This is a genomic window from Consotaella salsifontis (assembly GCF_900167365.1).
In the GTDB taxonomy this organism is placed as follows: domain Bacteria; phylum Pseudomonadota; class Alphaproteobacteria; order Rhizobiales; family Rhizobiaceae; genus Consotaella; species Consotaella salsifontis.
On sequence record NZ_FUXL01000006.1, the window covers coordinates 53237 to 278522 of the forward strand.

General features: G+C 63.1%; 196 protein-coding genes, 6 tRNA genes and 1 other RNA gene (1 of these 203 only partly in view). 80 read left to right on the forward strand and 123 right to left on the reverse strand.

All coding sequences use genetic code 11. From position 1 onward, the window contains the following. The 23 genes from rplP to B5D38_RS10275 form a co-directional block, all read right to left on the reverse strand. Positions 1-241, reverse strand: partial view of a 50S ribosomal protein L16 gene (rplP, locus tag B5D38_RS10165; RefSeq protein ID WP_078708321.1) — the 5' portion only. Its footprint begins 173 nt before the window's first position; only the first 241 of its 414 coding nucleotides appear in the window; its start codon is at positions 239-241; the stop codon falls past the left edge of the window. A gap of 22 nt (positions 242-263) precedes the next feature. After that, a complete protein-coding gene (gene rpsC, locus B5D38_RS10170; RefSeq protein WP_078708322.1) occupies positions 264-968 on the reverse strand; it encodes a 30S ribosomal protein S3 in 705 nt (234 codons plus the stop codon). 1 nt (position 969) lies between these two features. Then, on the reverse strand, positions 970-1356 hold the full coding sequence (gene rplV, locus B5D38_RS10175) for a 50S ribosomal protein L22 (protein WP_078708323.1): 387 nt from the start codon (positions 1354-1356) through the stop codon (positions 970-972). A 2-nt stretch (positions 1357-1358) separates the two neighbouring features. Further along, on the reverse strand, positions 1359-1637 hold the full coding sequence (gene rpsS / locus B5D38_RS10180; protein ID WP_078708324.1) for a 30S ribosomal protein S19: 279 nt from the start codon (positions 1635-1637) through the stop codon (positions 1359-1361). 15 nt (positions 1638-1652) lie between these two features. Then, positions 1653-2489, reverse strand: a complete 837-nt coding sequence (gene rplB / locus B5D38_RS10185) for a 50S ribosomal protein L2 (protein ID WP_078708325.1) — start codon at positions 2487-2489, stop codon at positions 1653-1655. 19 nt (positions 2490-2508) lie between these two features. Continuing rightward, positions 2509-2802, reverse strand: coding sequence for a 50S ribosomal protein L23 (locus B5D38_RS10190; protein WP_078708326.1), 294 nt, complete (start codon positions 2800-2802; stop codon positions 2509-2511). Further along, positions 2799-3419 (reverse strand): 50S ribosomal protein L4, encoded by a 621-nt coding sequence (rplD, locus tag B5D38_RS10195; protein ID WP_078708327.1) that lies wholly within the window; start codon positions 3417-3419, stop codon positions 2799-2801. The genes B5D38_RS10190 and rplD overlap by 4 nt, the downstream gene beginning before the upstream one ends. Continuing rightward, entirely contained in the window at positions 3419-4132 is a 714-nt protein-coding gene (gene rplC, locus B5D38_RS10200; RefSeq protein ID WP_078708328.1) for a 50S ribosomal protein L3, read from the reverse strand. Before rplC ends, rplD begins: the two co-directional genes overlap by 1 nt. 25 nt (positions 4133-4157) lie before the next feature. Next, positions 4158-4466 (reverse strand): 30S ribosomal protein S10, encoded by a 309-nt coding sequence (gene rpsJ / locus B5D38_RS10205; RefSeq protein WP_007066362.1) that lies wholly within the window; start codon positions 4464-4466, stop codon positions 4158-4160. A 163-nt stretch (positions 4467-4629) separates the two neighbouring features. After that, complete coding sequence (gene tuf, locus B5D38_RS10210) at positions 4630-5805, reverse strand: elongation factor Tu (RefSeq protein WP_078708329.1); 1176 nt, start codon at positions 5803-5805, stop codon at positions 4630-4632. Between the two features lie 72 nt (positions 5806-5877). Continuing rightward, entirely contained in the window at positions 5878-7968 is a 2091-nt protein-coding gene (fusA, locus tag B5D38_RS10215; protein ID WP_078708330.1) for an elongation factor G, read from the reverse strand. Positions 7969-7999: 31 nt separating this feature from the next. After that, complete coding sequence (gene rpsG, locus B5D38_RS10220; protein ID WP_078708331.1) at positions 8000-8470, reverse strand: 30S ribosomal protein S7; 471 nt, start codon at positions 8468-8470, stop codon at positions 8000-8002. 36 nt (positions 8471-8506) lie between these two features. Further along, positions 8507-8878, reverse strand: coding sequence for a 30S ribosomal protein S12 (gene rpsL / locus B5D38_RS10225; RefSeq protein WP_078708332.1), 372 nt, complete (start codon positions 8876-8878; stop codon positions 8507-8509). A 382-nt stretch (positions 8879-9260) separates the two neighbouring features. Next, on the reverse strand, positions 9261-13457 hold the full coding sequence (gene rpoC / locus B5D38_RS10230) for a DNA-directed RNA polymerase subunit beta' (RefSeq protein WP_078708333.1): 4197 nt from the start codon (positions 13455-13457) through the stop codon (positions 9261-9263). Positions 13458-13591: 134 nt separating this feature from the next. Continuing rightward, complete coding sequence (gene rpoB, locus B5D38_RS10235) at positions 13592-17731, reverse strand: DNA-directed RNA polymerase subunit beta (protein ID WP_078708334.1); 4140 nt, start codon at positions 17729-17731, stop codon at positions 13592-13594. Positions 17732-18196: 465 nt separating this feature from the next. Further along, positions 18197-18574, reverse strand: a complete 378-nt coding sequence (gene rplL / locus B5D38_RS10240; protein ID WP_078708335.1) for a 50S ribosomal protein L7/L12 — start codon at positions 18572-18574, stop codon at positions 18197-18199. A 51-nt stretch (positions 18575-18625) separates the two neighbouring features. Next, positions 18626-19144 (reverse strand): 50S ribosomal protein L10, encoded by a 519-nt coding sequence (gene rplJ, locus B5D38_RS10245; RefSeq protein WP_078708336.1) that lies wholly within the window; start codon positions 19142-19144, stop codon positions 18626-18628. A 343-nt stretch (positions 19145-19487) separates the two neighbouring features. Next, positions 19488-20189 carry a 50S ribosomal protein L1 gene (rplA, locus tag B5D38_RS10250; protein ID WP_078708337.1) on the reverse strand — a complete coding sequence of 234 codons (702 nt, stop codon included), beginning with the start codon at positions 20187-20189 and terminating at the stop codon, positions 19488-19490. Between the two features lie 4 nt (positions 20190-20193). Next, positions 20194-20622, reverse strand: coding sequence for a 50S ribosomal protein L11 (gene rplK / locus B5D38_RS10255; RefSeq protein WP_078708338.1), 429 nt, complete (start codon positions 20620-20622; stop codon positions 20194-20196). Positions 20623-20773: 151 nt separating this feature from the next. Further along, positions 20774-21304, reverse strand: a complete 531-nt coding sequence (nusG, locus tag B5D38_RS10260; protein ID WP_078708339.1) for a transcription termination/antitermination protein NusG — start codon at positions 21302-21304, stop codon at positions 20774-20776. 22 nt (positions 21305-21326) lie between these two features. Then, positions 21327-21527, reverse strand: coding sequence for a preprotein translocase subunit SecE (gene secE, locus B5D38_RS10265; RefSeq protein WP_078708340.1), 201 nt, complete (start codon positions 21525-21527; stop codon positions 21327-21329). Positions 21528-21645: 118 nt separating this feature from the next. Then, a tRNA-Trp gene (locus tag B5D38_RS10270) sits at positions 21646-21721 on the reverse strand. Between the two features lie 42 nt (positions 21722-21763). Further along, the gene (locus tag B5D38_RS10275) at positions 21764-22306 is read right to left on the reverse strand and encodes a hypothetical protein (protein ID WP_131829900.1); all 543 of its coding nucleotides are present in this window, start codon (positions 22304-22306) and stop codon (positions 21764-21766) included. Positions 22307-22836: 530 nt separating this feature from the next. On the opposite strand from B5D38_RS10275, the gene B5D38_RS10280 reads away from it, so the two are divergent. The 3 genes from B5D38_RS10280 to B5D38_RS10290 are packed head-to-tail and all read left to right on the forward strand — an operon-like array spanning position 22837 to position 25962. Beyond that, positions 22837-23952: a glycosyltransferase gene (locus B5D38_RS10280; protein WP_245319127.1), complete on the forward strand. Its 1116-nt coding sequence runs from the start codon at positions 22837-22839 to the stop codon at positions 23950-23952. Positions 23953-23965: 13 nt separating this feature from the next. Continuing rightward, entirely contained in the window at positions 23966-24919 is a 954-nt protein-coding gene (locus tag B5D38_RS10285) for a glycosyltransferase family A protein (protein ID WP_078708343.1), read from the forward strand. An 8-nt stretch (positions 24920-24927) separates the two neighbouring features. Further along, positions 24928-25962, forward strand: a complete 1035-nt coding sequence (locus B5D38_RS10290; protein WP_165690828.1) for a glycosyltransferase — start codon at positions 24928-24930, stop codon at positions 25960-25962. Between the two features lie 125 nt (positions 25963-26087). Here the strand turns inward: B5D38_RS10290 and tuf (B5D38_RS10295) are convergent, their stop codons facing one another. From tuf (B5D38_RS10295) to B5D38_RS10305, 3 genes are all read right to left on the reverse strand, one after another. Then, the gene (gene tuf, locus B5D38_RS10295) at positions 26088-27263 is read right to left on the reverse strand and encodes an elongation factor Tu (protein WP_078708329.1); all 1176 of its coding nucleotides are present in this window, start codon (positions 27261-27263) and stop codon (positions 26088-26090) included. A 145-nt stretch (positions 27264-27408) separates the two neighbouring features. Continuing rightward, positions 27409-27482: transfer RNA gene (locus B5D38_RS10300), tRNA-Gly, on the reverse strand. 18 nt (positions 27483-27500) lie between these two features. Continuing rightward, positions 27501-27585 (reverse strand) — tRNA-Tyr (locus B5D38_RS10305). A gap of 183 nt (positions 27586-27768) precedes the next feature. On the opposite strand from B5D38_RS10305, the gene rlmB reads away from it, so the two are divergent. The 6 genes from rlmB (at position 27769) to B5D38_RS10335 (ending at position 35524) form a co-directional block, all read left to right on the forward strand. Beyond that, positions 27769-28623 carry a 23S rRNA (guanosine(2251)-2'-O)-methyltransferase RlmB gene (gene rlmB, locus B5D38_RS10310; RefSeq protein ID WP_078708345.1) on the forward strand — a complete coding sequence of 285 codons (855 nt, stop codon included), beginning with the start codon at positions 27769-27771 and terminating at the stop codon, positions 28621-28623. 125 nt (positions 28624-28748) lie between these two features. After that, on the forward strand, positions 28749-30098 hold the full coding sequence (hemN, locus tag B5D38_RS10315) for an oxygen-independent coproporphyrinogen III oxidase (RefSeq protein WP_078708493.1): 1350 nt from the start codon (positions 28749-28751) through the stop codon (positions 30096-30098). Between the two features lie 458 nt (positions 30099-30556). Then, complete coding sequence (locus tag B5D38_RS10320; protein ID WP_078708346.1) at positions 30557-31846, forward strand: ROK family protein; 1290 nt, start codon at positions 30557-30559, stop codon at positions 31844-31846. Next, positions 31839-33380 (forward strand): sugar ABC transporter ATP-binding protein, encoded by a 1542-nt coding sequence (locus B5D38_RS10325; RefSeq protein ID WP_078708347.1) that lies wholly within the window; start codon positions 31839-31841, stop codon positions 33378-33380. The genes B5D38_RS10320 and B5D38_RS10325 overlap by 8 nt, the downstream gene beginning before the upstream one ends. 53 nt (positions 33381-33433) lie before the next feature. Further along, positions 33434-34438, forward strand: coding sequence for an ABC transporter permease subunit (locus B5D38_RS10330; RefSeq protein WP_078708348.1), 1005 nt, complete (start codon positions 33434-33436; stop codon positions 34436-34438). A 147-nt stretch (positions 34439-34585) separates the two neighbouring features. Then, a complete protein-coding gene (locus tag B5D38_RS10335; protein WP_078708349.1) occupies positions 34586-35524 on the forward strand; it encodes an ABC transporter substrate-binding protein in 939 nt (312 codons plus the stop codon). A gap of 243 nt (positions 35525-35767) precedes the next feature. Here the strand turns inward: B5D38_RS10335 and B5D38_RS10340 are convergent, their stop codons facing one another. The 3 genes from B5D38_RS10340 to B5D38_RS10350 form a co-directional block, all read right to left on the reverse strand. Further along, entirely contained in the window at positions 35768-36193 is a 426-nt protein-coding gene (locus B5D38_RS10340; protein ID WP_165690829.1) for a response regulator transcription factor, read from the reverse strand. 188 nt (positions 36194-36381) lie between these two features. Then, positions 36382-36999 carry a response regulator FixJ gene (gene fixJ, locus B5D38_RS10345; protein ID WP_078708351.1) on the reverse strand — a complete coding sequence of 206 codons (618 nt, stop codon included), beginning with the start codon at positions 36997-36999 and terminating at the stop codon, positions 36382-36384. After that, positions 36989-38515, reverse strand: coding sequence for a PAS domain S-box protein (locus tag B5D38_RS10350; RefSeq protein ID WP_245319099.1), 1527 nt, complete (start codon positions 38513-38515; stop codon positions 36989-36991). The genes fixJ and B5D38_RS10350 overlap by 11 nt, the downstream gene beginning before the upstream one ends. Positions 38516-38677: 162 nt before the next feature. Here B5D38_RS10350 and B5D38_RS10355 point away from each other — a divergent pair, with 162 nt between their 5' ends. Continuing rightward, positions 38678-39352: a helix-turn-helix domain-containing protein gene (locus B5D38_RS10355; RefSeq protein ID WP_078708352.1), complete on the forward strand. Its 675-nt coding sequence runs from the start codon at positions 38678-38680 to the stop codon at positions 39350-39352. Positions 39353-39445: 93 nt separating this feature from the next. Here B5D38_RS10355 and B5D38_RS10360 read toward each other — a convergent pair whose 3' ends face one another. Then, on the reverse strand, positions 39446-39898 hold the full coding sequence (locus B5D38_RS10360) for a DUF3618 domain-containing protein (protein WP_078708353.1): 453 nt from the start codon (positions 39896-39898) through the stop codon (positions 39446-39448). 166 nt (positions 39899-40064) lie between these two features. Between B5D38_RS10360 and B5D38_RS10365 the strand changes: the two genes are divergently transcribed. Next, the gene (locus tag B5D38_RS10365; protein ID WP_078708354.1) at positions 40065-41012 is read left to right on the forward strand and encodes a cation diffusion facilitator family transporter; all 948 of its coding nucleotides are present in this window, start codon (positions 40065-40067) and stop codon (positions 41010-41012) included. A gap of 25 nt (positions 41013-41037) precedes the next feature. Here the strand turns inward: B5D38_RS10365 and glgX are convergent, their stop codons facing one another. Continuing rightward, on the reverse strand, positions 41038-43284 hold the full coding sequence (gene glgX / locus B5D38_RS10370) for a glycogen debranching protein GlgX (protein WP_078708355.1): 2247 nt from the start codon (positions 43282-43284) through the stop codon (positions 41038-41040). Positions 43285-43682: 398 nt separating this feature from the next. Here glgX and cysG point away from each other — a divergent pair, with 398 nt between their 5' ends. Next, positions 43683-45221, forward strand: coding sequence for a siroheme synthase CysG (cysG, locus tag B5D38_RS10375; RefSeq protein ID WP_078708356.1), 1539 nt, complete (start codon positions 43683-43685; stop codon positions 45219-45221). Positions 45222-45356: 135 nt separating this feature from the next. Here the strand turns inward: cysG and B5D38_RS10380 are convergent, their stop codons facing one another. Both B5D38_RS10380 and B5D38_RS10385 read right to left on the reverse strand, forming a co-directional pair. Continuing rightward, positions 45357-45782: a Ros/MucR family transcriptional regulator gene (locus B5D38_RS10380; RefSeq protein WP_078708357.1), complete on the reverse strand. Its 426-nt coding sequence runs from the start codon at positions 45780-45782 to the stop codon at positions 45357-45359. A gap of 647 nt (positions 45783-46429) precedes the next feature. Further along, complete coding sequence (locus B5D38_RS10385) at positions 46430-48256, reverse strand: peptidoglycan L,D-endopeptidase MepK (RefSeq protein WP_078708358.1); 1827 nt, start codon at positions 48254-48256, stop codon at positions 46430-46432. A 106-nt stretch (positions 48257-48362) separates the two neighbouring features. Between B5D38_RS10385 and B5D38_RS22035 the strand changes: the two genes are divergently transcribed. From B5D38_RS22035 to hemH, 6 genes are all read left to right on the forward strand, one after another. Beyond that, positions 48363-48680 (forward strand): hypothetical protein, encoded by a 318-nt coding sequence (locus B5D38_RS22035; RefSeq protein WP_131829901.1) that lies wholly within the window; start codon positions 48363-48365, stop codon positions 48678-48680. A gap of 184 nt (positions 48681-48864) precedes the next feature. Beyond that, complete coding sequence (locus tag B5D38_RS10390; RefSeq protein WP_078708495.1) at positions 48865-50694, forward strand: M3 family oligoendopeptidase; 1830 nt, start codon at positions 48865-48867, stop codon at positions 50692-50694. Between the two features lie 131 nt (positions 50695-50825). Beyond that, positions 50826-52271: a homospermidine synthase gene (locus B5D38_RS10395; RefSeq protein WP_078708359.1), complete on the forward strand. Its 1446-nt coding sequence runs from the start codon at positions 50826-50828 to the stop codon at positions 52269-52271. Positions 52272-52386: 115 nt separating this feature from the next. Next, positions 52387-52842, forward strand: coding sequence for a nuclear transport factor 2-like protein (locus B5D38_RS10400; RefSeq protein WP_078708360.1), 456 nt, complete (start codon positions 52387-52389; stop codon positions 52840-52842). A gap of 84 nt (positions 52843-52926) precedes the next feature. Next, entirely contained in the window at positions 52927-53295 is a 369-nt protein-coding gene (locus B5D38_RS10405; RefSeq protein WP_078708361.1) for an Omp10 family outer membrane lipoprotein, read from the forward strand. Positions 53296-53565: 270 nt separating this feature from the next. Beyond that, positions 53566-54627 carry a ferrochelatase gene (gene hemH, locus B5D38_RS10410; protein WP_078708362.1) on the forward strand — a complete coding sequence of 354 codons (1062 nt, stop codon included), beginning with the start codon at positions 53566-53568 and terminating at the stop codon, positions 54625-54627. On the opposite strand, the gene B5D38_RS10415 is transcribed toward hemH, so the two are convergent. Next, positions 54581-56005 (reverse strand): protoporphyrinogen/coproporphyrinogen oxidase, encoded by a 1425-nt coding sequence (locus B5D38_RS10415; RefSeq protein ID WP_078708363.1) that lies wholly within the window; start codon positions 56003-56005, stop codon positions 54581-54583. The two genes, hemH and B5D38_RS10415, sit on opposite strands and share 47 nt — an antisense overlap. 279 nt (positions 56006-56284) lie before the next feature. Here B5D38_RS10415 and B5D38_RS10420 point away from each other — a divergent pair, with 279 nt between their 5' ends. Together B5D38_RS10420 and B5D38_RS10425 are read left to right on the forward strand one after the other, a co-directional pair. Then, entirely contained in the window at positions 56285-57304 is a 1020-nt protein-coding gene (locus B5D38_RS10420) for an SPFH domain-containing protein (protein ID WP_078708496.1), read from the forward strand. Beyond that, the gene (locus tag B5D38_RS10425) at positions 57304-57771 is read left to right on the forward strand and encodes an NfeD family protein (RefSeq protein WP_078708364.1); all 468 of its coding nucleotides are present in this window, start codon (positions 57304-57306) and stop codon (positions 57769-57771) included. The genes B5D38_RS10420 and B5D38_RS10425 overlap by 1 nt, the downstream gene beginning before the upstream one ends. A 3-nt stretch (positions 57772-57774) precedes the next feature. Here the strand turns inward: B5D38_RS10425 and B5D38_RS10430 are convergent, their stop codons facing one another. Then, entirely contained in the window at positions 57775-58761 is a 987-nt protein-coding gene (locus B5D38_RS10430) for a KpsF/GutQ family sugar-phosphate isomerase (protein WP_245319102.1), read from the reverse strand. 225 nt (positions 58762-58986) lie between these two features. On the opposite strand from B5D38_RS10430, the gene B5D38_RS10435 reads away from it, so the two are divergent. Continuing rightward, entirely contained in the window at positions 58987-60693 is a 1707-nt protein-coding gene (locus B5D38_RS10435; protein WP_165690831.1) for an outer membrane beta-barrel protein, read from the forward strand. Positions 60694-60760: 67 nt separating this feature from the next. On the opposite strand, the gene galU is transcribed toward B5D38_RS10435, so the two are convergent. After that, positions 60761-61651, reverse strand: coding sequence for a UTP--glucose-1-phosphate uridylyltransferase GalU (gene galU, locus B5D38_RS10440; RefSeq protein WP_078708367.1), 891 nt, complete (start codon positions 61649-61651; stop codon positions 60761-60763). A gap of 218 nt (positions 61652-61869) precedes the next feature. Between galU and B5D38_RS10445 the strand changes: the two genes are divergently transcribed. Both B5D38_RS10445 and B5D38_RS10450 read left to right on the forward strand, forming a co-directional pair. Next, on the forward strand, positions 61870-63102 hold the full coding sequence (locus B5D38_RS10445; protein WP_116002653.1) for a lytic murein transglycosylase: 1233 nt from the start codon (positions 61870-61872) through the stop codon (positions 63100-63102). Between the two features lie 158 nt (positions 63103-63260). Then, complete coding sequence (locus B5D38_RS10450) at positions 63261-64532, forward strand: SGNH/GDSL hydrolase family protein (protein ID WP_280949384.1); 1272 nt, start codon at positions 63261-63263, stop codon at positions 64530-64532. A gap of 88 nt (positions 64533-64620) precedes the next feature. On the opposite strand, the gene B5D38_RS10455 is transcribed toward B5D38_RS10450, so the two are convergent. Next, complete coding sequence (locus tag B5D38_RS10455) at positions 64621-66075, reverse strand: glutamate synthase subunit beta (RefSeq protein ID WP_078708370.1); 1455 nt, start codon at positions 66073-66075, stop codon at positions 64621-64623. 239 nt (positions 66076-66314) lie between these two features. Continuing rightward, a complete protein-coding gene (gltB, locus tag B5D38_RS10460) occupies positions 66315-71033 on the reverse strand; it encodes a glutamate synthase large subunit (protein ID WP_078708371.1) in 4719 nt (1572 codons plus the stop codon). 440 nt (positions 71034-71473) lie between these two features. Between gltB and B5D38_RS10465 the strand changes: the two genes are divergently transcribed. Further along, entirely contained in the window at positions 71474-72523 is a 1050-nt protein-coding gene (locus tag B5D38_RS10465; RefSeq protein ID WP_078708372.1) for a threonine aldolase family protein, read from the forward strand. 7 nt (positions 72524-72530) lie between these two features. On the opposite strand, the gene B5D38_RS10470 is transcribed toward B5D38_RS10465, so the two are convergent. After that, positions 72531-72938 (reverse strand): DUF2000 family protein, encoded by a 408-nt coding sequence (locus B5D38_RS10470; protein ID WP_078708373.1) that lies wholly within the window; start codon positions 72936-72938, stop codon positions 72531-72533. A gap of 38 nt (positions 72939-72976) precedes the next feature. Next, positions 72977-73816, reverse strand: a complete 840-nt coding sequence (locus tag B5D38_RS10475; protein ID WP_078708497.1) for an AraC family transcriptional regulator — start codon at positions 73814-73816, stop codon at positions 72977-72979. Between the two features lie 112 nt (positions 73817-73928). Between B5D38_RS10475 and B5D38_RS10480 the strand changes: the two genes are divergently transcribed. Beyond that, entirely contained in the window at positions 73929-74687 is a 759-nt protein-coding gene (locus B5D38_RS10480; protein WP_165690832.1) for an NAD(P)-binding domain-containing protein, read from the forward strand. 65 nt (positions 74688-74752) lie between these two features. Here B5D38_RS10480 and B5D38_RS10485 read toward each other — a convergent pair whose 3' ends face one another. Both B5D38_RS10485 and B5D38_RS10490 read right to left on the reverse strand, forming a co-directional pair. Next, positions 74753-75571 (reverse strand): alpha/beta fold hydrolase, encoded by an 819-nt coding sequence (locus B5D38_RS10485; RefSeq protein ID WP_078708375.1) that lies wholly within the window; start codon positions 75569-75571, stop codon positions 74753-74755. A gap of 103 nt (positions 75572-75674) precedes the next feature. Beyond that, a complete protein-coding gene (locus B5D38_RS10490) occupies positions 75675-76313 on the reverse strand; it encodes a DUF2239 family protein (protein ID WP_078708376.1) in 639 nt (212 codons plus the stop codon). Positions 76314-76417: 104 nt separating this feature from the next. Here B5D38_RS10490 and B5D38_RS10495 point away from each other — a divergent pair, with 104 nt between their 5' ends. Beyond that, the gene (locus B5D38_RS10495; RefSeq protein ID WP_078708498.1) at positions 76418-76753 is read left to right on the forward strand and encodes a GIY-YIG nuclease family protein; all 336 of its coding nucleotides are present in this window, start codon (positions 76418-76420) and stop codon (positions 76751-76753) included. 86 nt (positions 76754-76839) lie between these two features. On the opposite strand, the gene B5D38_RS10500 is transcribed toward B5D38_RS10495, so the two are convergent. Further along, the gene (locus B5D38_RS10500; RefSeq protein WP_078708377.1) at positions 76840-77310 is read right to left on the reverse strand and encodes an Hsp20 family protein; all 471 of its coding nucleotides are present in this window, start codon (positions 77308-77310) and stop codon (positions 76840-76842) included. Between the two features lie 533 nt (positions 77311-77843). Here B5D38_RS10500 and B5D38_RS10505 point away from each other — a divergent pair. Further along, the gene (locus B5D38_RS10505) at positions 77844-79352 is read left to right on the forward strand and encodes an alpha/beta fold hydrolase (protein ID WP_078708378.1); all 1509 of its coding nucleotides are present in this window, start codon (positions 77844-77846) and stop codon (positions 79350-79352) included. 27 nt (positions 79353-79379) lie between these two features. Here B5D38_RS10505 and hisN read toward each other — a convergent pair whose 3' ends face one another. Together hisN and B5D38_RS10515 are read right to left on the reverse strand one after the other, a co-directional pair. Further along, positions 79380-80153 carry a histidinol-phosphatase gene (gene hisN, locus B5D38_RS10510; protein WP_078708379.1) on the reverse strand — a complete coding sequence of 258 codons (774 nt, stop codon included), beginning with the start codon at positions 80151-80153 and terminating at the stop codon, positions 79380-79382. Between the two features lie 62 nt (positions 80154-80215). Next, positions 80216-81118 carry an N-formylglutamate amidohydrolase gene (locus B5D38_RS10515; RefSeq protein WP_116002655.1) on the reverse strand — a complete coding sequence of 301 codons (903 nt, stop codon included), beginning with the start codon at positions 81116-81118 and terminating at the stop codon, positions 80216-80218. A 186-nt stretch (positions 81119-81304) separates the two neighbouring features. Between B5D38_RS10515 and cpdR the strand changes: the two genes are divergently transcribed. The 3 genes from cpdR to B5D38_RS10530 all read left to right on the forward strand — a co-directional run bounded on the left by cpdR (position 81305) and on the right by B5D38_RS10530 (position 84281). Further along, positions 81305-81670, forward strand: a complete 366-nt coding sequence (cpdR, locus tag B5D38_RS10520) for a cell cycle two-component system response regulator CpdR (RefSeq protein WP_078708380.1) — start codon at positions 81305-81307, stop codon at positions 81668-81670. A 300-nt stretch (positions 81671-81970) separates the two neighbouring features. Further along, complete coding sequence (gene tkt, locus B5D38_RS10525; protein ID WP_078708381.1) at positions 81971-83953, forward strand: transketolase; 1983 nt, start codon at positions 81971-81973, stop codon at positions 83951-83953. Positions 83954-84206: 253 nt separating this feature from the next. Continuing rightward, a tRNA-Val gene (locus tag B5D38_RS10530) sits at positions 84207-84281 on the forward strand. A 459-nt stretch (positions 84282-84740) separates the two neighbouring features. Here B5D38_RS10530 and B5D38_RS10535 read toward each other — a convergent pair. From B5D38_RS10535 to B5D38_RS10545, 3 genes are all read right to left on the reverse strand, one after another. Further along, entirely contained in the window at positions 84741-87143 is a 2403-nt protein-coding gene (locus tag B5D38_RS10535) for a glycoside hydrolase family 31 protein (protein WP_078708382.1), read from the reverse strand. 84 nt (positions 87144-87227) lie between these two features. Further along, a complete protein-coding gene (locus B5D38_RS10540) occupies positions 87228-88526 on the reverse strand; it encodes a TRAP transporter large permease (RefSeq protein WP_078708383.1) in 1299 nt (432 codons plus the stop codon). Continuing rightward, positions 88526-89125 carry a TRAP transporter small permease gene (locus tag B5D38_RS10545; RefSeq protein ID WP_165690833.1) on the reverse strand — a complete coding sequence of 200 codons (600 nt, stop codon included), beginning with the start codon at positions 89123-89125 and terminating at the stop codon, positions 88526-88528. Before B5D38_RS10545 ends, B5D38_RS10540 begins: the two co-directional genes overlap by 1 nt. Before the next feature lie 146 nt (positions 89126-89271). On the opposite strand from B5D38_RS10545, the gene B5D38_RS10550 reads away from it, so the two are divergent. The 5 genes from B5D38_RS10550 (at position 89272) to B5D38_RS10570 (ending at position 94683) form a co-directional block, all read left to right on the forward strand. After that, positions 89272-90255: a TRAP transporter substrate-binding protein gene (locus tag B5D38_RS10550; protein ID WP_078708385.1), complete on the forward strand. Its 984-nt coding sequence runs from the start codon at positions 89272-89274 to the stop codon at positions 90253-90255. Between the two features lie 151 nt (positions 90256-90406). Beyond that, positions 90407-91174 carry a GntR family transcriptional regulator gene (locus B5D38_RS10555; protein WP_078708386.1) on the forward strand — a complete coding sequence of 256 codons (768 nt, stop codon included), beginning with the start codon at positions 90407-90409 and terminating at the stop codon, positions 91172-91174. Between the two features lie 107 nt (positions 91175-91281). Continuing rightward, positions 91282-92334, forward strand: a complete 1053-nt coding sequence (uxuA, locus tag B5D38_RS10560) for a mannonate dehydratase (protein ID WP_078708387.1) — start codon at positions 91282-91284, stop codon at positions 92332-92334. A gap of 8 nt (positions 92335-92342) precedes the next feature. Beyond that, positions 92343-93194, forward strand: coding sequence for an SDR family oxidoreductase (locus B5D38_RS10565; protein ID WP_078708388.1), 852 nt, complete (start codon positions 92343-92345; stop codon positions 93192-93194). Between the two features lie 274 nt (positions 93195-93468). Continuing rightward, positions 93469-94683, forward strand: a complete 1215-nt coding sequence (locus B5D38_RS10570; protein WP_078708389.1) for an ROK family protein — start codon at positions 93469-93471, stop codon at positions 94681-94683. A 96-nt stretch (positions 94684-94779) separates the two neighbouring features. Here B5D38_RS10570 and B5D38_RS10575 read toward each other — a convergent pair whose 3' ends face one another. From B5D38_RS10575 to B5D38_RS10590, 4 genes are all read right to left on the reverse strand, one after another. Beyond that, entirely contained in the window at positions 94780-96504 is a 1725-nt protein-coding gene (locus tag B5D38_RS10575; protein ID WP_116002657.1) for an amylo-alpha-1,6-glucosidase, read from the reverse strand. Continuing rightward, a complete protein-coding gene (locus B5D38_RS22835; RefSeq protein WP_078708390.1) occupies positions 96501-97526 on the reverse strand; it encodes an ROK family protein in 1026 nt (341 codons plus the stop codon). Before B5D38_RS22835 ends, B5D38_RS10575 begins: the two co-directional genes overlap by 4 nt. Then, positions 97523-98968 carry a polygalacturonase PglB gene (gene pglB / locus B5D38_RS10585; protein WP_078708391.1) on the reverse strand — a complete coding sequence of 482 codons (1446 nt, stop codon included), beginning with the start codon at positions 98966-98968 and terminating at the stop codon, positions 97523-97525. The genes B5D38_RS22835 and pglB overlap by 4 nt, the downstream gene beginning before the upstream one ends. Positions 98969-99281: 313 nt before the next feature. Then, positions 99282-99896, reverse strand: a complete 615-nt coding sequence (locus B5D38_RS10590; protein WP_078708392.1) for a GNAT family N-acetyltransferase — start codon at positions 99894-99896, stop codon at positions 99282-99284. Between the two features lie 240 nt (positions 99897-100136). On the opposite strand from B5D38_RS10590, the gene B5D38_RS10595 reads away from it, so the two are divergent. The 5 genes from B5D38_RS10595 (at position 100137) to B5D38_RS10615 (ending at position 105655) form a co-directional block, all read left to right on the forward strand. Beyond that, on the forward strand, positions 100137-101477 hold the full coding sequence (locus B5D38_RS10595) for an extracellular solute-binding protein (protein ID WP_078708393.1): 1341 nt from the start codon (positions 100137-100139) through the stop codon (positions 101475-101477). Between the two features lie 63 nt (positions 101478-101540). Next, positions 101541-102434, forward strand: a complete 894-nt coding sequence (locus tag B5D38_RS10600; protein ID WP_078708394.1) for a carbohydrate ABC transporter permease — start codon at positions 101541-101543, stop codon at positions 102432-102434. Next, positions 102434-103267, forward strand: a complete 834-nt coding sequence (locus B5D38_RS10605; protein WP_078708395.1) for a carbohydrate ABC transporter permease — start codon at positions 102434-102436, stop codon at positions 103265-103267. The genes B5D38_RS10600 and B5D38_RS10605 overlap by 1 nt, the downstream gene beginning before the upstream one ends. 32 nt (positions 103268-103299) lie before the next feature. Further along, positions 103300-104454: a Gfo/Idh/MocA family protein gene (locus B5D38_RS10610; protein ID WP_078708396.1), complete on the forward strand. Its 1155-nt coding sequence runs from the start codon at positions 103300-103302 to the stop codon at positions 104452-104454. 91 nt (positions 104455-104545) lie between these two features. Continuing rightward, complete coding sequence (locus B5D38_RS10615) at positions 104546-105655, forward strand: ABC transporter ATP-binding protein (RefSeq protein ID WP_078708397.1); 1110 nt, start codon at positions 104546-104548, stop codon at positions 105653-105655. A 60-nt stretch (positions 105656-105715) separates the two neighbouring features. On the opposite strand, the gene mfd is transcribed toward B5D38_RS10615, so the two are convergent. From mfd to B5D38_RS10640, 5 genes are all read right to left on the reverse strand, one after another. Then, positions 105716-109090: a transcription-repair coupling factor gene (gene mfd / locus B5D38_RS10620; protein ID WP_078708501.1), complete on the reverse strand. Its 3375-nt coding sequence runs from the start codon at positions 109088-109090 to the stop codon at positions 105716-105718. A 260-nt stretch (positions 109091-109350) separates the two neighbouring features. Beyond that, complete coding sequence (locus tag B5D38_RS10625) at positions 109351-110574, reverse strand: alcohol dehydrogenase catalytic domain-containing protein (RefSeq protein WP_078708398.1); 1224 nt, start codon at positions 110572-110574, stop codon at positions 109351-109353. Between the two features lie 31 nt (positions 110575-110605). Next, positions 110606-110899 (reverse strand): hypothetical protein, encoded by a 294-nt coding sequence (locus B5D38_RS10630; protein ID WP_078708399.1) that lies wholly within the window; start codon positions 110897-110899, stop codon positions 110606-110608. A 134-nt stretch (positions 110900-111033) separates the two neighbouring features. Next, positions 111034-111366, reverse strand: coding sequence for a hypothetical protein (locus tag B5D38_RS10635; protein WP_207552929.1), 333 nt, complete (start codon positions 111364-111366; stop codon positions 111034-111036). A 507-nt stretch (positions 111367-111873) separates the two neighbouring features. Next, entirely contained in the window at positions 111874-112380 is a 507-nt protein-coding gene (locus B5D38_RS10640; protein WP_078708401.1) for a ferritin-like domain-containing protein, read from the reverse strand. A 255-nt stretch (positions 112381-112635) separates the two neighbouring features. Here B5D38_RS10640 and B5D38_RS22380 point away from each other — a divergent pair, with 255 nt between their 5' ends. Genes B5D38_RS22380 through B5D38_RS10650 form a run of 3 tightly spaced genes read left to right on the forward strand, consistent with a single transcriptional unit; the run spans position 112636 to position 116086 of the window. Continuing rightward, positions 112636-113250: a 2Fe-2S iron-sulfur cluster-binding protein gene (locus B5D38_RS22380; protein WP_207552930.1), complete on the forward strand. Its 615-nt coding sequence runs from the start codon at positions 112636-112638 to the stop codon at positions 113248-113250. Between the two features lie 11 nt (positions 113251-113261). Further along, on the forward strand, positions 113262-115601 hold the full coding sequence (gene fdhF / locus B5D38_RS10645) for a formate dehydrogenase subunit alpha (protein ID WP_207552931.1): 2340 nt from the start codon (positions 113262-113264) through the stop codon (positions 115599-115601). After that, positions 115601-116086, forward strand: a complete 486-nt coding sequence (locus tag B5D38_RS10650) for a helical membrane plugin domain-containing protein (RefSeq protein WP_078708402.1) — start codon at positions 115601-115603, stop codon at positions 116084-116086. Before fdhF ends, B5D38_RS10650 begins: the two co-directional genes overlap by 1 nt. A gap of 94 nt (positions 116087-116180) precedes the next feature. Here the strand turns inward: B5D38_RS10650 and B5D38_RS10655 are convergent, their stop codons facing one another. Beyond that, complete coding sequence (locus tag B5D38_RS10655) at positions 116181-116399, reverse strand: DUF1127 domain-containing protein (protein WP_078708403.1); 219 nt, start codon at positions 116397-116399, stop codon at positions 116181-116183. 81 nt (positions 116400-116480) lie between these two features. On the opposite strand from B5D38_RS10655, the gene B5D38_RS10660 reads away from it, so the two are divergent. Continuing rightward, on the forward strand, positions 116481-117896 hold the full coding sequence (locus B5D38_RS10660; protein WP_078708404.1) for an aminotransferase-like domain-containing protein: 1416 nt from the start codon (positions 116481-116483) through the stop codon (positions 117894-117896). A gap of 9 nt (positions 117897-117905) precedes the next feature. Here the strand turns inward: B5D38_RS10660 and B5D38_RS10665 are convergent, their stop codons facing one another. Continuing rightward, positions 117906-118769, reverse strand: coding sequence for a DMT family transporter (locus B5D38_RS10665; RefSeq protein WP_245319115.1), 864 nt, complete (start codon positions 118767-118769; stop codon positions 117906-117908). A 206-nt stretch (positions 118770-118975) separates the two neighbouring features. Next, entirely contained in the window at positions 118976-120235 is a 1260-nt protein-coding gene (ilvA, locus tag B5D38_RS10670) for a threonine ammonia-lyase IlvA (RefSeq protein ID WP_078708406.1), read from the reverse strand. A 346-nt stretch (positions 120236-120581) separates the two neighbouring features. On the opposite strand from ilvA, the gene B5D38_RS10675 reads away from it, so the two are divergent. Next, positions 120582-121043: a cupin domain-containing protein gene (locus B5D38_RS10675; protein ID WP_078708407.1), complete on the forward strand. Its 462-nt coding sequence runs from the start codon at positions 120582-120584 to the stop codon at positions 121041-121043. A 12-nt stretch (positions 121044-121055) separates the two neighbouring features. Here B5D38_RS10675 and ade read toward each other — a convergent pair whose 3' ends face one another. Both ade and B5D38_RS10685 read right to left on the reverse strand, forming a co-directional pair. Continuing rightward, positions 121056-122861: an adenine deaminase gene (ade, locus tag B5D38_RS10680; protein WP_078708408.1), complete on the reverse strand. Its 1806-nt coding sequence runs from the start codon at positions 122859-122861 to the stop codon at positions 121056-121058. A 169-nt stretch (positions 122862-123030) separates the two neighbouring features. Then, positions 123031-125811: a valine--tRNA ligase gene (locus B5D38_RS10685; RefSeq protein WP_078708409.1), complete on the reverse strand. Its 2781-nt coding sequence runs from the start codon at positions 125809-125811 to the stop codon at positions 123031-123033. 99 nt (positions 125812-125910) lie between these two features. On the opposite strand from B5D38_RS10685, the gene B5D38_RS10690 reads away from it, so the two are divergent. Continuing rightward, positions 125911-126543 carry an AAA family ATPase gene (locus B5D38_RS10690; protein ID WP_342587354.1) on the forward strand — a complete coding sequence of 211 codons (633 nt, stop codon included), beginning with the start codon at positions 125911-125913 and terminating at the stop codon, positions 126541-126543. A gap of 159 nt (positions 126544-126702) precedes the next feature. On the opposite strand, the gene B5D38_RS10695 is transcribed toward B5D38_RS10690, so the two are convergent. The 9 genes from B5D38_RS10695 to B5D38_RS10735 form a co-directional block, all read right to left on the reverse strand. Continuing rightward, positions 126703-127740, reverse strand: coding sequence for a PopZ family protein (locus tag B5D38_RS10695; protein WP_425349328.1), 1038 nt, complete (start codon positions 127738-127740; stop codon positions 126703-126705). A gap of 116 nt (positions 127741-127856) precedes the next feature. Then, on the reverse strand, positions 127857-129272 hold the full coding sequence (locus B5D38_RS10700) for a TolC family outer membrane protein (RefSeq protein ID WP_425349329.1): 1416 nt from the start codon (positions 129270-129272) through the stop codon (positions 127857-127859). 378 nt (positions 129273-129650) lie between these two features. Beyond that, positions 129651-130301: a protein-L-isoaspartate O-methyltransferase family protein gene (locus tag B5D38_RS10705; RefSeq protein WP_078708503.1), complete on the reverse strand. Its 651-nt coding sequence runs from the start codon at positions 130299-130301 to the stop codon at positions 129651-129653. Positions 130302-130510: 209 nt separating this feature from the next. After that, positions 130511-131698: an N-acetylglucosamine-6-phosphate deacetylase gene (locus B5D38_RS10710; RefSeq protein WP_131829902.1), complete on the reverse strand. Its 1188-nt coding sequence runs from the start codon at positions 131696-131698 to the stop codon at positions 130511-130513. Between the two features lie 4 nt (positions 131699-131702). Continuing rightward, a complete protein-coding gene (locus B5D38_RS10715; protein ID WP_245319119.1) occupies positions 131703-132473 on the reverse strand; it encodes a glucosamine-6-phosphate deaminase in 771 nt (256 codons plus the stop codon). Between the two features lie 51 nt (positions 132474-132524). After that, a complete protein-coding gene (locus tag B5D38_RS10720) occupies positions 132525-133292 on the reverse strand; it encodes a sugar isomerase domain-containing protein (protein WP_165690834.1) in 768 nt (255 codons plus the stop codon). Next, positions 133285-133776 carry a TRAP transporter small permease gene (locus B5D38_RS10725; RefSeq protein WP_078708413.1) on the reverse strand — a complete coding sequence of 164 codons (492 nt, stop codon included), beginning with the start codon at positions 133774-133776 and terminating at the stop codon, positions 133285-133287. Before B5D38_RS10725 ends, B5D38_RS10720 begins: the two co-directional genes overlap by 8 nt. Positions 133777-133787: 11 nt before the next feature. Continuing rightward, the gene (locus B5D38_RS10730) at positions 133788-135068 is read right to left on the reverse strand and encodes a TRAP transporter large permease (protein ID WP_165690835.1); all 1281 of its coding nucleotides are present in this window, start codon (positions 135066-135068) and stop codon (positions 133788-133790) included. Positions 135069-135168: 100 nt separating this feature from the next. Beyond that, the gene (locus B5D38_RS10735; RefSeq protein ID WP_078708415.1) at positions 135169-136158 is read right to left on the reverse strand and encodes a TRAP transporter substrate-binding protein; all 990 of its coding nucleotides are present in this window, start codon (positions 136156-136158) and stop codon (positions 135169-135171) included. Positions 136159-136292: 134 nt separating this feature from the next. Here B5D38_RS10735 and B5D38_RS10740 point away from each other — a divergent pair, with 134 nt between their 5' ends. Beyond that, a complete protein-coding gene (locus tag B5D38_RS10740) occupies positions 136293-137507 on the forward strand; it encodes an ROK family transcriptional regulator (protein WP_078708416.1) in 1215 nt (404 codons plus the stop codon). Between the two features lie 181 nt (positions 137508-137688). Here B5D38_RS10740 and B5D38_RS10745 read toward each other — a convergent pair. The 3 genes from B5D38_RS10745 to miaA all read right to left on the reverse strand — a co-directional run bounded on the left by B5D38_RS10745 (position 137689) and on the right by miaA (position 139683). Beyond that, positions 137689-137762 (reverse strand) — tRNA-Cys (locus B5D38_RS10745). A gap of 123 nt (positions 137763-137885) precedes the next feature. Next, positions 137886-138695, reverse strand: a complete 810-nt coding sequence (locus B5D38_RS10750) for a DUF1206 domain-containing protein (RefSeq protein ID WP_078708417.1) — start codon at positions 138693-138695, stop codon at positions 137886-137888. A 25-nt stretch (positions 138696-138720) separates the two neighbouring features. Beyond that, positions 138721-139683 (reverse strand): tRNA (adenosine(37)-N6)-dimethylallyltransferase MiaA, encoded by a 963-nt coding sequence (gene miaA, locus B5D38_RS10755; RefSeq protein WP_078708418.1) that lies wholly within the window; start codon positions 139681-139683, stop codon positions 138721-138723. Between miaA and serB the strand changes: the two genes are divergently transcribed. Continuing rightward, positions 139682-140563, forward strand: coding sequence for a phosphoserine phosphatase SerB (gene serB, locus B5D38_RS10760; RefSeq protein ID WP_078708419.1), 882 nt, complete (start codon positions 139682-139684; stop codon positions 140561-140563). The two genes, miaA and serB, sit on opposite strands and share 2 nt — an antisense overlap. A 24-nt stretch (positions 140564-140587) precedes the next feature. Here the strand turns inward: serB and B5D38_RS10765 are convergent, their stop codons facing one another. From B5D38_RS10765 to B5D38_RS10790, 6 genes are all read right to left on the reverse strand, one after another. After that, the gene (locus B5D38_RS10765; RefSeq protein WP_078708420.1) at positions 140588-142141 is read right to left on the reverse strand and encodes a DegQ family serine endoprotease; all 1554 of its coding nucleotides are present in this window, start codon (positions 142139-142141) and stop codon (positions 140588-140590) included. 148 nt (positions 142142-142289) lie between these two features. Then, complete coding sequence (locus tag B5D38_RS10770; RefSeq protein ID WP_078708421.1) at positions 142290-142478, reverse strand: DUF2065 domain-containing protein; 189 nt, start codon at positions 142476-142478, stop codon at positions 142290-142292. After that, entirely contained in the window at positions 142475-143593 is a 1119-nt protein-coding gene (gene hflC, locus B5D38_RS10775) for a protease modulator HflC (protein WP_078708422.1), read from the reverse strand. Before hflC ends, B5D38_RS10770 begins: the two co-directional genes overlap by 4 nt. Beyond that, on the reverse strand, positions 143593-144738 hold the full coding sequence (hflK, locus tag B5D38_RS10780; protein WP_078708423.1) for an FtsH protease activity modulator HflK: 1146 nt from the start codon (positions 144736-144738) through the stop codon (positions 143593-143595). The genes hflC and hflK overlap by 1 nt, the downstream gene beginning before the upstream one ends. Before the next feature lie 266 nt (positions 144739-145004). After that, on the reverse strand, positions 145005-145517 hold the full coding sequence (locus B5D38_RS10785; RefSeq protein WP_078708424.1) for a dihydrofolate reductase: 513 nt from the start codon (positions 145515-145517) through the stop codon (positions 145005-145007). A 17-nt stretch (positions 145518-145534) separates the two neighbouring features. Beyond that, positions 145535-146329, reverse strand: coding sequence for a thymidylate synthase (locus B5D38_RS10790; RefSeq protein ID WP_078708425.1), 795 nt, complete (start codon positions 146327-146329; stop codon positions 145535-145537). Between the two features lie 177 nt (positions 146330-146506). Here B5D38_RS10790 and ssrA point away from each other — a divergent pair. The 4 genes from ssrA to B5D38_RS10810 all read left to right on the forward strand — a co-directional run bounded on the left by ssrA (position 146507) and on the right by B5D38_RS10810 (position 147948). Continuing rightward, positions 146507-146863, forward strand: a transfer-messenger RNA (tmRNA) gene (gene ssrA / locus B5D38_RS10795). Between the two features lie 69 nt (positions 146864-146932). Continuing rightward, positions 146933-147463 (forward strand): SspB family protein, encoded by a 531-nt coding sequence (locus B5D38_RS10800; RefSeq protein WP_078708426.1) that lies wholly within the window; start codon positions 146933-146935, stop codon positions 147461-147463. Between the two features lie 3 nt (positions 147464-147466). Next, the gene (locus tag B5D38_RS10805; RefSeq protein ID WP_078708427.1) at positions 147467-147706 is read left to right on the forward strand and encodes a DUF4169 family protein; all 240 of its coding nucleotides are present in this window, start codon (positions 147467-147469) and stop codon (positions 147704-147706) included. Further along, positions 147703-147948 carry a ribbon-helix-helix domain-containing protein gene (locus B5D38_RS10810; protein WP_078708428.1) on the forward strand — a complete coding sequence of 82 codons (246 nt, stop codon included), beginning with the start codon at positions 147703-147705 and terminating at the stop codon, positions 147946-147948. Before B5D38_RS10805 ends, B5D38_RS10810 begins: the two co-directional genes overlap by 4 nt. A 141-nt stretch (positions 147949-148089) precedes the next feature. Here the strand turns inward: B5D38_RS10810 and B5D38_RS10815 are convergent, their stop codons facing one another. The 4 genes from B5D38_RS10815 to B5D38_RS10830 form a co-directional block, all read right to left on the reverse strand. Beyond that, the gene (locus B5D38_RS10815; protein WP_078708429.1) at positions 148090-148917 is read right to left on the reverse strand and encodes a universal stress protein; all 828 of its coding nucleotides are present in this window, start codon (positions 148915-148917) and stop codon (positions 148090-148092) included. Positions 148918-149080: 163 nt separating this feature from the next. Beyond that, complete coding sequence (hypE, locus tag B5D38_RS10820; protein WP_245319132.1) at positions 149081-150070, reverse strand: hydrogenase expression/formation protein HypE; 990 nt, start codon at positions 150068-150070, stop codon at positions 149081-149083. Positions 150071-150138: 68 nt separating this feature from the next. After that, positions 150139-151269, reverse strand: a complete 1131-nt coding sequence (gene hypD, locus B5D38_RS10825) for a hydrogenase formation protein HypD (protein ID WP_078708431.1) — start codon at positions 151267-151269, stop codon at positions 150139-150141. Beyond that, positions 151266-151514, reverse strand: a complete 249-nt coding sequence (locus B5D38_RS10830; protein WP_078708432.1) for a HypC/HybG/HupF family hydrogenase formation chaperone — start codon at positions 151512-151514, stop codon at positions 151266-151268. Before B5D38_RS10830 ends, hypD begins: the two co-directional genes overlap by 4 nt. 264 nt (positions 151515-151778) lie before the next feature. Between B5D38_RS10830 and B5D38_RS10835 the strand changes: the two genes are divergently transcribed. Then, a complete protein-coding gene (locus B5D38_RS10835; RefSeq protein ID WP_078708506.1) occupies positions 151779-153032 on the forward strand; it encodes a cation:proton antiporter in 1254 nt (417 codons plus the stop codon). Between the two features lie 4 nt (positions 153033-153036). Here the strand turns inward: B5D38_RS10835 and arsC are convergent, their stop codons facing one another. From arsC to pncA, 4 genes are all read right to left on the reverse strand, one after another. Beyond that, the gene (gene arsC / locus B5D38_RS10840; protein ID WP_078708433.1) at positions 153037-153444 is read right to left on the reverse strand and encodes an arsenate reductase (glutaredoxin); all 408 of its coding nucleotides are present in this window, start codon (positions 153442-153444) and stop codon (positions 153037-153039) included. Positions 153445-153540: 96 nt separating this feature from the next. Then, entirely contained in the window at positions 153541-153939 is a 399-nt protein-coding gene (locus B5D38_RS10845) for a DUF6496 domain-containing protein (RefSeq protein ID WP_078708434.1), read from the reverse strand. Positions 153940-154031: 92 nt separating this feature from the next. Next, positions 154032-154439: a peptide-methionine (R)-S-oxide reductase MsrB gene (msrB, locus tag B5D38_RS10850; protein ID WP_078708435.1), complete on the reverse strand. Its 408-nt coding sequence runs from the start codon at positions 154437-154439 to the stop codon at positions 154032-154034. Between the two features lie 79 nt (positions 154440-154518). Next, positions 154519-155151 carry a bifunctional nicotinamidase/pyrazinamidase gene (gene pncA, locus B5D38_RS10855; RefSeq protein ID WP_078708507.1) on the reverse strand — a complete coding sequence of 211 codons (633 nt, stop codon included), beginning with the start codon at positions 155149-155151 and terminating at the stop codon, positions 154519-154521. 386 nt (positions 155152-155537) lie between these two features. Here pncA and B5D38_RS10860 point away from each other — a divergent pair, with 386 nt between their 5' ends. Continuing rightward, positions 155538-156521 carry an SOUL family heme-binding protein gene (locus B5D38_RS10860; protein ID WP_078708508.1) on the forward strand — a complete coding sequence of 328 codons (984 nt, stop codon included), beginning with the start codon at positions 155538-155540 and terminating at the stop codon, positions 156519-156521. 78 nt (positions 156522-156599) lie between these two features. Here B5D38_RS10860 and B5D38_RS10865 read toward each other — a convergent pair whose 3' ends face one another. Next, positions 156600-157880, reverse strand: a complete 1281-nt coding sequence (locus B5D38_RS10865; protein WP_078708436.1) for an O-acetylhomoserine aminocarboxypropyltransferase — start codon at positions 157878-157880, stop codon at positions 156600-156602. Between the two features lie 219 nt (positions 157881-158099). On the opposite strand from B5D38_RS10865, the gene B5D38_RS22040 reads away from it, so the two are divergent. From B5D38_RS22040 to B5D38_RS10895, 6 genes are all read left to right on the forward strand, one after another. After that, positions 158100-158516 carry a hypothetical protein gene (locus B5D38_RS22040; RefSeq protein WP_131829903.1) on the forward strand — a complete coding sequence of 139 codons (417 nt, stop codon included), beginning with the start codon at positions 158100-158102 and terminating at the stop codon, positions 158514-158516. Positions 158517-158684: 168 nt separating this feature from the next. Further along, a complete protein-coding gene (gene rplM / locus B5D38_RS10875; RefSeq protein WP_078708438.1) occupies positions 158685-159149 on the forward strand; it encodes a 50S ribosomal protein L13 in 465 nt (154 codons plus the stop codon). Next, positions 159149-159631, forward strand: coding sequence for a 30S ribosomal protein S9 (gene rpsI, locus B5D38_RS10880; protein WP_078708439.1), 483 nt, complete (start codon positions 159149-159151; stop codon positions 159629-159631). Before rplM ends, rpsI begins: the two co-directional genes overlap by 1 nt. 143 nt (positions 159632-159774) lie before the next feature. Then, positions 159775-160740 carry an agmatinase gene (gene speB, locus B5D38_RS10885; protein WP_078708440.1) on the forward strand — a complete coding sequence of 322 codons (966 nt, stop codon included), beginning with the start codon at positions 159775-159777 and terminating at the stop codon, positions 160738-160740. A 93-nt stretch (positions 160741-160833) separates the two neighbouring features. Then, on the forward strand, positions 160834-161889 hold the full coding sequence (argC, locus tag B5D38_RS10890) for an N-acetyl-gamma-glutamyl-phosphate reductase (RefSeq protein ID WP_078708441.1): 1056 nt from the start codon (positions 160834-160836) through the stop codon (positions 161887-161889). A 53-nt stretch (positions 161890-161942) separates the two neighbouring features. Beyond that, positions 161943-162425, forward strand: a complete 483-nt coding sequence (locus tag B5D38_RS10895; protein ID WP_078708442.1) for a DUF421 domain-containing protein — start codon at positions 161943-161945, stop codon at positions 162423-162425. Positions 162426-162514: 89 nt separating this feature from the next. Here the strand turns inward: B5D38_RS10895 and B5D38_RS10900 are convergent, their stop codons facing one another. Continuing rightward, entirely contained in the window at positions 162515-162730 is a 216-nt protein-coding gene (locus B5D38_RS10900) for a hypothetical protein (RefSeq protein WP_078708443.1), read from the reverse strand. Between the two features lie 475 nt (positions 162731-163205). Continuing rightward, positions 163206-164312: a COX15/CtaA family protein gene (locus tag B5D38_RS10905; RefSeq protein ID WP_078708444.1), complete on the reverse strand. Its 1107-nt coding sequence runs from the start codon at positions 164310-164312 to the stop codon at positions 163206-163208. A 135-nt stretch (positions 164313-164447) separates the two neighbouring features. Here B5D38_RS10905 and B5D38_RS10910 point away from each other — a divergent pair, with 135 nt between their 5' ends. Continuing rightward, a complete protein-coding gene (locus tag B5D38_RS10910) occupies positions 164448-164681 on the forward strand; it encodes a DUF2842 domain-containing protein (RefSeq protein ID WP_078708445.1) in 234 nt (77 codons plus the stop codon). Here B5D38_RS10910 and B5D38_RS10915 read toward each other — a convergent pair. Continuing rightward, complete coding sequence (locus tag B5D38_RS10915) at positions 164626-166497, reverse strand: hypothetical protein (RefSeq protein WP_078708446.1); 1872 nt, start codon at positions 166495-166497, stop codon at positions 164626-164628. The genes B5D38_RS10910 and B5D38_RS10915 overlap by 56 nt on opposite strands. 169 nt (positions 166498-166666) lie before the next feature. On the opposite strand from B5D38_RS10915, the gene B5D38_RS10920 reads away from it, so the two are divergent. The 3 genes from B5D38_RS10920 to B5D38_RS10930 all read left to right on the forward strand — a co-directional run bounded on the left by B5D38_RS10920 (position 166667) and on the right by B5D38_RS10930 (position 170011). Continuing rightward, positions 166667-167224 carry a polysaccharide biosynthesis/export family protein gene (locus B5D38_RS10920; protein ID WP_078708447.1) on the forward strand — a complete coding sequence of 186 codons (558 nt, stop codon included), beginning with the start codon at positions 166667-166669 and terminating at the stop codon, positions 167222-167224. Between the two features lie 205 nt (positions 167225-167429). Further along, the gene (locus tag B5D38_RS10925; RefSeq protein WP_078708448.1) at positions 167430-168953 is read left to right on the forward strand and encodes an undecaprenyl-phosphate glucose phosphotransferase; all 1524 of its coding nucleotides are present in this window, start codon (positions 167430-167432) and stop codon (positions 168951-168953) included. Between the two features lie 314 nt (positions 168954-169267). Beyond that, positions 169268-170011 carry an endonuclease/exonuclease/phosphatase family protein gene (locus B5D38_RS10930; protein WP_078708449.1) on the forward strand — a complete coding sequence of 248 codons (744 nt, stop codon included), beginning with the start codon at positions 169268-169270 and terminating at the stop codon, positions 170009-170011. Between the two features lie 65 nt (positions 170012-170076). On the opposite strand, the gene B5D38_RS10935 is transcribed toward B5D38_RS10930, so the two are convergent. Next, positions 170077-170445, reverse strand: coding sequence for a septal ring lytic transglycosylase RlpA family protein (locus B5D38_RS10935; protein ID WP_078708509.1), 369 nt, complete (start codon positions 170443-170445; stop codon positions 170077-170079). A gap of 453 nt (positions 170446-170898) precedes the next feature. Here B5D38_RS10935 and B5D38_RS22200 point away from each other — a divergent pair, with 453 nt between their 5' ends. Then, complete coding sequence (locus tag B5D38_RS22200) at positions 170899-171060, forward strand: hypothetical protein (RefSeq protein ID WP_165690836.1); 162 nt, start codon at positions 170899-170901, stop codon at positions 171058-171060. 221 nt (positions 171061-171281) lie between these two features. On the opposite strand, the gene B5D38_RS10940 is transcribed toward B5D38_RS22200, so the two are convergent. After that, complete coding sequence (locus tag B5D38_RS10940) at positions 171282-173732, reverse strand: putative bifunctional diguanylate cyclase/phosphodiesterase (RefSeq protein ID WP_131829904.1); 2451 nt, start codon at positions 173730-173732, stop codon at positions 171282-171284. A 263-nt stretch (positions 173733-173995) separates the two neighbouring features. Between B5D38_RS10940 and B5D38_RS10945 the strand changes: the two genes are divergently transcribed. Both B5D38_RS10945 and B5D38_RS10950 read left to right on the forward strand, forming a co-directional pair. Continuing rightward, the gene (locus tag B5D38_RS10945) at positions 173996-174877 is read left to right on the forward strand and encodes an aldo/keto reductase (protein ID WP_078708451.1); all 882 of its coding nucleotides are present in this window, start codon (positions 173996-173998) and stop codon (positions 174875-174877) included. A 93-nt stretch (positions 174878-174970) separates the two neighbouring features. Next, the gene (locus B5D38_RS10950) at positions 174971-176563 is read left to right on the forward strand and encodes an alpha-amylase family glycosyl hydrolase (protein ID WP_078708452.1); all 1593 of its coding nucleotides are present in this window, start codon (positions 174971-174973) and stop codon (positions 176561-176563) included. Between the two features lie 40 nt (positions 176564-176603). On the opposite strand, the gene B5D38_RS10955 is transcribed toward B5D38_RS10950, so the two are convergent. The 5 genes from B5D38_RS10955 to B5D38_RS10975 form a co-directional block, all read right to left on the reverse strand. Next, positions 176604-178298 (reverse strand): methyl-accepting chemotaxis protein, encoded by a 1695-nt coding sequence (locus tag B5D38_RS10955; RefSeq protein ID WP_116002663.1) that lies wholly within the window; start codon positions 178296-178298, stop codon positions 176604-176606. A gap of 460 nt (positions 178299-178758) precedes the next feature. Continuing rightward, a complete protein-coding gene (tal, locus tag B5D38_RS10960; RefSeq protein WP_078708453.1) occupies positions 178759-179724 on the reverse strand; it encodes a transaldolase in 966 nt (321 codons plus the stop codon). An 824-nt stretch (positions 179725-180548) separates the two neighbouring features. Beyond that, entirely contained in the window at positions 180549-182246 is a 1698-nt protein-coding gene (gene dhaL / locus B5D38_RS10965) for a dihydroxyacetone kinase subunit DhaL (protein WP_078708454.1), read from the reverse strand. Between the two features lie 436 nt (positions 182247-182682). Next, positions 182683-183369, reverse strand: coding sequence for a D-lyxose/D-mannose family sugar isomerase (locus tag B5D38_RS10970; protein ID WP_078708455.1), 687 nt, complete (start codon positions 183367-183369; stop codon positions 182683-182685). Between the two features lie 91 nt (positions 183370-183460). Beyond that, positions 183461-184486 (reverse strand): Gfo/Idh/MocA family protein, encoded by a 1026-nt coding sequence (locus B5D38_RS10975; RefSeq protein WP_425349330.1) that lies wholly within the window; start codon positions 184484-184486, stop codon positions 183461-183463. A 170-nt stretch (positions 184487-184656) separates the two neighbouring features. On the opposite strand from B5D38_RS10975, the gene ilvD reads away from it, so the two are divergent. Next, positions 184657-186489, forward strand: a complete 1833-nt coding sequence (ilvD, locus tag B5D38_RS10980; RefSeq protein WP_078708456.1) for a dihydroxy-acid dehydratase — start codon at positions 184657-184659, stop codon at positions 186487-186489. A gap of 46 nt (positions 186490-186535) precedes the next feature. Then, positions 186536-187486: a Gfo/Idh/MocA family protein gene (locus tag B5D38_RS10985; RefSeq protein ID WP_078708457.1), complete on the forward strand. Its 951-nt coding sequence runs from the start codon at positions 186536-186538 to the stop codon at positions 187484-187486. Between the two features lie 120 nt (positions 187487-187606). On the opposite strand, the gene mnmA is transcribed toward B5D38_RS10985, so the two are convergent. Beyond that, on the reverse strand, positions 187607-188788 hold the full coding sequence (mnmA, locus tag B5D38_RS10990; RefSeq protein WP_207552932.1) for a tRNA 2-thiouridine(34) synthase MnmA: 1182 nt from the start codon (positions 188786-188788) through the stop codon (positions 187607-187609). Positions 188789-188996: 208 nt separating this feature from the next. Here mnmA and sciP point away from each other — a divergent pair, with 208 nt between their 5' ends. Then, positions 188997-189287, forward strand: a complete 291-nt coding sequence (gene sciP / locus B5D38_RS10995; RefSeq protein ID WP_078708458.1) for a CtrA inhibitor SciP — start codon at positions 188997-188999, stop codon at positions 189285-189287. Between the two features lie 262 nt (positions 189288-189549). Here the strand turns inward: sciP and B5D38_RS11000 are convergent, their stop codons facing one another. Continuing rightward, a complete protein-coding gene (locus B5D38_RS11000) occupies positions 189550-189915 on the reverse strand; it encodes a flagellar export protein FliJ (RefSeq protein WP_078708459.1) in 366 nt (121 codons plus the stop codon). Between the two features lie 387 nt (positions 189916-190302). Between B5D38_RS11000 and ctrA the strand changes: the two genes are divergently transcribed. After that, positions 190303-190998, forward strand: coding sequence for a response regulator transcription factor CtrA (gene ctrA / locus B5D38_RS11005; RefSeq protein WP_078708460.1), 696 nt, complete (start codon positions 190303-190305; stop codon positions 190996-190998). Between the two features lie 142 nt (positions 190999-191140). On the opposite strand, the gene B5D38_RS22205 is transcribed toward ctrA, so the two are convergent. Beyond that, entirely contained in the window at positions 191141-191515 is a 375-nt protein-coding gene (locus B5D38_RS22205) for a response regulator (RefSeq protein WP_165690837.1), read from the reverse strand. A gap of 160 nt (positions 191516-191675) precedes the next feature. Beyond that, on the reverse strand, positions 191676-192314 hold the full coding sequence (gene chpT, locus B5D38_RS11015; RefSeq protein ID WP_078708462.1) for a histidine phosphotransferase ChpT: 639 nt from the start codon (positions 192312-192314) through the stop codon (positions 191676-191678). 221 nt (positions 192315-192535) lie between these two features. On the opposite strand from chpT, the gene B5D38_RS11020 reads away from it, so the two are divergent. Beyond that, positions 192536-193123 (forward strand): DUF1134 domain-containing protein, encoded by a 588-nt coding sequence (locus B5D38_RS11020; RefSeq protein ID WP_078708463.1) that lies wholly within the window; start codon positions 192536-192538, stop codon positions 193121-193123. A 215-nt stretch (positions 193124-193338) separates the two neighbouring features. After that, positions 193339-194445: a coiled-coil domain-containing protein gene (locus tag B5D38_RS11025; RefSeq protein ID WP_078708464.1), complete on the forward strand. Its 1107-nt coding sequence runs from the start codon at positions 193339-193341 to the stop codon at positions 194443-194445. Positions 194446-194494: 49 nt separating this feature from the next. Here the strand turns inward: B5D38_RS11025 and B5D38_RS11030 are convergent, their stop codons facing one another. Then, on the reverse strand, positions 194495-195337 hold the full coding sequence (locus tag B5D38_RS11030) for a TrmH family RNA methyltransferase (protein WP_078708465.1): 843 nt from the start codon (positions 195335-195337) through the stop codon (positions 194495-194497). A gap of 21 nt (positions 195338-195358) precedes the next feature. After that, positions 195359-195589, reverse strand: coding sequence for a hypothetical protein (locus B5D38_RS11035; RefSeq protein ID WP_078708466.1), 231 nt, complete (start codon positions 195587-195589; stop codon positions 195359-195361). Between the two features lie 420 nt (positions 195590-196009). Here B5D38_RS11035 and B5D38_RS11040 point away from each other — a divergent pair, with 420 nt between their 5' ends. Then, positions 196010-196222: a hypothetical protein gene (locus B5D38_RS11040; protein WP_078708467.1), complete on the forward strand. Its 213-nt coding sequence runs from the start codon at positions 196010-196012 to the stop codon at positions 196220-196222. A 520-nt stretch (positions 196223-196742) separates the two neighbouring features. Here the strand turns inward: B5D38_RS11040 and B5D38_RS11045 are convergent. After that, positions 196743-196818: transfer RNA gene (locus B5D38_RS11045), tRNA-Glu, on the reverse strand. A gap of 157 nt (positions 196819-196975) precedes the next feature. Beyond that, positions 196976-197323, reverse strand: coding sequence for a hypothetical protein (locus B5D38_RS11050; protein WP_078708468.1), 348 nt, complete (start codon positions 197321-197323; stop codon positions 196976-196978). A gap of 50 nt (positions 197324-197373) precedes the next feature. Between B5D38_RS11050 and B5D38_RS11055 the strand changes: the two genes are divergently transcribed. From B5D38_RS11055 to B5D38_RS11065, 3 genes are all read left to right on the forward strand, one after another. Further along, complete coding sequence (locus tag B5D38_RS11055; RefSeq protein WP_116002666.1) at positions 197374-198381, forward strand: RluA family pseudouridine synthase; 1008 nt, start codon at positions 197374-197376, stop codon at positions 198379-198381. Positions 198382-198562: 181 nt separating this feature from the next. Continuing rightward, positions 198563-199468, forward strand: coding sequence for an RNA polymerase sigma factor RpoH (gene rpoH / locus B5D38_RS11060; RefSeq protein ID WP_078708470.1), 906 nt, complete (start codon positions 198563-198565; stop codon positions 199466-199468). A gap of 420 nt (positions 199469-199888) precedes the next feature. After that, positions 199889-200809: an alpha/beta hydrolase gene (locus B5D38_RS11065; RefSeq protein WP_116002672.1), complete on the forward strand. Its 921-nt coding sequence runs from the start codon at positions 199889-199891 to the stop codon at positions 200807-200809. A 123-nt stretch (positions 200810-200932) separates the two neighbouring features. On the opposite strand, the gene B5D38_RS11070 is transcribed toward B5D38_RS11065, so the two are convergent. The 16 genes from B5D38_RS11070 to ybgC form a co-directional block, all read right to left on the reverse strand. After that, a complete protein-coding gene (locus B5D38_RS11070) occupies positions 200933-202993 on the reverse strand; it encodes a hypothetical protein (protein WP_078708472.1) in 2061 nt (686 codons plus the stop codon). Between the two features lie 51 nt (positions 202994-203044). Further along, positions 203045-204337, reverse strand: a complete 1293-nt coding sequence (locus B5D38_RS11075; RefSeq protein WP_078708473.1) for an adenylosuccinate synthase — start codon at positions 204335-204337, stop codon at positions 203045-203047. Between the two features lie 439 nt (positions 204338-204776). Continuing rightward, entirely contained in the window at positions 204777-206369 is a 1593-nt protein-coding gene (serA, locus tag B5D38_RS11080; protein WP_078708512.1) for a phosphoglycerate dehydrogenase, read from the reverse strand. A 221-nt stretch (positions 206370-206590) separates the two neighbouring features. Beyond that, positions 206591-207766: a phosphoserine transaminase gene (locus B5D38_RS11085; RefSeq protein ID WP_078708474.1), complete on the reverse strand. Its 1176-nt coding sequence runs from the start codon at positions 207764-207766 to the stop codon at positions 206591-206593. Positions 207767-207933: 167 nt separating this feature from the next. After that, positions 207934-208563, reverse strand: a complete 630-nt coding sequence (locus B5D38_RS11090; protein WP_078708475.1) for an outer membrane protein — start codon at positions 208561-208563, stop codon at positions 207934-207936. A gap of 211 nt (positions 208564-208774) precedes the next feature. Further along, positions 208775-209638 carry an outer membrane protein gene (locus B5D38_RS11095; protein ID WP_078708476.1) on the reverse strand — a complete coding sequence of 288 codons (864 nt, stop codon included), beginning with the start codon at positions 209636-209638 and terminating at the stop codon, positions 208775-208777. A 116-nt stretch (positions 209639-209754) separates the two neighbouring features. Beyond that, positions 209755-211101, reverse strand: a complete 1347-nt coding sequence (gene glmM, locus B5D38_RS11100) for a phosphoglucosamine mutase (protein WP_078708477.1) — start codon at positions 211099-211101, stop codon at positions 209755-209757. Between the two features lie 175 nt (positions 211102-211276). After that, positions 211277-213220 carry an ATP-dependent zinc metalloprotease FtsH gene (gene ftsH, locus B5D38_RS11105; protein WP_078708478.1) on the reverse strand — a complete coding sequence of 648 codons (1944 nt, stop codon included), beginning with the start codon at positions 213218-213220 and terminating at the stop codon, positions 211277-211279. 149 nt (positions 213221-213369) lie between these two features. Further along, on the reverse strand, positions 213370-214731 hold the full coding sequence (gene tilS, locus B5D38_RS11110) for a tRNA lysidine(34) synthetase TilS (protein ID WP_165690838.1): 1362 nt from the start codon (positions 214729-214731) through the stop codon (positions 213370-213372). 10 nt (positions 214732-214741) lie between these two features. After that, entirely contained in the window at positions 214742-215800 is a 1059-nt protein-coding gene (ybgF, locus tag B5D38_RS11115; protein ID WP_078708480.1) for a tol-pal system protein YbgF, read from the reverse strand. A gap of 239 nt (positions 215801-216039) precedes the next feature. Then, the gene (gene pal / locus B5D38_RS11120; protein ID WP_078708481.1) at positions 216040-216579 is read right to left on the reverse strand and encodes a peptidoglycan-associated lipoprotein Pal; all 540 of its coding nucleotides are present in this window, start codon (positions 216577-216579) and stop codon (positions 216040-216042) included. Positions 216580-216733: 154 nt separating this feature from the next. Continuing rightward, positions 216734-218044: a Tol-Pal system beta propeller repeat protein TolB gene (gene tolB, locus B5D38_RS11125; RefSeq protein WP_078708482.1), complete on the reverse strand. Its 1311-nt coding sequence runs from the start codon at positions 218042-218044 to the stop codon at positions 216734-216736. A gap of 89 nt (positions 218045-218133) precedes the next feature. Next, positions 218134-219210, reverse strand: a complete 1077-nt coding sequence (locus tag B5D38_RS11130) for a hypothetical protein (RefSeq protein WP_078708483.1) — start codon at positions 219208-219210, stop codon at positions 218134-218136. Positions 219211-219224: 14 nt separating this feature from the next. Then, on the reverse strand, positions 219225-219677 hold the full coding sequence (tolR, locus tag B5D38_RS11135) for a protein TolR (protein WP_078708484.1): 453 nt from the start codon (positions 219675-219677) through the stop codon (positions 219225-219227). An 82-nt stretch (positions 219678-219759) separates the two neighbouring features. Next, positions 219760-220473 (reverse strand): protein TolQ, encoded by a 714-nt coding sequence (gene tolQ / locus B5D38_RS11140; protein ID WP_078708485.1) that lies wholly within the window; start codon positions 220471-220473, stop codon positions 219760-219762. A gap of 220 nt (positions 220474-220693) precedes the next feature. Further along, positions 220694-221155 carry a tol-pal system-associated acyl-CoA thioesterase gene (ybgC, locus tag B5D38_RS11145; protein ID WP_078708486.1) on the reverse strand — a complete coding sequence of 154 codons (462 nt, stop codon included), beginning with the start codon at positions 221153-221155 and terminating at the stop codon, positions 220694-220696. Between the two features lie 100 nt (positions 221156-221255). On the opposite strand from ybgC, the gene B5D38_RS11150 reads away from it, so the two are divergent. The 3 genes from B5D38_RS11150 to B5D38_RS11160 all read left to right on the forward strand — a co-directional run. After that, positions 221256-223430, forward strand: a complete 2175-nt coding sequence (locus tag B5D38_RS11150) for an esterase-like activity of phytase family protein (protein ID WP_078708488.1) — start codon at positions 221256-221258, stop codon at positions 223428-223430. Between the two features lie 171 nt (positions 223431-223601). Then, positions 223602-224963: a DUF2254 domain-containing protein gene (locus B5D38_RS11155; protein ID WP_078708489.1), complete on the forward strand. Its 1362-nt coding sequence runs from the start codon at positions 223602-223604 to the stop codon at positions 224961-224963. 91 nt (positions 224964-225054) lie between these two features. Further along, positions 225055-225286: helix-turn-helix domain-containing protein (locus B5D38_RS11160; protein WP_131829905.1), on the forward strand; the 232-nt coding region annotated here is incomplete at its 3' end.

Consider the following 225286-nt stretch of genomic DNA (forward strand, 5'->3'; position numbering starts at 1 on the left):
CCTCGGTCGGCTTCGACGTCACCGGAAGGTCGGGGAAGATGCGAATCCACACCCGACCCTGACGCTTCATCTGACGCGTGATCGCCCGTCGAGCTGCCTCGATCTGGCGCGCCGTAACGCGCTCGGGCTCCATTGCCTTTAGGCCGAACTGACCGAAGCTCAGCGTCGCCCCACCCTTGGCAGTGCCGTGGATGCGGCCCTTGAAGGCCTTGCGATATTTCGTGCGCTTTGGCTGCAACATCTCTTAGTGCTCCGAACTTCGCTCAGGCGTGCTCGCGGCGGCGCTGCGAACCCTGGCTTTCGCCCTCGACCGCCCGACGCTCAGAAGCCATCGGATCATGCTCAAGGATCTCGCCCTTGAAGATCCAGACCTTGACGCCGCAAACGCCGTAAGCCGTGTGCGCCTCGGCCGTTCCGTAATCCACATCCGCGCGCAGCGTGTGCAGAGGGACCCGGCCCTCGCGGTACCATTCCATGCGGGCGATTTCCGCTCCGCCCAGGCGACCCGAGCAGTTGATTCGGATGCCCTCGGCGCCGAGACGCATCGCCGACTGAACGGCACGCTTCATGGCGCGACGGAATGCCACGCGGCGCTCGAGCTGCTGCGCGATCGACTGCGCAACGAGCGCAGCATCCGTCTCAGGCTTGCGCACCTCGACGATGTTGATGTGCGTCTCGGCGTCTGTCATCGCCCCGAGCTTCTTGCGAAGCTTCTCGATATCCGCGCCCTTCTTGCCGATCACGATGCCCGGACGGGCCGAGTGAATCGTGATTCGGCACTTCTTGTGCGGACGCTCGATGACGATCTTGGAGACAGCAGCCTGCTTGAGCTCCTCCATGAGAAACTCGCGGATCTTCAGATCCTCGTGAAGCAGATTGCCGTAATCGCCGGTGTTCGCGAACCAACGCGAATCCCAGGTACGGTTGATGCCGAGCCGAAGACCGGTCGGATTGACTTTCTGGCCCATGTTATGCGGCCTCCTCTTCGGCGGCTTCCCGAACCACGATGGTCAGGTGCGAGAACGGCTTCTCAACCCGGCTGGCGCGTCCGCGACCCCGTGTATGGAAGCGCTTCATCGTGATCGACTTGCCGACATAGGCTTCGGCCACGACCAGCGCGTCGACGTCGAGATCATGATTGTTCTCGGCGTTGGCGATGGCGCTTTCCAGCGTCTTCTTCACAGTTTCCGCAATGCGCTTGCGCGAGAAGGTGAGCTCAGCGAGAGCCCTGTCCACCCTCTTGCCGCGGATCAGCTGCGCCACGAGATTAAGCTTCTGCGGGCTGACGCGGATCGTGCGGGCAACTGCCTTCGCCTCGTTGTCCTTCAGCCGGCGTTCGGCCTTGGCCTTGCCCATTGTTACTTCCTCTTCGCCTTCTTGTCGGCGCCGTGGCCGTAATAGGTGCGGGTGGGAGAGAACTCGCCGAACTTGTGCCCGACCATGTCCTCGTTGACCGACACCGGAATGTGCTTGTTGCCGTTGTAGACGCCGAAGGTAAGACCGACGAACTGAGGCAGAATGGTGGAGCGACGGCTCCACATCTTGATCACTTCATTGCGCCCGCTCTCGCGCACCTTCTCGGCCTTCTTGAGAAGATAGCCATCGACGAACGGACCCTTCCAGACGGAACGTGCCATGGAGAAATCCCTATCTTACTTCTTGCGCTGATGGCGCGAGCGCTGAATGTACTTGTCGGTCGCCTTGTTGTGGCGCGTCCGCTTGCCCTTTGTCGGCTGACCCCACGGCGTAACCGGGTTACGGCCGCCCGAGGTACGGCCTTCGCCACCACCGTGCGGGTGATCGACCGGGTTCATCGCGACGCCGCGAACGTGCGGACGACGACCCAACCAACGCGAACGACCGGCCTTGCCGATGTTGATGTTGCCGTGATCCGGATTGGAAACCGCTCCAATCGTCGCAAGGCAAGAACCAGGCACCAAACGCTGCTCACCCGAGTTCAGGCGCAGCATTGCCATGCCCTGCTCGCGGCCGACCAGCTGAGCATAGGAGCCCGCCGATCGCGCGATCTGCCCGCCCTTCTCCGGCTTCATCTCCACATTGTGGATGATGGTGCCGACAGGGATCGCCGACAGCGGCATCGCGTTGCCCGGCTTCACATCGACGCCCGAAAGCCCCGAGATCACCTGGTCACCCGGCTCAAGACGCTGCGGCGCGAGGATATAGGCAAGCTCGCCATCCTCGTACTTGATCAGCGCGATGAACGCGGTCCGGTTCGGATCGTACTCCAGCCGCTCAACGGTTCCGGCGACACCAAACTTGCGACGCTTGAAGTCGATGAAACGATACGTCCGCTTGTGGCCGCCGCCCTGGAACCGCACCGTGATGCGTCCGTGGTTGTTACGGCCACCCTTGGAGGACAAGCCTTCCGTCAACTGCTTGACGGGCTTACCCTTCCACAGCGCCGAACGGTCGACGATCACCAGCTGGCGCTGGCTCGGCGTGGTCGGTTTGAAGTTCTTCAATGCCATGGCGAAATTCCTACCCGGCTCACAATCCGGTCGACACGTCGATCGACTGGCCCTCGACCAGCGTCACGATTGCCTTCTTCTGGTCGCTCTGCCGCCCGCTGCGGCCACGGAAGCGCTTAACCTTGCCCTTACGGACCAAGGTGTTCACCGCCTTGACCTTCACGCCGAACAGAGCCTCGATCGCCGCCTTGATCTCAGGCTTCGTCGCTGTCCGCGGGACGTTGAAGATCACCTGGTTGAACTCCGAGACCATCGTCGACTTCTCGGTGATCACCGGGCTGGTGATGACGTCATAATGGCGAAGGTCGCTCATTTGAACCGCTCCTCCAGGGCTTCAACCGCGGCCTTGGACAAAACCAGCGTCTGGCGGCGGAGAATGTCGTAGACGTTGATGCCTTGAATCGGCAGCACGTCGATGTGTGCGATGTTCCGCGCGGCCCGGCTGAAGTTCTCCTCGACCTCCGCGCCACCGATGAACAGCGCGTTCTGGAGACCCATGGCGCCGAACTTGTCGGCGAGAGCCTTCGTCTTCGCCTCGGAAGCCTTCAGATCATCGATGATGATCAGGCTGTCGGAGCGAACCTTCGCCGAAAGAGCATGCTTCAGACCAAGCGCCCGGAGCTTCTTCGGCAGGTCATGCGCGTGGCTGCGGACGACAGGACCATGAGCCTTGCCACCACCGCGGAACTGCGGCGCGCGCGCCGAGCCGTGACGGGCCCGGCCCGTGCCCTTCTGCCGATAAAGCTTGGCACCGGTCCGCGCGATTTCCGCACGCCCCTTGGACTTGTGCGTACCCTGCTGCCGACGGGCGAGCTGCCAGCGCACGACACGCTGGAGAATGTCCTCGCGCGGCTCAAGCCCGAAGATTTCCTCCGCGAGGGTGACGGTGCCAGCTTCGCCACCGTCGAGCGTCTTGATTGTGATATCCATTATTCCGCCCCTTCGGAAGCGCCAGCCGCCGAACCGTTCGCAGCACGCAGAGCCGCCGGCTTCGGAGCACCCTCCGGAAGCGCCACCTTCACCGCGTCACGGACGAGGATCCAACCGCCCTTCGAGCCGGGCACCGCGCCGCGGACCATGATCAGGCCCTTGTCCGCGTCCGTCCGGACCACTTCGAGGTTCTGCGCCGTCACGCGGGTCTGGCCCATGTGACCGGCCATCTTCTTGTTCTTGAACACGCGGCCCGGGTCCTGACGGTTACCCGTCGAACCGTGCGACCGGTGCGACACCGACACGCCGTGGGTGGCGCGAAGACCACCGAAGTTGTGGCGCTTCATCGCGCCGGCGAAGCCCTTGCCAATCGACGTGCCAGTCACGTCGACCTTCTGACCAACAACGAAGTGGTCGGCGGTGATTTCCGCGCCCACGTCGATCATGTTGTCGTCAGACACGCGGAACTCCGCAAGCTTGCGCTTGGGTTCAACGCTCGCCTGAGCGAAAACTCCACGAAGCGACTTCGTCGTGTTCTTCACCTTGGCGAGGCCGGCGCCGAGCTGAACGGCGGTGTAGCCATTCTTCTCCTGAGTGCGCTGTGCCACGACCTGGCAATTTTCGACCTTGAGCACGGTCACCGGCACATGTTCGCCCGCTTCATTATAGACGCGGGTCATGCCGACCTTTTGTGCAATCACACCTGAACGCATGGGGGCTATCCTTCCCGTGCTCGCATCAGAGCTTGATCTCGACGTCAACGCCGGCGGCGAGGTCGAGCTTCATCAGTGCGTCGACTGTCTGCGGCGTCGGGTCGACGATGTCGAGAAGGCGCTTATGCGTGCGCATCTCAAACTGCTCGCGCGACTTCTTGTCGATATGCGGCGAACGGTTCACCGTGAACTTCTCGATGCGGGTCGGCAGCGGAATGGGTCCGCGCACATTCGCACCCGTGCGCTTCGCCGTCGAAACGATCTCACGCGTCGAGGCGTCGAGAACCCGATGGTCGAACGCCTTCAGGCGGATGCGGATATTCTGGCCGTTCATTGCATTCGTCCTCTCGTCGGAAGTCCGACCGTCACGCGGAGCGCCTTCCGAGCGCTTGTCATTCTTCAGCCAACACTAATCGGATCGCCCACATTCGCCGGGGCAGGCCCTTTCGGGCCGAGACCGGTGCGCCGCGCCAACAAGCGCGACGCACCCGATCCCCTTACTCGATGATCTGCGAGACGATGCCGGCGCCGACGGTGCGGCCGCCTTCACGGATAGCGAAGCGCAGCTTCTCTTCCATCGCGATCGGAACGATCAACACGACGTCCATCGTCACGTTGTCGCCCGGCATCACCATCTCGGTGCCTTCCGGCAGCGTCACCACGCCCGTCACGTCCGTCGTGCGGAAGTAGAACTGCGGACGGTAGTTCGTGAAGAACGGCGTGTGGCGACCGCCCTCCTCCTTCGTCAGAATGTACGCTTCCGCCTTGAACTTCGTGTGCGGCGTCACCGAACCCGGCTTGCAGAGAACCTGGCCGCGCTCGACGCCCTCGCGGTCAACGCCGCGAAGCAGCGCGCCGATGTTGTCGCCCGCCTGACCCTGGTCCAGCAGCTTGCGGAACATCTCAACGCCCGTCACCGTCGTCGTCGACGTCGTGCGGATGCCGACGATCTCGACCGTCTCGCCGACCTTGATCACGCCGCGCTCGACGCGACCCGTCACCACCGTGCCACGGCCCGAGATCGAGAACACGTCCTCGATCGGCATCAGGAACGGCTGGTCGACCGGACGCGACGGCGTCGGGATGTACGAGTCAACGGCTTCCATCAGCGCGCGGACCGAATCCTCGCCCATCGCCTTGTCGCCGTCTTCCAGCGCCACAAGGGCCGAGCCCTTGATGATCGGAATGTCGTCGCCCGGGAACTCGTAGCTCGAAAGAAGCTCGCGAACCTCAAGCTCAACCAGCTCCAGAAGCTCCGGATCGTCGACCTGGTCGCACTTGTTCAGGTACACCACGATCGCCGGAACGCCCACCTGGCGCGCCAGAAGAATGTGCTCGCGCGTCTGCGGCATCGGGCCGTCCGCCGCCGAAACGACCAGGATCGCGCCGTCCATCTGCGCCGCGCCCGTGATCATGTTCTTCACGTAGTCCGCGTGCCCCGGGCAGTCGACGTGAGCATAGTGACGGTTCGCCGTCTCATACTCAACGTGCGCCGTGTTGATCGTGATCCCGCGCGCCTTCTCTTCCGGCGCCGCGTCAATCTGATCGTACGCCCGGAACTCTCCAAAGAACTTCGTGATCGCTGCCGTCAGAGACGTCTTGCCATGGTCAACATGCCCAATCGTCCCAATGTTGACGTGCGGCTTCGTACGCTCGAATTTGCTCTTGGCCATCGTGGCACTCCATGATCTGGGCCGGGCTCTTCAACCCGATATGTTTCTGTCACGTCCGCGCGATGACGCGCGTTAAGCGTATTTCTTCTGGATCTCTTCCGCGACCTGGCTCGGGACCTGATCGTAGTGATCAAACTGCATGGTGTACTGCGCACGTCCCTGGCTCATCGAGCGAAGGGTGTTCACGTACCCGAACATGTTGGCGAGCGGCACCATGGCGTTGACCACCGTGGCAATGCCACGAGGCTCGGTCCCCTGAATCTGGCCACGCCGTGAGTTCAGATCGCCGATCACGTCACCGACATAGTCTTCCGGCGTCACCACCTCGACCTTCATGATCGGCTCGAGCAGCTTCGGAGCCGCCTTCTGGATGGCTTCGCGGAAGCCAGCGCGCGAGGCGATTTCGAAGGCCAGCACTGACGAGTCGACGTCGTGGTAGGCACCGTCGATGAGCTCAACCTTGATGTCCACCATCGGGAAGCCCGCCAGCGGACCCGAGGTCATCACCGACTGGATACCCTTCTGGACGCCCGGCACGTATTCCTTCGGAACCGAACCGCCGACGATCTTCGACTCAAATGCGAACCCAGCACCCGGCTCGGCCGGGTAGACCACCAGCTTGACGCGGGCGAACTGCCCCGTGCCGCCGGTCTGCTTCTTGTGCGTGTAGTCGATCTCAGCCTGACGACCGATCGTCTCGCGATAGGCCACCTGCGGCGCGCCGACATTCGCCTCGACCTTGAACTCGCGCTTCATGCGATCGACGAGAATGTCGAGGTGAAGCTCGCCCATGCCGGCGATGATCGTCTGCCCGGACTCCTCGTCGGTCTTGACGCGGAACGAGGGATCCTCAGCGGCAAGGCGATTGAGCGCAAGGCCCATCTTCTCCTGGTCGCCCTTGGTCTTCGGCTCGATGGCGATCTCGATGACCGGCTCAGGAAACTCCATGCGCTCAAGAATGACCGGCTTCAGCGGATCGCACAGCGTATCGCCTGTGGTCGTTTCCTTGAGGCCGGCGAGCGCAACGATGTCGCCAGCGAAAGCCTCCTCAATATCGGTCCGGTTGTTCGAGTGCATCTGCAGCATGCGACCGATACGCTCGCGCTTTTCCTTCACCGTGTTCATCAGCGAGGAGCCCTTCGACAGGACGCCCGAGTAAATACGGCAGAACGTGAGCGAACCGACGAACGGATCGTTCATGATCTTGAAGGCGAGCATCGAGAGCGGCTCGTCGTCGGACGAATGACGCACGGTCTCCGCTTCGGTCTTCGGGTCGATACCCTTGATGGCCGGCACCTCGATCGGGCTCGGGAGGAAATCAACCACGGCATCAAGAAGCGGCTGCACGCCCTTGTTCTTGAAAGCGGAACCACAGAGAACCGGCGTAAACCAAACGTCGCAGGTGCCCTTCCGGATCAGCTTGCGCAGCTCATCATTCGAAGGCATTTCGCCCTCGAGGTACCGCTCCATCGCGCCTTCGTCGATCTCGACGGCAGCCTCGATCATTGCCTCGCGATACTCTTCCGCCTGAGCCTGAAGGTCGGCCGGAATGTCGAGGACGTCCCATTTGGCACCGAGCGTCTCGTCGTGCCAAATCAGCGCCTTCATCTCGATCAGGTCGACGACGCCCTTGAGCTCGCTCTCCGCACCGATCGGCAACTGGACGACGATCGGGCGCGCACCAAGACGGGTCTTGATCATCTCGACGCAGCGGAAGAAATCGGCGCCGATCTTGTCCATCTTGTTGACGAAGATCATCCGCGGCACGTGATACTTGTCGGCCTGCCGCCACACGGTCTCAGTCTGCGGCTCCACGCCGGCATTGGCATCGAGCAGCGCAATCGCACCGTCGAGCACACGAAGCGAACGCTCGACCTCAATCGTGAAGTCGACGTGTCCGGGCGTGTCAATGATGTTGAAGCGGCGCTTCTTGCCGTCACGACCCTGCCAGAACGTGGTGGTCGCGGCCGACGTGATCGTGATGCCGCGCTCCTGCTCCTGCTCCATCCAATCCATGGTGGCGGCGCCATCATGGACTTCGCCCATCTTATGGCTGCGGCCGGTATAGTAGAGGATCCGCTCCGTGGTCGTGGTCTTTCCGGCATCAATGTGCGCCATGATGCCGAAATTGCGGTAGTCTTCGATCTTATACTCGCGGGCCATAGGGCTTCGCCTTTCGAAATAAAGCTTCTGATTACCAGCGATAGTGCGAGAAGGCGCGGTTGGCTTCCGCCATCCGGTGGGTATCCTCACGCTTCTTCACTGCAGTGCCGCGATTGTTTGCGGCATCGAGAAGCTCGCCGGACAGGCGATCAACCATGGTCGTCTCATTGCGGTTACGCGCCGAGGAAATCAGCCAACGGATTGCGAGAGCCTGGCGACGCTCCGGACGAACATCGACAGGAACCTGATAGGTGGCACCACCAACGCGGCGCGACCGAACTTCAACATGAGGCGCAATGTTATCGAGCGCCTGATGGAAGACGGCGATCGCATCCTGGCGAGCCTTTTCCTGAACGGACTCGAAAGCCCCATAAACGATGCGCTCGGCGACCGACTTCTTGCCGTCATACATGATGGCGTTCATGAACTTGGTCACGACAAGATCACCGAACTTCGGGTCCGGATTGATCTCGCGCTTATCGGCTTTATGACGACGGGACATGGAATTCTCTTCCTGAAAGTGCGGTCGAGCTACAGGTTACTTCGGACGCTTCGCGCCATACTTCGAACGGCGCTGCTTGCGGTCCTTGACACCCTGGGTATCGAGAACACCGCGGATGATGTGATAGCGCACACCGGGAAGATCCTTCACGCGACCACCGCGGATCATGACGACCGAGTGCTCCTGAAGATTGTGACCCTCGCCAGGAATGTATCCAATCACCTCGAATCCGTTGACCAGACGAACCTTGGCCACCTTACGAAGAGCCGAGTTCGGCTTCTTCGGCGTCGTCGTATAGACACGAGTGCAGACGCCACGCTTCTGCGGGTTGGCCTCAAGGGCCGGAACGGTGTTGCGCTCGGAGGGGCGCACACGCGGTTTCCGGATCAACTGGTTGATGGTCGGCATTAGGGCCTTACCTCTTCTTGTCCACCACGGTCCGAAACAGACTTCATCGCGCTGGCCGCCAAACACATACACGAAACCGGGCCTTCACTCCGCCTTTTGCGCGGATGGCCCGGGTTCAATGCAGAGGACCTCTTTCGAGGTCATGCGGCCGACAATGGTACGTCTCGTAATATCGAACCGTGTTTGGAGCGGGTGTCCCAGACGAGGCGTCCAGGAGCGAGTCGGCTCCACATCGGCTCTGTTGGGCCGCTACTTAGCTATTGCAGCTCAACTCGTCAACCCTTGAGCCGTCGGGATTCAAGCCAGCTGCCATATTTGTTAACGGAAAGGCCGCCCGGAGGCGGCCTTTCTTATTCTATTGTCACGGGACAACGAGAATGCCCTATTCGGCAGGGTTCGGCAGCTGCGTAAGTGCCCGATCCACGGCCACGGGCATCTCGTCCTTGCGCCGATCCTCGAGAATGAGTTCGTCGCGCGAGGTGGCGATCCGCCGAATCTGCGTCATCATTCCGCCCGTACCGGCGGGAATCAGACGCCCGACGATGACGTTCTCCTTGAGGCCCTGGAGCGAGTCGACCTTGCCGGCAACAGCCGCCTCGGTGAGCACGCGCGTGGTCTCTTGGAAGGACGCGGCCGAGATGAAGGACGGCGTCTGCAGAGAGGCCTTGGTGATGCCCAGCAGAACGGGTTGCCCCGACGCCGTCTTCTTGCCCTCTTCCTCCAGACGCTCGTTGATCTCAGCGAGCTCGATCCGATCGACATGGTCGCCCGGGATGTAACCGGAATCGCCCGACTCGGTGATTTCGATCTTCTGGAGCATCTGGCGAACGATCGTCTCGATGTGCTTATCGTTGATCAGCACGCCCTGGAGCCGGTAGACCTCCTGGATTTCGTTGACGAGGTAGGCGGCAAGCGCCTCCACGCCACGAATGGCCAGAATGTCGTGCGGCGCCGGATTGCCGTCGAGAATATAGTCGCCCTTCTCGATGACGTCGCCTTCCTGAAGATGGAACGGCTTGCCCTTCGGGATCAGGTACTCGACAGGCTCAACGCCCTCCTCGTGCGGCTCGATGACGATACGGCGCTTGTTCTTGTAGTCGCGCCCGAAGCGGACCGTTCCGTCGATCTCCGAGATGACGGCATTGTCCTTGGGACGCCGTGCTTCGAAGAGCTCGGCGACGCGCGGCAGACCACCGGTGATGTCCTTGGTCTTGGCGCTTTCCATCGGGATACGCGACAGAACGTCGCCGGCCTTGACGCGCGATCCAGGCTCGATGGAGAGAATCGTCCCCACCGAGAGCAGGTAGCGCGCATCCGAACCACGGGCCAGCTTGGCGATGGAACCATCATCCTTGCGGATGATGATCGCCGGCTTGAGGTCCTGCCCGCGCGGGCTGGCACGCCAGTCGATAATGGCGCGCTTGGTGATACCGGTCGACTCGTCGGTCTGCTCGGACACCGACACGCCTTCCACCATGTCCTCGAACTCGGCAGTGCCCTCCACCTCGGTCAAGACCGGACGGGTGTAGGGGTCCCACTCCGCGATACGCTGGCCGCGCCGCACCGTGTCGCCGTCATCCACATAGATGCGGCTACCGTAGCTGATGCGGTGCGAGGCACGCTCCTTGCCGGCCTGATCGAGGATCAGCACCGCCATGTTGCGGCCCATCGCCACGAGGCGTCCGTCCGAATCGCGCACCACGTTGCGGTTGCGGATCTGGACCGTGCCTTCGTACGACGCCTCCAGGAACGAGGAGTCCACCACCTGCGCCGTACCGCCCATGTGGAAGGTACGCATGGTGAGCTGGGTGCCCGGCTCGCCGATCGACTGCGCCGCGATGACGCCGACGGCCTCGCCCATATTGACGGGCGTACCACGGGCGAGATCGCGCCCATAACAGGCGGCGCAGACACCGGTGCGGACCTCGCAGGTGAGCGGCGAACGGATCTTGACCGACTGGATGTTGGCCTTTTCGATCTGTTCGACGTCACGCTCCTCGATCAGCCGACCGGCTTCGACGATAACCTCGCCGGAGACCGGATGAACGATGTCCTCCATCGCCGTGCGGCCAAGCACACGCTGGCCGATGGTCGCGACCACCTGACCGGCGTCGACGATCGGCTGCATGGTGAGGCCGCGCTCGGTGCCGCAATCAACCTGCGTGATGATGCAGTCCTGAGCCACGTCCACGAGACGACGGGTCAAGTAGCCGGAGTTCGCGGTCTTCAAGGCGGTGTCGGCCAAGCCCTTACGGGCACCGTGGGTCGAGTTGAAGTACTCGAGCACGGTCAGGCCTTCCTTGAAGTTCGAGATGATCGGCGTCTCGATGATCTCGCCCGACGGCTTGGTCATCAGGCCGCGCATGGCGCCGAGCTGGCGCATCTGCGTGGGCGAGCCACGCGCACCGGAGTGCGACATCATGTAGATCGAGTTCATCGGCTTTTGACGGCCATTATCGTCGAACTCGACCGCCTTGATGCGGCTCATCATCTCTTCGGCGATCTTGTCGGTGCACTTGGCCCAGGCATCGACCACCTTGTTGTACTTCTCGCCAGACGTGATCAGACCGTCGCTGTACTGCTGCTCGTATTCCTTCGCCAGCGCCTGAGTCTCACCGATGAGTTTCGGCTTCGTCTCGGGCACGAGCATGTCGTCCTTGCCGAACGAGATACCGGCCGTACAGGCATGGCGGAAGCCGAGCTGCATGATCCGGTCGCAGAAGATCACGGTGTCCTTCTGACCGCAGTGACGATAGACCGTGTCGATCATCCGCGAGATGGCCTTCTTGGTCATCAGCTGGTTGCAGATGTCGAACGGAATGTTGTGGTTCTTCGGCAGAAGCTGACCGATGAGCAGACGCCCCGGCGTCGTCTCATAGATCTTCGACACGGTGTTGCCCTCGGCATCGACCGTCCTGAAGCGCCCACGGATCTTCGTGTGGAGCGTGATCGACTTCGAGAAGATCGCCGCTTCCAGCTCGCCGATGTCGGAGAACGCCATCCCCTGCCCCGGCTCGTTCTCGTTCATGATCGAGAGGTAGTAGAGCCCGAGCACCATGTCCTGCGACGGCACGATGATCGGCTGGCCGTTCGCCGGGTGCAGGATGTTGTTGGTCGACATCATGAGGACGCGCGCTTCGAGCTGCGCCTCGATGGAAAGCGGCACGTGGACCGCCATCTGGTCGCCGTCGAAGTCCGCGTTGAAGGCCGTGCAGACCAGCGGATGCAGCTGGATCGCCTTGCCCTCGATCAGGGTCGGTTCGAACGCCTGGATGCCCAGCCGGTGCAAAGTAGGCGCGCGGTTCAGCATCACCGGATGCTCGCGGATCACCTCTTCGAGGATATCCCAGACTTCCGGACGCTCCTTCTCGACCAGCTTCTTGGCCTGCTTCACCGTGGACGAATAGCCCTTGGCGTCGAGCCGCGCGTAGATGAACGGCTTGAACAGCTCCAGCGCCATCTTCTTCGGCAGACCGCACTGATGCAGCTTCAGCTCCGGACCGGTCACGATGACCGAACGGCCGGAATAGTCGACGCGCTTGCCGAGCAGGTTCTGGCGGAAGCGGCCCTGCTTGCCCTTCAGCATGTCGGAGAGCGACTTCAGCGGGCGCTTGTTCGCCCCCGTGATGACGCGCCCGCGGCGGCCGTTGTCGAACAGCGCATCCACCGCCTCCTGAAGCATGCGCTTCTCGTTGCGGATGATGATGCCCGGCGCGCGCAACTCGATCAGCCGCTTGAGGCGGTTGTTACGGTTGATCACGCGGCGATAGAGATCGTTGAGGTCCGACGTCGCGAAGCGGCCGCCATCGAGAGGCACGAGCGGACGAAGATCCGGCGGGATGACCGGAACCACGCTCATGATCATCCACTCCGGACGGTTGCCCGACTCGAGGAAGTTCTCCACGATCTTCAGGCGCTTCATCAGCTTCTTCTGCTTGAGATCCGAGGTGGTCTCGGCAAGCTCGGAACGAAGGTCGCCCGCGATCTTTTCGAGATCCATCGCGGCCAGAAGCTCCTGAATCGCCTCCGCGCCGATGAGAGCGGTAAAGCTATCTTCACCGAACTCGTCGACGGCGATCATGTACTCCTCTTCCGACAGGAGCTGATGCTCCTTCAGCGAGGTGAGGCCGGGCTCCGTGACGATGTAGTTCTCGAAATAGAGAACGCGCTCGATATCCTTGAGCGTCATGTCGAGAAGCGTACCGATGCGGCTCGGCAGCGACTTCAGGAACCAGATGTGGGCGACCGGCGCGGCGAGCTCGATATGGCCCATGCGCTCGCGCCGCACACGCGACAGCGTGACCTCGACGCCGCACTTCTCGCAGATGATGCCCTTGTACTTCATGCGCTTGTACTTGCCGCACAAGCACTCGTAATCCTTGATCGGACCGAAGATGCGGGCGCAGAACAGGCCGTCGCGCTCCGGCTTGAAGGTCCGGTAGTTGATGGTTTCGGGCTTCTTGATCTCGCCGAACGACCAGGAAAGGATCTTCTCCGGGCTCGCGAGCGAGATCCGGATCGAATCGAATGTCTGAGCCTGGACCTGAGGGTTGAAGAGATTCATAACCTCTTGGTTCATCGGGCTTTCTCCTTAAGGGGCAAGGCCCCGCCGCACCGGGCGCACCGGCGCCATGGAATCCGTCATTTTCGGCGCCGGCACCCTGCTTGGCAAGGGTGCCGGCTGCGGCCGCCCAGACGGGCGGCGAAAGCGGCCTATTCGGCGGCGTCGGGCAGCTTGTCCGGCATCGCCGGCGGAGCCGCCGAGTTGATGAGTTCCACGTCGAGGCCGAGAGAGCGCATCTCCTTGACCAGAACGTTGAAGCTCTCCGGAATTCCGGACTCGAACGCGTCGTCGCCACGCACGATGGCTTCGTAGACCTTCGTGCGGCCGGCAACGTCGTCCGACTTCACCGTCAGCATCTCCTGGAGCGTATAGGCGGCGCCATAGGCTTCGAGCGCCCACACCTCCATTTCGCCGAAGCGCTGTCCGCCGAACTGCGCCTTGCCGCCCAGCGGCTGCTGGGTGACGAGGCTGTAGGGGCCGATGGAGCGGGCGTGGATCTTGTCATCGACCAGGTGGTGCAGCTTCAGCATATAGATGTAGCCGACTGTCACCTGGCGATCGAACGCCTCGCCTGTGCGCCCGTCGTAGAGCGTCACCTGCCCCGAGCCGTTGAGCCCGGCCTTTTCCAGCATGTGGACAATGTCTTCCTCATGCGCGCCGTCGAAGACCGGGGTCGCAATCGAGACCCCCTTCTTCATCTGCTTGGCGAGCGTGACGACAGAGTCCTCGTCGTAGGTCTTGACCGGCTCGTTGCGATCGTTGTCGCCAAGAATCTCGACGAGACCGCTGCGCAAGGGCGAGACATCGTGCGACTGCTGGTAGGCTTCCAGCATTTCGCCGACCTTCTTGCCCATGCCGGCACACGCCCAGCCAAGGTGCGTCTCGAGGATCTGCCCGACATTCATGCGGCTCGGCACGCCGAGCGGGTTCAGCACGATATCGACATGCGTACCGTCCGCGGTGAACGGCATATCCTCGGCAGGCAGGATGCGCGAGACCACGCCCTTGTTGCCGTGACGTCCAGCCATCTTGTCGCCCGGCTGGATCTTGCGCTTGACGGCGACGAAGACCTTCACCTGCTTCATGACGCCCGGAGGAAGCTCGTCACCGCGCTGCACCTTCTCGACCTTGTCCATGAAGCGCTGCTCCAGCATCTTCTTGGACTCGTCGTACTGGCCGCGCAGAGCTTCGAGCTCGCCCTGCAGCTTCTCGTCCTCGACGGCGAACATCCACCACTGCGAGCGGGGATACTCGGCCATCGCGTCCGGCGACAGCTCGCTGCCCTTCCGGAAGCCCTTGGGCCCGGAAACGGCGGCCTTGCCGTTCAGCATCTCGACCAGACGGCCGTAGACGTTGCGGTCGAGAATCGCCTGCTCGTCGTCACGGTCCTTGGCCAGGCGCTCGATCTCCTCGCGCTCGATGGCCATGGCGCGCTCGTCCTTCTCGACACCGTGCCGATTGAACACGCGCACCTCGACAACCGTGCCGTAAGCCCCCGGAGGCATGCGGGACGAGGTGTCGCGGACGTCGGACGCCTTCTCGCCGAAGATAGCGCGGAGCAGCTTCTCCTCCGGCGTCATCGGGCTTTCGCCCTTCGGCGTGATCTTGCCGACCAGGATGTCTCCGGGCTGGACCTCTGCGCCGATATAGACGATGCCGGCTTCGTCGAGGTTTTTCAGCGCCTCTTCCGAAACGTTCGGAATGTCGCGCGTGATTTCCTCAGGCCCGAGCTTGGTGTCGCGCGCCATGACCTCGAACTCCTCGATGTGAATCGAGGTGAAGACGTCTTCGGCGACGATACGCTCGGACAGGAGGATCGAATCCTCGTAGTTGTAGCCGTTCCACGGCATGAACGCGACGAGCACGTTGCGGCCGAGCGCCAAATCGCCGAGATCGGTCGACGGGCCGTCGGCGATGATGTCGCCCTTGCGGATGCGATCGCCCACGACAACCAGCGGACGCTGGTTGATGCAGGTGTTCTGGTTCGAGCGCTGGAACTTCATCAGGCGATAGATATCGACGCCCGACTTGCCGGCTTCCAGATCCTCGGTCGCGCGGATGACGATACGCGTCGCATCCACCTGATCGACGACGCCGGTACGCCTTGCGGCAATGGCCGCGCCAGAATCGCGCGCCACCACCGGCTCCATGCCGGTTCCCACGAACGGAGCCTCGGCCCGAACCAGCGGCACCGCCTGGCGCTGCATGTTTGAGCCCATGAGCGCACGGTTGGCGTCATCGTTCTCAAGGAACGGAATGAGCGCCGCCGCGACGGACACGAGCTGCTTCGGCGAGACATCCATCAGGTCGACGTTGTCGCGCGGGGTCATCATGACCTCGCCCTGGTGACGGCAGACGACAAATTCGTTCTGGAACTTGCCCTCGTCCGTCAGGACGGCGTTCGCCTGCGCGACGTAGTGCTTCGACTCTTCCATAGCCGACAGATAGACGACTTCGTTCGAAACCCGCCCATCGATGATGCGACGATACGGGCTTTCGATGAAGCCGTACTTGTTGACCCGAGCGAACGTGGCCAGCGAGTTGATCAGACCGATGTTCGGGCCTTCCGGCGTCTCGATCGGGCAGATGCGGCCGTAGTGGGTCGGGTGGACGTCGCGAACCTCGAAGCCCGCTCGCTCACGCGTCAGACCACCCGGTCCAAGAGCCGAAAGCCTTCTCTTATGAGTGATTTCCGACAGCGGGTTCGTCTGATCCATGAACTGCGAGAGCTGCGACGAGCCGAAGAACTCTCGAACCGCCGCCGCCGCCGGCTTGGCGTTGATCAGATCCTGCGGCATCACCGTGTCGATCTCGACGGAGCTCATGCGCTCCTTGATCGCGCGCTCCATGCGAAGCAGGCCGACGCGGTATTGGTTCTCCATGAGCTCGCCGACCGAGCGCACCCGGCGGTTGCCGAGATTGTCGATGTCGTCGATCTCGCCCTTGCCGTCGCGGAGCTCGACCAGCGTCTTGACGACCGCCAGGATGTCCTCCTTGCGAAGCACGCGGACGGTGTCCTCGGCCTTGACGTCGAGGCGCATGTTCATCTTGACGCGGCCGACGGCCGAAAGGTCGTAGCGCTCGGCGTCGAAGAACAGCGACTGGAACATCGCCTCGGCCGTCTCGATCGTCGGCGGCTCGCCCGGGCGCATGACGCGGTAGATGTCGAAGAGCGCGTCCTGGCGGCTCTCGTTCTTGTCCGCTGCCAGGGTATTGCGGATATAAGCGCCAACCGTGACGTGATCGATGTCGAGCACCGAAATCTCGTCGTAGCCGGCGTCAATCAACACCTTCAGCGTCTTCTCGTCGATCTCGTCGCCCGCCTCGAGATAGACCTCGCCCGTCGCGTAGTTGACGATATCCTCGGCGAGATAGTTGCCGAAGAGGTCCTCCTCGACAGCGCGGATCGCCTTGACGCCCTTTTCCTTCATCTGGCGGGCAAGCTTGGCGGTCACCTTCTTGCCGGCCTCGACCAGGATCTCGCCCGAATCCGCGTCGACCATGTCCGCGATCGCCTTCTGGCCGCGGACACGTTCCATCGAGAACGGAATGCGCCAACCATCGGCGTCGCGCTCGAACTTCACGACGTCATAGAAGGTCGACAGGATCTCCTCGCCGTCCATGCCGAGAGCCATCAGCAGCGACGAGACGGGGATCTTGCGGCGCCGGTCGATGCGCGCATAGACTACATCCTTGGCGTCGAATTCGATGTCGAGCCAGGACCCGCGATAAGGAATGACACGAGCCGCGAAGAGCAGCTTGCCGGATGAGTGGCTCTTGCCTTTGTCGTGATCGAAGAAAACGCCGGGCGAACGGTGCATCTGGGAGACGATGACGCGCTCGGTGCCGTTGACGATGAACGTGCCGTTCATGGTCATCAGCGGCATGTCGCCCATGTAGACATCCTGCTCCTTGATGTCCTTGATGGACTTGGAGCCGGTATCTTCGTCGATATCGAACACGATGAGACGCAGCGTCACCTTGAGCGGCGCAGCGTAGGTCAGATCGCGCTGACGGCATTCATCGACGTCGAACTTCGGCGCCTCGAACTCGTACTTGACGAATTCGAGCATCGCCTGGCCCGAAAAATCGGTGATCGGAAACACCGACTTGAACACCGCCTGAAGCCCTTCCTCGGGGCGTCCGCCCTTGGGCTCGTCAACCATCAGGAACTGATCGTAGGATGCCTTCTGCACCTCGATCAGGTTCGGCATTTCAGCGACCTCGGGAATGGACCCGAAGAACTTGCGCACGCGCCTGCGACCGCTAAACGTCGTCGTCTGAGACATCGTCGCTCCTTGCTCTCGACACGGCCCTCGACCGGTAGGGCCTTATTCCGATGCCCCGGGAACCGAGGCGAGGCCACCACCCACACACGGTGGAGGCCCAAACTGTGGAGTGGAACGCGCCCGACCTGGAACGCATTGCCACGCCAAACCTTCATCCTGTCGCATGATCTTCCGAAAGTCGGACGATTTTCAGGATCATGCATTTGAGCCGGCGGCCGGCCCACGTCTTCGCGCAGCCCCGGGCTGTGGGAACACGCGCACCTCCGCCCGTCATCACGTCCTTCGGCTCCCTTCGGAGCGCGGAAAGCGGAACGGCCAAAGGCCGTCCCGCTCACCATCATCTTTCAACTGCGGCGCCAGAGCGAAATACCGTTCAAATCGATCGATCACCCGCCCTGCGTGGCTGTTGCGGCACGAACTTTCCAAAGCCCGCTGGCTCGGGACGTCGTGCGCTGCCGCATTGAATTACTTGACCTCGACCTTGGCGCCAGCCTTCTCGAGCTGGGCCTTGATCTTCTCGGCCTCGTCCTTGGCGACGCCTTCCTTGACCGGCTTCGGAGCACCGTCGACCAGATCCTTGGCTTCCTTGAGGCCAAGACCGGTGATCGCGCGAACTTCCTTGATGACGTTGATCTTCTGAGCGCCGGCATCGGCGAGAATCACGTCGAACTCGGTCTTCTCCTCGACCGCCTCGGCGGCCGCGGCACCACCACCAGCAGCGGCGACGGCGACAGGAGCAGCGGCGGAAACGCCCCACTTCTCTTCCAGCATCTTCGACAGCTCAGCCGCCTCGAGGACGGTCAGGGCCGAAAGGTCTTCAACGATCTTGGCGAGATCAGCCATTTTCTACTTCCTTCAGATTCGAACTTTGAGTTGAGCAGCGAGGAACCATCCTCACGCCGCTTCGTCCTTCTTGGCATAAGCTCCGAAGACGCGTGCGAGCTGACCCGCAGGCGCCTGGAGGACGCCCGCGATCCGCGTGGCCGGCGTATTGATCATGCCGACCAGCTTGGCGCGCAGTTCGTCCAGCGACGGCATGGAGGCGAGAGCCTTCACACCTTCCGCGTCGAGAGCCGTGGTTCCCATGGCGCCGCCGAGGATGACGAGCTTGTCGTTCCCCTTGGCGAAGTCCTGGGCCACCTTCGGCGCCGCGATGGGATCAGTGGAGTAGGCGATCAAGGTCTGACCCTTGAACAGCTCCGTGATCTTCTCGGCGTCGGTGCCCTGAAGAGCGATCTTGGCGAGGCGGTTCTTCGCGACTTTGACCGTTCCTCCCGAGGCGCGCATCTTCGACCGAAGGTCGTTCATCTGCGCCACGGTGAGGCCGGCGTAGTGGGCCACCACGACTGCTCCCGAGGCCTTGAAGGTCTCGTGCAGCTCAGTGACAAATTCGCGCTTTTCCGCTCTGTCCACTGCCTCTCTCCGATTGGCGGATGCCTGAGGCGTCCGCCGGTTGCCTTTGCCGCCCGCGACATGCGGACGACGCTCGAGGATCCTGTCCCCTTGGCGCGACCGGGAGTGAACTCCAGGGGCGGCACAAGGCATCCAGAGGTTCGAACCGAAGGCTCGGGCAAAACCCGAAAATTCGGAACTTTCCCCGTCTCATGAGGGCTTTCAGCGATTATGACTTTTGGCCGGAGCCGGCAGTCGCCCACAATCTCGGACAGGAGCGGCAAGGCTAATGCCCTGCCAGTTCCCGGGGCCGAAGCCCCGGAAGAGAAGGAAGAAGCCGTCAGGCTCCTTCCAATTTCATGCGTCAGACCGCTTCGTGAAGGGTCGACGGATCAACCTTGACGCCGGGCCCCATGGTCGAGGACAGGGCAACGCGCTTGACGTAGTTGCCCTTGGCGCCGGAAGGCTTCGCCTTCTGCACCGCGTCGACGAACGACAGGATGTTCTCCTTCAACGCCTTCGCGTCGAAGCTGACCTTGCCGACGCCAGCATGGATGATACCGGCCTTCTCGACGCGGAACTCGACGGCGCCGCCCTTGGAGGCCTTGACCGCCGCCGTGACGTCGGGCGTCACGGTGCCGACACGAGGATTCGGCATCAGGCCACGCGGGCCGAGAACCTTGCCGAGCCGCCCCACCAGCGCCATCATGTCCGGCGTGGCGATGGCGCGATCGAAATTGATGTTGCCCGCCTGAATGTCAGCGACCAGCTCTTCCGCGCCGACGATGTCGGCTCCGGCGGCCTTGGCCTCCTCGGCCTTATCGCCGCGAGCGAACACGGCGACACGAACGGTCTTGCCAGTGCCATTCGGAAGATTGACCACGCCGCGGACCATCTGGTCGGCGTGACGCGGATCAACGCCGAGATTCATGGCGATCTCGATCGTCTCGTCGAACTTGGCGGTCGCCCTCGCCTTCAGAAGCTCGACCGCCTCGTCGATGGCGTAGAGCTTGACGGGGTCGAGACCCTCGCGGGCCTTGGTGATACGCTTGCCGATCTTAGCCATCGTCTCAGCCCACCACTTCCAGGCCCATGGAGCGTGCCGAACCTTCGACCATCTTCATGGCCGCATCGACGTCGTTCGCGTTCAGATCCTTAAGCTTCTTCTCGGCGATGTCGCGCACCTGCTCGCGCGTGACACTGCCGGCGCCAGCCTTACCCGGAGTCTTGGAGCCGCTCTGGATGCCGGCAGCCTTCTTGAGGAAGTAGGCGACCGGAGGCGTCTTCATGACGAAGGTGAAGGACTTGTCCTGGTAATAGGTGATCACCACCGGAACCGGAGAGCCCTTCTCCATCTCCTGGGTCTGCGCGTTGAACGCCTTGCAGAACTCCATGATGTTGATGCCGCGCTGACCAAGCGCGGGTCCGATCGGCGGCGACGGGGTCGCCGAGCCAGCCGAGACCTGCAGCTTGAGCTGGCCTTGAACTTTCTTAGCCATTCTTTCCTGCCTTCTTGACATACCGGCGATGCCGGCTCTTCAACCGCCGCTAAGCGGTCACGCAGGCCGTGCGGTGCGAAACTGGCGAACCGGCAAAAGCCCGCCTCTTCTCCCGCGCGACAAAGGGAGCGCTCCAGGCACCCCCGACCGATCAGACCTTTTCGACCTGACCGAATTCAAGATCGACCGGCGTGGCACGCCCGAAGATCGACACCTCCACTTTGAGGCGCGAGCGCTCCTGGTCCACCTCCTGAACGATCCCGTTGAAGGAAGCGAACGGGCCATCCGACACGCGAACGTGCTCGCCAATATCGAAGCTCATGGTCGGCTTCGGCCGCTCCACGCCATCCTGAACCTGGTTCAGAATATGCTCGGCCTCGGCATCCGAGATCGGCACCGGGCGATTTTCGGCACCAAGGAACCCGGTCACGCGCGGCGTGTTCTTGATCAGCGAAAAGACCTGATCGGTCAGTTCCGCCTTGACCAGAACATAGCCAGGGAAGAACTTTCGCTCAGAATCCACCTTTCGGCCACGTCGCACCTCGACGAAACGCTCCGTCGGAACGAGGATCTTCTCGAATTTCTCCGAGATGCCCTTCTGGCGCGCCTGCTCCTCGATGGACTCGGCGACCTTCTTCTCAAAATTCGAATATGCGTGGACGATGTACCAGCGCGCCGTCATGAATCGCGATCCACCCTCGTCTTCAACGGCCGGCTGTGATCAGAAGTCCGACGCCATAGCCCAGCGCCTGATCCGCCACGAAAAAGAACGTCGCCGTCACAGCAACCATGACAACGACCATCGCGGTCGAGATCATCGTCTCCCGGCGCGTCGGCCAAGTGACCTTGGCCACCTCGGAACGCACCTGCTGGAGAAAAGAGAAAGGGTTCGATTTCGTAGCCATACGCCGCCCATGGCTTAAGGCGCGTAGAAAGCCGGCTCGGCCCACGCGCCAGAAACATGTCCGCAATACATAAGGGACACTGGATTGATTCTCAACCCCGCGCCCTCATCATTCAAACTGGCAGGGGCAGCAGGGCTCGAACCCGCGACCTGCGGTTTTGGAGACCGCCGCTCTACCAACTGAGCTATACCCCTGTGTGACGTCGCATTAGCAAGACCGCGTGCTGCTGACAAGTGTCAACCTTCGTTTCGGCCCAACCGGTCCAGAAGCTTTTGCCGGGCTCGGGATTTTCGCGATTGCGGCTTGAAGCCGCGGAGCAATTCGAGGAGCCGGATCTGCGGCTTCACAGCTTTGAACAGCTGGTCCACCGCCCGGTCCGTGGCGCCGAGTCTGCGCGCCAGGACGCCCGCCGCTACCGCGTCGAAATCGGCGGCGGAAAACTCCGGGAACCGATCAAGAAGCCCCTCTGCAGGCCAGGGAGTCTGATCGGCCGGCGGAGAAAGAAGGTCTTTGCGATAGCACAGATCCAGCACGACCTGTTCCCAGGTCCAGTCGTGAACGTCGAGAACGCGTGCCGTTCCTTCTCTGACGCCGGAAAAGCCGACGAGGCGGATCGGTTTGCCGAGCCGCATCTCCGCAAGCCAGAGGGCTATCGCGAATCCGGAACTTGGTATCCGGCCCCGGGGATAGATTGCCGAGAATCGCTCGGTCAGGTCCAGCGGCACCATCGGAACACTGCCGAAATCCTCGCGCGGGTTGATCACCTCGTTCTCGGCCACCTTCAGAACCAGGAGCCCATGGAATCTCCCCGGCCGCAACCGATCCAACGACCGATCGAGCTCATCCTTGTAGACGAGACTGGAGCCGCTCGGAGTTGCCCTGCTCACGAGAAGGCTATCTTCCGCAAACGGATGATCGAGGACGTTGAAGACTCGGTTGAAGAAGACGAACAGCGTTCGCTGTGGAAATCCGCCTTCCCTTAACGCCACCGCCGCGCTGGGACTGTTGGCGACGAGCACAATCGCGTCGAATGCGGCAAGGAAGGGTTTTGGATCGTCCAAACTCAATGTCGTTCCTCGCTGCTCTCGCCCAGTGCGGCCTGCCATCGCGCAGGTTTATCCGCAAATGGACGGAGTCGGGTCCTGCCATGGCATCCCGCGCTCTGACCGGCCGCGCGCGAACGGTCAAGTGCAACGGCATATCGACATCCGAACATCAGCCCGGTCGCCGGTGGACCTTCCAAGAACGGTCTCCTATAGAAGCGGTAGTGCCATGTCGGCGAATGTCCCCTCTCGCGTCCCGTCTCTTCATGCGATTCGTCCTGGCGATCTCAGAGATATCAGCAAACGGCCCTTCTGGAAGTCGCCTTCGTATCGCTCGCGGGCTCGCCAGCCGGGGGCATGAGGTCGAGGTTCTGTCTCTGACCGGCCGCGTCGAACGCGAAATCCCCGCTGACGTCAACGTTCACTTTCTAAGACCAGACCTGAAACGCTTCCCACCCCATTATCCCGCCCGCCTTCTTCTGTCCCGCGCACTGAGAAGCTGGTTCAGGAGGCAATGTGACCTTCGGCCAATCGACTTCTTCTCGTCTTCGCTGACCAGCACGGACCGCATCGTCCATATGTCCGGCATCGACGACTGCTTTTATTGGTTGCACATCGCGACCTCGCAGCTGTTGGCCGAGGCGCACTCGCCGCGCCGCGCCGCACGGCGCCGCCGGTTCTTTCGGTCGCTTTATGAAGGCAAACGTGTCATTGGCGTTTCCCAGGGTGTGATCGACGATCTTGCAGCCTTGCCGGCAAGGCCGGAAGAAGCGGTCGTTCTCCATAATTCCTATGACATTGAAGCCATTCGTCGACGCGCAGCTCTCGAGCAGGCGGGCATCCCGGAAGAGCCATTCGTGCTTCACGTCGGACGTTTCGCCTCGGCGAAGCGGTTCGACATCCTGCTCAAGGCATTCGCGGCCGGCACCACTCGTGAGAAGCTAGTTCTTTTGACGCCCGAAACACCCGAATTAACGGCGCTTATAGGCAAGGCCGATCTCAGCAAGCGGGTGGTCGTCGCCGGCTTTCAGGAAAACCCCTTTCCATACATGAGCAAGGCAGCGGCCCTGGTGCTCAGCTCGGATCGGGAAGGGTTCCCTAACGTCCTGGTCGAGGCGCTGATCTGCGGCACCCCTGTCGTCTCCACCGACTGCCTTGCCGGCCCAAGCGAAATCCTCACAGGTCCTTTCGCGCGCTGGCTTTCTCCTCCCGGAGATGCCGAAGCGCTCGGCCAAAACCTCAGGAGCGTCCTCGCGGAGCCCTATGCGACCACCGAACTGATACGCGGCTCGTATCATTTATCGCACACACTCGATCGCCTGGAGGAGCTGGCAGCCAGCGGCAGGCCGCCGCGCCTCGGGCGGATGAAGCCATTTCCATGAGGGAGAGCTTCTCGTGATTTCTAAAGCCCCCTTCTTCACGATTTTCACGCCAACCTACAATCGCGCTGCACTGCTGCCACGAGCGTTTGAAAGCATCGAAACACAGGGCTTTCGCGATTTCGAGTGGATCGTCGTCGACGACGGCTCGACGGATGAGACGGAAGCGCTCGTACGCGGCTGGCGTGAGCAGGCGTCCTATCCCATCGATTATATTCGTCAAGCCAATCTGGGGCGCTACAAGGCGATCAATTGCGGCATACAGCTCGCCAAGGGCGAACTCTTCGTCATTCTCGATTCAGATGACTGGTTCGCACCCAACGGTCTGACCATCCTTTACGAGGCGTGGCGCGCGATAGAGCCGGGAAGACGGCAAAAGATCGCAGGAATATGGGCGCTCTGCGCGAAGCCAAACGGCGATCTCGCCTGCTCCCGATATCCGCGTGACGAATTCGACGGCAACACGATCGAAATCAAGTCGCTCCACGGCTTCAAGGGCGAATCCTGTCATGCCATCCGCACCGACGTCAGGCGCGCTTATCTCTTTCCGGAATTAGCCGATAAATATTGCCCGCCGAGTCTGGTGTGGAATCGCATCGCGGTCGCTCACGACATGCGGTTCATCAACCGCGTTGTTCAGTTCAAGGAATACCAGCCCGAGGGTCTCACCCGCCAGGGCGCGGTGAAAATCGCACGATATCCCAATGGGTTTCGTCTGCGGGAGATGGAGCTTCTCCAGGTCACGAATCGCAAGATTCCGCCACGACAGAGAAGGCAGATCATGCGCGGCTACATCCGCGCCTCTCTCCACGCCGGCGTCGGGCTGATCTCCCAGGTCCGGGAGACGCGTGACAGACTCCTGTGGGCGAGATCGGTTGCGGATGGCGTCAAGCTCTTTTGGCGCGACCGTTGGCAGGCCCGAAGGCGAGCGTCAGCCTCGAGCGCGCCGCCGTCTTCGTCGAACGACTGAGGTCGGATTTGAAGATTCACCACCTGATCATCGACGGGGGCAGCGGGGGCGCGGAGACCTTCCTCAGCCGCCTGGCGCGCGCACTTCAGGCGCGCGGTCATCCGCAGCATGTGATCCTGACGGCGAACGCTCCACAGGAAGAGTACATGCGCCGTCACGACGTGCCTCACACCGTGCTGGATTTCGGCAAGCTGTCGAAGCCGTTCTCGTTGCTGAAGATGCGGCGGATCGTCAACCGGGAGCGGCCGGACGCGATCGTCGCCTGGATGAGCCGCTCGGGCCGCAATATTCCGCGAGGCCGCCACCTCACCGTCGGGCGTCTCGGAAACAGGTACAAGATCGACAATTTCAAGCGGTGCGATCTGATCGTGGGGAACTCTCCGGATCTCGTGGAATTCGCGATTCAGGGCGGACGCCCTGATGCCCGCCTGATCACGAACTTCATCGAGCTTTCGCCCTTTCCGCCGATCGACCGCAGCCATATCCGGCGCCCGCTTCTGCTGGCCTGCGCGCGCCTGAACCCGGCAAAGGGCTTCGACGTGCTTCTTCACGCGTTGACGCGGCTGGATGCCCATCTGTGGATCGCCGGGGTCGGCAAGCTGCGTGAAGAGCTCGAATCGCTGGCGATCCGTCTTGGTGTAGCCGATCGAGTCGAATTTCTCGGGTGGCGCAGCGACGTTCCAGCGCTGCTCGCCGCGGCCGATGTCTTCGTTTTTCCTTCGCGCTGGGAAGGCACCAGCAACTCGCTTCTAGAGGCAGCCGCTGCGGCCAAGCCGATCGTCACCACGTCCGGGCTCTCGGTCAGCTGGTTCCTGGAACACGAAAAAAGCGCCCTGATCGTTCCGGTGGACGATGAAGAGGCGCTGGCGCGGGCCGTCCAACGTCTCGTCAGCGAGCCGAACCTCGGCCATCAGCTGGGTCTGGCGGCGCAACGCATCTATCAAAGCACCTTCAGCGAAGACGCTGTCTGCGATCAATGGATCAAAACGCTGGCCGAAGCGATCGAAGCGAAGGCCGCTGCATCGAGCCTTCGAGGCTCATAAAAAGCCCGGCCGCTCCGGGAGCGGCCGGGCTTTCAGCTTTGGATCAAATCGCCCACATTCGCCGGGGCAGGCCCTTTCGGGCCGAGACCGGTGCGCCGCGCCAGGCGCGACGCACCTGATCTGCTTTACTCGATGATCTGCGAGACGATGCCGGCGCCGACGGTGCGGCCGCCTTCACGGATAGCGAAGCGCAGCTTCTCTTCCATCGCGATCGGAACGATCAACACGACGTCCATCGTCACATTGTCGCCCGGCATCACCATCTCGGTGCCTTCCGGCAGCGTCACCACGCCCGTCACGTCCGTCGTGCGGAAGTAGAACTGCGGGCGGTAGTTCGTGAAGAACGGCGTGTGGCGACCGCCCTCCTCTTTCGTCAGGATGTACGCTTCCGCCTTGAACTTCGTGTGCGGCGTCACCGAACCCGGCTTGCAGAGAACCTGGCCACGCTCGACGCCCTCGCGGTCAACGCCGCGAAGCAGCGCGCCGATGTTGTCACCCGCCTGGCCCTGGTCCAGCAGCTTGCGGAACATCTCGACGCCCGTCACCGTCGTCGTCGACGTCGTGCGAATGCCGACGATCTCGACCGTCTCGCCGACCTTGATCACGCCGCGCTCGACGCGACCCGTCACCACCGTGCCGCGGCCCGAGATCGAGAACACGTCCTCGATCGGCATCAGGAACGGCTGGTCGACCGGACGCGACGGCGTCGGGATGTACGAGTCAACGGCTTCCATCAGCGCGCGGACCGAATCCTCGCCCATCGCCTTGTCGCCATCTTCCAGCGCAACAAGCGCCGAGCCCTTGATGATCGGAATGTCGTCGCCCGGGAACTCGTAGCTCGAAAGAAGCTCGCGAACCTCCAGCTCAACCAGCTCAAGAAGCTCCGGATCGTCAACCTGATCGCACTTGTTCAGGTACACCACGATCGCCGGAACGCCGACCTGGCGCGCCAGAAGAATGTGCTCGCGCGTCTGCGGCATCGGGCCGTCCGCCGCCGAAACGACCAGGATCGCGCCGTCCATCTGCGCCGCGCCCGTGATCATGTTCTTCACGTAGTCCGCGTGCCCCGGGCAGTCGACGTGAGCATAGTGACGGTTCGCCGTCTCATACTCAACGTGCGCCGTGTTGATCGTGATCCCGCGCGCCTTCTCTTCCGGCGCCGCGTCAATCTGATCGTACGCCCGGAACTCTCCGAAGAACTTCGTGATCGCTGCCGTCAGAGACGTCTTGCCATGGTCAACATGCCCAATCGTCCCAATGTTGACGTGCGGCTTCGTACGCTCGAATTTGCTCTTGGCCATGGCCTATCCCGCTTCTACGACATAGCGACGCAGGCACATGCCCACGCCTCAAAAGACGGGGAGGCATTACTGATCTTTTTCAGAGGTTTCAAGCCTTGGTTAAAGGCAGGCAGAAGCAGCTGACAGGAGATTCTCACGGAACCGCTGGAGCGGGTAGCGGGAATCGAACCCGCATATTCAGCTTGGAAGGCTGCTGCTCTACCATTGAGCTATACCCGCGCGGGTCGATTCTGGCGATGGTGGAGGGGGCTGGATTCGAACCAGCGTAGGCGTAGCCAACGGATTTACAGTCCGTCTCCTTTAACCACTCGGACACCCCTCCGCTTTCGCCCGAGACACCAGAAAACCCGGTACTCACTGCGGTGGCGGTACGGACCGAACCGGCCCGTCGTCTCCGGGCGGCGTTATGCAGATGGCCGGGCCTCCTGTCAACACGGTGAAACGGAAGAGGTGCAACATCGAGCGACGCGTTGTGTGATCATCCACACCATTGTAATCACGCGCCATGAGTGACGAACACGCCGGAACACCCAAAGATAGCCATTATGCCCGCCTTCGCCGGGCGCATCGCGACCGCTCCCGTGGCGAGGCAGCGCCTGGACGTGCGCCGACAAAGAGGCCGACGCAGCCCGGACAGCCGGTACCTGCCGATCTGGTGCGCCTCTACGGGCTTCACTCCGTGGCGGCGGCCCTGCAGAATCCGGCGCGGCGATGCCGCCGCCTGCTTGCGACGCGCAACGCGCTGAACCGGCTGGAGATCGCCGAGGACGCCCTGCCCTGCCCGCTGGAGATCGTCGAGCCCAGGCTCCTGGATCGCGAGCTCGGCTCGGAGGCGGTTCATCAAGGCCTCATGCTCGAGGTCGAACCGCTTCCGCAACGCCGCCTCAATGCGCTCGGCGAAACCGATCTCGTGCTGGTGCTCGACCAGGTGACGGACCCGCACAATGTCGGCGCGATCCTGCGTTCGGCGACCGCGCTCGGCGCCGGTGCCGTCGTGACGACCGCCCGCCACTCACCGCAGGAGTCGGGCGTTCTAGCCAAGGCTGCCTCGGGCGCCCTGGAGCTCGTTTCCTACATCCAGGTGACGAACCTCGCGACCGCGCTGGAAGAACTGTCGGCAGCCGGATTCCAGACGCTCGGCCTTGATTCGGATGGCGGAAGCGAAATCGAAACAGCTTTCTCGGGCCGGCGAATCGCCCTCGTTCTCGGGTCCGAGGGCAAGGGACTGCGCCAGAAGACGCGCGAGACCGTCGACGCGTTGGTGCGCCTCGACATGCCGGGGGCCATCCGCTCCCTCAACGTCTCGAACGCGGCAGCCATCGCGCTCTATGCCGCGCGCCATTTTCTGGCACGCCCATAGGGTGAAGACCAGGGCTCCGCGACTTCCGTCGCGGGGCTCGGCTGCGATCGCGCGCGGCGCGCAACAAGCTCCGATCCTTGTTCCATATCAACGACCTCCGCGATCGATCCTGTTTCCTTGCCGCCATGAACGCTGAAAAAATCCTCGCCAATTCGAAGCCCGTGCCGCGCTACACGAGCTACCCGACCGCGCCCCATTTCCATGAGGGCGTGACCGGAGAGACGTATCGCGCGTGGCTATCGACGCTTCAGCCGGGCACGAGGATAGGGCTCTACGTTCATGTGCCCTATTGCGACCAGCTCTGCTGGTTTTGCGGCTGTCACACCAAGCACACACTGCGCTACGAACCCGTCGCATCCTATTTGACCCAAGTCGAACGGGAAATTGAGATGGTGGCGGCGCTTCTGCCCGCCGGCGTCTCCGTCTCCAACATCCACTGGGGCGGCGGCTCGCCCACGATGCTGACACCGGACGACACACGCCGTCTCGCGACGCGTCTGAGCGCGGCCTTTCCCTATGCAGACGATGCCGAGCTGGCCGTTGAGATCGATCCACGCGACCTGACAGAGGAAAAGCTCGACGCACTCGCCGACGCCGGCATCGGCCGCGCCTCCATCGGCGTCCAGGATTTCAGCGAGATCGTCCAAAAAGCCATCAATCGTCACCAGAGCTTCGAGGTGACTCGCGCGGCCGTGGACGGGCTTCGCCGGCGCGGCGTCGGCTCGCTCAACTGCGACCTCGTCTATGGACTGCCGCATCAGACCCAGGAGCGCCTCCTCGCCACTGTCGACTCGGTGATCCGCTTGCGACCCGATCGAATCGCCCTCTTCGGATATGCGCACGTGCCGTGGATGAAGAAGCACATGCAGCTCATCGACGAGGCTGTCCTGCCGGGTGCGGTGGAGCGCTTCGATGATGCTCTCGCGGCGGCCGATCGCCTTGTCGCCGCCGGTTATCAGCGGATTGGCCTCGATCACTTCGCGCTGCCCGAGGACAGTCTCGCTATCGCAGCGCGCCAGCGGCGGCTTCACCGCAATTTCCAGGGCTACACGACGGACGCGACCGCCTGCCTGATCGGTCTTGGTCCCTCGGCCATCGGCTCGTTTCCGCAAGGCTATGTTCAGAATATCGTCGCCATCGGCGAATGGGGCCGTGCGGTCGAAGAGCGACGCTTGCCGATCGCCAAGGGTGTCGCCCGCTCCACGGAAGACACTGTGCGAGCCTTTCTGATCGAGCGGCTGATGTGCGATTTCGAGGTTTCCTCGGCCGAGCTCTCGGCCAGGTTCGGAGCAGATGCCGCCGCCATCCAATGGGAGTTGGCACAGCTTTCCTCCGGCGAGGTCGGAGAACTCGTCGAGTTCGACGGCGATCTCCTGCGAGTCAACGAAGAGGACAGGCCATTCGTCCGCCGAATCGCCGCGACCTTCGATACCTATCTCCGCGACGGCAAGGGCCGGCACTCCATCGCCGTCTGATCGGCGGGGGCGCACGAGAGCACAGACGCCAGCGTCGCCTTGCTTGAAGTGATGATCTGCGACGTCTTCGCTCGAGCAAGGACCCTCGCCGCCGCCCGCCCTCCTCCTAAGCCGCCAATCGCATAACGGTGATTCGCCGCTGAGCTGAAGGCCCGATTCCGGGCCCGAGAAACAATTTTTCCTTGCACGCCATCGACAAGCCGACGGCGGCGGCGGCAGAATAAGCACCAGCAGCGTCATGGATTGCGACCTCGGAGGACATCTCATCCGCCGGGGTAGCAGGGAGAAAGCCAGGGCCGCAGCATGGGAGCGAGGCGGAGGAGCCTTTCAACATCGCATCGACAACTCCAGCCCGGAGCCCACCTGGAGCTCTCTTGTTTTTTAAATCATGATGAATTAATAAGTAGGAGGAGCCGGCACAATCAAAACCCCGTTCAGAGGGTCGCTGGGAGGAGAGGATGTCACATGCGAGCGCGGGTCTTGGGCAAGGCTCGAATTCCGGTCAGGTGCGCCGATTCAACGAGCGCGTGATCCTGGCGGCGCTGCGCCGGATGGGCGAAGCGTCCAAGGCCGATCTGGCGCGTATCGCCTCCCTCACCAACAACGCCGCCGGCGTCATCGTTCAGGAACTCGAAAAGGCCGGCCTCGTATCGACGCTGGGAAAACGGCGAGGCGGCCGGGGCCAACCGCCCACGATGCTGTCGCTCAATCCCGATGGGGCCTATGCCATCGGCATTCGCCTCGACCGCGCGACAATCAAAACCGTGCTCGTGGATTTCACCGGCGCGCCTATCGCTCAGCACGTCCACACGTTGGACCTCCCCTCGCCAGCAGAGACGATGGGGCTACTCATCGCCGACATCGGCGAGCTTCTCGATCATCTTCCGGGGCGGCGCGAGCGCCTCGTCGGAATCGGGCTGGCGACACCATACGACCTGGGAGCATGGCTCGACCGCCTGTCGCTTCCCGCCCCTTCCTTCAAGCAATGGGAGGGCTTCGATATCGGCACGGCGTTGGGCGAGGCGACGAATCTCGACGTCGTCGTGGAAAACGATGGTACCGCTGGCACCATAGCCGAGCTCTTCTATGGTCATGGCAGAAAGCTCGATGATTTCCTCTACGTGTTCATCGGCCCGGCGATCGGCGGCGGTGTCGTGAGCCAGGGCGCCTATCTTCGCGGCGCCCACGGCAATGCCGGCGATATCGGCATGATGCCGGTGCGCCCCTCCTCGCTTCCCTCGGCGCCGCCAACCGACAAGACCTGGGACATCCTGCTCTCCCGGGCCTCTGTCAGCTCCCTGGTGCGCCATCTTCGCTGGTCGGGGCATGTGGTCACCGGACTCGACGACCTCGCGGAAGCGGCCTCCGTCGCCCCGGCAGCCGTGGAAGAATGGATCGTCGATGGCTGCGAAGCGCTGACGCCGGCTCTCCTCGCCGCCTGTTCGGTTCTCGATACGACGGCCGCGGTGGTGGATGGCGACCTTCCATTGGATATCACCAAGCGTCTGGTTGATCGCCTGGAGGCGCGGATGGCGGCCGAGGCCGCAGAATTGCGACCGCCGCCCAAACTTCTTCTTGGGCGGCTCGGCCAGGATGCCAGCGCGATCGGCGCGGCGACACTGCCGCTGCACCTCAACTTCAGTCCTCACGCGGACATCCTGACCCGACGCGGCAATCGCAACTGGCCCGGTTTCGACGAACGGCCCTCCCACTTCGATGCGGCAGCTGGAGACTTCGCAAATGAGTGAAACGCCCGCCCTCGCGCCCATCCTGGAGATGAGCAACATCCGCAAGACCTTCGTTGGGGTCAAAGCGCTGAGCGGTGTTCAGTTGACCGCCTACCCCGGCGAAATTCATGCGCTGATGGGAGAGAACGGCGCTGGCAAATCCACCCTCATGAAAATCCTGTCCGGTGCTTATCGCGCCGATCCAGGCGGAGAAATTCGCCTTTTCGGGCAGCCTGTGACGATCGATGGACCTCTCGCCGCCAAGCGGCTCGGCATCGCCGTCATCTATCAGGAGCTCAGCCTCTCTCCCAATCTCACCGTGGCAGAGAACATCTATCTCGGCAGCGAGCCACGATCCAACGGCATGATTGACCGCGGCGCGATGGAAGAAGGCTCAGCGCCGGTCCTCGAGCGGCTTGGAGCGAATTTCAAGCCAAGGACGCTCGTCGCGGACCTATCGATCGCCGAGCGCCAGCTCGTCGAGATCGCCCGCGCCGTTCATGCCAAGGCCCGCATCCTCGTCATGGACGAACCGACGACGGCGCTGTCCTCGCGCGAGACAGACCGCCTCTTCGACCTCATCCGTCAATTGCGGCGCGAAGGGCTGGCCATCATCTACATCAGCCACCGCATGAACGAGATCTACGAGCTCGCGGACCGCGTCTCCGTGCTGCGCGACGGCGCCTATGTGGGCACCCTGTCGAGCGACGAGCTGTCGGCGGAGCGGCTGGTCAAAATGATGGTTGGGCGAGACCTGTCCGGCTTCTATACGAAAGAGCACGACAAGAAGTCCCATATCGGCGATGTCGTCCTGGAGGTGCGCGATCTCGGCGACGACAGGCGCGTCAAGACGGCCTCACTCATGGTGCACGCCGGCGAGGTCGTGTGCCTTGCCGGCCTGGTCGGTTCGGGACGCACGGAACTCGCCCGCCTCATCTTCGGCGCAGAGCGCGCGACGCATGGCGAGGTGCTGCTGCGCGGCCAGCCAGCGGGAGCAAGCTCGCCCGGTGCGGCCATCGCACGAGGCATCGTCTACCTGACCGAGGATCGCAAGGCGCAGGGCCTCTTCCTCGATATGAGCGTCCAGGACAACATCAACTTGGCCGTCATTGGCCGCGACTCCAAGGCAGGTGGCGTTCTTGATCTGAAACGTGCCGCCGAACGGGCGAAAGACGCGATCGCGGCCCTCCAGATCCGCGTTGCCGGGCCGAAGGTCAATGTCGGAACCCTTTCCGGCGGCAACCAGCAGAAGGTGCTGCTGTCCCGCCTGATCGAGACCGAGCCGCAGGTGCTGCTCCTCGATGAGCCAACCCGCGGCGTCGACATCGGCGCCAAGTCGGAAATCTACCGTCTCGTCGACCAACTCGCCCAGCGCGGCGTGGCCATTCTCGTCATCTCCAGCGAGTTGCCCGAGGTCGTCGGCATGGCGGATCGCGTGCTCGTCATGCGCGACGGCACGATAGCCGGCGAGATCACGGGAACAGCCGAAGCGCCCATCACACAAGAAGCGATCATGGAACTGGCCACTGGCGCCAAGACGGCAACAGCCGCCTGAAACACTCGATGTAACCATCCGCACCCGCAACGGGAACCCGGAGAATTGAGACTATGAGCGATAAGAGCGGAACCGCCGTCATCGGCGAGGATACGGCCAAGACGAGCCATCGCGCCAAGCTTCAATCCGTCATGCGCACGGTCGGCATGGCGCCAGTACTGATCATTCTCGCCATCATCTTCCAGCTGCTCAGCGACCGTTTCATTTCGGTCCAGAACCTTTCGATCGTCGCCCAGCAGGCATCGGTCAACATGGTGCTCGCGGCCGGCATGACGTTCGTCATTCTATCGGGTGGCATCGACCTGTCGGTGGGATCGATCTTGGCGGCCTCGTCCATGGTCGCGCTCATCGTGTCGAACATTCCCGACATTTCGTTTCTGGCGATCCCGGCCGGAATTCTGCTCGGTCTCATCATCGGAATGCTCAACGGGTCGCTGGTCGCCTTCGTCCGGTTGCCACCCTTCATCGTCACCCTCGGCGCGCTGACCGCCGTTCGCGGCTTCGCCCGCCTGCTCGGCAGCGACCAGACCGTTTTCAACCCCAGCCTCGACTATGCCGTCATCGGCAATGGCGACATCTTCGGAATTCCATGGCTCGTGATCATCGCCTTCGCGGTGATTCTGCTGTCCTGGTTCATTCTGAGACGCACCGTGCTCGGCGTTCACATCTATTCGGTGGGCGGCAATGAGAACGCGGCGCGCCTCGCCGGAATCAAGGTGCCGCTGGTGCTGCTGTTCGTCTACGCGGTGTCGGGCGCCTTCTCCGGCATCGGCGCCATCATGCAGACCGCCCGCCTCTATGCCGCGAACGGCCTGCAGCTCGGCCAGTCCTACGAGCTCGATGCCATCGCCGCGGTCATCCTTGGCGGCACCTCGTTCGTCGGCGGCATCGGCTCCATCTGGGGCACATTCGTCGGCGCTCTGATCATCGCCGTCCTGTCCAACGGCCTCGTTCTGATCGGCATCTCGGACATTTGGCAGTTCATCATCAAAGGTCTGGTGATCATCGGCGCCGTCGCGCTCGACCGCTATCGGTTGGCCGGCTCGGCCCACACCTGATCCCTTGTCCAGTTTTCGCGAAGAGCTCTGCGACAGCCCTGCCCTTCGCCCCCAATCCCAGCGCCCAAAGAGGAGGCGCCGGGGTCTCAACGCCGGACATCCCCAACGGACGCCGGCTTTTCGCGAGCAACCATCGGAGGAAGCGTTATGCTCAAGAAATCAATCCTCGCCGCTCTTGCCGGCGTTCTTTCCGCAAGCCTTTGCATCGGGGCCGCAGAGGCCAAGGACCTCAACAAGATCGGCATCTCACTCGGGTCGATGGGCAATCCGTTCTTCGTCGCCCTGGCCAAGGGCGCGGAGGACAAGGCCAAGGAGATCAATCCCAACGTTCAGGTCCAGGCTCTCGGCTTCGATTATGACCTTGGCAAGCAGGTCACCCAAGTCGACAATTTCATCGCCTCGGGCGTTGATATGATCATGCTGAACGCCGCCGACCAGCACGCACTCGCTCCCGCGATCAAGAAGGCGCAGGCTGCCGGCGTGGTCGTCGTGGCCGTGGACGTCGGCGCCGACGGCGTGGACGCGACCGTCCAGACCGACAACGTTCAGGCCGGCGAGATCAGCTGCCAGTACATCGTCGACAAGCTCGGCGGCAAAGGCAACGTGATCATCCAGAATGGCCCCCAGGTTTCGGCCGTGGTGGATCGCGTGAAGGGCTGCAAGCAGGTCTTCGCCAAGAACCCCGACATCAAGGTGCTTTCGGACGATCAAGACGCCAAGGGCTCTCGCGAAGGCGCCCTGAACGTGATGCAGGGTCATTTGACCCGCTTCCCCGAGATCGACGCCGTGTTCGCCATCAACGATCCGCAGGCTATCGGCACCGATCTTGCGGCCAAGCAGCTCAATCGCAAGGGCATCATCATCACCTCCGTCGATGGCGCCCCGGACATCGAGGCGGCACTCAAGGGCGATACGCAGATCGAAGCCTCGGCGAGCCAGGACCCCTACAAGATGGCGAAAATGGCGGTTGAAATCGGCTACGACATCATGAACGGCAAGCAGCCCGAGACGAAGGAAATCCTGATGCCGTCCAAGCTCGTCACGCGCGACAACGTCGACAAGTACGAAGGCTGGACCTCGCACTGATCTGGAGCGCGAAGCTTTCGACTGAGACTCTTCCGAGAGCCGGCAACGCGCTGGCTCTCGAACACCGCAAAGTTCTTCCTTGGAACTGCCGGCACAGGAGGCTGTCGCACGGCGGTCATTCGCCCGGCGAAATGCATGGTCGTCATCGCGGCCTACGAAAGCGGCGGTGTTCGCGACGGTAAACAGCGTCCTGAAATCCAGATCAATCGGGCCTCCGGCGGCCCGCCCTTACATGATCTGCGACTATGCCTTCGACCCCAGAGCTTTCACCGGCACCAAGCGGTCCGAGAGGGTCTCCAGGGAGCGCTTGATCTCCTCCACCAGCGCGTTGCCAAGCAGAGGCTTCTCGATGATTGTCACATCGAGCTGCGCAGCTTTGCGACGCACGCTCGCCTTCGGCTGGCTGGTGATCAGAATCGCCGGACAGGCCGAGCCTTCGGCCCGCAACCTTTCCACCAGTTCGAGCCCGTTCAGCCCCGGCAGGATATAGTCCACAACGACACAGGCCATGGCCGGAACGGCACCACCCGTGAAGAACTCGTCGGCATCGGCGTAGACAGCCGTCTCAAATCCTTCCAGTTCCAGCGAAAACTGAAGGGAACCTCTTACAGCTCCGTCATCGTCGATGACCAGAACCACCGGACGGCCCGGCTGATCGATGAGTGCCATGTTTGAAACCGACTGCTGTCTGCCCGCCCGGCCGAAGATCGGCGCTATGGGCAAAGACATCAGCTTTGCATACCTCGCCTTGATTTGGCTCAAGGAAAGACGTTAGCCGAACCATCGAAATGGATTGAAAAGCGAGGCCGCACCCAACGAAGAGTTGCTGAATGCAACTGCTTCGGTGTTCGAATCCGCTATTTCGATCCCCCGTCGACCAGCAGGGACATGCGCACAAGATCCGACAGGCTTGCCGCGTTCATTTTGGTCATGACGTTGGCCCGGTAGATTTCGACCGTGCGCGGGCTGATATCGAGGTCGAAGGCGATGCGCTTGTTGGCATGGCCCGCGACGAGCCCCTGCAGCACCTGCGCCTCGCGAGACGTCAGCTGACCCATTCGCTCCTCGACCTCACGACGCTCTTCCTCACGCTGCCGTTCGGCATCGCTGCGCTCAAGCGCGGTGCGAACAGCCCTCAACAACTGCTCGTCATTGAAGGGCTTTTCCAGAAAATCGATGGCGCCGCTCTTCATCGCCTCGACCGCAAGCGGAACATCGCCATGGCCGGTGATCACGATCACCGGCAGCGGCACGGGCAAATTTCCCAGATGATGGAGCAGGTCCAGACCGCTCATTCCCGGCATGCGGATATCCGTGATCACGCATCCCGGCTCAAGCGCGTCCAAATCCGCGACGAAGGCACTGGCCGAATCGAAGGTTCGCACGTCAAAATCAGCCGTCTCAAGCAGGAAGGACAGTGAGTGGCGCACGCCCTGATCATCGTCGATGACATAGACCGTCGATTCAGAAGGCATGTTCGACTTCCTCGCTGCCGACCGCTGGAATGGTGAAGCGGAAAATGGTGCCACCGCCAGAACGCGGCTCGGTCCATATCTGACCGCCATGAGCTTCGATGATCGTGCGGCAGATGGAAAGGCCGACGCCCATGCCGGTTTCCTTGCTCGTCACGAAAGGCTGGAAGAGCTGCTCCGCCACATGCGGCACAATTCCGGGGCCGGTGTCCGTCACCGCAACCTCAACCATCTGGGTCGACGTCGCCTTGGCCGAAATCTCGAGTTCGCGGGTCTCGCTCTCTTCCATGGCATCGATGGCGTTGCGCACGAGATTGAGGAGAACCTGCTGGACCTGAACCCGATTGACCAGGACCAGATCAGCCTCAGGGCTGACCTCGAAGTGAACGCGGATGCCACGCTCCTTCGCGCCGACCAGCGCCAGCGCGCTCGATTCCTCCAGAAGCTTGGTCACGCGCTCGACTTTCTTTTCGGTCTCGCCCCGCGCCACAAAGTCCCTCAGGCGCCGGATGATCTCGCCGGCGCGCATCGCCTGCTCGCCAGCAAGCGATAGCGCGGTCGCCAGCTTTTCCGCGCGTCCATCGACATTTTCCTTTTCCAAAAGCCGCAGCGAGCCCTTCAGGTAGTTCGCGATAGCCGAAAGGGGCTGGTTCAGCTCGTGGGCCAGCGTGGACGCCATCTCGCCCATGGCCGTAAGCCGCGACATGTGAACAAGTTCTGACTGAAGCTCCTGCAGGCGCGCCTCGGCCTTCTGATGCTCCGTGAGATCGCGCATGAAGCCGGTGAAGAAGCGTCTTCCGCCGGAATCCATCTCGCCCACAGCCAGTTCGAGCGGGAAAGTCGAGCCATCCTTGCGTTCGCCAACGACGACGCGACCGATCCCGATGATCCGTCGCTCTCCTGTGGCGCGGTAGTGCGCCAGGTGGCTGTCGTGGGTTTCGCGGTAGGGCGTCGGCATCAGCATCTTGACGTTGCGGCCGATCAATTCGCTTGCATCGTAGCCGTAGAGTCGCTCCGCCGCAGAACTGACCGACTGCATGATGCCGCGCTCGTCGATCACGACCATCGCGTCGGGTACGGTTTCGAGGATGGACGTCAGGTGCGCCTCCCTCGCCCTGAGGATGGCGTTGGTGGCGTCGGCCGCCTGTCTGGCGCGCAGTAGCCACTCACCGAGCAGCCCGGCAGCCACTCCACAGACGGCGAACGTCACGGCGGTCGCGAGCGCTGAGGGAGTGTGCAGCAATCGCTCCGACAAAAGCGCGCTCCCGAAGACGAGGCTGAGCCCCGTAGCCAGAAGCGTCGGCCATAGCCCTCCGAGCCCTGTGGCGATCAGCACCGCGGGGATAAAGGCGATGAAATCGCCCCGCTCATCAAAAAAGCCGGACAATAGATAGCGGAAAAAAGCGGTCGCCAGCACCGCCAGCACCGCCACGGCGAACGGTCCCCAACGCCGTGCGAAGGGCACGGCCGTTCGATCGGTCCAATCCGAAGCCATGATTGAGGGCGGGAACAAGGACATGTCTAAGATTTCCTGGCCCTTCCGGCCCATTTCCGTCGCCTTCGGCAAGGCAATGAAGGTCGATCGCCGACTACGTAATATCCCTTAGGGACAAGACCGGAATTTCCGCAAGGCGATCTTCTGCGTATCAGTTTGTCATTCGCTCTTGGTGAGGAACGCTCCATGCTTGACGCAATCCAAATCTCCGGTCGCCGGGAAGTCCTTTCCTTCCAGCCGAGCGATAGCGCAAGCGATACCCTGCTCGCGGACGTCTTTGCAACCGCTGGCGTTCGTATGGTGTACGGGCCAAACGCGGAAATCTACGCTGAGGAAGACTCCGCCGATTACGTTTATCAGGTGGTTTCCGGCGTGGTGAGAAGCTGCAAGCTGCTCAGCGACGGTCGCCGCCAGATCGGCGCCTTCCACCTCCCGGGCGACGTGTTCGGGTTCGAGCCGGGCGAGAGCCACTCCTTCTGCGCAGAGAGCCTCGGCCGGTGCACACTTCGAGCCATCAAACGCGCTGCCCTCGTCGCGACCTCGCGCCAGGACGCGGCCATTGCCAACGAGCTTTGGGCCGTTGCCGCGAATGATCTGAAAAGGGCGCAGAGCCAGATGCTGCTGCTTGGCCGCAAGTGCGCCTCGGAGCGGATCGAAACGTTTCTGTCTGAGATGGCCGAGCGCCTCGGCAGCGATGAGATCATCGATCTGCCCATGTCCCGCCAGGACATCGCGGACTATCTCGGCCTCACGATCGAGACCGTGTCCCGCACCTTCTCGCAGCTCGAAGCCTCGGGCGCCATCACTCTGCAAACGGCTCGGCGCGTCCACCTTCATTCAAAGCGCCATCTGGCCGCCTGATCAAGGCAGAAGCCGTCAATAAAAAGTTCAGCCGCGTCGGGACCGACGCGGCTTTTCTGATTCTAACAAACTCGCGGGCCTAATCTCGCACAGTCAAAGCCCGCTGCGGTTCTGGGGACTCTGGCCGGCCGGCGACGCGGCGGCGGGTTCAGGCGCAACGGCTGGAGATGAGGCCATAGGCCGATTTGGCTCCTTCGGGGCATCGTCGTAGGGCACCAGCTGATCCCCGCCATAATGGAGGTCCTCCATCCGGGCTGGCGGCGGATAACTCGCGCCTTCGTGCGCCCCCTCGACGCTGCGCGGCCGCGTCGCGTCGTAGAAGAGCCATCCGGCGCCGGCCACCATCATCACGGTGGCGAGCGGGTTGTCGATTGCCGCGCGGATCAGTCGGTCTCCGAGCGGGCCTTTCAGCTCGCTCAAACCGCGATCAAGCACGGCGTCTGCCGAAAAACGAAGACGCAGCTCGTCCAGCTTGGAGGCCACCTTCGCGCGCTGCTTTTCAGCTTCACGTTCGATATCGGAGGTTGATTTCGGGGCGCTGTCCATCAAATCGGGCTTTCCACGCTGCTTCTGACAAAGTTCGCGCTCTCGCGCTCTCTGCGGAACAACGGCGGTTGTCACAGGTGGTTGCGTCGATCCTTGACAGCATCCATCGAAGCCACGGATAGGACACGCGGCCATGGGGCCGACGCTGTAAGCGAAGAGGTTAGCAATGTCGTCGCACGGCTCCAAAAAGGTCATCTACGCGGCCTTGGCGGGAAATTTCGCCATTGCGGCGACCAAGTTCGGCGCCTCGCTCTGGACCGGGTCGAGCGCCATGCTGAGCGAGTCGATCCACTCGCTGGTCGACACGGTGAACCAGGGCCTGCTGCTTTTGGGGCTGAAGCGAGCGGCGAGGCCCGCGGACTCGCGACACCCCTTCGGCCATGGCATCGAAATCTACTTCTGGGCCTTCGTCGTCGCGTTGATGATCTTCGCGCTTGGGGGTGCGCTGTCGATCTACGAAGGAATCCACAAGCTCACGGGTCATCAGGGCCTCGAGAACGTTTGGGTGAACTTCGCGGTGCTCGGCGCCAGCATGCTCATCGAGGGCTATTCGTTCCACGTCGCCTGGAAGGAGTTGCGCCGACAGTACCCGGAGCTTTCGGCCTGGACCGCCGTCAAACGCAGCAAGGACCCCAGCGTCTTCGCGGTGCTCTGCGAGGACGCCGCGGCCCTCTCAGGGCTCTTGGTGGCGCTGATCTGCCTGGCGCTCGCGACAATCCTCGAAGAGCCCGCATTCGACGCCATCGGCTCCATCGGCATCGGTGTCGTTCTGATCATCGCCGCCGCTTTCCTGGCGCGGGAAACGCTGAGCCTTCTCACCGGAGAGGCCGCCTCGCGCGACGTTGTGGACGAAGCCCGATCAATCCTGCTCGCCGATCCTCGCGTCCAACGCCTGGATGAGTTTTTGACGATGCATCTTGGCCCCAATGACATCCTCGCGGCGGTGTCGATCGACTTCGACGACAGTCTGTCCAGCCCGGACGTGGAGCGGGCGGCCATCGAGCTCAGCGCGGCGCTGCGCAACGCCATCCCGCCCCTCACCCGGGTCTATCTTCGGCCGATACCGCCCAAGACAGAAAACGCGGCCCCCACCTTGGCAGGGGCCGCGCTGTAATGCCTTTTACTCTGCCGAGAGCGCGTTACTCGCCATCGTAACCGGGCGCGACGGGCCGCTCCCGGATGTCGAGAATGCGGCCGATCGCCTCGCGCAGATTGCGCGGCTGAAGATCCGCCTGGGACAGAACGAAGACCAGCAGCGAACGTCCGGTCACGCCGTACTTCTCCCCGAACTTGAAGTTCGGCGTCTCGGTGCTCTCCGGCTGGTTGGTGTCGATGAGGCGCACCCAGTTACGCCCGTCCGGCACCTCCGGCAGCGTAAACTCCACGACGTCGTGATAGGCGTTGAAGACGATCAGCAGCGTCGCCGCCGCGCCGCGGCGCTTGATGCCCGTAGGTTGCGCCCTCCCGTCGAGCAGCATTCCGAAGCAGCGGGCATTGCCGTCGAGCCAGTTCTCCTCGACCATCTCCTCGGCGTCGGGGCGCAACCAGGTCACGTCCTTGACTTCGAGTTCCTCGTTGTAGTCGCCGACGAGGAAGCGCCCGCGCTGCAGAATGGGATAGGCTCTGCGAACCGCGATGATCTTTCGGGTGAATTCCAGGAGCTTTCGCCCGTTGGGCGTGATGGCATCCCAGTTCAGCCAGGTGATCTCGTTGTCCTGGGCATAGGCATTGTTGTTGCCGTTCTGGGTGTGGCCGAACTCGTCGCCGCCGAGGATCATTGGCGTGCCCTGGGACAGGAGCAGCGTCGCCATGATGTTGCGCTTCTGACGCTCGCGCAGCTCGATGATCGCCTCGTCCTCGGTCGGGCCCTCGACGCCGTGATTCCACGAGTGATTGTTGGAGTGCCCGTCGCGGTTATCCTCGCCATTCGCCTCGTTGTGCTTGTCGTTGTAGGAGACAAGATCGTTGAGGTTGAAGCCGTCATGGGCGGTGACGAAGTTGACCGAGGCCCAGGGCCGGCGACCGCGCTTGTTGTAGATGTCGCCGGAGCCCGAGATGCGCTTGGCGAACTCGGCGATCATCCCCTCGTCGCCCTTCCAGTAGGCACGGACCGTGTCGCGGAACTTGTCGTTCCATTCCGCCCATCCCGGCGGGAATCCGCCGACCTGATAACCGCCCGGCCCGATATCCCAGGGCTCGGCGATCATCTTGACGCTGGAGAGCACGGGGTCCTGGCGGCAAGAATGGAGGAACGTGCCGTTCTCGTCGAAGCCCTCCGGCTCGCGGGCGAGAATCGTGGCCAGATCGAACCGGAACCCGTCGACGCGCATTTCCTGCGCCCAATAGCGCAGCGAGTCCGCCACCATCTGGAGAACGCGGGAATGAGACATGTTCACCGTGTTTCCGGTGCCCGTGTCGTTGATGTAGTAGCGCTTCTGATCCGGCAGCAGCCGATAGTAGTTGGCGTTGTCGATACCCTTGAGCGACAGCGTCGGCCCAAGCTCGTTGCCCTCGGCGGTGTGGTTGTAGACCACGTCGAGGATGACCTCGATGCCCGCGCTGTGGAACTGGTTAACCATCTCCTTGAATTCGTTGACGAAGGGCGAGTGGAGATAGCGGGGCGCCGGGGCGAAGAAGGCGATGGAATTGTAGCCCCAGTAATTCACGAGGCCCTTGTCCACCAGATAGCTGTCGTCGACAAACGCATGAATCGGCAATAGCTCGATCGAGGTGGCGCCGAGCGAACGCAGGTAGTTGGCGACCCGGGCGTGGGCCAACCCGGCAAAGGTGCCGCGCTCGCTCTCGGGCACGTGCGGATTGAGCTTGGTGAAGCCTTTGACGTGCGCCTCGTAGACGATCGTGTGTTCCCACGGCACCCGCGGCCGGCGCTCCGAGCCCCAAGTGAAAGCCGGATCAATCACCCGGCACTTGGGCATCAGCCGCGCGCTGTCGCGCGCATCGAAGGAGAGGTCCTTGTCCTTGTGGCCGATCCGATAGGCAAACAGCTCGGGCCCCCACTTCAGCCCGCCGACCAGCTGCTTGGCGTAGGGATCGATCAGCAGCTTGTTTGGATTGAAGCGATGTCCGGCATCCGGTTCATAGGGACCGTGAACGCGGTAGCCATAGACGGTGCCGGGCCGCGCTTCCGGCAGATAGCCATGCCAGACTTCGTCCGTATACTCGGGAAGCTCGATGCGCTCGAGTTCGCGCCGCCCTTCATTGTCGAAAATGCAGAGTTCAACTTTCGTGGCATTGGCGGAAAAGATGGCAAAGTTTACGCCAAGTCCGTCCCATGTCGCTCCGAGCGGAAAGTTTCTGCCCTCTTGCAGGATGGAGCGTTGACCTGAGCCGATGAACGGCCGGCTTGCCGAAGGCTTGGATGTCATCGAGTTCCTTGCGGGTTGGCGGAAATGAACGCGATACAGCGCCGGAACACGGCGATCGCAAATGCATATATTGCCGCGCTTTCTTGCGCGCCCAGGGGGAGAACAAAGAACGCTTCGCCCGCCGCGATATGCCGGACAAAAGAATCGCGGCGCGGCAAACGAGGCGGGGGTCGCGACGAGCGCGAGGGGCGTTCCTTCCCTCTCACGCCCGATATGGCCGATCGGCGTTCCAAACATCCCCCAAGGAAGAGAACGGCTGTTCTCGCTCTGCTTGCGCCCATTGCTAGGATGAGCCCTGCCCTTTCGCCACCGGCAAGGGAGCGCACGCGTCATGACAGCTCGCCGCCTGCGCGACCGCCATGGATGGTTGAGCGGAAAGAGGATCGAGGAGACGACCGATGGCGGAAAATTCAAAGCCCGGCAGAACCTTGAGCGCGCGCCCGATCCTGACCGGGAATGGGGAGCCGGGCGCGAAGCGGCGGCCGCCGCATGTCGGCCCGCTCGCCTCGCTTCCGCTGTTCCACAGCCTCTCGGGGCGGCGAGTGATCGTCGCAGGAGGATCGGCCGACGCTGCCTGGAAGGCGGAGCTTCTGGCATCGGCGGGCGCCGCGGTCGTCATTCTCGCGGGAGGCGATGTCTCCGCCGAAATGCGAGACCTCCTCCGCGGCGGCCCCCTTTCAGGAAGCCTGTGCCACGTTGCGCGCCAATGGGTGCCAGAGGACCTTGTTGGCGCGGCCATCGCCATCGCGGATTGCGAGACCGACGACGAGGCGAGCGAATTCGTCAACGCAGCACGCGCCGCAGGCGTCCCTGTCAATGTGATCGACAAACCCGCCTTTTGCGACTTTCGCTTCGGTTCGATCGTCAATCGCTCGCCTGTCGTGATCGGGATATCGACGGATGGCGCGGCGCCGATCCTGGGTCAGGCCATTCGGCGCCGTATCGAGACTCTCCTCCCGCCGGCTCTCGCCGATTGGGCGGCGCTCGCCGCGCGCGTCCGTGATCATGTCATGGACCGTCTCGCTCCCGGCCCGCTCCGCCGCGCCTTCTGGGAGCATTTCTCCGACCATTCCTTCACGCACCGCTCACCGACGCAAACAAGCGAAGCCGAGATGGAGCGCCTCGTCGGCGATCTCGCGCGATCGCCGATCTCGGGCGGTCGCGTCACCCTCGTCGGCGCCGGGCCTGGAGAGGCCGAGCTACTCACGCTGAAAGCGGTGCGCGCCCTCCAGGCCGCCGATGTCATCCTCTTCGACGATCTCGTCTCCGACGAGGTTCTCGAACTCGCCCGCCGCGAGGCCAAGCGGATGCTGGTGGGCAAGCGCGCCGATAGGGAAAGCTGCAGGCAGGAAGACATAAACGATATGATGATTGCCCTCGCCAGAAGCGGGCGGCATGTCGTGCGCCTGAAGTCCGGCGATGTCTCCATTTTCGGGAGGGCGGGTGAAGAGCTTGCGGCGCTGACGCGAGAAAACATACCGGTGACAATTGTTCCGGGTGTCACGGCCGCCTCGGCCATGGCCTCCGCCTTCGGCGTTTCTCTGACCCACCGGGAGCGGGCGCAACAGGTTCGATTCGTGACCGGCCATTCGCGCAAGGGAGGCTTGCCGGAAGAAGTGGACTGGAACGCGCTGGCGGACGAACGCGCCAGTACGATCTTCTACATGGGAGGACGCACGGGCGGCCTCATCGCTGCGCGCCTTATGGAAGCCGGCCTGCCCGCAACAGTGCCGGTGGCCGTCGCAGCTAACCTTTCTCATGAGGACCAGAAGCTTGCGGCGGGGCGTCTCGGCGACCTCGAGGCGATCATCGCTCGCATCGGGCTGAAGGCTCCGCTGCTGATCGGCGTCGGCCATGTCTTCGAGGAGGCATCAGCACAAGCCGAAGAGAAAGCGGCTATAGCCATCGAAAAGCACGCCTGCTTTCAGCGCGCTTGAGGCGCGGTCGGCGATATCGCGAAGCGAACGAAACTCGGAAATACAAAAGGCCCGGACACAAAGGTCCGGGCCAGTCATAGAAAGTCATGCACGACCAAACGGAGCATCGGCTCGCGAAATGGTCGCGTGTAATGCCTAGCGGGCGCGGCGCCGCTTGTGACCGAGGCCCATCTGCTTCGCCAAACGAGAACGAGCGGCTGCATAATTGGGCGCAACCATCGGATAGTCGGCAGGAAGATCCCACTTCTCCCGATATTCCTCGGGCGACAGATTGTAATGGGTCATCAGGTGCCGCTTCAGCGACTTGAACTTCTTACCGTCCTCAAGGCAGATGATGTAATCATCATGGACGGACTTCCGCACGGGAACCGCCGGCTTCGGCTTTTCCACCTGCGGAGCCTGCGGAGCAGCTGTTGTGCGCCCAAGAGCGCCATAAACATCCGCGATCAGACCAGGAAGATCGGAAACCGGTAGCGAATTGTTGCTGACGTAAGCAGCGACAACCTCCGCGGTGAGTTCCATCAGCATTTCATTGTTGTCTGAACTTTCGATCTGATCCATCGGTCCACCTTACCGCGTGCGAATTATATGGTTAATGTCCTGCGAAAACCCGCTACAGCGCCTTGTTTGACGTAGCTCACGTCACTTAAGTCATCATCGCACAGGCTTATCCAGAAGCTCGTCCTGATCCAGGATTGCTCCTGCTTGGTATTGATAGACTGATACTTAATGTCAAGCTCTTTCTTTTCAATCCCAAGCTATAATTGAGCGCAATCAAAATCGAGCGATATGTGAAGACAGTCCTGACAGGCTCATTAGACACCAAGGAAGCGCGGTTTCATATTCAAGCCTTGATGGTCAGGCAAGGGATGATGCTTCTCTCCCCGGTTTTTACCAATCTACATGACCGATAAAAAGCCGGATCGATAGGCAGGTTCGCGCTAAAGGTGAGCGAGGAGCGCTCGAAAGCCCTTTTGCTTTGGATAACAGTGATGCGACCGCATGTCGCACGTTTTTCACTTTATCGTTGGGAGCGAATTTGCCGCCGCTCATACTCCGCGCGTCCCGGAAAAGGGCACAGAGAGCCAACAATAAGGAATCGATATCTTGTTCGATACCTGGAGAGAGCCACCAGCGCTCGCTCGGCGGCGGCCAAGAGCGCCCGCGATAGGACTCGCCGGCTAGCTCTTCTGGTTATTGCCTGTTCCTCAGTCCGCGCTAGCGCTGGTGAGGACTACGAAAGGCGAGCCGCCCTCCTTGGAAGCCCTGCGGCCATCACGCGAAGACTGGAACCCCATCTCGCCCGACGCGCTCGGAGCGACACCTTGGGTGGGAGCGCTCGTGCGCCCCATGGCTTCAACCGCATCGGCGTCGGGCGCCGTCACGAGGAACGCGAGTTCGATCTGCTTGCCTATCGCCTCTTGTGAGCGGGCAGGCCTGGCGACGCTCGCCGCCGCCTTCGGGGCGACCGACCGGACTCGGTCCGACTTGCCTGCCGGTTGTTCAGCAGTGACGGTCGCGCCACGCTTGGCATTCGCGGCGTGCGAAGCGGCGGTGGCGAGCTTCTCGAACGGAAGCCGACCGCCCTTGGCTGACGGCGCGCCAGCAGAATGAGAAAGCGTGGCCACGGTCTTCAAAGCCGGCATGGTCTTGGCAGCCGGGGCCAAAGCCGGACGGGACGCAACGACGGCAGGAGCGGGCTCCGGCTCTCTGGATGCCACAACGACGGCGGGTGTCGGCACGGCAGGCCGCGCCACGGCGCTCGGCGTGACAGATTGGCTCGTTGCGCCGCCAATGATGTCCTCCAGGGTGGCCGGCTTGTCATCAGCCGGTTTTGCGCTGGCGAGAACAGTTTCGAAACGCGGCCTGGTGCTCGGGGTCGGAATGGCGGCGAACGCCATCTTCGAGCCATTCTCAACCGGTGCGGCCACGGGAAGATCCTCCCGGTCGAGAGCCGCAACCAGCGTACCAACGGCATCGGGTTGAACGGTCGGCGCCGCGACCGCCTCGGGCTGACGCACGGGCGCTCTGTGAGGAATTGGGACCGAACGGAGATCCAGCGAAGCGACCTGCGTCGTCTCGGCAGGCGCAGCCTCGCTCGGGACGGTCGTGTCGAATGCGTCGCGCATGGGAAGAGCGACGCCCGTCGCCGGGACCACGGGCTTTGCAGCCGGCGTGGCGGCGGCAACCTGCACCGGCGCCCGGGGAGTGGCCACGGGGCGCTTGGCCGGCGCGGCAGCCTCCGTTGCGGCCTCCGCGTTGTCATCCGCCTCGTCGTCGCCACCACCAAGCAGCATGGCCAGCAATGTCTTGCTGCCGCCGGAAGACGAACCCCTGCTCGCGACCTGGATGGCACTGGCGCCGCCGCGGGCCTTATACTCGGCCAAAGCCTGCTGGTATCCGGGCAACGGCTTTCCGTCGGATGGGACGTGCAGCGTCTTGCCGTTCGGGAAAACGGCCGCCAGTTCGGTGCGGCTCATCCGCGGCCAGTGACGCACATTGCCGGTATCGAAATGGACAAAGGGCGAGCCCGACTTGGGATAATATCCAACGCCGCCGACCTGCATCTTGAGGCCGATCTCGCGCATTTTTTTCAACGGAACGTCGGGCAGATAGAAATCGAGGGCCTTGCCTCTCGTGTGCTGGCTGTTCTCCGCGACTCCCGAGGTGCGGGAGCGCAGCATCGAATTGGTCGCTGGGGCGCGATAGCCGCATATCACGTTGATATAAGCTCGCGAGCCCGAATTCTGGTAGGCTTCCCAGATAAGATCGAGCAGATGCGGGTCCATCTTGACCGGCTGCTTGCGCCGCCAGTCGCGCAGGATCCAGTCGATCTTCTTCAAGCCGTCGGGAAGATATTTCCCATCCTTCTTGTAGGCGATCTCAGCCTTCTCGTGGGTGTGCAGATGATAGAACTTGAGCGTCCTGGTCTCGGCTCGCGCCAGCGTCGACGCGGAGGCCAGAAGGGCCGTCGCGACAGCGGCACAAGCAATCCGCCGCGTGGCGCGGCCGACGAAGTCGTTCAGTCCGGACATACGTCTGCGGTCCCCTCGATTCAGGTCACGGCGTTGTGTCCCCCGCCCGCAACCCTAATGCGCGATGGTTAACGATCTATATTTTGAATAGAACTACGGCATCAAGATGACCAGTCACAATTGCGGTGCGGCATTTCGCGTGAGGGTTAATCATTTCCCACCAACGCCAAGCCGCAACCAGCTCCCGGAAGGAAACGCAAAAGCTCTTGATGTTGACAAGTCACAGAATCTGGGTCGCTTTTTCGAGCCGGACTGGGCGACTGACAGTCAATCGATGCGCACCTTCATGCTGCTCGTCAGCTATCGAATTTTCTTCACTCGCGGACGTCGGGCATTGCCTTATCGGATGGCCAGACGCCCTTTGCCAAACGGAACAAGGCTCCCACCGCTCGAAACGGCCGAGCTTGCGCATCTTTCGCCGTGATTAGGGTTGAAAGTGAGATTGGCACGGCCTTCGTAAATGGCCAAACAGCTTGGAACTCGCTTTAACCGGGGCGCTTCGCCCTCGACCGAATTACGCCGCCCTCGACGTGGTACTCTGGCGCGGGTACCAAGGTGTCAAGTTCACCCGATCTATGACAAGTCCAATTGAATTGAGACCTTTGATCATGCATCTCCAGTATTGCTCGTCTCCCGCCTCCGGCGCGGCCTCCTCCACAACTGAAAAGCTGCCGGAATGGAACCTCGCCGATCTCTATCCGCAGATGGATAGCCCTCTGATCGCGGACGACCTTTCCGCCAGCGCCAGCGACGCAGCTGCGTTCCAGACACGCTGGCGTGGCCATCTGGGCGAAGAAGCGGCAAAGCCCGGCGGAGGCCAGATCGCGGAGGCGCTCGCTACGTTCGAGGCGATCGAGGAAAAACTCGGCAAGCTCATCTCCTATGCGGGCCTCCTCTATTCCGGCGACACCAGCGACCCTGCCCGCGCCAAGTTCTATGGAGACATCCAGGGCCGGGTGACCGACATTTCCGCTCGGCTGCTGTTCTTCCCGCTCGAGCTGAACCGAATTGCGGATGACGTGCTCGATCGGGCCATGGCCGAAAACAAGGACCTTGGCCATTACAGGCCCTGGATCGTCGATCTCAGGAAGGACAAGCCCTTCCAGCTGGAAGACCGGGTCGAGGAGCTCTTCCACGAAAAATCGATCACAGGACACGGCGCCTGGAATCGCCTCTTCGACGAAACGATGACGGCGCTACGCTTCCGGCTCGACGGTGAAGACCTGACGCTCGAGCAGGCGCTCGACCGCCTGCAGAACCCTGATCGGGAGAAACGGCGGGCCGCGGCGGAAGAGCTGACCCGGGTTTTCTCGGCCAATTTGCGGACTTTCACGCTGATCACCAACACGCTGGCGAAGGATAAGGAGATTTCCGACCGCTGGCGTGGCTTCACCGATGTCGCGGATTCCCGCCATCTTGCGAACCGTGTGGAACGTCCGGTGGTGGACGCGCTGACGGCCGCCGTGGTCGAGGCATACCCTTCAATCTCCCATCGCTACTACGCGATGAAGGCGAAATGGCTGGGGGTTGATCGTCTGGAGCACTGGGACCGCAACGCGCCCCTTCCGCAGGCTTCGCGCCGCGACATCCCGTGGGAAGAAGCCAAGGCGACGGTTTTGTCGGCCTATGCCGGTTTTTCGCCGCAGATGGCGGACATCGCGCGCCGGTTCTTCGACCAGCGCTGGATCGACGCCGCCATCCGCGCCGGCAAATCGCCGGGCGCCTTCGCCCATCCGACGGTGCCCTCTGCCCACCCCTATGTGCTGCTCAACTACATGGGCAAGCCGCGCGACGTCATGACGCTCGCCCATGAGCTTGGCCATGGCGTTCATCAGGTGCTCGCCGCCCCCCAGGGCGCGCTCATGTCTCAGACGCCTTTGACACTCGCGGAGACGGCGTCGGTGTTCGGAGAGATGCTGACCTTCCGTTCGCTTCTCGACAACGCGAAAACGGTTCAGGAGCGCAAGACGCTGCTCGCCTCCAAGGTGGAGGACATGATCAACACGGTGGTCCGCCAGATCGCCTTTTACCGGTTCGAGCGTGAGCTGCACCAGGAGCGCAGGCAAGGCGAGCTGACGGCGGAGCGTATCGGCGAGCTGTGGACGAAGGTTCAAGGAGAGAGCCTTGGCCCCTCGGTGCACCTTGGCCCGGGTTATGAAACCTACTGGACCTATATCCCCCACTTCATCCACTCGCCCTTCTACGTCTATGCCTACGCCTTCGGCGACTGCCTCGTGAATTCGCTCTACGCCGTCTACCAGAACGCCAGCGAGGGCTTCGAGGCGCGCTACTTCGAGATGCTGAAGGCGGGCGGCACCAAGCATCACTCCGAACTTTTGGCTCCGTTCGGCCTGGACGCGGCAGATCCCGCTTTCTGGTCGAAGGGTTTGTCGGTGATCTCCGGCTTCATCGACGAGTTGGAGGCGCTCGAAGCCTGAACCCGCATTTGCCGCCATGAGATGAAAGGGGCGCGGTTTTCGAACCGAGCCTCTTTTCTTCGTGTGCCAACTCGGCTAGCCCGCTGGCAACCAGGTGAACAGCCGCGGTGAGCAAAGGAACCAGCACAATCATGGCCAATCCCACCCATCCGGTCTATGGCAAGATCAGCGGTCCGATCGTGATGATCGGCCTCGGCTCGATCGGCAGCGGAACGCTGCCGCTGATCGAACGCCACTTCGAGTTCGACAAGTCCCGTTTCACGGTCATCGACCCGAACGACACGCATCGCGCTCTTCTCGACGAGCGAGGCATACGCTTCGTGCAGGAGGCGGTGACGCGCAAGAACTATGAGGAGCTTCTCACGCCGCTGCTCACCGAGGGCGGCGGTCAGGGCTTCTGCGTCAATCTTTCGGTCGACACCGGCTCCCTCGACATCATGAAGCTCTGCCGCAAGCTGGGCGTTCTTTACATCGACACCGTCAACGAGCCGTGGCTCGGCTTCTACTTCGACGAATCCATGTCGAACGCCGACCGCACCAACTATGCCCTGCGCGAGGCCACCCGCCGCGAGAAGCGCAAGACGCCCGGCGGCACCACCGCCGTCTCGTGCTGCGGCGCCAATCCCGGCATGGTCTCCTGGTTCGTCAAGCAGGCGCTCGTCAACGTGGCGAAGGATGTTGGCCTGGACTTCGAGGAGCCCGCGGCGGACGATCGCGCCGGCTGGGCGAAACTGATGAAGAAGACCGGCGTCAAGGGCATCCACATCGCCGAGCGCGATACGCAGCGCGCCAAGTCGCCCAAGCCGCTCGGCACCTTCTGGAACACCTGGTCGGTCGAGGGCTTCCTGTCGGAAGGCATGCAGCCCGCAGAGCTCGGCTGGGGCACCCATGAGAAGTGGAAGCCCAAGAACGCCCAGAAGCACTCCAAGGGCTGCAAGGCTGCGATCTATCTGGAGCAGCCGGGCGCCAACACGCGCGTTCGCTCCTGGTGCCCGACGCCGGGCGCGCAGTTCGGCTTCCTGGTCACGCACAACGAGTCGATCTCGATCGCCGACTACTTCACCGTCTACAACAAGGACGAGGAAGTCACGTATCGGCCAACCTGCCACTACGCCTATCATCCGTGCAACGACGCGGTGCTGTCGCTTCACGAGCTGTTCGGCGCCGCCGGCAAAATCCAGACCGAGCACCACGTTCTGGACGAAACCGAGATCGTCGACGGAATCGATGAGCTTGGCGTCCTGCTCTACGGTCATGACAAGAACGCCTATTGGTACGGCTCGCAGCTCTCGATCGAAGAGACTCGCGAGATCGCGCCCTACCAGAACGCCACTGGCCTTCAGGTGACGTCGGCGGTACTGGCCGGCATGGTCTGGGCTCTTGAGAATCCGACAGCGGGCATCGTCGAGGCCGACGAGATGGACTACCGGCGCTGCCTGGAGGTCCAGCTTCCCTATCTCGGCCCCGTGAAGGGCTATTACACCGACTGGACGCCGCTGACCGATCGCCCGGGGCTCTTCCCCGAGGACCTCGACGAGAAGGACCCGTGGCAGTTCAAGAATATCCTGGTGCGCTGATAGGCACGCGCCCTGAATGATTTCCGGGGGTTATGCCGCGACAGGCCCTGGCGGTCTAGTAATTCTGTACTAGAATTGTTCCAGCGTCGTAAGCGTTACCCCCGGAGAAGCCTGAATGGGAGATTCGCCCCATGAGGAACCAGCCCGCAAGAGAGAGATTCTGAAAGAGGTTTTGGACGCCGTCCTGGGCGGCAAGGCCAGCTCGCTGGCGCGACATTTTGCCCCAGGCGCCGTCTTCACCAACCGAAGCAACGCAAGTCTCAACGACGCACCATGGTTTGCCCGCCTTGAGGGCGACTTCCGCTTCCCGAGCGAAGATGACGCGAAGTCTTTCCTTGATGAGTTGCTGCGGCGCGCGAGCTATATTTCATATGAGCTCCGCGGAACGATCATTGAGGAAGACCAAGGCGCGAGCCGATGCGACTGGACCAAGCGCGACGAACGCGACGGGTCCCTCATCACCGGAACGACCATGTGGTGGTTCTCCTTCACCAGCGACAACCGCATTCGAGCGGTGGAGAGCATCGGCTCGATTCATTCCGTCGTTCCCGCCCCCGCACGAAGGCCTTGACTGTCCGGTGTCACGGCGCACGAATGCCCTAGCTAATTTGATGTTTTGTCTTGCCCACTCGCGCCAGCAATTGGAGTTCCTCTCATGCGTCGCATCCTGACCGCTTCCCTGCTTCTGCCCGTTCTCGTCGCGGTGGCGGGCTGCGAGACGACCGTCGTGCAGCAGCGGGCCGTGGTAGCGCCGCGTCCCCAGGGTGTCGAAGGACGATGGGCCGCCACGGCCGGACCTGTTCCCTACACGGCGAATTTTGCCGGCGGACGCTTCAGCTCCGTCGAGGATCGTACCGGCGCGGTGCTGGCCGAAGGCACGTATTCTGTCGCGGGACCGGGCCAGGTTCGGATCGACTACAATCGCCCCAACGGCGAGAAGCTGGCGGCCAACTGCAACCAGTCCGGAGACAGGATGGCCTGCGCGTCTTCGACGGGCGCCACTTTCGACCTCGTCCGCATCTGACGTCATCTCGCGAACGCCCTCAAAACATCGCTCCTGGCCCCGGAACCGGGGATCGGCTGCATTCCTCACGCAGTGTTGAGCTGCGCGAGATCGGGGCTCGGCTATGGGACAGGGCAGAACGTTGCCCGGGCGCGGAGGCCCGTCGGATCTTGCCATAATGGTCGCGGATGAGTCCCGTGCCATGTCCGGGCAGACGGTCGTCGGCGGCTACGGCCAGCGGTTCGTCCGCATTGTCGAATCAACCAGCGCTCAAATGGACGGAAGAACGAAATGACCGCAAACACCATGACGGCGGCCGAGCGCTCCATCGGCCCCCTGCCCTCGAACCATCCGCCCGTCGCACGGCCGAAGGTTGGCGTTCTTCTGGTCAACCTCGGCACACCGGATGGCACCGAGGTGCAGCCCATGCGGCGCTATCTACGAGAGTTTCTCTCGGATCGCCGAGTCATAGAATGGCCGCGCGCCGTCTGGTATCCGATTCTCTACGGCATCGTTTTGAACACCCGTCCGAAGAAGTCGGGCGCGGCCTACAAGCTGATCTGGAACAACGAGCGCGACGAATCCCCTCTGCGGACCTTCACCCGCTCCCAGGCCGAAAAGCTGACGGCCCGCCTCGCCGGTCATCCGGAACTGGTCGTGGACTGGGCGATGCGTTACGGCCAGCCATCGATCCCCGAGCGCTGCGACCACCTGCTGGCCCAAGGGTGCGACCGGATTCTCTGTTTTCCGCTCTACCCGCAATATTCGGCATCGACCACCGCCACGGTCAACGACGTGTTCTTCGCCCACCTTATGGGCAAGCGCTGGATGCCGGCGGTGCGCACCGTGCCGCCCTATCACGATGAGCCGGCCTATATCGACGCCCTCGCGCACTCGATAGAGACCCATCTCGCGGGTCTCGACTTCGAGCCGGAACGCGTGATCGCCTCTTTCCACGGCATTCCGCAGAGCTATTTCAGGAAGGGCGATCCCTATCACTGTCACTGCCAAAAGACGTCGCGCCTGCTCGCCGAACGGCTCGGCTGGCCTGAGGGTCGGCTGATGACGACGTTCCAGTCGCGCTTCGGGCCGGAAGAATGGCTCCAACCTTACACCGACAAGACCGTCGAGGCTCTTGCCGCACAGGGCATCAAGCGCATTGCCGTGTTCAATCCTGGCTTCGTCTCCGACTGTCTCGAAACGCTTGAGGAGATCGCCGGCCAGGTGAAGGAGACCTTCATCCACCACGGCGGCGAGCACTTCAGCCACATCCCCTGCCTCAACGACAGCGACGATGGAATGGACGTCATTGAGGCGATGGTCCGTCGAGAACTGAGAGGCTGGGTGGACTGAGCGCGGGCCCGGAAACACTCGCGGCAGGAGCGGCCGGAGACCAGGCGGCGCGCGCCGATGGCTCGACTGCCGGCTCTCCCACATAGGCGGCGATCGCCGCCGCCTGTCGCAACGTGCGCCAGTAGATGTCTTCCATCAGGATGTGGCCGAACTCGCCATTGCGGCCGATGCTGATCAAGCCCTCGATTCCAGTGGACTGGGCGAAGCGGCGCCGCGCCTCCTCATAGGCGAGCAGATAGACGGGATAGGCCGTCCGCGCGCGCACCACTCCGCCCGAGCCGAGGTAGCGGTCCCGAAGCGTCGGATCGATGGCGCACATGCCTTCGAGGCAGCGAGCCGCGAGGTCCGCCTCGGACATTGTCCAGATTTCGTCGCCCAGCGAGCAGCCGATATCGGCGGTGATGAGCGTCTTGCCCTCCGGCGCCAGCCACGGCATCGAATAGGGAGCCTCAGTCAGGCGGAAGAACGGCTTGGAGCGGTCCGGCACCCAGAGCATCGTGTCGGGGAGAAGGTGGCGCCCGGAAAAGCGCAAATTAACGAACACCATCGGCCGGTATCGGAATGCCGACAACGTAGAGAGCGCGTTGCTGCCTTCGATGAGTTTGGGCAACACGTCAACCGGCGCGGTGCTGATGGCCGCCGAAACCGGGATGGTCTCGCCCATCGAGCGAACGGCGACGACGCGGTCATTCTCGACGATGATCTTTTCGACAGGTGAGCGCAGCCGAATGCTCTCGGCGACCTCAGCGACCGTCGGCTCCAAGAGACGCGAAATGCCGCCTTCCGGGTAAACGTGATAGACGCTGGCGCTTTCCGGCACCTCGTGGGAGTAACCGTTGCAGACGGCCCGTCCCGTCACGCGAGAAGCCGCCTTGAGATAGAGCGTCTTCAGGACGCCGGCGGAGAGCTTCTCGCCGACTGCGGGCGAAAGCGCCTCGGCCTTCGCGCCGGACCACGCCTCGGCGAGCGGAATCGCGACCGCCTCGGCCAGAGCATCCCCATAGGTCGAGCGAAACCAATCCTCCGCGTTTTCGATCTTCCGCCGGGCCAATTTGCCGGCAACGGCACCGGCCAGGAACCTTGGCTCCGCCAGGAGGCCAAAGGGATAAGACCGCGAGCGTTCGCCCACGAGCACCGCCTCGCCGTAGTGGGGCACCGTGCGGCAGATCGCCTCCGCACCGAGTTCCCGCGCAAGGCGGTTGCTGATGAAGTGGGCGCCAACGTCGTAGGTGAAGCCGTCAGCGTCCTTGAAGGACGAGGCCATGCCGCCGACGCTCTCCCCCGCCTCGAAAACGATGACCGGAAGCCCGCGCCGGCGCAGCTCCCGCGCCGCCGTCAATCCCGCAAGACCGGCTCCCAGAACAGCAATAGGCTTCATCGACCAAGCACTCCCGTCCCGCGTGGAAAGCACGGCCGGCCTCCGCGAAGGCTCATTCGCACGGAAGCCGGACCGATCCTGCGACGAAGCATCGCACTTCGGCTCTAACGATCAGTGCGAAGAACATTTCAAATTCTATGGAGCATCGCTCTGTGGCGAATGGCGTCGCTCGCGCTGCTCGGCCGCTTGTTTCGAGGCCCTCTCCCCCTCATATTTCCGGAGCAAATCAGTCGCGGCCAAAAGAACCGGCGCCGGATCGTGGAGGCCGGGAAAGAGATCATGCTTACAGCCACAACCACCCTTGTCATCGTCCTGCTCGTCGTAGCGCTGATCATCCTGGTTTCGACCATCAAGATCGTGCCGCAAGGGTACAACTATACGGTCGAGAACTTCGGCCGCTACACGCGCACGCTCACGCCAGGGCTGAACATCCTCGTCCCGTTCATCGAGCGCATCGGACGCAAGATGAATATGATGGAGCAGGTTCTTGATATCCCGACTCAGGAAGTCATCACGAAGGACAACGCATCGGTCGCGGCCGATGGCGTCGCCTTCTATCAGATCCTCGACGCGCCGGCGGCCGCCTACGAAGTCGCCTCCCTCGACAAGGCCATCCTTAACCTTGTCATGACCAACCTTCGTTCGGTCATGGGATCGATGGACCTCGACGATCTCCTGTCGAATCGCGACATGATTTCCGAGCGCATCCTCAAGGTCGCGGACGAGGCGTCCCATAACTGGGGCATCAAGATCACCCGCATCGAGATCAAGGATATCAACCCGCCGAAGAATCTCGTCGATGCCATGGCCCGCCAGATGATGGCCGAGCGCGAGAAGCGCGCCGAGATCCTCGAAGCGGAAGGCGCGAGGAACGCTGAAATTCTTCGCGCCGAAGGCAAGAAGCAGGCTCAGATCCTCGAGGCCGAAGGCAAGCGCGAGGCGGCCTATCGCGAGGCGGAGGCACGCGAGCGTCTGGCAGAAGCCGAGGCGACCGCCACTCGCCTGGTCTCCGAGGCGATTGCGGCGGGCGACGTCCAGGCCATCAACTACTTCGTCGCGCAGAAATACACCGAGGCCCTCGGCAAGATCGCCTCCGCCAACAATCAGCGCGTCATCCTGATGCCGCTGGAAGCCTCCTCGTTGGTCGGTTCCATCGCGGGAATCGCGGAGATCGCTCGCTCGGCTTTCGGCGCGGAGGCGGAAGCTCCCGCTGCGCCAGGCGGCTCCCGCCCGGTTTCCGTCCCTTCGAGCCGCAGCCGGCGCTCGCCCGGCCCCGTCGGCGATGACGGTAACGCGTGATGAGCGAACTTTGGCCCGGCCTCCTCGATTATGGCTGGTGGATCGTCGGCTTGGTGCTCCTCGCCGTCGAGATCGCCGCGCCGGGCGTCTATCTGATCTTCTTCGGCATTGCGGCGCTGCTGGTCGGAACCAACGTCCTGATCTGGGGCGGCACCGGCTGGTTCGGTTTCTCCCAGCAGGTTCTGGCGTTCATCGTACTGTCGGCCGTTTGCATCCTGCTCGGCCGGCGCTGGTATGGCGCACGCGAGGAAAACCGGCTTTCACCTCACCTGAATCATCGCACCGCCCGCCTCGTTGGGCGGCAGGCGAAGCTATCCGAAGCGATCACCAACGGACGCGGGCGCATCGCCATCGAGGACAGCTGGTGGAGCGTCGAAGGACCGGACATGCCCGCCGGCTCTCGCGTCATGATCGTCGGCGCCGACGGCGCGGTTCTCAAGGTCGAACCGGCGCAGATAACCGAATAGACCTCAGGCAACGCCGAGGCGAAGAAGGTCGTGCATGTGAATGATGCCGACCGGCTCCCTGCCACGGGCGACCATGAGGGCGGTAATATTGGCCGAATTGAGGATTTCCAAGGCCTTCGCCGCCAGCATGTCCGGTTCGATGGTCTTGGGTTGGCGCGTCATCACCACATCGACCGGCTGAGACAGAAGATCGGGGCCGAGATGACGCCTCAGGTCGCCATCGGTGACGATGCCGGCCAGGAGGCCATCCGCCACCACCGCGACGCAGCCAAACCCCTTGCGCGACATGACGACGATGGCTTCGTCCATCATCGTGCCGCTTGCCACCAGCGGCAATTCCTCGCCCGTGTGCATGATGTCGCCGATCTTGGTCAACCGGGCGCCAAGCTGGCCGCCGGGATGGAACACGCGAAAATCTCCGGGCGTGAACCCCCGCCTTTCCAGAAGGGCGACCGCGAGCGCGTCGCCCAGCGCCAGTTGAAGCGTTGTCGACGTGGTCGGGGCGAGGCCATGCGGGCAGGCCTCCGGCGCCTGAGGCAGAAGCAGCAGAACGTCGGCGGCGATCGCCAGCGTCGAGGCTGCACCCGAGGTAATAGCGATGAGCGGGATGCCGAAGCGGCGCGTATAGGAAACGATGCCGTGAAGTTCCGCCGTCTCGCCTGACCATGACAGGGCAAGCACGACATCGCCCTTGGCGATCATGCCGAGATCGCCGTGATTCGCCTCGGAGGAATGGACGAAGAAAGCCGTCGTCCCGGTGGAAGCCAGCGTGGCTGCGATTTTCGCACCGACATGACCGCTCTTGCCGACACCCGTGACAATAACCCGGCCGGAAACGGTCGCCATGAGATCGAGGACCTGATCGAAAGGCGCGGCCATCGCTCCGTCCAGAGCGGCGGCGAGAGCTCTAAGGCCCGCCATTTCGGTTTCGACGGTGCGAATCGCCGAGCTTGAGCCGCTCGACGGAAAGGTTGAGGCGAATGCCGTCATCATCTTGTCCTGAAATCCGCGCCGGGGACCGCAGCCGCGCCGGGGCGCTCTCCACCTGCGAGGCGTTATGCCGAATCGCAGTCTGGGATTCAACGTTTTCCCGGCACCAACGCAAGCCTCGGGCCATCGTCGCCCGTTATCGGTCGTTACATCGTCTGCGCCGCGCCAAGGAAGAAAAGAACGATGCGAGCTTGCGGCCCTGCTGTGCGCGATTGGGGAGTGGCCGTGGCCGCTTGCCTCGGCGTGGCCGTATCCGCGCAAACAGCGATGGCGCAAGATGCCGATGCAAGCGGCCTGCGCCTTTCGCAAAACCTCGGCGCCCTGCAAGGCTCGCAAGCCTTCATGCTCGGCCAGCCGCGCAACGCCGACAAGGATGCGGATACTTCCGCTGATGACGCCGCTGGCGCGACCGACACGGCGGCTCCCGCCCCCCCGCCTGCCAACATGGAAGCGCCAGGCCAAGACACGACTTCGGCCGCGGCAGGAGACGCGGATTCTCCTCCAGCCGTCCCGCGTTTCGACCTCTTCACCGATTCCGGCGGCCAAACCACCGACGCTGGCGCGCTCAAAGAGACGATCGCGACGGGATCGTCCACCTCCAAGCCCGCCAAGGCCGGAGGTAAACAGGCGGCCTCCGGCACCATGCCCACCCGTCTTTCGAAAGACGCCGCGGAACCGAAAGAGTTCGACATCCGCCCCAGCGCCTCAGCGATCCGGGCACCAAGCGAAGCGGCCGATACGGCCGAAGAGGAAGGCATTTGGCGCCGCCAGAACCGGGTGCCGGAACGACTGGACGCAGACCCCGAGTTGCAGGCCAACCGCCTGCGCCCAAAGCCCGATGAGACGCCCTTCGCCGCCATCGGCCTAAGGGCCGGCAGTTTCATCCTCTACCCAACTGTCGAGCAAAGCGTCGGCGCATCCTCGAACCTCGCACTCAGTTCCACCGGAAAATCGGGCGCCTTCTCCGACACGCGCATTGACCTCAAAGCCGTTTCGGATTGGTCGCTGCACGAAGCCGAGATCGATGCCGGCGGCAGCTATCGCCGGAATTTTTCCGGCGAGCTTGTCGACGATCCAACCCTCGACCTAACGGCCCGACTGCGACTGGACATCGATCGCCGGACCCAGGCGACGTTGCGCGGCGCCTTCCATTTTGCACCGGACGATCCAAAGATCATAGGAACAGGAGCGGAAACCGTCCGGCCCGACCTCTACGATTCCAGTGCCTCCGCCGAAATGGAGCGCCTCTTCGGCCGCGCCAGCCTCGCAGGCTCGCTCGGCATCGATCGCCACAGCGAGACGAAGGATTTCGATCTCAGCCAGGATTACACCACCGCGACGGCGGGCTGGAAAGCCGGCTACCTTGTCTCGCCGGCTCTCCAGCCCATCATTCGGGGGAGCGTCGGGCGCCGCGTCTTTGATGAAGACAATGAACGCGATTCGATCATTCCGGCACTTCGTGCCGGCCTCGCCTTCGATCGCGGCGAGAAGCTCAAGGGCGAGGCGACCGTTGGTTATGCCTGGAACATCCCCGATGCGAGCACTGGCGAAACGCGCGGCTCGCCAACGGCAGACGCCGAGATCGACTGGTCGCCGCGCCGCGGCACCGACGTAACGTTCGCCGCCGCCACGACCTTCTCGCCCAATGACGACGATGTCGGCACCTCGACGCTTTACGAGGGCCGTCTGTCCCTCAGGCATAGGCTGACGGCGCGCACCGAGCTGAATTCGACCCTTTTGGCCAGCCGCAAAGTGGCCGAACTCCGGGCCGACGAGGAGACGAAATACGCGGCCGAAGGCGGGTTTCTCTACTGGCTGAACAGAACCCTCGCCTTCACCGGTCTGGTTCGCTACGAAACGCTTCGCTCTGAGACGCCCGAGGAGGACTACTCGGCCACGTCCGCCCGCATCGGCATCCGGCTCCAGCGATAGAATGCCAAGGCCGGCGCCATCGCTGGCACCGGCCGTGAAAGATCGTCAGCGCATCGCGCAATCGACGTCAGCGATGATTTGGCTCCACGTTGTTCATAATCTCTTCGAGATCGTGGATGACCCGATCGCGGATATCCTGCCGCCATAGGGCGAAGGCGACGTTCGCCTGGATAAACCCTTCCTTGGAGCCGCAGTCGAAGGTGCGCCCAGTAAAGGGGTAGGCGTAGAAATCCTGGTTCTTGGCGAGCTTCAGCATGCCGTCCGTAAGCTGAATCTCGTTGCCCGCCCCGCGCTCCTGCGTTTCGAGGATCGAGAAGATCTCAGGCTGGAGAATGTAGCGACCCGAGATGATGTAGTTGGACGGCGCATCCTCGGGAGCAGGCTTCTCCACCATGCCATCGATGCGAAATCCGGAGCCAATGGTCTCGCCCTTGCCGACGATGCCGTACTTGGCGGTGTCCTTGGGATCGCATTCCTCGACGGAGATGATGTTGCCACCGGTCTGCTCGTAGAGTTCGACCATGTTGGCGAGGCAGCTGCGCGTGTCCTGCATGATCATGTCCGGCAGTAGCAGGGCGAAGGGCTCGTTGCCGACGAGATCGCGCGCGCACCAAACGGCGTGGCCGAGGCCGAGCGGCGCTTGCTGGCGGGTGAAGCTGGCGGTGCCGGGACGCGGCTGGAGCTCGTCCAGAACCGTGAGCTCCGTCATCTTCCCGCGTTCCGCCAGCGTGTTCGATAGCTCGACCTGGATGTCGAAATAATCCTCGATGACACCCTTGTTGCGCCCGGTGACGAAGATGAGATGCTCGATGCCGGCCTCTCGTGCCTCGTCCACCACATATTGGATGACCGGCCGGTCGACGACCGTCAGCATCTCCTTCGGGATGGCCTTGGTCGCCGGCAGAAACCGCGTTCCGAGACCCGCCACGGGGAAGACCGCCTTCCGCACCTTTTTCATCTGTCGCTCACTCCTAGGTTTATGCGCCCGGCCAACGACCGCCCTCGCCGATGGAACTTGCCGGCATGCCGCGCTTTTGCCGCGAAATAGCGGCAAAATCCGTTTTGGCCATGGTAGTGCCGCACAACCGGTCCGTCATCGTGGTGAAGAAAGTTTTAAGTTCCTCTGGTTAACGTTAGCCGCTCAGCGCGACCTTTCCTTGTATGAGGACGAGATCCATGCATCGAGCTTTTTCAAAACACCTTTCCTGGATCATGGCGGCGGGCGTCGCCGCGGTGATCGCTGTGGCGCCCACGCGCCCGGCTTTTGCGGACGCGGCATTCCGTCGTTGGATCAATGACTTCCAGTCCGTGGCTGCGAACCAGGGCGTCAATCCCAGTGTCTACAAGGCCGCTTTCGCCGGCGTATCCGACCCCGATCCCGACGTTATCGCCAAGGCGCGTTTCCAGCCCGAGTTCCAGGATACGGTGTGGGATTATCTCGACAACCGCGTCAACGAGGAATCCATCGCCAAGGGTCAGGCGATGCGCCGGGAATGGAAACCCTGGCTCGACCGTATCGAGAGGGCCTATGGCGTCGACCGCGACATCCTGCTCGCGATCTGGTCGATGGAATCGAACTACGGCCGCATTCTCAAGCGCGACGACGTGATGAAGAGCATCCCGCGTTCGCTGGCGACGCTGGCCTATGCAGACCGGAAGCGCTCCAAGTTCGCTCGCCAGCAGCTCGTCGCCGCCCTCAAGATCGTGCAGGCGGGGCACGTCGCCCCGAGCGGGCTCACCGGCTCGTGGGCCGGTGCCATGGGCCATACCCAATTCATTCCCACGAGCTATCGCGCCTTTGCCGTCGATATGGACGGGGACGGCCATCCCAATATCTGGACCTCGGTTCCCGACGCACTGGCGTCGGCGGCCAACCTGCTGAAGAAGAACGGCTGGCAGACCGGCCGGACGTGGGGCTACGAGGTGTTCGTGCCGTCGGAGGCCACCGCGGCCAAGTATCGGCGCGCCAACAAGACGATCGGCGAGTGGGCGAAGCTCGGCTTCCGGCGCGCCAACGGCCGCGATTTCCCCTTCGCATCGGATCGGGCAAACCTGGTCCTGCCGGCGGGGCCTGGCGGCCCAGCCTTCCTGATGACCAAGAACTTCTTCGTCCTCAAGCGTTACAACAACGCCGACAAATATGCCCTTGCCGTCGGGCACCTTGCGGACCAGATCGGCGGCTATGGTCCTCTTTTCGCCGAATGGCCGCGCGGCTATACCCCGCTGTCGGTCAAGGAGCGTTACGAACTCCAGAAGCGGCTGAGCCAGTCCGGCCACTATGACGGCAAGATCGATGGAAAGATCGGGTCGGGCTCCAAGGCTGCTATCTTCGCTTATCAGCGCGAAGAGGGAATGGCGGCTGACGGCAACGCCTCCAAGGCGCTGCTGGAGAGCCTGCGAGGAGATTAGGCGAAATGATTCAACGGCAGGACTCAAAGAGCGGCGCGCGCGGTCGCCGGCTTTGGCGGAGCCTCACCCCTTTTTCCTGCCTGTTGATCCTGATCTTCCTGGCTCCCTGCTTCGGCGGCGCGGCTCTCGCTCAGGAGCGGCCGCGCACCATTCTCGACATGCTGTTCGGGGGGCAGGTCAAGTCGTCGCCGCCGCCAGAAACCCGGCGCGCGCCCGCAAGAAAGACTCGGAAGTCATCGCCTCCTCGACGTAGCTCAACGTCGTCGCCGAAGCCGACCTCATCAAGTGGCAGTTCGGCCGCCGCGCAGCCCCCCGCTGCTGTCGAGAAAAGCGCCGATGCACAGACCGTCCTCGTCCTCGGCGATTTCATGGCCGACGGTCTGGCGGACGGGCTATCGAAGGTCTTCGCCGACAATCCCAATATCAAGGTCGAATCGCACATCAGCGGCTCTTCAGGCTTGGTGCGCGACGATCACTATGACTGGCCCGCTTCCGTTGGGCCAATCCTCGACGAGGAGAAGCCGAGCGTCGCAGTCGTGATGATCGGCTCGAACGACCGCCAGTCGATCATGCTGCCGTCCGGCTCGCTCTCGCTCCGCACCGAGGCCTGGACCGACGAATATCGAAAACGCGCCACCGCTCTCGCCGAAGCCATCAGTTCCAAAGGGGTTCCCCTGGTCTGGGTCGGCGTTCCCGCATTCAAGTTCGAGCGCATGAGCGAGGACATGGTGTTCTTCAACGGCATCTACGGCCAGGCTGCAGCGAACGTGGGCGGCGAGTTCGTGGATGTCTGGGACGGTTTTGTCGACGCGGATGGCGCCTTCGTCTTCGACGGCCCGGATCTTTCAGGCCAACCGGCGCGGCTGCGCAATTCCGACGGCATAACGCTGACGAATGCCGGCAAGGAGAAGCTTGCCTTTTTTGCCGAAAAGGCGGTGCTGAAGCATCTGGACACGTCGGCGACGCCATCCTCGTCTGTCGCGCTCGCTCCCGACGCGCTGTCGACCATGCGCCTGCCTCCCCTCGCCAGCGCGGCCAACGCGACGTCGAAGCCATCGGTCGCATTCAACGACCCCGCGCTGGACGGTGGCGACGAACTCCTGGGCGGCACGCGGCCCGCCGCACTGTCCCTTGAGCCATCACCTCGGGATCGCCTGGTGGTCCTCGGCAGCCCCGTGGAAGGCATCGAGGGGCGCGCGGACAACTTTTCCTGGAACGCCAAGGAAGGCGCTGTTGCGCCTCCGACGCCGGCGGCGTCGATCGTGGCGCGCGGTTCGGTCGGACTCGACGATCTTAGCCGCCATGAAGAGCCAAAGCCGATGCCGTCTCTGGATGAAGCGATCGTGGAAGACTGGGCCAACCAGGCGAAAGATGGTGATCAAAGCCTCCAGGGTCCGCAGGCGCCGCCATCAGAGCCCGGGAAGAACTGATCCCGAAATAAGCAGCCGCCTGCCGTCAAGGTTCTTCGAATGACAAGCAAGGGCCGGCCGCCCAAACGCGGCGCCGGCCCTTGGCTTGTCAGAGCGGCAGTGTCGTCTGCCCCATGAGGTCGAGATCGATGGAGCGCGCGGCCTGGCGGCCCTCGCGAATGGCCCAGACCACCAGGGACTGGCCACGGCGAACATCGCCGGCGGCGTAGAACTTGGAAATCGAGGTGCGGTAGGTGCGTTCGTCGGCGGCGACGGAGACCGCGCCGCGAGCATTGGAGCGCGTCTTCAGCCGGTCGCCCAGCTCGTCCATCAGCGCGCCCTTGAGAGGGCCGGAGAAGCCGATGGCGATGAAGGCGAGATCGGCCTTGATGATGAACTCCGTGCCGGCGATGGGCTGGCGCTTCTCATCGACTTCCGCGCACTTCACGCCGACAAGTTCGCCGTCCTCGGCCACGAACTCCAGCGTCGCGATCTGGAATTCGCGGATAGCGCCCTCGGCCTGGCTGGAGGAGGTGCGCATCTTGGTCGCCCAATAGGGCCAGACCACCAGCTTGTTCTCCATCTTCGGCGGCTGCGCTCGGATGTCCAGCTGCGTGACCTTGACCGCGCCTTGACGGAAGGCCGTGCCGACGCAGTCCGACGCGGTGTCGCCACCGCCGACCACGACGACATGCTTGCCACCAGCCCAGATCTCCTCGGCCGGCCAGGCCGCGCTCTGGATGTTCTCCTGGGCGACACGCCGGTTCTGCTGCACAAGATAAGGCATGGCGTCGAAGACGCCCCGGATGCCCTCGTGCGGAATGCCCGCATCGCGGGGGCGCTCCGAGCCGCCGCAATAGAGCACCGCATCATACTCGGCCAGAAGTTCGTCGGCCGTCCTGTCCTTGCCGATGTCGACGCCGCAGAAGAAGGTGACGCCCTCCCCGGTCATCTGCTCGACGCGCCGGTCGATCCAGTGCTTCTCGAGCTTGAAATCGGGGATTCCGTAGCGCAGCAACCCGCCGGGGCGCGACTCACGCTCAAAGACATGAACCTCGTGGCCGGCGCGGCCGAGCTGCTGGGCGGCGGCAAGCCCGGCAGGGCCAGAACCGATGATGGCGACTCGCTTGCCGGTCTTCGCCTTTGCCGGCTGCGGCTTGATCAAGCCGAGCTTATAGGCCTTGTCGGCGAGGGCCTGCTCGATCGTCTTGATGGCAACCGGCGTGTCCTCGAGGTTGAGGGTGCAGGCTTCCTCGCAAGGCGCCGGGCAGATGCGACCGGTGAACTCGGGAAAATTGTTGGTGGAGTGGAGATTGCGGATCGCCGTCTCCCAGTCCCCCGAGTAGACGAGATCGTTCCAGTCCGGAATCTGATTGTGGACAGGGCAGCCCGTCGGCCCATGGCAGTACGGAATGCCGCAGTCCATGCAGCGCGCCGCCTGCTTGCCCACCTCGTCCTCGGACATAGGCAACGTGAATTCGCGGAAGTGCCGGATTCGATCGGACGCCGGCTGGTACTTCGGCGTCTGCCGGTCGATCTCGAGGAAACCTGTAACCTTGCCCATGCTGATACCCTGGTAGCTCAAGGTGCGCGGTCCTGGCCGGGGCCGGCGACCCTATCGAAAGGGCCGGCGCAGAAGAAGCAAAGCCGGACCACGCTGTCAAATAGGAAACGAGCCGCTGCGGTCGGGGAGCGATCCGGCGCAAGCGCCAGAGACCGTCTTGGGTCGGATCGCTCCTGGGCGCCGGTTGGAAATCCGGCGCCCAGCAACCGCTGCGCTCGACAAAGAAGCGCCCGCCGCCCTTATTCGGCGGCAACGCCCACGCGCATACGCTCCATCTCCATGAGAGCGCGCCGATATTCCACCGGCATGACCTTCAGGAATTTCGGCCGGTAAACCTCCCAATTGTCGAGGATCATCCGGCCGCGAGCCGAGTCGGTGTGGTCGACGTGGTTGGCGATGAGCTTGTAGAGCCGCTCCTCGTCGTGTCCGGTCATCGACGCCGTCACGTCGACGCGCCCCTTGTGCTGGAGGTCGCCGCCATGATGGTGCAGCTTTTCGAGCAGGTCGTCCTCTTCGGGCACCGGCTCCAGCTCGACCATCGCCATGTTGCAGCGCTCGGCGAAGTTGCCCTCCTCGTCGAGCACATAGGCGATGCCGCCCGACATGCCGGCGGCGAAGTTGCGCCCGGTCTTGCCGAGAATGACGACGACACCGCCCGTCATGTACTCGCAGCCGTGATCGCCAACGCCCTCGACCACCGCAATGGCGCCGGAGTTGCGCACCGCGAAGCGCTCGCCCGCCACGCCGCGGAAGTAGCATTCGCCGGAGATCGCGCCATAGAGCACCGTGTTGCCGATGATGATCGACTCCTCGGGAACGATGCGGGTGTTCGGGCGCGGCCGCACGATCAGCTTGCCGCCGGAAAGGCCCTTGCCGACATAGTCGTTGGCATCGCCGACGAGATCGAAGGTGACGCCCTTGGCCAGGAACGCGCCGAAGGATTGCCCGGCGGTCCCCGTCAGCCTCACCGAGATGGTGTTGTCCGCAAGGCCGCGATGACCGAAGCGCTTGGCGACCTCGCCCGAGAGCATGGCGCCCGTTGAGCGATCAACATTGCCGATCGTCGTCTCGATCTCGACCCTCTGACGCGCGGTGAGAGCGGGCTCGGCCTCGGCAATGAGCTTTCTATCCAGCACGGTATCGATGGGATGCTGCTGGCGCTCCGTCCACTTCAGCGCTTCTGTTGGCGCGCGAGGCTTGAAGAACACACGGGAGAAGTCCAGCCCGCGCGCCTTCCAGTGATCGATCATTTCCTTCTTGTCGAGATGATCGCTCGCACCGACCAGCTCGTCGAAGCGCCGGAGGCCCATCGACGCCATGATCTCGCGCACTTCCTCGGCGACATAGAAGAAGAAGTTGATGACGTGCTCCGGCTGGCCCTTGAAGCGCTTGCGCAGCACCGGGTCCTGGGTCGCGACGCCGACCGGACAAGTGTTGAGATGACACTTCCTCATCATGATGCAGCCGGCGGCGATCAGCGGTGCGGTCGCGAAGCCGAATTCGTCTGCGCCGAGCAACGCGCCGACGATGACGTCGCGCCCGGTCCGAAGGCCGCCGTCCACCTGGAGGCAGACGCGGCTTCTGAGACCGTTGGCGACCAGCGTCTGCTGCGTCTCGGCAAGCCCCATCTCCCAGGGAGAGCCGGCGTGCTTGATCGAGGTGAGCGGCGAGGCGCCCGTGCCACCGTCGAAACCGGCCACGATGATGTGGTCCGCTCGCGCCTTGGCAACGCCCGCCGCGACCGTTCCGACACCGACCTCGGAAACGAGTTTCACTGAAATATCAGCGGCCGGGTTCACGTTCTTCAAGTCGAAGATGAGCTGCGCCAGATCCTCGATCGAGTAGATGTCGTGATGCGGCGGCGGCGAGATGAGCGCCACGCCCGGCGTTGAGTGCCGCACCTTGGCAATGGTCGCATCCACCTTGTGGCCGGGCAGCTGTCCGCCCTCGCCCGGCTTGGCGCCCTGCGCCACCTTGATCTGCAGCATGTCGGCGTTGACGAGATATTCCGTCGTCACGCCAAACCGCCCGCTGGCCACCTGCTTGATCGCCGAGCGCTCGGGGTTGGACGAACCGTCGCGCAGCGGCGCGAAACGGTCCGGCTCCTCGCCGCCCTCGCCCGTGTTGGACTTGCCGCCGATGCGGTTCATGGCAACGGCGAGCGTCGTATGCGCCTCACGGCTGATGGACCCGAAGCTCATCGCTCCGGTGGCGAAGCGCTTGACGATCTCCCTCGCGGGCTCGACCTCCTCCAGCGGAACCGGCTGGCGACCCATCTCCTCGGCCATCCGAATGCGGAACAGCCCGCGGATGGTCGAACGCGACGTCGCGTTCTCGTTCACCATCTTGGCGTAGTCCTGGTACTTCTCCCAGGATTCGGAGCGCACGGCGTGCTGGAGCGTGGCCACGGCGTCCGGCGACCAGATGTGCGATTCGCCCCGCATGCGGTAGGCATATTCGCCGCCCACGTCGAGCGAGCGAGCCAGCACCGGATCGTCGGAGAAGGCGAGCATGTGGCGCATCGCCGTCTCGTGGGCGATCTCCTCCAGCCCCACGCCCTCAATGGTCGTCGCGGTGCCGAAGAAGAAGCGCTCGACGAAATCGGACCTGAGGCCCACGGCGTCGAATATCTGCGCCCCGCAATAGGACTGGTAGGTCGAAATGCCCATCTTGGACATGACCTTGAGCAGCCCCTTGCCGATCGACTTGATGTAGCGCGTGACGACCTCGTTCGCGTCCACCTCGGGCGGAAACTGGCCATTGCGATGCATGTCGATCAGCGTGTCGAAGGCGAGGTAGGGGTTGATCGCCTCGGCGCCGAAACCTGCGAGACAGGCGAAGTGATGCACCTCGCGCGGCTCGCCGGATTCCACCACCAAGCCAACCGCCGTCCTCAGGCCCTTGCGGATCAGATGATGATGCACGGCCGCGCAGGCGAGCAGCGCCGGGATCGGGATGCGATCCGGCCCCACCTGCCGGTCCGACAGGATGATGATGTTGTAGCCGCCGACGACGGCCGCCTCGGCACGCTCGCAGAGCCGCTCCACCGCGCCGGCCATGCCGGCCGCGCCCGCCTCAACCGCATAGGTGATGTCGAGCGTCTTGGTGTCGAATCGGTCCTCGGTGTGGCCGATCGAGCGGATCTTTTCGAGGTCGCCGTTGGTCAGGATCGGCTGGCGCACTTCCAGGCGCTTGCGCCGCGAGGTGCCTTCCAGGTCGAAGATGTTCGGACGCGGCCCGATGAAGGAGACGAGGCTCATCACCAGCTCTTCGCGGATCGGGTCGATCGGCGGGTTCGTCACCTGGGCGAAGTTCTGCTTGAAGTAGGTGTAGAGCAGCTTCGCCTTTTCCGACATGGCCGAGATCGGCGTGTCGGTGCCCATGGAGCCGATCGCCTCCTGGCCGGTCGTGGCCATGGGCGCCATAAGCATCTTGGTGTCTTCGATGGAATAGCCGAAGGTCTGCTGGCGATCGAGCAACTCGACATCCGAGCGCATGGCGCGCGGCGCCACCGGCTTCAGGTCTTCCAGGATGAGCTGGCTGTTCCGCAGCCACTCCCCATAGGGGTTGGCGCTCGCCATCTCCTCCTTGATCTCCTCGTCTGAGACGATCCTGCCCTTTTCGAGATCGATCAAAAGCATACGGCCGGGCTGGAGCCGCCACTTCTTGACGATCCGCTCCTCGGGGATGTCCAGCGTTCCCGCCTCCGACGCCATGACGACGAAGCCATCGTCTGTGACGACATATCGCGCCGGGCGAAGCCCGTTGCGGTCGAGCGTGGCGCCGATCTGGCGCCCGTCGGTGAAGGCGACAGCCGCCGGACCGTCCCACGGCTCCATGAGCGCCGCGTGATACTCGTAGAAGGCCCGCGCCGCCTTGGACATCTGCTTGTTGCCCGCCCAGGCCTCGGGGATCAGCATCATCATGGCATGGGCCAGCGAATAGCCGCCCTGCACCAGGAACTCGAGCGCATTGTCGAAGCACGCCGTGTCCGACTGGCCCTCATAGGAGATCGGCCAGAGCTTGGAGATGTCGTTGCCGAACAGCTCCGAGTCCACAGAAGCCTGCCGCGCGGCCATCCAGTTGACGTTGCCGCGCAGCGTGTTGATCTCGCCGTTATGGGCGATCATGCGGTAGGGGTGCGCGAGCTTCCACGAGGGGAATGTATTGGTGGAGAAGCGCTGGTGGACGAGCGCCAGCGCGCTCTCGAAGCGCGGGTCCGAGAGGTCCTTGTAATAGGCGCCCAGCTGATAAGCCAGGAACATGCCCTTGTAGACCACGGTGCGGGAGGACACGGAGACCGGATAGAAGCCGATCTCACGCCCGCCCGACTCGCCATAGACGCGGTTGGAGACAACCTTGCGCAAGATGAAGAGCCGACGTTCGAACTCGTCCTGGCTGGTGATCGAGGGCGAACGGCCGATGAAGACCTGCCGGCACACCGGCTCTGTCGCGACGATCTCAGGCGCCTTGGACAGCGAATCGTTTGAAACCGGAACGGTGCGCCAGCCGAGAACGGACTGTCCCTCCTCCGCCACGGCGGCGTCGAAGATCGCCTCGAGGTGGCGCCGCTGCTCGGCATCCTGTGGCATGAAGACGAAGCCGACACCGTAATGGCCGGGTTCGGGCAGGGTCACACCCTGGGCCGCCATCTCCTCGGAGAAGAAGCGGTGCGGAATCTGGACGAGCATCCCCGCGCCATCACCCATGAGCGGATCGGCCCCGACGGCCCCGCGATGGGTGAGATTTTCCAGGATGGTCAGGCCCTTGGCGATAATCTCGTGCGACTTCTCGTTGCGCATATTGGCGATGAAGCCGACGCCGCACGCATCATGTTCGTGCGCGGCGCTGTAGAGACCGCCGGGCTCCGGGGTCGTTCGAATCGTGGCTTTCGCCGTCGCATCATTCACGTCGCTGCGGTTCAAAGCCGCAAAGGCGGATGGCGTCAGCTCGGTCATCGCTTCGTCTCCCCATCAGGTCCGCTTCGTCACCTTCGGAAGCGGCGTTGGATTTTTCGGCACAAAAAGCGACGCGGCGGGTCCTTTTACGAAAGGCTCGTCGCGGCGCATCGCCGTTCGACTGTCATGTTGTGCGTTCGGTCCGGCGATAAGGCCGCCGATGGGGCATAGAATCCCGCCGGAAGTCAACGCGACTTCCGTCGAACCGCTCTGCCCTTCGCCCAGATAAGACAGCACTCCTGTCCTATCTCTCGCACGTATGACAGATGAAGACCCTGACGGCAAGGGCCTCCCGCCATCGGCAAACGCGCTCGGCTCGGCACGCTCGCGCCATATAAACCGGACCCAAACCGCTGCGTCGGACCGCATTTGAAGGCTTCGTGGCCAGTTCGGAGCGAAATCCGCTTGCCGCAGCCTGCGGCGAGGTGTAGCTGGCCGCGATGATCTTCGCTTCCGACAATTTCTCCGGCGCGCACCCCGCCGTCAACGAATCTCTCGCCCGCTATTCCGGCGGGATGGCGACCGCCTATGGCGGCAGCGACCTCGACAAGGCGATCGAACGGCGCTTCAACGAGATCTTCGAGCGCGAAGTCTTCGTCTTTTTCGTCGGCACCGGCACGGCCGCCAACTCGCTCGCCCTGGCCGCGATGAACCGGCCGGGCGGCGTCGTTCTGTGCCATCGTGAGGCGCATATCATCGAGGACGAGTGCGGAGCGCCCGAGTTCTTCACGCATGGCGCCCGGCTTGCCGCAGTCGAGGGAGACTCGGGCCGAATCAACGCAAAGAGCCTTGAGCGCGAGCTTGAGCGCTTCAAGCCGGACTTTATCCACGCCGGTCAGCCGATGGCCATCTCCATCAGCCAGCCGACGGAAACGGGCACGATCTACTCGACCGATGAGATCGATGCGATCTGCGCCCTCGCCCATCGCCGCAAGCTCTCGGTCCACATGGACGGCGCGCGCTTTGCCAATGCGCTCGTCGCCACGGGCCTCACGCCGGCGGACATGACGTGGAAGCGCGGCGTCGACGTGATGAGCTTTGGCGCCACGAAGAATGGCTGCTGGTGCGCCGAGGCCGTTGTCTTCTTCGACCCGGAGAAGGCCAAGCAGTTTCCCTACATCCGCAAGCGCGGCGCCCAGCTCTTTTCCAAGACGCGCTTCGTTGCCGCCCAGTTCGACGCCTATTTCGCCGATGGCCTGTGGCTGAAGCTCGCCGGCCATGCCAACGCGATGGCAGAACGCATGCGCACCGCGATCGAGGCCAGTCCGCATGCGCGCGCCGCCTGGAAGACCACGACCAACGAGATCTTCGCCATTATCGAGGACGCCACCGCCGATCGCCTGCGTGCGGCGGGCGCCGTCTTTTACGAGTGGAACCCGCCTCACACCGGCGGCTCGCTGCTGGGCGACGATGAACAGCTCGTCCGCCTCGTGACCAGCTGGTCCACCGCCGAGGCGGATGTCGACCGGTTCTGCGAACTGCTTCGCTGAACAGTCCTCAGGGGTGCAGTTTTGCGCCCTTGATGGCCTTGTCGACGTCCTTCTGCGGCCCGCGAAGCGCGATACCGACAAGATCCGGTTCTTCGGCTGGCTCGGCCTTGAAGGCGCTCCGGTTCGCCGCGTCGTGCCCCGTGGAAAACATCGATCGCACGTAAGCCGCGTGCTGCAAGCCGCGCTCATAGCCGACGCGATGCGCCCGCAGGAGCAACGCGCGGTCGGCGGAGAAGATCATCATCGGCTGGCCGAGCAACGGCACATAGCGGCGGCCGCTCGCGTCCTCGTACTCCTCGCCCATGGCATCGGGGGCCGCACCGGCGATGCCGGTGGCGAGAAACGCCGTCACGTTCAGCTTCTGCCACATGAGCAGATCACCGAGCACCAGGATCGCCACCTTCGTATCAAACACGTCGCCATCTCCTTTCGCAGTTGCCGAAAGGGGCAGGCTTATCCGCGGCGGAAGAGCGCGTCTGGAACGTCCGTGCGGGCGCGATAGGCCGCGGGCGTGACGCCGTAGGCGCGACGGAACCAGCGGCCGAAATGACTTTGGTCAGCGAAGCCACACGTTGAGGCCACAACGGCCGGCGCCTCGCCACGCTTCAACAGGTCGCGCGCCTTAGAGAGGCGGACCTGCATCATGTAACGATGCGGAGACGTGCCATAGGCGGCCCTGAAGGCTCGCGCGAGCTGGAAGCGGTCCCTGGCGCCGACAGCCTGCGCGAGCTCGTCCGCGCCAACCGGCTCATCGTAAAGCTCTCTCAGGCGGTCCCTCGCGCGGCGCGCCACAAGCGGGCTCAGGTCATCCACCTCCGGCTTGTCGACAAAACCAAGATGCATCCGCAGCCGCGAAAGAACGGCATCGAAGGCGGCATCCCGCGTCAGCCTCTCCGCCGGCTCCGCCAGAGTCATGCAGGCGTTTCGGATGGCGCTTGCGAGAGAAGGATCGTCGGACAGGGTGGCGCGAAACCCTCCTTCGCGCGCCTCGCCTCGGCGAACCTCACGGCGCACCAGCTCCTGCGGCAGATAAAGCATGCTGTAGGTAAAGCCGCCGTCCGGCCCGGCATCGCCGTCGTGCATCTCTCCCGGCTCGATGAGAATGATCCGCTCAGGCGTGCTGCGCTGACGTCGGCCGCGACAGTGGAAATTCTGAACGCCGTGATCGGTGACCCCGACCAGCCATTCGTCGTGGTGATGAAGGTCATAGGCATGGCCGAAGAACCGGGCGCGGACGGCCTCGATGCCGCTTGCCTCGTCTCTTGCGAACCAGATTCGATCTCGTGAGGTCATTCTGCTTCATCTACCACGCCACGGGCGCAGCGACAGCGCCCACGTTGAACCCTGGCCTCAGGTCCGGCTTCGCGTTACTCCGCTTGCGGCAAGACCTTATGGAGGAATCACGATGGATTATGGGATCGTCGGCGTCGGCTCCATCGCTTCGGCGATTGTCACCGGCCTATGCAAGGGGCCCAATGCGCCGACGGTTCGGCTGTCGCCCCGCAACGCCGAGCGCGCCGCCATGCTCGCCGAGCGTTTTCCCTCGGTCGAGGTGGCGAGCGACAATCAGGCCGCCATCGAGGGCGCCAAGGTCGTCATCCTGGCGCTGCGACCCGCCGACGTGGCGTCGGTGCTGGATCAACTCGTTTTCACCGAAGATCAAACCGTCGTCAGCGTCATGGCGGGGGTATCGCTGGCAAAGCTCGCCCCTCTCGTGGCGCCCGCGCGCGACATCGCGCGCGCCATTCCGCTCCCGGCCGTCGCAAGATGCGAGGGAACCACCCCCATCTACCCGGCAACAGAAGCCGCAACAGCTCTGTTTTCCCCGTTGGGTGGGGTCGTCCCTCTCGACCGCGAGAGCGCGCTTGAGGCCGTTTCCGTCTCCAGCGCAACGGTATCCGCCCATATGCGCTATCTCGACGCCATCGCGCGATGGCTGGTGGAGCGGGGCATTCCCGGTCCCCAGGCCACAAGGCTTGTGGCAACGGTCTTCGCGGGCCTCGCTCCGGATCTGGAAAGCCCGGAGGTCGATTTTTCCCATCTTGCCGCCGATCATGCGACGCCGGGCGGGTTGAACGAGTGCTTCGCTCGCCTCCTCGACGAGGCGGGTGTCTTCGAGACGGTCCACGAGGCGCTGGAAAAGACAGCCGAACGGGCCCGGTAGATGCGCGAAGCGGCGGTCCGGCCCGCCTAAAGGGCCAGCCGCCGCGAAGAGAAACGCCAATCGTATCAGGCGATGAAGCGGATCAGATCCTCGTTCAGCCGCTGAGGCGCCGTCGCGAAGAGCCCGTGCGGCTCGCCGTCATATTCGAGCAGCGTGGCGTTCGGCATGCCCGCCTTCGCGGCCCGCCCCGCGACAGCGATCGGGACCGTCTTGTCGGCCGTGCCGTGAATGATCAAGGTCGGCACGGTGAAGGCGGAAAGATCGGGGCGGAAGTCGGTCTTGGCGAAGGCATCGACACAGCGGATGGTGGCGAGCGGGCTCGCCATGATGGCGAGGATGAACGACCAGTCCAACAGCTTCTCGCTCACCGGGCTGGATACCAAGCCGACGCCGTAGAACTGTTTCGCGAAGGTCCCGAGGAAGTCGAACCGGTCCTTGCGGATCTCATCCTTCATGTCCTCGAACACGCTGCCGTCGACGCCGTCGGGGTTCGTCGCATCCTTCAGCATGTAAGGCACGACGGAGCTGATCAGCACCGCTTTGGCGACGCGATCCGCACCGTGGCGCGACAGGTAGCGGGCCACTTCGCCGCCGCCCATGGAAAAGCCGACGAGCGTCGCATTACGGACATCGCAGCCATCGAGCACCGCGGCGAGATCGTCCGCGAAGGTGTCGTAGTCATATCCGCTGGCGGGATGGCCTGACTGTCCGAAGCCGCGCCGGTCATAGGTGATGACGCGATAGCCGGCTTCGAGAAGCGCGAGCGTCTGGTATTCGAACATGTCGCCGGGCAGCGGCCAACCATGGACCAGCACCACCGGCTTGCCGCGACCGGAATCCTTGACGTGAAGAGCGACATCATCGGCCGCCTTGATCATGGGCATTTCGATTCTCCCTGTTTGAGAAACCGAAACCGCCGATGAACCCACCTGTTCCGCAAGGCGATGCGGCGCCAGACTCCCGCGCCCGGATAGTTGACGAAGTTGGTCAGTCTACCGCCGTACGCTCCTGCCCTTCATCCGCGCCATTCAGCGCCGGCCCGGCGAGGCGGAGAGAATAGGCCGCGATATCCTTCGGCCATGTCGAGACCTTGTCTGCAAGCTTCGCCGGCTCGCGCGCGAACAATGCGCGGACGGCTTCCTCGAAACCCGGAAGATCGCCGGCCATGGCCGACATGAAATGGTAGGACGCCGCCTGCGCATCTCTTACAGCACCGCGATCCCCCTCGCCGCGCCGCGCCTGATCGACAAGCCGCCGCAGGGCAGCGGAGATGCCGCCCGGTTGCTTCTCGAGCCACTCCCAGTGCCTGGGGAGCAGCGTCACCTCCCGAGGGACGACGCCAAGCCTGGGGCGCCCCCGGCCGCGCGTCGACGCTCGGTCACCTGGGCTCTCCGCCACGGAGGATGCGTCTGGCGCGCCCGCGCCCGTCACTCGCTCTTCGGCAGGCCCTTGCGGCTCCACGGGATCAAGATCGACGACCGCGCCTGTCTCGTCATCGAAGACAAGAACGGCGTCGGGGCCGGCGAGCGCCTCGCGCACGGCCTCCGTGACGGCCGCCAGAGACCCTTCCGCGATTTTCCTTGTTCCCGCGAAGGCCGTGGCATGGCGGCGATGGGAACCGGTCATCCTCTTCTCCACATTTTTACCCGGGCATTAATTGCCGGAATCATTTTACCCGGGTATAATTAGCCGCATCCATCGCATTGCGCCAGCTCGATCAGGAGGCAACCTTGAAAAGCGAAGAGAGGAAGGCGGCAGTCGCCGAATACAAGAAGCGAAAGGTCGCTTCCGGCATCTTTGCCTTGAGATGCAGCGCCGACGGCCAGATCTGGGTCGGTCGCGCGCCGGACGTCTCGAAGATCGAAAACCGGCTGTGGTTCACGCTGGAGCGAGGCGCCTCGATCAACCGCACTCTTCAGGCCTCCTGGCAGCAGCACGGTCGCAAGGCCTTCGCGATCGAGATCGTGGAGCATCTCGAAGAAGAGAGCGATCCGTATCTGCGCGAAAGCGTTGCCAAGGAGCGTCTTGCCTTCTGGCGCGCTTCATTGAGTGCATCCGCCTTCTGAGCGACCGGTGGTCACGAAAGACAGCACCCTGAAACGACAAGCGGCGCCCAAAGGCGCCGCCATAAACACTCATTCGCCTGCCGCGATCAGGCGGCGTTCGCCTCGATCTGCTTTGAATTGCCGTTGCCAACCGAGGCGATCTCGATCTTGCGCGGCTTCATCGCCTCGGGGATGACGCGGACGAGATCGATGTGGAGCAGGCCGTTCTTGAGGCTCGCGCCCTTCACCTCGACATACTCGGCAAGCTGGAAGCGGCGCTCGAAGGCGCGTCCGGCGATACCGCGATAGAGAATGTCGCGCTCGCCCTCTTCCTTCTCATCCTTCTTCTCGCCCTTCACGGTCAGCACGTTCTCGCGCGATTCAAGCGAAAGGTCGTTCTCGCCGAAGCCGGCCACCGCCATGGTGATGCGGTAGGCGTTCTCGCCGGTGCGCTCGATGTTGTACGGGGGATAGCTGGGGCTTGCGCTCTCCGGCTGCCCGAGACTGTCGAGCATCGAGAAAAGGCGGTCGAAGCCGACGGTCGAGCGATAGAGGGGAGCAAAATCAACGTGACGCATAATCGTCCTCCTGGGAAGCAACATGACAGTGCGTTTTGGCTGGGCGATGGCTCCCACTGAGGCGAACCCGACCCGCCAGTGGCCCCGGTTGGCGGCCACGTCGATGAGATGGTGAGGGCTTCGACGGGCTTCAAGACCCGGACCAACAATGATCGCGCAAGGCGACAAGTCGCTGAAACTCCCGGCATTCCTGAACGCTGGATGAACGAGGCCTTCCGGTATCGTTCAGGCAGGCCGAGTTATGTTTGCGTCATCTCCTGCCACACCGCGCCGGCATCAAAGGACCCAGGACGGCTCGAGGGTAAGGCAGAGCATTCGGGCTGCTCGGCAGTCTGGACACCAGCAAACGGTCGCAGCGTCCCGTCCCTTCCGCTGTGGCTGTCGGGCCGAGAACACTCCGGTGTTCTCGGCCCTTTTTTGTTGGAGGCGTGCGGACCGCCCTTAAGTTCTGTCAAGCCCAGAGGGTGCATTCTCAACTTGGCCGTTACGGCCTAGAAGAGAAGAATGAGAGCTTCGATGCCACGGCTGCGCCCATGACCGACACCTCCCAAAGGCCACCCGCGCCGCAAACACCCGAACCCGATGCCGAAGAGGCGCGCGTTCAGGTTCCCACAACTGAAGCCTCCGCCGAGCATGAAAAAGATCAGGGTTTGCTTGGCCCCGGGGCCGAGGCGCGGAGCGACATTGCGGTCGACGACCTCGGCCAAGCCTCGGCGCCCCCGTTGAGAGCCGGGCGGAACTCTGCTGAGGAGCCGGCCGACGCGCCTGATTCGGAAGAAGTCTCGGAAAAGGCGGAAAATGAGCGCGACGCCGACATTCTGAATGCGCCCGCCGATGGCGCCGAACAGCAGCCCGAGCGCGAAGAGCAAAGCCGGGGAGAACAGGAGTCGGACAGCGTTTTCGGTCTCGCGGAACCCATGGAGCCGGTAGCGCAAGAGGAAGGCGCGCCTCTGGCGGACGAGACCGCTCCCGAAGACGATTCTTCCGCGAGCCGGGAGGAAGAGGTTCGGTTCTTTGAGACAGAGGAGAACCCCGCGCCCGCCGGACTGAAGGGCGGATGGCTCACAACCGGCGACGGCATCCACCTGCGCTATGCCGTCTGTCCAAGCGCCCTGCCCCGCACGCGCGGAACCGTCCTGCTCCTCCAGGGGCGGAACGAGGCGGTCGAGAAATACTTCGAGACGATCGGCGATCTTGCGGCGCGCGGCTTCATGGTCGCGACGTTTGACTGGCGCGGCCAGGGTGGCTCCGACCGCCTGCTCCGCAATACCAGGCGCGGACACGTCTCCCACCTCAAATACTATCTCCGCGACCTGGAGGCCTTTCTCCAGGCGGTCGTCCTGCCCGACTGCCGACCGCCTCATGTCATCCTCGCCCATTCGATGGGCGGCCTGATCGCGCTGACCGGCGCAGGCAACCTCCTCAACCGCATCGACCGCATGGTGCTGGCAGCGCCCTTGATCGACCTGCCTCGCGGCCGGATGGGCCCGCGGCTGCGCAGCGCGCTGGCCTCGCTCATGCACTTCACCGGTATGGGAAGGCTGCCCGTTCGTCACCGGGCGGGGCAGGAACGGCGCTGGTCGGCGCTTCAGAACCCCCTCACCCATGACGTCAGGCGCTTCCAGCGCAACCGCGCGCTGCGCGAGGGCGCGCCGTCGCTTTTCCTCGACAGTCCCAGCGCATCCTGGGTTCGGGCGATTCTCGCCGGGATGCGGCGCCTGAAGCGCTCGGACGTCATCGCCGCAATGCGCATCCCGACGCTGATCGTCGCGGCCGGAGCCGACACGACGGCGAGTTCGGCCGCCGCCGAGCGCTTGGCGTGGAGAATGCGCTGCGGGCATTTCCTTTTGCTGCCGGGCGCGCGTCATGAGTTGATGCAGGAGGCGGACCGTCACCGCGAACCGCTTCTGGCGGCTTTCGAGGCCTTCGCTGAAGGAATCGCGCCGTCGCCCGATGAGGACGATAGCGCGCCGTTCGATGAAGCGGACGAACCGCCCTTTGATGAAGGCGAGCGCGAACGGCAGGAAGCGTTCGCGGATTGATCTTCGGCGAATCCGACCGGAGGCGGATCAGTCAGACGCGAGAAGCGCCATCGCGGCCTCGTGGAGAGCCGGCGTTGCCGCCGCGATCACGTCGCCGCCCGCTTCGGGACGACCGCCCGAGAAGGTGGTGATGACGCCGCCCGCCGCCTCGATGATCGGAACCAGGGCGACGATATCGTAGGGTTGGAGCCCCGGCTCCACCACGAGGTCGACGAAGCCGGCGGCGAGCATGGCGAAAGCGTAGCAATCCGTTCCGAACCGCGTCTGGCGAACCGCCCCCTCCAGAGCGAGGAAGCGATCCAGCGCGGAGCCCTTGAACAGCCGCGGCGTCGTCGTGAAGAGGTTGGCCTGAGAGAGTGCCTGGGTGTCGCGAACCTTGAGCGGCGATGGGCCGCGCGGCCCATCGAGCCAGGCGGCCCCGTCTGCCGCCCAGAAGCGCTCCCCGGTGTAGGGCTGGTCCATCAGGCCCATGGTGGCGCGCCCATCTTCCATATAGCCGATCAGGGTTCCCCAAACGGGAATGCCGGAGATGAAGGCGCGTGTTCCGTCGATCGGGTCCAGCACCCAGCAGGAGCCACCTTCGCCGCTCGCTCCGTACTCTTCGCCAAGGACCGCATGCTCCGGAAACTCTGCCGCGATCAGGTCGCGCATCGCCTTTTCGGCCCGGCGATCCGCCTCCGTCACCGGGTCGAAGGCGGCCGCACCCTTGTCGTCGACCTCCAGTGGCACACGAAAAAGCGGCAGGCTTTCGTGCGCGGCGGCATCGGCAAGACGAAACAGGAATTCTGCATCAGGCTTCATGACGTGACCTTACGCGTTTCGCCGAGCCCCTTTTGGTGGCCGGCGCTCGCGCGTGGTGTCGCCTATTCGGCCGCCGCAGGCAAGCTCGCCTCGCCAGAAAGGCGCAAGGCGAGAAATTCGAACACGGCAGCCAAGTCGGCCCGAACCCGCGAAAAGCCGAGATGCGGCAGAAGCTGGGCCTCGTCGGCGTAGAGCGCTCGGTTGATCTCGATCTGGATCGCGTGAACACCCTTGGCCGGCCGGCCGTAACGCTCAGTGATGTAGCCGCCGGCGTAGGGCTTGTTGCGCACCACGTCATACCCTTGCGCCGACAAGGCCGACACGAGAACGGAGACGATGCAGCTCGACGCGCTGGTGCCGTGCCGATCGCCAATCACCATGTCCGGCGAACGTCCCCCTTGGACATTGCGCGCCGAAGACGGCATGGAATGGCAATCGATCAGCACCGCTGTGGAAAACACCTCGAGCGTTTCGTCTAGGAGTTCCGACAGCGTTGCATGAAAAGGCAGGTGCAGCCGCTCGATGCGATCCATCGCCTCTTCGACATCGAGCTTGTGGCCATATATCTGCTCCCGCTCAGCGACGATCTTGGGAATGGTTCCGAGCCCGCCGGCGACGCGCAGCGAGCCGGAATTGACATGGGAAGGGAGCGCCCCGGCGAACATCTTGGGATCAAGTTCGTACGGCTCGCGATTCGCGTCGAGATAAGCCCGCGGAAACCGGGCGACCAGGAGCGGGGCACCCAGCGACGGGACGAAATCAAAGAGCTCGTCGACGAAAAGGTCTTCCGACCGGCGTACCGCTTGCGGCGAAAGCCGCGTGGCAACAAGGAAATCGGCCGGATAGGCCCGCCCGCTGTGCGGCGAGCAAAACACCAACGGAACCGTCTGGCGAGAGGGCCTCAGCACCTCGAATGCAGGGCACGGACCCGCGATCGTCTCTAACTGAGGCACATTCCTCGTCACATCCTACCCCTTACCTGAGCCTCTCTTCCCCACATGTTCATTCTACGCTGGCATCAAATCCGTTGCGGAATATTTACGTGGCTTATGCGATGACGATAGACTGTCGGCTCGATCAAAGCCTAATGTGCATGGTCGCAGAACGCCCGACGCCCCGATCTGTTGCCTCGCCACGTCCGGATGACTGGAATGCCGAAAATCCTTCTCGCAGAAGATGACAACGATATGCGCCGCTTCCTGGCCAAGGCTCTCGAAAGAGCCGGCTATGAGGTGGTGTCCTTCGACAACGGCGGCAGCGCTTACGAGCGTTTGCGCGAAGAGCCGTTCTCCCTCCTGCTCACGGACATCGTCATGCCGGAGATGGACGGAATCGAGCTGGCGAGACGAGCCACAGAGCTCGATCCGGACCTCAAGGTGATGTTCATCACCGGCTTTGCCGCCGTGGCGCTCAACCCCGATTCGAAGGCCCCCAAGGACGCCAAGATCCTTTCCAAGCCTTTCCACCTGCGCGAACTGGTGGAAGAGGTCGCCAAGATGCTGGAGCGCGCCGCCTAGCGGCTGACGCCGTCCCGCCAGACCCATTGACGACTTCGCCCGCCGATTCTGGCTGCGGTGGAGGCGTTCTTTCGCGTGTGCGGCTATGCCCGTTTGCGGTTGCGGTTGAGCCTTACCGGTCAGCCGATTAGTCCTGGCGACCACCGAATGGCGAGCACCACCGCTCGCCGCGTCCCACTTGACGTTGGTGGCTGCCAACAGGGCTGAAATACCGCACTTCGCGATTCATTGTGAAGCGCGCTATACGGCGTGTAGCACATCGAAATCTGCCAGGAGGAAACCTTGTCCAAGCCCAATGTAATGCTGGACCCGAAAGAAACCCGCCGGATGGCGAACGCCATCCGCTTCTTGTCGGTCGACGCGGTGGAGAAAGCAGCCTCGGGCCATCCCGGCATGCCGATGGGCATGGCGGACGTGGCGACGGTTCTGTTCAGCCGATTCCTGAAGTTCGACGCCAAGCAGCCCTCCTGGCCCGATCGCGACCGTTTCGTGCTGTCGGCGGGGCACGGCTCCATGTTGCTCTACAGCCTGCTTCACCTGACCGGCTACGAGGATTTCCCCATCGAGCAGCTGAAGCAATTCCGCCAACTCGGCAGCCGGGCTGCCGGGCACCCCGAATTCGGCGAAGGCGGCGGCATCGAAACCACCACGGGCCCCCTCGGGCAAGGTCTGGCAACAGCCGTCGGCATGGCGCTCGGCGAGGCGATCCTCAGGGCGCGTTTCGGTGCCGAGCTCTGCGATCACTACACCTACACGATCGCCGGCGACGGATGCCTGATGGAGGGTGTGAGCCAGGAAGCCATCTCCCTGGCAGGCCACCTCAAGCTGTCGAAGCTCATCGTGCTGTGGGACGACAACACCATCACCATTGACGGCTCGACCAGCCTCGCGACATCCGACGATCAGCGCAAGCGCTTCGAGGCGTCGGGTTGGGCGACGCATGCGGTGGACGGCCATGATCCGGAGGCGATCGCGGCCGCGATTGAGCAGGCGCGCTCTTCTGACCGGCCGACGATGATCGCCTGCCGCACGAAGATCGGCTACGGCGTCGGCAAGAAGGAAGGAACGGCCGGCGTCCACGGCTCGCCGGTGGGTGCAGAGGGCATCGCCTATGCGCGCAAGCTCCTGGAATGGGAGCACGAGCCGTTCGTCCTGCCCGATGACATCACCGATTGGTGGAAGGCTGTGGGGCGGCGCGGAGCCGAGGCCGCGAAGGAATGGCAGTCGCGTCTCGACGCGGCGGGCGAGAAGGCGCAGTCGTTCGCGCGGGTGATGGCCGATGGCTTCGACGCCGACGCCGGCGCCACACTCGCGAGCCTCAAGGAGAAGTTCGCGGCCGAGAAGCCCAAGCAGGCGACGCGCAAGGCCAGCCAAACCGTGATCGAGGCGCTCACGACGGCGTCGCTGAAGCTTCTCGGCGGATCGGCGGATCTTTCGGGCTCGAACCTCACCAAGGCAGGCTCGGCGACCCCAATCAAGCCGGGCGAGTATGCCGGCAACTACGTGCACTATGGCGTGCGCGAGCATGGCATGGCGGCCATCATGAACGGCCTGTCGCTGCACGGTGGCTTCTCGCCGTTCGGTGGGACATTCCTGTGCTTTGCCGACTATGCCCGCCCCGCCATGCGCCTGTCGGCGTTGATGAAGCGGCCGGTGGTCTATGTCATGACGCATGATTCGATTGGCCAGGGAGAAGACGGGCCGACGCATCAGCCGATCGAGCATCTCGCCTCGCTGAGGGCTATGCCGAACATGCTGGTGATGCGCCCCGCCGACGGCGTGGAAACGCTTGAGTGCTGGCAAACCGCCGTTGCGGAAGGCAAGCGGCCGACGACGCTTGTGCTTTCGCGACAGAATCTTTCGGCGCTCAGGAGCGACGTCGCCGAGAATCGCTCTGCGAAGGGCGCCTACGTCCTGGCCGAGGCGGAAGGCTCACGGGCGGTGACGCTGTTGGCCACCGGCTCGGAGGTGGAAATCGCGATGAAGGCGCGCAGCCTGCTCGCCGAGGCGGGAATCGCGGCTGCGGTGGTTTCCATGCCGTGCTGGGAGCTGTTCGAGGAGCAGCCGGCCGAATACCGAGCCGAAGTGCTTGGTGACGCCCCGCGTCTCGCCATCGAAGCTGCGAGCCCATTCGGCTGGACGAGGTACGTCGCCAGCGAGGACGACGTCCTCGGTCTGACGACCTTCGGCGCTTCCGCCCCAGGTCCCGAGCTCTACCCGCATTTCGGCCTCACGGGCGAAGCCCTGGCGGAAAAGGCAAAGGCCAAGGTCGCCAAGGGCTGAGCCCTCACCGCCATTCGGGAATGCATGAAAGGGTCGGCCTCGCGCCGGCCCTTTTTCGTTGCCGCAGCCTGCCGTCAGAAAGGCTCTGTCTGCCCTTCAAGCGAGCACGAACGCGAGGACCACAACCACCTCCATCGAGCGTTCGCAATCAGCTCCAGCGGCGTCGCAAAAAATGACACCTCGGCCCCCCGAATTCTGCGCCAATCCTATTGACGCACCGCCGGCTCCTGTGGTCTATGCCCCCTCGTCAGATGGGCGTGTAGCTCAGCGGGAGAGCACTACGTTGACATCGTAGGGGTCACAGGTTCAATCCCTGTCACGCCCACCATCTGATCTCCATGAAATTGCCGGCTGTGATACTCCGTGCGTTTAGGCGCGGTCGATTGCGATTGTTCGCGATCCCCGTCCATATCGTCGGATCACTTTTCTATTGCCGGCCTTCGCCCGCTCCTCGGGCCAAGCCTCCTTCGGTGCTATCCGCCCTGCCCTGCCCTGGCCTCTCCTGCCTCTGGAGAAGAACGCGCCGATCTCTGCTCAGTCGCCGAGATGATGCTGCCCATGAGCCCTGACGGGCTTGTATGTCGTCATACCGTGCCGACCGCGGCACCCCGCCCAGATCCCCCATCATGGCTTGGCAACGCTGCGGTCCGATCGGGTCTATCTCGCCCTCGCGGTCGACATGGATCGAAACGCGACAGGGCCGCCGAACCCGGCGACCCTGTTACAAAGTTCCAGCTGCCTGTTTTCACGTGATCGTTTCAAAAATCACGCGACCTGGGCTCACGAGTCAAACAGTCAACTTTATCTCGCGAGCTTCGGGCGTGCGTCCATCACTCTTGAGCTCGCCTCCAGCGATGGAAACGGTCCGATGCTCCTGCACCGGCAAGAGAATCGTCAGGCGGTCCGCCGCCGGCGGCTGGTTTCCTGTTTTGGCGACTGTGATCGACACGGTCGAGGAGGTCGAATGAACCTTCAACGACCAATGTCCGTATCCGCCCTGGCGATAGTTCTCGCTCCAGCCATCGTCCTCGAAGCACTCGGCAGCGAATTCGCCCTCGCCCTTGATCGGGAAGATCGCGAAGCCGCGTTCGTCGGCATCTGAGTTGAAGTGCTGGTCGGCCAGATTGAGCGGGATCGCCGAGCCTTCACGCGCCAGCAGCGGCGGGCGATCCATCGGCGCGGCCAGGGTGATCTCCTGACCGCCCTGATAATGGGCACCCGACCAGAAGTCGTACCAGCCCGCGCCGGCGGGCAGATAGACACGGCGCTCCCTGTGGCCGGGCTCGACGACAGCCGCCACCAGGAGGTTGGCGCCGAGCATCATTTCGTCGTTTTCCTCGAAGCAGCGAGGATCGAGAGGAAAATCCAGATAGGTCGGCCGGATGATCGGCTCATAGGCGCTGTGAGAGCGCCAGAGCAGATCATAGAAGTAGGGCGTCAGGCGCGCGCGGAACTTGATGAGCTGGCTGATCGCCGGTGTGATCTCGGGATACATCCAAGGCTCGTTGACGCTCTTGTCGTCGTTCCAGGAATGGATCGAGAAGCGCGGGAGAAAGATGCCGAACTGAACCCAGCGCAGGAACAACTCCGGTTCGGGCGCGAGACCCGAGAACCCGCCGATGTCGTGGCCAGTGTTGGAAACGCCGGACACCGCAAGGCCGGTGCCCATGCGGATATTGTACTTGAGCGTTTCCCAACTCGTGCGATTGTCGCCGGACCAGGTTTGAACGTAGCGCTGCATGCCCACAGCGCCAGCACGAGAGATGAGAAACGGACGAGCCTCCGGGGCATGCTCCTTCTGCGCCAGGTGCGAGGCGCGGATCATCAGCAGAGTGTGCAAAGGCCGATCATCGCGCGCGTCGTGCTCGGTGCCGAAGCCATTGGCGCGGGCCTGGTCGCTCCAGATCTCGAACTCGTTGTTGTCGTTCCATGTCGAAGCGATGCCGTATTCGAGCAGCGAGTCCTTGACCCGATTCTTCCACCACTCCAGCGTCTTTTCGTTGGTGAAGTCGAGATAGGCGCCCGCCTCGTCCCAGAACTGCACCATGGTCGGCGAGCCGTCGCGATTGCTGATCAGCAGACCCTCCCGCTTGGCCTCCTCGAAGCGAGGATGGTCGACCAGGAGGCATGGCTTGATGTTGGCGCAAAGCCGAACGCCATGATCGAGATAGTGCTGCACGAAGCCGGCCGGATCAGGAAATTTGTCCCGATTCCAATTGAAGACGTAACGCTTGTCGGCGATCGACGTATAGCCCGACGAAAGGTGAAAGGACTGGCACGGAATGTCGTGTTCCGAGCACCCGTCGAGGAACTGGTTCATCTGCTCCTGAGCATTGGGGGCGTCGGTGTAGGTCATGGTCGAACCGGAGTAGCCAAGACTCCATTTCGGCATGAAGGCCGGACGACCGGTCAGCCACGTGAAGCGAGCGGTGATGTCGCCCGGACGCTCGCCCGCAATGACGTAATAGTCGAGGTCCCCGGCATCGGCCACGAAATAGCGATAGTGGCCGTGATAGTTGTCCAACTCGCGGCCCATGTCGAAGGTGCAGTCGGCCAGCGTGTCGTAGAAGAAGCCCAGCGAGGCGCGCTCGCTCTTGTTCCACACGAGGTAGAACGGCGTGTGCTTGTAGAGCGGGTCCGTCGTGCGAGCGTTGTAGCCCATCGCATCGAGGTTTTTCATGCGATAGGACTGGCCGGCGCGGTTGGCCGTGCCGGCGCGCTCGCCGAGGCCGAAGAACATCTCCTCGCCCATGCTTTTCAGGTAGTGGTAGACCTTATCGTCCCACCAACCGAAATTGTATGCTTGCGTCTGACGGTCGGTCGCCATGAGGCGCCATTGCCCTTGAAGCCGGCTTTCCCAGCGGCAGAACAAGCCATCCAGCTGGATCGACAAGCGCAGCTTGGCCGCGGTGACCGTGAGAACGCCGTCGGCTTCCTCCACTTCGTAATGCGGGCAGGAAAAGCCTGACAGGTCGAAGCGGTCGCGCCCCCGCGTTTCGACATCCTCCTGGCCCGGAGCGATCGCCCAGCTGCGCGGCTGACGCAGAGTGCCGCCCGGCAGCACCATGACGCGAATGATGTCGTCATCGAGAACGAAGATGTGAGCGGCATGTCCTTCTGGCGATTGCAGCGTCAGCCGTGCACCATCATGGGCTTGAATCGAAAAGACGGGCGAAGGCGTGAGAGACACGGGAGGTCGCTCCTTTTGGAAGTCACGGAAAGGGAGCCGGGACGGCTCGCACCGCCCCGGAACAGGATCAGGACCTGCCGAGGCCTAGTAGCCGAGCAGGAGATGAGGCAGCGCCAGGCTCAGCTGCGGGATGTACGTCACCGCGAGGAGCAGGACGAACAGCACCAGAAACATGGGAAGCAAGGGCTTGATCGCCTTGGCGATCGGCACATTGGCAACCGAGCATCCAACGAACAGTGCGCTTCCGACCGGCGGTGTGCAGATGCCGATGGAAAGGTTGAAGGCCAAGAGGACGCCGAAGTGGACCGGGTCCATCCCAAATTGGGTGACCACTGGCAGGAAGATCGGCGTGAAGATCAACAGGGCCGGCGTCATATCCATGAACATGCCGATCACGAGGAGGATCGCGTTGATCACGAGAAGGATGACGATCGGGTTGTCGGAAAGCGAGAGAAGCGCGTCCGAAACGTGCTTCGGGATGTTGTTGTAGGCCATGGCCCACGACATGGCGCCCGATGCGCCGATCAGAAGCAGGACGATGCAGGTCGTGACTGCGGCATCGAGGATGATCTTCGGCAAGGTGCGGAACGACACCGTGCGGTAGATGACCATGGAAAGGAACAAGGTGTAGACGACGGCGATCGCCGAAGCCTCCGTCGCGGTGAAGATGCCGCCGACGATCCCGCCCATGACGATGACGATCAGCATCAACGGCGGAATGGCTCTCAAGGTCGTGCGAGCGACCTCGTTCCAGCTGGCGCGCGGCGCCACGGGATAGCCACGCCGCTTGGCGATGATGCCGGCAACGACCATGACGCCAAGGCCCATCAGCGCGCCCGGCAAATATCCGGCGACGAAGAGCGCAGCGATCGATGTTCCGCCCGAAATCAGTGAATAGACAATGAAGGTGTTGCTCGGCGGGATGAGAAGGCCGGTCGGGCAGGACGCGATATTCACCGCCGCGGCGAAGCCTGGATCGTAGCCCTCCTTCTTCTGCAGCGGGCTCATCGTGCCGCCGACTGCCGCGCAAGCGGCGACCGCCGAGCCCGAGATGGAGCCGAAGAGCATATTGGCGACCACATTGCAGTGCGCGAGAGCCCCGGGCAGGCGCCCCACAATCACCTTGGCGAAGTCGATCAACTTGGCGGCAATGCCACCATGATTCATCAGACTGCCAGCCAGGATGAAGAACGGAATGGCGAGCAGGGTGAAGCTGTCGAGGCCGCCGATGAAGCGCTGTGCTAGAATCAGCGCTCCCATATCGAGCGGAAAGTGCAGCATCACGGTGGACAGCGCCGAAAGGCCAATCGCATAGGCGATCGGCAGTCCGAGAAGCATGAATCCGAAAAAGGTAACGAAAAGAACGACGACGTCGAGAAGCATCAGATTGCGTCCTCGGACAGGGTTGCGGAGAGGGTCTGATCGGACATGGGAGCATCACCAGGCCGCGCTTCGACCATGGGGCGATCCTGCACCAACCTGACAAGATGCATCAGGGCATAGAAGACGATGAAGGCGCCGGCGATGGGCACCGCGAAGTAGATCCACCCCATGGGCAGATGCAGCGCGGGAGTGACCTGCCCGGTCTGCAGTGTGCGCGCGGCAAGGCTATAGCCGCCGCGGATCATCACGGCGCCAGCGAAACCGATCACCAACAGCTCGAGCGCCATCAGCAAAACACGGCGCGCAACCCCGCTCAAAAGGACCGGCAGCAGATCGATCGACAGATGCCGCATTCCGCCAGAGGCGTAGGCCGCGCCGATCAAACCAAGCCAGATGAAGAGGAACCGCGCGGTTTCCTCGGTCCATGTCGTCGGGTTGTTGAAGATGTAACGCGATCCAACCTGGATCACCACGACGACCACCAAGCTGGAGAATAGAAGCACCAAAAAGGCTTCAAGCGTCCTGTCGACCAGCCTGATCATCCGGCCGAGGGGATCGCGCGGCTGCGCCCCTTTGGCGTCCGGCGTTTCCCTTGTCATAGCATCACCTCTGCAATGAGACACGGGCACAGTGTACATTGTCAAACAAATTGGTCAACCAAAATCACAAAACGGTTTGACAGATACGTCCCATTTTGAGAATGTGGCCTGGCCTCATTGAACGGCACCCTTCCACGGAGGAAAGCATGAAACCCTTCAGCACGGCCTCGAGCGTTTGCCTGAGCCTTATTCTTGCAGGATCGCTGATCGGCTCGGCCGAAGCTCGCAACCTGCGCCTCAGCCACAACCAGGGTGAAGACCACCCCGTTCACAAATCCATGCAGTGGATGGCTGACCGCGTCAGCGAGTTGACTGGCGGCGATCTGACCATTGAGATCTATCCAAGCTCACAGCTCGGCACACAGCGCGAGTCGGTGGAGCTGGTTCAGACCGGCGCTCTCGACATGGCCAAGACCAATGCCAGCGAGCTGGAAGCCTTCGACCCGATATACGCGGTGTTCAACGTTCCTTACGTCTTCGCTGATCGGGACCACTTCTACAAAGTGATTACCGGTAAGCCGGGCAAGGAAATCCTGCAGCACTCTCGCGACAAGGGCTTTATTGGCCTTACCTATTACGACGGCGGTGCCCGCAGCTTCTATGCCAACAAGGCGATCAACACCCCCGCTGATCTCAAGGGCCTGAAAGTTCGCGTTCAACCGAGCCCTTCGGCGATCCGCATGATCGAGCTTCTGGGCGGCAGCGCCACACCCCTGCCCTATGGCGAGCTTTATACCGCCCTGCAGCAGGGCGTGGTTGACGCGGCCGAGAACAACGAGACGGCCTTGACCAATTCGCGCCATGGCGAAGTGGCAAAGATATTCTCCGAGGATGAGCATACTCGCATCCCCGACGTGCTGGTGATTTCGACCTTCACTTGGGACAGCCTGACCCCGGATGAGCAAAAGGCTCTCCAGCAGGCAGCGGACGAGTCTCTGGCCTTCCATAAGGATCTCTGGGCCAAGGATATCGAAAAAGCGCGCGAGACCGCCAAGAACGAGATGAACGTCGAGTTCAAGGAAGTCGACAAGGAGCCTTTCCGCAAAGCGACTCAGCCGTTCTACGACGAAGTGGCCGGACAGTCCGAGGAAACCGCCAATCTGCTCAAGGAGATTCGCGACCTCGAGTAGGTGGTGATCCGCACAACAGCTCTTCGCCGGCCGTTCGTCCGGCGAAGACCGCTTCAGTTCGGGAGTCGCACTGTCGTAGCGCTATGCGAGTGCGCCCTTGTCTAATGAGGCAAGGCAGTTCGGTGGTGTTGGTTGGGGACGGGAATCGACGATGGGCACTGAATTGAAATCGCAGCGACGCTACCGGGAGATCGCCGAGCGTCTGCAGCAGGATATCGCGAGCGGACGCTATCAGGTCGGTGAGCGTCTGCCGCCCGAGCGAGAACTTGCCGAGCTGTTTGCCATTAGCCGCCCGACGATCCGCGAAGCCCTCATCATGCTTGAGATCCTCGGGCTGGTGCAGGTCCGGGTTGGATCGGGCGTTTATGTGCTGAGCCAAACGACAACGCTCCCGGAGAGACCCGATACATTGGCTTACGATATTGGGCCGTTCGAGCTTCTCCAGGCTCGCCAGTTGATCGAAAGTGAGGTCGCCGCCTTCGCCGCCATCCAGACCACCAAAAACGATATCACGCGAATGCGTGACGCGCTTGAGATGGAACGAACCGATCTTGCGGCCGGGGACACGGATTATCGCAGTGATCATACGTTTCACCTCCTGATTGCGGAGGCGACGCAGAATTCCGTGCTGCTGGACGCCGTCAAGGACCTTTGGGCTCGCAGGCAGCGCAGTGCCATGTGGCAGCAGCTGCACGCTCGCATTGTGCTGAGCGAATATCGCCAGCAATGGCTGATCGATCATCAGACAATTCTGGCCGCACTGCGGGCCCGCAGCCCCCAGGCAGCGCGGGCGGCCATGTGGCAACATCTCCAGCACGTCCGCGAAACGCTTCTCGCGGTCTCCGATGTGGAAGACCCTCACTTTGACGGCTTCTTGTTCGCGCCGCCAGAGACAACTGGCGCGGGCGCGAAGAACTAGAGGGCCCGCTCTTTGGCTTGAGGAGCCTCAACGGCAAATTCGGCACGAGCACCCGTCGTCTCGGCGCAGACGGTCGCTCGTTCAGCCAGACATCGAAAGGAAAACACATGAAGATGACGTTCCGCTGGTATGGTTCGGATGATCCTGTCAGCCTTGCCTTTATCCGTCAGATCCCGGGCATGGAGGGGATCGTCACTGCGATTTACGACGTGCCTGTGGGACAAACCTGGCCGGTGGAGCGCATCGCCGCGCTGAAGCAGACCATCGAGGCGGCGGGACTGACTTTCGAGGTGGTCGAATCGGTTCCGGTTCATGAGGACATCAAGCTCGGCAAGCCGAGTCGCGACCGGTTGATCGAGAACTACTGCCAGACCTTGAGGAATCTCGGCGCGGCAGGCGTCAAGGTCGTCTGCTACAACTTCATGCCGGTGTTCGACTGGACGCGTACCGACCTTGCCATGGCGCTGCCGGACGGCTCCAACTGCCTGTCGTTCGATGCCGCCGAGGCGGACGCCATCGACCTTTCCAAGGGGCTCAGCCTGCCGGGCTGGGACGCGAGCTACAAGCCGGAGGAACTCGCAGCCCTCCTCGACGACTACAAGGCCGTGGACGAGGAGAAGCTCTTCCAGAACCTCGTGCATTTCCTGAAGATCGTGGTGCCGGTGGCCGAGGAGTCCGGTATCCGCATGGCCATTCATCCCGATGATCCACCGCGCCCGATTTTCGGCCTGCCGCGCATCGTCAAGAACCGGGCGGACCTGGAGCGCATCCTGGCGATCGTCGACAGCCCGGCGAACTCGCTGACCTTCTGCACCGGCTCGCTCGGCGCCGACCTCAAGAACGATCTTGTCGCCATGGTGCGCGAGTTCTCGGGGCGTGGCCGCATCGCCTTCGCGCACCTTCGCAACGTGAAAACCAGCGAGCGCGGCGACTTTCATGAGACGGCGCATCTGTCGTCGGAGGGATCGGTCGACATGGGCGAAGTGGTGCGCGCCTATTTCGAGACTGGGTTCGACGGCTATTTCAGGCCGGATCACGGCCGCATGATCTGGGGCGAGACGGGCAAGCCCGGTTACGGTCTCTACGACCGCGCCCTGGGTGCGGTCTATCTCAACGGGCTTTGGGAAGGCGTGGCGAAGACCACCGCCGCCAAGCAGTGAGGCTCGTCATGGATCTTCCCTTCTCGATCGATCTTTCCGGCAAGACGGTGGTCGTCACCGGCGGCGCGGGCGTGCTCGGGACGGCCTTCGGCCAAGCGTTGGCCGCCTGCGGCGCCAAGGTTGCCATTCTCGACCTCAACGAGGCGGCGGCCGAGACAGCGGCGGAGAGCATCCGCGCGGCAGGGGGCGAGGCGATCGCGGTCGCGTGCAACGTTCTCGACAAGGCTTCGATGGCCGCTGCGGCGGAAAAGGTCGCGGACCAGCTCGGCCCTTGTGACCTCCTGCTCAACGGTGCCGGCGGCAACCATCCCAAGGGCACGACGACGAAGGAAGTGCTGGAGGCGGCTGATCTCGACGATCCCGAGCTTCTGACCTTCTTCGATCTCGATGCCGACGGCGTGAGTTTCGTCTTCAATCTGAACTTCCTCGGCACGCTGCTGCCGACCCAGGCCTTCGCCCGACAGATGGTTGGGCGGAAGGGCTGCTCGATCGTCAACGTTTCGTCGATGAACGCCTTCCGGCCGTTGACCAAGATCCCGGCCTATAGCGGGGCCAAGGCGGCGGTGAGCAACTTCACCCAGTGGCTGGCGGTGCATTTCGCGCCGGTGGGCATCAGGGTCAACGCGATCGCGCCGGGCTTCTTCGTCACCAACCAGAACCGCGCCCTGCTGTTCGATGGCGCCGGTCAGCCGACAGAGCGCGCCAAGAAGATCGTCGCCCACACGCCCATGGGCCGCTTCGGCGAGGCGGACGAACTGATCGGCGCGCTGCTGTTCCTTGCCAGCGAACCGGCCTCCAGCTTCGTCAACGGCGTTGTCCTTCCGGTCGACGGTGGCTTCGCCGCCTATTCGGGCGTCTGAGGCAAGGAGCCAGCCGCCCGGCGCGGCGATCGCGTTTTGGCCTCAGGCATCGGTTATGATGCCTGGGGCCTCGATGCGATCGGTGCAGTTTCTCGCTCAGGTCACCGCTTGGTGGTTCGCCTCCCCTGAGCCCGCACCCCAACGGCCATTCTCTCGCTGCAAGACGGCGGCATACCTTCGTGCCCTATGTGGACGGGACATCATGAGAACCCTTGCCTCTCCATGTACCTAGCCGGTACGAGCAGGGAAGTGTTTCGTCAGATGGACTGGCTCCATGGTGCAAGAAGAAAAGAAAAGTCCCGTTCTGCACCATCTGTCGATCAGCGCGGTTGTCCGCATTTTGATCAAGGGCGCGCGCTCGCGCGCTGATCTCGCCGTTGATACCGGTCTTTCAAAACAAACCATGTCGGAGGCGATCCGCACTCTGGAAAGCGCCGGCTGGGTTCACAGCGTCGGGGTGACGAGTGGCCGTCTCGGCCGTTCTGCGATTCTCTACGAGATCGACACCCGGGCGGGCGCCGTGCTCGGACTCGACATCGGCGCCACCCGCTTCAAGCTACTGTTGAGCGACGTCAGAGGCCAGCCTTTGGCGGAACGGGAAATTCCGACGTCGAGTCTCGACCCCGCCCGCCTGACGCAGGAGATCATCACTCAGGCCAAGGCGTTTGTCGGCGCCTCGGCCGAAGGCCGGCCACTGCGCTACGTCTGCCTCGCAACGCCCGGTGTCGTGACGCCGCAGAGCGGCCTATTGGCAATGGCGCCGAACCTCCCTGCGCTCGCCGGGATCAATCTTTCGCACGCGCTGCGCGAGGGATTGGGCTGCACCGTCGACATTGAGAACGATGTGAATGCGGCAGCGGTGGGAGAGCGCTGGCAGGGCGAAGCACGATCTGCCCATCACGCCGCCTATCTGGCGCTCGGCACCGGCATCGGCGTCGGTCTCATCGCGGACGGTCGATTGCTGCGCGGAGCAACAGGTGCGGCCGGCGAGGTTTCCTACCTGCCGATTGGGACGGAAAGCCTCGACAAGGAGTCAATTTCACGCGGCGCTCTCGAACGCTCTCTTGGCGTTAAGGCCGCCCTGGCTGACTTTGCCTCATCGCGGACGGCGCCGCAAACCGTCGCGGCATTCCTCGAGGCGCTCGAGAACGACGACCAAAGAGCGAAGCAGGCGCTGAAGCGCATCGGTGAACTCGGCGCCCTCCTCGTGCTTTCGGTCCAGGCGATGTTCGATCCGCAGGTCATCGTACTTGGTGGTATCCTCGGCCTTGCGCCCCCCGTCCTCGACGCGCTCCGCCACGAAATCAGCCTTCGCACCGCCCGCCCCGTCAACCTGGTGCGAAGCGCGCTCGGCCTCCGCGCGCCCGTGATCGGAGCCACGCAACTCGCCCTCACGGGGTTGTTCCAGGAAGTCTTCTCGCCGCAGGCCGACCGCCAATCGCTGCAACTCGCCTGGCCGATCCCCGAGCCGACCTCGGCCGTGTCCTGATCACCTGAACTCATTGCCATTCGGCAACAGCGGACGGATGGCGCGGCTGCCACGGATTGTTGCGCCGCCGCAGCCGTTTGATCCACGATCGGCTCGCTATTTCTTCGCGGCCAGCCGGGAAAGCCAGACATAGGCCGGCATCGCCGACCACCCCTGAAGAAGAGAGCCGCGCCCCCACGGCGGCGCAAAATATTCGACGGCGCCGCACCAGCCGTTTTCAAGGCAGGTCCGCCACCAACGCGTCAGTGCATATTCAGCCTCGCCAAGCCCGTGGTCGATCAGCTGCTCTGCGTACAGCCCCGTCAGATACGGCCAGTCCGAACCATTGTGGTAGCGATAGGGGAATGCGGTTTTCTGACGGGTGTCGCGGCGCCGCGCGAAGGGCGGCCAAGCGCACATGACACCCCAATCCCCATAGGGCTGGCGATCATTATGGCGTGTTTCGAGCCGCTCGCGAACCGCCTTGAGCACGATCTTCGCCCGCTCCGGCGAAACCGCGCGATATCGCAGCAGCGTCAGGCTGTCGAGCGTCAGATGTTCTTCGCGAAAGTCGCGCTTGTCGCCATAGTCGGCGTAGGTGCCGGCACCGGTCAGCATCTCGTCGTCAACCACCGCTCGCGCTGCCTCCGCCGCCAAACGCGCCTCTTCCGCAAGCCCTGCATCGATTCTCTCCCCCAATCTCCCTATCGCGTCGAGAGCACCGATCCACAGGCCGACGTCGTAGGCGACATAACCGTGGCGATAGACGTTATCGGCCCAGTCGCGATCGTTTCGCGGCTTGTAGGGAAGCGGCACGCCATTACGCTCGAAGCCGCGGTAGCGCCGGTAGATGGTCTCGACCATTGGCCAGTGGCGCCGCAACGGCTCTTCGTCGCCAGTGGCCTCGGTATAATCGCTGAGGGTTAGGACGAAGAACAATGGACTGTCGAAATGGTCCGACCACCAATCGCCCGGCCTTAGATGCTCTTCGGAAACGACGGCATGGTTCTGGCGCACGACTTCCCAGCGCGCGGATTGAGCGTCACCGGTGAGGATCACGCCGCTCGGAGCCTCGCCGTCCACCTGAAGCCCTCGGGCCAGGATCTCGATCTGCCCCTTCACGGCCTCGGGTTCCCGGTCGAGCAGGATCTGCAACGTCCAGTATCCGTCGCGATAATAGGTTCGGGCGGGAGCCGAATAGGATTGGCCGGCCGCCAACCCGGCGAAGCGGCCGGCCGAATCTCTCCGAATGCTGGAGAGACCGGCGTGAAGGCTCTGCGAGACCATGGTGCGCATGATCGGGTCGGCTTCAGGCGCCGCGTCGCATAGGGAGGCATAGGCGATCGCCTCGGCGCGAATTTCCTCGCTGGAGAAGGCGAGCCCCGCCTCAGCTTCCTCAAGGCTGTCACCAGCAGCAACACGGACGACGTTGCCCTCGGCCTCGATGATAGTGACACCCCAGCCGGTGCGCAGGATGCGCCGCCCTTCGACAATCTCGGCCGGTTGCGGGGGTTCGGCAGCGCTCCACCAGGCACCGCGCCAGGACGAGGCGGCGCGACGTAGCGGCGCTCCCTCGATCAGAAGGACGGGCCTGGACTGGGCGACGCATAGGCCACCGCCGGCCCATTCAGCGCGGTTGGGCGAATAGAAATGGGTTCCGCCTGGCAGCGCAAACCGCAAGGTCGCCACGTGGCCGGCGCCCCACACGGAAAGGCGAAGCTGACCGTCAGGATAAAGATCGCCTTGCAGTCGGGGCGCCATGAACGGCAGCAGCACTGGCTTGGGAGCCAGAAGCCTCCCGTCGCCCTGAGGCTGCAAGGGCAGAGTGTCGTAAGCGGTCAATCGATGGCTCCTTCGCCGTTCGCGGCGAATCTGCCGCGGTCGGCCGTCAATGGGGTATGATCAATCCCCGTGATTGGCAGGTCCGCGACCTCGGCCGCCAGTGCAAGCGCGCCGAGAACGCCCGATGCCGGCCCAAGCTCGGCCTGCGCCAACGCGAGCGGAAATGGCAGCAGCCGCTCCGCCGTCGCCCGCAGCGGATCGAAGAACTGCCGCTGCATGCCTATGCTGCCCCCGATCACGATCCGGTCTGGATCGAGAAGAGCCTGAAGGCCAGCAAGACCAAGAGCAGCGGCCGCAGCCGTCTCCTCGATGACCGCGAGCGCTCGCGCATCACCCTGTTTGGCGCGCGCAAAGATCGCCTTCACGTCCGGCAGGTCGGCGCCGTATCGCGCCCGGATGGCGGCGCTGCCGACCAAATCTTCGAAGTGTCCGGCGTTCGTGGCCGCGAACGGATCGTCGCCGAACGGCAGGTAGCCGATCTCCCCCGCTCTGCCGTTGGCGCCCCGCAACAAACTGCCGTTGGCGACAATCCCAAGCCCGACGCCCGTGCCGAAGGCAAGAAAGGCGACGAGACCCAAACCTTTTGCCGCTCCAAGCTGCGTCTCGGCAAGCGCGGCAAGGTTGACGTCGTTCTCAACGACGACGCGGCCTCCAAGGGCGGCCTGCAAAGCCCCGCCGAGGCGACGGCCCGGCGAAATGGGAATGTTCGGCGAAAGTTCCATCGCCCCTGTGAGAGGATCGACGGCGCCCGGGACTCCGAGGGCGACAACCAGTTCGGGCCTGTCGTCGCGAAGCCGCTCGACGGCCTGAACGAGTTGGTTAAAAAGCGCATCCTCCGATTCCGCGCGAGTCGGCTCCACGATGTCGTTGACAATGACGCCAGCGCTGTCGAGCGTTCCGTAATGGAGCTTCGTCCCCCCGAGATCGAGCCCGATGAGCTGGATGCGGCGGTGCTGGAAAGTGTCGCCGTCGCCTAGTCCCTGCGACGTTACGGCAACATCATTGCTTCGCACGGGCGTCATTGCTCTTCACCCCTTTGGAAATCGATCAGGCCGGTGGTTGGCAAAAGACAGTCGCTCCCTCCTCCAGCCCGCGACGCGCCCCGGCTTCCGGTGCCGGCTCCCGCGCAGAGCCTTTCCAGGCAATCGACGAGCATGGCGGAATCGACGTTCCAGCCCTTCGGCAACGGGTCCGGGCGAACGATCTCGACATCTTCGACCACGAGTTCCGACACGCCGCGCGCAAAGAGGCCCGGCATGCCGCCCGGATAAGGCTCAAGGCCGATCAGCCGTCCGTCGGCGTCCTTGCGCCAGGCGTTCTTTCGTCCCGTATCGGCAACCTCGCCCTGCAGGTCTGCCGGACCAGGACGCAGATCGACCTCAAGGGCCGTGCCGAGCGGTCCCGCCGCCTGGACGAGAGCGATCCGGCGCAGCACGACGTTGGTAATGTGTCCCGGGGGATCCGAGTAGAGATTCAGCGCCCCCTGCATGCAACCCGAGACATCCTCAACGACGACATCGGAAATGTCCCCCGCGGGCAGATCGCCAGGGCGACGGTCGAGCCGGTTGATCGTGAGCGCCTCGCCCGACCCCCAGTAACCCGCCGCGGTTTCCCGGCAATCGACCGCAATGGACGAGAACCGAACCCGCCTAATGGCGCCGCCGTCGCGAGAAAAAATGCCGAGGGCCCGGTTGGAGCGCACGATCTGGCAATTCTCGAACGTGATATCGCAAACGTCGCCGAAGGTTTCCGTTCCGATTTTCAGAGCGCAGGACAGGCTCTCGATCCGGCAATCGCGAACAGTGATCCTTTGGCAGGAGGCAGTTGTGCCTTCCATCCGATGCGATGTCTTCAGAACGATGCCGTCGTCGGCCGTGGCGATATCGCAATCGGCGATGACGACGTCGCGGCAGCCGTCGATGACGATGCCGTCGGTGTTCGGCATACGCCGGTCGTTATCGACGCGGATACCGCGCAGCGCCACCGCCTCGCAGTTGACGAGATGCAACGTCCACATCGGCGAGCGCCCGACGCCAAAGTCCTCAAGGCGGACGTCGCGACAATCTTCGAACACGATGACACGCGGTCGCTCGGCGAACGGCAGACGCGTTCCCATGTCGGCATCGTCGCCTTCGCTGTAGTGGTCGCCGCCGGCCAGGATCGACCCTTCACCGGTGATGGCGATCTCATCCGCGTCTGTGGCGACGATCATCGCGCGGTCGCTGTCTTCCGCGATCACGCCAACGGTGTTTTCAGCGAAGGCGTCGTAGGTGGACAGGAATTCGAGCTCTGCTCCTTGCGACAGGTGCAGCTCGGTTCGCGAAGGTAGTTTCAGGCCGCCGCAGAGATGACGCCCCGGCAAAAGGACAACCCTGCACGGCCGGGGGCCCGAATCGAGCGCCGCTTGAATCACTTCGGTGCGGTCGCCCAGTTCGGCTGGAACGAGGACGGTGTGCGTGGACATCGCCGAACTCCCAAGGCGCGACGGAGCGCGAGAGACATGGAGAAGCCGGGGTCCGACGACCGGTGAAACCGCCGATTCTTGACATTCGGCAGACCACCAATCGGCCCAACTTCATCTGCTATTTCGCATTCCGAATCGATTTTGTCCACTCACTTGACAAATCGCGAGGGCGACTTGTACGCTTCACCCAAGCTCCTCGTCCGTGGCTCACGCAATGACCTTGATGACTGTCGAATGCCGCCCTGGTTCAGTCCGCAGCGAAGGCTCTGCCAGGGAGATTCCTGTGCTCGGCACGCTGCGCCAAGACATTGCTTCAGCGATCGAATTTCATCGCGAAGATGATGCTGTTGTCCCGGGCGACGACCTCGAAGCCGAGGTGACGATAGAAGCCGAGAGCTTTTTCGTTGCTGGGCATGACGCCGAGATGAACGCCGGGAACTCCCCGCTCACGCAAGGTCGCGAGCTCCGTCTCGATCAACCGCCTTCCCCAGCCTCCAGCCTGCGCATCGGCGAGGATATTGATGTGGAGATGCGCGGGATAGGTATCGAGAAGGGCTTCGCGTCCGCCTTCCGGCTCCGCAATGCGGGCGAGGACGGCCTCGTCCATGGGGCGTGTCGGGCGAAAATCCGCCACCTGCCTGCGCACGAAAGGCCACCACTCGGCTTCAAGGCGGCGGAAAAAGGCGCGAGTATCCGGCACCGCGAGGACGTAGCCAATCGCTCTTTCGCGGTTCGCGAGCACGAAGGCGAAGTCAGGCTCAAAGCGGGCATAAGGAACGGACCACAAATAGCCGGGGAAGCGCGGGTCGCCGAACAACTCGGTGCCGTCCTTTCCAGCGTCGGCGGTTCTCAGACAGATATCGAACAGCGCCGGTTCGTCAGCTTCTGTCGCTGGTCGAATGACCAGATCCTGCTCAACGTTCTGCATGGTCAATCTTTCCGTTCTGGGATCTGTGGAAATGCTTGGGTACGAGCGTATGGACTCGAGACGTTTGGTCAGGCAACATTAGTTCGGTCGGTTGTCAAATAGCAAGCGGAACTCGAGATTCAGCGGGTGCGGCGGAAATTTCCAGCGGTCGCCCCTCGCACAACAATTCCCTCGACGCGATCGGTCGGCCGAAGAGCGGTGGGATGACGTCGAAAACGACAAGGAAAGGGTGAGGTTAGGATGCTCCAGACTGTGAGAATGCACCTCAGTGCAGCGACGCGGAGGCGTGCGCTCGCGGCCACCGCGACTGCTGCGATGGCACTGTCGATTTCCTGTGCCGGTTCGGCTTCCGCCGCCGACCTGCCGGTATGGGACGACTATTCTTATGAGGGCCAGGTCGCCGTCATCGAGACGCTCGTCAAGAACTTCGAGGCGGCGCATCCCGACGTTGACGTCCAGCGCACGCAGCGCACCTTCGACGATCTCGCCCTAACGCTGAAGCTTGCCGTCTCGGCCGGCGACGGACCGGTGGTCACCAAGGTGAACCAGGGCGCCAAGGATATGGGCGCGATGGCCAAGGAAGGTCTCCTTCTGCCCCTCGATCCCTACATCCAGAAGTATGGCTGGACCGAGCGTCAGTCCGATTCGATCCTCGCCCGTGACCGCTGGACCAAGGACGGCAAGTTCGGCACCGGCGAGACCTACGGCATTTCCAGCCTCGGCGAGATCGTGGGCCTCTATTACAATGAGAAGGTCTTGAAGGATGCAGGCGTCTCCCTGCCGCTCAAGACTTTCGAGGACTTCTTGGAGGCTTGCGACAAGGTCAAGGCGGCCGGCGCGACGCCCATCGCCATGGGCACGGCCAAGCAACATCTCGCTCTTCACCTTCTTGCTGGAATCAGCCAGGCCCACATCGACGCATCCAAGCGCTCGGAGCTTGACGATCTTATCTATGGTCGCGGGGGCAGCTGGCAGACCCCCGGCAACGTGGAATCCGCGGCCCTTCTGCAGAAATGGGCGGAAGAGGGATACTACTTCGACGGCTTCCAGGGAATTTCGGGTGACGACGCCGTCCAGCTCTTCATCGCCGGCCAAGCCGCGTTTCTCACGTCGGGCACATGGTACTTCGGCGACATGAAGGCGAATCCCGACATCCACTTCATGGCGATCCCGGCGCCTAAGGGCGTCGAGCACCCGCTCTCTGTGGGCGGTGTCGATCCGGCCTGGGCCATCACTGCCCTTGCCAAGGATCAGGCAACGAAAGACCTCGCCGGCTCCTATATCGACTACATGGTTTCCCCCGAAGCAGCCGTTGAATGGGCCAAGGCCGGCTATCTGCCCTCGACCAAACTGCCGGATGATGCCAACATCGACATGACGCCGCTGCTCAAAGAGGGCGTCGCGATTTGGAAGTCGCTCAATGCCAACGACGCCATCGGCCACTATCCGGATTGGTCGAGCCCGACGATGCTGAAAACCATCGACGACAACATGCCTCTCCTCTTGTCGGGACGCGACACGCCTGAAGCCTTCATCGGCAAGCTTCAGGCCGATTATGCGGCCTACCTCGCCAGCAAGTAGGCTCGCATCATCAGCCAATCGCCATGGCCGCTCACCGGCCATGGCCCCTTCCGAGGAGATGGGATGAAACAGTCCGTTCTCGATGCTCCGGTGCGAAAGAACCTGATTTTCGTGCTGCCGGGCCTCTTGCTCTACTCCGCTTTCGTCCTGGGACCGATACTCGCAGCGATCTATTTGAGCTTCACCGAGTGGAACGGAATTGCGCGGCCCGATTTCATTGGTTTCTCCAACTATCTCTCGCTTCTCACCGATTCCAATTTCGTCACCGCGTTGAAGAACAACGCGCTGTTGATGGTGTTCTACTGCCTGCTGCCTCTGTTCATCGGCATGGCGTTCGCCTCCATCGTCCGATCTCTGAAGGGGCGCGAGCAGATGGCGATCCGCACGCTTCTTTTCATGCCCTACATCATGCCATCGGCCGTGCTCGGCATCGTCTGGCACTGGCTCTACAATCCGGCCTTCGGTCCGATCAACCAGATCCTCAAATCCGTGGGCCTCGGCGCGATCGCCCTGCCCTGGCTCGGTGACTTCAACTTTGCGCTGCCCTCCGTCGGCATGGTCGCCACCTGGTACTATTGTGGCTTCTGCATGGTGATCTTCCTCACCGGCCTCCAGCGGCTTGATCCGTCGATCTTCGAGGCTGCTCGCGCGGACGGTGCCGGAGCGGCCTATACGTTCCGCCGCATCACCCTGCCTCTCCTCCTGCCGGAAATCCGCATTGTTCTCCTGCTGACGATCATCGCGTCCATCAAGAGCTTCGACCTCATCTTCACGATGACCCGCGGCGGTCCGGCGAATTCGACCCTCGTTCCCAACATCTACATGTATCAGCTCGGCTTTCAGCTGAACCGGTACGGATACGCGGCGGCGGTCGCGATCGTTGGGGCGATCCTGATCTTCACCGTCAATTACATCGTCCATCGTTTTGTCCGGCCGGCGGACGGAGGTTCGCGCTGATGGCTGCCATTGCCCCCGATGCCATCAAGCGGCAGTCATTCCGCTTAGTGATGTGGCTTTTCACCCTTTTGACGATCGTGCCATTCGCGCTGCTGCTGCTCACTTCGCTCAAAAGCAAGCAGGATCTTTTCCGCGGCGCCTTTGCCCTGCCCGCCTATCCGCATTTCGAGAACTACGTCAGCGCATGGGTGGACGGCCACTTCGGCACCTACTTCTGGAACTCGATCATCGTCGTCGTTCCGGTCGTCACCTGTTCGATCGTCCTCGGGCTGTTGACCGGCTTTGCCTTTGCTTTCCTCAGCTTTCCCTTCAAGCGCTCGATCTTCGTCATCCTGACAATCGGCATGATGGTCCCCACCGAGGCGTTCATCATCCCTCTCTATTACGAGATGCGCTACCTTGGGCTCCTCAACTCCTATGCCGCGATGATCCTGCCGCAGATCGCCATGTCGCTGCCCTTCGCGACGCTTTTCATGGCGGCAACGATGCAGCAGCTACCAAAGGATGTCATGGAGGCGGCGCTGCTCGATGGCGCGTCGCGGGGGCTGATCCTGCGAAGAGTCATTGTCCCTCTTCTGAAGCCGGCGATCTCCTCCCTCGGCCTCTTCCTCTTCATCTGGACGTGGAACGAGTTCCTGATCCCGCTCATCCTCGTCAACGATGACGCATTCCGAACGATGCCGCTCGGCATGCTGTTCTTCCAGGGGCGCTACACCGTCAACACGCCGGTCCTGACGGCCGGAGCAGTGCTGGTCATCGCGCCGATCATCGTCGTCTATCTGATCTTCCAGCGCAAATTCATCGAAGGACTCACTGCGGGCGCGTCCAAATGACGTGCTGTCCAGCGAGCAGAAAGGCTTAGTCCATGAAAATCGGCGTGATTGGCCTTGGCGACCGCATCGTGACGCTCGCCCGTGAAATGAAGGCGGTCGATCCCACAATCGAGTTCGTCGCCGTCAGCGATCCGTCCACTGCCCGCTTGCCCATTCTCCAGGCCTGGGGAGATCGGCCCGAATGCTTTGACGATCCGGCGGAGATGGTCGGCAGTCGCTCCTTCGATCTCTTGATGATCGGCTCACCGAACGCGACGCACCTTGAGCATCTGCGCTTGGCGCTCCAGACGTCGACGCCATTCATATTTGCCGAGAAGCCGGTGGTCGTCTCGATAGACGAAACGCTGGAACTGGCCCGGCTGATTGCCCGGCATGACGGCATGAAGCGGCTGATGGTTGGCCTTGTGCTGCGCTATTCGACGCTTTATCGGGCCCTGCGCGCCGCTCAGAGAGACGGCCACATCGGCTCCATCATGTCGATCGAGGCGAGTGAGCATATCGCTCCCTTTCATGGCTCGTTTTTCATGCGCGACTGGCGCCGCAGCACCGCGATGTCCGGCGGCTTCATGCTGGAAAAGTGCTGCCACGACATCGACCTCTACCAGGGCGTCATCGGAGCGCGGGCGACACGCGTCGCGAGCTTCGGCGGGCGCAAGAAATACGTTCCGGAACGCCGGCCTATCATCGAACCCGCCTATCTTTCCGAAAAGCTTCCGCGCTGGGGCGGCATCAATGATGCCTTTGGCGGGGCGGCCGACATCGTCGACTATCAGGTTGCGATCGTCGAATATGCCGACGGCTCCAATCTTTGCTTCCACACCAACTTGAACGTTCCCGATCAGTTTCGGCGTTTCGCGGTCATCGGCGTCGACGGGATGGCGGAAGGCGATTTCATCCGCAACACCTTCAAGGTGACGCTCTCGGACACCGGCGAGAGCGTCATCGACATGAAGGATGTCGGCTCTGGCAGCGAGCATGGCCACTACGGCGCCGACGCGGCCATGGCCGTCGACATCCTCGCCCACATGAAGGGTGATCTCGAAAACCTGCCGCTCAGCGTAATCGACGCGCTGGAGGCGGGAGTCACCGCAATCGCGATGGATGTGGCGCGTGGCGAAGGCCGCGTCGTCGAGCTTGACGAGATCTGGGCGCGGTTCGACTCCGCTCTTGCGGGCGAGCCAGCCTGATCACTGCAACGGCGCGGCCGCAGGAGCCTGCGCCCTCATCTCGGTCGTCACGCGACGAAGCCGTGGCTGCCGACGAAGAAACGGAACGTTCATGGGTCATCTGAAGCTTCAGGCCGTCACAAAGACCTTCGGAAATGTGGAGGTCATCCGCGCCACAGACCTGACGATCGAAGAAGGCGAGTTCGTCGTCTTTGTCGGGCCGTCCGGCTGCGGCAAGTCGACGATGCTGCGCATGATCGCCGGTCTCGAGGAGATCAGCTCCGGCACCATTGCCATCGACGGGCGGGTGGTGAACGATATCGCCCCGGTCGAGCGCGGCATCGCCATGGTCTTCCAGTCCTACGCCCTCTATCCGCATATGACGGTGTTCGAGAACATCGCCTTTCCCCTGCGCGTCGCCAAACTGGCGAAAGGCGAGGTCGATCAGCGTGTGCGCCGTGCCGCCGAACTCCTGAAGCTTAGCGATCGCCTCGAATACAAGCCGGGTGAATTGTCGGGCGGTCAGCGCCAGCGCGTCGCCATCGGCCGAGCCATCGTGCGCGAGCCCTCGGTTTTCTTGTTCGATGAACCGCTTTCCAACCTCGATGCGGCGTTGCGAAGCGAGATGCGAGTGGAGCTGTCACGGCTTCACGCATCGCTCGGCAACACCATGATCTATGTGACACATGATCAGATCGAAGCGATGACCATGGCGACGAAGATCGTCGTCCTTCGTGCCGGCCGCGTCGAGCAGGTGGGTTCGCCACTCGAACTCTTTCATAAGCCAGCAAATCGCTTCGTCGCCGGATTCATCGGCAACCCGACGATGAACTTCATCGCCGCCGAGGGAATCAGCTCCTCGGCCGAGGGTGCGACGGTGCGGCTGTCAACGGGCCTCGAACTGAAGCTTCCGGTCAACGGCTCCATCGAATCGGGAGAGGCCCTCGAGTTGGGCATACGCCCAGATGATCTGGTGTTGGGAGGCGCCGACGCGCAGATCGAAATGACGCCGGAAGTCGTCGAGCGACTCGGCAATCAAAGCGTTGTTCACGGCATCACCAAGACGGACCAGCCACTCTGCGCGGTCATCGGCGGTGATCGGCCGATATCGCCCGGCAGGCCGACGCGCCTCGGGTTCGACGTGGCCAAGGCCCACCTCTTCCGAAATGATGGCACGGCACTCGAGCGCCGCGTCGACCTGCAAAGCCTGGTCGCCGACTGACGCACTCCGCTGTCGAACGGCATCACCTGACGCTATGAGAAAGCCGCTTCGCCTCAGCAATCAGGAGGATACGCTCGTTCCAATGGAGGCGCCGGGAACAAGGACGTCCAACAGCGCACGCGCGAGCCCCAGCCTTTCACGCGGGCTTGCGCTCTTGCGACGCAAGAGCAGCCGATCGTCGACCCATTCCATGTCCGGCGGCAGCTTGGTCTTCGCGATGGCCTTGAGGCGGTGCGGGCGAAAGCGCGCGGCGAGCGCCTGCGGCCCGCCATCGAGGTCTGCGATGCCGGCCTCTCGGCAGCGCACACGAATTTGCGCGAGTGCGAAGAGATCGGCCATTTCCTCCGGAATGGCTCCGAACCGATCGTCCACCTCGCTCTCCAGATCGGCAAGCACCTCGGAATCCCCGGCTTCGGCGAAGCGGGCGTAGAGGTCGAGGCGAACTTCTTCCTCGGGAATGTAGTCCTTCGGAATGCGGCCTGAGAGGCCGAGCCTGATGACCGGCATCCACTCGTCCTCGAGCGTTTCGCCCTCGGCCTTACCGATGGCCCGGTCCAGGAGATGACGGTAAAGCCGGGTTCCGATCAGCCGCAGATGGCCAGCCTGCTCCTCACCCAGAAGATCGCCCGCTCCGCGCAGCTCAAGATCGCGGGTGCTGACGCGGAAGCCCGCGCCGAGCTGATCCAGCCGTTCCAGCGACCGCAGCCGCTGCTCGGCTTCTTCCCCCAGTTCACGGCTTGCCTCTGTCATGAGAAGCACGGTGCCGCGTCGGGCGCCACGACCGACACGACCCCGCAATTGGTGCAGTTGCGCCAACCCAAACCGATCCGCCTGCCAGACGATCATCGTGTTGGCGTTGGGCACGTCGAGCCCACTTTCGATGATGTTCGTGGCAAGAAGCACATCGCCCTCACCGTCCGCGAAACCCAGCATGACGCCGTCGATCTCGGCTGGGGCCATTTCGCCGTGGGCGCTCACGAGACGAAGCTCCGGCGCGAGTGCGCGTAGCCGATCCCCCATCGATTCGAGATCATCGATGCGCGGGCAGACGACGAAACTCTGGCCGCCACGCGCTTTTTCGCGACGAAGTGCCTCCCGAACCATCGACTCATCGAACGCGGCGACAATTGTGCGAACCGGCTGGCGAGCCACGGGCGGCGTCTCGATCATGCTGAGATCCTGAAGGCCGACCAGGCTCGCTTGAAGCGAGCGGGGGATCGGGGTCGCCGTCAGCGTCAGCACGTGGGCCGAGTCCGTCAGCTTCTTTAGCTGGGTCTTCACCCGAGCGCCGAAGCGCTGTTCCTCGTCGATGACGACGAGACCGAGATCCGCGAAAGCGACCCCCTTCGCCGCCACGGCGTGGGTGCCGACGACGACGCGGATGGTCCCATCCTCGAGCCCCGCCTTCACCCGCCGGGCGTCCGCAGGTTTCACCATGCGCGAAAGCTCCGCCACCTCAATGCCCGTCCCGGCAAAGCGGCGAGCGAGCGTTCTCAGATGCTGGCGGACAAGAACGGTAGTGGGCGCGACGAAAGCAACCTGCTTGCCGGCAAAGGCCGCCGCAGCGATGGCACGCAACGCGACCTCGGTCTTGCCATAGCCGACGTCGCCGCAAATCAGCCTGTCCATGCGACGGCCAGAAGCGAGATCTGAGAGCACCGCATCGATCGCCGATGCCTGATCGGGCGTCAGCGTATAGCCGAAGCGCCCCACGAAACGCTCGTAGCGCGCCGCCTCCGGTACAAGCTCGGGCGCCTTTCTGCTTCGCCGTTCGCGCGCCGCCTCCGTCAGGCGCTCCGCGGCCGCCTCGATGGCGCTTTCCAGCTCGGCCCGCCTCTTGGCCCAACTCTCGCTGCTCAACCGGTCAAGCGAGACGGAGGCGTCGCCGCCATAGCTCCAGAGCCTGTCGATCTCCTCCACCGGAACCAACAGCGTCGCGCCGCCCTCGTAACACAGGCGAACCGCATCGGCGGCGCCGCCATCCGGCTGCGCGATCTCCTCCAGGCCGTCCAAAATGCCGATGCCGTGGTCCCGGTGAACCACCGGCTGGCCGATGCGGAATCCCACCTCTTCCGTCGCAAGCGGATCGGGTTTCCTCAAACCAGCCGCCTGCGCGTGGCTACCGAACAGGTCGCTCGCCGCCACGATGGCGATGTCCTCAAGTTTGCTGACAAAGCCGCGTTCGATCGGAGCGACGAGGCTGAGCAGGCTCGACGGCGCCGCTTCCATCACATCCTGCCAGTCCTTCGCCGGCTCTATGGATCGCCTGAGGAGCCGCGAGGCGCGTCGGCGCAATCTGTCGAGGCTCGTATCGGGGCCAGTGAGCACCACACGCCCGCCAGCTTCCAGTCGCTCGCTGACATAACTCCTGAAGGCGCTGGCGGCGGCGCGGTTCGCCGCAAATCTGGGAACAGTGCGGTCTTTTTGGCATCGCAAGTCTGTTGCCACTTCGAGCGCACGATCGGCCATCGCCTTCTTCCACTCCGCCCGATCGACGAAGAGGCGATGAGGCGTCGCCGGCGCTGGGCGCGTGGCAGCTTCCGAGCGCAGGGCGAGTTCGCTCTCGTAGCTCTCGTTGATGATGTCGAGAAACATCGCCGCCCGCTCCGCGGCACCGTTCTCGAGCAACATTTTCCTGCCCGGCGCATAGTCGAAAACGGTCACCAGTTCAGGATAGAAGCTCGACAGCCAATGCTCTCGCCCCGGAGCCGGTTCGAGACGCTCCTTCTCTTCACGCGCCTCCTCTCTTCCAGCCTCAGAGAGTGGTGCTTCCTGAGCGACGATTTCCGATGCCGGATCAATGGTCAGCTCTTCCGCTTCATCTGTGGTGCGTTGCGTCGCCGGATCGTAGGTGTGGATCGTCGTGATCAGGCCGTCTTCGTATTCGATCCGGCAGGGCAAAGGCGAAGCCGCCGGAAAAACCTCGATGACGCGACCACGGATCGCCACCTCACCGGGTTCATCGACGCGCTCGTCAACGATGTAGCCGACAGAGGTCAGGGCGGCATTGACGGCTTCAGGATCTATCGGCTCTCCCGCTCGGAAGGCGATATGGGCCTTTGGCCAAATCGACGGCGGCGGCACAAGCCGTAGGAGAGCGTCAGGCGTGGTGATGACAACAGACGGTGGCGACCGCCGATCCGTCAGCCATCGCAGGACGCCCATGCGCTGCCCCATGACCGCGCGCGAGGGAGAAGCGCTGACATAGGGCGGGCAATCCCATCCCGGAAAGTGGGCGACACCAAGGTCGGAAGCGAGCGCCCGCAGCACTTCATAGAGCGCCCTGGCTCGCAGTTCGTCGCGGGCAACGTAGAAGAGCGGACCGCCCACTGTCTGCTCGATCAGGTCGAGCAGATCGACCGCCACCGCGCCGATCGGATCATCCGCCATCAGGAGCCGATCATCCGACGCGGATTTGTTCACTGCAATGTTCATCAAACGCTCCGCGATCACCCGGTGGAGCCGACGCAACGCGCGACGGCCCAACACGATCCGCAGCTTCGCACCGGAATGGGCGAGGCTTGAGCGTCGCGGATAATCCGCATCCATCTTCTGCCGTAAGACGTGCGACGGATGCCGGATCGCGCCAGGATAACAAAGACGCAAAAGGCCATAGCGCCGACGGTGCCGGTTGCTATTGCCCATTGCTCAAGGGGCACCGACCGGACCGCCGGCCGATGCCCCTCGCCATTCGTTCAGGCTGCGGGATCGAGCTCCACCTTGATCCAGCCCTTGTCCTGAGCGTCGAAGGTCTCGTAGGCCTCGATGACGTCGGTCATCGGCTCCATCTCGGTCAGGATCGTCTCCGGCCGGAGAGCCCCCGTGCGCACCATTTCCACCAAGCGCTGTACGTATTTCTTGTGGTTGGCGTTACCCATGCGAAGCGTGAGATTCTTGTTCATCGCCGCGCCAATGGGAAAGAACATATCCGTCTGCGGGTAGACGCCGATCACCGAGAGCGTGCCGGCCTTGGCCAGCGCCTGAACCGCCCATTCGAGCGAGAGAGAGGGAGCATTGCCGGCCGCGTAGTGGGAGGCATCGGTCATGGCGGAGGCTTCGGCGATCATCTGCACCTGCCGATCGTAAAACTCCGCCCGCTTCTCGACCTCCGCCTTCATTGGCCCCTTCGTCGGGCGGAAGGCGTCAACGCCGACAACATCGATCGCGCGGTCCGGGCCAATTCCACCTGTCAGTTCGAGGATAGCCTCCAGCGGATTTTCCTCCTCGAAGTTGATCGTCTCGGCGCCGAGATCCTTCGCCTTTTGCAGGCGTTCATTCAGCCGGTCCACGGCGATCACGCGTTGCGCGCCCATGTGCCAGGCACCGAGGATCGCAAACAAGCCGACGGGGCCGCACCCCATCACCAGAACGGTCTTGCCACGACCGCTTTCGATGTCCGCCAGATCGGCCCCGAACCAGCCTGTTGACGCGATGTCGGACAGGCAGATTGCCTGATGATCGGTGATCTCCGGATGCAGCGGCACGAGATTGGCGTTGGCATACGGAATGCGGGCATATTGGGCCTGGAGCCCGTCGAACGGACCGGTCTGACCAGGGCCTCCGAAGAAGGCCGTGCCGGCGAGATGGCCGTTTGGATTGGCGTCGTCACACTGCGCCGTAAAGCCGGCCCGGCAATAGGAGCAGTGTCCGCAGGCGATGGTGGAAGGAATGACGACGCGGTCGCCCCTCCTGAAGTTGCGAACCTGTGGGCCAACTTCCTCGACAACTCCGACGCCTTCGTGCCCGAGGATCGTCCCCTCGACCATGCCGGGCATGGTGCCTCGGATCATGTGAAGATCGGTGCCGCAGATGGCGCTCGACGTGAGCCGGACGATCGCGTCGGTCGGTTCCTTGATTTGCGGATCAGGGACATTGTCCAATCGGATGTCTCGGACACCGTGAAAGACGACAGCTTTCATCTCTACCTCGAAAATTGGGGAATGAGGCCGGTCAGCCTCCGGGAGCGGGAGCCACGGTGCCCTCGGCTGTGGGAGAGACCGTGCCAGTCTCGACCGGAGCGCCGCCCCAGTAGCTGGCGCCGAAGAGCCACCACAGAACCAGAAGGACGACGACCACGCCAAGCGCGAGCCAAAGCCACGAGGAGGTTCCGCGACGGCGGACAGCCGGGTCGCCGCTTGGTGCGATCGGGTCCCGCCCGTGCACCATGCTGGGACCATCGCTATTCGGATTGCGCGGCGTCGCGGAGCGCGGCGTATCGCCGGGACGGGTTGTGTTGTTTGGCATTGTCTTCTTCCTTTCGTCCGTTGGTCCGGGGACTGCGACGAGCAATGTCAGATCCCGGCGAGCCTCTCCCAATGAGGCTCAGGCAGGGGAGGACGCGACGCGCCCTCCCCCTTCAAATGCTCGCCGATCAATCGTCAGCCGCCGCTGGAAGAGCTGCCGCCGGACGAAGAACCGCCTTTGGTCGAACTGCCCGAAGAAGAGCTGCCGGTGCTGGAACCGCTCTTGCCCGAGGTGCCACTCGCCCCACTGCCGCTGGTGCCAGACATGCCGGTTGAATCACCGGACATCGAACCCGCCATGGCCGGCGGATTGAGGATCATCAGAACCGGATCGCCATCCGGCGTGGTCGCCGAGATGAGATAGGACGTGTCGAGGATGCTGATGTTCGTATAGCCAGCCGACTGGAGAGCCTTCTGAACACGCTGCTGCCCCATGGCCCGCTGCTCGGAGGTCATCGAGTCGGACATTGTGGAGCTTGCACCTGTCCCGGTCCGGGTCTGCGGGGCGGACGACGTATCGGTCGATGTGCCGCTATTCGAACCAGACGATGACTGAGCCAAAGCCGGAGCGGCGAGCAAGGCAGACGCGCAAAGAGTTGCTGCGATAATTTTCATGGAACTTCCTCCGAAGTTGATTGATATAATCACACCCGCAAGAGATATTTTCTTGCAGCGGTCATTGGAGGAAGCCGGTAAATCCTTCAAAGTTCCGAATAATGATAAGAAAATATAATTTCACGCCAAAATTTAAGTCAGTTAAATTTAGAAGAATCAACAAGCATCATCTTCATTAAGTTGAATCGGCGCACCGTCTGCTATAGCGCACGCGATCAGAGACTGTCGGCAGGCGCCTTCCAGACGATACCGCAGGCGCCGGCCGAGAATTTGTCCGACAGTTGTTCGCTCGACGGCAGCAAGCCGAAACCGCAGGTCCTTAGAGTCCGCGTCCAGCTTGAGTGTGTACCAAATCCCGCCTCACCGCTTGGCTGTAAGATCAGCCTCCTCGCGAGAGAGGAACGCGCGCGTCAGATCAGGCAGATGGTCCTTGATCCACGAGGCCATGGCCAGTTCCTCCTCCATGATCTCGCGGCAGACGGCGGCAGTCTGCTGGTCGCCCGCCTCCTCCGCAGCAACAGCGAGAATGAGGTAGCCGCTCGCCTCGAGGTTCTCGAAGGCAAAACTCGCCATCGAGCCCTTCAACACCTCGTCGCCCGCGAACATTCCGCCCAGCCCTTGCATCGTCGCAGTCAGTGAGCCGGCCATGTCCTTCAAGGCCGAGCTATCGGTGCCGACACGCTTGATGCACTCCTCGACGCGGCTGATCTGGCTTTGCGTTTCGCGGACATGCTGGTCGATGCGCGCCCGCAGCTCCGGGTAGTGTTCCAGGCGAGAGGACTGCGCCTTCAACATCGTCTCTGCCTGCTGCTCCATCGCGTGCGCGTCGCGAAGCCACAGCCCCAGTCGGTATTGCTTGTCGCTCATCGATAACCTCTTCCTGAAATTCAGCGGCGCCGTGCCGTTCCTGGCGCTAACCGCGCACCGAAGGCGCCGTTCCTCTGCCGCCTCGGCGGCAGAGGAATAATTTGCGTTGCCAGACAATGACTTATGGAGCCGGTCAAGGATTTTGGCTGGCCCAATCGCTCATAATGCTTCGCAGCCTAACGGTATTGGTCAACGCGCCGGGTTCCTTTCGGGCCGCATCGCTTAGGTATTCAGGGCATCGGAAAGGATTCCCGGATGAGCACAGCGACCATTTCCTTCGACGGGCAGATGCTGACTGGACCAGCTGACGTTCCGCTGATCGACTTCCTGGCGGACCACGACATCCACCTGTCGCACGTCTGCTACCATCGCGCGCTCGATCCGATCGAGACATGCGACGTCTGCTGGGTGGAGCATGAAGGCGAGTTGGTGCGCGGTTGCTCCCTTCGCTCCGCCGATGGCATGACGCTGGTCAGCGCGACGCAGAAGGCCAAGGCCGCGCGCGAGGAAGGCATGGACCGGCTGCTCGCCAAGCACGAGCTCTATTGCACGGTGTGCGAGAACAACACCGGCGACTGCACGCTGCACAACACGATGGTGGACATGCACATCCCCATCCAGCGCTACGAGTTCAAGCGCAAGCCCTACGAGAAGGACGACTCCAACCCGTTCTACACCTACGATCCTGACCAGTGCATTTTGTGCGGGCGCTGCGTCGAAGCGTGCCAGAATGTCGAGGTGAACGAGACGCTGAGCATCGATTTCACCATGAAGCGCCCCGCGTTCTCTGGGATGGCGGGGAGACGATCGCCGGCTCAAGCTGCGTCAGCTGCGGCCACTGCGTTACTGTCTGCCCCTGCAATGCCTTGATGGAAAAGACGATGCAGCCGGACGCGGGTCCTTTCACCGCCATGCCGCAGGACCTGAAACGGCCGATGATCCACATCGTCAAGGCACTGGAGGATACCATCGGCGCGCCGCCGATCAGCGGCATCTCGCTGATGGACATGAAGTGGCGCCAGCCCGAGATCAAGCGGACGAAGACGGTCTGCACCTATTGCGGCGTCAGCTGTTCCTTCGAGATGTTCACCCGCGATCGCCAGATCCTGAAGGTGCAGCCGGTGGTGGAGGCGCCGGTGAACGGCATCTCGACCTGCATCAAGGGCAAATTCGCCTGGGACTTCGTCAACAGCGAGAAGCGGCTGACCACGCCGCTGATCCGCGAGAACGGCCGCTTTCGCGAGGCAAGCTGGGACGAGGCGCTCGATCTCGTCGCGCGCCGGCTCCTCGATATCCGTGACATGCACGGCCCGGACAGCATCGGCTTCATCGGGTCCAGCAAGGCGAGCAACGAGGAAGCCTACCTCACGCAGAAGATCGCGCGACTGATCGTCGGCACCAACAGCGTCGACAACTCCTCGCGCTATTGCCAGAATCCGGCGACCAAGGGGCTGTTCCGCACGGTCGGCCATGGCGGCGACGCTGGGTCTATCGAAGATATCGAGAAGGCGGATCTCGTCATCATCGTCGGCAGCAACTTGTCGGAGAACCACCCGGTCATTGCCTCCAAGGTCAAGGCCGCCAAGAAGCACCGCGGCCAGAAGCTGATCGTCGCCGACCTTCGCAAGCACGAGATGGCCGAGCGCGCCGACATCTTCATGAGGCCGAAGGCGAGCACTGATCTCGTCTGGGCCTCCACCCTCGCCCGCTACATGTTCGACCACGGCTACGCCGACACCGAATTCCTGAACAGCAAGGTGAATCAGGTCGAGGAGTACCGGAAGTCGCTCGAGCCATTCACCCTCGAGTTCGCCGAGGAGATCACGGGCATCCCCCGCGAGCAGCTCATCGAAGCCGGCGAGATGATCGGCAAGGCGAAGTCGGTCTGCCTCCTCTGGGCGATGGGCATCACCCAGCACAGCCACGGCGCAAATACCAGCACAGCGCTGTCGAACCTCCTGGTCGTCACCGGCAATTACGGACGGCCGGGCACCGGCGGCTATCCGATGCGCGGCCACAACAACGTTCAGGGCGCCAGCGACTTCGGCTGCCTGAAGAACATGTATCCGGGCTACGAAAAGGTTACCGACGACAAGGTCCGCGCCAAATGGGCGAAGGCCTGGGGCGTGGCGCCGGACGAGCTTTCCGATCAGGTGGGCGAAGATAACTTCCTCATGGTCCAGCACGCCAAGGAAGGTAAGGTGAAGGCGATGTACGTGATCGGCGAGGAGACGGCCTTCTCCGATGCCGATTCCACCAACGTGCACGAGGCTTTCACCAAGCTCGATTTCCTGGTTGTCCAGGACATCTTCCTGAGCCGCACGGCCGAATTTGCCGACGTCGTGCTCCCCGGCTGTCCCAGCGTCGAGAAGGAAGGCACTTTCGTCAACACAGAGCGGCGCATCCAGCGCTTCTACGAGGTCATGCCACCGCTCGGCGACAGCCGGCCGGATTGGCGCATCCTGACCGATCTCGCGGCCCGCATGGGCCATGACTGGGGCTACAACCATCCCTCCGAAATCATGGACGAGGTGGCGGGGATCGCGGAAATCTTCGCCGGCGTCACTTATGAGAGGCTGGAGGGGTGGAAGTCACTCTCATGGCCGGTCAAGGCGGACGGCACCGATACGCCGCTGCTCTACACCGACGGCTTCCACACGGACGACGGCAAGGCGGTGCTCTTCCCGCTCGAATGGGAAAAGCCCGCCGAGGAAGCGGACGGCGAATACGACCTCATCCTCGACAATGGCCGGATGCTCGAGCAATTCCAGTCGACCAATCAGACCGGCCGCGGGCCACGCATCTGGTCGCTGTCGCCCAACTGGTTCGTCGAGGTCAGCCCCGAGCTGGCACAGGAACTCGGCATCTCGGAAGGAACCTGGCTGGAAGTCACCTCGCGGCGCGGCACGGTCGAGGTGCCGGCGGTCATCACGGACCGGGTCAGCGGGCGCGACCTCTTCATGCCCATCCACCAGGGCAAGCCCGGTATCAACAAGCTGACCGGAGAGCACCACGATCCCGACGTCAACACGCCGGCCTACAAGGAGACGGCGGTGAAGGTGCGGGTGATGGACCGGACGATGGATCATTCGCCGTTGCCGCCGGAGAACTTCCGAAATGGCCACCGGACGCCGATGGCCGGCGTCGAGGTGGAGGTCAAATGGCGCCAGGACGATTATGTCCAGCCGCCCCAACACACGTCTCGTCCGGAGAGGTTCTGATGGCGGAACGCATCGACTACGACGTCAAGCCGACGAAGATCGGCCCGGATGCACACGAGGAGCTGGAGCGGCTGCTCCAAACCCTGCACGAACATGGCGCGCTGCGGCTGGCCAACGACCTTGTTGGCGCCAACCCGCAGATCGCCAAGGTGCTGGTGGACGGGCTGGCCAAGCCGGGCTCGCTCAATGCCGCCCAAAACCTGTCGATCCTCCTGATGGCGCTCTCGCGAATCGAGCCGGCGCAGTTCTACCGCGTCGTTTTCGCCATCAAGGACGGGCTCAATGGCGTTGGGTCCTATGCCCCACCCGGCGGCCTGGAGGAAGGAGCGCCCGGCCTCAGCGGCGCCTATAAGCTGCTGCAGGACGACGATCTCTGGCACGCCCTGATGCCGCTCTTGGCCGGGCTGAAGGCCTTCGCCAGCGGCCTCGACCGCAAGGTGGAAAAGCCGATCTCCGCCTTTACGGGAAAGCCAAGCAACTCTTGAAGCGACTAAGGGCTCGCCGTCCGGCAGCGGCGGCGCTCCCAAAGGCACCGCCCTCAAGCCGGTGTCAGGCCTCGGCCCAACCAGAGTCTCCGTTCTAGTCGAGGTAGAAGGACCGACGTCCCTCGGCCAAGGCCTCGGCCCGACTGACGCCGATATCGCGCAAATGCTCGTCCGAAAGTTCGAGAAGGTGCCGTCTGCTCCGGCTCAAGCCGTGCCAGCGTCTCAGAGCAGTCCATAGCCGAATATGCAGGAGCGCAAGCGACGCCCGTCGTTCATATCCGATTGTCACCCTTTCCGATCTATAATGGGCCATATTGCACCCCTTCCTCAGCGATTGGACTTGCCTGCATTCATATTCATGGGGTACATTTCGACAAGATAGAAAATTGCTACGGTGACAAGTTTGCTTTTTCAGCCGGTCGAGGGCGATGGCCCCTACTATGTCCGCTTGGCCGACGCCATTGCGGTAGCAATTACCGAGGGAAAGATCGCGGCGGGGCAGAAGCTTCCGCCGCAGCGCAATCTCGCCTTCGACCTCGGGGTTACGATCGGAACGATCGGGCGAACTTACACCCTCCTCCACCAGCGCGGCCTTGTCAGCGGCGAAGTAGGTCGAGGCACCTATGTCGCCCCCCCGAAAAGCGATCCCGTCCGAGGATCGGGCCAGGCACCCAGCTTCGAGTTCAGCGGGACACGGTTTCACGAGCCACCCGAAGACAAACTTCGCCTGGATACGACCGCTGCCCCGGATATCGGGCAGAGCAGCATCGTCGGCGAAGTTTTGGCCGCCATCACGCGGGATCAACCTGTCGCCGTTTCAAGCTACTCGCGCGTTCACCCACAGCATTGGCTGGATGCCGGGGTTTCATGGCTGTCGCGTAGCGCCTGGCGCCCCACGGCGGACACCATCGTTCCGACGCTCGGCGCTCACGCCGGAGCCATGGCGGTGATCGCGGCCATGAGTTCTCCTGGCGACGCGGTGGCGTTTGAAGCCCTCACCTACAGCCAATTTGCTCGCAGTGCCCGGCTGATCGGGCGGGAGATCCTGCCCGTCGGCCTCGATGAGGAAGGCATGGTGCCGGACGAGTTCGAACGCGCCTGCGTCGAGCGCCGGCTGAAACTGGCCTTCCTGATGCCGTCGGCTCACAACCCCACCCTCGCCATCATGAGCGAGGAGCGGCGAAGGGCCTTGGCGGACATCGCGCGACGCCACGACGTCTGGCTGATCGAGGATGACATCTACGGCAGCCTTATCGGCGGAGAGACGCCGCTTCTCGCCAGCTTCGCGCCCGAGCGCACCTTCGTCGTCGGAAGTCTGTCCAAGGCCGTCGCGGCCGGTATTCGATGCGGCTGGGTGGCTTGCCCGGAGAACTTCAGCTCGCGCATCAAGATCACCCACAAGATGATCACCGGCGGCCTGTCCTTCGTTTTGGCGGAGGCTGGCGCCCGCCTTGTTTTCAGCGGCGCGGCGGAAGATATCCGCGATCGCGTACGCCAGGAGATCGTGGCCCGCGAAGCGATCGCGCGTAGAGCTCTCGATGGCTACGATCTCGTCTCTCGTCCGACCCTGCCGTACCTTTGGCTGAAGCTGCCGGGCGAATGGCTGTCCGGTACGTTCAAGAACGCCGCCCTCCAGCAGGGCATGCTGGTCGACGACGAGGACGAGTTCAAGGCGGGGCGCATCGAGCGGGTCTACCACCGTGCGCGCATCGGCTTTTCCTCGGCGACGCGCGAGGAGATGGGCAACGCGCTCTTTCATCTTCGCAGGATCATCGACGCCGGCGTGGTCGGCTATGACGCGGAAGCCTGACGGCAGCGCCTACTTTTGCCCGCGCTCCCGCCACCAGATGGTGAGGCCGCTGGCGATGAGCAGCCCTGTTCCGGCCATCATGGGAAGGGTCAGGGAGTCGCCGAACAGGACGATCGTATAGATCGTCGCAAAGAGCACCTGGCTATAGAGGAAGGGCGAAAGCACCGAGGCCGGGGCATGGGCGAAGCCCCGAACGAGACAGCCGTGGCCAAGCGCACCGAAGAGGCCGAGCGCGGCCATCTCGAAGAGTTGCCACCCTGTCGGTGCCACCCAGACCGTCGGCACCAGCAGGCTGATGACGACCGCGCCTGCGGCCGTCGTGTGGAACAAGGCCGCGAGCCCTTCCTGCGGCCCGGAAAGAGTGCGGGTCAGCATGAAGTAGCCGGCCAGCGCGAAAGCCGCGAAAAGCGGCAGAAGCAGATAGGGATTTGCATCGCCAAAACCTGGGCGCACGACGAGCAGCACGCCAGCGAAGCCCGCAACCACCGCGCCAATCCGGTAAATGCCGATGCTTTCGCCAAGGAACAGCGCCGAGAGCAGCGTCACCAACACCGGCGCGAAGAACTGGATGGCCGTAGCGTCGGCGAGCGAGATGTGTGGCATCGCGGTATAAATCAGCACCGTGACGACGATGAGCAGCGCACCGCGCGTGATTTGGAGCACCGGCCGCTTCGTTACGAGGAAGCGCCGGCCTGTCAGCGCGACGAGCATCCCCGTCATCGCCAGCGTATGAAAGAAATACCGCGCCCAGACCACCTGTAAGACGGGCAGCTCCGCCGTTAGAGCCTTCCCGATCCCATCCATGGAGGCGATGAGAAAGCCGGCGGTGAGGATATAGGCGATGCCTCTGAGAACGTTGGTGGAAGAAGTCACGACAGGAAGGTCCGGCGCCATCCGAGGAATGGAGCTCGCAAGAGGAGACGTAGGGCAAATATGCCGGGAGCAGCCCTCCATTATGAGGATCACTCCCGGCCGAGTTATCTGGGATACTAGAACATCAGGCCTGCGGCGAACAGGGCTGATCGCTGCCCAGTGTCGAGGCAAATGCCGATCGCGACGCCCGCTCCGCCTAACCGGAATCAGATCAGCAGGTCTGCGACGATCGGGTCGTTGGTGATGTCCTGGTAAAGAATGCCCTGCGCATCGAAGCGCTTGAGCAGGGCCTCGAAGTTCTCCGGCGCCTTGGTCTCGATGCCGAGGAGGATCGAGCCGAAGTCCTTCGCCGACTTCTTGAGGTATTCGAAGCGGGCGATATCGTCGTCCGGGCCGAGTACCCCAAGGAAATCACGCAGCGCGCCGGGGCGTTGGGCAAGGCGCAGGATGAAGTACTTCTTCAATCCCTCGAAACGCAGGGCGCGCTCCTTGACGTCTGGCAGGCGCTCGAAATCGAAGTTGCCGCCCGACGTGACGAGCACCACTGTCTTGCCCCTGATTTGAGGTGCAAGGTCGCGAAGCGCATCGACCGCGAGCGCGCCGGCGGGCTCCAGCACGATACCCTCGACGTTCAGCATCTCCAGCATCGTCTGGCAAAGCCGCCCCTCGGGCACGAGCGTGATGTCATCCGGCTTGAAGCGCGAAAGCGTCTCGAACGGCAGCCGGCCGATTTCGGCGACCGCCGCACCGTCAACGAAGCCCTCGATGGTCTTGAGGCGCGTCAGCTCGCCGCGCTCGATGCTGGTGCGAAGGCTCGGCGCGCCCAGCGGCTCGACAAAGCGCAGCGCTGGAGCAGGGTGCGAGCCATCGCTGACGAGGCGCGTTACGCCCGAGGCAAGCCCGCCACCGCCGACAGGCAGCACGAGAACGTCGGGACGCTCGTAACCGAGCTGACGGTCGATCTCGAGCGCCACCGAAGCCTGGCCCTCGATGATATCCTCGTGATCGAAAGGCGGCACCATCTCCGCCCCGGAGGTCTGGGCGTATGCCTTGGCGGCAGCGTAGCAATCATCGAAGAAATCGCCGACCAGCTCGATCTCGATGGCGCTACCACCGAAGACGCGCGTCTTGTCGATCTTCTGCTGCGGCGTCGTGACCGGCATGAAGACCCGGCCCTTCACGCCGAAATGGCGACAGGCGAAGGCAAAGCCCTGCGCGTGGTTGCCGGCGGACGCGCAACAGAAGGACGCTTCCCCGGCGCCGTCGGCAAGGCGCTTTCGCATGAAGTTGAAGGCGCCGCGGATCTTGTACGAGCGAACCGGCGTCAGATCCTCGCGCTTGAGGAAGACGCGGGCCCCGTAGCGGTTGGAGAGATGCTCGTTGAGCTGAAGGGGCGTCTCGGGAAAGAGCTCGCGCAACGCCTTTTCCGCATTTGAGACGCGGAGGGAGAATTCGGATTGAGACATGATCTTTTGAAACCGTGGGGCGGGCGAAGGGCCACGCCAAGGGACGTGCCAGCAGAACCGGCGGAAGAAGAGCATGTTCGCGGCGCTCGGCGGGAGCGCAACGCGAGCCGGTCGCGGCTCGGCGTCTGAGGATCGGGTCTCAGTGGTGCCGAGCGACGCCGGCGCCGATAATCAGGGACGCGACTCCGCCGATCGATGGAAAAGTCGTCATCGCACGCCCCCTTGCTCGAAGTTGAAGTCGTGCCGACAGGTGGCGCAGATTGCCCGCTTTGTAAAGCAGGCGTCCCATCTTTTTGTCGGCGACCGATCGACTATCCTTCCCCTCAGGATAATCAGGAGAAGCACCATGATCACGCCGCTCGCCGCGAAAGACGCCCCGGCCCGGACGAAGCCGAGCAACTATCCCGAGCCGTTCTATTCAATTGTGGCCGGCAGGAGGAAGCGCCCGCTCGGCGACCTCTTCGGCCTGACGAACTTCGGCGTCAACCTCGCGAGCCTGACGCCGGGAGCCGTTTCCTCCATCCATCATCACCATTCGCGGCAGGACGAGTTCATCTACATCATCGAGGGCACGCCCACCCTCATCACCGACGAAGGTGAATTTCGGCTGGAGCCCGGCATGGTCGCGGGATTTCCGGCGGGTGGAACCGCCCATCATATCGAGAACCGCGCCGATAGCGTCTGCGTCTATCTCGAAATCGGCGACCGCACGCCTGGCGACGACTGCACCTACCCGAACGACGATCTGAAGGTCACGAGCATCGACGGAAGCTTGATCTTCACCCACAAGGACGGCTCGCCGTATTAGGACCAGCAGACCTCAGAGAAACACGTCAACCAGGGAGAACGTCTCGACATCGACGAGCCCCTTGTCGGAAATCCTCAAGGAAGGGATCACGACGAGCGCCAGCAGAGAATGCTGCATGAAGGCGTTGTTGAGTGTACAGCCCGACTCCCGCATCGCCTCGATCAGGCGATCGGCCTTCCTCGCGACAATCTCGGAGCGCTCGTCGGACATCAGCCCTGCGATCGGCATCTCCACAAGCGCCCTCTCCTCGTCCTCGGCGAAGAAGGCGGCGCCGCCTCCCACCTCCGCGAGCCGGTTGGCGGCGAGAGCCATCTGCTGGCGGCAGGTGCCGACGACGATCATGTGATGCGAGTCATGAGCCACCGTCGAGGCCAGCGCACAGCGACCGCGATAGCCGAAGCCGGAAACGAACGCGTTGACGACGGCTCCGCTGCCGCGATGGCGCTCGACCAGCGCGATGCGGCAGACATCGTTCTGCCGATCGATGCCGATCACCCCTTTCTCAATTGGCAGCTCGGCGGTCAACGCCCGCGTCGGCGCCTGATTTTCCACGACGCCGATGACACGCACCTTCACCCGCTCCGGATGGTCCGCCGGGGGGGCGATCGCGAAATCCTCCTTGGTGAGCGCCTTACCCAGCTTGACCGTCGCCTTCGCCTCCTTGGGATAGGCATAGGCAGGTAGATCCACGCAAAGCGCCCCGCCCTTGGCGAGCTCGACACCGCGCCCGTAGACCGCGTCGATGGAGAGGGCCGCGAGGTCGGATACGATCAGGAAGTCGGCGCGCCGGCCCGGAGTGATCGAGCCGATCTCCCGCTCCAGCTTGAAATGCTCGGCCGTGTTGATGGTCGCCATCTGGATGGCGGTGATCGGCTTCAGCCCCTGCGCAATGGCATGGCGCACGACGCGATCCATATGGCCGTCACGCACCAGCGTGCCGGAATGGCTGTCGTCGGTGCACAGAATGAAGTGGCGCGAATCGAGCCCCATCTCGGTGACGGCGCGCACCTGCGCCGCCACATCGTACCAGGCCGAGCCGAGGCGCAGCATTGCCTTCATGCCCTGGCGCACGCGCGCCACCGCGTCCTCCATGCGCGTGCCCTCGTGGTCGTCCTCCGGCCCGCCGGCGGCATAGCCGTGGAACGCGCGGCCAAGGTCGGGCGAGGCATAATGCCCGCCCACGGTGCGTCCCGCGCGCCGCGTCGCGGCGATCTCTCCCACCATCGTTGAATCGTTGGCGGCGACGCCGGGAAAATTCATCACCTCGCCGAGACCGATGATCCCCGGCCAGCCCATCGCCTCCTCGACATCGGCGGGACCAAGCACGGCGCCCCCTTCTTCCAATCCCGGCGCCGAGGGCACGCAGGACGGCATCTGGACCCACACATTGGTCGGCTGAACCAGCGCGTCGTCGTGCATGAGCCTGACGCCCTCGAGGCCAAGGACATTGGCGATCTCGTGAGGATCGATGAACATCGATGTCGTGCCATGAGGGATGACGGCCCGGCAAAACTCCGTGACTGTCACCATTCCACTTTCGACATGCATGTGCGCGTCGCAAAGGCCGGGAACGAGATAGCGCCCGGCCGCGTCCACCACCTTCGTCCCCTCACCGATCGTGTGGCTCGCGTCCGGTCCGCAATAGGCGAAGCGCCCCGCCTTGATGGCGATGTCGGTCGCCGGGATGATCTCGCCCGAATGGACGTTGACCCAGCGTCCGTTCTTGACGACCAGATCGGCCGCCGCTCGTCCCATGGCGACATCCACGAGGCTCGGGGCGACGGACTCGAAGGCGGGAAATGGCTTTGCGGACGACATGGCAACCTCGAAAAACGGACAGCAATCTTGACCGGTAACTCTACCGACCAGCGGCGGCGGAACAAGACATGGCGGCGAGCATCCCCGCCCCAATCAGGCGCCAGGGGACAATGCGAAAGCGGCGGCCCGAAGACCGCCGCTTATATTCGATGGCCGAGGTGATCGGCGATCAGGCGAGGCGTTGGCGTGCAACCTCGAGCTTGGCCGCCTCGGCGCGATAGCTCTCCAGCTTCTCGCGCTCCTGTTCCACCACCTCTTCCTTGGCGTTGGCGACGAACTTCTCGTTTCCGAGCTTCTTCTCGATGCGTCCAACCTCATCGTTCGCCTTCTTCAACGCCTTGTCGAGGCGCGCTCTCTCCGCAGCGATGTCGATCATGCCTTCGAGAGGCAGGGCAAATGTCGCCCCGCCGACAATGATCTGCGCGGACTGAAGCGGCGCGCCTTCCACGATTGAGACACTCGACAGGCGCGCAAGTCGCTTCAACGCCGCATCGTGGCGCTCGAGCCGCTCCACCACCAGCGGCTCCGGCCGGATCGCCACCAGCGCGGCTTCGGCCGACGCCGGCACGTTCATCTCGGCGCGCACGGAGCGGATCTCGCTGACGAGGTCGATCAGCCAATTGATGTCATCCGCCGCCTGACTGTCGGCGAAGGTCAGCTCCGGCCATCGTGTGTGGCAGAGCAGCGCGTCGCGCGAGGCTCCGGTGGGCGCAGTGACGGTCCAGAGCTCCTCCGTCAGGAAGGGCATGAACGGGTGAAGCAGTGCATAGATACGGTCGAGGACGTGGCCAGTCACCGCCCGCGTTTCGGTCTGGGCCGCCTCGTCTCCCTCCAGGAAGACCGGCTTGGAAAGTTCGAGGTACCAGTCGCAGAAGAGGTTCCAGACGAAGCGGTAGAGCGCGCCCGCAGCTTCGTTGAAGCGATAGGTTTCCAACGCCGTCGTTACTGCCGCCGTGGTGCGGCCGAGCTCGGTCATCAGCCACCGGTTCAGCGGCAGCGTCAGCTTCTCCGGATCCACGGCGGCGCCATGGACGACGCCGTTCATCTCTGCGAAGCGCGTGGCGTTCCACAGCTTGGTGCCGAAATTGCGGTAGCCGGCGATGCGCTGCGGGTCGAGCTTCACGTCGCGCCCCTGCGCCGCCATGATGGCGAGCGTGAAGCGCAGTGCGTCGGCGCCGAACTCGTCGATGAGATCGAGCGGGTCGATGACGTTGCCCTTGGACTTCGACATCTTGGCGCCGTGCTTGTCGCGCACCAGCGCATGGACATAGACCGTGTGGAACGGCTCGGTCTTCATGAAGTGGGTGCCCATCATCATCATGCGGGCGACCCAGAAGAAGATGATGTCAAAGCCGGTGACCAGGACGCTCGTCGGATAATAGGTGGCGAGTTCCGGCGTCTGGTCGGGCCAGCCGAGGGTCGAGAAGGGCCACAGCGCGGACGAGAACCACGTGTCGAGCACGTCCTCGTCGCGCTTGAGGAAGCCCTCACGCTCGGCCGGGTCCTCGGCCATGACGCGCGCTTCTTCATCCGTGATGGTGCCGTTGACGACGTAATGGGCGAGCGCGGCGGCCACCGCCTCTTCCTCGGTCTTTTCGACGAACACCTCGCCATCCGGCCCATACCATGCCGGGATCTGATGGCCCCACCACAGCTGGCGGGAAATGCACCAGGGCTGGATGTTCTCCATCCAGTCGAAATAGGTCTTCTCCCAGTTCTTCGGCACGAACCGCGTCCGGTCCGCGCGGACGCTCTCGATCGCCGGCTTGGCCAGCGTCGCGGCGTCGACATACCACTGGTCGGTCAGGAACGGCTCGATCGGCACGCCGCCCCGGTCGCCATGCGGCACCATGTGAACATGGTCCTCGATCTTGGCGAGGTAGCCGCCCTCCTCCATCATCTCGACGACGCGCTGGCGCGCGAGGAAGCGATCCTGCCCGTCGAGCGCCTCAATGGTGCGCTGAAGGGCATCGGTGCGCTCTAGCCCCTCAAGGAAGTCGGGATTGCCGGCAAGCGTCACCGCCGCTTCGATGGTGAGGATGTTGATGCGTCCAAGATCGTTGCGCTTACCGACCTCGAAGTCGTTGAAGTCATGGGCGGGCGTGATCTTCACGGCGCCCGAACCGGCTTCCGGATCGGCGTAGTCGTCGCCGACGATCGGGATGCGCCGCCCGACCAAGGGCAGGATCACCTTTTCGCCGATCAGCGCCTGATATCGCTCATCCGACGGGTTCACCGCGACGCCCGTGTCGCCGAGCATCGTTTCGGGGCGCGTGGTGGCAACGACGATGAAGGTCGACGAATCCTCGGGATTGAAGACACGGCCCTCGATCGGATAGCGAAAGTGCCAGAGATGACCCTTCACCTCCTTCTGCTCCACCTCCAGGTCGGAAATGGCGGTGAGCAGCTTCGGGTCCCAATTGACCAGACGCTTGTCCTTGTAGATCAGCCCGTCCTTGTAGAGGCTGACGAAGACCTCACGAACGGCTCGCGACAGCCCCTCATCCATGGTGAAGCGCTCGCGCGACCAGTCGCAGGAGGCGCCGAGGCGCCGCAACTGCTTCAGGATCGTGCCGCCAGATTCACCCTTCCACTGCCAGACCCGCTCGACGAAAGCCTCGCGCCCCATGTCACGGCGACTTGGTTCGCCCCGCTGCGCGAGCTGGCGCTCCACGACCATCTGCGTGGCGATGCCGGCGTGATCGAGCCCTGGCTGCCAAAGCACATTTTTGCCGCGCATCCGCTCGAAGCGCACCAGCACGTCCTGGAGCGTATCGTTGAGCGCATGGCCCATGTGCAGCGAGCCGGTGACATTGGGCGGCGGAATGACGATCGAGAAAGCTTCCGCGCCGGGAGCGGCGCCCGCGCCGGAGCGAAACGCATTCGCGCTCTCCCAACGTTCGGCGATGCGCGGTTCGATGTCAGCGGCGTCGTAGGTTTTTTCGATCATGGCAGGTCCGGGAGAATTTGGCCGAGGACGGCGTCGAAAGGGGTTATCGTCAAGCCGGAAGGGCTGTCAACGCGAACCGTCGCTTCTCAATCGGGCAGCTTGCCACAGGATCCGTCTTTCCGGCATTTTCAAGCGGTTTTCCGCAAGGTAAAACGAGCCGTCGCCATGAAGGATAGAGCGTTCCATATTCACATAACCGGAGCGTCAGGTTCGGGAGTCTCAACCCTTGGCCACGCGCTCGCGGCACGCCTACAACTGACTCATCTGGATACCGACGATTTCTATTGGGAAGCCACCGATCCGCCCTACCAATTGAAGCGCCCCATCGACAAACGTTTGGACCGTATTCGCCGTGCTTTCGAAGAGGCGCATCAAGGCTGGGTGCTTTCCGGATCGCTGGATAGCTGGGGCGAGCCCCTCGTCAATCTCTTCGATCTTGTCGTCTTCATCGAAACGCCGGCAAAGGTTCGGCTGGAGCGGCTGCGGTCCCGCGAACTTGCCCGCCATGGAGCAGAGGCGCTGGCACCGGGTGGCGCGATGCACGCGACCCATACCGCCTTCATGGCCTGGGCTGCATGTTACGAACGCGGAGATCGCTCCGGCCGCAGCCTCACAGGACATCGCGCATGGCTGCAGGTCTTGCCTTGCCCCTGGCTTCACGTCGAAGGAATACGGCCGGTTGAAACTCTCGTAGAAGACATCGAAGCCGGCCTGGCGGAGCTCCAGACGTAGGGACCGAGAGTCGCCCAACTGCAATTGCACATTTTCCGCCGCTTCATTCTGCCGCAAAAGGTGACGCTTCGGTCTAGAGCCGAGACCTCTTCAGGCGGTGAGTTTTGCGGCAAAGCAGGCTGGCCCGTGCGTCATGCGCGGGCCAGCGATCCTTCTGTGTCAGGCCGTGCGTCGACCACCGCGAGCCACTCGCTCGATTTCCTCGCGCACCAGCCGCTCGACCATGCGCGGCAAATTGTCGTCCAGCCATTCCTGCAGCATGGGGCGCAGCATCTCTTGCGCCATCTGCTCCAACGAACGCAGCTCGCCCTCGCGGATCGCGCGGGAGAGTTCGTCGAAGGCGGCCGCGACCTCCTGTCCAGAACGATCCGATAGCAGAGGCGCATCCTCGCCCTGCGCGGCAGATGGCTCTCCGGCTGACGTCAGCCAAGCGGGGAGGCGAACATCGTTGGCCGCGGGCTCATGATTGGTCTGCTCAGGCTCATCGGCTTCCAAATCGGCAGCCGACGGAGAAGTCTCCGAAGCTGCTTCCTGCTGATGATCGACCTCGAAGGCCTGATAGCGCAGCTCGTCCGCCAGACGCTGGTCCAAATCCGCGTCGAGATCGGCCTGCGCGTCCTGCGATTCGTCCTCCTGGCTCCCGAATCCATGCGGGTCCTCGTAGGAAGACGCGGCCGCAGCCGGCTGCGGCGCACCGGACGCGCCCTCACCGGCCGCGCGGCGCACCGGCGGCACATCGCCCGCGTCCGACGAATAATCGATCCGGCTCGGCCGAAGCTCGGCCAAAACCCGGCCACCACCAAACTTGGACAGTCCGGACGCCGCAGATCGAGAAGCATCCGGCATCGGACGGCTCTCGTGAGCCGAGGTCATACTGCCCGTTGAATCCTGTTCGTCATCGGTTTGGCCGAGACGGCTCTCTTCGACCTCTGGTGCGACCGCGGTCCGAATCGCGTCCCCGGAAACCATTGATTCCTTCGCTCGATGATCGCGCGAAAGCTCCGCTGAAGGCTCGTTATGAACGGCACGAGACGTCTCGTCAGCCTTTAAAGCAGAGCCTGCCGAAGTCTGCGGTTGCCGGCGCCCTACTCCTCGATCGTCCCCGCTCTCGATGATCCGCCGGATAGACGCAAGGATTTCATCCATGGATGGTTCTTTGGCCGGAAGCGCTTGGCTCATCATTAAGCTCCGCATCATAATCTCTTCGACTGATCTTGAGCAGCCGAATCATACTCTTAAGACTAAACTGAAAACCCCGAGGATTGAATCCCCGGGGCCGCGGCTTTCCAGATTTCTACAGAAGATATTGAAGGTCAGCGCCCGTCCGGGGTGCGCAGCCCGCCCCACTTGTCCTCGACCGCCTTGTAATGGTCGTTCGGGTCATAGATCGCGACCGGCAGCTTCAGTCGCTGCGGCGTCAGATGACCAATTGCGGACGCCAGGGCATAACTGCCCACGACGACGTCGCGTCGAGCACCGGCCAGCAGGATCTGCGCCGTGATGACATCCGCCTGAGAGTTCAACACATCGAGAGTCGTGCGTTGACCCACGTTGCGCTCTTCGCTCACACCCTGGAGGGCGAGCTTGGCCGCCTCCACCTGGGAGCGATAGCCGGAGACGTTGGCGCGCGCAGCTTCCAACGTCGCCCAAGCGGTGGCCACGGCGGCCCGCACCTGGTCGCGCGCGGAATCGACCTCGATGCGGCGCTGACCAAGCGTCTCCTTGTACTGACGGACTTGCGAGGACGCGAGGCCACCCTGGTAGATGGGAATGGTCAATGTCGCGCCGACGGTTGCCGACAAGGCATTGCTGCCGGTCGAGCGCGAGCCGACGCCGGGCAAATCATTGGTGTGAGTCGTGGAATAGCTGTCTTCAACCTCACCCGTCAGCGAAACTTGCGGCAGCAAGGCGCCTTCGGCGGATTTGACCTGGAAAGATGCAGCATCGACGAGATGAAGCGTCGCCAGGATCGCGGGATGGTCTCGCTGCGAGATCGACAAGGCGGCATCGATGGACGGCGGCAAGACACCCGTCAGCGCTTCCGCTGCGGAAAGGCCCGTCGGCGCCGCTCCGACCACCTGAAAATAGGTCGCCTCGCTGCTGGCGACCTGTGCCAGGGCCGAGTTGAGCGTCGCCGTGGCAAGCGCCCTTTCCGCCTCGGCCTGCGCAACGTCGGTGCGCGTGCCCTCACCAACGTCGAGGCGGGCGCGAGCGGCCCTCACCTGCTCCTCCAGAAAGCTCAGATTCTGGCGCCGAAGCGAAGCGATTTCGCGATCACGGACGACGTCCATATAGGCCGAAACCGTATCAGTGAACGTATTCTGGACGCTGTTGGCGAGATTCTCCTGCCCCGCGAGAACCCGCGCTTTCGCAGCCCTGACGTTGTTCGGCGTCTGAAAACCGTCAAAGAGCGCCTGGTTGAGCTGAACGCCAAATCCATAGCCGAGGCTTCTGGAGTTGTAGTCGCTGGAACCATATTGGCTGTGCGTCGTTAAGGTGTGGTTCGCGTTGGCGCGCCCCACCGCGCTGATGAAAGGCCTAAGACCCGACTTTGCCTGAGGTACTGCCTCGTCCGTCGCCCGCTGCTCGGCGCGAGCCGCGTTGAGGGACTGATTGTTGTGATAGGCCTTGGCCAACGCGCCACGAAGGGTTTCCGCATCTGCCGCGACCGCGCCGCTGAGAATGGTGCCGGCGGTCAGCGCCACCGCTAGCCAAAATTTAGCTTTCACTGCTCTATTCTCCGCATTGACGCCGCTCACAACCATGGAGAGAGCCGTTCGGCGACATTCATCGAACCGATCGGTTCTATGCACTCAAATAGCCGACAGCGAAACGTCTCGTAAACGGTTTGCGGACATTTTCTTCCGACTGTGGCCGCATCGGAACAGACGAATTGCGGTTCGAGCCGCGCCGATTCCACACACACCCCGCCCGTTGACAGGCCGCTGCCCTCTGCGAATTGATACACTATCAAGGAGGAGCGAGGCTGTACGCCTTCGCGCGCCTGCGGCAACCTTTTTGCAGGACGTCATCCCGCATAAGGTTGCCGCAGGCGCAAAGGCAGAACCGATGATTGCCACCTATGGCAGGCGGCAGGTTCGCGGTCTTCAGAAGACGAAAGTGGCCTTCTTCTCAAAGCCTGGCAGCGGCTTGACCGCGCAATTGAAGGCAAAGCGGCCCGAGACGATTCCTTCGTCCTTCATGTAAAGACGGGCCATGGCTGAGTTGCCCACGCCTTCGACGACGACCAAACGCCCACCATCGCGGAGTTGATCGAAGAAAGCGTCGGGCAATTCCATCACCGCTCCCTCGATGACGATCACATCGTAAGGCGCCTCCGACGGGTAGCCCTCGTTGAGCGGCCCCTCGACGACCACGACATTGACCAGTTCGAGCCGGGTCAGCGTTTCCATCGCGGCTGCCGCCAGCTCCGGGTCCGATTCGAGCGCCACCACTGAGCCCGCGAGATGCGAAATGATTCCCGACGAATAGCCGGTTCCGCATCCGACATCGAGCACGACGTCGCGCGGGCCGATAGCCGCGAGCTGGATCAGCTTGGCGAACGGCGAGGGTTCCATGAGATAGCGCCCTCGGCCGATCGAGACATCCTCGTCGATATACGCCAGGGGCCGCTGCGCGGTGGGAACGAATTCTTCACGCGGAACGGTGAGTAGCGCCTCCAGAACCTTATAGTCCGTGACGTCGGTGGTCCGGATCTGGTTGTCGACCATTGCGGTTCTTTGAGTGGCGAAGTCCATGACACAGCCGATTTTCGCGATGAACACCGCTCGTTCCTTAGTCGCCGTTACGTCTGTGTGCAAGCTCGCCCCGCCGACGCTCAAGGTCGGGTTCGATGAGCAGCCGCATCAGACGCCAGAATAGGCGCACCATGGCGCCGGCGCGGGTTGCAACGGGCCCCCGGCGCCACGAGACATGGGAGTAGCGCCCCCTGCCCGCATAGCACCGGTCAGATCAGATCCTGCCCCTCATCGACGATGAGGTTCCAAGGGCCAACCCCGGCAGCGACGACATGCGGACCATCCGGCCGCAAAGCCCACTCCACGAATTCGAGCGCGTGCCCGACGTCGGGCACCGCAGGCATATCGAGAGCCGCCAGCGGGTTGAGCCGTGCGAGGTCGACCGCCTCCGAGAGCGTCAGGTCGAGCCAGTTAATCACGTTCCGGACGACCTGTTCCATCGTTGCGGAGGAGCCGCCGAGATAAGGCGATCCGGGCTCGCGCACGACACCGTCCGCGCAACGCTCGATCTCGACGTCACCAAGCGTGTAGATGCCGGGTTCGGCGGCGGCGCCCGCCGTCGCGTCCGTCACCAGGACCGACCGCTCCGCTCCTTTGGCTCTCAGATAAAGGCGCGCCATGTAGGGAGGGATATGGATGCCGTCTGCGATGAAACTGGCGAAGAGGTGGTCCTCTCCCAGCTGAGCGAAGAGCGGATTGTCGTTCTTCGGAAGAAGGTGAGCGATGCCGTTGCCGAGATGGGTGGACATGCGCGCACCCGCCGCGACCGCAGCCTCGACCACCTCGCGCCCCGCGTTGGTATGGCCGAGCGCCACCGAGATGCCACGCCTCGCCGCCTGCGGAATGAGTTCCAGCACGCCCTCGCGCTCCGGCGCCACCGTCAGAATGCGGATCGGACGGACCAGCCCATCGGCCAAGCGATCCAGCACGCCCGCGTCACCCGCGCGCATCTGGTCCTTTGGGTGGCAGCCGGCATAGCCCTCCTCCGGCGAAAGAAACGGACCTTCGACGTGATAGCCCCGGACCATCCATGGCCCCAGACGCGAAGCCGCGACGGCCGCATCGAGAGCGCGAAGGCGCCGCGACATGACGTCGACAGAGCTGGTGATGATCGTCGGTAGGCATTGTGTCGCGCCATGGGCGAGCATAGCCATCAGAGCGGCGTCCACATCGTCGGGCGTGAGCGTCTCGCTGTTGAAATCGACGCCGCCAAAGCCGTTCACCTGGATATCGACGAGACCAAGCGTGCGGATGGCATCGTGCTCCGCCGGAACAGAAGTTGGTCGCCGCTTCAGGACGCGCCCTGCCCCGTCCGTGAGGAACTCGAAGGAGCCGAGCCTCTTGCCCGCCATCACGGTCAGGGCGCGCGGCTGATCGTCTCTGCGCTCTAGCTTCATGATGTCACTCCCGCCCGCGCACATCCGCCGAACGAGCTTTCAGCAGAGACGCGGCATCCTCGTCGAGGAACATTCCGCAATCGGGATGAGTGCGCAGGATCGAGGCCGGGACCGCGTTGGTCAGCGGTCCCTCCAGCGCCTTGGCGACGGCATCGGCCTTGCGCGCATCGGGCACCGTCACGATCAGCTTGCGCGCCGCGAGGATGCGCCGAACGCTCATCGAGATCGCCTGAGTGGGCACGTCGTCGAGGGTTGGAAACCAGCCTTCCCCCATCTGCTGACGGCGGCAGGCCTGGTCGAGCGTGACCACCAGATAAGGCTTGTCGGTTTCAAAATCGGCCGGCGGATCGTTGAAGGCCAGATGCCCGTTCTCACCGATGCCGATGAAGGCGACGTCGACGCTCGCGCTTCCGATCAGACGGTCCAGCCGCGCCGCCTCTGCATCGGGGTCGGAGGCCTCGCCGTCGATGTAATGGAAGGCCGCCGGACCGCCCGGTACGCGTTCGGCAAAACGCTCCTTGAGAAATCGCCGGAACGAGGCGCCATGGCTGACCGGCAGGCCGATATATTCGTCGAGGTGGAAGCAGGTCACGCGCTGCCAGTCGATGTCCGGCGCGGCGACCAACGCCTCGAGCATCTCGAATTGGCTGGTGCCGGTGGCAAGCACGATGGTCGCGGCGCCTTGTTGCTTCAGGGCTTCACGGATGCGTGCGGCTCCGGCCGACGCGGCCGCCACTCCCATCTCGCGCCGGGACGATAGAATGGAGATGTCCAAGACTGTTCTCTCTGATCACAATGTTCTGGAAGGCCGGTGGAGCCGACCGCGTCAGGCCAAGTGCCGGACGCGGGGAATGAACTTTTCCTCGAGCGCCCTGTTGGCCTCGTCTCCGCCCGGCATGTTGGCGCTGCGCCAAAGAGGCGGCGTCATGCCCGTGGCAGCCAACCGCTTCACCGTCTCGATCATCAGAAGATTGATCGTGAACGCATTGCAGAAGGTGGAGGTTGGCCCGGTCTTCTCCGCAACCCCGTCGATTTCCATGACGGCATCGCCCAGCGGCAAACGGCAGTCGAGGAAGTGGTCGACCTCGCGATAAAGCACCTTGCCGGAAGGATGGCGCGCCGGATGATCCGCAGGCAAGCTGTCGGCAAAGGAGTGCGAGGTGATCCCGATGGATGCCATGCCGCGCGCGCGGGCTTCCAACGCCACGTCGATACACATCGAATTGACGCCGTAGGCGTTCACGATGACGATGATCTCGCCGGGGGTCCGGCCGACGCGATAGGAATCGAGAACCTTCGCCGCATAGCCCGGCGTCCGCTCGATGATGTTGGAGCGCTTGGCGCCGTGGATGAGGTTGAAGCCGGCGTCGAGGATCGCGTTGATCGGAGCCAGACCGCCAGCGCGCCAGAGCACCTCCTCCGCCGCCATGCTGGAATGGCCGCCCGGCCCGATGACGTGGATCAGCTGGTCTCGGCGGATCGCGTCGGCCACGGCTTCGGCCGCCGCCTCGATGGCGTCCGCGCCCTCGAGGATTTCATCCATCAGGCCAGAGATCCGGTTCTTGTACGTCCGGAATTCTGCGTTCTCAGTCATTGGATATGTCCTTTTGAAGCTCGGGCCGGAGGAAAGCGGAAACGATCCGCTCCACGGCGGAGACCAGCATGAGCGCACCACAGGCGGGCGCCGCCGCATAGGCGTAGCCGGTCGGGAAGTCCCAGGTGTCGAAGGGAACGCGCATCCGCTTGTCGGCGATCTCCCAGCCCTTGACGACAAGGAGCACGAAGAAGGCGGCGGCCGCGATGTCGAGTGCGATGTCGAGCCAGCGCCGGGGTGCCGGCGACAGCCCGGCCACGAAATAGTCCATCGTCAGATGCGCGCGGAGGTGAAACAGCACCGCCGTTCCGAGGAACACGCCCCAGACGAAGAGCAGCCGCACGAGGTCCGGCGCCCATAGCCAGGTTGTGCCAACAAAGTAGCGAAGCCCGATCTGGATAACGAAGAGCATGAAGATGACAGTGAAGATGACGCCGACGAGGACTTCGATCCCGCGATAGGCGATGTCGAGCATGGCTTTCATGAAACCCTCCCTCACCCGAAGATCAGGTCCGGCAGCCAAGTCACCAGCGCCGGCACATAGGTGCAGAGAATGAGAACGCCGAGCAGCATGGCGGTGAACGGCCAGATGGCGCGGACCAGTTCGCCGAACGGCATCTCCGCGATCTTCGCCTCGAGGAAGAGAAGCACCCCGATCGGCGGCGTCAGCAGCCCGATCATCAGGTTCATCACCACGATGACGCCGAAGTGGGTTGGGTCGATCCCGAGCTGAACGGCCACCGGCAGAAGCACGGGAAAAAAGATCAGCATCACCGGGATGGCATCGAGGATGCACCCCATGATCAGGAAGAACACGTTGACCAACAGCAGGAACCAGAACCGGTTCAGCTCCCAGGCCGCCAATAGATCGGCCAGCTTCTGCCCGAGCTGCTCATAGGCGACGATATACTGATAGAGACCGACGACGGCGAAGACGATCATGATCGAGGACGAGAACACCGCCGAATGGGTGAAGATGCCCAAGAGGTCGCGAAGCCGGATCGAGCGGTAGATGAACAGCGAGATCAAAAGGATGTAGGCGATCGCCAGAACCGACACCTCGACCAGCGTCACCACGCCGAAGATGACGCCGGACAGGATGATCAGCGGTGCCACCAGCGCGAAGATCGAATCCCGCAAGAGCGGCTTCAGCGTCGACCAGCCGATTTCGCTGCGCACGACGGGATAGTTCCGGCGGCGGCTGACGATGCCGATCAGAAGCAGAAGAGAGACGGCCATGAGCAAGCCGGGAATCACGCCGCCGACGAACAGGCGGCCGATGGAGATCCCGCTGATGACGCCGATGAAGATCATTGGGATGCTGGGCGGGATGATCGGCCCAATCACCGCTGCCGCACCGTTGACGGCAGCAGAAAACGGCTTGTCGTAGCCCCTCTCGCGCATGGCCGGGAGCAGCACGGAACTCACGGCGCTGGCGTCTGCGACGGCCGAGCCGGAAACGCCGGCCACAATCACGTTGACCACCACCGCGACATAGGCGAGCCCGCCTCGCAGCCGCCCGACGAAGTAGTCGACGAGCGCCGTGAGCTTGGCCGTCATGCCGGCTCTGTTCATGAGCTCGCCGGCGAGAATGAAGAACGGGATCGCAACGAGCGTCGACGAATCGACACCGCCGACCATGGTGGAGGCGACAATCCTAAGGGAAATGTCACCCTGGATCAGGATGTAGAGAACCCCGCTGATCCCCATGGCGAGCCAAATGCTCATGCCGAAGCCGATGAGGACGAAGAGGATCAGGAAAAGGACAATGATCACGGAGCACCTGCCGATGTCGGCCGGATCGTCCGGGGCCGGGCTCCGCCACGAACGCTCCCCTGATACGATCTCATCCGATTTCTTTGGAGCGCGACCGCGCCTACTGAACCGCCTTGATCTCTTCGACCAGGCCCTTCGGCCAGAGCTTGCCCTCGAACTCGTCGAAGGCTCCCGCCAGCGCATCGCGTATGTCGTTCAGATCGGGATCCGTGATCACCGTCATCGACTTGCCGAGCTTGTCGTAGACCTGCGACATCTGCTCGTGCAGAAGCTTGGTCTCATATTCGCCGGCCTTGTCGGCGGCCGAGCGGATCATCTTCTGATCGTCCGGGGAAAGCTCATCCCAGAAGTCCTGGCCGGCGTAGAAGGTCTCGATATCGCGGATGTAGTCCGTCTTGATGTAGTACTTCTGGACCTCGTAGAGGCTGCTCGAGTCAACGACCATCGCCCCGTTCTCCTGAGCATCGACGACGCCCGTGCGCAGCGCCATGTAGAGCTCGGAAAACGGCACCTGCTGGGGCAGCGCGCCCAGCGTCGTCATGGCCTTCAGCACCGTCGGGCTCGACGCGGTCCTGATCTTCAAGCCCTTGAAATCCTCCGCCTTGCGGACCGGCCGGTCCGTCGTCGTCAGACCACGGGGCGTCGTGTCGCCGTTGATGGCGACGATCTTGATGCCCGTCTCCTCTTCCGCCTTCTCGATGATCGGCTTGAAAAAGTCCGCATCGAGCGCCGCCTTCATATGCTCGTAGTCGCGGAAGAGGAACGGCAGCGCCGTGACCTCGAAGGGCTCGCCTCCATCAATCCAGGCAAAGGTGTTGATGCCGCCATAGACCATCTGAAGGTCGCCGGTCTGCATCTGAACGAACATCTCCTTAGGCCCGCCGAGCACGCTGTTGGGATAGACCTGCACCGTAAACTTGCCGCCTGATTCGGCCTCCACTAGCTTGGCGAACTCCAGCGCGGCCAAATGGGTCGGATGATCCGTGTTCCGGATGTGGCCAAGACGGATGACTTGCGCCACGGCGTCGGAGAGCCCAGCGCCCCCGATCAGCAGTGCCAGACTCAGAATGGGTACGCTAATCTTCATCATGCCGACCTCCTATTACGGCCATCCTCTGCCGCATCTATTTACTAACACGGCGTGTTATTAAATGTCCAGGCGCTTCTGGCTTTTCAATGTGCAGGATATGAGAGGCCGTCGACGAACGGCATGGGAAGAATGGAATGCTGGTTCTCCTTGAGGACATCCCGGCCGAGGGGCAGACCCGGCCAGCGGACCGGGCGAAGGCTCAGCTCTTTTATGAACTCGCCAAGGGCTCGACGACGCGCAAGCGCCTGGCGAGCGGCCTGGGCATTCGCCCTTCGACGGTGTCCCAGTTGATCAGTGAAATGATCGCGGATGGGCTTATCGCAGAAGGAAACGTTGCCGCGTCGACACGGAAGGGCCGCCCGGAGATTCCGTTGGAGGTCGTTTCCGACAGGGTGGCGATCCCCGTGCTGTTCATGGTGTCCGATCGCATTCGAGGCGTCCTGGTGGATATCGCAGGCAATCGGTTGGCGGCGACGGAAACCCGCCTCAGCGCTGATGAGGCAGACAACGAGACGCTTCTCGATGCCTTCGCCCGCGTGGCCGTGGCACTGGTCGCAAGCAAGCCGGAGCACGCCCGCATTCCCGCGCTCGGGATATCCATCCCAGGAATCGTTGACCGGACGGCGCGCCGCTGGATCTATGCCGCGCGTTGGCCGCGCATGGCGGGCGTCGATTTTGCCGATCTGGAAAGACGGCTGAAAATCCCGGTGCGGATCGAGCGCAATCTCAACGTCGAGCTGCGCGCCCGGCTTCAGCGGCGCCAGGACGAGCGGACGCAAAGCGTGCTGTTCGTCCATTGGGGCTACGGTATCGGCTCCGTGTTCGCGCAGAACGGACGCATTCTCGAATCATCGATCGGTGGGCTCGGCGAGTTCGGCCATTGGACCGTCGTGCCCCACGGGGACCATTGTCTCTGCGGACAGGCCGGTTGCCTCGAAACCGAGGCGGCGCTCTGGGCGCTGCTGCCGCGTCTTCAGAAGGAGCACCCGGAGGTCCCGTCGGAAGAATGGGAATTCGAAACCTTCCTGCGGAAGATCGACCCCTGTGAGATGCGGGAACTGCGGGGCGCCCTGGATGTGTTCTGCCGGGCGCTTCGGAACCTCTATATGGTCTTCTTCCCCGACCGGATCGTGCTGACGGGCCCTTTCGTCCAGCAGCCATCCATCATGACGCGCCTTGAAGCCGACTTTCACGGCAATATCCCGCCTTACGCCAAGGGGCGCGTGACATTGCGTGCGGCACGACCGGGCGTCGACGACGAGATCGTCGGCACGGCGTTGCCCTTGCTGCGCGCCGAACTTGGCCGCCTGCTCTCCGCCCACGACTCTACGGCTGCGTCGAAGCAGTAAGTTGAGGCAAGAGCGGGTGAACGAAAACTCGCAACGACGCCAGGAGCACCCGAGACGTTGGCGGTCGATGAGCGCCCGATCTCGGAGGCCTGCCAACAAGCTGATGTGCTGAACACAAAGATGCCGTCCGGTGCATGAAATTCACCGGCCAACGCTTTGAAATAACAGCTGAAAAATCGGATGGAGGCCTCGGAGGGAATCGAACCCCCGTACAAGGATTTGCAGTCCTCTGCGTAACCACTCCGCCACGAGGCCCCAACGGCGCCCTACCTACTGGCACGTATGGCGTTTCGCAAGGGGGCTTGCGACGGCATTGTGAAAAACGTTCGCGGCGGATTCGCGCAAGCCGCATCAGCCCGCAAGCCTCCGAAGCCGACGTTAGTCGTCCAGCTCGACCCGGCGGAAGAAGGCTTCGACGATGCCATAGATACCGAACGCGATGAGTCCGAGCCCCATGGCCGAAAGAAGCGCCCAGCCAAAGGGCCAAGAGGCGATTGCTTCCAGCGCGGCGCTGAGACCCGGCGTTTCGCCGCTGGAATAGGAGGCAGCTCCCCTGACAAACAGGAAAGCGATAACGAGAAACGTGATTCCTCGCGCAATGAGCCCGATCCTGCAGATCGGGACGATCCAGGAGGAATGCGCGTTGGGCAGCGACATGTACTTGAGGAAGCCCGCTTTGATGCCTTTCACGATGATCGCGAGGCCGACGCAGGCCACCACGGCCCCGGCGAGATAGGTCGCAGCCTGTCCGAATCCGGCCTCGTAGGCCTTGGTGATGAACCCTTCGGAGGAGCCGCCGTCCGACGATGAAGCAAGCCCGATAACGTGCTTCACTGTCCACAGCGCGAGCGCTCCGTAGGTGACGGCGCTGGCGAACAGCCCCGCCCGGATCGCCAACGCCTTGACGTCTGTCCCATGATGATCGGCATCGAACAGGCTTTGGGCGATGCGCCAGATGACGAAAGCGGTCAAAGCGACGGCAAGAACCGCCAGCGTGATCGTTCCGAAGGGAGAGCCGAAGATTTCCTGCAGGGCATCCTTGGAGTCCATCGCCCGGCCGCTTGCGTAAGCCGCCCTGAAGGCAAAGCCGCCGATGATGAGAAAGACGAGCCCTCGCGCGCCATATCCGCCGCGGGCCAAGACCTCCACGACATCCGCCCCCGAACGCACGATCTCTCTCTGGCTCATCGTTCACCTCTTCAAGTGGTGTCGATCAACCGTTCGTGAGCTTTGAGGTTCCGAACTCTGTCAGTTGGGCGAAGAGCGAATCGCGCCCGGAAACCCTCAGCCAATTTCCGTCGAACTGGTGGCGGAACCATGTTTCCTGGCGCTTCGCATATTGGCGCGTTCGATCAACCGCGCGCTGGCGAGCCTCGGCAAGCGTCCCGAGACCGTCGAGATAACGTCCCAGTTCCTCGACGCCGATCGCCTTTCTGGCTGTGCCGCCGAGAGCGGCCGGATAGGCCACGCGAAAGGCGGCCACTTCCTCGACGGCTCCTTCTTCGAGCATGATGTCGAAACGCGCAGCGATGCGCTCGCGAAGTACAGCGCGCTCCGGCGTTAGAACCACCTTCAGTGTCTTCTCAGCATCCAGGAGCGCCTGCCCTTTGCCCGACTGAAAGGCCGAGATCGGCTTTCCTGTCGCCTCGACCACCTCCAACGCTCTCAGGACACGCTGGCTGTCACCGGGCGACAGCCGTGAGGCTCCTTCCTTGTCGAGGGAAGAGAGCCGGGCGTGAAGCGCGTCGGCGCCTTCGGCGGCGAAAATGGCTCTCATCCTCCCGCGAACTTCCGCCGGAATAGCCGGCATGGCATCGAGCCCGCCGAGCAGTGCGCGAAAGTAAAGGCCCGTGCCGCCGCAGAATATCGGAACGCGCCCCTCGGCTCTGATCTCCTCGACCGCCTGGGTTGCCTCGCGCAGCCAGGCGCCGACCGAATAGGGGCTTTCTGGCGCAATGTGGCCGTAGAGCCGATGCGGCGCCCTCGCCTCCTCCACCGGGTTCGGCCGCGCCGTGACGATCCGCAGTCCGCCATAAACCTGCATCGAATCCGCGTTGACGACGACGCCGCCGACGAGGCTGGCCAACTCGACGGCGAGGGGCGACTTGCCGCTGGCGGTCGGCCCCGCTATCAGGATTGCGTCTTTTCCCCGCAGCAAAGAGCTTATCCCCGTCATGGTCGTGGTCACGCTGATCTCCGAACGTTCACGCGCCGGCCTGAGCGGGTCCGTTGCCGACAAGGTCGCTCATTGCCTGGGCGGGGCCTCGCCGATCTGGCTGGAGCCCGAGGTCGCCGCTGATTTTCTCCCAGACACCGAACCCTCGGACGAAGCCCTCGCCGAGGTTCGCGCCCTTGCCGATGCCTCCGCGCTCGACTGCGTGGTGCAAAAGGTCGAGGGCCGGCGCAAGCGGATTCTTCTCGCCGACATGGATTCCACCATGATCGGACAGGAATGTATCGATGAGCTCGCCGCCGAGATCGGCATCAAGGAGAAGGTCGCCGCCATCACCGCCCGCGCCATGAACGGTGAAATCGCCTTCGAGCCGGCGTTGCGCGATCGCGTCGCCCTGCTGCGAGGTCTCCCGGAGGCGGTCATCGCCGAGGTTATCAGGAAGCGCATTACCCTCGCCCCCGGCGGGAGGGAGCTGGTCGCAACCATGCGCGCGCACGGCGCACACACGGCCCTCATTTCCGGTGGCTTCACCACCTTCACGGCCAAGATTGCAGCCATGCTCGGCTTTCACGAGGATCGCGCCAATCGGCTCATCGTCGAAGACGGCAAGCTCGCAGGACGCGTGGAAGAGCCCATTCTCGGCCGGGACGCAAAGCTCGCCGCGCTTCACGACATCGCGCAGAAGCTCGGCGGCTCGGTTGAGGACGCCGTGGTGGTTGGCGACGGCGCCAATGATCTCGCCATGATTCAGGCCGCCGGAATGGGCGTCGCGCTGCATGCCAAGCCAGCCGTCGCCGCAGCCGCGCCGCATCGGATCGATCACGGCGACCTGACGGCGCTGCTCTTCATCCAGGGCTATCCCCGGTCCGACTTCGTCGGCTGACCCGCCGCGCGGTCACAGGCGCTCCTACTCCAGCGGCAGTACGATGAAGCGAAGGTCGCCGGTGTTGGAGGCGATCAGCATCAGCGCGTTCTTGCGCCCTTGAGAACGCAGCGCCGCGATTTTTTCACGGACCTCCTCCGCGCTCGTTACCGCTTCCTGTGCCACTTCCTTGATGACGCTGCCAGGAACGATACCCTTTTCGGCAGCGGTCGACCCGGCATCGACCGCCGTGATGACCACACCAGCCAGATCCTCCGAAAGATCGAAGAGTTCGCGCTTCTCCTTGTCGATGTCGGAAATGCTAAGGCCGAGAACCTCGCCGGTCGTAGCGTCGCCATTGCTGGCGCCCGAGTCCCCGGCCCCATCCTTGGCCGTGATCATCTTCTCGCCGTCCTCAAGCCGCCCCAGCGTCACCTCGACGGTACGCTGCTCAGCCGCAGTCTCGCGCGATGCCTTGCGGATCACGCCGACCTCGACCGCCTTGCCCACCTTGGTCTCCGCGACCATACGCGGCAGGTCATGAGAACTCTCGACTGTCTTGCCGTCGAACGACACGATGATGTCGCCAACCTCGAACTTACCGTTGTCGGAAGGCCCTCCTGGCACGACGCCCATCACCAGCGCGCCTTTGGCCTGATCGAGGCCGAGGCCTTCCGCGATCTCGGGCGTCACCTCCTGAAGGCGGATGCCGAGCCAGCCGCGCCGCGTCTCGCCGAACTCGCGCAACTGGCCGATGACATTGGCCACGAGCGAGGAGGGAATGGCGAAGCCGATGCCGATCGAACCGCCGGAGGGCGAGATGATCGCGGTGTTCACGCCGATCACGTCGCCGTTCATGTTGAACAGCGGGCCGCCGGAATTGCCGCGGTTGATCGCCGCGTCCGTCTGGATGAAATTGTCGTAAGGCCCGGCGTTAATATTTCGTCCCCGGGCGGAGACGATGCCGACCGAAACGGACCCGCCGAGGCCGAAGGGGTTGCCGATCGCCATCACCCAATCGCCGATCCGCAGCCTTTCCGAATCGCCAAAGTGGAGAGCCGTGAGCGGCTTCTTTGGCTCGACTTTCAGGAGAGCGAGATCGGTCTTCTCGTCCGTGCCCACCACTTTCGCGTCGAGCTGGCTACCATCGGTCAGGTTGACCGCAATCTCGTCCGCATCGGCGACGACATGGTTGCTGGTGACGATGTAGCCGTCGGGATCGATGATGAAGCCCGAGCCCAGCGACTGCACCTTTCGCGAGCCGTCATTGTCGCGCATCAGGTCATCGAAGAAATCTTGTAGCGGAGAGCCGTCCGGCGCATCCGGCGGGGCGATGCCGGGATTGGGGTTATCCACCCGCTGCGACGTCGAGATATTCACGACGGCATCCATCAGCCCTTCGGCCACGTCCGCGACCGAGGCGGGACCGCGCTGCATCGAGGAGGAAGGAGCCGGCGTGAGGGCGGGCGCCGCCGGACTTGCCGGCGCGGGGCTCATCGCTCCCGGAACCTGGGCGGCGGCGGATATCGCGCCGGCGGCGGAAAACCCGACAACGGTCGCCATGGCGATCAGGCGGGTGCGGCGGAAGGGTCCGGTCATCTAAGCGTCCTCTCGATCGACAAGAGCAGCATGCCATCGGCGTTTTCCGACAGATGTCGGCCAGCTCGATTCGACGCAAGCCGATAAAAGCGCCCGAATCAAGGGGACGGAGCCTCGCGGCCGGGATACAGCCGCGAGGGAATTCGGATCAGGCGTGGCGGATCAGCCAGACCAGCGCAACACCCAGAAGGGCGGCGAAGAGACCGCCCCAGCGCAGATGCGCCTCCGGAACGTCCTGAATGCTTCGCCCCATCTTGCGGATCGCTTCGGGAAGGAGGGCGTAGAGAACGCCCTCGATTACCAGAACGAGCCCGATGGCGACGAAGAAGTCGCTCACTGGGCGGCCGGAGCCTGACCAGCGGGCTCAGCCTCGGTCGGAGCAGACGGCGCGCCACTTGGCGTCGCGGGCGCGACATCTGCCTCGGGTGTCGCCGGTGCCGGTTCCGAAGCACCGGATTCGGCACCCGCCGGGGCCGGCGCGCCATCCTGTGTCGGGGCAGCGGCAGCTTCACCCGAGGACGTCGCCTGAGACGACCGCGCGGGAGCCGCCGAGGATCCACCCACCGCCCCGCCAGGCTCACCCGGCGAGCGGAAATAGCGGAAGAACTCGGAGTCCGGCGAAAGCACCATCGTCGTGCCGTTGCCCGCGAGCGCGTTTCTGTAGGCCTCCATCGAGCGATAGAAGTCGAAGAACTCGGGGTTCTGCGCAAAGGCTTTGGCGAAAACGGCCGCGCGCTGGCCTTCGCCCTCACCGCGCAGGATTTCCGCCTCGCGCTGCGCGCTTGCGATGGTTTCGACCACCTGGCGGTCCGCCGCGGCGCGAATGCGCGCACCGGCTTCGCGGCCCCGCGCCCTCAGACGCTCCGCCTCCGCGAGACGCTCGGCCTGCATGCGCTGATAGGTCTGCTGCGAAACCTCGCGCGTCAGATCCGTGCGGCGGATGCGGACATCCTCCAGCGCGATACCAAGCGAGGCGGCATCCGGGCGAAGCTGATCGCGCACTTCGCGCATCATGTCGCCACGTTCCGCCGAGAGGGCGGCCTCGAAGCCACGCAGGCCATAGGTGCGGCGCAGAGCGGAGTCGAGACGGGTCCGCAGACGCTGTTCCGCCTGAGGAATCGAACCGGAGACAGCCTGACGGAATCTTGCCGCATCCTCGATCTTGTAGACCAGGAAGGCATCGACCTCGTAGAACTTGCCGCCCGAAACCTGAACGCGGATATCGTCCAGATCAAAGCGAAGCAGTCGGTCGGGAAGCACCTGGACGCGGTCCGCGCCGGCAAAGCCGAAGGGCATCTTGAAGTAGAGCCCCGGCTCTTTGACCACCCGGCGGATTTCGCCGAAGCGAAGAACGATGGCCTGCTCTTTCTCGTTGACGATGAAGAGCGAATTCCAGAACAGCAGGAGGGCCGCGGCGACGACGATGAGGCCGGCATAGAAGCGGTTGGTCATCAGTTGCCCCCCTGGGTCGCGGTCGTGCCGTTGCCGCTCTGCGAGGTCGCCGGCTGGGTATTGCGGCGCTTCGCCAGTTCATCGAGCGGCAGATATGGCACGACGCCTTGGCCGCCCTCCGCCGTCGGCTCGATGATGACCTTGTCGGAGTGGCTGAGAACGCCTTCCATCGTCTCCAGGAAGAGACGCTTCTTCGTAACATCCGGCGCCTTGTCGTACTCGTTCAGAACCGAAATGAAGCGCTGCGCCTCACCCTCGGCCTCCTGCACGACGCGAGCCTTATAGCCCGCCGCCTGCTCGCGAACCTTCGCGGCTTCGCCGCGCGCCTGGCCGAGCTGCTCGTTCTGATAGCGGTTGGCCTCCTCGACGAAACGGTCCTCGTCCTGCTCGGCGCGCTGCACCTCGTCGAAGGCATCGGCCACCTCGCGCGGCGGGGCCGCGTCCTCGATGGCGATCGCGTTTACCCGCAGTCCGGCCCCGTATTCGTTGAGCGTGTCCTGCACGATGGCGCGCACCTCCTCGGCGATACCGGCACGGTCGTCGCGGAAGACGTCCTGGACGGGGCGCCGGCCAACGACCTCACGCATCGCGCTCTCCGCCACCTGCTGGAGCATGCCGGCAGGGTCGAGCACGTTGAAGAGATAGTTGCGCGGATTATCGACCTGATAGAGGACGGAGAACTGAACATCGACGATGTTCTGGTCGCCGGAGAGCATCAGTCCGCTGCTGTCGCGCGTCTGGCTGTTGCCGATGGCGATCTGGCTTTCCACGGTCGGCACCGTATCCACCGTCTCGATCGGCCAAAAAACGAAGTGAAGCCCCGGCTGAGACAATTCGTCCTTCGGCTTGCCGAAGAGCATCTCGACGCCGACCTCGTCCGGCTGGACGGTGTAAACCGAGTTGAATACCCAGACCACGGCGAGCGCCGCAACGGCGAGCGCGCCGACCAGCGCCGCGCCGGTCGCGTTACCACCACCGCCGCTGCCGCCCGGCATGGCGCGGCGCAGTCTGTCCTGTCCCCGGCGCAAAATCTCCTCGAGATCGGGTGAGTTGCCATTGCCGGGGCGCGGGCCTTGCGGCCCCTGGCCCCATGGCCCTCCGCCGCCTCCTTGCCAGCCGCCTCCGGTCTGATTGCTCCAGGGCATTTATGTCCTCTTACAAGCCTGATGCACCACACGCCTCGGCTGCTTCGCAGCCGCGACACGCCAATGCCGTGACGAAGTAGAAAGGTTTGCGCTGGATGAGCTCTTCCGGTCGCGCCGGCCGTGCTCGGCCTGTCGTGCCGCCCCTCTCGTCTTCCCTGAGGCTTCTAATAGTAACTGCGCCAGCCCCTTTCAACGAGCGCGGGCGGCTTTTCGTACGGTGCTGGTAAAGACTCTCCGGCGGCCAAGGCAGGCTGTCGAAGCCATTCTCACCGCCGGTCGAAGACTAGAAACCGCATCGCCGCAGAATCCTTCTCGGTTGCGGGGACCGTTTCGTCTTGAACTTTCAGCCAGATGCCTTCGTCGATGTCAGGAAATCTGGCGTCGCCCTCTGGCGTTGCGGCGACAAGTGTGACGTAGAGTCGTTCGGTGCGATCGAGAAAGAGCCGATAGATTTCGCCGCCGCCCGCGATAACAATCTCGTCAGAGCCGCGCCCAGATGCCAAATCGCGCGCCAGCGTCAACGCATCGTTAGGCGAAGCGGCCAAATGAGCCCCTGCGACGGGAAGTGCCGCTTGGTGCGACAGCACGATCGTGTCACGTCCATCAAGGATACGCCCGATCGATTCGAGGGTCTTGCGCCCCATGATCATGGGTTTTCCCATGGTCAATCGGCGATAGCGCTTGAGGTCCGTCGGCAGGCGCCAGGGCATTGCCCCCTGCCGACCGATGATGCCGTTCTCGGCCATTGCGACCACGGCGACGATCCTAGGCTCGCTCATACCGCTGCTCTCCCCGCTCAAACCGCCACCGGCGCCTTGATGTGCGGGTGGGGATCATACCCCTCGATGGCGATGTCCTCGAAGCGAAAGGCGAAGAGGTCGCGGACCTCGGGGTTGAGTGTGAGCCGGGGCAAGGGCCGTGGCTCACGCGACAGCTGTAACCGCGCCTGTTCGAAATGGTTGGCGTAGATGTGGGCGTCGCCGAGCGTGTGGACGAAGTCGCCTGGAGCGAGGTCCGTCACCTGCGCAACCATCATGGTGAGCAGGGCGTAGGAGGCGATGTTGAACGGCACGCCAAGGAATATGTCGGCCGAGCGCTGGTAGAGCTGGCAGGACAGCCGACCGTCCGCAACATAGAATTGGAAGAGGCAGTGGCATGGCGGCAGCGCCATTTGGTCCACCAAGGCCGGATTCCACGCCGAAACAATCAGCCGGCGCGAAGTGGGATTGGTGCGGATATCGGCGACGACCCTGGCGATCTGGTCGATATGCCCGCCGTCGTAATCCGGCCAGGAGCGCCACTGCGCTCCGTAGACCGGGCCGAGATCGCCATTCTCGTCCGCCCATTCGTCCCAAATGGAGACACCGTTCTCCTTGAGATAGGCGATGTTGGTCTCGCCTTTCAGGAACCATAGAAGCTCATGAACGATCGAACGCATGTGGAGCTTCTTGGTCGTCACCAAGGGGAATCCCTCGGCGAGATCGAAGCGCATTTGATGACCGAAGACGGAGCGCGTTCCCGTTCCGGTGCGGTCGCCCCGATCGATGCCGCTGTCGAGGACATGCGAAAGAAGGTCGAGATATTGCCTCATCGGGGACTCCTGCCGGTTCCCATGCAGAGCGGCCTTCCAACCGAAGAGCCCTCTGTGCACTCGCCGACTAGATTCCTGATCGAGGCCACCAAGTCGAGTCAGGACACCGCCGCCACCGAGGATTCTTAACAGGCATCGGCGAGCGAAACGCAATTCGATAACTCTATACGCTCCTTGCACCTTTTCAGGCGGGCAAGGAGTCCTTATATTCGACCGTGCCGGTCATCCGATCGGCTATGGCGATAAACGGTCGATGAAATAAACCTTTCGGACCCGGGGGCGGTACCCGGCGCCTCCACCTGAACCCATCGTGGATGGGCTCAGGCGGGGGCGAAATAGGATCGACGAGGGCGTAAAGATCGAACTTTCGCTCGGCATGGTTCCGCCGTTATCGGGCCGAATCAATAGTTGCCAACGACAACTATGCGGAAGCCCGTCTCGCCGCGTAAGCAGCGCGACAGCTTCAATTCAAAGCCCTAGGGGTTCGCACTTCTAGGCGGGGCTCGGAGGCGCCTGGCAACAGAAGCCTCCACCAGTTTCTTTCCGCGGTCACGATGCTATACCGGCGAATGGAACAAGCACCAGGGTACCCGCAGGACGCACATGGGTCAGGATCTCATCCGCTACGACATTCTCACCCAGGACGCGCTGCGTGGCGTGATCCGGAAGGTTCTATCCGAGGTCTCGAAGACCGGCCTTCCTGGTGACCATCACTTCTTCATCACCTTCCTCACGGGTGCGCCCGGTGTTCGGGTCTCCGCGCGTCTGCGCGAGAAATACCCGGAGGTGATGACGATTGTGATCCAGCACCAGTATTGGGATTTGAAGGTGAACGAGAACGGCTTCGAGGTCGGCCTCTCCTTCTCCGATGTGCCCGAGCGCCTGATGGTGCCCTTCAGTGCCATTCGCGGATTCTATGATCCCGCGGTGAATTTCGAGCTGGAATTCGATCTGCGCGACGTCGAGGCTGCCAATACGTCTGTTGGTGACGGGAGCGAGGAACTCGAGACTGTCGAGGAGCTTACGCCTCCCCCCGCCTCGAAGGAGAAGGCTCCGCAGGATGCCGATCCCTCGGCGGAGCAAAAGGGCTCGGCCGACGTCGTATCGCTAGACGCCTTCCGCAAGAAATCCTGAGTCATGGCCGAGATCGTCAATCTTCGGAGAGCCCGCCGACGAGCTGCCCGACTTCTCGACGAAAAGCAGGCCGAACAGAACCGCATTCTTCACGGCACGCCCAAAGGCCTACGCAGTCAGGCCCAGAACGAGCGTGAACGCGCTGGCCGTCAGCTCGAGGGTCATTACCTTGAGCGACGCAGCGGCGGTTCCACCGACACCATGGGCAATCGCACCGAAGACGAGACCGAGCCCGGGGCATGATCGTCAAGCGCTCCGTAACCATTCGGGGCCATAGAACCTCCATCAGCATCGAGGATGCCTTCTGGCTCCGTCTGCGCCGTCTGGCGGAAGAGCGCGCCGTGCCCCTTGCCGCCCTCGTGGCGGAAATCGATAAGGCGCGGCCGCCGACCACCAACCTTTCGTCGGCCATCCGCCTGTTCGTCCTGGAGGACGCGCTCTCTGATCGCGGTGAAACACTGAGTGGCCCGGCCGCCCTCCCGTAACCAGCGGCTGATAGACAACGCCGCCGTTCGCGGCTCCATCTTTGTACGTCCGGGCATAAGGGCACAACGCAAGCGGCCAAGGCCGCCGCCTGCGATCGGTTTTCTCCCTAGTGCTCGCCGTCAATCGGCGCGGTCGAACCGTCAGCTCGACACGAGCCGGTGGAGCGAGCCGTCGTGGATGAGCGCCCTCGTCACGCCCCCCATGGCCCATTCCCTCAGGCGGCTGTGACCGTAGCCGCCGAAGACGATGAGGTCGGCTCCCATGCGGTGGGCGGTTTCCGTCAGAATATCGGCAGCCGAACGGTCGGTGGAGACGATGATCTCCGAGCGTGCCTTGCACTCGTGACGGGCGAGATAGCGCAAAACCTCGAAGAGGCTTTCGCGCTGTTCCTCCGTCTCCTTGTCGGTGACGGTCAGAACCAGGACATGGCTCGCTCTCGCCAGGAAGGGCAAAGCATCCATCACGGCACGGCGCGACTCGCGCGTGTCGTTCCAGGCGACCAGAACCGTTTCGCCCTTCAGCGGCGCATAGTTCACAGCCGGAAGCAGAACGGGCCTTCCTGCCGAAATCAGGATGGCGCCGATATCGACCGAACGCTCCGCATCCAGGAAATTGTCATCCGTTCCAAGGATCAGAAGATCCGCGGACCGCGCCTGATTGGCAAGCAGGAGGGTCGGGCTGCCGCTGGCGTCCTTCCAGACCGCGTGAATGGCTTCATCGGCATCGGTCGCAGCGGAGAAGGCGTGGCGCAGCTTGTTCAGCTTGCCTTCCGTCTTTTCCATGTATTCGCGCAGGTATTCGACATCGACCGCAAACGACGTCGTGAAGGACAGCGGCGGCCGCTTCTCATAGGCCGCAAACCCGATGAGCTCCGCCGAGAACTGCCGGGCGAGTTCGCAGGACAGCCTCAGCCGAGGCTCGGCCGGGCTCTCGATGTCGAGTTGGACCAGGATTCTTCGATAGGTCATGGCGCGCTCCTCCAAGCTCCCCAACCAGTCTCAATCCAATATATAGAAGACCGACCTCTCCTTTGGCGAGAGCGGAGCGTCGAGGACGGCGCCCACTGGGTCAACCTGGCGCAGGCAATATCGCCGCAGGCGCGCCTGTCCCAATGCTCTGTCGCAGGTCAGGTCAGCAGATGCGGGGCAGTTGCTCCCCGTTCAGCCATTCGACCACCCGCTCCGATCCGAAACTGGTCGACAGACGGACAAGGCGACTGTCGTCTGCAACGGCCTGCCCGATCACGGCGGCATCGCGTCCCAGCGGATGAGCGTTCATGACACGCAGCAGCGCCTCCGCTTTCTCAGCGGGACAGAAGGCGAGCAGCTTTCCTTCGTTGGCGATGCCCAGAGGATCGATGCCGAGAAGCTCGCAGGCGCCGCGCACCGCCGGCTTGATCGGCAGCGCATCTTCATCGAGGACGAAGCCGACGCCGGACTGATGGGCAAGCTCGTTCAGCGTGGCCGCGACCCCGCCGCGCGTCGGGTCCCGCAGGCAGTGGATAGACGGTTCCGCCTCGACCATCGCGGCTACGAGCCCGTTGAGCGGCGCGCTGTCGCTCTCGATCGCGGTTTCGAAGTCAAGATTTTCCCGCTTGGAAAGGATCGCGACGCCATGGTCGCCGATCGAGCCCGAAATGATGACCGCATCGCCGGGTCGGATAGCGTCACCGGAGATCGATAGGTCATCAACGAGAACGCCCACCCCCGCCGTCGAGATGAAGATGCCGTCCGCTTTGCCCCGCTCCACCACCTTGGTATCGCCGGTAACGACGGGCACACCGGCTTCGGTGGAGGCGCGCGCCATGCTTTGGACGATGCGCTTCAGATCGGCGAGCGGGAAGCCCTCCTCGATGATGAAGCTGGCGGAAAGATAAAGCGCCCGCGCCCCGCTCATCGAGACATCGTTGATCGTGCCGTGCACGGCGAGCGAACCGATATCGCCGCCAGGGAAAAACAGCGGCGAGATCACATAGCCGTCCGTCGACATGACCAGCCGCCCGGTCGCAGCCGGCATGACCGCCATGTCGTTGCCCTGCGCCAAGTAGGGGTTGTCGAAGGCGGCAGCGAAGATCTCGGAAATGAGCTGCGCCATGGCGCGCCCGCCCCCGCCATGCGTCATGTCGACCCGCCCCCGCTCGACGTCCAGCGGACGGGTGAACTTGCGCTGACTGCTATCTGCGAACTCGTTCACGCGACCTCCCGATGCTGGCTCGCGCCGCCCTTGCGATGGCGGCCATAGAGCCAATGCGCCGCGCATCCCCCCTCGCTCGACACCATGCACGAGCCGATGGGGTTGTCGGGCGTGCAGACCTTGCCGAAGAGCACGCATTCCTCGGGCCGCTTCAGCCCACGCACGACCTCGGCGCAGGCGCATGATTTGGGGTCCGGCACCTGGCGATAAGGCAGCGCGAAGCGCTTTTCGGCGTCGAATGCCTCGTAGTCGTCGGCGATCCGCAAGGCGCTGTTCGGCAGGGTGCCGAGACCGCGCCACTCGAAATCGCCCCGGAGCGTCATCGTTTCGGCGATGACCTCCCGCGCCTTGGCGTTGCCGATGGCCGGCAGAGCGCGGACATAGGCGTTCTCCACGCGAGGGACGCCCTCGTTGACTTGGCGCACCAGCATCAGGATCGCCTGGAGAAGATCCAGCGGCTCAAAGCCGGCGACAACGATGGCCTGCCCCCGATCCGCGAATTCTTGGTACGGCTCAATGCCGATCACCGCCGAGACATGGCCCGGCCCGATGATCCCCTGGAGCGCCAGGCTTTCGCCGTCCAGAATGGCGCGCATCGCCGCCGGCGTCAGCACATGGTTGCAGAAGATCGAGAAGTTATCGAGCTTTTCGGCCTTGGCCATCTTCAACGCCATGGCGGTTGGCGGCGTCGTCGTCTCGAAGCCGATGGCGAGGAAGGCCACCTGCCGGCCGGGATTCTGCCGCGCGATCTTCAGCGCGTCGAGGGTCGACCAGACCATGCGGATGTCGGCGCCCTCGGCTCGCGCCTTGATCAGGCTCATGCGGTGCGAACCGGGCACGCGCATCATGTCGCCGTAGGAGCACAGGATCACGTCGTGATCGCGCGCGAGCTCTATCGCGCTGTCGACGCGGCCGACGGGCAGGACGCAGACCGGGCAACCCGGTCCATGCACCAAGCGCACATTGCCAGGCAGCAACTCCTCCAGACCATAGCGCGCGATCGTGTGGGTGTGGCCGCCGCAGAACTCCATGAACGTGTATTGGGCGCCGGAGCGGCACTCGGCGGCGATCGTCGCGGCAATCCCGCGCGCGAGCGCCCCATCGCGGAACTCGGAGGCATATTTCATCGCCCTGCTCCGCTCTCTTCCAGTTCGACGAGCTCGCCCATTTCCTTGAGGATGGCCAGCGTCTGCAAGGCTTCCTCGGGGTCGATACGGCTCAGCGCGAAGCCGACGTGAAGCAGAACGTAATCGCCGACGGCAACGTTCTCCACCAGGGCAAGGCTCACCACCTTCTCGACGCCTTCGATGTTCACGCGCGCCATGGACGCGGGCAGAAGCTCCACCACTTCGGCAGGAATTGCCAGACACATGGGTCTCGTCCTTGCTCCCAGGGGCAGTGGCGGCATCGGGTCCTGGAGCGTTATCCGGTCACGCCGCTTTTCTCATACCCTGGAGTTAGAATTTGGGCGGGGCGAGAACCTTGAGTCAAATCAAACCGCCGGGCCTGACCCACCCGAGGAACCGCATTCGGCCACATATCCTTCGCGCCTGTTGCACTGGCCGGCGCTTGCACGACGCCCATCTTTGCAGAGAGACCGCCGCTCGAACGGACATTGCGGGACCTCTTCTTCCTGATGGATTACATTCTTCTCCTGACCGTCTTCGGTCTCATCGTCCTGATCACGGCCTGGGTACCGGTCCTGATCAAGGAGATGCCGCTTTCCCTGCCGATCATCTGCATTCTGATCGGCGCGGGGCTGAGGCTGTCGCCGCTGTTCACCGTGGTGGAGGCCAACCCGCTCGAAAGCCGCTATCTCACGGAGAAGCTGACCGAACTCGTGCTGATCGTGTCGCTGATGGGCGCGGGGCTGAAGCTCGACCGGGCCCTGGGTTGGCGGCGATGGGCACTGACCTGGCGGCTGCTGGGCATTTCGATGCCGTTGAGCATCGCTGGGGTCGCCCTCGTCGGATGGTCGCTCCTGGGTCTTGCCCCCGCCGCGGCACTTCTGCTCGGCGCCGCGCTCGCTCCGACCGATCCTGTGCTGGCGAGCGACATCCAGGTCGGCCCGCCCGGCTCGGGCTGCGAAACGCCCGTCCGCTTCGCCTTGACCTCGGAGGCAGGACTCAACGACGGCCTATCCTTCCCCTTCGTCTATCTGGCGATCGCGGTGGCGCTTGCGGGAAGGGTCGACGCGTCGCTGATTGGACACTGGTTTCTCGTTGACGTGCTTTGGAAGCTCACGGCAGGCGCCGTGATCGGCTGGCTGGCGGGAAAAGGCGTGGGTTGGCTCCTGTTTCGCCTGCCCGACAGGACCCGCATCTCGCGCACCGGCGACGGATTCGTTGCTCTCGGCATCACCCTTCTCGTCTACGGCGTCACCGAGATCGCTCATGGCTATGGCTTCCTGGCGGTCTTCGCCTCCGGCCTCGCCATCCGCGCAACGGAGCGCCAGAACGAGTATCATGAGAAGCTCCATGCCTTCGCCGAGCAGATCGAGCGCCTGCTCATGATGGTCCTGCTCGTCTGCTTCGGCGCGGCCATCGCTCAAGGGTCGATCTTTGGCCGACTCGATGGCTGGGTCGTGCTCACCGCCGTCCTGGTGATTTTCGTCATCCGGCCGCTCGCGGGCATCGTCGGCCTTCTGGGGCGGCCCGAGAAGGCGCGGGAGAAGGCGATGATCGCATTCTTCGGCATTCGTGGCATGGGCTCGTTCTACTATCTCGCCTATGCGCTCGGGCAGGCGGAGTTTGCCGGAACCGACATCCTATGGGTCACGATCTGCTGCTGCGTCCTCGCCTCGATCGTCCTCCATGGCACCACGGTCACGCCGCTGATGCGCTATCTGGATACCGAACGGCATATCGAAGAAGGCCGCCCTCCGCCGTGAGCCTTCAGGGTTTTGGCCGCACCACCTGCCCATCCTCTTTGGTGAAGGCGGCGATCGAGCCTTCCGGCAAAACATCGAGCACCTTCTCCGATGGGCGGCAAAGCGCCACGCCTTTATCAGTCACGACAATAGGCCGCTCGATGAGAATGGGATGAGCCATCATGGCGTCGAGAATTGCCTCGTCGTCCAAGGCAGGGTCGTCCAGCCCGAGCTCCTCATAGGGCGTTCCCCGACGGCGCAGGAGTTGGCGCGGGGTGATGCCCATCGCCTGGATCAGCTGAACAAGGCGTTCGCGGCTCGGCGGCGTCTTCAGATATTCGATCACCTCGACCGTCTCGCCCGATTGACGAAGCATCGCCAGGACGTTGCGTGAGGTCCCGCAGGCGGGGTTGTGGTAGATGGTGGCAGACATGGCGCTCCTCATCCTTCACCGAAAAGGCGCTACCATTCTAACTCAAGAATCGGTGCGGCGGGCGCTCGTTCGCGCCCGCCGGCCCATCCATCGGATTCAGGAGAGCGCCTTCTCGAGTTCGCCCTTCGACATCTTGGAGCGACCCTGAATGTCGCGCTTCTGCGCCTCGTGATACAACTCGTCCTTGGTCTTGTCCGAGCCGCCGGACGAACGGCCGTCGGTGTACTTGGCCATGGTGCGCTTTTGCGCGCCCTTGCCTTCCTTTTCCGCTTCGGCGGTTTCGCCCTTGCGCTCCTTGGCTTTCGTCTCGCGCAGGTTCTCGCGATTGGTCTTGGCGTCTTCCTGATTCGTCGCGCCGGCCTCGTGCAGAGCGATCGCCTTGGCCTGCTGGGGGCTTTTCACGTCGGCGCCAGTCCCGCTCTTCAGCTCGCCATGCTTGTACTCGTGCATGACGCGCGCCACGGTTTCCTTCTGCTCTTTCGACTGCTTGGCCATGATCCACCTGTTGAATCCAGTTGGGTTTGACCTGCTAAACGCCGATGATTGCACAAGGTTCTCCGTGGCGTCGATTACGGCGGCCAGTGTCGCTATGCCTGATCCGCCTCAAAATCGAGCGCGACGCCGTTGATGCAATAGCGAAGGCCGGTGGGCGGCGGACCGTCGGGAAAGACATGGCCAAGATGGCTACCGCAGCGCGCGCAGTGAACCTCGGTGCGCACCATGCCGTAGCTCCGGTCCTCGGTCGTCTCGATGGAACCTTCGACAGGCGTGTCGAAGCTCGGCCAGCCGGTTCCGCTTTCAAACTTTTGTCCTGACTGAAAAAGCGGCTGCCCGCAGCCCGCGCACGAGAAGGTCCCGTGCCGCTTCTCGTGCAGCAGCGCGCAGCTTCCCGGCCGTTCGGTGCCGTGGCCGCGCATGACGTCGAACTGCTCGGGCGTCAGCAATGCCCGCCACTCCGCCTCCGTGTGCGTCACCGGATAGGTCTTGCCGTTCATGCTTGCGCCTCCTTCTTTGGGAACCTTGGAATTCCCTAGATAGGAAGGAGCGCCCGCAATCCACAGGCGCCGGCGAGGATCAGCCGGAAATCGACGGCGACTCGATGCGCTCCACCCCCGCCTCCCGCATCGCGCTCCAGGCCCGATCGAGCGAGCCGTCGAGATCGATGGCGCGGCAGGCGTCCTCGATGACGGCGACGGAAAAGCCCGCCTTCGCCGCGTCGAGCGCTGTCCAAAGCACACAGAAGTCGGTGGCGAGACCGACGGCGAAAACGCGGCGAACGCTGCGCTCCCTGAGATAGCCCGTAAGCCCCGTGGGGGTCGTGTGGTCGGCTTCGAGGAAGGCTGAGTAGGAATCGATCTCGGGGTGATAGCCCTTCCTCACCACCGCCTGGGCATGCGGCACATGAAGCGCGGGATGAAAACTGGCGCCGTCCGTCCCCTGCACGCAGTGATCGGGCCAGAGAACCTGCGTTCCATAGTCGAGGTCGATGGTCGAGAACGCTGGGCGCTCATGGCGCGACGCGAAGGAGACGTGTCCGGCGGGGTGCCAATCCTGCGTGAGGATCACCGTCTGAAAGCGTTCAGCCAGCGCGTTGACCACAGGCACCACGGCCTCGCCCTCAGGCACGGCCAGGGCGCCGCCCGAGCAGAAGTCGTTCTGGACATCGACAACGAGGAGAACGTCCTCGGCGGAGGGGCGAAAGATCATCAGGCGCGGCTCCAATGGGTGGCACCGGGTCAACGTGCCCATCATGACGAGGAAAGGCAACCGGTGCAGCGGCCGCGCGTCGTCGGTCTTTCCTGGCGGCACAAAAAAAGGCGGCACGAGGCCGCCTGAAATTTGGCTGGAGTATCAGGCCATGAAAAAACCTGATGCCGGATAATCACCTGAACCTCTAAAGGTTGCGTTGCGATGCGGCAGATTTGTCAGCCCCTCTCGTCGCCGCTCGCCAAAATCGCCTGCTAACCCTAACTTCCTCGCAACCAACCGCGCCGTCCGTTCGTTTGTGGCGCAGCAGCGGGGATCATGGTCTCCCGCTGGAGTTGGCGCGCCCCTCGCTCGTCGCGCCGGAGTTCCATTCGCAGGAGATGACGATGTTCCGCGACAAGCCTTCAGCCTCTGCCTACGACCGCATCGCTGAGGCGGTTTCCGATATCGGCGACCGGATCGCCCATCTTGAGGAGCAGGTCGCGGAACGGGTGAATCCGACCCCGTCGGCGGCCACGCGCGCCAAGGACGCGGTGGCGCGGCATCTGCCGATGATGCAGCCCAGCCGCCGCAGCTACGTTCCCGGCTTCCTCTCGAATCTTTCGATGCCGAGCATGCCGGACACCTCCGGCGCGCTGCACGACATCAAGCACCAGCTTGCCGAACTGCGGCACTCGGTTTCGGATGTCTCGCTTCCGAGGCTTCCGGCGCTGCGTCGTCGCCATCAGGTTCGCGGGCGCCTCGACTATATGCGGGACAATCCGTCCGTATCGATGCTGGTGGTCGCGGGCGGCGCGCTCGTCGCCGTGGGCGCGGCCTATTATCTCACCAAGAAGCTCGCCGAACACACCGAGGAGCCGGATTACCAGGTGGTGCGGCAGGACGGCGACATCGAGATCCGCGACTACGATGCCATGGTCGTCGCCGAGACGGTCAAGACCGGCTACCACGAGAAGGCGCTGCGCAGCGGCTTTGACACGCTTTACAACTACATCCGCGCGCAAAACCGCAGCGGAAAGAAGATTGCGATGACGACGCCGGTCCTCCAGCAGCTTTCCGAAAGCGAGGGCCGCACGAAGGGGTGGGCGGTGCGCTTCGTCATGCCGAAGAAGTTCTCGGCCTCGACGCTGCCCAAGCCGGTGAACGAGGATGTCGCCATCAAGGAATTCCCGGCGCGCCGCGTCGTCGCCATCCGCTTCCCCGGCACCTTCACCGCTTCCCTCGCCAGCAAGAAGTTGATGACGCTCTATAACTACCTGTCCGACGAGAACCTCTCGCAGAAGGGCGATCCCGAGTACGCCTTCTACAATCCGCCCTGGACGCCGGGCTTCATGCGCCGCAACGAGATCCTCATCGAGATCGAGCGCTGAGGCGATCGTCATCAAGTTTGAAAAGGCGCTGGAGCAACACGCTCCGGCGCCTTTTTCGTTTCACTACAGGGCGGAAGCTCAGAGCTTCGCCAGTGCCTGCTCGAGATCGGCAATGATGTCGCTGACGCTTTCAATGCCGACAGAGAGGCGAATCGTATCCGGCGCCGCGCCCGCCGCCACCTTCTGCTCGTCCGTCAGCTGCCGATGAGTGGTCGAGGCGGGATGAATCACCAGCGAGCGCGTATCGCCGATGTTGGCAAGGTGGGAGAAGAGTTCCAGCGCCTCGACGAAGGCGACGCCGGCGTCATATCCGCCCTTGAGGCCGAAGGTCAGAACCGCGCCCGCGCCCTTCGGTGCGTAGCGAAGCATCATCTCGTGGTTGGGATCGCTTTCGAGACCCGCATAGGAGACCCACGACACCTTCTCGTGCCCCTTGAGATACTCGGCCACCGCCTTCGCGTTCTCGACGTGACGCTGCATCCTCAGCGGCAGCGTTTCGATGCCGGTCAGAATGAGGAAGGCGTTGAACGGCGAGATCGCCGGACCAAGGTCGCGCATTCCGAGAACGCGACAGGCAATGGCGAAGGCAAAATTGCCGAAGGTCTCATGCAGAACGATGCCGGCATATTCCGGCCTAGGCTCCGACAGGGTCGGATAATGGCCTGAGGCCGACCAGTCGAAGGTGCCGGCGTCGACGATGACGCCGCCCATGGAGTTACCGTGACCGCCCATGAACTTGGTCAACGAGTGAACGACGATGTCCGCCCCATACTCGATCGGGCGGCACAGATAGGGAGTGGCCAGCGTGTTGTCGACAATGAGCGGCACGCCCTTCCGGTGAGCGATCTCCGCGATGCCCGCGATATCGACAACGGTGCCGCCGGGATTGGCGATCGATTCGATGAAGACCGCGCGCGTCTTTTCATTGATGGCCGCCTCGAACGTGGAGAGGTCAGAGGGGTCAGCCCACGTCACCCGCCAGTCGAAGCTCTTGAAGGTGTTGCCGAACTGGTTGATCGAACCGCCATAGAGCCAGCGCGAGGCGACGAACTCGTCGCCGGGCTGCATCAGCGCCTGGAAGACGAGAAGCTGCGCTGCGTGGCCTGACGCGGTGGCCAGCGCCGCCGTGCCGCCTTCGAGAGCCGCGACCCGCTCCTCCAGCACGGCCTGGGTCGGGTTCATGATCCGAGTATAGATATTGCCGAACTGCTGAAGCCCGAACAGCGCCGCCGCATGATCGGCATTGTCGAAGACGTAGGCCGTCGTCTGGTAGATCGGAGTCGCACGCGCTCCTGTCGCGGGGTCGGGCGCAGCGCCTGCATGAACGGCGAGCGTTTCGAAGCCGGGGGTGGTGCTCATGTCGTTTCTCCATAGGGCAGACTGCCGCGGATCATCCGGCAGCGGACAGGCCGGTATGATGAAGCGCGATGCGAGCTTGTTCCAGGGATTTTATTGCGTCGAAGCACGAACTCGACGCGCTGTCGTTCTCAACTCTTGATGGATCGAGAAAAGCGGCGGGATTTTCGTCGCTAATCTTCAGTTTTGAGGCCGGGGGCCTTCGGGCAAGAAGCTGGACAAGTGGACGACACGCTGCCCAGCCGGGAGCTGCCTGCGCCGGGGGACGAAGCGCGCCTTTCGGCGGCGCGGTTGCCATGGTTTGAGCCGCCGCTCGATCGCGCTGCAGGCCAGGGCGATATAATGCGGAGCGCCCTCCTTTCGAAACCGGACGATGGTTTCCACATCAACGCCGAGATTCTCCGCCGCGTCTTCGTCGCAAAACCAAAGCTGGTCGAGCCAGGCATTGAAATCTTGCGGCGTCATATCGGTTTCTCCTGCATTAAGGTCAGGTTGCCGCGCAGCGGTCGAGCAAGTCAAGTATCGCAGGAGTTGCAACGCTTCCAGACCACCCACGCGCGATGTCACGCCGCCGAGACAGCGGGCAGAACGACACATCCGGTGAAAAATGATGCGGTAGTATATTACCTCAACTCATAAATTATTGATTTTTCTTGCTTTTAGGTTATGACGTCGCATCCCAAGCGCCTTGACGCAAATGCGGCCGGCCGCTAAAAGCCGTGCAAGAAAATCGGTCTCGCAAGGGCCTTTTTTTGATCAGCGGGTCCATGGCCCGCCGGCAGGATTTGCTTCTCTAAAGGTCATTCCATGAAAACCTTCTCGCAAAAGACCGAGACGGTGGAGAAGAAGTGGGTTCTGATCGACGCCGAAGGACTCGTCGTCGGTCGCCTCGCCTCTCTCGTCGCTCTCCGCCTCCGCGGCAAGCATAAGCCGACGTTCACGCCGCACGTGGACGATGGTGACAATGTCATCATCATCAACGCCGACAAGGTCGTGTTCACCGGTAAGAAGTACTTCGACAAGACCTACTACTGGCACACCGGCTATGCCGGCGGCATCAAGGAGCGCAAGGCGAGGGAAATCCTCGAGGGTCGCTTCCCGGAGCGCGTGCTTGAGAAGGCGGTGGAGCGCATGTTGCCCCGCGGTCCTCTTGGTCGTCGTCAGTTGAAGAACCTTCGCGTCTACGCCAGCGCGGACCATCCTCATCAGGCGCAGAATCCGGAGACGCTCGACGTCCGCGCCTTGAACGCCAAGAATGCGAGGGCCGCCTGATGTCCCAGCTCTCCTCTCTCGAAGAACTCGGCTCCGCGACGGTCTCGACGACGGCTCGTCCCGAGGCTCCGGTTCACGTGCAGAAGCTCGACGCCCAGGGCCGCGCCTATGCCACCGGCAAGCGCAAGGACGCGGTCGCCCGCGTCTGGGTCAAGCCCGGCACAGGCAAGATCACGGTCAATGAGAAGGACTACGCGACCTATTTCGCGCGTCCGGTCCTCCAGATGGTGCTGCGTCAGCCGATCCTCGCGACCAACCGCGATGGCCAGTTCGACATCATCGTCACGGTCGCTGGCGGCGGGCTCTCCGGCCAGGCCGGCGCGGTGCGTCACGGCATCTCGAAGGCCCTCACCTATTACGAGCCGGCCCTGCGCGCCGTGCTCAAGAAGGGCGGCTTCCTGACCCGCGACTCGCGTACAGTGGAACGCAAGAAGTACGGCAAGCGCAAGGCTCGTCGGTCCTTCCAGTTCTCCAAGCGCTAACGCTCGGAAATTTCCGACGATCATCATGTCGACGGCCGGGCTAAGCCCGGCCGTTTTCGTTGGTGCCGCCTTTTCGGCCGAGTGCCCTACCCCACTTTCTCATCCAACCGCGAAGCAGATCATCCAGTTCGGAACGACACACCATGGCTTCCCGCAGCATCGACCACGCCTTTACGGCTGAAGGATTTCTCGGCGCAGCGAGCGATCCGACCTACGCTGGCGCGCCCTCGTTTCTGCGCCGCCGGTTTTCGAAGACGCCCAACGGCAGCGACGTCACGGTTTGGGGCGTGCCCTTCGACGCGGCCGTCTCCAACAGGCCCGGCGCGCGGTTCGGCCCCGCCGCCATCCGCCGCGCCTCGATGATCTTCGACAACGACCCGCAATATCCGTTCCGGCGTGATCTCTTCGAAGCCCTGTCCGTGGTCGACTATGGCGATTGCCTGCTCGACTACCGCCTGCCGGAGACGGCTCATGCGACGATCCAGGCGGAGGCGGTAAAGATACTCGGCGACACGGGCTTCCTCCTGACGTTGGGTGGCGATCATTCGATCACCTTCCCCCTGCTTGCCGCTCATGCCGCTCGGCATGGCGGGCCGCTCGCGCTCGTCCAGTTTGATGCGCACCAGGACACATGGCCTCTGGCGGAGAGTTCCAACGGCGCGATGCGCGTCGACCACGGTTCCTTCGTCACCGGCGCCGTCGCGAGCGGGTTGATAGACCCGCGCCACTCGATCCAGGTCGGCATCCGCACCCACGCCCCCGAGGACTGCGGCATCGAAATCCTCGATGGCGACGACCTGGAAGACATAACGAGCGATGCCATCGCCGAGCGCATCAGCAAGCGCGTCGGCGATACCCCGTGCTATCTCACCTTCGACATAGATTGCCTGGATGTCGCTTTCGCGCCGGGAACGGGCACGCCCGTCTCGGGCGGGCCGTCGAGCGCCAAGATGCTGTCGACCATCCGAAAGCTGGGCGGTCTGCCGCTCGTCGGAGCCGATGTGGTGGAGGTTTCTCCGCCCTATGATCATGCCGAGATGACGGCCATCGCCGCCTCGACAGTCGCCATGTACATCGTCGGCCTGAGAGCCGAGGCCAAGGGGGGCTGACATGCGACGACGACGCTTGACTCTACTTTTGAAGTGCGTGCTTCACTAGACCTGAAGAAACAATATCAACTCGTTGATTTAACGGGATCTTCCATGTCCGACAAGATCAAAATCGGCGTCCTCGGCGCGAGCGGCTACACCGGCGCTGACCTCGTGCGTCTCGCCGCCCGCCACCCCAACATCGACATTACAGTCCTGACGGCGAACAGCCACGCCGGCAAGCCGATGAAGGCTGTGTTCAAGCATTTCTCCCACATCACGCTGCCCGATCTCGTCACCGTCGAGGATGCCGACTGGGACGCTGTGGACGCGGTCTTCTGCGGCCTGCCGCACGGGACGACGCAAGCGATCTCGCGCGATATTCTGGAGAAGCACCCGAAGGTGAAGATCATCGACATGTCAGCCGACTTTCGGCTGCGCGATCCGGTGACCTACAAGGAATGGTATGGGCTAGATCACAGCGCGCTCGAAATCCAGAAGGAAGCGGTCTACGGCCTCACCGAGCGCTACCGGCATCAGATCGCGAACGCCCGCCTGATCGCCTGCCCCGGCTGCTACCCGACGGCGGTGCTGCTCGCCCTTCTGCCGCTGACCACGCACGGGCTGATCGACCCTGACGAGATCATCATCGACGCCAAGTCCGGCGTCTCGGGCGCGGGCCGTAGTCCCAAGGAGAACACGCTCTTCTGCGAGGCGGGAGAAGGCGTGTCGCCCTATTCCGTCGGCAAGCACCGCCACATGCCCGAGATCGAGCAGGAGCTTGGCGTTTCCATCGGTCGCAGCGACCTGAGGATCAACTTCACGCCTCACCTGATCCCCATGAGCCGCGGCGAGCTCTGCACCAGCTATGTCCGCCTCTCCGCCGGACACAGCGCCGACGATCTGCGCCAGGCTCTGGTCAAGGCCTACGCCGACGAGCCCTTCGTCACCGTGGCCGATCCCGGCGTTCTGCCGCAGACACAGATGGTGCGCGGCTCCAACTACGTCGTCGTCAACGTCATTCCCGATCGTATCCCGGGCCGTGCCATCGTCATCTCGACACTGGACAATCTGGTGAAGGGTTCGGCCGGTCAGGCGATCCAGAACTTCAACGTCGCCTTTGGTCTCGAAGAAACGACGGGGATCGAGCAGCTTCCGCTGTTCCCCTGAACAGGACGGATATCGGCAACATCAACGCCGACAATACGAGAGGAGGAGAGCGAATGGACTGGCAATCGATGCTGTTCCAGAATTGGCAGGGCATCATCCGCACTCTCCTTGTCGGCGTGTTGGCCTATGTCACATTGGTCCTGTTCCTTCGGATTTCGGGCAAGCGGACGCTCGCCAAGCTCAACGCCTTCGACCTTGTGGTCACGGTGGCGCTCGGCTCCACTTTGTCCGCGATCCTGCTTCAGGAATCCATCGCGCTGGCCGAGGGTGTGGCTGCGCTCGCGCTTCTCATCATCATGCAGTACGCGGTCACCTTCGTCTCCGTTCGCTCGCGCGCCTTCGCGAAGCTCATACGCTCGGAACCGGCCCTGCTCATCCGGCGGGGGGAGTTCTGTGACGAGACGATGAGGCGCGAACGGGTGACGCGGGACGAGGCGTTGAGCGCCGTCCGAGCCAATGGCGGTCATGAGGTGACAGACGTCGAGACGCTCATTCTGGAGAGCGATGGCACGTTGAGCGTTTCGCTGAGAGGCTGAAGGCCGTTGGGGAGCGGCTAAGCGGCCGAAAAGGAGAAGGCGCCGCGAGGGCGCCTTCCATGGAGAGCAATGCTGTCGAGGGCCCACCGTCAGCGGTGGTTCGCCTCGTGATCCTGATACTGCTCGTTCTGAACGTTCTTGCTGTCGAGACCACGGGAATCGCTGTGCTGCGCCTTGTCGCGGTTGCTCAGAATCTCGTTCTCTCCGACCTTCTCGTCGGGCAGATCGGTCATTCCTCCGGCGCCGGAGCCCTTTCCCTGGTCGAGGTCTCCGGGGCCCATGTGGTGCTTACTGGCCTGTGCCATGTTGCCTCCTGATACTCTCATGGTCCGCTGCCCGAGGCAGCGCTCATCAGACCAATGATCGCGCCGAAGGCAGGTTCCGTGCTTCCCTTCCCGCCTTCGTTACCCGGGACCGGGATCGAGTGCGATCACGCACTCTGTTTATCCAGTAGGCGGCAACGCACTCCAGGAACTTCGACGGAGGCGTTCCGTTGAGCCATGAGGATCGAGGAGCACCCTATGCCACAGACACCGTCACGGCCTCATCATTCAGATGATCGAGAAGTCGACGAGGGCGCCGTCGCCCATGACAGCCACACGACACCAGCCGCTGGTGACACGGTTTTGAAAAAGCCGGGCTCGCCCGACGCCGATACTCATGTCCCGGCGGCAGCCCCGATGGACACGGACTCCGAGGCCGGCGACGCCGGCGGCGGAATCGAGCCGCTGAAGCGGAAAGATTGAGAAGCGGCATCTTTGCCGGCTGGCGAATGAACGGTCAGAAAACGTCCTTGACGCGCCTCGTTGGCGTGAATTCATAGGTCCCCTTCAAGCCGCGCGCATGGGCAACCGCAAAGGCGAGCAAGGCGATGGCGCCCATCTGGTGCGCCAGCGCGAAGCCCAGCGGCACATGCAGAAGCAGCGTCGTGATCCCGAGCCCCGCCTGCAGAGCGACCATAAGGAAGAGGACGACGGCGCGGCGAGCATGGGTCGTCCCGGCGCCGAGCCACAAGGCGGCAGCCGCGTGGATGAATGTGACAATGAAAAGCACATAGGCGCCCATGCGGTGCATGAACTGAACCGTCATGGCGTTCTCGAAGAAGTTGCGCCATGCGGGAGATATCGCCAGGAGCCCATCGGGCACCCACTGCCCTGCCATCAACGGCCAGGTGTTGTAGCCTTGGCCCGCATCCAGCCCCGCCACCAAGCCGCCAAGATAGATCTGGCACAGCGCCAACATGACGATGCCGCCGGCCGCCCAGACCGAATCAGCCGATGGCGGAACGTCCCTGGAATGCGGCGCGAGACCGCGCGCCACCCAAAGCGTATAGGCAAAGATCACGCAGGCAGTGGTGAGATGCACGGCCAACCGGTACTGGCTGACGTCGGTGCGCTCGGAGAGGCCGGAGGCGACCATCCACCAGCCGATGCCGCCCTGGACCGCGCCCAGCGCCAAGATTCCGACGAGACGCGGCTTCAACGTGGGCGGAATGCGCCCCTTGATCCAGAAGATGATCAAAGGCAGGGCGAAAACGAAGCCGACCGCGCGAGCCAGGAAGCGGTGCGTCCATTCCCACCAGTAGATGGATTTGAAGGCATCCAGGCTCATACCCTGGTTGATCTCGCGATACTCCGGAATACGCTGGTAAAGCGCAAATTCCTCCTGCCATTCCTGCAGCGAAAGCGGCGGTATTACGCCGTGAATCGGCTTCCACTCCGTGATCGACAGGCCCGAATTGGTCAGCCGGGTCGCGCCGCCGACCAGGACGAGCGCGGCCACCAGGAGCGCGACGATGTAGAGCCATGCCCGGATCGCTCCGGTTCCGTGGCTTGCATAAGTCGGACGGGCTTGGGAAGAAGTCGTTGTCAAAGTGGAGCTGATCATGCTTTTTCGGCGCTGCGGAAGACGACGGCCCCTAAGTTGCGCGAAACGCCTGCAACCGCAAGCATTCTCGCTCCCATGTGATCTCCTATCGAGCGAAGAATGCGGCTAGAACTTCCGGCAAACGAGGAACCCACGATGTCCGTCAGGCTGAAGAAATTCATCGGCACCATTCTTCTCATCGTTCTGGTGTCGGTCTACGCCCTGTTCGCGACGGCCTTCGCCTCGCTCTATCTTGGGCAATCGTCTCCCTGGGTTCATCTTCTCTATTTTCTGGGAACGGGCGTTCTCTGGGTTGCTCCTGCCATGGTTCTGATCAAGTGGATGGCGACCCCGTCTGGCCCACGGCTTCGGCCGAAGACCAAGGTCTGACCGCCACGACATCGGCAAGCCCTGCCCGCTCGACCGCATCGATCCTGCCCTGGATTTCGGCTGTGGCCTCGCCTTTGCCCATTCCGACCACCACGGCCATCTCGCCATCCGACAGGCAGTGAAGAAGCCCCATGTCGAGCCCTCGCGCCTCGATCACGACGAAATCGTAGACCTCGCCGAGCAAACCGAGGATCGCCCGTGTGCGTGCGACGACATCCTCGATCTCGGCGCCGCCGGCCAATCCCAGATCGCGCGCCGAAAGGGACAGGACGTGCGTCTCGGTGAAGTGATCGCGATCGATGGCGTCGGCGATCGCGGATCGTTCCGCTGCAACGAAAGGCGGAGCGACATCGCGTCGCCCGACGCCCGTCGCCCGCAGTGCCGCAGCATCCGGCCCAAGATCGACAAGAACGCTTGGCGCACCGGCGGCCGTCAGGGTCCGGGCCAGAGAGACGCTGACGGGAGCGCCGCCGCCACCTCTCGGTGAAAACACAGCCACACGGGAAATGCCGCCGCGCATCATGGCAACGGCCAATCCCTTTAGGTCCACCGCATCCGGGAAGGTGGAGAACGGCTCAGGCAGGGTTTCGACTTTACCGGCACCAGAGCCGGAAGAAGCCGCGCTCGCCGCCGTCAACTCGTCCGGCGGCGCCGAGGCTTCGTGGAGCCTGTGGCGCGGGCCCCAAGCCGCCGTGACCGCCAGTGCGAGAAGCGACAGGACAAGCCCCAGAAGGCCGCCGACGACGGACAGAAGCAGAGCACCCGGGTACGTCTTGCGCAACGGCGCCGTCGGGTCGTCTATGATCCGGAAGGACCATCGCTCCGTATCCCCTCGCCGCTGCTTATCCAGGTCGGCAAGCCTGCTTGCAGCATCGGCGATCTGCTGGTCGAGGCTCGCCCGCTCTCCCGCCGCCGTCTCACGTTCCGCCTCGGCCTTCTTCTTGTCTGCCTGAATGGCATCGGCCTGACGACGGAGCGCCGCAGCCTGTTCGTCCATTTGCCGGACGACCCGCTCGGCCTCCGCCTCCAGCGCTCTCGTCGTCGCCTGAAGCTCGGCGCGCACGGCACCGACGGCGGAGGTGTCGACGGGATTGGAAGCCGAGAGCTCGGCGAGTCGCCGGCGAAGTTCGGCGCGACGCTCGCGGAGCTCCAGCGCCTCCTCGCTTTCGAGGTCCGCGCCCATGGTGTCGACCGGCTCATGCCTTTCCAGGCGGTCGCGAAGGCGCTGCGCCGTGTCGGCCCAGGATCGGGCTCTCGCCAGCAGATCCTCGGCTTCCTTCTCTTGCGCGGATGTGTCCGGTTGCCGCTCAAATTCGGCGTTGGTCGCCTTGCGGCGCTCTTCAAGCGCAACAAGGGCCGCCTGCTCCTGCGCGATGGTCGAGGCAAGCGCCGCCTGCGACCGATCCCGATCCGCCGCGTTGGCGCGCTCGACCAGTTCGCGCGCGGCCGCGTTGGCGCCACGGCGGGCCAGATCGGCATCCCTTGCCGCGAAGTCGATCGTCGCAACGCCTGTGGCCTTGTCCACACGACCATCCAAGGCGCGGCCGACATCCTCGATATCCGCGGGATTCGCCGATCCAAGGCGCTCCGCCACGGCCGCAAGCAATGTGGGTTCATGGAGAAGGCTGGGCACGTCGCGTCCCTCGCCCTTTGGCGCGAGGACGAAGGCGCTCGCCTGGTATTGCGGAGAGAAGAGAAGAGAGGCGCCATACCCCGCGATCGCCCCGAGAACGGTTGCGGCCGACACGACAAGTCCGAGCCAGCGCATGCGCCGGTTGCTCCTCTGTTCGGTCCTGTCCGACGCCGTGGCGGTCATTCCATCTCCCTTCGCAGGCCGGCCGAGACAGCCGCGCTTCATGTGGGAGGGTGATCATGTGGGCGCCAGTTGCAAGAACCGTCCGTCTTTACCGCGTGTTAACCTTAATAAAACTATTACTCTGCGGAAGGGCGACGCGACGCCTCTGGCCGCATCAGGGAGTGCGAACATGGCGATCCGAATCTTGGTGGCCGCCCTCCTCGCCGCGCTGCTGACAGCGTGCTCATCCTATCGCCCTACGCCCCCTGCCTTTCACGAAGTCTTGAACCAGCCCTATCGCCTGGATGCGGGTGATCGCGTCCGCGTCACGGTCTTCGAACAGGATGGGCTCACCAACACCTACACGGTCGACAAGGCTGGCTACATCGACATGCCGCTTGTCGGCTCCGTTCCGGCCCGTGGGCGCACCACCGGCGAGCTTGCCTCGGCGCTTCAGGCCGAGTTCGCCAAGGGCTATCTGCGTGATCCCGATATTGCCGTAGAGGTCGATCGTTACCGCCCGTTCTTCATCATGGGGGAGGTCGGTGCGGGTGGCCAATACTCCTATGTTCCAGGAATGACGGTCCAAAACGCGATCGCCATCGCCGGTGGCTTCTCGCCCCGTGCCGAGCAGCGCTCCGTCGACATCACCCGCCAGGTCAACGGCAAGATCCTGACCGGCCGCGTCCTCATCTCCGACCCCATCCTGCCGAACGACACCATCTACGTCCGCGAGCGGCTGTTCTGACAGCGTCCAATTCTTCAGCGGCAAGAGAGGAAGCGGCGAGGACAATTCGCTCAGTTTTGAGACGATTTTGGGCTTTGCCCCAACACTATCTTAGTCGGTGGTCCTTAGGATCAGCATTGTCTGCGGTTTTTCAAGGAGAGGCGCTGCAGAGGCCAAACTTGCCGTGGCCTCGACAAAGTGCCCACACGCGAGGTCGATCCGGATCATGCTGGATGCCAGTGATCATTCGCCGTTCTCGCCGGAAGCCGTTCGAGCAGCGCGCATTTCCCGTTCCGGAACCGTGGAACTCAGCCCGGCCGCGACCGAAGCCGCGATGCAGCTACGGTCGCGCACGATCAATCCCATGCTGGTTCCGGGGATTTGGCGCGGTGTCGAATTTGCCTCGACGTTCGCGATGGGCCTCGCGGGCCATGCCATTCTCTTCGGAACCCGCGCCTTCGGCACCCAGCTCCTCATCGCCGGCCTCGTCGCAGGAATCGGTGTGCTTTTTACCGGCTTCCTGCATGGATACCAGATATCGGTGCTACGAAGCGGCGTCCGGCAGATCCCGCGCCTGGCTCTGTCGCTTTTCGGCGCCTTCGGTCTAGCAACCGGCGTTGCGGTTGTTCTAGGGACCGCTTCCGCCGATTCGCGCTGGCTTGCAGGATGGTTTGCGGCGAGCCTAGTATTCCTCGCGATTGCCCGCCCTCTCCTGTCGATCTGTCTCAGGTTCTGGGCACGCAAGGGCGTTATGGCGCGGCGCGCCGTCATCGTCGGCGGTGGCCAGGGGGCCGAGGCGCTCCTCCACAATCTTCAACTGCAGCCGGACAGCGATATCCGCATTTGCGGCATTTTCGACGACCGGGGCGACCGGCGGTCTCCACCGATTGTCGCCGGATATCCGAAGCTGGGCACTGTGCGCGAGCTGGTCGAATTCGCGCGCATCGCGCGCATCGACATGCTGATCGTTACGCTTCCGCTGACAGCGGAGAAGCGAGTTCTTTCGATTCTGAAGGAGCTGTGGGTGCTGCCGCTCGATATACGCTTGTCGGCGCAAGCCTCACAGATCAAGCTGCGCCCGCGCGCCTACACGATGATCGGCGACCTGCCGATGCTCGACGTCTTCGACCGTCCGCTGACCGAGTGGGACGGCCTTTCCAAGCGCCTCATGGACCTCGTGCTCGGCATGCTTGCCCTCGTGCTCCTCTCCCCGCTGATGGTGGCGACCGCCATCGCCATCAAGCTCGACAGCTCAGGCCCAGTCTTCTTCCGTCAGAAGCGCCACGGCTTCAACAACCAGATCATCGAGGTTCTCAAGTTCCGCTCGCTCTACCATGAGATGGCCGATGTCGACGCGAAGCGGATCGTGACCAAAGGCGATCCCCGCGTCACCCGCGTCGGCCGTTTCATCCGCAGGACGTCGATCGACGAGTTGCCGCAACTCTTCAACGTGCTCGGCGGCAGCCTCTCCCTGGTCGGCCCCAGGCCCCACGCCGTCCACGGGCGCTCGTCGAGCAACCAGGCCTTCGTCGAGATCGTCGACGGCTATTTCGGCCGGCATAAGGTCAAGCCCGGCATCACCGGTTGGGCCCAGATCAAGGGTTGGCGCGGCGAGATCGACGATCCGAAAAAGCTGGAAAAGCGCTTCGAGCACGACCTGTACTACATCGAGCACTGGTCGATCCTTCTCGACCTCTACATCCTGATCAGGACGCCCTTCTCGCTTCTGTCTTCCGCCAACGCCTACTAAACGGAGCGTCCCGCGCTGGAACACCGGAGGGGAACCGCTTCGGTCGATCGGGGTTTTCCCGGCATGAGATTGTGTTCCACCTCCTCCCCGAAGCGCACCTTGTTTCGTCATCCCGTTTGGGCGACAACACTGTCGAGACTCTTCTGCCACCGGCCGCCGTTATCGCACGCCGGTTTCATGGCTAAGAGCTTGATGTCACGGCATTCGAAGGCTTCACGTCTGATGTCGTGCGAGGAAAGAGAAAGCCGCATCCTGGGCTCAAGCGCCGGCGCGGTCGTTCTTGCGTCATGACGGCACGAAGCAGCAAGGCACCGATGATCCGCGTCGCATCCTACAACATCAGGAAGAGCGTCGGCACCGACTGGCGCCGTCAGCCTCGGCAGATCCTCGACGTTCTGAGTGAACTCGACGCCGATATCATCGCCCTTCAGGAGGTCGATCGCCGCTTCGGCGACCGCGTCTCCTCGCTGGCGCCTCAGGCCATCGCCGAGCGCACCGCCTATAAGGCTCTACGCTTCGGCGTTCGCCCGGATAGTCTTGGCTGGCACGGCAACACCATCCTCGTGCGCAAGGAGATGGAGGTCCTCCGCTGCGAGAAGATCGTCCTGCCGGCCTTGGAGCCCCGAGGCGCCGCCCTCGCCGACATTCGCGCCGGCGACGTCAGGGTGCGCGTCGTGGGAATGCATCTTGGCTTGGTGAGCCTCTGGCGGCGCCGACAGGCACGCGCGGTGCTTCAGCAGCTCAAGCGGCTCGAGGAGCCCCTGCCCACCGTCATGATGGGCGATTTGAACGAGTGGAACACCGAAGGCGGCTGTCTGACGCATTTTGCCGAGGAGCATCATGTCGTCGCGCCGGGTCCAAGCTTTCACTCACACCTGCCCTTCGCCTCCTTCGACCGGATCATCACCAGCCCGGAGATCAAGGTGCAAGATGCGGGTGTGCATCTGTCGGAGCGGGCGCGCATTGCCTCAGATCATCTGCCTGTCTGGGCAGAACTTGCCTTCCCCGCCGAGGCCGTTGCCGCGACCGGGAGCAGGACTGCCGTCGCCGCGGATTGAGCGGGTGCGGCGCGATCTGGATTTGAGAAGGCGCGGGGCGATTGCCCCGCCAACGCGCCAAAGGATCAGGCGAGAACTTCCAGCTTGACCTTCGCCGTGCCTCTGGCGATCAACCCGACCACGGACGCGGCCTTCCGCGACAGGTCGATGATCCGATTGTGGGCGTAGGGACCGCGATCGTTGATCCTGACGATCACCGACTTGCCGTTGCGCATATTTGTTACGCGCACTTTCGTGCCGAACGGCAAGGATTTGTGAGCGGCGGTCAGCTTGTTCATGTCGAAACGTTCGCCGCTGGCCGTGGAGCGGCCGTGGAACTTCGGCCCATACCATGAGGCGGCACCGGACTGGGTCCGGAACATCGCGTCGGCGCTAAGCCCGGAAAAAAGCACGCACGTCCCCATGACCGCGCCGAGCACGGCCTTTGTCACCATCTTCATAGAGTAACCCCTCTCTCTGCGTCGGGTTTTCGGCGAGGATTCCCCTCTCACCGAAGAAGCTGCACGATTGAGCGAGGGCTTAATGACCGGGGGCTGTGACGAGAATGCGGACCGCAGCCGGCAAGAATGAGGTCATTTCGAGATGATGGAACTTTCCTGCGACATGGTTTTCAGAAAGTGAACTTCATACCTCCGGCGATCCGGGCTCTTTGTCCCAGGAAGAGGGAAGCGGATCTTGCGCAAACCTTACCCGCCGCTCGGTGAGCCAAGGGCCCTGCGCCCTCTCCCCAACACGGAAGAGCAACAAACGCTGGCTCTTCGAGCGATCTCCGAATGCCCCTGCCAAAACGGCATGCCTTCTATGCGGAGACTGGCATTGCTCATCGGCCTCGAATCCTCCACCTTCAGTTCAACCGATTAGATCGGACATTAAAGGGGATAAAGACCATGAAAATCGTCAGCACCATTCGCAGTGCCATGAAGCGCTATCGCGATTCCAACCCGGAACTCGACTACCTGAACGAGGCCACTTCCTGTGCCGATCTCGAGTGCCGTGAGCGCGAAATCACCCGCGGGCGTTTCCGCAACCAGCGTCGCATGGGGTTCTAAGTACTGTGTACGCACCTGTAATGCCAAGCCGGGAACGGCGCTCGCAGCCGCCCGGCAGGGGAACCGACGCGGATGGACCGCGCCGGCGCCGAAGCGCCCTGTTTTTTCGGGGTGACAGAGTGGGAGGGGACGGGATTTCAGATCGCCGTCCCCTTTTGTTTCGGGCCGTATAGCCGTCTCTAGACAGTTTCGCGCGGCTTGCCCTGACGAACCGCGAACATTCAGCCGACGAACGCGAGATGCGACGTATCGGCTTCGCCTGCGGGCCGCGACATCCGAGGTTGCGGCCGGAACCGCATCAAGAGCCCTGCAACTTCCAGGGCCGGCACGGGCGGGCTGAAGAAATAGCCCTGCATCTCCCGGCAGCCTTCTCGCTCCAGCACATCATAGTGCTCGGACGTCTCCACGCCCTCCGCGATGACCGAAATCCCCATGGATCGGCTGAGACCGATAACCGCGCGCACGACCGCGATGTTCTCGGGCTCGGTCAAATGCCGCACGAACGACTGGTCGATCTTCACCTTGTCGAAGGGAAACTTCGTAAGGTAGCCGAGCGACGAATATCCTGTTCCAAAGTCGTCCATCGAAAGCCGGATGCCCCGGGCGCGGAACGCCTGAAGGACGGCGAGCGTAGCCCGATCATCCTCGAGCATCAGCGACTCGGTCACTTCGAGCTGCAGACGTGACGGCGGAAGGCCGGTCGCATTCAGGATATCCTCCACCCGCCGAGAAAGATCGGGATCGCGAAACTGGATCGGCGAAAGATTGACCGAGATGGAAAGTTGGGACGGCCACTGCGCAGCTTGGCGGCAGGCCGCTTCCAGCGCCCACAACCCCATCGCGTCGATGAGCCCGACCTCTTCCGCGATCGGAATGAACTCACCCGGCGACACCAAGCCCCGCTCGGGATGCCGCCACCGGATCAGGGCCTCGAAACCTGAAATGGTTCCGCGAGCCACGTCGTAGAACGGCTGGTAGAAGAGCTCGAATTCGTCCGCCTCGACCGCCCTGCGCAGGTCGATCTCCATGCGTCGCCGCCGCTCGATGGTTTCGGCCATTTCGGGCTTGAAGAAGCGATAGGCGTTTCGCCCGGCAGCCTTGGCGCTGTAGAGCGCGAGATCGACATCCTTGAGGAGGGCGTCCGGATCGATCAAGGTCCCCGTTTCTTTTTCGGAATTGACGACGATTCCGATGCTGACGCCGATGCTGATCTTGTGGTGCTCGATATCGAACGGCGCGGCAAGCGCTGCGATCAGCCGTTTGGCCAGAGCCTCCGCGCTCTCAGGCTGAGCGACACCAACCTGAATCACTGCGAACTCGTCGCCGCCGGTGCGGGCGAGCAGGTCACGTTTGCCAACGCACTCGCAAAGCCTTGCGCTGACTGCCTTCAGCAGCCGGTCCCCAACCGGGTGCCCGAGCGTGTCGTTGACCGTCTTGAAGCCATCGAGATCCAGACTGAGAAGCGCCACGCCGGGCATTCCGAACAGCTTTTCCAACCGCTCGCGGAAGCGCAATCGGTTGGGCAGATCGGTCAAGGCGTCGTGGCGCGCCAGATGACGCATCTTCTGGTCCGCGATGTGCCGCTCGGTAATGTCTTCCAGCGTCGCCACCAGACCTCCGCCCTCGATCCATTGGCGCGAAATGGCAATCACGCGGCCATCGGGCATCTCGGCCGTGAAGAAGGCGCCCTCGCTCGGGGCGAGAACATGGTGGAGAAACGGATCGTCCAGCATTTCTCGCGAGGTCAGTCCAAATCTCCGCGCTCCGAACATCTGTTCGAAGCGCTTGTTGTGAACCATCAGCTTGAGATCCCGGTCGAAGAGGCATAGCCCCTGAGACATGTTGTTCAGCGCAGCTTCCCAGCGCGCACCCTGGATGGCGATAGTTCCGGAAAGATTGGCGGCCTGCGTCTTGCGCTCCTTTTCCATGCCGGTGATCTGTCCGGCGATGCTCGTCTGCATCGCGTCGAGCGCCCTGAGAAGCTGGGCCGTCTCGCTACGTCCGCGTGTAATGATCTGGTTGTCGAAGCTCTTGGCCGCGATCGAATTGATGATCCGCGTCGCCCGCTTGATCGGGGCAACGATGGTGCGTCCGAGAAGGAAGAACACCAGGATGGCGATCGTGGCGGCGATGCCGGCCGCCCGCCAGGTTCCAGTTCTGAACTGGTCAAGATACGCGTAGACGGCGCGCTGTGTGGTGCGTCCATCCCGCAGCACAGCGGCGGCGATTGTCGCTATCTCGTCGTTGGCGATGGCAAGATCGCTCACAACCTTGCGAGCGCTCGCAGCGCCACCGCTGGCGCGCAACCTTGAGAGCTGAACGCGCACCTCATCGATCAGCCCATGGGTCTTCTCCGAGGTGGCGATTGCGGCCGACTGCTGCAGCGTCTCATCGATTTTGGTTAGCCCATCCAGGAGAACGTCGATATTCTCCTGGCGCAGCGGTCCGGAGTCTCTCGTGCCCTGCCCTTCGCGGGCTTCGAAGGTCGTCGACAGAGCACTCAACACGCCCTGAGCCGACCGCAAATGGTCGAGCGAAACCATCCCGTGCTCGTAGAGCCGGTCGGCGCTCCGCCGGACCTCGCCCTGCGATTCAATGGCGAGTTGTGCCACCGCCACATCGGCCAGGATCAACGCCAGACACGCGATCAAGAGCTTCCATCGGATCGGCAAACGCGCCCTCCTGCTCGAGCCTGTCTCGGCGGACCCAAGTTGACATTAGGGCAGCCAACCTTAAAAAATCCTCTGTTGCCCGAAGCGTTTTGGGTACTTCCGGTGGATTCGCCGTGCTTTTTCTTTGCCACCCACGAATTGGGCGGGGTTCGAAGGTTCACGTTTCACAAGCCATAGAGCAGAGCGAGCGCTCGCCCCGCTCGGCGGTCGGAGGCCTCACTCTCCGCCTTTCCATCTCCCATTGAACATTGAAGGGACTAGTCATGGCACAATTCGACGTTGCGTCCTCCGGTCGATTCAAGATCGGCGGCAAGGAATTTCATCGCCTGGGCTTCGGCGCCATGCGCATCGTGGGCGCAGGCGTATGGGGCGAGCCGGCGGATCGCGCGGAGGCGCTTCGCGTTCTGCGGCGACTGCCGGAACTGGGCATCGACTTTGTCGACACCGCCGATTCCTATGGGCCGGATGTGTCCGAGCTTCTCATCAGGGAAGCGCTGCACCCCTACGCTGGCACATTCGTGGCCACGAAGGGCGGGCTGACGCGCAGCGGCCCCAACGCGTGGCATCCCGTCGGGCGGCCTGAATATCTGCGCCAGCAGGCGCTCAAGAGCTGCCGCAATCTCGGGGTCGAACGGATCGACCTTTGGCAGCTTCATCGCATCGACGCCAAGGTGCCGAGAGACGAGCAGTTCGACGCGATGAAAAGCCTCCAGGACGATGGCATCGTTACAGCACTCGGTCTGAGCGAGGTGTCCGTCGAGGACATTGAAGCCGCATCGAAGGTCTTCGAGGTGGCCACCGTGCAAAACCGCTACAATCTCGTCGATCGCGGCAGCGAGGCCGTCCTCGACTATTGCGAGGCAAAAGGGATCGGCTTCATCCCGTGGTTCCCGCTGGCCGCCGGCGATCTGGCCCGCCCCGGAACCGTTCTCGACTCGGTCGCACGCAAGCACGGCGCCAAGCCGAGCCAGATCGCCCTCGCCTGGATTCTGAAGCGCAGCCCCGTCGTCCTCCCGATCCCCGGCACGTCGAAGGTTTCCCATCTCGAGGAAAACGCAGCCGCTGCCGCGATCGATCTGTCGGACGAGGATTTCGCCGCGCTCGATCAGGAAGGGCGCGCCGAGGCGAACAAGAAGAAGAGCTGACCGACGACGGTGGCGGAACGGCGCTCGCCCAAATCCGTTCTGTGCGGGCGAGCGCCACCGCCGCCGTTGGAACTTCTCGTACGGGGGAACAACATGCCCAGGATCGCCTGGTGGCAATCAGGAATTGTCTATCAAGTCTATCCTCGTTCCTTCCAGGACAGCAATGGCGACGGCGTCGGCGACCTCATCGGTATCCGCAACCGCCTCGACCACTTGAAGTGGCTCGGCGTCGACGCGCTGTGGATCTCTCCATTTTTCCCCTCGCCGATGGCCGACTTCGGCTATGACGTTCAGGACTACTGCGGCGTCGACCCGTTGTTCGGCACGCTGGATGACTTCGACGCCCTGGTCGCAAAGGCCCACGGCAAAGGCTTGAAGGTGATCCTGGACTTCGTGCCGAACCACACGTCCGACCAGCATCCATGGCTCGTCGAAAGCCGCTCCTCACGCCATAATCCCAAACGGGACTGGTATATCTGGCGCGACCCGAAGCCGGACGGTAGCCCGCCCAACAACTGGGTGAGCCATTTCGGAGGCAGCGCCTGGCAGCTCGATGAAGCGACAGGCCAGTACTACTACCATGCCTTTCTGAAGGAGCAGCCGGACCTCGACTGGCGAAATCCCGAGGTCCAAAGTGCGATGCACGATACCCTGCGCTTCTGGATGAATCGCGGCGTCGACGGCTTCCGCGTCGACGTCATCTGGCTGATGATCAAGGATCGCGAGCTTCGCGACAATCCCATCAACCCCGCTTGGCACGAAGGCATGCCCGATATCCAGCGAGTTCTGCCGGTCCACACGGCCGACCAGCCGGAGGTTCATGAGGTCATTCGCGGCCTTCGCCGGGTGGTCGACGAGTATGACGACCGCGTCCTGATCGGAGAAATCTATCTGCCGGTCGATCGTCTCGTCACCTACTACGGCGAAGATCTCACGGGGACGCACCTGCCCTTCAACTTCCAGCTGATCCTGGCGCAATGGAAGGCCGACGTGGTCGCCTCTCTGATCACGGAATATGAAGCGGCTCTGCCGCCGGGAGGCTGGCCGAACTGGGTGCTTGGAAACCACGACCAGCCGCGTATCGCCGCCCGTGTCGGTGCGGCGCAGGCGCGCGTTGCCGCGATGCTGTTGCTGACGCTCCGGGGCACGCCGACCATCTACTACGGGGACGAACTAGGGCTATCGAGCGTCGCCATTCCACCCGAGGCCGCCCAGGACCCCTGGGAGAAGAACGAGCCGGGGCGCGGCTTCAGTCGTGATCCGGAAAGAACGCCGATGCAGTGGGATGAAACGGAGAATGCCGGCTTCACCACCGGCCGGCCCTGGCTGCCCCTGTCGGATGACCACACGGCCCAAAACGTCGATCGGATGCGCGAGGACGAAACGTCGATTCTATGGCTTTACCGCCGTCTCGTGGCGCTACGCCGTGAAAAAGCATCTTTCAGCATCGGTGATTTTCGCCTGCTCACCCAGTCCGGCGACGTTCTCGTTTTCCAGCGCCTCTATCGCGACGAGCGGTTCATTGTCGCGCTCAACATGAGCTCTCGTGCCGCGACCGTGGCGATCCCCGAGATGGAGAACGGTGGGGCGATTCGCCTTTCCACATCACTAAGCCGCGAAGCCGAGCACGTGTCGGCGACATTGGTCCTCGACGCCGATGAGGGGCTCGTGATCGAGCCAGCCTGAGCGACGCACCTGACTTCGATCAGGGGCGGTGCCCAAAGGTTCAGCCAAACGCCCTGGAAACGCGGGCTGTCAGCGCGTGGACGGGCGAGCCTTCACTGCCGATCTGAAACTTCGCCACCATCTGGTTCATGTTCACCGCCTCTGCCGCGAGCTCGCTGCTCGCCGCTGTGGTCTCCTCGACCATTGCGGCATTCTGCTGGGTCGCCTGATTGAGCATGTCGATAGCGGTGTTGATCTCGTTTAGCCCGGTCGCCTGGCTGCGGGACGCATCGACGATCGCGACGACGTGACCGTTGATCTCGGCCACCTCCGAAACGATCTCCTCCAGCGCGCGGCCGGTGTCGTTGACGAGCTGAACGCCGCGCCCGACCTGGTCCGCCGACTTGGAAATCAAATCCTTGATCTCCCTCGCAGCCTCGGCGGATCTCTGCGCCAGCGCCCGCACTTCCTGGGCAACCACGGCGAAACCCTTGCCGGCCTCGCCGGCACGCGCCGCCTCGACGCCCGCGTTGAGCGCCAGGAGGTTGGTCTGGAAAGCGATCTCGTCGATCACGCCGATGATCTTGGTGATTTCCGCCGACGACTTTTCGATATGTCCCATGGCCTCGACGGCGCGATTGACAATCCCGCCGGAGCGTTCGGCATTGGCCCGCGTCAGCGTCACCAACTGACCGGCCTCATCGGCCTTGCGCGCCGAGGTCGTGACGGTCTTGTTCATCTCCGAGAGAGCACCGGAGGTCTGCTCCAGCGCCGCGGCCTGTTGTTCGGTGCGGTGTGAGAGATCGTCGGCGGCCGTACGCACCTGGGAGGAGCTGACCTCGATCGATGAGGCGCTACCCGCCATCGCCCGGACCGTATCCTGAAGCTGTTCCAACGATCGGTTGAGATTATGCCGAAGAGGCTCCAGCGCCGGAATGAAGGCATGTTCCAGCCGCTGAAGGAGATCGCCCTCGGCGAGTTGCTGCAGAGCCGTCGCCAGTTCGTTGACCGCATTGACGCGCGGTGTGACGTCCGTGGCGAACTTCACCACTTTCGAAACCTTGCCGTTGGCGCAGAAGATCGGGTTGTAGGACGCCTGGATATAGACCGCCCGGCAGCCCTTCCCGATGCGCTTGTATTCGTCGGAGAGGAACTCCCCGCCCCTCAGGCGGTCCCAAAAGAGTTGGTAGTCGCGCGATTGGGCAAAGCTCGGCTCCACGAACATGCGGTGATGCTTGCCGACGATCTCCTCCCGGCGATAGCCGAGAGCGTTGAGAAAGTTCTCATTGGCGTCGAGGATCTCACCATTCGGCGTGAACTCGATCACCGCCTGCGCGCGGTTGATGGCCGCGATCTTGCCGGCGTCCTCGTTCGCCTGATGGGTAATGGCCGTGACGTCGCTGGCCACCTTGATGACCTTGTAGACCTTGCCGCTACCGTTTTTGACCGGATTGTAGGTCGCGCGAATCCAAACCTCACGTCCGCCCTTGCCGAAGCGTTGAAACCGTTCGGCGACGAATTCGCCGCGCGCGAGCTTTGCCCAGAACTCGGCATACTGAGGAGACTTCGCATACTCCTCGCTGACGAACATACGATGTTGCCGCCCGATGATCTCAGCCGGCTCATATCCCATGACGGTGCAGAAATTGCCGTTGGCGTGAAGAATCTTGCCTGTCAGATCGAACTCGATGATCGCCAGGGACCTATCGAGAGCGGCCAAGACGTTCGCGGAGTCGGACGAGAAGAGGCCCTTCATTTTATCTCCTTCACCGCCAGGGCCGTGAAAAAGAACACCAGTCGGCCGGGTCGGTGCCTCACACGAGTAGACAAAAGTTATTGAGAAATTGAGAACGCGCAATGCGAAAATACAAGTTCCCAACGACTGCAGATATAGTATGCGGTCGAGTTTATCTGCGACAATTAAACCTTCGATTGTATAAGCAATAAGTAAGAATGTGGACCGTCGGCCACGGTTGGCGCAAGGCACTCGTCGCTGAGGGCGACGGCGCAGACCCCCATGTGGCGCACCTTGACCTTGATGACGAGGCGCCGCTTTGCCTTGCCTGACCTCCCTAGCGCCCCCGCCCGCCCCACCAGAATGGAATATGCGCGAAGCACACGCGAGCCTTAAAAAAAACGGCCGGAAAACCGGCCGCCAGAGTTAGGAGGAAAGAGCGACGACCGAAAGAAAGCCCGGCCGTCGCAAGAATTTGATGTCAGGCAGCGGCCTTCATCTTCGACTGGATCATGCTGATCAGCGTTTCGGTGTCGCGGGTGAAGAGACGGATGCCATCGGCGAACTTCTCGGTCGCCATCGCATTCTCGTTCATCTCCCAGCGCCAGGAAGCCTCGGTGTAGGACTGGCGCTTCATGCTCGCGTCCTTGAAGTCCGCCGGCAGAACACGCTCGACCTCGCCCTCGGTCTGCTGAAGCTGCTGCAGCAGGACCGGGGAGACGGTCAGACGATCGATGCCCGCCAAGCCGAGAACCTGCTCGACATTGCGGAACGACGCGCCCATGACAATCGTCTTGTAGCCGAAGTTGCGCATGTAATTCTGGATGTTGCGCACACCGACGACGCCCGGATCGTTATCGGCGTTGTCGATCTTCGTGCCATGGCCCTGGTACCACTCGGTGATGCGGCCGCAGTAGGGCGAGATCATGAAGGCGCCGGCGTCGGCGCAGGCGATCGCCTGGGTCAGGCTGAAGATCAGCGTCGAGTTGACGCCGATGCCCATCTTCGTCAGTTTCTCAGCGGCCTTGATGCCTTCCCACGTCGCAGCAACCTTGATCAGGACGCGCTTGGTGTCGATTCCCTCGGCCTGATAGAGGTCGATAATGCGCTTGGTGCGCTCAACGGTGGCGTCGGTATCGAACGACAGGCGAATGTCGACCTCAGTCGAAACGAAGCCGGGAACGACTTCGAGAGACTTCATGCCAAAAGTCACAGCCAGACGATCAAGGGCGAGATTGATGAACTTGTCCGAGTCGCTCTCGCGCTTGGCGGCCCATGCGACCGCGTCGTCGATCATGTGCGCGTACTGCGGCTGGCTGGCAGCACGATAGATGAGCGTCGGATTGGTGGTCGAGTCCTGCGCGCCCAGCGCCTTCATGACCGAGAAATCACCGGTATCGGCGACGATGATGGTATGCTTCGCAAGACCTGTAAGCTTGTCGGTCATAATGTTTCTCCGTTTATTGGGTTCGCAATGCTGAAATGCCGTTTATCGGCTTTTCCTTGACTGGGGATTTCTTGCCTCTACCGAAGACGCAATCCAAAGATGCTACGTCGATCGATCCGCGCATTCATCAATCCCGCTCGCGTCCACGGCTTTCCAAGCCGAATACACGCCGAGACTGGCAGAAAAGCGTAATCGCCGATCTCTCCGGTCATTGCGGTCGCCGCGCTTGGCCAGAGCGGCTGCCGAAGGCCGAAATTCGTTTTCGGCTCAACCATCTGCACTATCCCGTGCGGTGTGACGAACTAAGGTCAACTGGCCTTGAGCGAGTGTTTAAACCGATTTGGATTGGATGGAAAGTGACCTAAGTCAAAAACCCGGAGATTTTAGAAGGTGCGGTGGACGCCGACTTAGTGGGCACCTCCTCAATTTTAGCGGGACGCGAAAACTCTCTTTTGGCCGCCGGCGGCGCGACTCCAGGGCGATCCTCATCAGGTATCCCGGGCCATGATTTCATGGTTCGCGAAAAGCCATCTATTTCAAAGAGATCAAGTAGACCGCCAGCATTACTGTCAGGAGCTGATCATCGATCAGCACGGCTTCATCCCGGCGACGCAGGCACCTGTCTCCATTCCAGGACGCGTCAAGCTGTCGCCCTCACGTCTGCCATGCCTCCACTTTCGAAGCGGCCTGCGGCATCATGTCGTAGGAAACCCTACGAAAGCGCCGGGACGATCGGTCTGATCGTTCCCGGCGCAAGAAGCGAGGCCGCCACCTTCCCTGCCCCTCACAGAGCGGCAGGAAAGGCGTGGCTTATGGCGTTCACCTCAAAGGGAATCGGCGATCGCGCGCATCCAGATCGACACAGCCTTGGCGCCGCCATCGGGAATGCCGGTGGCGCGGTCGCCGAGATAGCTGGCGCGGCCGAGACGCGCCTTCATCGTCTCGGTTGCCTGGGCACCTTTCTCCGCCGCATCCGCCGCTGCCTTCCAGGCATCGGCCTGGCTCTTACCGGCATCGACCGCGTCACCGAAGGCCTTTGCCGCCGGGAACAGAGCATCGAGCATGGTGCGGTCGCCCTCCTTGGCGCCGCCCAACGTGGAGACCGCTTCGACACCCGCCATGAAGGCCGTGGCGACCTCCTGAGGCGTGGGCGCCGCCTTGCCGGCTAGTTCGCGCGAGGCGCGCAGGAAGCCGGTGGCGTAGAACGGACCCGACGAGCCGGCGATGGCGCGGCGCAGCGCGTCGCCAATCGACTTCAGACCAGTCGAGGCATCGGCCCAAGCCACGCCGGAAAGCGCCTGAACGGCCTCGGAGCCACGCTGCATGCTCTGGCCGAGATCGCCGTCACCCGCCTTCGAGTCGAGTTCGGTCAGCGCGGGCTCTGCCGCGATGAGAGCCTTGCAGGCCGCGTCTGCAGCGGCCTTGACCTTGGCGCCGCCCTCGCCGCCGCTCGTCGCTGTCACGGCAGCCGCTTCCGGCTCGGACACGGCAACGACGATGCCGCCGTCTGGCGCGACCTTGCCGCCCCGCGGCCATGCCATCGCGTCCGTTTCCAAATCGAGCGCCGCGACGCGCGCGTCATCGAGCTTGAAGAGCGACAGCGAGCATCCCGGCATGTCGAGAGCCGAGAGGAAGGTGCCCGTCCAGGAACGTTCGACCTTGAGACCGCGCTCGCGCAGATGAGCCAGCGCGCCGCGGGCGACGATGGACAGTTCCATCGGCGGCGTCGCGCCAAGCCCGTTCACGAGAAGCGCGAGGCGATCCGTCGGCTTGATGTCGAGATCACTGATGATGGTGTCGAGGATCGTCTTGGCGAGTTCGGAGGCCTCCCGCATCTCCCCGCGCTCGACGCCGGCCTCGCCATGGATGCCAAGACCGAGCTCGATCTCCGTCTCGCCGAGCGTGAAGCCAGGCTTGCCGACGGCCGGCAGGGTACACGAGCCGAGAGCGACGCCCATGGTGCCGATGTCGGCGGCCGCCGCGTTGGCAACCTTGACGACTTCCTCAAGGCTCTTGCCGGCTTCGGCGGCGGCGCCTGCGATCTTGTGGACGAAGACCGTGCCGGCGATGCCGCGGCGGCGGCCCTTCTCGACGGTGTTACGGAGCGCGACGTCGTCGGCGACGAGAACGACTTCGCAGGGAATGCCTTCGGCGCGGGCCATTTCGGCGGCGAGGCCGAAGTTCAGGCGGTCGCCGGTGTAGTTCTTGACGACGAGAACGGCGCCGGCCGGCCCCGCGACAGCACGGATGGACGAAAGGACGGCATCGGTGGAAGGCGAGGTGAACACGTCGCCGGCAACAGCAGCGGTCAGCATGCCCTGGCCGACATAGCCGGCGTGCGCGGGCTCATGACCGCTGCCACCACCGGAGATGATCGCCACCTTGCGCTTCTCGGGCGCCGGCAGCGGGTTGCGGACGACCACCATCTCCTTGTCGAGAATGGCGAGATTCGGCGCCTGCGCGACGATCCCTTCCAGCATCTCCCGGACGACTGCCTTGGGGGAATTGATCAGCTTTTTCATTGAAGTCGTTTCCGTCCTTGAGTGATTGTTATTGAGTGTTGAGCGTCCCGCCAAACCCGCGGCCGCCACGCCGCTGCCGGAGCAACCGGACCGCAGTCGTCTCTTTCGCGTTCAGCCGAAATGAAGTCCCGACACGCGGACCATCGAGGGGCAGATGACCGGCCAGCCGCGCACGACGCGCGGCTGTGAGCCTTATGGCCGTGTTCGGTCGGGATGAGTCCTGGTTGCATACCACCGATCGTTTCGAGCACACATTGCCACATTAGATCGAGTGCCCCGGCCCTGCAATCGAGCCTTCCTGCCACACGGCGCCGCACCGTCCGCAACGCCGTTCCCGACCGTTCTATCGGCCTCTAAATCGATTTGTGTCAAGGTGGCGCGTCGTCTCTCCATGCCGCAGGATCAACGGGCGCGGCGCCGGGCCGCGCCCCTCTCCTCAGCCGAGAAAACGGTCGTAATCGGAGACGAGCAGATGCGTCGGCGCGACGTCTTCTTCTATAGTGGAGAAGCGGCCGATGGGCTCGCGGAAGATGTTGTCGGTGAGGTCGTCGTTGACCGTGGAAACCTCGCCGATGAAGACGTCGCCGCCCTCTCCCCAGAAGGCGTGCCACACGCCGGGAAGAAGCGTGACGCTTTCGCCCGGATCGAGCGACAGCCGGCTGCCCGCCTTCATGCGGCGCAAGATGCCGTCGGTCGGGACGACGACCTCGGCGTTCTCGTCAACGTTGCCGTCGGCATCGGACATGTAGAGTTCCAGCACCAGCTTGCCGCCGCCGCGATTGATGATGTCCTCGGCCTTCACCACGTGCCGGTGCATCGGCGAGATCTGATCCTTGCGCGAGATCATCGCCTTTTCAGCGTAGAGCATGCCGCGCCCGGTTCCGAGGTCGGCGGCCCGCCCATTGCGCACGGTGAAGAGAAAGAGGCCAAGTTCGTCGAACTTGCCCTGGCCGTAATCCGTCACGTCCCATCCCAGCCGTGCATCGATGATACCGCCGATCTCCGCTCGGCGCGCCTTCATCTCATCCGGGCTGAAATAGGCAAAGGGCGGCAGCACATAGCCGAACGAGCGGATAAAGCTGTCGGCCTCTTCGATAATCTCGTTGATTCTCGACCGTTGCATCGTTGCAAACTCCTCCAAGGGTCCAAATCAGGTGTCGCGCGACGTGGGCCCGCCGTCAAGCACGGACAGATGCGACGAGGGAGCGTAAGCGCTACTCGGCCGGCTGAACCGTCGCTCCGCCTGCGGCGACCAGCGCGTCAATCAAGTGGTGGACAGCCAGCGCATTCCGGCCGGTCACGCGCGGCGCGCGTCCTTCATCCAAAGCATCGAGAAAGTCCGCGATGACGGCACGGTGCCATTCGTGAGGAAAATCCATGGGGTTGGCGCCGGTGCCGCCGGTTGTCGTCAGCGGCTCGACTGCTTCCCTCATGCCGTCTTGGTAGGCAATCGAAAGGCTTGTCCCGGCGAGAACCGCCGTGCCCTTGGTACCGATGATCTCGATCTTCTCCGGAAAGCCCGGATAGGCGGCCGTCGTCGCGTCGATGACGCCCAAAGCGCCGCTGGCATAGCGCACCGCCGCGACGACCAGATCTTCCGTCTCCATGCGATGGACCGACGAAGTGGTCGAAAAGCCCCGCACCTCCGCCACCGGGCCAACCAGGCTCAGCATCAGATCCAGCGTGTGAATGCCCTGGGTGAGCAGCACGCCGCCGCCATCGCGCGCGAAGGTCCCGCGCCCGGCTTCATCGTAATAGCTCTGGGGCCGCCAGAGGCGGATGGAGGTAGAGCAGCTGACAATCGCGCCGAGGCCTCCCTCCGCGAGTCGAGCGGCTAGGCGTCCGGCGCTCTCGCGAAAGCGATGCTGCAGCACGACACCGAGCGTCACCCCCGCTTCCTCGCAAACCCGCACCATCTCGGCAGCTCGATCCGTGGTGATCTCCAGCGGCTTCTCCAGCAGCACATGCTTGCCTGCCGCCGCGCAGCGCTGCACGATATCGAGGTGGGAGTTCGGCGGCGTCAGTACGATGACGCTGTCGACGCTATCGTCCTCCAGGATCATCTCCAGCCGGTCAGCAAGCGGGAAGGCAAACTCTGCCGCGAAGGCGCTGCGCCGCGCCTCGGTCGGGCTGAAGGCCCAGGCCACGTCCACGCGGGACTCGAGGTCAAGCAGGCTGCGGGCATGAACGCCGGCCACCATTCCGAGGCCCACCAACGCCGTCCTGTGCCGCTTCGTCATCATCGCCTCCCCGCGCATTTCGGCACATAAAGCCTTATGTGGCGCCCTCGAACAAGGCGCCAACCGGCCCGGTCCGTCTCGGCACTTGCATCTCCAGCCTCGAGCGCCGATAGAGAGAGTCTGCCTTTTAGACAAGAACGAGTGCGAACGATCGCCAGCTAGGATTATTCATGCCTCCTTATCGCTCACGCACCACGACTCATGGACGGAACATGGCGGGCGCGCGCGGCTTGTGGCGCGCCACCGGTGTCAAGGATGGAGACTTCGGCAAACCCATCATCGCCGTCGTCAATTCCTTCACGCAGTTTGTGCCGGGACACGTCCATCTCAAGGACCTCGGCCAGCTGGTCGCACGCGAGATCGAGCAGGCAGGCGGCATCGCCAAGGAATTCAATACCATCGCGGTGGATGACGGCATCGCCATGGGCCATGACGGCATGCTCTATTCGTTGCCCTCGCGCGAGCTCATCGCCGACAGCGTCGAATACATGGTCAATGCCCACTGCGCCGATGCCATGGTCTGCATCTCCAATTGCGACAAAATCACGCCGGGAATGCTGATGGCTGCCATGCGGCTCAACATCCCGGTCGTGTTCGTCTCCGGCGGGCCGATGGAGGCCGGCAAGGTGCAACTCTCCGATGGCAAGATCCACGCCGTGGATCTGATCGACGCGATGGTGGCCGCGGGCGACGACGCGGTCGCCGAGGCCGACGTGCTCGCCTACGAGCAGAACGCCTGCCCGACCTGCGGCTCATGCTCGGGCATGTTCACCGCCAACTCGATGAACTGCCTGACCGAGGCGCTCGGCCTTTCCTTGCCCGGCAACGGCACGACGCTCGCCACCCATGCCGACCGCAAGCGCCTGTTCGTCGAAGCCGGTCACCTCATCGTCGACCTCGCGCGTCGCTACTACGAGCAGGATGACGAAAGCGTGCTGCCGCGCGCGATCGCCGGGAAGCCGGCCTTCGAGAACGCCATGTCGCTGGATATCGCCATGGGCGGCTCCACCAACACGGTGCTTCACATCCTCGCCGCCGCGCAGGAAGGCGGCATCGATTTCACCATGGACGACATCGACCGCCTGTCGCGCCAGGTGCCGTGCCTCTGCAAGGTGGCGCCGGCCGTCGCCAGCGTTCACGTCGAGGACGTTCACCGCGCCGGCGGCATCATGTCGATCCTCGGCGAGCTCGATCGGGGTGGGCTGATCAACCGCGACCAGCCGACCGTGCACGCCGTGACGATGGGCGACGCGATCGACCGAAACGACATCACGCGCACCAATTCCGACAGCGTCGCGACCTTCTACAAGGCGGCGCCGGGCGGTGTGCGCACGCAGGTGGCCTTCAGCCAGGAGTCGCGCTGGAAGGAGCTGGATACCGACCGCCAGGCGGGCGTCATCCGCTCGGTCGAGCATCCGTTCTCCAAGGACGGCGGCCTCGCCGTGCTCAAGGGCAACATCGCGCTCGACGGCTGCATCGTGAAGACCGCCGGCGTCGACGCCTCGATCCTGAAGTTCTCAGGGCCCGCGCGGGTCTTCGAGAGCCAGGACGCCACGGTGAAGGCGATCCTGTCGAACGAGGTCAAGCCCGGAGACGTCGTCGTCATCCGCTACGAAGGTCCGCGCGGCGGCCCCGGCATGCAGGAGATGCTCTATCCAACGAGCTACCTGAAGTCGAAAGGACTCGGCAAGGCTTGCGCCCTCATCACCGACGGCCGGTTCTCCGGCGGCACGTCCGGCCTATCCATCGGCCATGTCTCGCCTGAGGCGGCTGAGGGCGGAGCCATCGGCTTGGTGCGCGAGGGCGATACGATCGAGATCGACATCCCGAACCGGACCATCCATCTCGCCGTCGACGATGCCGAGCTGGCGCGCCGCCAGGCCGAACAGGACGAGAAGGGCTGGCAGCCGGCCGAGCCGCGCAAGCGGCATGTCTCTGCGGCCTTGCGCGCCTATGCGGCAATGACCACCAGCGCGGCGACCGGCGCGGTTCGCAAGATATGAGCGCGAGGCGGAAAAAAGCCCGCGTTTGAATGAGGGAGGTCTGAGGATGGGCGCCAGGATCGGTGTCATCGGTTGCGGCAACTGGGGTCGCAACCACATTCGCACGCTTAAGGAAATCGGCGCGCTTTGCGCCATAGCCGATCGCGACGCGGAGCGCGCGGCAGCCTTCGGCCAGCAATACGGCGTTCCCGCCATGACGCCTGAAGAGGCCATCGCCAGTGATGGCCTCGACGCCCTGGTGCTCGCCCTACCCGTTCAAGCCCATGCGCCAACGGCGCGCGCCGCTTTCGAAGCCGGCAAGGATGTGCTGATCGAGAAGCCGGTGGCGCTCGACCCTGCCGAGGCGGAAAAGACGGCTCTGACCGCCGCGAAGTTCGAGCGCATCATGATGGTCGGTCATGTCCTGCGCTATCACCCGATCTACCAGCAGGTGCTCGATCTCGTGCGCTCCGGCCGCATCGGCGAGCCGCGCCATGTCATCTCCAATCGGCTGGCGCTCGGCCGCTTCTTCACCATGGACGCCGTCTGGGATCTCGCGCCCCACGACCTATCACAGGTTCTTCCGATCGCGGGCGAAATCCCCGTAAAGGTCGAGACAATTCGCCGCAAGGTGCTCGGCGACGATACCGACTCGGCCGACATCACACTGTCCTTCGCATCGGGAATGACAGCGGAGATCCACATCTCCCGAATCTCGCCCTACCGCGACCGGCGCTTCTCAGTGATCGGCTCGGAGGGAATGCTGGTGTTCGACGACCTCGCGCCGGAAGGCCAGAAGCTGGCGATCTATGCCCATCGCGTCTGGCGCGAGGGAAGCGGCTTCGCCTGCGCCAGCGCCGAGCCGGAATTCATGGCGACGCAGACCGGGATGCCGCTCGAGCGCGAACTGCGCCATTTCATCGAATGTGTCGAGACGCGGCGCGCGCCGCTGACGGGTCCGGAAGAGGCGATCGAGACCGTTCGGATCCTTTCTCAGGCATCGCCCGTCGGTGCCTGACGGTCATCTGCGGGGCATCTGTCGCCTCTCGCCCGATTGCACACCAGCTCCGGCCGAACACCTCTGGAGCTGGTGTTTTTTAAAGTTGCTAGGCGCCCAGCGCTGAAGAGATGCCGGCCGCTATCGGGCCGAAGCAGCAATCTTGGCGGGCTCAGCGAAGCTCAGCAGGGGTTCGGTTCCAGCGATCACGCCGCCCCCCAAAACGCGCGAGCCGGCGCCCTCCCCGTCATAGAAGACGCACGCCTGTCCCGGCGCGACCCCGTCCTCGCCTTCCAGAAGCGAGACCACCAACTGACCGTCGTTCCCCAATGTGAGAGAGGCGGGCGCTGGCGGCCTGGTGGAGCGAACCTTCACAAAGATCTCCCGCTCCGCCTTCGCCGCCGCCTCCACGGGCTCCTCGCCCAACCAATTGACGGAGCGCAGGCGAATGCGCCGCGTCGCCAACGCCTCGCGCGGCCCGACGATCACCTCGCGGCGCTGGGCGTCGATCGCCACGACATAGAGCGGCTCGCCCAGCGCCACGCCGATCCCGCGCCTCTGCCCGATGGTGAAATGCAGAATGCCGTCATGACGGCCAAGATGACGCCCGTCCACATGGACGATGTCGCCCGCCTCGCCGGCACCCGGCCGCAGCTTCTCGATAATGTCGCTGTATTTGCCTTTGGCGACGAAACAGATGTCCTGGCTGTCGGGCTTGTCGGCAACCGCCAGATCGTACCGGGCCGCGAGCGCCCGCGTCTCAGGCTTTGTCAGCCGACCGAGCGGAAACCGCAAGAAGTCGATCTGCTCCTGGGTCGTCGCATAGAGGAAGTAGCTCTGGTCGCGGTCGAGGTCGGTGGGGCGGAAAAGACCCCGGCGACCTCCACCAAGGGAGCGGCTGTCGATGTAGTGGCCCGTCGCCAGGGCATCGGCCTTGAGATCCCGAGCTGTGGCCAAAAGATCACGAAACTTGACCGTCTGATTGCAGGACACGCAGGGAACCGGTGTTTCGCCGGCCAGATAGCTTTCGGTGAAGGGATCGATCACCGCCTCGCGAAAGCGATCCTCGTAATCGAGCACGTAATGCGGAATGCCGATGGCCTCGGAGACGCGACGGGCATCGTAAATATCCTGCCCCGCGCAGCAAGACCGCGTCCGTGTGGCGACCTCACCCGCGTCGTAAAGCTGAAGGGTTATCCCGACGACGTCGTAGCCTTCTTCTTTGAGCATTGCCGCCACAACGGAGGAATCGACGCCTCCAGACATGGCCACAACGACGCGCGTGTCGGCCGGCGACTTCGGCAGATCAAGGCTGTTCAGCATGAAAGGCTCTCCGGCGACGGGCACTGACCCGCGCTATTTAAAGATGCGCAGCCCTCTTTCCAATGCCTTTCCCTCCCCGGCCGTGCCAGAAGCCGGCCTCAGCGCGCCTAAAGTTGTTATCGAATTGTTACGACAGGCTTAGGAGAAATTTAAAAACAAGGCGCTAAGGTCAACGACGATTAGGTCTTTGAGATGCGTAGAGAGTGCAATGACCGATCAGGTCCGACCAAGAGTGAAATATGTTATAGGACCGGATGGAAGTCCGCTGACTATTGCTGATCTTCCACCTTCCGATACTCGTCGCTGGGTCATTCGCCGCAAGGCGGAGGTCGTGGCGGCCGTGCGTGGCGGGCTTCTCAGCCTTGATGAAGCTTGTTCGCGCTATACCCTGACGGTGGAGGAATTCCTTTCCTGGCAGACTTCTATCGACCAGCACGGTCTTGCCGGCTTGCGCACGACCCAGCTTCAGGAATACAGAAAAAAGCAGGAATATCACTGACATTTGTCAGCGACTGCTAACGAAAAAAGCCGGCCTCGCGCCGGCTTTTTTCGTTTCAGGATTTCGCGCATTCACCGACCACGAGAAAGAGCAACGCTTCTCTGCGTACAGATCGACAGCGACCGGACAGGACGTCGGGATCTACCTTGCCAGAGCCAGGGTCGCCTTTTCCGGCCCACACAGACGCAAAAAAGGCGGCCTGAGCTCGGCCGCCCCTATCATGATGTTCGCGCCAAAGCGCCGCTTTAGCGGCAGCCCTCCCTCAGGCGGTGAGTGGACGCCGGTCGTCTTCCTCGCGATGATGATCGCGCTGCTCCAGCTTCTCGGCATTCTCTAGCTCGGCCTCAGCCTCCTCGAGAGCGATCCGAGCCGCGTTGATTTGGACCCTCAGATCCTTGACCGAATTCATGAGATTGTCGCGGCGAGCCCGCGCCGCCTTGGCGAAGGTCGGATAAGCGAAATGGGTAACGTCCGTTATGCCTGACTTTTTTTCCTCGGAAGCAATCTGAGCGTCGAGCTCTGTAGCCATTTTCTCGAATTCGGCCATCATCAGATCAAGCTGCTCGACCTGCCGGCGCTTCTCATTAACTTTGAAGCGCGTGAGGCGCACGAGGTTGTCCCGCTTCATGTTCCGTATCCCACATTGTCAGGAATCCGTAAAAAAACGGTCCCGTCTTAGGTTCGCGGCGGTTTCAGGCAAGCCTCGTCAGGTAATGCTCTTAACCGTCTGTTTACGCGCACCGTTAATCATAGGGACGAGGATTTAAGGCCGGGTAAATCGATCACGTTCGGACACCGCAATGACAGCGGGTTCCACCGAAAGCGAAAGCTGCCACAGGAGGAGCAGTTCGAACGTCGGTCAAAAGTGGCCGCGGTGTTCGCCGCGGAAAGCTGCCTATGATGGGCAAAGATGTTTTGTTAACCATTCCATGCCAAGAATGGGCATGCGGATAGCTCAAACAAATAATCTTGCCGGAATTGTGGCTTTCGGTAGGGCGGCTGAGAGGAAGTTAGTATGCGCGTTCTTTTAATTGAAGATGACAGCGCTGTAGCTCAAAGCATTGAGCTCATGCTGAAGTCCGAGAGCTTTAATGTCTATACGACCGACCTTGGGGAAGAAGGCGTCGACCTCGGCAAGTTGTATGACTACGACATTATCCTGCTGGATTTGAACCTGCCGGACATGTCGGGTTACGAGGTTTTGCGCACCCTTCGTCTTTCAAAGGTGAAGACGCCGATCCTGATCCTCTCCGGCATGGCCGGCATTGAGGATAAGGTTCGCGGCCTCGGCTTCGGTGCCGACGATTACATGACGAAGCCCTTCCACAAGGACGAGCTCGTCGCGCGCATCCATGCCATCGTTCGTCGCTCCAAGGGCCATGCCCAGTCGGTCATCGTCACGGGCGATCTCACCGTCAATCTGGATGCCAAGACCGTGGAAGTGAACGGTCAGCGCGTCCATCTGACGGGCAAGGAATATGCGATGCTCGAGCTGCTTTCGCTGCGCAAGGGCACCACGCTGACCAAGGAAATGTTCCTCAACCACCTCTATGGTGGCATGGACGAGCCTGAGCTGAAGATCATCGACGTCTTCATCTGCAAGCTGCGCAAGAAGCTGGCCAACGCCACCGACGGCAAGAACTACATCGAGACGGTCTGGGGCCGCGGCTATGTGCTGCGTGAGCCGGATCAGGACACCCGCGCCGCCTGAGTGGCATCGGCTGACGGCGGTCCGCCCCCGCCGTTCGAGCCGACGAAAGACCCGGTTTGCCGTCTTGGCGCCGGGTCTTCGTGTTTTTGGAATGCCGATTTCTGCTTCCGCAAAATCAAACGGCCGCAGCCGTGCCCGCCGATCAGGCGGCCGCTCCGATATAGGGCGAAAGCCAGCCGGCCAGCCGCTCTCGATCGAACGGCTTGTAGATGAAGCCATTCGCGCCCGCGCGCTTCAGCCGGGTCATCTTCCCGAGATTCTCGTCCACCAAAAGCCCAAGGATCACCGGGCGCTCTCCGGATGGGAGCGAGCGGATCGCGCGGACAGCGTCCTCTCCAGACTGATCGGGAAGCGTGCCGGCAACGATGATGAGATCGGGCATTGCGCCCTCTCGCAGAACCTTCAGGGCCGCATCAGCCGACTCGGCGCCATCCACCACCATGCCCATCTGGAACATGATCCGCGCAGCCACCTTGCGGATGACCTCTGATTCATCGACCACGAGACAGGTGTGCATGTCGCCCTCGCCGCTACCGGCCAACCAACGAATACTCGTCGACCGAAGCACCATCAATGGCATGGGCGCCGTAACATTTCGTGAATCGACCGCGTCAAACCCGCGCCCGGGGCGAAGGAGCGCCCCTAGGCTCGAGCCGACGCGAAAGGCCGCGTCTTGCTCAGGCCTTCTTGGCGGCAACGATCCGAGCAGTTTCCCCTTCGACCGACACCTCAATACCAAGGCCGGTTTCCTGGGCCAGCAGAAGCGCATAGTAGGGTTGGATGCCATAGGAATCCAACGGCTCCTCAAGGCCCTTGCCGTTCAGCATGATGAGGAACCGCTCAGGCACGCGGAGGCGCGGCCCCGATATCACGAGCGTAAAGCGCGGATCCGTCTCAGGTGTCTCCACCGACACGTCGATGGTGCCGCCGCGCGGCAGGCAGGAATTCGCCACCACGATCAGATTGAGCAGGGTCTTGGCGAGGTTCTTGGCGACATAGGCGCGCTCGCCGTTCCAGGTGAGCGTCGGCTTCTCGAACCCCATGAAGCCCTCTGCGACGGACCGGGCGTCGCCGAGATCGAGCGAGGCCTGAGGCGATCCGGAAGCGCCGAAGGCGATGCGGGCGAACTGCAGCTTCGCCACCGCGCTTTTCGTCGATGAGCGCACCAGGGCCATCGCGTCCGGATCGTCCGGCATTTCTTCGAGAAGTTCGAGCCCGCTCTGGATCGCGCCAACAGGCGAGATGATGTCATGGCAAAGGCGGCTGGCCAGCAGGGCCGCCAGATCAGGCGCCGAAACATCTGGAAGGTTGGCCATATCGGGAATGGTCTCCGGAATGATGCAGCAGAGCCGCGAATCGGCGGCAGAGATGTCGGCGCAGAATGAGTCGACCGAACCTTCCCGTCAACCGAAGGCAAGTCCGCAAAGCGGCGTTAGTCCTTTGGCAACCATGTTCGGGTCAAATGCAGTGAAGAGAGAGCGCCCGCTTGACGCGCTGGCGGGCCATCCATCGCCTCCGACCCATGAAAGGATCAACGATGCTCGATTTCTGCAAGCGCTTGCGCGGTATCGTCGTCGCCGGAGCTTTCGCCCTCGGCGCAGTCGTCGCGGTCGAAGCGCCAGCATATGCACAGCAGCAGCAATCGTCCTACACCATGGACGAGATCGTCTCAGAAGGTCATCGCTTCTTCGGCACCACCTCCGGCAGCCTTGCCAAGCTTATCGAGCGGGCCTTCCAGCGCTACGGACTGCCGAATGGCTACATTCTGGGCGAAGAGGCCGGCGGTGCCTTCTTCGCCGGAGCACGTTTCGGCGAGGGCACGCTGTTCACCAAGAACGCGGGCCAGCACCGCGTGTTCTGGCAGGGCCCCTCGCTCGGCTTCGATGTCGGCGGCGACGGCGCCCGCACCATGATGCTCGTCTATGATCTCCCTTCGGTGGAGGCAATGTTTGGCCGCTTCGGCGGCGTGTCGGGCAGCGCCTATCTGGTGGGCGGGGCCGGCATGACGGTCCTGGAGCGAAACGACATCGTCATCGTTCCGGTGAAGACCGGCGTGGGCGCGCGCCTCGGCCTCAACCTGGGCTATCTGAAGATCACGCCGATGCCGACCTGGAACCCGTTCTGATCGACGGTTCCTTGCCTTCTCGGGCAGTCCTGCAATACTCGCCGTACAGGCGCGGTGCCCCGCCGATCGCGGCGGGCATCGCGCATTGGCGCGACCAGTTGCCAAAGAGGCTGTCGCGCCCTCTAATCTCTCAAGGATCGGCCGCGTTGCGACCAGTCGGCATCGACCGGCGGCGCGGGGCGCGGATTCGTGCCGATCTTTGCTAGAAGTTACCCATGCTCGCGCTCGCCCTGCTCTTCCTTCTCGGTTTCTTCGTCGCCACTCTGGCGGGGTTGCTGCTCGCCCCTATCCTGTGGCGCAAGGCTCAGTTTTTTGCCTGGCGCGACTTTGAGGCATCGGTTCCTACGACAAGCAACGAAATTCGCGGGCAGATGGACTTCGTTCGGGCAGAAGCGGCCGCTTCGGTTCGCCGACAGGAGATCGCGGCCGAGGAAACTGCCGAACGGGCGGCGCGGGAAAGAGCCGAGGCCGGGCGGGTGATCATTGAGAACGCCGACCTGCGCATTCAGGGAAGAGCGCTGGAGCGCCGGATCGCGGAGTTGAACGAGGAAATCGCGTCCCTGCGATCGGATGTGGCCTCGCAGGCAGAGGAAAACGAGAGGTTGGCGAGCGCGCTCGATTCAACCAGGAGCGATCTCGCCTCCCGAACCGACGACCTTGCCATTCTGGACAAACGCTTCCGCGACCTTGCCGATATCGCCGAGGAGCGCAAGGTTGCCATCGTCGCTTTGGAGACCAAGCAGGAAAGATCCGCCGACAGCCTGCGATCGGCGGAAAAGCGCATTCGCGAGCTTGAAGAATCCGGACAACGCGCGAAGGCCGACGCGGCCAGCCTGGAGGCAAGCCTGAAAAGGGAAAAGACCCACGCGGCGTCACTCGCGGAAAAGCTCGAAAGACAGCTTTCGCTCATCGCAGATCGGGACGAGGAAATCGAACGCCTTCGGAGCGACATCAATCCAGGTGTCGAAGGCAGTTTTCGACACCAAGCCAACGAACTCACGACCCGCAGCCGATCCTTGAGAGATGCAGTTCAGCGCTCCGAAGCAAACGGAACGCTCGATGAAGAAGCCATTCGCGATCGCATTGGCGATATCGCAGCGCGCGTCATCCGTCTCACCGCGCTGGCCGAAGGACCCGCTTCCCCGCTTTCGCCGATGGTTGGCGATTCGGCGGATGCCGTGCCGGAGCGCGATGCGAGTGGCGCCCCGAGCCTGGCCGAACGCGTTCGCACCCTTGCCGAGCGGGACCGGCAGAAATTGCCGCCGCCCGGCTACCGGCCCTCGAACACGAGCGGAGGGCACGAAGGCGACGATCAGGCGTAGATGGCATACGCCTCGTGCATGGACCGTCGGAAGTCGCGCTCAGCGGCTCCTACTGCTGCTTTCGGGTGAAGATGTGGTGCAGCACCAGCGCCGCCGCCGTGGCGACGTTCAGGCTGTCGACCTGCGGTGATATCTCGATCCTCGCGGTTCTCGTGCGCTCGAGAATATCCGGCGACAGTCCCTCCCCCTCTGTTCCGAGGACGAGCGCAGTCGCTCCATTCGGCACGAACCCGGACACGGCTTCGCCGCCGCGAGGCGTGAGGGCAAGCACCTCAAAGCCATGCCTCATCAAAGCCGCCAGCATTTCCGCAGGGGTTTCGAACCGCAGGATTGGAATGTGGAAAACCTGCCCCACCGAAACGCGGATGGCCTTTCGGTAGAACGGATCGCAGCAGCTCCGATCAATCAGGACAGCCCCCGCCTCGAACGCGGCTGCGTTGCGAAACACCGCGCCCATGTTGTCATGGTTGGCGAGGCCGATCAGGCAGACGACTGTTTTTCTTCGGACTGCGAGGCTCGCGAGCGCAACGTCGATGCCTGGGTCGGCGCCTGCCGGCTCGCCATGAGCCAGAACGCCACGATGCACCGGGAAGCCGGCAATCAAGTTCATCACGCTCCGGTCCGCAATGTAGATCGGCACGTCAGCGGGAACGCTGTGGAGCAAGGGTTCGATGCCGGCCAACCGGTTTTTCAGAATCAGCAGGCATGTCGGCCGAAAGTGCGGTGACGCGAGCAACCGTTCGAGTACGACGGTGCCCTCGGCGATGAACCCGTTCCGGCCGACGACATCCCGTTCCCGCACGTTCCGGAAGACGGAGATGCGCTCATCTTCCGGGTTGTCGATCGCAATAACCGGCGAAGTGCGAGTCGCGGCCCCGGTGCTGTCGTTCATTCCTATCCCTGAGTGAGGATATCAAGCCTGATAGTGTTCGCCGCGACGCCAATAGCGAGCCTGCATCCGCGGCGCAATCATCCACGCGATGGGGATAGCCACCAGGAAGCTCACGATGGTCACTGACGGCATCAGCCAAGTCCAGCTTTCCTTGATCGACGGAAACGACAGGACCAGGATGGTCATAGCGCCAAAGACGACCGCTTGGATGACACCATAGATGATTACTGCGATGATGAGCCGGGTCTTCATGGAGACTCTCGCTGAAAATGTTTCGCTGCCCGTACAACTCGCGGGAGGCGAAAAAGTTTTCGCGAGGCAGTCGCAAGTTCAGTCGCTGCTCGACGTCAGTTCCTTCCCTGGCGCGATGCGCCGATGATCGGCGCCGGCGGTTGCGACGGTGCGATGAGCCCGCCAACAAGCCCGGCAGGAATGGAAGGGCCGCCGATGGGCGTCACCGTCCGTACGCCGAGAGGCACCATGTCCGGCGGCGTGGGCCCGCTTGCGGCCACAGCGACGGGCCGGGCCGCGTGTACCGCTAGCGCCTCTCCCCCGCTGGCACGACGGAAAATCGGACGTTGCGCAGGCAATGGCACATTGCGCCGCCGGGCCTCGTTCTCCTTCGCCCGCGAAGGACGCGGATCGATCCTGGCGAGGTGCGGTGCATCGTCCTTGGCGTTCGACGTTGGGGCCGGTGAAAACGATGCGACAGTCTTCGCCGGATGGGAGGTAACCGGCCCTGTCCTCTCTGGTCTGATCGCGTCCGTCCGGTCGGTTCGCGCCACCTCGGGAGTGGTGAAGGTTCTCGCAGGGCGGCGCGGCGCCGGGCGCCACGACGCCGGCAACGAGGCTTGCCAGTTGCGAGGCATCAGCCCGACGGACTGAGTAACCCCTTGCGACAAAGAGCCAGGGCCGATCCATGCCACGGCGATGCCTGCGGCCACCAGCCAGCCGCTCGCCGGAAGCAACTTCCAGCCTCGCGGTTTCTTCGCGGCGGCGGAGCGGGTTCGTTTGGCCATTCTCATCATCCCGTTCAGCATGCGTTGAGGATGACCCTAACCGCGACTTCTTTCCCTGGGGTTTCCGCCGGCCCTGTCGTGCCGGTATTCTCAAGGGGACGTTCCGGCCGCTCAATCTGATGGAAAAATCGCAGCCACTGACCGCTCGCTTCGATGGACGACGTGCGCGACCGCCCCTGCGACGGTTAAAACGATAGACGTCCCAGAGCCCCTCGATGACAAGCGCCCCAGGCGCGGATTACCGTGCGGCTATGCGCTCATAATGAACTGCAAAAACCACCGATAGAATTGGGGTCGCCAGAGAGAAATTGGAGAATGCACGAGACTAGCAGACGACGGCCAAGGGCGGTCGCCCCTTCATTATGAAAAGATCATATTGAAGAGAATGGTACTCCCAAGGGGACTCGAACCCCTGTTTTCGCCGTGAGAGGGCGACGTCCTAGACCGCTAGACGATGGGAGCGTCTCGGTTGCCGGGTCGATATAGTCGGCGAGCTTTCCGAACGCAAGCGCTTTTCGCGTCTTTCCTGGACAAGCATGGATTTTACGCCCCAGCCCATCCGCCGCTGGCCGCAGGGCCGAAGCCACGCCGCTGGCAAAGGCCCGCATTTCCATAGACTTCAGCGGCCAGGAAAGGCGTATCGTGCGAGAACGGCGCCTGTGGAAAGATCCATCAGGATCATCCCCTCGCCGCCTTCGCCGCCGACATGAAGAAGCGCGCGGTCGCCATCGAGAGAGACGTCGCGCACTACCGTTCCGGCCGGCAGATCGACCGCGAAGGGCTCCCCTTTTGCCGCGAACGCAGGGGCTTCGACAGGTCGCGTCGCCCTGTAGACAATCACGCCCACGACAGTCATAAAGCCCACGGCCATGACGCCGATGGAGACGGCAAGCAGACGCACCATGCGGCGGCGGAGAATCTCGGCAGCCGGATCCAGCGGCGTCTCGGGTTCGTCTGTTCGATCCATATCTTCTTCACATCGACTAGGGGTGTCCGATCGGCAACCGTCCTACAGGTCTGACAGAGCGCGAGGCAAGCGTTCTGACGATTTCCGGCGATGCAGCGGGGCAGCGCCTCGACCGCGTTCTCGCCCTGGAATTTCGCGAAACGCTGTCGCGCAGCCGCATCCAGGCGCTCATCGAAGAAGGTGCCGTACGGGTCGATGGAGAGGTCGTGCGTCTCGTCCGGCGCCGCATGGAGGAAGGCGAGACCGTTGTTCTGTCCCTCCCCGCTTCTACCGCCCCCGAACCGCAAGCTGAGGAAATCCCGCTCTCGATCCTTTATGAGGACGATTCGCTCATCGTCGTCGACAAGCCGGCAGGGCTCGTCGTTCATCCTGCTCCCGGCAACTGGTCCGGGACGCTCGTCAACGCGCTGCTGGCTCATTGCGGCGACAGCCTCTCGGGCATCGGCGGCGTCAGGCGACCGGGCATTGTCCATCGCCTGGACAAGGACACCAGCGGCATCATGGTCGTTGCTAAGAACGACGTGACCCATCGCGGCCTTGCCGAGCAGTTTGCCGCGCATGGCGCGGATGGCCGACTGGAAAGAGCGTATCTCGCCCTGGTTTGGGGTGTGCCGGCGCGCGCGTCAGGCGTTATCGATGCGCCTCTGGCGCGGGCGACGGGCGACCGCACGAAGCGGGAGGTGGCTAGGTCTGAGAGGCCGGACGCGCGCCATGCGGTCACTCACTATCATGTGAAAGAATCCCTCGCCCAAGGCGCGGTGGCTCTGGTGGAGTGCCGGCTGGAAACTGGACGCACCCATCAGATTCGCGTCCATATGACGCACCTCGGCCATCCACTGATCGGCGACGAGACCTATGGGCGAGGCTTTCGCACCAAGATCGGCACTTTGGACGAGCGCGCTCAGGCCAGCGTGGCGGCGTTCAGGCGACAGGCGTTGCACGCATTCCGTCTCGCATTCGTCCACCCGGAGAGCAATGAAAAGCTACAATTTGAAACTGGTCTTCCGCGCGATATGCAGGAACTTGTTATGGGCCTTCGCAGTTCCCATATTGAGTAGCTCACGAAGAATGGGCAGAATCCCGCAGAGTGCGGGAGAATGTCGCGCTTCAGCGACCGCCCTATTTGTGACTTGGATTCACAGGATAAGTTTCGAACGACGAGATCGCGGGCTGGCCTTGTGGGCAGCCTGTGAAAATGCCGGCTTCGCATGAAGCGGCACCGTTCAAGGAGGGTGCATCATGGCCCAGATCAATTTGCCGACAATCGCTTCCGGAGAAGGCGGCCTCAGCCGCTATCTCGACGAAATTCGGCGCTTCCCCATGCTCGAGCCGCAGGAAGAGTACATGCTCGCGAAGCGTTACGCCGAGCATGGCGATCGTGACGCGGCTCACCGACTTGTCACCAGCCATTTGCGGTTGGTCGCCAAGATCGCGATGGGCTATCGCGGCTACGGCTTGCCCGTGGGAGAAGTGATATCCGAAGGCAATGTCGGCCTCATGCAGGCGGTCAAGCGCTTCGATCCGGAGCGGGGGTTCCGCCTCGCGACCTACGCCATGTGGTGGATCAAGGCTTCGATCCAGGAATACATCCTGCGATCCTGGAGCCTGGTGAAGATGGGCACCACTGCGAACCAGAAGCGGCTGTTCTTCAACCTTCGGAAGATGAAGAGCAGGCTCCAGGCGCTTGAGGAAGGCGATCTGAAGCCCGATCAAGTGAACCAGATCGCCACACAGCTCGGCGTGAGTGAGGACGAGGTGATTTCGATGAATCGCCGCCTCTCCGGCGATGCATCGCTCAACTCGCCGATTCGCGCGACGGAAGGAGAGTCTGGCGAATGGCAGGATTGGCTGGTCGATCAGTCGGAAAGCCAGGAGCAGATGCTGGCCGAGCAGGATGAGCTCGAACAACGGCGCACCATGCTTCAGGATGCCATGGGCGTCCTCAACGAACGCGAGCGCCGCATTTTCGAGGCACGTCGTCTGGCCGAAGAGCCGCTGACGCTGGAGGCCCTGTCGAGCGAATTCGACATCAGCCGCGAGCGCGTGCGGCAGATCGAGGTTCGCGCCTTCGAAAAGGTTCAGAAGGCTGTCCGTGAATCCGCCGAGCAGGCCGAGCGGCAGCCGAGGGCGCTTGAAACGGCCTAGTTGCCCAAAAGATCGCAAATCAGATTGAGCGAAAGGCCCCGGCGTGTACAACGCCGGGGCCTTTCGCATATCGGAGGCTAGGCCGTTGCGTCGCGTGTCGCCGGCCTATTGGATGAACTGGCTGAAGATCCGCATGACCTGTGGCGCACCGCAACAGCCGCAATCTACGGCCCCCGCCTCGCGATCTCGAGGCTCTTTGGCCTTCTGACCTGAAGGTGCGTCGCACCCAGCCCTGCGGCATTCCGTCATACTCCTATGCATCCACCTTCCGCCCCCGACGTCCCAGGGATAGCTTCCATTCGTATCTTGGATATTAGAATTCTAGGATATTGGAGGATCACCGTGGATTTCATTGGAACGCAAAAACTTGGACTGGGCGCGGCGATAGCGCTTTCCCTCGGGCTGGGAGGTTTGATCGGAATGACTCCCGCGACGCCGGCGCACGCTGAGGCGCTTGCCAACAAGCAGGTTATCGAACTGTGGCCGTCGGTGCCGCCCGGAACGGAAGCCAGCAAGGCCACGCCGACGATCACCGAGCGCAGCAAGACACTCTTTCAGGCGGACAGGGCTCTCACCGGGATAATTGCGCCTTCGCTGACGGCCATTGTTCCCGAACACCCAAATGGCACTGCAATGATCGTCGCGCCAGGCGGGGCCTACGCACGGGTGGTGCTCGACAAGGAAGGCCAGGAGATAGTCGACTGGTTGCGTCCGCTCGGCATCACCGTCTTTCTCATGACCTATCGCCTTCCCGCCGAGGGCCACGCCGACGGCAAGGACGTGCCGCTTGAGGACGGCCAACGGGCTGTTCGCCTGATCCGGGAGCATGCTTCCGAATGGAACCTCGACCCCCAGCGGATCGGCTTCATGGGCTTTTCGGCAGCGGGCCATCTCGGAGCATCGCTGATCACCGGCTTCGACAAGAAGGTCTATGAGCCGATCGACGAGACCGACAAGGTCAGCGCCCGACCCGATTTCGCGATCCTTGGCTATCCGGTGGTCTCGATGGATGCCGACGTGACCCACCTGGAGTCGCGCACCAACCTCATCGGCAAGGACCCAAGCCCAGCGCTGATCGAAGAGTACTCACCCGACAAGCATGTCACAGGCGACACGCCGAAGACGTTCATTGTCCTTGCAGACGACGATCCGGCCGTGCCGCCGGAAAACTCGATCCGGCTCTTCTCGGCTCTGAGAAAGGCGGGCGTGGCGGCCGAGATGCACGTCTTCATGGAAGGCGGACACGGCTTCGGCATCGTGCGCGCCGCAGGACTGCCGGCCGGCGAATACTGGCCGGCGCTCTGCACTGCATGGATGCAGCGAATCGGCATTCTCAAGTGAGCGGCTCGCTCCGGCGATGCCTCACAATGCATCGATGAAACGGATGAAGGACGGCACTAAGGCCGCCCTTCATCGTCAAGTCGCGCACATCCGCACGGAACCACACGGGTCCCGACACGACGATCAAGTCTTGGCGGCGGACCAAGCGTCGAACGCCTGCTCGAACACGCGGTCGCCCGGAACACCCTTCTCGATCGACAACAAGGCCCGGCGCCCATTCGAATAGGAAATGGGGATGTCGATCCACTCCTGATTCTTCAAAAGCTGTAGATTGGTCTTCACCGCCTGATCGAGATCGTTGAGGGCGATGATGAAGAAGCCATCCGAGATCTTGCCGGCCACACCGACCAGCGGCTCGCCTCGCGACTGCTCCGATGGCTTCAGCGCCAGCCGCTGGATATTGGCGATCTGTCCGCCAGGAAAATCCGGAGGAACGTCGAAGTTGAGCTCGATAACGTGGCTTGCCGGCAGCGTCACGTCCGTGTTCCGCCGGATCGTCATCGTCATCTTGAGGTTGATTTCCGAGACATCAGCAACGGCGCGGATTGCCGGTTCGGCCGGCTCTCCGTCCGCAGGAGGCTCGTTGACCAAGCTCCAGACCACCTGCGCAGGCTGCTGGCGACCCGGTTCGGTCTGCGACCGTTCCTCATAGAACATGCCGTTCTGAGCGACAGGCACTCCCTGCGCGGCGGGAGGCGTCGCCGTGTCGCTCGCAGCCGGCGGCGGTGTGCTCGTCTCTGACTGGCCGTTGTTTGGCGCATTGGTTGCCGGCGGCTGGGTCGAAGGTGTCGGTTCCGCCGAGGGTTCCGGCGAAGCGGCAGCGATATTGGTTCCTTCGTCGAAGGCATTGGTGTTCGGCTCGGCAGGGCCTTCATCGACCTCAGTGCCGTCGGGCAGAAGGCGCTGCGTGAAGCGGCGCTTGGCCCCCCCCTGTGTTGCTGCAGAGGCCACCTGGTCTGTTTCGCCATCGGCACCCGCGCCCGGCGAAGCCGGCTCGGTTCCACCTGGCGCGGTGGCCGAGGGAGCCTCCGAACTGGCCTGCCCCGCAGACGGAGGCGTAGCGGCAGGCGAGCCGCCCGTCGAAGTGGTCGCCACCTGTGGAGCTTGCGGCGCCTCGTCGATGAGAAGGCCTTCCCAAGAGCTGCGATAGGCCCATGCGAGCGCGCCGCCAGCGATCAACACCACGCCGATCCCGATGGAGGCCAGGGTCCTCGCGCTCGGCCCGCGCCGCCGCGACATACGCGGTGCCTCGAGATCGGCAGGCGGTATCTGCTCGGAGACGTAGCGGTTTTCTTCCCCATCATCGTGGTCCCGCTCGTACTCTCCCCTGAAGCCGCCTTCATCGGTCTCCGCTTCCGCGTCACCCTGGCCGTCGATCTCGTAGTCGTTACGAGACTGCCGACCGACGGCGTAAGAGTGAGACTCGGGAAGATAGTTCTCAGGCTCCTCCGGCTCGTCGACGAAGACCGGGGCGTCATGGGTCGACGGCTCCGGCTCGTCCTCATAGGGCTGAGGAACAGCGGGGCTCCGCGACGGCTGAGTGGGGGCGGCAGCCGGTTCCGGATGACGCTTGAGAGGACGATAGCTCTCCCAGGTCTGCCGGCTGACGGGCGGCGCCGGCTCGTTATCCTCCGGCTCTGGAGAAGGAGCATATCGCTCTTCGACGTAAGCCTGCGCATCGTCCGCATAATGGTCGGAAGATTGCGGCGGCTCGGGCGCAACGCGGGGCCGCTCGGCTTCAGACGCCGGAGCATAGGGAGACGGCGCCGCCACGGGACGCGGAGTCGCCATCGATCTCGGTCTCATCGGCGGCGGCGGTGCCACCGGCCTGGGAGGCTCCGGAGACATCGGCGCTTGGTCCGGCTCAGCGGGCTCGGTCGGCGCCGGCGCCTCATCCGGAGTATCATCGGGCTCGATGGCCGACGGCTCTTCCCTCGCCGGCTCGATCTCGGCCGGCGCAGGCTCCGCTTCAGCCGCGCGATAATGCTCTTCGGTGCGCTCGATGGCGTCTTCCAGCGCCGACATGCGCGCAGCCGCCACGGCTTCGGCCAGAGGTGGGTTTGCCGCCTCCACTTGCCGAACGATCGCGGCCCGGGCCCTTTCGTAGACCTTGGCGCGCAATTGCGGCGTCTGGTGGGGGAGCCCGTCGATTGTCTTGCGCAGAACCGCGCTCAAATCCGCCATGGATTTCGGTCGCTCGCTTGCTGTGACTCTGTCGTGAAAAACCGTCGATGCTTAGTCTTCGAAGGGATCACGAACAAGTATCGTGTCCTCTCTCTCTGGAGAGGTTGACAAAAGCGTGACAGGAGCGCCCACGAGTTCTTCGATGTGCCGGACATATTTCACGGCCGCCGCGGGAAGATCGCTCCAGCGCCGGGCGCCGGCGGTCGACTCCTTCCACCCCTCCAGAACCTCGTAGACAGGCTCCACTCGGAGCTGCGCCGCGAGATTTGCCGGCAGGTAGTCGATCTCGTGCCCGTCCAGCCGATAGCCGACGCAGATCTTGATCTCGTCCAAACCATCCAGCACGTCGAGCTTGGTCAGCGCCATCCCGTGTAGGCCGTTGAGCGCAACCGCCTGGCGCACCAACACGGCGTCGAACCAGCCGCAGCGACGCTTACGCCCGGTGACGGTTCCAAACTCGCGTCCGCGCTCTCCAAGGAATTGCCCGACCTCGTTGTCCTGCTCGGTCGGGAATGGCCCCTCGCCGACGCGGGTCGTGTAGGCCTTGACGATGCCGAGGACGAAGCCGACAGCCCCGGGCCCGAGGCCAGAACCCGCCGCCGCCTGTCCCGAGACCGTGTTGGATGAAGTGACGAAGGGATAGGTGCCGTGATCGATGTCCAGAAGGGTTCCCTGCGCGCCCTCGAAGAGGATGCGATCGCCGCGCCGACGCCGCTCGTCCAGCAGATGCCAAACGCGGTCGATATATGGCGCGATCTCGCCAGCCACCGACGTCAGCTCCTCCAGGATCGTCTCGGTTTTGACCTCCGGCTGCCCCAGCCCACGCCGTAGCGGATTGTGGTGCGCCAGAAGCCGCTCGACCCGCTCGGGCAGAACGTCGAGTTCGGCGAGGTCCATCACCCGGATGGCCCGCCGTCCCACCTTGTCCTCATAGGCGGGGCCGATGCCTCGGCCGGTCGTGCCGATGCGCGTGCCGCTAGCGGCGCTTTCCCGGATCTGGTCCAGTTCCCTGTGGAGAGACAGAATCAAGGCGGCGTTGTCCGCGATTCGCAGGCGGTCAGGAGCGATCGTGACGCCCAGCGCCTCGACGCGCTTCTTCTCGGCGAGAAACGCATGGGGATCAAAAACGACGCCGTTGCCGATGACCGAGAGCTTGCCTTCCCGAACCACGCCGGACGGCAGAAGCGAGAGCTTGTAGGACACGCCGTCGACCACCAAGGTATGGCCGGCATTGTGCCCCCCCTGGAAGCGAACGATAACATCGGCCCTCTCCGAGAGCCAATCGACGATCTTGCCCTTCCCTTCGTCACCCCACTGCGAACCGATGACGACGACGTTTGCCATGATTTCTCCTTCCGGCGTCAGGTCCCTGCGCCACGACGGCGGACTATAGTGAAGCCGGCGTCACGATGCGAGGCCGCAACGCTGGTTTTCCCTGGTCAGCGGGCCGCGGAAAACCATTTTTCGTCAGCCGCGCCACCGCCATCCCGTCGCGGCCGACGAAGAATGCATCCGCCAAGCCATGATCCAGATACAGAGGCCGGCGGCAAGGAGAGGTTCATCCCCCCTTACCGCCGGCCCGCCCGCACGAAAGCCGAGTGAACTTCAAGAGAACTTCACGCCAAAACAAAGCGTTGAAGCAAAATCCGGATTCTATCTATCATATTTCATTCCGGAGCATGACGCTCAAAGGCCACATGACCTTCCGAAAAAGGTCATGCCCAGTCAGCGCGTTAGAGCGACATCCGGATTCGATATCCCATTTTGCTTTCAAGCGTCGTGGTCAGACGTCGAAGACCAGAGGCTTGGCCTGGCCGATACCAGCGAGAGCACGCACTTCCGCCAGGAATTCATCGCTCAGCGGCTCGTCGAGATAGAGAAGAGCGATGGCGTTGCCGCCCTGCTCGTCGCGGCCGAGCTGGAAGTTGGCGATGTTGACGCCGTTCTTGCCGAAGGCCGTGCCGAGCTGGCCGATGACGCCGGGCGTGTCGCGATTGGTCGTGTAGAGCATGTAGCGGCCGACCTCGGCCTCCATGTTGATGCCCTTGATCTGGATGAAGCGGGGCTTGCCGTCCTGGAAGCAGGTGCCGGCGATGGACCGGGTCTGCTTCTCCGTCGTGACAGTGACCTTGATGTAGCCGTCGAAGACGCCGGTCTTGTCGCGCCGCACCTCGGAAAGTCGGATCCCGCGCTCCTTGGCCATGATGGGCGCCGAAACCATGTTGACGGTCTGGACGAGCGGCTTCAGGAGCCCGGCGACCGCAGCGCTGGTCAGCGCCTTGGTGTTCATGCCAGCGGTGATGCCGTCGTAGAGAATCTCGATCTCCTGGATCGGGCTTTCCGTCACCTGCCCAGCGAACGAGCCAAGGATTTCGGCCAGCTTGACGAACGGCGTCAGGATCGGCGCCTCCTCGGCGGAGATCGACGGCATGTTGAGCGCGTTGGAAACCGCGCCTTCGATGAGGTAATCCGCCATCTGCTCGGCGACCTGAAGCGCCACGTTCTCCTGGGCTTCCTGCGTCGAAGCGCCAAGATGCGGCGTGCAGATGACGTTCTCCATGCCGAAGAGCGGGCTATCGACCGCCGGCTCCGTCTCGAACACGTCGATCGCCGCGCCCGCCACTTTGCCGCTCTTCAACCCTTCCACCAGATCAGCCTCGACGACCAAACCGCCCCGCGCGCAATTAATGATACGCACGCCCCGCTTCATCATCGCGATCGCATCGGCATCGATCACGCCGCGCGTCTTGTCGGTCAGCGGCGTGTGAAGGGTGATGAAGTCGGCGCGGTGGAAAAGTTCATCGAGCTCGACCTTCTCGACCCCCAGATGTGCCGCCCGATCCGTCGAAAGGAAGGGATCGTAAGCGATGACCTTCATCTTCAAGCCCACCGCGCGCGTCGCCACGATCGATCCGATATTGCCGCAACCGATGATGCCAAGCGTCTTGCCGGTGATCTCGATGCCCATGAAGCGGTTCTTTTCCCATTTGCCCGCCTGCGTCGAGGCATCGGCGGCCGGCAGCTGGCGCGCCAGTCCGAACATCATGGCGATGGCGTGCTCGGCGGTCGTGATGGAATTGCCGAAAGGCGTATTCATCACGATGATGCCCTTGCGCGAGGCCGAGGGAATATCGACGTTGTCGACACCGATGCCGGCGCGGCCGATGACCCTGAGGCGCCCGGCCGCCGCGATGACCTTTTCGGTCACTTTCGTCGCGGAGCGAATGGCCAGACCGTCATACTGGCCGATGATTTCGAGAAGCTTTTCCTTGTCCTTGCCGACGTCAGGAAGATAGTCGACCTCGACGCCGCGATCCTTGAAGATCTGGACAGCGGTTGTGGAAAGCTTGTCGGAAACGAGAACGCGCGGTGCCATCGAAAGCCCTTCGGAAAAAGAAAAAGACGGAACGCCAACGGCCGCGGCCGTCACCGGCCGCATCCCTTGATCATTCATGACAAGGGGGATTACGAGCCTCAACGGCGGCACCCCTGGTCGATCGGACTGAATTTTGAGGATATTCCTGCGCCGACCCTCAGCCTGATTAGCTGAAGATCGACGAACGCCAACAACTGGGAACGCGAGAAACGCGCAGCGACCTACGCCGCCTTGGCGATGCTGGCCTTCTGCTCGGCGAAGGCCCAGGCGAGCCACGGCATCAACGCTTCCACGTCGGACGTCTCGACTGTGGAACCACACCAGATGCGCAGGCCCGCCGGTGCATCGCGATAAGCGCCGATGTCGAAAGCGGCGCCTTCCTTCTCAAGCCGCGCGGCAACACCCTTGGCAAACGCCGCGAGGTCAGCTTCGGGAAGAGCCTTCACATCCGGATCGGTAAAAGTCAGACAGACCGACGTATTTGATCGGATGTCGGCCGTTTTTGCCAGGAAGCCGATCCACGGATTAGCTGCGACGAAGCGCTCGACCACCGCGAGATTGGCGTCGGCGCGAGCCTTCAGGGCATCGAGCCCGCCGATCGACTTCGACCAGGCCAGCGCGTCGAGATAGTCCTCGACGCAGAGCATCGACGGCGTGTTGATCGTCTCGCCCTTGAAGATGCCCTCGATCAGCTTTCCGCCCTTGGTGAGGCGGAAAATCTTCGGCAGCGGCCAGGCAGGCTTGTAGGTCTCAAGACGCTCGACGGCGCGGGGAGACAAAATGATGATGCCGTGAGCTGCCTCGCCGCCCAGAGCCTTCTGCCAGGAGAAGGTGACGACGTCGAGCTTGTCATACGGCAGGTCCTGAGCGAAGGCCGCCGAGGTCGCGTCGCAAATCGTCAGTCCCTTGCGGTCGGCGGGGATCACGTCGCCATTCGGCAGACGCACGCCGGAGGTGGTGCCGTTCCAGGTGAAGACGACGTCGCGATCGAAATCGACCTTGGAAAAGTCGACGATCTCACCATAGGGCGCCTCGAAGATGCGCGCGTCGGTCAGCTTCAGCTGCTTGGCGACATCGGTGACCCAGCCGGCGCCGAAGGATTCCCAGGCGAGCATGTCGACGCCGCGCGCGCCGAGAAGCGACCACAGCGCCATCTCCACCGCGCCCGTATCGGACGCGGGCACGATGCCGATACGGTAGTCGGCGGGAACGCCGAGAACCTCACGCGTGTCATCGATGGCCTTGGCGAGTTTGGCCTTGCCGATCTTCGCACGATGCGACAGTCCAAGAGCTGCGTCTTGGAGCGCGGCGAACGACCAGCCGGGGCGCTTGGCACAAGGTCCAGAAGAAAAGCGGGGATTGGCCGGACGCACTGCCGGCTTCGGATGATTTGTCATCTTGTAGCTACCCTTACAGATAGGCGCCCCTCGTTGGGGAGGAGTGTCCCGCATATGGAGCTACGACGGACGCCCCCTCCGGTCAAGCTCCATTTTCTGCCTCCGAGACACAAAAAAGCGGCGGAGCCGTCGCCCCGCCGCCCGTCATTCCCAAAGAGGAAGCAATCCTACCAGAGCGAATAGCGCAGCCCGGCCTTGATTTCGTGCCGCCCAAACCCGTCGTCCCAGGACTTGTCCTGCTTCTCGACATCCAGATAGCGATAGCCGACATCGAGCTTCAGGTTGCGCGAGATGTCATAGGCGACACCGGCCATGAGCGCGTAGCCGAGACGCCAATCGGACTTGTAGTTGTCGCCATTGTCATATTCGACGTTCACGCCGCCCACGCCGCCGCCGACATAAGGCGTGAAGCCGACAAACGTGCCGAGGTCGACATAGGCGTTGGCCATCAGTTCCCAGGTCTCGAGATCGTCGACGGCAATCGCAGCATCATTGAAGCGAACGTCGGTCTTCGAATAGGTCGCGGTCACATCCCCGCGCAGATAGTCGGTGAAGCGATAGCCGAAGCCGAGGTCGTAGCTCGCGTTCTTCTCGAGATCGAGGCGATCGGAGGAGATGTCGGCGTCATAGGAGACGTCTCCGCGAAGATACCAGCCGGTGCCTACCTCGACCGGCTGAATCTCTGGCGCCGTCTCGTAGATCGGCGCCGACATCAGGTCCGCGGCCTTCGCTCCCTCGCCGGGGAATACGGAAAGAGCCGCCGCTGAGATGAAGAGAGAGGCGAGAAGAGCCTTCATCGTGATCAGGTCCTCAATGGAATGGAGGGCCGCGCGGCGGCGGCCTGTTCGCGGAGAAGACTGCCCGAGAATGCTTAACACTCCATTAACCCTAATGGCTGGTTAAGCAGAACCTTGGCTCTGGGGCGGCACGGCTCTCTTCGAAGCGCAGAAACGAAGAAAGCCGCCCTCTTCCGAAAGCGGCTTTCTTCAACGTTGAAGGTCGGTCGAATCAGAAGAACTCGTACCGCAGACCCGCCCGCACCTGATGGATGTTGAAGCCGTTGTCGCGCATCTGAACGCCGGAAGCGCCGTTGGCCTTGTCCGATGCCGGGCCCTGATCGTCGAACTCGAAGGCATCGCCCTTGCCGATATGAAGGAAGCGATATCCAACGTCGAGCTTGAGCTGGCTCGTCAGGTCATAGCTCGCGCCCGCCATGAGGGCGGTTGCCCAGCGCCAGTCGGAGGAGCCTTCGCTGCCGTTTTGATACGGGGTGTAGGACGACGGGCAGTTGGGGCAGTTTTCCTTGGTGTTCCACCGGTCGTAGTCGACGTACGCCGCGCCGACGCCGGCGCCGACGTAAGGGGTGAAGCGGTTGAAGTAGGGCAGATCGACATAGAGGTTGGCCATCGTCGTCCAGACGTCGGCCTTGGACGAATCGCCGTAATTGCATTCGTCGTCGTTCTGCAGGAAGCCGTGATCGGGCGCGTTCTTGACCATGTAGGGGCAAGCGCGAGAGCCCGCGACCTTGGCGTGGAAATAATCGACCGTCGCGTCGGTGCGCAGGAACTCGTTGAACCGATAGCCCGCGCCGATCCCGGCCAGGACGCCCGACTTCAGGTTCAGCTTATCGTAATGGTAGGTGTCGTCGATACCGTCGTCACCCATGCCCCAGTTGTAGTAGTCCCAGTTGCCTTCGGTCTTCGACTTGAAGTTGGTGCCGACGTCGCCGCGCAGGTACCATCCCGAGGTTTGAACAACGGGAGTGGCCTCAGGCACGTAGGGCTGATCCTCGATGATATCCGCGGCCTGAACGGCGGACGCTCCCGCCATTAGGCCGAGCGCCAGCGTAGCGATGGCGGAAATGCGCTTCATCTCATGTATCCGATCTAGCGGTTACGACGGCGTCCCGCGCCTGTCTGATCGAGGACAGTAAAAGAACATGGTTAAAACAAAGTTTACCGGAACGGTTGCTTCACCATGACGAAAGGTCAGGCAGCCTCTCGATCCAGGGCGCCACAGATGTCGTCGACAACCGCCCGCACCAGGACAGGATCGTCGCCTTCTGCCATCACGCGAATCAAAGGCTCCGTTCCCGAGGGGCGGATGACGATCCGCCCGGAATTGCCCAGCCGCAAACGCCCAGCGTCGATCGCCTGCTTGACCGCCTCTCGCTCCAGCGGCTCGCCGCCGGAATAGCGCACGTTCTTCAGAACCTGAGGCACGGGCTCGAACTTTCGGCAGACCTCGGACACGGTCTTTCCTGTCTGCCTCACGGCAGCCAGAATTTGCAGCGCGGCCACCAGACCATCGCCCGTCGTGCCGAAGTCGGAAAGCACGATGTGACCTGACTGTTCTCCACCGACGTTATAGCCGTGCTGGCGCATATGCTCGACGACGTATCGGTCGCCGACCTTGGTCCGCGCCAGCTCCATGCCGCGGCCGTTGAGGAAGCGCTCGAGACCAAGGTTGGACATGATGGTGGCAACGATACCTCCGGCGGCGAGCCGGCCATCCTCGGCCCAGCTTTCAGCGACCACGGCCATCAACTGATCCCCGTCGACGATCTCGCCCCTCTCGTCGACAAGAATGACGCGATCCGCATCCCCGTCGAGCGCGATCCCGATGTCGGCACGAACCTCATGGACTTTGCGCTGCAGGGTTGCGGGATGGGTCGAACCGCATTCGAGATTGATGTTCGTTCCGTTCGGCTCGATACCAACCGTAACGACTTCCGCCCCGAGCTCCCACAGCGCCGCCGGAGCAACCTTATAGGCCGCCCCGTTCGCACAATCGATTGCCACCCGCATACCGTGAAGGGTCACGTCGCGCGGCAAGGTGCGCTTGACGAACTCGATGTAGCGGTAAATGTCACCCTCGACGCGCTTGGCGCGCCCGATATCCTGGGAGGGTGGCAGCGTCAGGTATATGTCCTGTTCGAGCAGACGCTCGATCTCCATCTCGATCTCGTCCGACAGCTTGTAGCCATCAGGGCCGAAGAGCTTGATACCGTTGTCATGAAACGGATTGTGCGAGGCGGAGATCATCACGCCGAGATCGGCACGAAGGGAGCGCGTGAGCATCGCGACGCCAGGCGTTGGAATTGGGCCGAGAAGGAAGACGTCGAGCCCCGCTGCCGTGAAGCCCGCCACCAGCGCATTTTCCAGCATGTATCCCGAAAGCCGCGTGTCCTTGCCGATCACCACGCGATGGCGATGAGTGCCCCGATGAAAGGCAATGCCAGCGGCCATGCCGACCTTCATCGCCACCTCGGCCGTCATCGGATGCTTGTTCGCCAATCCTCTAATGCCATCGGTGCCGAAATACTTTCTGCTCATCGGAAAAATTCCTAACGCTTATTTCCGGCGATCGCTTAGCCCAGCACCCCCGCTAAACCAAATAACAAAGCATGTTAAGGCCAACCGATGGGTGAACACGCAGTAGCGGAACAGGAGGCACAAAAAAGGCGGCTGGGTTCTCCAGCCGCCTTCTTGATCCTTGACGTGGTGTCGCTCAGGCCGTGGGTTGCGGCTCCAGGCCACTTTCCGGTTCGCCACCGTCGCGAGGACCGGACGGCTTCGCCGGGCCGGCCTTGGGAACGGCCGAACCGCGGGAAGGCGGCGTGTCATTGCCCATGTCACGGGTAAGCGGACGGCCGGCAAGCAGGTCGCGAACCTCGTCGCCCGAAAGAGTCTCATACTCAAGCAGACCCCGCGCAAGGGTATGAAGCTCATCGATATGCTCGTTGAGGATGCGGCGAGCCTTGTTCTCGGATTCCTCGATGATCCGGCGAACTTCCGAGTCGATCAGCCGCGCGGTGTCTTCCGACATGTTCTGCTGCTGGGCGACCGAATGACCGAGAAACACCTCGTCCTGGTTCTGCTTGTACCGCAGCCGGCCGAGCTTGTCGCTCATGCCATATTCCATCACCATGGCCCGCGCCATGTTGGTCGCCTGCTGAATGTCGTTCGATGCGCCCGTGGTCACGTTTTCGGGCCCGAAGATGATCTCTTCGGCCGCGCGCCCGCCAAAGATCATCGAGAGGCGCGCCTCCATCTCGTTCTTGCGCATTCCGTAGCGATCACGCTCGGGCAGGTTCATCGTCACGCCGAGGGCACGGCCGCGAGGAATAATCGTGACCTTATGCAGAGGATCGTTGAACGGCTCGTGGATGCCCACGAGAGCATGGCCGGCCTCATGATAGGCCGTCAGCCGCTTCTCTTCCTCGGTCATGGCCATGGAGCGACGCTCGGCGCCCATCAAGACCTTGTCCTTGGCGTCCTCGAACTCCAGCATGGTGACGAGGCGCTTCGAACGACGCGCCGCCATCAGCGCGGCTTCGTTGACGAGGTTCGCGAGATCAGCGCCGGAGAAGCCCGGCGTACCGCGCGCGATGGTGCGAAGGTCCACGTTCGGCGCCAAAGGCACGTTGCGCACGTGGACCTTGAGGATCTTCTCGCGGCCGCCGACGTCCGGGTTGGGCACCACGACCTGCCGATCAAAACGGCCTGGACGCAGCAGCGCCGGGTCGAGAACATCGGGGCGGTTGGTCGCGGCGATCAGAATGATGCCCTCGTTCGCCTCGAAGCCGTCCATCTCGACCAGAAGCTGATTCAGCGTCTGCTCGCGTTCGTCGTTGCCGCCGCCGAGGCCCGCGCCGCGATGGCGACCGACGGCGTCGATCTCGTCGATGAAGATGATGCAGGGGCTGTTCTTCTTCGCCTGCTCGAACATGTCGCGCACGCGGCTTGCGCCAACGCCGACGAACATCTCGACGAAGTCGGAACCTGAAATGGTGAAGAACGGAACATTCGCCTCGCCGGCCACCGAGCGCGCAAGAAGGGTCTTGCCGGTTCCCGGAGGGCCTACGAGCAGAACGCCGCGCGGAATCTTGCCGCCGAGCCGCTGGAACTTCTGCGGTTCGCGCAGGAACTCAACGATCTCCTCAAGATCCTGCTTGGCCTCGTCCACGCCCGCAACGTCCTGGAACGTCACGCGGCCGTGCGTTTCGGTCAGGAGCTTCGCCTTCGACTTGCCGAAGCCCATGGCCTTGCCGCCGGCGCCGCCCTGCATCTGCCGCATCAGGAAGATCCAGACGCCAAGGATGAGCAGGATCGGGCCGAACGAAAGCAGCATCGACCAGATAGGATTGGTGTTGTCGCTGGGCGGGCTGGCGCTGATCTGGACGTTCTTGCTTTCCAGCCGGCTCACCAGTTGCGGATCGCCCGGCGAATAGGTCTGGAAGGGACTTGCCCCGTCCGTGTAGCTGCCAGAGATGCGCTGGCCCTGGATGGTCACCTTCTGCACCCGGCCCGAGTCGACATCGCTCAGAAACTGCGAATAAGGTACCTCGCGCGCGCTTGCCGTGGGCGAGCCGTTCGAGAACAGCTGAAACAGCGCGATGAGCAGGAGCGCGATGATCGCCCAAAGAGCGAAATTGCGGAAATTCTGATTCATTTCAGGTCCCGGGTTTCGCGCAGATCTTTCTCGAACGCGCTTCTGCCAAGATAGGTTCGTGTTCCCGGCTTGCCAACCAGTTCAGGCACATTTGCGGCATTTTGGTTTCACAATCCCGTAGTGCTCCACGACGAATGTGAGACGGGCCTTCATACGTCCGGCAAATCCTGCCAAAGGCGCCAGGAAATGCGCTCCTTGATCGGCAGGATGGGGGTTGCCGGCGGCACCTTCGCGCGGAGCGCCGCGGGCGCGGCGAGAATGCCTCCCTCGGCGTCAAGCAGCACCGGCAGTGTCTTCTCCACCCGATTGCCGCGCCCCAACGCGCCAAGCGCGATCAGGCTGGCGCTGCCTTCCACAGTAGAAACATTCACCTCGAACCGATGATCGAACAGAACGCCGCCGCTGCCAACGCCAACGCGGGCGGGATTGGAAGACAGATCGACTGAGGGGATGCCGCGACGTCCGAATTCGCGGACGAACCTCATGCGCGAGCCCACCTCGGCGATAATGCCATTCAACGTGACGGTCCGCACTTGATCGCCATTCTTCAAGTGATGGTCGAACCGTTCGACCGCCGATCGCGCCGGCGGGTGCGCCCCTCCCCCCACGGCCAACAGAATACGTTCGAGCAAGGCTATCGAAGAGAGAGACTCAAGCTTCTGGAAAGCAGGACGATCGAGCTCGACCGTTCCCTCCGGGCTCACGACAAGCAGGCCCGCGTCGTGCCATCGGCCCATGATGGAGGTGAGGTTGAGCTCCGCCCGGCTCTGATTCTCCCGATGCCTGGCAATTTGAGCAAGGACCTCGGCGCGCTCTTTCGTATCCTGCTCGCGCAGCGACCGGCGGATGCGGGCGCGCAGATAGTGCGGATCGAGATTACTGGGGTCGTTCACGAAGGAAAGAGAGCGGTCGAGAGCAGTGGCCTGCAAAGCGGCGCGAGGGACGTCAAGCAGCGGACGCAGCAGAAAAAGGTCGGGCCCGATCTCGCGGACAGGGCGCATCCCCGCCAACCCTCGAGGGCCTGCGCCGCGACCGGCGGCGATGAAATGCGTCTCTATTTGGTCGTCCTGGTGATGCGCAGTCATGATCGCCGCCGCCCCCGCCTCGCGGGCGGCAGCCGCGAGAAGACGATAGCGCGCCTCTCTCGCCTGCTCCGAGACGTTTCCGGCGAGCGGCCCTTCGCGCCACAGCCGCGTCTCGTGCGACAGACCCAGCGAGCATGCAAGCCTGCTTACGAATGCCGCTTCCGCCACTGATTCGGGGCGCAGCCCGTGGTCGATGGTAACGACATGGAAAGTGGCGGCGAGCGCATCCACACTCTCGGCGGCCAGTGCCATCAGGGCGACAGAGTCGGGTCCGCCCGATACGGCGAGCACGACGCGCACCGGAGTTTCGCCGCCGCTGCGTCGTTTGCCCAGCAGCGCGAGCGACGAGTTCAGCAGCGTGCGGCCGGTCTCACGGCTCAGAACAGCGCCTTCCGCGTGGCGAGATTCGGCGGCAAGGCAGCTCATCGAACGAAGGTCATCCCCGCTGTGAGCAGCGGGCCGCGGTCTTTTCATCCTTGAGCTTGCGGCGAACGCTGTCGCTGACGTTGGGATAGCGTCGCGACACTTCGTTATAGGTCGCGCAAGCCGTGTCCGCGTTGTCGAGCCGGGCCAGCGACATACCGAGCTTCAGCAACATCTCCGGCGCCTTCCGGCTGTCGGGGTGCTGCTTCTGCGCGTTGAGGAAAACCTCGGCTGCGTCCGTGTATTCCTTCTGCGCGAAGAGGCTCTCGCCCAGCCAATATTCGGCATCAGCCGCATCCTTGGCGTCGGGATAGGTCTGCGAATACTGCCTAAAGGCGTTCTCGGCGAGCTTGTAGTCGCCGGCGAGCAGATAGTTGTAGGCCAGCGCGTAGAGGTCACCGGCGCTCTTCGGATCGATCGAGGCGACCGTCTCCGAAGACGTTGTTGGAGGGGTCGGTGTCGCGGCTGGCGCGGGAGTGCCAGTCCCCTGCCCCGGCGCGGCCGCTTGGGTCGAGCCGCTGTCGGGAATCTGGCGAACGTTGCCCGTCGTATCCGCGCCCTGGCCCGCAGGCGCAGCGCCCGGCTCGGGAGTCAACCCGGCGAACTCGGCGTCCCCGCTGCCCTGGGTGGGTTGCGGCTTTTCCAGCGCCCCGCTCTTTTGGCCTGAGGCCGATGCACCGGCGCCGCCGCCGCGTCCCTCGAGATCCTGGAACCGAAACTCGTTGTCTTCCTGCTGCTTGCGCATCTGCTCCTGCGCCTGGAGAAGCTGGTAGGACAGTTCCTCCACCCGCCCGTTGAGACGGCGGACCTCATCCTCCAGCTGGTTCAGACGCACGAGCGTGTCGCTCGCCTGGGCGACGCGAACGGGCTGGCTCTGAACAGGAAGAACCTGGGCCGAACGATTGTCAGCCGGTGCGGAGGCGGATGCCAGACCGGCCTCGCGGTCGCCCTGCGATGAGCCGATATGGAAGGGGATGCTGAAGGCGCCTGCCTCACCGGCGCTCAACAGAAGCAGAACCGCGGCGACGGATGCCAGGCCCGCGGATGTCCGCGCTTTCAGGCGATGAACCATGGTCGAAATGCGCTCCTTGTTACCCTCTGACCGCCGCAGGTCGGCGACCGCGCGTGGTCAATCCGTCGCCCCGGTGCGGAGCACGGCTCGATGCGCTGGTTAGCATGGAACGATGGACTTCGGCCAAAATTTGGCCGTGGCGCGGAAACAGCCACGCATATTTCTGCGATGCACTGGTCAAAACGATGGGTGGCCGACATTAGCCGGCCACCCATAAAAATATTCTTCAGCGAGGAAGATTACGAATTGCCGCCGCTCAGAACCGTCACCGCGCGGCGATTCTGCGACCAGCAGGAGATGTCGTCGCACACCGCAACCGGCCGCTCCTTGCCGTAGGAAATGGTCTTCATGCGGTTGGCCGCGACGCCCCGGCTTGCAAGATACTCCATCGTCGCGGCGGCACGGCGCGCGCCGAGTGCGAGGTTGTACTCGCGGGTGCCGCGCTCGTCGGCATGACCCTCGATGGTGATGGCGTAGCGCGGGAACTGGTTGAGCCACTGCGCCTGGCGGTTCAGGATCTGCTGCGCCTCGGAGGAAATCTGCGAGGAGTCCGTCACGAAGAAGATGCGGTCGCCGACATTGACCGTAAAGTCCTGCGTGCTGCCCGGCGTCACTGACCCCGGACCGCCGACGCCATTGGCGCCAGCACCTCCAAGGCCAAGCCCCGCGGCGTTATCCGGCAGAGCTCCCTTCTTCGACGCGCACCCCGACACGGCCAGGATGGCGGCAAGCATAACGGAAACTGCGATGTGGCTGCGAGCCACCATGATCCGGCCCATGGCCAGCTCCTTTGGATCGGATGAATTAACGCTACCGGTTGTTTACTCTGCGCCTGGTTAACGCGGTGTGAAAGCGGGAGGCTTTCGGCAAGCATAACCATTTGCACGGTATTGAAAAGGCCGCGCCGCCGAGACAGCGCGGCCTTGGAAAGGCCTACTCGAGCAAGGGCGACCACGCCGGATCCGAGGCGAAGGCCGGCGTCGGGATGGACTGCTCGTTGTAGCCGGTCAGGTCGATGGAATAGAGCTTCGGTCCCGCCGCGCCCTGAGCCTGACGGAAGAACATCACGACGCGGCCATTGGGCGACCACGTCGGGCCCTCGTTGTGGAAGCCCGAGGTCAGGATGCGTTCGCCCGATCCGTCGGGCCGCATGACGCCGATCTGAAACTGGCCACCGGACTGCTTGGTGAAGGCGATGAGATCGCCGCGCGGCGACCACACTGGCGTCGAATAGGAGCCTTCACCGAAGGAAATGCGCTGCTGGCCCGAACCGTCGGCGTTCATGGTGTAAAGCTGCTGGCGCCCGCCGCGGTCCGATTCGAACACGATCCGCGCCCCATCGGGCGAATAGCTCGGCGACGTATCGATGGCGTTGCTGCTGGTGAGCCGGGTCGTTGCGCGCGAACGAAGATCCATGGCGTAGATGTTGGCGTTGCCGCCCTGCTCCAGGCTCATGATCACCTTCTGCCCGTCCGGCGAGAAGCGAGGCGCGAACGTCATGCCAGGGAAGTTGCCGACGATCTCACGCTGACCGGTGTCGAGCTGAAGCAGGTAGACGCGCGGCTCGCCGGCGCCGAAGGACATATAGGTGACTTCCTGGCGAGAGGGAGAGAAGCGCGGCGTCAGGACGAGGTCCTGACCATTGGTCAGATAGCGCACGTTCGCTCCATCCTGATCCATGATCGCCAGACGCTTGATGCGCTTCTCCTTCGATCCTGTCTCGTCGACGAAGACGACGCGCGTATCGAAGTAGCCCTTTTCGCCGGTCAGCCGCTCATAGATGGCGTCGGCGATGATATGGGCCACGCGCCGCCAGTTCTCGGGATTGGTATAGAACTGCTGGCCCGTCAACTGCTGTCCGCCGAACGTGTCCCAAAGCCGGAATTCTGCTCGAAGGCGCCCATCGGCCTCCGGCGTGACGCGGCCCACGGCCAGCGCCTGGGCGTTGATCGCGGTCCAGTCCGCGAAACGCGGTGCCGAATCGGGATTGGCGCCTCGTTCGATGAACGATGCGGGATCGAGCGGCTTGAACAGCCCCGACCGCTTCAGATCGGCGGCGACCACCGAGGAAATCTTTTGGCCGATGCCATCCTTCGAGAGAAAGTCGGGAATGGCGATGGGCAGAGGTTGGACATTGCCACGCGTGATGTCGACCTCGAGCTGGGCGTGAGCCGGCTGAGCCACACCCCAGCAACCCAATGCCAGAACGAGCGCGGCAAACAGACGATGGGCGGTACTTTTCATCAATGGCTTTCCCGTTCGATTGGCGGCGACACACGCCTTTCGGATGGTCAATATGGACCCTTTGGGGGCTGGGGGAATCGATCAGGGCGTCAATACATCTCGCTCGGGTCGAAATTGAGAGTGACCTCAGACCAGGCTTGGTATTTGTCCGCCGGCAGATTGTAGGGCGAGCAGCGACGCACGGCACGCAGCGCGGCTTCCGCAGCGGCTCGTTCGACTCCCGATCCGCCGCCGCCGGAAACGATCGACGGCATCCCCTGCAATGTACCGGACGGGTCGAGTTCCATCTTGATCGAAATCTTCACGGAATCGGCGCCCGTGCCGCCGGTCGGCGGAGACCAGCAGCGGGCCATCTGATCCTTGATCATACCCTGAAGCTCGCCGAGCTCGCTTCGTGTCAGAACAGAGCCGGTCGTCTCGCGACTGCCGAGAGCAGCGGGCTCTGTCGAGCGCTTGGCTCCACCGCCCGACGCCTTCTCCTGGCTGAGGAGCGCGGCAATCTGATCGGCGTTGAACTTGGAGTCCGATGACTGGTCGGCCTGGGTCTTGGACGAGCTCGTCTGCTTGGACGTAGAGGGCTGCGGCGTCGGCTTGGCTTCGGCCACCTGCTGCGGCGCGGGCGCTGCCGGCTTTTTCACCGGCACGGGGACGTGAGCCGGTGGCGTGGGCTCCTCTGGCTTGGAGTCCGCCGCGTCGGCGATCATCTCTTCGATCGGATCGTCCTTGGGCTTGGGCTCGGCCTTGGGCTCCGGCGCCTTCTCGGGGGCGGGCTCCTGCTTGGCAACCGGCTCTGCGGGTTTGGGCGCGGGTTCGGTCTTGGCGGGGGGCGGTGGCGGAGGCGGAGGTGCGGAAGCCGCCTGCGTCTCGCTGCGGTTGGGCCGGACTTCGGGCACGGGTGGCGTCTTGAGGTCGGCCTCGTTGTCGCCGACGTTCTCCGCCGGCATCGGCAGGGTCTGCGGCTTCTTGGTCGGAGCCGGCGCCGGCTTTTCGCGGATCGGCGCGGTCTTTTCGCCTTTGACGCCCTGGAAGGTGTCTCCCATGACGATTTCCACCGGCAAGGCCTCGGAATAGGTCGCGTCCAACGGATGGGGTGAAGACAGGCTCCACATCCCCCAGGTGAGGGCCGCGACATGGATGGCAGCGGAGGCAGCGAGACCGGTTTTCATGGCAAAGACGTCTGTCAGCTCGACTTTTCCGAGGCGGTGACGAGACCGATGTTGGAGAAGCCGGCGGCGGAGATGCGCGCCATGACCTGCATCACCATGCCATAGTCCGCAGACTTGTCGCCGCGCACGAAGATGCGTTCGTTATAGCCGTTCTTGGCGATCGCCTCGAGCTTCGGCACGACCTCATCGATGCCGATTTCGGTTTCGCCCATATAGACCGTGCCCTCGGCCTTCACGGAAATCTCGATCGGCTGGTGCTCGGCGTTGAGCGCCTTCGCCTGCGTCTGCGGCAGCTCCAGGGGCACGCCGACGGTGAGCAGAGGCGCGGCCACCATGAAGATGATGAGCAGGCACAGCATGACGTCGACCATCGGGGTGACGTTGATCTCGCTCATCGGCGCGCGCTTGCGCGACCGACGCCGGCGGGACCCACCCCCCGATGATGCCGCGTTAACGGACATACCCATGAACCAATCGCTCCTACGTGCGAGGGGCCGTGCCCCTCAACCCTTTTGCCCGCCTTCGATGCCGCCGCGCATTGCCCGATGATCAGCGCGACGTCTTCTCGTCGATCTGACGGGAAAGGATGGCGGAAAATTCGTCGGCGAAGGCTTCCAGCCGGTTGCCCAGCTTGCCGGCGTCCGATGTCAGCTTGTTGTAGGCGATGACGGCGGGGATCGCGGCGACAAGACCGATGGCCGTGGCGAGAAGCGCCTCGGCGATGCCCGGCGCCACGACGGCGAGGTTCGTCTGCTTGGATGCGGCGATGGCCTGGAACGACGTCATGATGCCGATCACCGTGCCGAACAGACCGATGAAGGGCGCCGCCGACCCGACCGTCGCCAGGAATCCCAGACGAGACTCCAAGGCGTCGATCTCGCGCGCCAGCGTCACGTCCATCGCCTTTTCGATGCGGGTCTGGAGGCCGAGGGGCGAACGCGCACCCTTCTCGAAGGATTTCTTCCATTCGCGCATCGCGGCGACGAACAGCGCCCCCATCCCCGAAGCCGGGCGCTCCGAGAGATTGTGATAGAGCTCCTCAAGCGACTGACCGGACCAGAAGACGTTCTCGAACTTGTTGAGCTGCCGGCGGAACCGGCCGTAGAGCAACGTCTTGTCGACGATGATCGCCCACGTCCAGACAGAGGCGCCGAGCAAGCCAAGCATCACCAGCTTGACGATGAAGCTGGCTTGCCAGAACAGATCCCACAGCGAAATCGTACCCACTGGTGCAGCCAGCGCGGACTGAGCGACTTCATTCATTGCCAGTTGTTCCTTGCACGTGCCGCCCGCTTCTGGCGGCCGCCCCTCTTGCGGCGAGATCCGGAGGATGCGGGGTCAGATGAAGCCGAATCTGACCTGCCGCCGAGTCGGACTCGCGCCGTTGAGGTGCCTTTTTGCCGTCGAATCGGGTGAAAGAATGGCGCGAATCAACGTCAAATCTTTCGGGTCCTATTCAAGCAAGGTTAGGGTTAACAACCCGTTACCGAGCCAGGACTCCGTCTTCGGCAAGAACCTCGCCGAACCGAGCCGCGATCTCTGGCGGCAAACGATGCGCCCGGCCATTGGCGACGACCGCAATCGTGACGACAGCTTCGATGAGCACTTCCGCGCCCCGCAACGCCTGCTGCGTCAATACGATTCGCGCCCCCGCGATCTTGCGCACGCTCGTTCGCACCGACAGGAGATCGTCGATCCGGGCGGAGCGGTGGAAGTCGATCTCCATTCGCCGCACGGCGAAGGCCAAGGGCGCCCCGTAGCCGCCCTCTTCCATGCGGCTGTGGCTGATGCCTAGCAGCCGGAGCAACTCGGTCCTCGCCCGCTCGAGAAAATGGAGATAGCGCGCGTGATAGACGACGCCGGAAAAGTCCGTATCTTCGTAATAGACGCGAACGGGGAATATGTGGGCTCCGTTTTCGAGGCGCCCCGACAGCCCTTCGCTCATCACTGTTCCTTCAGGTCAATTCTTTCGGGGAAAATGTCATCGCGTTGTAACAGACGAATGATTGGGAACGCCACCGAAGAACCTCGGATGGAGCCTCCCGATGTCTGCCGCAAGAACCCTCTCGGTCCTCTCGATCGCCCTCGCCTCGACCACATTGGCCGCAAAGGCCGATCAGGTCTTCAACCGGGTGGCGTCCTTTCCGGTGGCGACGAACATTCCCGGCGACCAGGACAAGGCTCATCCGTCCTCGGCCGAAATTATCGCCGCGTCCGAGGATGGCAACACCCTGGTTTATTCCGACAGCCCGCTCGGCGGCATCGGCTTCATCGACATCACGGATCCCCGCGCCCCCAAGGCCGCCGGCTACGTCAAGGTGGACGGCGAGCCGACATCGGTCGCGATCTCCGGCGACAGCGTGCTCGCCGCGGTGAACACCTCCGAAAACTATAAGAACCCCTCTGGCAAGCTCATCACGATCGGCCTGAAGTCGCACGAGACAAGCACCACCTGCGATCTTGGTGGCCAGCCGGATTCGGTCGCGGTCTCTCCCGACAAGAGCTTTGCCGCCATCGCCATCGAGAACGAGCGGGACGAGGACCTGAACGACGGCGAATTGCCGCAGATGCCCGCCGGCGACCTCAAGATCTTCTCGCTGAAGGACGGCGCGCCCGACTGCGCCAGCGTGAAGACGGTCGACCTGACGGGCCTCGCGGAAATCGCGCCGGAAGACCCCGAACCGGAATTCGTCGATATCAACGAAAACAACGAGATCGTCGTATCTCTTCAGGAAAACAATCATTTCGCAATCGTCGATGCGACGACGGGCAAGGTAACGAAGCACTTCTCCACCGGAACCGTGGACCTGAAGGGCATCGACGCCAAGGATGACGGCAAGCTGGAGTTCACCGACAATCAGGACGGCCGCCGCCGCGAACCCGACACGGTGAAATGGATCGACACTGACCATTTCGCCTCGGCCAACGAAGGCGACTACAAGGGCGGCTCGCGCAGCTTCTCCATCTTCGACAAGAAGGGCAACGTCACCTTCGAATCCGGCCCCGCGTTCGAATACGAGCTGATCCGCGCGGGGCATTACCCCGACAAGCGATCGGATGCGAAGGGCGTCGAGCCGGAGGGACTTGCTGTTGGCACCTTCGCCGACAGCAAGTATCTCTTTGTCCTGTCCGAGCGCGGCTCGGCGGCCGGCGTCTATAAGCTCGGCGGCGAGGCGCCGGAGTTCATGCAGGTTCTTCCCTCCGGCATCGCTCCCGAAAGTGCCGTGACCATTCCCGGTCGCAACCTTCTGGCGACGGCAAACGAGGCAGACCTGGGGGAGGACGGCGGCGCGCGCTCTCACGTCATGATCTACGAGCTCGGCGAGGGCAAGGCGAGCTATCCTATGCTCGTCTCGAAGGATCAGGACGGCAAACCCCTCGGCTGGGGCGCGCTCTCGGGGCTGTTCGCGGCTCCGGATAAGGCGGGAATGCTCTATGGCGTGAGCGACTCCTTCTATAAGACCCAGCCCACCATCTTCGCCATCGATGCCACGCAAACGCCTGCCGCCATCACCAAGGCAATCCGCGTGACGCGTGACGGCATGCCGGCGCAGAAGCTGGACCTCGAAGGCATCACGGGCGACGGCAAGGACGGCTTCTGGCTGGCCTCGGAAGGCGACGCGGCCAAGCTGGTGCCCCATGCCCTCTATCACGTCAGCGCCAAGGGCGAGATCAAGCAGGAAGTGCCCTTCCCGCAGGAGCTCGCGGGAAACGAGACGCGCTTCGGCGCCGAGGGCGTGACGAAGGTTGGCGACCTCCTGTGGGTCGCGATCCAGCGCCCGTGGAAGGATGATCCGAAGGATACGGTCAAGCTGCTGGCGTACGATACAAAGGGAAAGAAATGGGCCGGCGCCGTGCGCTATCCCCTCGATCATGCTGAGGCGGGTTGGGTCGGACTATCCGAGATCACAGCGCACGACGGCGCGCTTTACATCATCGAACGAGACAACCAGATCGGCACCGCCGCGAAGGAAAAGAAGCTGTTCAAGGTCTCGCTGGACGGCCTTTCGCCCGCGCCCCTCGGCGGCGAGCTTCCGACAGTCAAGAAGGAGGAGGTGCGCGACCTGATGCCGGACCTCGAGAAGACCGGCGGCTATGTCGTCGACAAGGTCGAGGGCTTCACCATCGATGCCGACGGGACCGGCTGGGTCGTCACCGACAATGACGGCGTCGACGACTCCTCCGGCGAAACCATGTTCTTCTCCATCGGCAAGATGTGAGAGCGCGCAGCCGGGTCGCTGACGGTTTGGCCCGTTTCCGAAGACGAACGGCGGATGCCGCACGGCTGCATCCGCTTTCTTCTTGCTCTGCCTGCGGCTTTTGGGCTGTTGCAGCGCGGCGTCCCGCCCCTAGATCGCCCTTAGCTGTCAACACGTTCGATCCAGGGTTCCGTGCGCGCTCTTTTATTCCAGACCTATGAGCGCATCAGCGCGAGCTATTGGTTCCTGCCATCGGTCATGGCGCCGTTCGCCGCCCTCCTGGCGTTTGTGCTCATCCAAGTCGATCTTCGCCTCCCGCCCGACTTCTACGGCCATAGCGCCTTTCTCTTCGCCGCCCAACCGGATGGCGCCCGCGCCGTTCTGTCTGCCATAGGCGGGTCGATGATCGGCGTTGCTGGCACGGTCTTCTCCGTCACCATGGCGACCGTCGTCTTCGCCTCGGGAAGCTACGGGCCGCGCCTTCTCACCAACTTCATGAACGATCGCGGCAATCAGGTGACGCTCGGCGTCTTCGTCGCCACCTTCGTCTATTCCATGCTGGTGCTGCGCAGCGTGCGCGACGCGGCCGAGGGCGCTGCCCTTTTCGTGCCGAACACCGCCGTCTTCGGCGCCATCATTCTCGCGCTCGGCTCGATCGCCGTCCTCATCTACTTCATTCATCACGTTCCCTCGAACATCCACATTTCGAATGTCATCGCGGGAATCGCTCATGCGTTGCTGGACGAGATCGGCGATCGCTTTCCCAAGGATATCGGCGAGGGTGCGGACGATACGCTGACGCAGGCACACCTTCCTGATGGCTTGAACAAAGGGCTCGATGAACGAACCGCCGGCACCGTCGCCATCCTCGCCGCCCGGAGCGGCTACGCTCAGGTGATCGACGATGTCTCGCTCATGAAGATCGCCAAGGAGCGCGATATCGTCATTCGTCTGTCCTGCCAGCCGGGCTCCTTCGTCCATCCCGGGCTTGTGCTCTTCACGGTCTGGCCTGCGAGAAAGGTCGATGACGATTTGCACGACGCTCTTCTCGCAACCGTCGCCTTGGGCAACGCCCGCACTCCGGCGCAGGACATTCTCTTTCTCTTCGACGAACTGGTTGAAATCGCCGGCCGGGCACTATCGCCGGGCGTCAACGACCCTTTCACCGCGGTGACCTGCATCGACTGGCTCTCGGCGGCCTTCAGCGAGCTGGCGGGACGGCGGACGCCCGGCGCCTTTCGCATGGATGACGACGGCGTTCCCCGCATCATCGTCGAGCCTCACGGCTTCGCCGAATATCTCGACCATGCCTTTGGCCGTCTGCGGCAGTACGCCGCACGTGACCGCATCGCGGGAGCACGTTTCATCGAGGCGCTGACCAGCGTCGTCGGCGCCTGCGGCCGCCGGATCGATATCGAATCGCTTCGACAGCAGAAGGCGGCGCTGCTGGCGCTCGCGGCAGAGGAACTGCCCGAGCCGTCGTTCCGTCCCATTGCCGAGGCGGCGGAGCGCTTTGACCGCGCAGCGGCGCAAGCGGCAGCGCGGCGCCTCTAGAGCGGGATGAAGTTCGGCAGAATCGGAAGAGGATTCCATCGGAGGCGCCAATCTGATTCAACATGCTGGCTGGAGACGGAGGCCAGCATGGATGGGTCGACCTTATTCGATGGATCTGCGCGAGCGGGTGGTTGCGGCGGTGCTTGAGGGCGGGCTGTCGCGCCATCAGGCGGCGGAGCGCTTCGGGGTTGCGGTGAGCACGGCGGTCAAATGGCTGCAGCGCCACCATGAGACGGGCAGTGTGGCGCCCGGCCAGATGGGTGGGCACAAGCCGAAGAAGATCGCCGGCGCGCATGCCGAGTGGCTGCGCCGGCGCTGCACGG

Coding starts and splice junctions, on each gene's coding strand:
- rpsC (WP_078708322.1), bottom strand. CDS start 968: ATGGGCCAGAAAGTCAATCCGACCGGTCTTCGGCTCGGCATCAACCGT.
- rplV (WP_078708323.1), bottom strand. CDS start 1,356: ATGGGCAAGGCCAAGGCCGAACGCCGGCTGAAGGACAACGAGGCGAAG.
- rpsS (WP_078708324.1), bottom strand. CDS start 1,637: ATGGCACGTTCCGTCTGGAAGGGTCCGTTCGTCGATGGCTATCTTCTC.
- rplB (WP_078708325.1), bottom strand. CDS start 2,489: ATGGCATTGAAGAACTTCAAACCGACCACGCCGAGCCAGCGCCAGCTG.
- B5D38_RS10190 (WP_078708326.1), bottom strand. CDS start 2,802: ATGAGCGACCTTCGCCATTATGACGTCATCACCAGCCCGGTGATCACC.
- rplD (WP_078708327.1), bottom strand. CDS start 3,419: ATGGATATCACAATCAAGACGCTCGACGGTGGCGAAGCTGGCACCGTC.
- rplC (WP_078708328.1), bottom strand. CDS start 4,132: ATGCGTTCAGGTGTGATTGCACAAAAGGTCGGCATGACCCGCGTCTAT.
- rpsJ (WP_007066362.1), bottom strand. CDS start 4,466: ATGAACGGCCAGAATATCCGCATCCGCCTGAAGGCGTTCGACCATCGG.
- tuf (WP_078708329.1), bottom strand. CDS start 5,805: ATGGCCAAGAGCAAATTCGAGCGTACGAAGCCGCACGTCAACATTGGG.
- fusA (WP_078708330.1), bottom strand. CDS start 7,968: ATGGCCCGCGAGTATAAGATCGAAGACTACCGCAATTTCGGCATCATG.
- rpsG (WP_078708331.1), bottom strand. CDS start 8,470: ATGTCCCGTCGTCATAAAGCCGATAAGCGCGAGATCAATCCGGACCCG.
- rpsL (WP_078708332.1), bottom strand. CDS start 8,878: ATGCCGACCATCAACCAGTTGATCCGGAAACCGCGTGTGCGCCCCTCC.
- rpoC (WP_078708333.1), bottom strand. CDS start 13,457: ATGAACCAAGAGGTTATGAATCTCTTCAACCCTCAGGTCCAGGCTCAG.
- rpoB (WP_078708334.1), bottom strand. CDS start 17,731: ATGTCTCAGACGACGACGTTTAGCGGTCGCAGGCGCGTGCGCAAGTTC.
- rplL (WP_078708335.1), bottom strand. CDS start 18,574: ATGGCTGATCTCGCCAAGATCGTTGAAGACCTTTCGGCCCTGACCGTC.
- rplA (WP_078708337.1), bottom strand. CDS start 20,189: ATGGCTAAGATCGGCAAGCGTATCACCAAGGCCCGCGAGGGTCTCGAC.
- rplK (WP_078708338.1), bottom strand. CDS start 20,622: ATGGCTAAGAAAGTTCAAGGCCAGCTCAAGCTGCAGGTCTCGGCTGGC.
- nusG (WP_078708339.1), bottom strand. CDS start 21,304: ATGACGGCGCGCTGGTACATCGTCCACGCATATTCGAATTTTGAGAAG.
- secE (WP_078708340.1), bottom strand. CDS start 21,527: ATGGCTACGAAATCGAACCCTTTCTCTTTTCTCCAGCAGGTGCGTTCC.
- B5D38_RS10280 (WP_245319127.1), top strand. CDS start 22,837: ATGCGATTCGTCCTGGCGATCTCAGAGATATCAGCAAACGGCCCTTCT.
- tuf (WP_078708329.1), bottom strand. CDS start 27,263: ATGGCCAAGAGCAAATTCGAGCGTACGAAGCCGCACGTCAACATTGGG.
- rlmB (WP_078708345.1), top strand. CDS start 27,769: ATGAGTGACGAACACGCCGGAACACCCAAAGATAGCCATTATGCCCGC.
- hemN (WP_078708493.1), top strand. CDS start 28,749: ATGAACGCTGAAAAAATCCTCGCCAATTCGAAGCCCGTGCCGCGCTAC.
- B5D38_RS10320 (WP_078708346.1), top strand. CDS start 30,557: ATGTCACATGCGAGCGCGGGTCTTGGGCAAGGCTCGAATTCCGGTCAG.
- B5D38_RS10325 (WP_078708347.1), top strand. CDS start 31,839: ATGAGTGAAACGCCCGCCCTCGCGCCCATCCTGGAGATGAGCAACATC.
- B5D38_RS10330 (WP_078708348.1), top strand. CDS start 33,434: ATGAGCGATAAGAGCGGAACCGCCGTCATCGGCGAGGATACGGCCAAG.
- B5D38_RS10335 (WP_078708349.1), top strand. CDS start 34,586: ATGCTCAAGAAATCAATCCTCGCCGCTCTTGCCGGCGTTCTTTCCGCA.
- B5D38_RS10340 (WP_165690829.1), bottom strand. CDS start 36,193: ATGGCACTCATCGATCAGCCGGGCCGTCCGGTGGTTCTGGTCATCGAC.
- fixJ (WP_078708351.1), bottom strand. CDS start 36,999: ATGCCTTCTGAATCGACGGTCTATGTCATCGACGATGATCAGGGCGTG.
- B5D38_RS10350 (WP_245319099.1), bottom strand. CDS start 38,515: ATGTCCTTGTTCCCGCCCTCAATCATGGCTTCGGATTGGACCGATCGA.
- B5D38_RS10355 (WP_078708352.1), top strand. CDS start 38,678: ATGCTTGACGCAATCCAAATCTCCGGTCGCCGGGAAGTCCTTTCCTTC.
- B5D38_RS10360 (WP_078708353.1), bottom strand. CDS start 39,898: ATGGACAGCGCCCCGAAATCAACCTCCGATATCGAACGTGAAGCTGAA.
- B5D38_RS10365 (WP_078708354.1), top strand. CDS start 40,065: ATGTCGTCGCACGGCTCCAAAAAGGTCATCTACGCGGCCTTGGCGGGA.
- glgX (WP_078708355.1), bottom strand. CDS start 43,284: ATGACATCCAAGCCTTCGGCAAGCCGGCCGTTCATCGGCTCAGGTCAA.
- cysG (WP_078708356.1), top strand. CDS start 43,683: ATGGCGGAAAATTCAAAGCCCGGCAGAACCTTGAGCGCGCGCCCGATC.
- B5D38_RS10380 (WP_078708357.1), bottom strand. CDS start 45,782: ATGGATCAGATCGAAAGTTCAGACAACAATGAAATGCTGATGGAACTC.
- B5D38_RS10385 (WP_078708358.1), bottom strand. CDS start 48,256: ATGTCCGGACTGAACGACTTCGTCGGCCGCGCCACGCGGCGGATTGCT.
- B5D38_RS22035 (WP_131829901.1), top strand. CDS start 48,363: ATGACCAGTCACAATTGCGGTGCGGCATTTCGCGTGAGGGTTAATCAT.
- B5D38_RS10390 (WP_078708495.1), top strand. CDS start 48,865: ATGCATCTCCAGTATTGCTCGTCTCCCGCCTCCGGCGCGGCCTCCTCC.
- B5D38_RS10395 (WP_078708359.1), top strand. CDS start 50,826: ATGGCCAATCCCACCCATCCGGTCTATGGCAAGATCAGCGGTCCGATC.
- B5D38_RS10400 (WP_078708360.1), top strand. CDS start 52,387: ATGGGAGATTCGCCCCATGAGGAACCAGCCCGCAAGAGAGAGATTCTG.
- B5D38_RS10405 (WP_078708361.1), top strand. CDS start 52,927: ATGCGTCGCATCCTGACCGCTTCCCTGCTTCTGCCCGTTCTCGTCGCG.
- hemH (WP_078708362.1), top strand. CDS start 53,566: ATGACCGCAAACACCATGACGGCGGCCGAGCGCTCCATCGGCCCCCTG.
- B5D38_RS10415 (WP_078708363.1), bottom strand. CDS start 56,005: ATGAAGCCTATTGCTGTTCTGGGAGCCGGTCTTGCGGGATTGACGGCG.
- B5D38_RS10420 (WP_078708496.1), top strand. CDS start 56,285: ATGCTTACAGCCACAACCACCCTTGTCATCGTCCTGCTCGTCGTAGCG.
- B5D38_RS10425 (WP_078708364.1), top strand. CDS start 57,304: ATGAGCGAACTTTGGCCCGGCCTCCTCGATTATGGCTGGTGGATCGTC.
- B5D38_RS10430 (WP_245319102.1), bottom strand. CDS start 58,761: ATGACGGCATTCGCCTCAACCTTTCCGTCGAGCGGCTCAAGCTCGGCG.
- galU (WP_078708367.1), bottom strand. CDS start 61,651: ATGAAAAAGGTGCGGAAGGCGGTCTTCCCCGTGGCGGGTCTCGGAACG.
- B5D38_RS10445 (WP_116002653.1), top strand. CDS start 61,870: ATGCATCGAGCTTTTTCAAAACACCTTTCCTGGATCATGGCGGCGGGC.
- B5D38_RS10450 (WP_280949384.1), top strand. CDS start 63,261: ATGCTGTTCGGGGGGCAGGTCAAGTCGTCGCCGCCGCCAGAAACCCGG.
- B5D38_RS10455 (WP_078708370.1), bottom strand. CDS start 66,075: ATGGGCAAGGTTACAGGTTTCCTCGAGATCGACCGGCAGACGCCGAAG.
- gltB (WP_078708371.1), bottom strand. CDS start 71,033: ATGACCGAGCTGACGCCATCCGCCTTTGCGGCTTTGAACCGCAGCGAC.
- B5D38_RS10465 (WP_078708372.1), top strand. CDS start 71,474: ATGATCTTCGCTTCCGACAATTTCTCCGGCGCGCACCCCGCCGTCAAC.
- B5D38_RS10475 (WP_078708497.1), bottom strand. CDS start 73,816: ATGACCTCACGAGATCGAATCTGGTTCGCAAGAGACGAGGCAAGCGGC.
- B5D38_RS10480 (WP_165690832.1), top strand. CDS start 73,929: ATGGATTATGGGATCGTCGGCGTCGGCTCCATCGCTTCGGCGATTGTC.
- B5D38_RS10485 (WP_078708375.1), bottom strand. CDS start 75,571: ATGCCCATGATCAAGGCGGCCGATGATGTCGCTCTTCACGTCAAGGAT.
- B5D38_RS10490 (WP_078708376.1), bottom strand. CDS start 76,313: ATGACCGGTTCCCATCGCCGCCATGCCACGGCCTTCGCGGGAACAAGG.
- B5D38_RS10500 (WP_078708377.1), bottom strand. CDS start 77,310: ATGCGTCACGTTGATTTTGCTCCCCTCTATCGCTCGACCGTCGGCTTC.
- B5D38_RS10505 (WP_078708378.1), top strand. CDS start 77,844: ATGACCGACACCTCCCAAAGGCCACCCGCGCCGCAAACACCCGAACCC.
- hisN (WP_078708379.1), bottom strand. CDS start 80,153: ATGAAGCCTGATGCAGAATTCCTGTTTCGTCTTGCCGATGCCGCCGCG.
- cpdR (WP_078708380.1), top strand. CDS start 81,305: ATGCCGAAAATCCTTCTCGCAGAAGATGACAACGATATGCGCCGCTTC.
- tkt (WP_078708381.1), top strand. CDS start 81,971: ATGCTGGACCCGAAAGAAACCCGCCGGATGGCGAACGCCATCCGCTTC.
- B5D38_RS10540 (WP_078708383.1), bottom strand. CDS start 88,526: ATGCTTCTCGACGTCGTCGTTCTTTTCGTTACCTTTTTCGGATTCATG.
- B5D38_RS10545 (WP_165690833.1), bottom strand. CDS start 89,125: ATGACAAGGGAAACGCCGGACGCCAAAGGGGCGCAGCCGCGCGATCCC.
- B5D38_RS10550 (WP_078708385.1), top strand. CDS start 89,272: ATGAAACCCTTCAGCACGGCCTCGAGCGTTTGCCTGAGCCTTATTCTT.
- B5D38_RS10555 (WP_078708386.1), top strand. CDS start 90,407: ATGGGCACTGAATTGAAATCGCAGCGACGCTACCGGGAGATCGCCGAG.
- uxuA (WP_078708387.1), top strand. CDS start 91,282: ATGAAGATGACGTTCCGCTGGTATGGTTCGGATGATCCTGTCAGCCTT.
- B5D38_RS10565 (WP_078708388.1), top strand. CDS start 92,343: ATGGATCTTCCCTTCTCGATCGATCTTTCCGGCAAGACGGTGGTCGTC.
- B5D38_RS10570 (WP_078708389.1), top strand. CDS start 93,469: ATGGTGCAAGAAGAAAAGAAAAGTCCCGTTCTGCACCATCTGTCGATC.
- B5D38_RS22835 (WP_078708390.1), bottom strand. CDS start 97,526: ATGACGCCCGTGCGAAGCAATGATGTTGCCGTAACGTCGCAGGGACTA.
- pglB (WP_078708391.1), bottom strand. CDS start 98,968: ATGTCCACGCACACCGTCCTCGTTCCAGCCGAACTGGGCGACCGCACC.
- B5D38_RS10590 (WP_078708392.1), bottom strand. CDS start 99,896: ATGCAGAACGTTGAGCAGGATCTGGTCATTCGACCAGCGACAGAAGCT.
- B5D38_RS10595 (WP_078708393.1), top strand. CDS start 100,137: ATGCTCCAGACTGTGAGAATGCACCTCAGTGCAGCGACGCGGAGGCGT.
- B5D38_RS10600 (WP_078708394.1), top strand. CDS start 101,541: ATGAAACAGTCCGTTCTCGATGCTCCGGTGCGAAAGAACCTGATTTTC.
- B5D38_RS10605 (WP_078708395.1), top strand. CDS start 102,434: ATGGCTGCCATTGCCCCCGATGCCATCAAGCGGCAGTCATTCCGCTTA.
- B5D38_RS10610 (WP_078708396.1), top strand. CDS start 103,300: ATGAAAATCGGCGTGATTGGCCTTGGCGACCGCATCGTGACGCTCGCC.
- B5D38_RS10615 (WP_078708397.1), top strand. CDS start 104,546: ATGGGTCATCTGAAGCTTCAGGCCGTCACAAAGACCTTCGGAAATGTG.
- mfd (WP_078708501.1), bottom strand. CDS start 109,090: ATGAACATTGCAGTGAACAAATCCGCGTCGGATGATCGGCTCCTGATG.
- B5D38_RS10625 (WP_078708398.1), bottom strand. CDS start 110,574: ATGAAAGCTGTCGTCTTTCACGGTGTCCGAGACATCCGATTGGACAAT.
- B5D38_RS10630 (WP_078708399.1), bottom strand. CDS start 110,899: ATGCCAAACAACACAACCCGTCCCGGCGATACGCCGCGCTCCGCGACG.
- B5D38_RS10635 (WP_207552929.1), bottom strand. CDS start 111,366: ATGTCCGACTCGATGACCTCCGAGCAGCGGGCCATGGGGCAGCAGCGT.
- B5D38_RS10640 (WP_078708401.1), bottom strand. CDS start 112,380: ATGAGCGACAAGCAATACCGACTGGGGCTGTGGCTTCGCGACGCGCAC.
- B5D38_RS22380 (WP_207552930.1), top strand. CDS start 112,636: ATGAGCACAGCGACCATTTCCTTCGACGGGCAGATGCTGACTGGACCA.
- fdhF (WP_207552931.1), top strand. CDS start 113,262: ATGCAGCCGGACGCGGGTCCTTTCACCGCCATGCCGCAGGACCTGAAA.
- B5D38_RS10650 (WP_078708402.1), top strand. CDS start 115,601: ATGGCGGAACGCATCGACTACGACGTCAAGCCGACGAAGATCGGCCCG.
- B5D38_RS10655 (WP_078708403.1), bottom strand. CDS start 116,399: ATGGCCCATTATAGATCGGAAAGGGTGACAATCGGATATGAACGACGG.
- ilvA (WP_078708406.1), bottom strand. CDS start 120,235: ATGTCTCAATCCGAATTCTCCCTCCGCGTCTCAAATGCGGAAAAGGCG.
- B5D38_RS10675 (WP_078708407.1), top strand. CDS start 120,582: ATGATCACGCCGCTCGCCGCGAAAGACGCCCCGGCCCGGACGAAGCCG.
- ade (WP_078708408.1), bottom strand. CDS start 122,861: ATGTCGTCCGCAAAGCCATTTCCCGCCTTCGAGTCCGTCGCCCCGAGC.
- B5D38_RS10685 (WP_078708409.1), bottom strand. CDS start 125,811: ATGATCGAAAAAACCTACGACGCCGCTGACATCGAACCGCGCATCGCC.
- B5D38_RS10695 (WP_425349328.1), bottom strand. CDS start 127,740: ATGATGCGGAGCTTAATGATGAGCCAAGCGCTTCCGGCCAAAGAACCA.
- B5D38_RS10705 (WP_078708503.1), bottom strand. CDS start 130,301: ATGGACTTCGCCACTCAAAGAACCGCAATGGTCGACAACCAGATCCGG.
- B5D38_RS10710 (WP_131829902.1), bottom strand. CDS start 131,698: ATGAAGCTAGAGCGCAGAGACGATCAGCCGCGCGCCCTGACCGTGATG.
- B5D38_RS10720 (WP_165690834.1), bottom strand. CDS start 133,292: ATGACTGAGAACGCAGAATTCCGGACGTACAAGAACCGGATCTCTGGC.
- B5D38_RS10725 (WP_078708413.1), bottom strand. CDS start 133,776: ATGAAAGCCATGCTCGACATCGCCTATCGCGGGATCGAAGTCCTCGTC.
- B5D38_RS10735 (WP_078708415.1), bottom strand. CDS start 136,158: ATGATGAAGATTAGCGTACCCATTCTGAGTCTGGCACTGCTGATCGGG.
- B5D38_RS10740 (WP_078708416.1), top strand. CDS start 136,293: ATGCTGGTTCTCCTTGAGGACATCCCGGCCGAGGGGCAGACCCGGCCA.
- B5D38_RS10750 (WP_078708417.1), bottom strand. CDS start 138,695: ATGAGCCAGAGAGAGATCGTGCGTTCGGGGGCGGATGTCGTGGAGGTC.
- serB (WP_078708419.1), top strand. CDS start 139,682: ATGGTCGTGGTCACGCTGATCTCCGAACGTTCACGCGCCGGCCTGAGC.
- miaA (WP_078708418.1), bottom strand. CDS start 139,683: ATGACGGGGATAAGCTCTTTGCTGCGGGGAAAAGACGCAATCCTGATA.
- B5D38_RS10765 (WP_078708420.1), bottom strand. CDS start 142,141: ATGACCGGACCCTTCCGCCGCACCCGCCTGATCGCCATGGCGACCGTT.
- hflC (WP_078708422.1), bottom strand. CDS start 143,593: ATGACCAACCGCTTCTATGCCGGCCTCATCGTCGTCGCCGCGGCCCTC.
- hflK (WP_078708423.1), bottom strand. CDS start 144,738: ATGCCCTGGAGCAATCAGACCGGAGGCGGCTGGCAAGGAGGCGGCGGA.
- B5D38_RS10785 (WP_078708424.1), bottom strand. CDS start 145,517: ATGAGCGAGCCTAGGATCGTCGCCGTGGTCGCAATGGCCGAGAACGGC.
- B5D38_RS10790 (WP_078708425.1), bottom strand. CDS start 146,329: ATGAGGCAATATCTCGACCTTCTTTCGCATGTCCTCGACAGCGGCATC.
- B5D38_RS10800 (WP_078708426.1), top strand. CDS start 146,933: ATGGGTCAGGATCTCATCCGCTACGACATTCTCACCCAGGACGCGCTG.
- B5D38_RS10805 (WP_078708427.1), top strand. CDS start 147,467: ATGGCCGAGATCGTCAATCTTCGGAGAGCCCGCCGACGAGCTGCCCGA.
- B5D38_RS10810 (WP_078708428.1), top strand. CDS start 147,703: ATGATCGTCAAGCGCTCCGTAACCATTCGGGGCCATAGAACCTCCATC.
- B5D38_RS10815 (WP_078708429.1), bottom strand. CDS start 148,917: ATGACCTATCGAAGAATCCTGGTCCAACTCGACATCGAGAGCCCGGCC.
- hypE (WP_245319132.1), bottom strand. CDS start 150,070: ATGACGCATGGCGGGGGCGGGCGCGCCATGGCGCAGCTCATTTCCGAG.
- hypD (WP_078708431.1), bottom strand. CDS start 151,269: ATGAAATATGCCTCCGAGTTCCGCGATGGGGCGCTCGCGCGCGGGATT.
- B5D38_RS10830 (WP_078708432.1), bottom strand. CDS start 151,514: ATGTGTCTGGCAATTCCTGCCGAAGTGGTGGAGCTTCTGCCCGCGTCC.
- B5D38_RS10835 (WP_078708506.1), top strand. CDS start 151,779: ATGGATTACATTCTTCTCCTGACCGTCTTCGGTCTCATCGTCCTGATC.
- arsC (WP_078708433.1), bottom strand. CDS start 153,444: ATGTCTGCCACCATCTACCACAACCCCGCCTGCGGGACCTCACGCAAC.
- B5D38_RS10845 (WP_078708434.1), bottom strand. CDS start 153,939: ATGGCCAAGCAGTCGAAAGAGCAGAAGGAAACCGTGGCGCGCGTCATG.
- msrB (WP_078708435.1), bottom strand. CDS start 154,439: ATGAACGGCAAGACCTATCCGGTGACGCACACGGAGGCGGAGTGGCGG.
- pncA (WP_078708507.1), bottom strand. CDS start 155,151: ATGATCTTTCGCCCCTCCGCCGAGGACGTTCTCCTCGTTGTCGATGTC.
- B5D38_RS10860 (WP_078708508.1), top strand. CDS start 155,538: ATGTTCCGCGACAAGCCTTCAGCCTCTGCCTACGACCGCATCGCTGAG.
- B5D38_RS10865 (WP_078708436.1), bottom strand. CDS start 157,880: ATGAGCACCACCCCCGGCTTCGAAACGCTCGCCGTTCATGCAGGCGCT.
- rplM (WP_078708438.1), top strand. CDS start 158,685: ATGAAAACCTTCTCGCAAAAGACCGAGACGGTGGAGAAGAAGTGGGTT.
- rpsI (WP_078708439.1), top strand. CDS start 159,149: ATGTCCCAGCTCTCCTCTCTCGAAGAACTCGGCTCCGCGACGGTCTCG.
- speB (WP_078708440.1), top strand. CDS start 159,775: ATGGCTTCCCGCAGCATCGACCACGCCTTTACGGCTGAAGGATTTCTC.
- argC (WP_078708441.1), top strand. CDS start 160,834: ATGTCCGACAAGATCAAAATCGGCGTCCTCGGCGCGAGCGGCTACACC.
- B5D38_RS10895 (WP_078708442.1), top strand. CDS start 161,943: ATGGACTGGCAATCGATGCTGTTCCAGAATTGGCAGGGCATCATCCGC.
- B5D38_RS10900 (WP_078708443.1), bottom strand. CDS start 162,730: ATGGCACAGGCCAGTAAGCACCACATGGGCCCCGGAGACCTCGACCAG.
- B5D38_RS10905 (WP_078708444.1), bottom strand. CDS start 164,312: ATGATCAGCTCCACTTTGACAACGACTTCTTCCCAAGCCCGTCCGACT.
- B5D38_RS10910 (WP_078708445.1), top strand. CDS start 164,448: ATGTCCGTCAGGCTGAAGAAATTCATCGGCACCATTCTTCTCATCGTT.
- B5D38_RS10915 (WP_078708446.1), bottom strand. CDS start 166,497: ATGACCGCCACGGCGTCGGACAGGACCGAACAGAGGAGCAACCGGCGC.
- B5D38_RS10920 (WP_078708447.1), top strand. CDS start 166,667: ATGGCGATCCGAATCTTGGTGGCCGCCCTCCTCGCCGCGCTGCTGACA.
- B5D38_RS10925 (WP_078708448.1), top strand. CDS start 167,430: ATGCTGGATGCCAGTGATCATTCGCCGTTCTCGCCGGAAGCCGTTCGA.
- B5D38_RS10930 (WP_078708449.1), top strand. CDS start 169,268: ATGATCCGCGTCGCATCCTACAACATCAGGAAGAGCGTCGGCACCGAC.
- B5D38_RS10935 (WP_078708509.1), bottom strand. CDS start 170,445: ATGGTGACAAAGGCCGTGCTCGGCGCGGTCATGGGGACGTGCGTGCTT.
- B5D38_RS22200 (WP_165690836.1), top strand. CDS start 170,899: ATGAAAATCGTCAGCACCATTCGCAGTGCCATGAAGCGCTATCGCGAT.
- B5D38_RS10945 (WP_078708451.1), top strand. CDS start 173,996: ATGGCACAATTCGACGTTGCGTCCTCCGGTCGATTCAAGATCGGCGGC.
- B5D38_RS10950 (WP_078708452.1), top strand. CDS start 174,971: ATGCCCAGGATCGCCTGGTGGCAATCAGGAATTGTCTATCAAGTCTAT.
- B5D38_RS10955 (WP_116002663.1), bottom strand. CDS start 178,298: ATGAAGGGCCTCTTCTCGTCCGACTCCGCGAACGTCTTGGCCGCTCTC.
- tal (WP_078708453.1), bottom strand. CDS start 179,724: ATGACCGACAAGCTTACAGGTCTTGCGAAGCATACCATCATCGTCGCC.
- dhaL (WP_078708454.1), bottom strand. CDS start 182,246: ATGAAAAAGCTGATCAATTCCCCCAAGGCAGTCGTCCGGGAGATGCTG.
- B5D38_RS10970 (WP_078708455.1), bottom strand. CDS start 183,369: ATGCAACGGTCGAGAATCAACGAGATTATCGAAGAGGCCGACAGCTTT.
- B5D38_RS10975 (WP_425349330.1), bottom strand. CDS start 184,486: ATGACGAAGCGGCACAGGACGGCGTTGGTGGGCCTCGGAATGGTGGCC.
- ilvD (WP_078708456.1), top strand. CDS start 184,657: ATGCCTCCTTATCGCTCACGCACCACGACTCATGGACGGAACATGGCG.
- B5D38_RS10985 (WP_078708457.1), top strand. CDS start 186,536: ATGGGCGCCAGGATCGGTGTCATCGGTTGCGGCAACTGGGGTCGCAAC.
- mnmA (WP_207552932.1), bottom strand. CDS start 188,788: ATGCTGAACAGCCTTGATCTGCCGAAGTCGCCGGCCGACACGCGCGTC.
- sciP (WP_078708458.1), top strand. CDS start 188,997: ATGACCGATCAGGTCCGACCAAGAGTGAAATATGTTATAGGACCGGAT.
- B5D38_RS11000 (WP_078708459.1), bottom strand. CDS start 189,915: ATGAAGCGGGACAACCTCGTGCGCCTCACGCGCTTCAAAGTTAATGAG.
- ctrA (WP_078708460.1), top strand. CDS start 190,303: ATGCGCGTTCTTTTAATTGAAGATGACAGCGCTGTAGCTCAAAGCATT.
- B5D38_RS22205 (WP_165690837.1), bottom strand. CDS start 191,515: ATGCACACCTGTCTCGTGGTCGATGAATCAGAGGTCATCCGCAAGGTG.
- chpT (WP_078708462.1), bottom strand. CDS start 192,314: ATGGCCAACCTTCCAGATGTTTCGGCGCCTGATCTGGCGGCCCTGCTG.
- B5D38_RS11020 (WP_078708463.1), top strand. CDS start 192,536: ATGCTCGATTTCTGCAAGCGCTTGCGCGGTATCGTCGTCGCCGGAGCT.
- B5D38_RS11025 (WP_078708464.1), top strand. CDS start 193,339: ATGCTCGCGCTCGCCCTGCTCTTCCTTCTCGGTTTCTTCGTCGCCACT.
- B5D38_RS11030 (WP_078708465.1), bottom strand. CDS start 195,337: ATGAACGACAGCACCGGGGCCGCGACTCGCACTTCGCCGGTTATTGCG.
- B5D38_RS11035 (WP_078708466.1), bottom strand. CDS start 195,589: ATGAAGACCCGGCTCATCATCGCAGTAATCATCTATGGTGTCATCCAA.
- B5D38_RS11050 (WP_078708468.1), bottom strand. CDS start 197,323: ATGGATCGAACAGACGAACCCGAGACGCCGCTGGATCCGGCTGCCGAG.
- rpoH (WP_078708470.1), top strand. CDS start 198,563: ATGGCCCAGATCAATTTGCCGACAATCGCTTCCGGAGAAGGCGGCCTC.
- B5D38_RS11065 (WP_116002672.1), top strand. CDS start 199,889: ATGACTCCCGCGACGCCGGCGCACGCTGAGGCGCTTGCCAACAAGCAG.
- B5D38_RS11070 (WP_078708472.1), bottom strand. CDS start 202,993: ATGGCGGATTTGAGCGCGGTTCTGCGCAAGACAATCGACGGGCTCCCC.
- B5D38_RS11075 (WP_078708473.1), bottom strand. CDS start 204,337: ATGGCAAACGTCGTCGTCATCGGTTCGCAGTGGGGTGACGAAGGGAAG.
- serA (WP_078708512.1), bottom strand. CDS start 206,369: ATGGCACCGCGCGTTCTCGTTTCCGACAAGCTTTCCACAACCGCTGTC.
- B5D38_RS11085 (WP_078708474.1), bottom strand. CDS start 207,766: ATGACAAATCATCCGAAGCCGGCAGTGCGTCCGGCCAATCCCCGCTTT.
- B5D38_RS11090 (WP_078708475.1), bottom strand. CDS start 208,563: ATGAAGGCTCTTCTCGCCTCTCTCTTCATCTCAGCGGCGGCTCTTTCC.
- B5D38_RS11095 (WP_078708476.1), bottom strand. CDS start 209,638: ATGAAGCGCATTTCCGCCATCGCTACGCTGGCGCTCGGCCTAATGGCG.
- glmM (WP_078708477.1), bottom strand. CDS start 211,101: ATGAGCAGAAAGTATTTCGGCACCGATGGCATTAGAGGATTGGCGAAC.
- ftsH (WP_078708478.1), bottom strand. CDS start 213,220: ATGAATCAGAATTTCCGCAATTTCGCTCTTTGGGCGATCATCGCGCTC.
- tilS (WP_165690838.1), bottom strand. CDS start 214,731: ATGAGCTGCCTTGCCGCCGAATCTCGCCACGCGGAAGGCGCTGTTCTG.
- ybgF (WP_078708480.1), bottom strand. CDS start 215,800: ATGGTTCATCGCCTGAAAGCGCGGACATCCGCGGGCCTGGCATCCGTC.
- pal (WP_078708481.1), bottom strand. CDS start 216,579: ATGGGCCGGATCATGGTGGCTCGCAGCCACATCGCAGTTTCCGTTATG.
- tolB (WP_078708482.1), bottom strand. CDS start 218,044: ATGAAAAGTACCGCCCATCGTCTGTTTGCCGCGCTCGTTCTGGCATTG.
- B5D38_RS11130 (WP_078708483.1), bottom strand. CDS start 219,210: ATGAAAACCGGTCTCGCTGCCTCCGCTGCCATCCATGTCGCGGCCCTC.
- tolR (WP_078708484.1), bottom strand. CDS start 219,677: ATGGGTATGTCCGTTAACGCGGCATCATCGGGGGGTGGGTCCCGCCGG.
- tolQ (WP_078708485.1), bottom strand. CDS start 220,473: ATGAATGAAGTCGCTCAGTCCGCGCTGGCTGCACCAGTGGGTACGATT.
- ybgC (WP_078708486.1), bottom strand. CDS start 221,155: ATGAGCGAAGGGCTGTCGGGGCGCCTCGAAAACGGAGCCCACATATTC.
- B5D38_RS11150 (WP_078708488.1), top strand. CDS start 221,256: ATGTCTGCCGCAAGAACCCTCTCGGTCCTCTCGATCGCCCTCGCCTCG.